Source organism: Ciceribacter thiooxidans (genome assembly GCF_014126615.1).
In the GTDB taxonomy this organism is placed as follows: domain Bacteria; phylum Pseudomonadota; class Alphaproteobacteria; order Rhizobiales; family Rhizobiaceae; genus Allorhizobium; species Allorhizobium thiooxidans.
Map to the genome: position 1 here is coordinate 1,460,776 of NZ_CP059896.1, position 225,693 is coordinate 1,686,468.

Consider the following 225,693-nt stretch of genomic DNA (forward strand, 5'->3'; position numbering starts at 1 on the left):
GCTCGGCCGCCATGCGGCGATACTCGCCCTTTTCCATCACGTTCTGGTGGGTGCAGGTGAGCCCGGACAGATACCAGAGGACCGGCCGGCGCTCGAGCACGGCCTGCGGCGGCACGAAGACGGCGAACGTCATCTCGCATTTGCAGGCGTCCGAATCGTGGGCGAAAACGCCCTGCATGCCGCCGAAGGCGGTGTTCTGCGACAGGATCTTCATCGTATCGTTGTCCCTTTTGCTGGTTCAGCCGGCGAGCGACACTGCGGCGTTCACCGCCGCGGCCAGCAGAACCGTGTTGAAGAAATAGGAGACGACGGCATGCAGCAGGTTCAGCTTGCGCATGGTGGTCGTGGTGACGGCGGTATCCGAAGTCTGGGCAGTCATCCCGATGACAAAAGAGAAATAAAGAAAATCATAGCCGCCGGGATCGGTTGTCCCGGGAAAGTCGAGGCCGCCCCTGTGAACGCCGCTTTCATGGGGCAATACCGTCTGGGGCCGCCAGTAGGCGTGGGCATAGTGTATCGCGGCCATGGTGTGGATGGTGAACCAACCGGAGACGACGGCGCCGAAGGCGAGGATGAGTTTGAGCGCGCGGCCTTCCGCACCATTCAGCACGAAGAAGAGCGAGACCACCGAAACGACGACGGCGGCGAGCGTGACCGTCAGGATGACCCAGGCCGGTTCGTCGGCGGTTTCGGCGTGTCGCTTGAGGAAGATGGCGGTCAGCCGCGGCAGCCGCAGCCACATCAGTATAAGGTAGCCAACGAAGAAGGCGATCGGCACGAGCTCGAGAGCTAGCTGCGGTGCAAACAGCACGGCGACCAGTCCAGCCACGAGTGCGAAGACGAGCGCGCCCAGGAAGGGGCCGTGTCGATGCCCGATCACGCGTTCGGAGAATTGTGGCATGCTTGTCCTGTTCCGTCTCTCGTCTGCCTGCGGCAAGTCTGCGGTCGCGTGGATGCGGTATCCGCTGCTGCAGGTCGCAGGTCTCCGTGCCCGGCCGTCACCTTTTCACGCGCCGGCAAAGCCTGTCAAAGGTTTCGAGAAACTGTGAGCGGTCGCGCGGCGTGAATGCGGCATTGTAGCCCTTGCTCTCGCCGGTTTCTCTCAGGTGCGCCCCGAGATTGCGCATCGCCGTCGCCATGCCGATGTTGGTGGTATCGAAGACCCGCCCGCTCGGCCCGGTCACCAAGGCCCCGGCCGCCACACAACGCCCCGCGAGCGGCACGTCTGCCGTCACCACGACATCGCCGGGCCCGGCGCGCTCGGCGATCCAGTCGTCGGCGGCGTCGAAGGCACCGGAGACGATGACGTTCTTCACCATCGGATCGCGGGACGGGCGCAGGCCCGAATTGGCGACGAAGGTCACCGGCAGCGCATGACGCTCCGCGACCTTCAGGATTTCCGCCTTAACGGGGCAGGCATCGGCATCGACATAGATTTCGGGCATGATCAGTCGTCAAAAAATCTTCGATAATCTCTTGCTGCATGCAGGAGGCGGATGAGTTCTATCCCGTCGCCCTCAGAGAGCGGCTGGTAAATGATCAGGTAGCGGCGGAATGGAAAAAGCCTCGTGTTCGGATGGTTTGGAAAGCGCCTCGTGCCGAGCAGCGGGTTTGACGCAAGCATCGTGTAGCGCTGTTCGAGCGCTCTTACAAACTTGTCCGCCTCTTCATGGCTGTCTGCCGCTATGAAGGTCCAGACGGAGCGAACGTCGTCTACGAAGAGCGGGCGGCGCAGGATCCGGCCCAAGATGATTTACCTTTGCCGCCGAAACGTGGCCAGCATCGCCTCGGCGCTCTCCATGGCTTCAGGCGGTCCGCTCGCCAGTCCGGCGTCGATTTCCCGTTCGAGCTCAGAGATGAATGCGTCCGCCTGAGCCTCGTGTTCAGCGAGCAGTTCGAGACCGCGTGTGACAACGTCGTTGGGTCCGGTGAAACGGCCTGACCGGATCAGGCGCTCGATCAACGCGTGCTGCTTCTCGTTCAGTGAAATCCGTGATGGCTGCATGAAAATACTCCACAGGTCTCTAGGCGAACCTACCAGATCGGCGGCGGCAGGACCAGAAAACGTTCTCGCGACCGCAGCTAGACTCTTCGCACCATGTCGACATGCGGGATGCCGTCTTCGAGATACTCTTCGGAGATCGGCGTGAAGCCGAAGCTCCCATAGAACCTCTGCAGGTGGCTCTGTGCCGATATCTCGATGGCCTCGCCGGGATACACCGTCTCGCAGGCGCTGATCGCGTCGCGCATCAGCGCGTCGCCGAGCCGTTTGCCACGATGCGTGGGCGACACGGCGACGCGCCCGATGCGGGGCAGGCGGTCGGGTGTCGGCCGCCAGAGGCGCGCGCAGGCGATGAGCGCGCCGCCGTCGATGAGCCGCAGATGCAGGCAATCCGCGTCGTTGCCGTCGAGTTCGGGGTAGGCACAGGCCTGCTCGACGACGAAGACGTCGACGCGCAGCTTCAGCAGTTCATAGAGCTCGACGGCGGAGAGCTCGTCGAGCCTCCGCACGTCCACCTCATAGGCGCGGTGAGCGCTCAATAGACCACCACGCTGCGGATCGACTCTCCCTTGTGCATCAGCTCGAAGCCCTTGTTGATGTCCTCGAGCGGCATGGTGTGGGTGATCATAGAGTCGATTTCGATCTTGCCGTCCATGTACCAGTCGACGATCTTCGGCACGTCGGTGCGGCCGCGCGCGCCGCCGAAGGCGGTGCCCATCCAGGTGCGGCCGGTGACGAGCTGGAACGGGCGGGTGGAGATCTCCTGGCCGGCCCCGGCGACGCCGATGACGACCGACTTGCCCCAGCCGCGATGGGACGCTTCGAGCGCCTGACGCATGACCTTCGTATTGCCGGTGCAGTCGAAGGTGTAATCGGCCCCCCCGATCTGGTCGGCGCCGCGCTTGGTCATGTTGACGAGATAGGGCACGATGTCATCACCAACTTCCTTCGGATTGACAAAGTGTGTCATTCCAAAGCGTTCGCCCCATTCCTTCTTGTCGTTGTTCAAGTCGACGCCGATGATCATGTCGGCGCCGGCGAGTCGCAGGCCCTGGATGACGTTGAGGCCGATGCCGCCGAGCCCGAAGACGATCGCCGTCGAGCCGAGCTCGACCTTGGCGGTGTTGATGACGGCGCCGATGCCGGTCGTCACGCCGCAGCCGATGTAGCAGATCTTGTCGAAGGGTGCGTCCGGGTTGACCTTGGCGACCGCGATCTCCGGCAGAACCGTGTAGTTCGCGAACGTCGAGCAGCCCATGTAATGGTGGATCTTGTCCTTGCCGAGCGAGAAGCGGGAGGTGCCGTCCGGCATCACGCCCTGGCCCTGCGTCGAGCGGATCGCCGTGCAGAGATTGGTCTTGCGCGACAGGCAGGAGGGGCATTCCCGGCATTCCGGCGTATAGAGCGGGATCACGTGGTCGCCCTTCTTCACGCTCGTGACGCCCGGACCGACGTCGACGACGATGCCCGCGCCCTCGTGGCCGAGGATGGCCGGGAAGAGGCCTTCCGGATCGGCGCCCGAAAGCGTGAAGTCGTCGGTGTGGCAGATGCCGGTCGCCTTGATCTCGACCAGCACCTCACCGGCCTTCGGCCCTTCGAGCTGGACGGTCATCACTTCGAGCGGCTTTCCGGCCTGGATTGCGACGGCGGCGCGTACGTCCATGGTGTTTTACTCCCTGAGAATGTGAATCGAGCGAGACCTTGGCACGGGAGCGGCGCCCGGCTCAAGGCCGAAGAGCGTCAGAAACTGTGCGGTTCGGATTTCCGGTGCGGCGAAGAAGAGGAATGGAGAACAGAGTTCAGGCCACGCGCTGATCGTCGAGGAAGAAAGAGTCCGGAACATGCAGCCAGCGTGCCCGGAGGGCGGCCTTTTCCGGCGACAGGCTTTCGGCCATGATCCCCGCCTCCTTTAGAAGGTCGAGCCACGCCTGAGGGCGGATGCCTCTCACCGCGCCGTCGATCCGCAGCAGAGCGGCTCTCTCGCGTTCGCCGAGGAGAAGTCGCCCATTGCAGCAGGCCTGCTTCAGGATGCGCCGGACATAGGCGAGGTCGTCCGGTGAAAGATGTGCATGCTCCGTGGTTCGGCCGACCTGCAGGGGGCCGCGCCCTTCCGCCGCAGCCATGGCTAGCTGGTCGAGGGCAAGGGCGATCAGGGTTGCCGGCGCCGGCGGTGCGAGGTCGATCAGGTGAAGAAGAAGGTCGAGTTCGCGGGTAGAACGCACGACGCCGCGGTCGGCGAAGACCTGTTCGAACCAGAGGGCGTTCATCGTATCTAGCGAGCCCGCCGGATGGCAGCGGTTGACGATGTAGTCGGCCAGCGATTCGACGAAGTAGGCGTGCCACTCGGCACATTTTTCCGGACAGAGCATATCGAGCGCCAGCATGACGACGACGTCGTCCGGCGAGCGGATACCCTCCGGAAAGGTGTATTTGCGCAGCAAAAGGAGGTCGTCGGCCGTAAGCCTGTTCTTCCCGGCGATGACACATGCCGGAAAAGAGAGACGAAGTTCGCTCATCTTTTTTCCCGTTTCATCATGAAACTGGCGCGAGCCTATGCGGGCCGGGTTTCCGGATGGTGAACGGACGCGGTTAAGCGGCGATAAACGGCATTGTTAAATTGCCGTGCTTTTTGCGCGTTTCTGCTCGCGCCAGAGAATGAACAGGCCGGAGCCGACGATAATGGCGACACCGGTCCATTTCGAGGCGTCGGGGAATTCCCCGAACAGCGCGTAGCCGAGTATGGTCGCGGCGATGATCTCGAAATACTGGAAGGGTGCAAGTACCGAGAGCGGCGCGAGCCGGAAGGCGCGCACGATCAACAGGTGGATGTAGCCGGAGATCGAGCCAAGCAGAACGAGAAGACCGAGACCGAGCCAGGAAGAGGGGAGCGACGGGGCGAGATCGCTCGCGCCCGTGCCGGTGCCGGCAAGCAGCGCGGCTCCCATGATGAGCGTGCCGCCGACCCCCGACATCGTCTGCATGGTCATCGGCGAGTCGGCCTCGCCGATCGCGCGATTGAGAAACATGTAGAGAGCGAAGAGAAAGGCGCAGGCGACCGGCAGCAGCGCCGTCAGTCCGAAGACCGCGTAGCTCGGCTGGATGACGATCATGGCGCCGCCGAAGCCGACGACGATCGCAAGCCAGCGGCGCCAGCCGACCCGCTCCTTGAGAAAGAGCGCCGAAAGTGCCGTCAGGATGAAGGGTTCGACGAAGTAGATCGCAAAGACGTCGGCGAGCGGCATGTACTTGACCGCGGCGAAGAACATCAGGCTCGCCGCGCCGTGCAGGCAACCGCGCAGGAGGTTCATGTAGGGGCGCCGGGCGGCAAGCGCGTCACGCCCGCGCAGAAGGAAAAGCACCGGCAGCGTGCAGGCCAGCTGAAAGAAGAAGCGGTAGAATGTCACCTGACCCGGCGACATGCCCTCGACGGTCGCCATGTATTTGGCGATCGCATCCATCACCGGCAGCACGAGCATGCAGGCGGCCATCAGGACCATGCCTTCGACGGGGCTCTGTCGGGTGAGGGAGGTCGCGACTGTCATCGACTCGTGCTCCTTGGGGGCGGGAGCCCATGAAGCATGCCGAATGCTCGGAGATCAACCGCGCCGAGGAGTTCGTCCCGTCAGGCGCCGGCGACGGCTGCTTTTCCCTCGCCCGACGGCAAGGACGTTTCCGCGACCGTCGGGCCGAAGACCTCCTCGAAGGCCGTTCGCAAGCGGATGTCGACATCCGGCATCATCACCGGCAGGCCGAGATCGACCAGGCTCGTCACGCCATAGGCGGTGATCCCGCAGGGCACGATGCCACCGAAATGGGAGAGGTCCGGATCGACGTTGAGCGAGAAGCCGTGGAAGCTCACCCAACGGCGCAGGCGGATGCCGAGCGCCGCGACCTTGTCCTCGGCCATCGAGCCGTCGGCGAGCCGCGGCTTTTCCGGTCGCCGGACCCACACGCCGACGCGATCCTCGCGGCGTTCGCCACGCACGTTCATCTGCTCGAGCGTGCGGATGATCACCTCTTCCAGTGCGGCCACATAGGCGCGGACGTCCTGGCGCCGCCGCTTCAGGTCGAGCATGACGTAGCCGACCCGCTGGCCGGGGCCATGATAGGTGTATTCGCCGCCCCGTCCCGTCGCATGGACAGGGAAACGGTCGGGCTCCTTCAGGTCGGCAGGGTCGGCGCTGGTGCCGGCGGTATAGAGCGGCGGGTGTTCCAGCAGCCAGACGAGTTCATCGGCGCGGCCGTCGGCGATCGCGGCGACTTCCGCCTCCATAACGGCGAGCGCTTCCTCGTAGGGAACGAGGCCGTCGGAGATTCTCCAGCGCACCGGCGGAGAGCCGGGCAGGGGAAACATTTTCGCTTCTATTTCTGTGCGTTGCATGGGTGCGCCCGTCCTTTTTCTCTACTTGGCAAGAAAGAGCGCCGACTTCAAGAGCCCGGAATTCCGGGCCTTGCCGAGGGCCTCCACAGGGGCCCCGGAGGAATTATCAAAAAACTGTCACGGCGCCCTTGTGCACCCCGAATGCTTTTGCTACATGCAGCCCCGCCGGAGCAATTCGGCACCTACCACGATGCGGTCGTGGCGGAATTGGTAGACGCGCAGCGTTGAGGTCGCTGTGGGGCAACCCGTGGAAGTTCGAGTCTTCTCGACCGCACCAAAAACCCGGCTTCGGCCGGGTTTTTTGTTGTTTTGTCGAGGTAAGCGCAGCGCAGCGCCCGTCCCGAAATACAGGCTAGGTGGCCCAACGGCTTTCGAGATGTGACACGATCCGGCGAGGGCGTATACCCGGCCAGTCAGTCGTGTGTATGCCGGTGGTGAAGGTCCGGATAATGCGGATGGCTGTGGGTCAGCGGCGCGTGCCGGTGCCGGTGTGAATGGGGCTCGGTGGCGGGGCCATCGTGGTAATGCTGGTGGTGCACGTCGTGAACATGGGCGTGTTCGTGTTCGAACGCTTCATGAACATGAAGATGCTCATGGCGCTCCGTCAGGTGCAGCCAAAGTCCTGTGCCCATCAGCAGGCTGGCAAACCCGATCTGGAATGTGAGTGGCTCCCGTAGGAAGATGATACTGAGCATCGCCCCGATGAACGGTGCGAGGGAGAAATAGGCCCCCGTCCGGGCCGTCCCGAGATGCCGTAAAGCCAGCATGAACAGCACGAGGCTGATGCCGACGCCGAAGAAGCCGAGGATTGCGCCGGCCCCGATCGCTGCCGGCGAGGGAACGGGCGCTCCGATCGCGAGGGCTAGGATCAGGTTGGTCGCGCCGGCGGCCAGCCCCTTGATCATCGCGATCTGCACAGGATCGGACGAAGACAGCTTGCGGGTCAGGTTGTTGTCGATGCCCCATGCGAGGCACGCAAGGGCGACCAGAAGGCTGCCCTTGTCGACTGCTATGCCCTGTCCGTTCCAGGACAGAAGTGCGGCACCGGTCAATATCGCAATTGCGCCGAGCAGCAGACGACGGTCGACGTTCTCACGGAAGACGATCCAGGCGATCGCCATGGTCGCGAGACCTTCGAGGTTGAGGAGCAGCGACCCCGAGGCCGCCGTCGTCAGGGAGAGGCCGAACATCAGGAGCAGCGGGCCGAGAAGACCGCCGAAAACCACCACCGCAAGCAGCCATGGAAGATCGGAGAGCCGAATCGGCGCCTCCACACCTTCCAGCCCGATCCATCGGCGCCCGAAATGAACAAGCACGAGCCCGACTCCGGCGCCGAGATAAAGGATGCCGGCCAGCAGCCATGGATCGATGCTGTCCATCAGAAGCTTCGACAACGGCGGCGATGCGCCGAACAGCAGGGCCGAGCCGAGTGCGAGCGGAATGCCGGGAAACTGATGCGTGCGGTCGATGGACATGGTGACAGGCTATCATTCAACCGCCGACCGACCAACAGCCTGTCCCGACGAGAGTCGTTTCACGCAAGGGGCGGCCGTGCGCTCAGCCCCGCATCTTTTCCCACTTCTTCGTCAGGCGGTCGCGCTTCAGTTTCGACAGCCGCTGCAGCCAGAAGATGCCGTCGAGCTGGTCTATCTCGTGCTGCATGCAGATCGCCGGGAAGCCGTCGAGGTCCTCCTCATGAACCGTCCCGTCGAGATCCTGATAACGGAACTTGACGGCGCGGGGGCGGGTCACGGTCTCGGTCGCGCCGGGCATGGAGACGCTGCCTTCGGTATGGCTCATCTCATCGCCGGAGGACCAGAGGATTTCCGGATTGACGTAGGTGTGCCGGCCGCCGATCTCCGGCAGGTCGAGGACGACGAGCCTCTGCAGGATGCCGACATGGGCAGCGGTGATTCCGACGCCGGGTGCGGCCTTCATCGTATCGTAGAGATCGTCCGCAAGGGTGGAGAGGCCGGGGCCGAAATCGGTGACGGGAGCGCATGCCGCCTTCAGCGCCGGGTGCGGATAGGTGACCAGGGGGAGGACCGCCACGTTATGCCTTTCTGTGCTGCAACTGCGTCGGATCAACAGGTTAGCAGGCCTCTTTCGCATTTGCACATAGCGGTGCCGGGATATCCTCGCTCACGGTTGACAATGCGGTTTTTACCGCCATTCTCCAAGGCTGCCGGGATACGCAGTGACGAGTTGATGACAAGGGCGAGGGCGCAGGCATGACGGACACCGGCGAAGAATTCCTCGTTCGGCCACCGCAGGACGAACTCCCCGACGACATCTATGCCGAGGACGGCTCCGTCCGGTCCGATTTCCTCGCCCTGGTCGGTGCGGCGATCGCCGACCGCGACACGCTTTTCCTGCGCCAGCGCGTGGCGCGGCTGCACGAATCGGAGCTCGGCGACCTCATCGAGGCGATCCAGCCGGAACAGCGTCTCGCCCTCGTGCGCCTTCTCGGCGACGATTTCGACCTGACCGCGCTCACCGAAGTCGACGAGGCGATTCGCCTGCAAATCGTCGACCAGATGTCGAACGAACAGATCGCCGCCGCGATCGGCGATCTCGATTCGGACGACGCCGTCTACATTCTCGAGGATCTCGACCACGAGGACCGCGAGGAAATCCTCGCCAAGCTGCCGTTCACCGAGCGGGTGCGCCTGCGCCGGGCGCTCGATTATCCGGAAAGCTCGGCCGGCCGGCGCATGCAGACGGAGTTCGTCGCGGTGCCGCCCTTCTGGACGGTCGGGCAGACGATCGACTACATGCGTGACGAGGACGACCTGCCGGAGAGTTTTACCCAGATCTTCGTCATCGACCCGACCTTCAAGCTACTCGGCACCGTCGACCTCGACCGCATCCTGCGCACCAAGCGCCAGATGAAGATCGAGACGGTCATGCGCGAGACCAGCCACGCGATCCCGGCCGAGATGGACCAGGAAGAGGCGGCCCAGCTCTTCGAGCAATACGACCTTCTCTCGGCGGCCGTCGTCGACGAGAACGACCGGCTCGTCGGCGTGCTCACCATCGACGACGTCGTCGACGTCATCCAGGAAGAAGCGGAGGAGGACCTTCTGCGTCTCGGCGGCGTGGGCGACGAAGAGCTGTCGGACAGCGTCATCGAGACCTCGCGTTCGCGGGTTCCGTGGCTCGCCGTCAATCTCGTCACCGCCTTCATCTCGGCCTCGGTGATCTCGCTCTTCGAAGGGACGATCGAACAGGTGGTGGCGCTGGCGATCCTGATGCCGATCGTCGCCGGCATGGGCGGCAATGCCGGCTCGCAGACGATGACCGTTACCGTCCGGGCGCTCGCGACCCGCAATCTCGACATTCACAATGCATGGCGGGTCGCGCGCCGCGAGGCGGGTGTCGGCCTCATCAACGGGGCGCTCTTCGGAACGCTCGTCGGTGTCGTCGCTGCGATCTGGTTCCGTGACGTCTCGATCGGCGGCATCATCACGACCGCCATGCTGATCAACATGTTCGCAGCCGCGATGGCGGGCATCACCATCCCGGTGCTGCTTCACCGGTCGGGCACGGACCCGGCAGTTTCCTCCGCTGTCTTCGTGACCGCGATCACCGATACGACCGGCTTCCTGAGCTTTCTCGGGCTTGCGACCTGGTGGTTCATGTCCGGATGAAGGAGAAAATTGACTTGCACGTAAAAGTCAATAATATGACTGTTTCCAGATGAATCGGAACAGGCAGTGAAAAAGTATTACAGCATAACGGAACTGACGCGAGAATTCGGCGTCTCGACCCGGACCTTGAGGTTCTACGAAGACGAAGGCCTGTTGCATCCCGAGCGTCGCGGCCGAACGCGTCTCTATCGCGCTGCGGATCGCCGGCTGCTGCAGGAAATTCTGCGTGGCCGACGCATCGGGTTCACCGTAGCCGAGATCCGCGAAATCGTCCAGGTTTACAAGGCGCCGCCGGGCGAGATCGGTCAGCTGAAGATGATGATGAAGAAGATCGACGAGAAGCGCGAAGAATTGCGCCAGAAGCGCAAGGATATCGACGAGACGCTCGCCGAACTCGACAACGCCGAGGAGGCCTGCCTGACGCGGCTCGTCGAGATCGGCGTCGGGACCTGACGCTTCTCAGATCCAGCGGCGGGTGCGCTGGCAGTATCGCTCGAATTCGATGCCGAAGCGGGCGAGCAGATGCATTTCCTCACAGCGGATCGCAACCAGCGTCGTGACCACGGCCGCGCTGACGGCGGCGACGAAGAACCAGCTATTGCCCGTCAGCAGCCCGAAGGCGATCGTCATCAGCGTATAACCGAGATAGATCGGATTGCGGGTGAAGCGGAACGGGCCGTTCGTCACCAGGCGCTGTGCGCAGCGGTTCGGGAGCACCGCCGTGTGGCATTCGAGGAGCGTCTTCACCGCCCATATGTCGAGGCTGAGCGCGACGAGCGCGAGCACCCCTCCGAGCGTCCAGAGGAGATAGCCCTCGCGCGGCAGCGGTGGCAGAAGGCCGACATAGCGATCAAGCAGCAGCGCCGCGACGATCGCGACGCCGTAGAGCAGGGGTGGCCAGGGATACTTAAGTGGTTTCAGGCGATAGGCGTTCATGATCATGTCCTGTCATTGGCTGACTGCGGTACATTCACGGGCTAGCTGCAACACACGTTCATCCTGATCCGGCTGGATTGCGCCAGACTGGAGAGGTTCGAAGAGGGACTGTTGCATCAGCTTTTCCAGGGTGCATCCGCAGAAGCGGCTGCAGAGTTCCGCCTGGCTGCCTTCAGTCCGGCAGCTGGTTTCGCAGCTCTGCAGATAGGACTGCATAGGATCAGGTTTCTGCGGCGGGACGATGATCGAGATCAAGTAGACGGTCGCGATCAACAGGGGCTGATGCAAGAGGTAGACGATGAGGCTGTGGCGGCCGCCGAAGCGCAGGATCGCCGAGCCTTGTGGCGCATCGGCCAGCGTGTCCAGCCAGCCGGCGGCACGCGCCGTCCGCGCCGCCGCAATCCCCAGCAGGAAGGCACCGATCCAGGGAAGCAGCGGCACGTAGTCGTTCGAACGTGGAAGATGCTCGGAGAGGCCGATCCAGAGCAGGTACGGTGCGTCGAAAACCTCCGAGCGGAGATAGGAGGGCGCGGCGAGGGCGGCAAGCGCGGCAACGACCGTCAGCACGGGCGGCAGTCGGAGGAACAGCAGTCCGATCACGCTCGCCGCGGCGATATGGTGCAGGATGCCGAAAAAGATCATGCCGTCCGGCATGGCGATCGCCGTCGCGATGGTGATGGCGATTGCCGCACCGGCTACCATGCCGAGGCGCTTCACGAACGATTGCGGCTTCAGCGTCGGATAATGGGCGAGCACAAGGCTGACGCCCGCCAAGAAGATGAAGCTCGACGCTATCGCGCGGGCATAGAGTTTCCACAACCCTTGCGTTGCCGTGCCGGATTCAATGTAGCCGAAGAATTCCAGATCCCAGGTGAAGTGGTAGGACGCCATCGCGACCAGCGCGATCCCCCTGGCGGTGTCCAGGATGCCGATCCGTCTCGAGGTTAAAGGGCGATTGTCAGTGTCTGAAACTGCGGCCACGATCGATCCTTCGCATGCGAGAATTTTACCCTGCGCTCCGGCGCAGGGGGCTCATGCCACAGCGTCCAATCTGGTCGTTTTCAAGGCGCCGTGTCGGTCATCAACGCAAGACGCGCATCGGAGAAAAACTGTCGGCGTACCAGTACGAAGAAGATGATAATCGATGTTCCTACGAAGACGTAAGGGCTGACGAACCACCCCAGGTAGCCTATCGACAGAAAAATCGCGCGAAGGCCGGCATTGAACTGCTTGGCTGCGATGATGTTCATGCGGATGACCCGCTCCGCCATGCGTTCGGTCTCCTGCGGGTTCTTCCTCGCGTTCTCCGACATCGGCAGCGTCCCGAAGAGAATCGTGCAGTAGTTGAACAGGCGATAGGACCAGCCGAACTTGAAGAAGGCATAACCGAAGATCGCGGTGAGGCCGATGACCTTGAACTCGAAACCGGTGCGACCGCTGTAGGCGATGAAGGGCAGGTCGCGGAAAACGGTATCGACCTGCTCGGTCGCGCCCAGCAGCGCGAAGCAGCCGCCGATCGCGAATATCGACGTCGACGCGAAGAAGGCCGTGCCGTTCTGCAGGCCGGCCAGGATCTGCGTGTCGATCATCTTCAGGTCGCGGGTGAGCGAATTGTGGATCCATTCCCGCCGTCGCTCGGCCATCGCCTGTGTGAGGCTCGGGCGATCGAGGATCCTGGCGCCGCCCGTCAGCCAGGAGAAGACGATCCAGAGAACCAGGAACAACGCAAGGGCGAAAAAGTCGATGAATGTCATGGCGATTCCCGTGATTGCTCGCGGCAAGATTATGCCGGCGGCCGGGTGCCGGACAAGTATTCACAGTTTTGTAAGACTTTGGAAGAAATTGCGGCTCGTCGTGGACATGTAAGAATTATCAAAAATTCTATCTAACCGTTTGAAATTTCACAAATCCATGCATTTTGCGAATGGCTCCCCTGCGGAAGGTGCCACTGTTTTGCCGTTTTTGCAGTTGCGGTGACCCGTGAATTTTAATAGACCGGGGCCGGAAAAGCGGTCGGGGGACGGCTTTTCGCCACAGGCGAACAATCGGAGTGATAATGGAAGATAGCATCCAGAAGTCTTGCTGGGGCGTTACCCTGCGGGCGTTGACGGGATTTGCAGGCGTTTTGTTCCTGGCCTATCTTTTCGGAACCATCTGAAGCTCGTTCTTGACGAGAATTCCGCAGCGCGGTCCGCAAGGGCCGCGCTGTCGTCGTTTATGGCATCCCGTTCGATGTCGCGCCGGCTCAAGCGGATGTCGGTTGCCCGCCGCGCTGGCTTCTGGTCATAGTCTAGCCTCACGATTCAAGTTTCCGGATGTCCTGAGGCGCGCGCACACATGTTTCTTTCTGTTTTCGACGTATTCAAGATCGGCATCGGCCCGTCGAGCTCCCATACGATGGGGCCGATGACGGCCGCCAAGCGCTTCCTCGACCTCATTCTCTCGGATGACTGGCCACGCCCGAGCGGTGCGGCGGTCGCGGCGCTGAAGGTCAGTCTGCATGGATCGCTCGCCTATACCGGCATCGGTCACGGCACCGGCCGTGCCGTCATCATCGGCCTGACGGGCGAGGAGCCGGATCGCGTCGATCCGGACCGGATGGACGACATCATCGCCGGCGTCGAACGGGAAGGGCAAGTGGTGCCGCCCGGTCATCCCGCCTACCGTTTCGCGCCGAAGGACGATCTGGTCTACGACAAGAAGGTGCCGCTGCCGGGTCACGCGAACGGCATGCGGTTCACCGCCATCGACCGCGACGGGCGGGTGCTGCTCACCACCGTCTATTATTCGATCGGCGGTGGCTTCGTCGTCACCGATACCGAACTTGCCGCCATGCAGAAGCAGAAGAAGCAGGCGGCGACCCAGAAGGTGCCCTATCCCTTCGCCAGCGCCAAGGAAATGCTCGAGATGGCGCGCCGCTCCGGCCTCACCATCGCCCAGATGAAGCGGGCGAACGAAGAGACGGTGATGGACCGCGCCGCGCTCGACGCCGGCCTCGACCGCATCTGGGAGGCGATGAGCGGCTGCATCGATCGCGGGCTAAAGCAGGAGGGCCGCCTGCCGGGCGGGCTCAACGTCAAGCGCCGGGCCCGGTCGATCCATGACAAGCTCGAGGAGGAGTGGCGCTCCAACCGCCAGAACCCGCTGCTCGCCAATGACTGGCTCTCGGTCTACGCGATGGCCGTCAACGAGGAGAATGCCGCCGGCGGGCGGGTGGTGACCGCGCCGACCAACGGGGCCGCCGGCGTCGTGCCGGCGACGGTCCGCTACTACCTGCATTTCCATCCGGACGCCGACCAGGAAGGCATCCGCGACTATCTGCTGACGGCGGCGGCGATCGGTGGCATCATCAAGCACAATGCCTCGATCTCGGGCGCCGAAGTCGGCTGCCAGGGGGAGGTGGGGTCGGCTTCCGCGATGGCGGCGGCGGGCCTCGCGGCCGTCATGGGCGGTTCGCCCGAGCAGATCGAGAATGCCGCGGAAATCGCCCTGGAGCATCACCTCGGCATGACCTGCGACCCCGTCGCCGGCCTCGTGCAGGTGCCCTGCATCGAGCGCAATGCGCTCGGCGCGGTGAAGGCGGTTACGGCGGCCTCGCTCGCGCTCAAGGGGACGGGCGAGCATTTCGTGCCGCTCGATGCGTGCGTCGAGACGATGCGCCAGACCGGCCTCGACATGAGCGAAAAGTACAAGGAAACCTCGCTCGGCGGGCTTGCCGTCAACGTCGTCGAGTGCTGACGGCTCCTGTGTTCGGCGGGGCTTGACCGTCCCGCCCAAAGGCGTATCACCGTCTGCATGACACTGCATCTGATCAAGCTCTGCGTGGGCGCGGAGTCGCTCGAGGACCTCAGGCAATGGGTCGCCGAGCGCTCGCTGACGGCCATTGCCGCCGGCCTCGAACCGCATAGCTCCCACGTCACCCGCATGGTGCCCAAACGCTCGGAAGAACTGCTGGACGGCGGCTCGCTCTACTGGATCATCAAGGGGCAGGTTGCCGCACGCCAGCGGCTTCTCGACATCAAGACCTTCACCGGCGGCGACGGTATCAGTCGCTGCGAGCTGATCCTCGGGCCTGAGGTCGTCGAGGTTGCGCCGGCGCCGCGTCGTCCCTTCCAGGGCTGGCGCTATCTCGACGCAGATGCCGCCCCGAGGGACCTCAACGCCTCCGGCGCCGATATCGAGGACATGCCGGACGACCTGCGTCGGGAACTCGCCGAGCTCGGCCTGCTTTAGTAGGAAACGTCCCCGCGCGCGCTTTAACGGAAGCGAAACGTCCTTCCGCAATTCTGCGCGGAACGTCAGGCCTATCTGGGGCGGGCGACGATTGGTGGCGGGATAAAGCATGGAGGGGCATGTGGCGGTGCCGACGGATCGGTGTGACGCGGCTGCGTTCGAGCATCTTCTTCTTGAGGCCGCCCGCGCGGTGCAGCGCCGCGAGATTTCGGCCGAAACCGTCCTCGTCGACGTCTTCAACATCAACCGCGCGCTGAAATTCATCGACGCGGTCTGGCAGGCGAGCGGCATCGAGCTCGACGTCAACAGTTTCTACCTGTGGCCGACTTTTCGCGATCTGGCGGGCGCGATGGCCGACGGCTCATACCGGAATGTCCCGAAACGGATTCCGATCCGCCAGGGCACCGCGTCTGAGACACTCGTGGTCTTCGCCGGCGGCGCGAGCTGCTTTCTCGAAATGAAGGATTTCGTCAAAGCACTCGCCTTCGACGGGACCGTCTACGGCATGGCGCTCACGCCGTTCGGCCGCCCTGCTTCAACGCCTGCGGTGATCGCCGACGAGGTCGCAGCCTGCCTCGCCGAACTCGACACATCCGGGATCGTCCCGCCCTATCGTTTTGTCGGCTATTCCTTCGGCGGTCTGGTCGCGCTTGAACTCTCCCGCGCGCTTGCAGCCCGCGGTGTCGGGGCGGATTTCTTAGCCCTCGTCGACAGCCCGCAGAGCGAGCATGCCTGGCCGCTGCGCATATGGCTCGACTTCGCAGCCGGGCGGCTGCTTTCCAGGGGTGGACAGGCGCCGGCCACGGCCGCCGAGGAACCTGCCGGGGAAGCGTCACAGGTGCGGCTCGGCGGTGGACGCCTGGCGAAGTTGCGGCGCACGCTCCGGCGTCTCGCCTTCCGTTTCCTGAGCCCAAAGATGGAAACCTACCCGACCTTCGTGCCGCAGTGGCTCGGCGGCTATCCGCCGGCCTATGATCTCGCGGCCCGGCAGCTCCTGCGGATGAAGGGGCTCTTCCGCCCGTCGCGCTACGAAGGGCCTCTGGTCTTTTACCGGACGGAGGGCGGCTCGCCGGTCGATTGTGACCCGAAGCTCATCTGGGAGCCTTACCTTCCGGCGGCGGAATGGGTCGATGTCTCCGGCAACCACCAGACCATTACGATCGGTCGGCACGCCCGCGCGCTCGCCGCCGACGTCAGCCGCCGGCTCGCAGCTATGAAAAAGGCATAGAGGCCACACCGGTCTTGTCGGATGCGCCCGTCCTCGCCGAGCCGCGGCCATGTGGAAAAGCGAGCTTTCGGTGATGCAGCGTCTGTGAGAACCTGACGTCCCTGAAGGTATCCTGACAATCGAACCGGGAGCGACAAACGTGGAAATTCACAGAGCAGGCAGTAGGCCGTCCGCCAAAGGCCCGTCCGAATGGTTTACCGGAACCGTGAGAATCGACCCTCTCTTTGCAGCGAAGGATCCCGCGAGGGCCGCCGGTAACACGGTCACCTTCGAACCCGGTGCACGAACCGCCTGGCATACGCATCCCCTGGGGCAGGTCATCATCGTGACCTCCGGGCTGGGCCGGGCCCAGCGCTTCGGCGGGCCGGTCGAAGAAATCCGGCCGGGCGACGTCGTATGGTTCGAACCGGGAGAGAAGCACTGGCACGGTGCAGGGCCGACCACGGCGATGACGCATATCGCCATCCAGGAGGCCCTCGGCGGCGAGGCCGTGGATTGGCTGGAGCACGTCACGGACGAAGAATACGGTGCCTGAGGCCGTCACCGGTCAGCTTGGCCGGTCTTCACCGATGCGGCCTGCTCCTTGAGCCAGACGCGGAACGATTCGGCGGCGGGGCTGAGCCGCCGATGCTCGGGCATGACGAGCCAATATGCCGTCTTTTCCGAGCGAACGGTGGTGGCGAAGGGCTGCACCAGTCGGCCGCTCGTCAGATGGTCGCCTATCAGGAGCAGCCGGCCGATCGCGACTCCCTGGCCGTTCAGAGCCGCCTGCAGGGCGATGTTGTAGTCGGTGAGCTGCATATCGATCGAGGCGGCGCGTGCGGAGGAATATGCGCAGAACCCCACCGGCCGCGTCGGCACGCCAGACGAGTTCGGCGCCGCCGCGGCATTCCTCTGCAGCCAGTATGCCGGCTATATCGTCGGCCAAAACCTGCTGCTCGACGGCGGCGCGTTCAACGCGACGTTCTGACCACCCCGCGTTGACGGCCCGTGAAGTTTGTTCTCGCATAGTTGGTCCGCCGGCATTACATAGGCCCACGGGCGGATGTCGCTCCGGAACAAGCCTGAACGAAGCGGGAAAGAAAGCGTTGCAAGAGCCTGTAAAGAAGGAAAGAGCGAGATATTTCAAGGCTCCCGTCTTTGCCGTCGCGCCGATGATCGACTGGACGGTGCGCTAGATAAACCAATGGCTTACGGCTTTTGTTGTACTTTTTGTAGTACCGTGGCGGCCTAAGCCGCCACGAATAGCGCGTCCAACTGATTTCGGTCCCATACCGCGACTCCCCATTTTTCAAGCGGCGGCGGCACTTTGCCCTCGGCCCGCAGTCGGTCGAAGTAGCGCGGCGAGACGCCCAGATAACGAGCCGCATCCGGCCGCCTCAAGGCGCGGGGTTCTATTCGATTATCCACATGCACGGTAAGCCTCCTCTGTTTCGATGCCTAAGGTACGATGCAAGCCGGCAACGGCTTCGTTGTCGTTGGCCGGTTCGTCTGTGGTCGCCTTCACCTTCTCCGCATACCGGCGCGCGGCGTTCATGCCGTTGGTTTGTTTTTTAGTCGGGTCGGGTGGCATCTGGCCGCCAAGGGCTTCATAGCCGGCGAGCATCTTGTCTCGGACCGCTTGCGCGAACTCGCTGCGTGCGTCCCATTGGATAGCGCCTAGATCGCCCGGTTTGGCGCCTGGGACCTTCGGCGGCAAGGCGACGATGTTGCCGTTCAGGCGTACTAGTGCGCAGCCTCGCAGAGTCATGGCCATGGGCTCAATGGCAACGTCGCCGAATGCCATGATTGCGAAGCTGCGATCCCATGCCGGTGCTCGCTGGATATTAACTCCGAGAAGCTTGATTTGGTTATTCATTATGCTGTTCCTGTTTTGGCGAGGATGTTGACGAAGCTCTTGCGCTCGTCGGGTTCGATGGACGTGATGTCCCATATCTCTCCGCTGCGGGCATCAACGGCCCGCCAGTCGGTGGTCATGGTTGCCGCGGCAGGTTGCCAGCGGATGGTAATCGCGACGGTCTGACTGCCCGCGAGACGGCCAGCCATGACGGACTCTGTGCCGCGCAGGCGTTCGATGCGGGCCGGGGCGGACCAGATCGTGACATGTGGACCTGATGTGATATTTCCGAAGCCGTCGTCTTCCTCGGTTCTGTTCTGGAAGTTGACCAACTCGCGAAGCTTGCCGGCCGGGGTCATGCCGCGTCCTCGATCTTGGCTCGATTGTCATTAGCGCCGCCAAGCACTCCCATGTTCAAAGGCTCGACATAGGTGTCGCCGCCGTCGATCTTGGACATGTTTTCAAACGCGCGGATTTCATTGCTTGAAAGCCAGCCGCCTTCGCGACCGACGCGGTAGGCCGTGTAACGGCTCGCCAGATCGCCGCGGAGAAGGCCCGCAAGGTCATGCTCCACAAAGAAGGTCTTTCGCGCCTCAGGCGACAGCAGAGCAATCTGCATGGCCATCTCCACGCGCCTTGCCCATGGGGCCAAGCAGCGTTGAACAAGCGCGCGGGATTCCTCGCCAATGTTGGAATAGGTCGCATCGTCGGTGATACCGGCAACGGATGGCGGCACGCCGAACACGCGGCAAATGTCGAGATTGGACAGCTTCCGGCTTTCAAGAAATTCCGAGTCCTTGCTGTTGAACTGGAACGTCTCGAACTTCGCGCCGCCGTCGAGGATCATGACCTCATTGGCCTTGAGCGTGCCAATGAACCTCGCCTTGAACTTTGCCAGCACGTCTTCTTTCCCGGCCGTTGCCAGCTTGTCAGGAAACACCAAAGCGCCAGCAGGACGGAAAGCATTCTCCGCAGCCGCGCCGGCCTGATCTTGCTGCGCTAACGCAAGCCCGAATGCAGCCGCCGCAATCTGGATAGGAGACAAGCCAAGCACGCCATCTTTCGTGCGGTATCGGATATGCAGCACCTCGTCTTGCAGCAGGACTTCCGTGCCGCCATCAGGTAGCGCGTGCTTATACCTCAAGCGGCCCGTTGCGAGCCGTTCAACCGTCATCGATGGTGACAGCAGCGGACGCAATGCCGTGACCTGGCCGCGTCCGTTTCGTTCAATCTTGCTGTAGGCATTGCCATAGGTGAGGGCGCTGGCCAGCATCATTTCGCGGGCTTCAAAGGCAGTAAGGCCCGGTGCGGTCTCGTCGTGCAGGACACTATAAAGCGGATGGTCCGTTGCCGCTTCCCGTCCGCCGTCTTCGGTCTTGCGGTAGACCTTCAACGGAACCGAAGCGAGGTTTTCCGCGATGACGCTGATGCACCTGTGCGCGACGGCATGGCCGGACGCCTTTTCGATGTCGGCTCGAGCCTGCCAACGCGCGCCTAAGAACTCGCCAAGATAGGGGTCCGACGTAGCGATGCGGGTTTCAGCTTTACGAAATGGCCACATGGCAAGCCTCCAATTCGAGTACGGCTAGCCGGCGATCGGCATCGGTCCGCTGTTGACGGGAACGCGCGTGAATCGACGTGCCGCCATAGGCCGGAAAGCTTTGAACGACGCTGATTTCGTGCAACACGACATTCCGCAGAGTGCGCTTTTCGCCGCGCCACTCGTCGCCGCCTTCAGGCACGGTGAAGCCGAATGACATGCCGCCTAGATCAGAGCGGGCCGCCATGGCGAGCAGGTCGCGGCCGAGGGTGGTGTCCGGCACGTCAATGGAGAATGCCAGTCCGCGGGCATCTTCGGAAAGGCGAAGGCTTCCGGATTTCGTGCGGGCCAAAACTTTGCCCGCATCATGGTCGACTAGCGCCAAAATATCAGGCTGGCCGCGAAGACTGGCCGCGAAGGCGCCGGGGGCAATCGTCTCGCTAAAGTCCGCGATCCGCGTTTCAGTGTTGAAAGTTGCGGCATAGCCGGAAAGACGTCGACCTTCCGCCCTGACTTCCGTGGCAATTCTTTTTTCCATCATATCGATTGCGTCCTGTACGGCTGGAGGAGGGCGTTCACGCCGAAGGCGATAGGCGTCGATGGTGTTTCGCCGGCAGCTTCGCGGGCGTTGTACCAATGGGCCGCCAGGAGGAGGATGGCGTGCTTAACGGGCGCCGGAACCGGGGCGGCAATCGCCACCCCGATCTCGGACACAAACCCGTCGGCCGCCTCTAGGAGCGAAGTGACGTAATCGTCGTCGGTCGTGAAACTGATCCGAAGATGCGCCTTCGCTTCCGCGAGAGTAACGGCCGTCAAGTTAGATGGCCTTCCAAGCGAACGCTTCCGGGTGCCGAACGGCGACATCCGCATCCAAAAAGGCGTGGAGGCGGAGTCCTCCCTTGCTCGCGTCGGTGTACGGATTTGCCAAGATGTCGATGCCGGACCAATAGCCGACCATGAGGTTCGACCAGGCGCCGAAGACAAGCGGGTTGGTGTCAGGCGTGCCGGTGATCGTCTTGACTTGATTGGACGAAACAATGCGCTCGCCGTGGAAGATCTCCGAAACGGGAATGTTGCGGTCCGTCGTATCCTTGATCTTGCGAGCGGCGGCCATGATTGTTGGATTGGTCAAGAAGCCGGTGGTGCCGGTCACGTCGTCCATTTCAAGCGCTGCGATCAGGTCAGCCGCAATGTCGGTCAGTTCCGTTTCAGCCGTCGCATTGGCGGTGATAACGTCCATGATACCGGACGGCTGATTGGTGCCGCCGCCAAGAATTGCGGCGCCATCGAGTGCCTGCGCGAGAATGAAAGCCAGATCTCCGCGGAGCACGTTTTCAAGCGCCACGCCGTTCTGGAGCATCAAACGGCGCGACAGGTACATTTCGCCGCTAACCGTCTTCGGCGAGAGGCTGACCTTGTCGAAAGTGGAGTCGCTGGCCGTGGTCGAGCCGTCTTCGGCCACCCAATAGGCGCTAGGTCCGCCTGTGAGCTTAGGCAAATCGAGGTTGCCAGTCAGGCCCGAAATAATGGTCGCACCCAGGTTCTGGATTGCCATGACAGGCCGCAGACGATCAATCATGCCGCCCATGCTGGTGGCGACGGTATCGGCCGCCGTGGTGGTGGTCATCGCGCGGGTTTCGCCAAGGATCATCGCGGTCGGGATCATGACCCCGCGGACTTCACGGCCCTTGCTCAACTCGTCGTGCTGTTCACGTTCAAGGCCAGTAAGCGAGCCGGCCGCAGCTTCGCGAATAGCCTTGCCGACGCTGTAGCTACGAAGCTCTTTGTTGGCCGAAGCGTCGGGCTTTGCGTCCGCCTGGCGTTCAAATTCTGCCAGAGTGGCGGCGCGTTTGATGTCCTTGTCGAGCGCGCGGACTTCGCTTTCCAGCGCGTCGAAGCGTTCCGGGTTGGTAGTTGCGGCGCGCATCTCAACGATTTTCGCGGCGCGGGTTTCCTGCAGATGTGCAATGTTCAATGTAGTCTCCTAGGCTAGGGAATTGGCGCACTAGGCGCCGTTGATTGCCGGGCATGCTCCGGCGCTTTCCGAACCGATGGCGCGGAAATGAAAAAGCCCGCCGTTGCCGGCAGGCTGAACTTGATTGATTGTGTGGGGTGCCAGCGCGCGGCACGTGTGGGGGCCGGTGGTGGTCGCGCTGGCTATGTGGTGGAGACCCTGGCGAGATTCGAACTCGCATCATCCGTTACCGCTATCGGGCTAGAAGTCCCGCGCGGGTACAGGGCCGAATTGGCTTAGGCGGGGAGGGTGGCGAGCGCGTCAAGCTTTTCAAGGATGACGTACAGGCCGGCACATTCGGCCGCGGAATCTGGCAATGCCCCGACTGCCCGCAGGACCAACGAAACAAGCAATCTGATCTCTTCGATTTCGTCTGCCATGTTCTGCCCTCCGTTTCGATATGGAGAGCATGCCGCAAGTGTGGCGTTCTGGCAAGCGAAAAACGGTCTAACCAGTTGATTTTCTTGACAAATTTGTAAAGATGGTTAAGTTCGTTTGTTAGGATGGGCACGTACCCCTTCACCTACACAGGTGACAACTTCGCGGAATCGGCAACTTATGCAAGCGCAGGAAAGCGCATAAAGGCGCACCTCTTACAATACAGTCCCCAAATTCGCGAATTGAGTACGTACTCCTATCCCTAGTCACTCTGCAGCGTGTTGAGGCATGCCTCGCTATGCGCCGCTATGCGCCTTCATACCTACCGCGCGGGGCGGCGGTTGAGTGTACACTCGAATATCGGGAGTCTTTCTCCCTATCTCTAGCCATTCTGAAGGCGTTTGAGTATGTACTCGCTGCGCAGCTATGCGCCGCTATGCGAGTACCCTCTATATATACACGCCACGAGAACCCGCTTTTTAGACATTTTCGCCGAAAATAGTTGCCACGCCGCCTGAAGATGACGGCAGGGTGTTGCGGATATGTTACACGTTCGGGTTGAGGATCTCGTACTCACGGCCGTCTAATCCCAGGCCATCTCGTGTTAGCACGACGCTGAATCGCTTAAATAAGCTGAAGAACTCTTCCAATGTCACTTCGATATCAATCTCTTTAAACTGTAGTGTATCGGTGGATTGAATTTGTTCGTTGACGCTATCGAAGCCCTCTCCATCGGCATAGACGGCGCGAACGCTAATATTTCCGGGGTCGATAGACAGATAATAGGCCCGAATAGCTACGACATGGGCGCCATCCGGAACGCCTTTTTCTCGGAAGTATTCCAGTTTTGATACGTCATCGGCATCGTCCGCAGCAGATGTGCCCTTCCAATCATTGTATTGAACGCTTGCGGTGAATACTTCACTCATTCCCATTCCCTCCGTTATGCCGCCAGCAAACACGCCGGCAGCCCCTCTTCTTCGTGCGCCTGTGCAGTTTTCAGAGCCATTGCAAGCGCCACGATACCATCAATGCGCCCACTCGCCTTAGACTTGTCAAGCTTTCTTGCGCCGGCCGGGTCTTGTGTCACCACGGCATTAGATGCACACATGCGCATGAGCGGGTTGCCCCCGTGGTTCAACTTCTGTTGCGCGACTGTCACCTCCAGCACGTCGACGGCTGGAGACATGTCCTTGTAGCCCTGGCCGAACGGCACAAGCGGCAACGTCACGGAAAGCTTGTCGAGTTCTCTGTTCAGATCCTCAATTCGCCACCTATCGTAAGCGATTGCCCGAATATCAAAGCGGGCCGTCTCGTCTGCGATATATTCGGCCACTAGCGCCGGATCGATGACCTTGCCGGGTAGCAGGGTGAGCCGCGCATCCGGTTGCCGCGCCCACACATTGTACGGCACACGGTCGGTGTCGCTCTTCCCCTCGATGTCGAACTCCGGAAGGAAGAAGCGCGGCAAGACGGTAAACCGGCCATCCTCTTCCGGAAAGACGAGAAGGAAACAGGTCAAGTCGCGGGCCGCCGATAGGTCGAGGGCGCCGAAGCATTCGCGGCCCTCCAGCGCCTTGTCATCGATCGGGCCGAGGTTGCAATCGTTCCATTCGCGGGCCGCGATGAACCGCACGGTGCCGTCAATTCGTTGGTTGAGCAGCTTGTTTCTGAAATCGGCCTCTTTTGACGGGATGCGTTGGGCCTGCATGGCCATGCGCTCGACCTGCTCCATAGAGAGGAAGTCGCCAAGCGCCGGATTGGCCTTGTGCCATGTTGCCGGGTCCCACGGATCATCAAGCGGGCCGGCCGCGAAGAAGGCGAGGTGAAAGGACGGGTCCTCGATCTCGCCGTCGCGGATCTTCAAGCCGTAGTCGATCATCTCCGAAAAGAAATGGGTGTCGTCCTTCGCCTGGGTGGAGATAGCGACGATTAGCGGCTCGTCACGCGCGCCAAGGGCCGAGTCCATCGCGTCGAACAAATCGCGCTTCGGCCAATAGCCGATTTCATCGCAAAGGACGAACGATGGCGACAGGCCCAGTTTGGAATCAGCATCGGCGGAAAGGGCCTTCAGAACCGAGCCCTTGCCCTGGCCGTCGAGGACTTCGATTTCCTTGGAGAACCGGATAATGTTGACGCGTTCCGATAGCTCCGCATGGCCCTCTAGCATGGCCTTGCATTCGGCCCATGCCTTCGCGGCCTGTGCTTTGTCCATTGCGCAGAAATACACCTCGCCGCGGTCTTCCGCTTCAGGTCCCACGATATGACAACAAGCCAGCGCAGCGGAAAGGCCGGTCTTGCCGTTCTTGCGTCCCATGGAGAGCGCAGCCGTGCGAACTGGCCGCCGTCCGTTCTCGTCCTCCGCGTAGATCGGCGCTAGGAACTCATCAACCTGCCAATCGCGAAGTTTCATTTTCGTGCCGGCAAACTTGCCTTGCGTGACCGGCATGTCTTCGATGAACGCAATGACGCGCTCCAGCCGTGACAAGCCTTCAGCCTCCCATGGGAGGGTTTCGCGGCGGTTGTCGTTGGCAGCGGCACGCTTCCCTTTAGGTTTGGCGCCTGGCCCTCTTAGACCCATCGGTCGCCCTCCTTGTCAGAAAATTTCAAAACTAAGTCTTCGCGAGTGTCCCACGCCGGTCCCCGGCCCGTCACTTCCCGTCCTTGGAAGGCCGCCGGCCTCACGTCGCCACAGAGCGGGCCGTCAGAGCGTTCCCATCCATCCGGGTCAATGGGGTTGCCGTCCACGTCGAAGCCCTTGTACGCGCGCCTGTGGCAGCTTGCGTTAGGGTGGTCGACCGCGTTCGTCTTGATGTTATGGCACGGCTCACACATTGACATGAGCCCAGACAGGGGAGGGAACGGCTCGCCGCCCTTGTTGATAGCGACGACGTGGTCGACGACGTTGGCAGGTTCGACCACTTCCCGCCTGATGCACACTTCGCACAATGGGGTGGCGGATAGCTTGGCATGGCGCAAGTCGCGCCACGCTGCTGTTGAGTAGGGCCACTTAGACATTAGAGTGGATTGCCCTTCTCGAGCCGCTTGATCTCGCCTTCAATCGCAAGGCTCGAGGTGCCGTTGTGGAACGCCTCGATGAGATACGCAGGCTCGCCGTTCATGTCCCGACTGATGCCGATGACGCGGACGCGCTCCCAGACGTGTTTGTATTCACCTGCATCGTTGGCTTTCAGGACGCGGCGTTCGGCGAAATAGGGCTCGATAGCAAACATGTTTTTCCATTTCTATTTTCTCTCCTCGTTTCGATTAAGGGGTACGAACAGCCGGAAGGGCTTCCACCCTTCCAGGGGTGTTCCACCCCTATGGGGGTTATAGGGGGTGGAAGGTACAGGGGGGTGGTATGGGGGTGGTAGGGGGGTGGAACAGGGGTGGAAGGTAGGGTGGAAGCTGCCTATTCATTCTCTTGTTCCGTCGCCAGAACGAGCCGTTGCCGCAACTTCGACGGCGGGCCTTCCATCTCAATGCGAAGCTCTCCAGCGGCCAGCAGGGCAAACATGGCGGCCTCCAGTTGCTTCTGGGTCAGTCCTTCTGCATCTGGCCTCTCTGCCATGACACGCGGCGCATAGTTCACGCCCTTGGTCTTCGCCACACGTTCACCGCTGGCATTGATGGCGGTCAGTATGTCGCGGAAGATGCGCTCCGCCCTTGCGGCCAGTAGTGCGTTGACGGGCGAGGGCTTGCCGTCATCCAGGACGAATGCGCCGGCCCTCCATCGCAACTTGATCTCGTTGCCGGTCGTGCCGTAGTTCGCCTTCATCACCTTGAGAATGCGGCGGTCCGGTTCGTCCTTGTCGGCAGTGAGGTAGAGGCGGCTGCGCACGCTGTTGTTCCACGCGGTAGAGCCTGACGAGCCGGTGCCGGATTGCATGCCGGCAACGGATGGATGCGCGAGCAGGACGACAGCGCAGTCGATGCCGAGCGCCACCTGCCGAAGCATGCCGATGAATTGCCGGACCTGGCCGCGCTTGATCTCGTCGCCGCCGAACAGGTCGGCCGCCGTATCCAAGACGATAAGGCGCGGCCGGAACTCGCCAGCAGCAGCGACGATCGTCGCCCATAGGGCAGTCGGCTGCATGTTGCCGCTCCGGTCCGGCAAGGCCAGCGTCGCGTCTTGGTCGGCAAGGGGGAACAGCCGAAAGTGGGACAGGTCGCTAAATCCCTTGCCATGGGCCGCAGTGATGTCTGCTAGACGGCGCTTGAACTCGTCTTCCTCATCTTCCGCGCCGACATAAAAAACGCGGCCCGCCGCCGGCCCGATGTCGAGCGTGTCGACTTCCATGGCACCTGCCGCGGCAATCTGTAGTGCGAGGAGGGATTTGCCGACGCCGCCGTCGCCGTTTAGGATCGTGACCTGCCGCATTGGGATCAGGTCTTCCGCATACCATTGCCGGGCTGGGATCGGCTGGCCGTGCCAGTCGGCTGGATTGACGGCTGATGGCGCGTTGTCATTAGCGGCCATAGGGGGCGCTCTGCCGGCAGTGAGATAGCGGGCGATAATGCGCTTCTGGCCGTGCTTGTCGAAAGCGACCGTCACCTTGTCGTCCTCCATTTCGACAATGGAGCCGCTGCCGTATTTCGTATGTTCTACCGGATCTCCGACACTGAAGTTAACGGTTGTGATGGTCATTGGCTGCCTTGCCCTCCATAACCGCTACAGCGGCATCTGTGATCTGTTGTGCTAGTTCCGGGTGAAAGCTGGCGGCATGCTTTCCGAAGGCCTTCGGTGCGAAGGTGCGCAGCCTACCGTCCGGGCCTTCCTTCAATACGAGACTGAAGAGCCTAAGGTGCGGCCCGATTTGCACGTCGAAAAGCGCGCGCTCGTTCCGTCCCGCGGCAGGCCGCAGGTTGTGAATTTCCATTGATGTTCCTTATTTGTTAGGTGATTGCCTAATTGGCTATGCGACTGCCTGCGCGCGCTGGTTATCGTTCGCGAAATCGTAAATCGCGGTGCGCCGCTTGCCGGAAAGCCAAGCGTCCAGATCGGACTTGAGGTAGCGGACGGCGCCGCCAATCTTGAGGTAAACGGGGCCGGTGCCGGACATGCGGGTCTTGTTCAACCAGCTTGCCGACTTGGAGATATACGTTGCCGCATCGGCGGTGGTCATTTTTTCGCTTGACATGTTTTTCGTCCTCCTATAGAAATTGACATAAGTGATACTTTTTCGCTATGTGTGTGCGAAAAAGTTGCCGTTTCTAATAGTTTGTGCGGTATTTGTCAAGCGATTTCTGCTTGTGTCACTTCAATATCTTCGCCAGCCAAGGCCAGTTCGCCAGTTTGTCGCCCTTCTCGCGAAGGTGCGCGTACCGCTGAAGGCTGTTCCATGACTTGTGGCCCGATACGGAGGCTGCGAGCGGAATCGTTCTGCCCATTTCAAACAGCCGGCTAACACCTTCGTGGCGAAGATCGTGAAAATGCAGGTCTTCAATCTGGAGAAGCTTGCAGGCACGCGTGAAAGCCGCGCTGATGGCGTCAGTCCCAAACGGAAAGATCTCCGGCCGGGTGTGCGGCATCGTCTTTATGATGGCAAGCGCCTCAGGGGGTAGTTCGCACCAAACGTCATTTCCGCGTTTTTGGCCGGGGTGTTTCATGTCGCGGACCAAGACGCGACTATGCGGCTCATCAAGGTCTTCCCACTTAATGCGGGTAGTCTCTTCCTGCCGCCGTGTGGAGAACATGGCGAAGGCGATGATCTTTTGCATGGGTACGGCATTCGGCGCGCGGGCTTGCCGGTCCTCGAAGTGCTGCATCAGCAAATCAAGTTCTGTCAGGGTAGGGCGCCGGTCCCGTTGTGCTGACTTGGCAATGGTGTCTTGCCGTGACAAGGCGGCTTGTGCGGCTCGCATCTCGCCGTGGTCTAGCGGCATGTCCCACAATGCCCGCGCATCTCTGAAGACTGCGGATAGATGCGAAATGTAGTTGCCGACCGTTTGCGGCTTTCTGCCGCCCGTCAGAAGCTCGCGAGCAAATGCCGATATGTCGCTAGACCGGATGCTTGCGCACTCCATGCTTGCGATTTTGTAGTCCTTGATCGAGCGGAGGCACTGCGCCTTGGTTCGTCCGATCTCGGGCTTCTCGGTCACGTATCGGTCGATGGCATCGGCAAGTGTGGAGTCTGGCTTCCTTAACTGGTCGAGCGTGCCGGGTTTGGCGAGTTCAGCTTCGCGAAACGCGGCCCAGGCTTTCGCCTCCCGTTCCTTGCTGAAGGTCTTTGCCTCTCGCCATACGATCTTGCCGTTTTGCTTCTTGACGATTTGCGCGGTATATCCCGTGCTTCCGTCTTTGCGTTTCCGCGCGGTAATGGTGCCCATCAGCAGTACAACATCCTTCTATTGAAGTACGACATTGTTGTACTCTCCATTGAAAAACGGTGCAACATGCTGACAAACGCAGACAGATCGGGACAAGGCGAGACTCTAAGAAATGGCCGTAAACAGTTGACATTCTACGATAAAGCACGGAAAACAAACGGAAAAATCTTTGCCGTCGCCCCGATGATCGACTGGACGGATACCCATTGCCGCGTCTTCCACCGGCAGCTCACCCGCCGGGCGCTCCTCTATACCGAGATGATTGTGGCCGATGCCGTGATCCACGGCGATCGCGGCCGGCTGCTCGGCTACGAGCCCGTGGAACATCCGCTCGCCCTGCAGCTCGGCGGATCGGACCCGTCCAAGCTCGCCGAGGCGGTGAAAATCGCGGCCGACTACGGCTATGACGAGATCAACCTCAATGTCGGCTGCCCGTCCGACCGGGTGCAGTCCGGTACCTTCGGCGCCTGCCTGATGCGCACGCCGGAGACGGTGGAGCGCGCCGTCGCGGCGATGAAGGCGGTGTCTGCCGTGCCGGTGACCGTCAAATGCCGGATCGGCGTCGACGATCAGGACCCGCAGGCCGTGCTGCCGGATTTTCTCGCGCGGATGGCGGCGGCCGGCGCGGATGCCATCTGGGTCCACGCCCGCAAGGCGTGGCTGCAGGGATTGTCGCCGAAGGAGAACCGCGACGTCCCGCCGCTCGATTACGAACTGGTGCACCGGCTGAAGCGGGAGAACCCGGACCTCTTCCTCGGCATCAATGGCGGCATCCAGACGATCGAGGCGGCCCTTGCTCATCTTCAGGTGATGGACGGGGTGATGCTCGGGCGCGCCGCCTACAACAATGCGACGCTGCTCAACGAGGTCGACGCGGCGATCTACGGCGAGGAGGAACGGCGGCCGGATTGGCAGGCGGTCTGCGACGCGATGATGGAGCACGCGGCGCGCCACATCGCCTCCGGCGGGCGGCTGATCCACGTCACCCGCCACATGGTCGGCCTGTTCCAGGGCTTTGCCGGGGCCAGGCGCTACCGGCAGATCCTCTCGGCCGAGGCGGCACGGCCCGGCGCAGGGCCGGAGGTGATCGCCGCAGCCTTCGCCGCGGTCGATACGCAAGCGGGGCCGAAGCGGGCGGTCGGCTGACGGCCAATCGTTTCCCCGAAACGAAAACGGCGCCCCGAATGGAGCGCCGCGGTCCGGCCGAGAAGGCCGGGAATTCTTGCCGGAAACCGGCTGCCGGAGAGATCAGGCGAGCTGGATGTTGACCGCCTTCGGGCCCTTGCCCATGCGGTCGGGCTCGGTGTCGAAGGTCACCTGCTGGCCATCCTCCAGGCCCTGCATGCCCGAAGCGTGCAGCGCGGTGATGTGGACGAACACGTCCTTGCTGCCGCCGTCCGGCGTGATGAAGCCGAAGCCCTTGTCCTGATTGAAGAATTTTACGATGCCCTTGGTGGCCATGGGATATTCCTTTTCCCTGGTTCGATGGTGTTTCCCGTCTCCGCTGCCGGAGCCGGGGCATTTCGGTCCTCCCGGGAAGGTGAGGACCCGTCGGAAGGCGCGATATCGGGAATGAACGTCTTTCGGCGGGAGTAGGCCCCCAAGGAAGCAACCACGCAGGCGGTCCAAAACGATCGGTTCAGTCTCCGGGATATGTAGCCCGAGCGGCGCACCCTACAGAGGACGCCGGCAAAGGCAAGTGAGAAAAACCTAAAACGGCATAAGCTGATTTGCAAGCCCCTGAATCCCTTGGGATTTTGGGGGAGGTAGTTACTTTTTTCTGCCCGCCTGATGCCGTAGGGCACCAAACTGGCACCGCCGCGGTTGCGCGAATCTGCCGGCGTGCTTGATGCCGCCCCAATCCGGGGGTAGGAAAGCGGGCACGAGAGAACCATCCGCCACGAAGACAGGTGCCGCCTTTGATCGACCCTTACGCGACGCTCGGACTGGACCGCGACGCCGACGCGGCCGCCATCAAACGCGCCTATCGCCGGCTTGCCAAGACCGCCCATCCGGACGGCGGCGGCGACATTTCCGCCTTCGAGACGGTGACGGCGGCCTACGACCTCCTGCGCGATCCGGTGCGCCGCAAGGTCTACGACGACACCGGCTACGACCCGCAGATGGCCGACGCACTCGACCTCAAGGGGCTGATGGTGCTCGAAACGCTGGTCAACGACATCATCCTCGACGAGCGCGAGCCCGGCAGCTTCGATCCCGTCGCCGCACTGCGCCGCAAGCTCACCGACGACATCCTGAAGAACCGCTTCCACATCCTCGAACTCGAACGCCACCGTAACCGCGTGCGCCAGCACATGGACCGGCTCGCCCGCCGCCCCGGCGCCGACGTGCTCGGCTCGATGCTGCGCGCCCGCAGCCAGTCGATCGCCGAGGCGATCCGCACCGCCGAGAAGCAGATCGAGGCGATCGAGCAGGCCTATGCGATGATCGAGGGCTATGCCTACGAGCTGGAACCGCTCGTGCCGCGCCCGACGGCGGAGCCGGAGCCGGAGATCGCGGAAACCGGCGCGGAGACCGAAGCGGCGGACGACGTTGCAGCCGCCGCCCCGGTGGAAATCCTCGAAACGGCGGGCGTGGCCGAACCGGCCGAGGCGCCGCGCGCCGCCGAATAGATCCCGCCTCCTCGAATCGCACGCCACGGCGGTCAGCCCGCGCCGTCCTGCGGTGGGGCCTTGAAGAGCCACGGACGGTATCGGCGCTGCTCGGGATCGCCGGCGATCCAGGCGAGAATCCGTGCGCCGTAGAGGGGATGATCGAAGCCGAAGGCCGTCTCGAGCAGAGAGATGGCGCGGCGGCGCTCGTCGATCTCCGCCTCGTGCCCGTTCTCGGGATCCGCCCAGGGATCGGGCGCACGGCCGAGCCGGGCGAACTTTGCCGCGAAATCGTCGGGCACCCAGGCGCGGGTCTCCTCGGTGAGGTGGCCGGTGCAGCGTGGCCATGGCAGCGGCGCGAGCGTCCCCATGCAGCGGCCGTGCCGGCGGCAGCGGCGGGTCCGGCAGGTCTTCGTGAAACCCATCATCGCGACGGCGGTGCGCAGCAGAAGCTCCATCGGCGTCTCGGGCAGGGGAAACGGCCCGTCGGTCCGGTCCTCCGGGGCGGGGGCGTCGCTGCCGGGATTTTTCGGGGCAGGGGTGTCGCGGTCGGTCATGGCGTCTCCTCTCTTTGCTGGCTTTCGCGGCCGTCCTCGTCCGGCGGGAGGCGCGGGAAAAATGAAACAGCTCCGCCGCCGGTCGGGATCGCTCCCTCCGGGTCGGGTCGTTCAAGTCTCGGACGCGGCGCCGCGAGGGGCCTGTCAGAGTATGAGTAAGTGGCTCCTTGCGGCGCCCCGTTCGGCGTTCTTGCCCGCTGCATGCGTCTCTCTGGCAAGGCGGCGCCTTTGCCGAAACTTTGAAGTCTCGACATCGGCCGGCGCGGATCGGCGTCAAGCGCGCATCCGTCCGGTGACGGACCTTCGCTGACGCCTGGCCGGTGACCCGGGAGGTTCCCGCCGGATGGTACCGTCCGGCCTGACCCTCGCCGGCAGATGGAGGAGCGGCATTTGCGCCGGCCCGATCCAACCCGCCGTCTTTTCGCCGGGGGGCTTTTTCAAGCTCCCGGGCGCCTGTCTGTGTGCCTCTGAGGCACGCCCGCGTTAGCGGCGGTGACGGCGAGCCGGTCCGGACCGTCTCGCCTTCCGCCTCCCGCGGGGGAGACCGTTGCAGCGGCCGGGGTTTTCGACCTGCGACAGTCGTCGACCCCGGCGCCGGTCCCGCCTCGCCAGACTTCGCATGGTCCGGTGTATCCGATGGCGGAACGGGGTGATTCTACGACAGGTCGGGAGGGGGTGAATGAAAATGAGGGGTGAGGATTGATTTTGCTGGGGAATTTTTGCGGTGAGCCGAAAGTGGGTGCGAGATTCTGGCGTTCGTTCGAATCCTTCACGTCTCGTCGGGCAGGCGCGCCGGCGCATTCGAGGAGGAACGGGAATGGGCGGGGAAATGCGGGAGGGGGCGTGGATTTGTGGAGGATTTGGGTTCTTGGATTGGCCCGTTTATGTCCCACTTTCATTCGTCGCTCGAGCCGCAGGTAACCGCGCACTTTCTACATTCTAGTGGGCGAACAATAGGTCGGAACATCTGTCCTCGCAGCGTCGGCTTTGTTGCTGACGGTTGTGTGGAACCACGATTCATGTTGGATTGACGAAGGCGACTGACAACTAAAGCAATGGGAACTATGCACAGATGAGCGATCTACAGACAATGAAGCGTGAAGAGGGGCATGGTCGCGACGATTTGTTAGAAGCCATCAACGATATTGCGGGCGGAGGTTGAATCTGTTTTGTTGGGGCTGGTTTCTCCAAAGGTGCGGCTGATGCTAAGGGCGATCCGGTCCCGGACGTCCCGACTCTGTGCAAATTAATCAGCGAGTTCCCGGGATTGGAAGAGGAAGCAGACGCTCCGCTCACCGATCTGGCCGACTTCTGCGAACGAAGTATTACTTTGAAAGAGAGCCTCATTGGACTTCTCTTGAGTAAGCTCACCCTCTGCACGCCTTCACCCTACCAAAAGAAAATGATGTCCCTTCCGTGGCGAGCGGTTTTTACAACGAACTTCGATGATGTAGCAGAGCGTGCTATCGAAGGGGAGAAAACGGTTATTACCCCGCAGGCAGAGGTCAAGAGACTACAGGCGGGAAAGAAAGTCATTTACTATTTACACGGGCGAGCGAAGGATATAATTGAAGGCTCAGTTGATCCAAGCTTGGTGATATCCGAAACAAACTATCTAGATCTAAAAACTAGAAATAGAGATCTGTACTCGGCACTTGTTAATGAGGTGCATGCGGCGAGCCGGATATTTTTCGTCGGGTACTCTGTTCGAGACGCCGAAATTGCGTCTCGATTGTTCTCTATCCCGAGTCTCCATCAGAAAAGTATAGTTATTTGTGGTCCGGCCGAGAAGAAAGTGGCCATCAATCGACTTGAGAAGTTTGGGCGGGTCTTCCCGATCGGTGTCGAAGGATTCGTCGATGCGCTTCCTTCCTTGTCAGAGATAATTCAAAGAAAGTCGGAAGAAGATGTTCTGAGTTACGTCAAGAGGGTTGTTCCAGTAGCAGCGAAGAATGAAATTGAAAGTTCGGATATAGAGTCGCTTCTGCTTGCCGGTTTGTTTAATTACGGTGCTTATGCGGCTCAGGAACACTCTCAGGATGCCGATTCTAGCTACTGCATTAAAAGAAGCGACTCTTTAAATATATTATTTTCACTAGATAATGTTAATAGGTTTGTAATTAGTTCTGATCTCGGTAACGGAAAATCTATTTTCTTAGAACAAGCGATATTTAAGGCTCATGGCCTAGGGTATGAAGTATTTAAAGTTGATACTCAGCTTCCTGAGGCATTAACTGAGTTGGATGCATTGTTACAGTCGGAAAAGAAGAGGCTGTATATAGTTGACGGTCTGGTGCGTTATCAGAAGGTGGTTAGGCATATCGGGAAACGACTGCCGGGAAACTGCATCCTTCTTGTGTCTTCTGGGCAATTTCTCGATGAATTGGCGTACTCCGAGCTGAATGACCAACTTGGTGGTGTCACTCGAGAGATTGATCTCAATATATTGACAGCATCTGAGCTCTCAGCCTGGGATTCGTTTCTTGAACGTTGGGGTTTTTGGGAGACTCGGATCGAAGAAGCCCCAGAGGAACGTATACACTTTTTGCGCGAGCGTTGCGGCTGTGAAAACCGAGCGATAGTCCTGTCGCTTTTTAGAAATTCGAACCTTGCCCAGAAAATTGAGTCAATAGTTTCTTTCTTTTTAAATAATAACCGACAGTATACGCGGGCTTTCGTGGCTGTACTTATCAACTCTCTTTGTCAGCGACATGTCGATTGGTCCCGGATCGTCGGCTGGCTCGACATCTATGAAGCAGGCTTTAGGCGACAGGTACTTGCGTCTCCTGTCCGGGACTTCATGGCCGGCTCCAAGAGGTGGTATGAGTTCACTTCGACAGAACTAGCTGACCACATACTGAATTCTTACGATTTGTTGGTGGACGACATCGTTGACGTCTACACCATGATTGTTCGTGAAACTGCATATGCTGCTAACGACCCGCGTTCTGGCTTCGACTCGCGTGAGAATCTCAAGGAACTGATGCGTTTTCGCTTCCTGACGAGGTTGTTCTCGAAGCAGGCAAACGGTGTTTCGTCAATCAACGCAGTCTATCAGCGTCTTTCGACTGTGCCCCGTATACGTAATAACGACCAATTTTGGCTGCAGTATGCTATGGCGCGGATGGAAGTAAACGATCTAGATAACTCTGAGATTTATCTCGGTACGGCGATCGGACTTGCGAACAAAAAAGGGATGGAATATTCGAAAAGACAGATCCACGATCAACAGGCGAGGCTTTTATTTAGGAAAAATAAGCTAAAGCTAAAGGAATCGGAGATCTCGAAGGCCATAGAACTGCTTACTGATCTCCTACTTGAACGCTCTGTTCCAGTCGTTCACCCCCTTCGATCGGTAACGCATCTGCTTGCATTCCTCGAAGCTAAAGCGGACGAACTTCGACCCGCGCTTGTTGTCGAGCTAAGAAATCTGATTAAGCTGATGCGGGAGAAAGTCCCGGAGGGGCGACTCGATAAATCGCAAAAAGGGGAGACGGAATACATAAGGCGTTCCCTTCGTGATTGCGCACTTATTGTTGGCAATCTGTAGCTGTTATTTGTTGGGGGGCCTTTATAGGGGATGCGCTGCTCGGCGTTGCAGTCAGCCGTGAATGTGTGCCCCTCGTCCGCCTGCCGGCACCTTCTCCCCGTTCACGGGGAGAAGGGACTCGCGGCACCGCCGTCGGCCGTTCCTCTCCCCCTGAGGGAGAGGTTACAAAATCAACAGCTTAGCCGAAGGCTAAGTGTTAGATTTTGTTGGTGAGGGGGTATGCTGGTTCAGTGGAAGACCCCTCACCAAGTTCGCCTCGCCAATCGGCTTCGCCTCTTGGGGCGAACTATCCTCTCCCTCGAGGGGGAGAGGAGGGGCGTGCGGGCGGCACCCGTCTGTCCTGCCGGACATCTCCCCCACAAGGCGAGGAAGATCGGCCTGCTGCCGATGCCGTTGCGGTTCTTACGCTTGCCCCTCATCCGCCTGCCGGCACCTTCTCCCCATCGGGATGGGGAGAAGGGACTCGTGGCGTCACGGCGGCTGTTCCTCTCCCCCTGAGGGAGAGGAAGCGATTTCGGCAGCTTAGGCCGAAGGCGTAAGCGCCAGAAATCGCAGGTGAGGGGGATGTGCTGTGCGCCGATACCGACCCCCTCACTTGGAATTTCTAACACTTAGCCTTCGGCTAAGATGTTGAAATTCCATTCTCCCCGCCAAGGGGGAGAAGGAGGTCACCGTCCCGGTTTCCCCGTCTTGCCCTTGGTGCGGCCCTTCTTTTTCTGGTCGGCCGGGTCCTCGTAGGAGCCGGCGCCGGGGCGGGCGCGGATGATGGGGCGAGGGTCGTCGGAGGCATTTGACCCCCTCACCAAGTTCGCCTCAGAGGGGAGGGAGTCCCCCTCATCCGCCCTTCGGGCACCTTCTCCCCGCTGGGGAGAAGGGGGGACGGCCGGCTTCTCGGGGACTTTGCCGGTCACCGGTTTTTCGGTGCGGCCGACGGTCATTTCGTCGAGGGTGTTCTTGCGGAAGAGCGAGCGGCCGGCCGGGACGGCGCCGTCGGCGCCCATCTCGTCGAGGTGCGGTTTGGCGAAGTAGCTGCCCTTGCCCTCCGGGCGGCCGGATTTCGAGCGCGAGGAGAGCGAGACGCGGGGTTCACCCTCCCCTTGAGGGGGAGGGTCGGACCGCAGGTCCGGGGTGGGGTGATCCGTGACGTCGTCACCCCCACCCGCGCGTTCCGCGCGACCTCCCCCCTCAAGGGGGAGGTGGGTGCGCGGGCCGCCGCCCTTGCCGCCTTCCTGTGTCTTTGCCGGTGTTTTTCCATTCCCCCTCGCGCCCTCGGCGCTCGCCGCCTCTTGCCGTGCCATGGGATCGTCCATGGCGGCGAGTTCGACGGCCTTGAGGCGCTTGATTTCGTCGCGGAGGCGGGCGGCGGTTTCGAAGTCGAGGTCGGCGGCGGCGTCGCGCATCTGCTTTTCGAGCGCGTTGAGGTGGGCCTGGAGGTTGGCGCCGACGAGATGGCCGCCATCGGCGAAACCCTTGCCGCCGACGCCGGAAATGTCGGCGCGGACGTGATCGCGCTCGTAGACGGAATCGAGGATGTCGGAAATGCGGGCCTTGACCGATTCCGGCGTGATGCCGTGCTCGATGTTGTAGGCTATCTGCTTTTCGCGGCGGCGCGCGGTCTCGTCCATCGCGCGGCTCATGGAGCCGGTGATCTGGTCGGCATAGAGGATGACCTTGCCGTCGACGTTTCGCGCGGCGCGGCCGATGGTCTGGATCAGCGAGGTTTCCGAACGGAGGAAGCCTTCCTTGTCGGCGTCGAGGATGGCGACGAAGCCGCATTCGGGGATGTCGAGGCCCTCGCGCAGGAGGTTGATGCCGACCAGCACGTCGAAGGCGCCGAGGCGGAGATCGCGGATGATCTCGATGCGCTCCAGCGTGTCGATGTCGGAATGCATGTAGCGGACGCGCACGCCCTGCTCGTGCAGGTATTCGGTGAGGTCCTCGGCCATGCGCTTGGTGAGCACGGTGACCAGCGTGCGGTAACCCTTGAGCGCCACCTCGCGGATCTCTCCGAGCACGTCGTCGACCTGGGTCTTGGCCGCGCGGACCTCGACCGGCGGGTCGATGAGGCCGGTCGGGCGGATCACCTGTTCGGCGAAGACGCCGCCGGACTGGTCGAGCTCCCAGCCGCCGGGGGTGGCGGAGACGGCGACCGTCTGCGGGCGCATGGCGTCCCATTCCTCGAAGCGGAGCGGGCGGTTGTCCATGCAGGACGGCAGGCGGAAGCCGTATTCGGCGAGCGTCGCCTTGCGGCGGAAGTCGCCGCGATACATGCCGCCGATCTGCGGGATGGTGACGTGGGACTCGTCGATGAAGATCAGCGCGTCGTCGGGGATGTATTCGAAGAGCGTCGGCGGCGGCTCGCCGGGCTTGCGGCCGGTGAGATAGCGCGAATAGTTCTCGATGCCGGCGCAGGAGCCGGTGGCCTCCAGCATCTCGACGTCGTAGCGGGTGCGCTGTTCCAGCCGCTGGGCTTCGAGCAGGCGGCCGGCGGCTTCGAGCTCGGCGAGGCGGCCCTTCAGCTCGTCCTTGATCGCCTTGATGGCGGCGTTCAGCGTCGGCCGGGGCGTGACGTAGTGCGAGTTGGCGTAGATCTTCACCGTCTGCATGTCGCCGGTCTTCTGGCCGGTCAGCGGGTCGAACTCGGTGATCGCCTCGATCTCGTCGCCCCACATGGTGATGCGCCAGGCGGCATCCTCCAGGTGGGCGGGGAATATCTCGATGGTGTCGCCGCGGACCCGGAAGGAGCCGCGCTGGAAATCCATGTCGCGGCGCTTGTACTGCTGGGCGACGAGGTCGGCCAAAAGCTGGCGCTGGTCGAGCCGGTCGCCGACCGACATCTGGAAGGTCATCGCCGTATAGGTCTCGACCGAGCCGATACCGTAGATGCAGGAGACGGAGGCGACGATGATGCAGTCGTCGCGCTCGAGGATGGCGCGGGTGGCGGCGTGGCGCATCCGGTCGATCTGCTCGTTGATCGACGATTCCTTCTCGATATAGGTATCGGAGCGCGGGACGTAGGCCTCCGGCTGGTAGTAGTCGTAGTAGGAGACGAAGTACTCGACCGCGTTGTCGGGGAAGAAGTTCTTGAACTCCGAATAGAGCTGGGCGGCGAGCGTCTTGTTGGGCGCGAGGATGACCGCCGGGCGCTGGGTCGCCTCGATCACCTTGGCCATGGTGAAGGTCTTGCCCGAGCCGGTGACGCCGAGCAGGACCTGGGTGCGGTCGCCGGTATTCAGCCCCTCGACGAGATCCTTGATGGCGGTCGGCTGGTCGCCGGCGGGCTGGTAGTCGGACTGCATGCGGATGGCGATGCCGCCCTCCGACTTTTCCGGCCGGGCGGGGCGGTGCGGCACCCAGATCTCGCCGTTCTTGAACAGCGGATTACCGCTCTCGATGAGCTTCGACAGGGCGTCGACGGTGGCGGTGACGGCACCGGGGGCGAGGTTCCTGGCCTCCTCGAGCGACACGTCGAGGCCGGCCACCGGGTTGAGGCCGGCGGCGGCACGGGTCTTCGGGTCGGAGGAGGCGCCGATCGACACGCCGCGGGAGGTTTTGGAGGCGGTCGCCTGGCCGCTGCGCTTCGCTTTGGCCGCCACCTCCACTGCCTCGGCGTGCTTGCGCGCCTCGTTCTCGACCTTCTTGCGGTGCTTGCCGGCCTTGGAGGCGATGTCGCGCTGGCTCTCGACGGAGGAGGCTTCCGCCTCCGCCTCGAGCTGCTTCACCCAGTCGGCGACGGAACCGGCGAGCGGCGCGCCCTCGAATGCGGCCTGCGGCGCTTCTTCAAATCCGGTCTTCGCATTCAGGGCCGCTTCGCCCGGGCGGGCGGCGGGATTCTTCGGTGTCTTGGCCATGCGCCGAATATGGAGAAACGGCCGGCGGATGGAAAGGGGCGGCGGCGAAAAAATGAGTACAAAAGGGAAACGCGACGCAGGCTGCTGACAGGAACTGTCAGGACGGGGATCGCCACTCGCCGACGAACGGGTCAGGCGACCGCGCGGCCGTCCTTCTGCGGGGCGGGACGATCCGCGCCGAGCCAGCCGAAGAGGGCGGCGAGCGGCATCGGACGGGCGAAGTGGTAGCCCTGGGCGACGCGGCAGCCGAGCAGCGCCAGCACCTCGGCATCCTCGGCCGTTTCGACCCCCTCGACGACGATGTCGAGCGCCAGCGCGTGGCCGAGACCGACGAGGGCGGCGATGAGGCTCTGGTTGGTGCGCGAGCCGGCGACGCCCTTGACGAAGCTGCGGTCGATCTTCAGCCGGTCGACCTTGAGGTCGATGAGGTAGGCGAGGGAGGAATGACCCATGCCGAAATCGTCGACGGCAAGCTTGTAGCCGGCATTCTCCAGCCGCTTCAGCTGTTCGCCGGCGCCTTCGGTATCGAGCGTCGCCTCTTCGGTGATCTCGACCTCGAGCAAGGCGGGGTTGATCTCGCGCGGACCGGCGACACGGCCGAGCATGTCGGCGACGCAGTAGAGCGAGAACTCCCGCGGCGAGATATTGATGGCGACGGTCGCATCCTGCAGTCCGAGCGACGGCAGGCGGGTCAGCAGGTCGCAGGCGGCGGTCGCGACATGCTCGGTCAGCGCTTCGGCGAGATGCTGGGAATGGGCGGCCTGGACGACCTCGGGCGGCGAGATCGGGCCGAGACGCGGATGGGTCCAGCGCAGCAGCGCCTCGAAGCCGGTGACGGCGCCGGTGTCGAGCCGCACCTGCGGCTGGAACCACGCCTCGACGGAGCCGTCGCGGATCGCCTCGGCGAGGTCCTGTTCGACCGCATGCTGGCGCTCGATGCGCGCCTTCAGCGCCGGATCGAATTCGCGGATGCGGCGCCGGCCGTGATCCTTGGCCTCGTAGAGCGCCATGTCGGCGAAGGCCATCAGTTCCTCGGCGCTCGACGCCTGCGCCGGGAAGCAGGCGAGACCGACGCTGAGGCCGATCACGGCGGAAGTTCCGCCGACCGGCACGGGCTCCTGGCTGGCGTTCTGCAGTTCCGTGGCATAGGCGAGCGCCCGCCGGCGCGCGTCGCTGCCGGTGAGAATGATGCCGAACTCATCGCCGCCGAGGCGGGCGACGAGACCATCCTCGCCGACCACCCGGCGGAGCCGCCGGCCGACTTCCATCAGCACGGCGTCACCCGCGCTGTGACCGAAGGAATCGTTGATCGACTTGAAACGGTCGAGATCGAGGAGCAGCAGGGCGACCGGCTCGTCGACGGCGACCGCACGGGCGACATCGCCGCCGAGACGGCTGTTGAAATGGGTCCGGTTCGCAAGGCCGGTGACGGGATCGCACTTGGCGAGCACCTCGAGCCGTCCGTTCTTGCGCAGGATGTCACCATGGGCATCGGATAGCGAATGCGCGAGATCGGTCGCCTGCAGCTTGGCGAGCTCGTTGCTGGCGAAGACCTGCTCGGCGGACATGCTGTGGCGGTAGAGGACGGTCATCAGGGCGACGGTGTTGACGGCCAGAACCAGCGAGGCGGAGTTGCCGGAGAGCACCAGCGAGGTAAGCATGGAGAGCATGAGCGGCGTGGCGAAGGCCGTGGCAAGCTGACTGTAGCCGATGCCCTTGATGATCGCCCCGGAGGCCGTACCGACCATGATGAGGAAGAGGACGGCGTCACGGCCCGAGCCGTCGAACCCGTCGACGGAAAAAGGCAGCGCGCTCCAGGCGAGGCCGGAGATGAGTGCGCCGAAGGAGAGCAGCGTGAGGACATCGCCGGGCCGGCGTTCGAGCATGCCGCTGCGGATACCGCCGGCGGCGGCGGCGTAACGGAAAGCGAGCGTCAGCAGGACGATGGCGGCCCAGACGGTGACGCCGAGCGATGGCCCATGATTGATGACCGTGATTCCGGCGGTGGACAGCGTTATGAAGCCGTTGAACAGCAGCGTCGAGGTGTGGCTGGACATGATCAGGTCGGCCTGGAAGCGGACCAGTTCGGCCTGGTGCTGTTCCTTACGGGAACCGTTGCGCGTATCCACTCTTCCCCCCGCCCGTCCGTTTCTTCGTGTCTTGTCCGGGACAATGTCTTCTATGCCAGCATGAGGCGGGTGTAATAAAATTCGCTTAACGGTGGTGACGGATTGACGCAGGGGGCCGGTCACACGAAGTCCGCTCGATGATACGGAACAGGAGTCCTCAGCTCATCGACACCGCCCGGCTCGCTCCGGGCTCGAATGCGGAATGACGGCGGCAATGGGATGGACCGCAGGATATCCCCCTTGCAGGCGAAACTTCGGAGCGATGGCCGAAGGCCGAAAATCGATCCAGTGGCTCGATTTCAGCGAATGGAGGCCTGAGCGCGACGCCGCGCGAAGGCGAAGAGGCGCCTTGGCGACAGCCAGGTGCCAGAAAGTCCAAGTGAGCGGCTCCGTCAGGATCGTGCCACGACAACCGTGCCCCTCACCTGAAAAATCTGAGGTTTAGGCGGCTTGCGCGCGCCTAAGCCCTCGATTTTTCGTCCTCTCCCGCAAGGGGAGAGGTGAGGTCGTACCGGCGGTGCCTTCGCGAGACGAGGGTGACGTATCGTGCAGGCCACCTACACAACCATCGGCAGTGGATGCATTATAAGCGCTCTCTCCGTCGACGCTGGAGCTCCCGATGCACCGTGACATTCCGAAACAGCACCGCCGATTTGCCCGTGCCATGCGCATTGACGCAACGCCGGCAGAAGGCCGTTTGTGGCAGGTGCTGCGCAGCAGGCAACTGGAGGGTCACAAGTTCAAGCGGCAGGTGCCGCTCGATGGCTACATTCTCGATTTCGTTTGCTTCGAGGCGCGACTGATCATCGAGGTCGACGGTCACCAACACGCGATGAGCGAGCGGGACGAGAAGCGCGATGCCTGGTTCCGCTCCCAGGATTTCCGCATTCTCCGGTTCTGGAACGGTGATATCGACAAGAACCTCGACGGTATCTGTCTGACGATCTTGTCGGAGCTCAGGAACGGCGGTGCGTAACAGGCGGGTTTGTCTCCCCCTTGCGGGGGAGAATGGAATTTCAGCACCTTGGCGATAGCCAAGTGCTAGAAATTCCAAGACAGGGGCTCAGTCAGGAGAACGCCAGGACAACCGAGGCCTCCACCGACACCCCCGCCGGGCGGCGGCACGGTTGTCGGCCTCATCCGCCCTCGGCTTCCGGCCAGTCCTTCGCCAGGTCTCAGCACGGAAAAACGCTTGGTATTTTGGCCGCCTTCGGCGAGTTTCATCGCCGTTCCGGTGATTCGCGACAGCGGTCGGCCGGCCTCGTTCCCACTCAGTCATTCCGGTGTTTCATGCCCAGTCTTCTCAATCCGGCGGCGATCTGGCCGATCGTGCTGCTGTCCTTTTCCAACGTGTTCATGACATTTGCCTGGTACGGGCACCTGAAATTCCGCCACAGCGCGATCTTTGCGGCGATCCTCGTCAGCTGGGGGATCGCCTTCTTCGAATACTGCCTGGCGGTGCCGGCAAACCGCATCGGCGCGCAGGTCTATTCCGCCGCCCAGTTGAAGACCATGCAGGAGGTGATCACGCTGCTGGTCTTCTCCGGCTTCTCGGTCTTCTGGCTGAAGGAATCGCTGACCTGGGGGCATGCCGCCGGCTTCGCGCTGATCGCGCTCGGTGCGTCACTGATCTTCCGGGCGTGACGGACCTGCGGGAGTCCGTGGATCCTCGGGTCAAGTGTAAAGCCCGGAGACATGCCTGACAGGTGTTCGGAGACATGCCTGACACTCATTGGCTTTTGTTGAGGTTGATGAGAGCGATCTGATTTGCTGCGAAGAAGACGCCGTAATGGCCGTCTTGGGCGAGAGGCCTGATGGCGAGCGTCTCTCCCTGGAACGCTTTCGGCACGCGCCATGCCAGCCCCTTGAAGGCGACATAGGCCTTTGTGGTGCTGACACGCCTGACGATCTCGCCCTGGTCGTAGACGGGCTCGGGAACGGTGGCAGGAAAGTTTCGCGGCGAGGGCGTGTAACGGCTGGCAGGCACGGCCATGGCGATACCCTCATGAGGCCGGTCGTGGTTGTACAACACGACGACAGAACACCCACGGGACCGAGGTTCGCGAGCTTTTGTATCCGTGGCATCCCTGGTCTGGGCGGCTCGTTCACGTGCATGAGGCGGTGTCCAAAGGGAGGCATGTTTTCCGCTGCAGCCTTTCTGGTTCTTCTTCTGGTCGACTTCTTGAGGTCCCGTCGTGGATGTTCGACCGATCAGTGAGTGGTTGTTGGCGCAGCCTGCCGGTTCCGCACGTCGATCTCGCAAGCCTGCATATTTTGGCAAGATTGCTGAAGGACGCTGATGCCTCATCGCAATCTTCGGTAATGGGCGCAGCATTGGTCTCTCACGAAACGAGTCGGAGAGATGTTCATGCCTCGCCAGCCCATGACATGCCAGTTCGATCTGTTCTCGGCCCCGCAGCGGGGGAAAACGGCAGGGACGCCGCAATGGCCGGAGTTGCCGGAGGAGACCCGCCAAGCGTTGACGGTGCTCATCGTGCGGCTGTTCGTCGATCACGCAAAGTGCGGACATGCCTCCCAACAGAAGGAGGCCGATCATGATGCATGAGAAGATCGGGCCGCATCATCTGGAGCGGAAGGCCATCCTCTATGTTCGGCAGTCCTCGGCTCACCAGGTTCTGCATAATCGAGAGAGCAGCGCCCTCCAGTACGCCATGCGCGACCGTCTGGCAGCGCTTGGATGGTCACAAATAGAGACGGTGGATGACGATCTTGGTCGTTCGGCCGCCGGCGGCGTGACCCGCGCTGGATTTGATCGGATGGTGGCGGAAGTCTGCCTTGGCAAGGTTGGCGCCGTGGCCGCGCGTGAGGTATCGCGTTTCGCCCGGAACAGCCGCGATTGGCAGCAACTCATCGAGATGTGCCGCGTTGTCGATACCGTCCTGGTCGACCAGGAAGCAGTTTATGCGCCCCGCCAGGGCAACGACCGCCTGCTCTTGGGTTTGAAGGGCAGCCTCAACGAGTATGAACTCGATCTCTTGCGTCAGCGTTCCCTTTCCGCCCGCTATGAGAAGGCTCGCCGCGGTGAACTCGTGGTCACTGTTCCGGCCGGCTTCGTGAAGGCCGGTGACAGGATCGAGAAGGATCCCGACCGACGCATCCAGGAAGCCATCGCGCTCGTCTTCGACAAGGTTGCCGAACTCGGCAGTGCGCGGCAGGCTCTGCTATGGTTCCTCGAGCAGGGGCTGGACCTGCCGGTCAGGTATACCAATGGTGACGTCATCTGGCGCAGGCCAAATTATGCCACCATCCACCGGATGATTGCGAACCCGATCTACGGAGGCGCTTACGCTTATGGTAAGAGTCGCTCCGTGCCCCGATACGATGGCCGGTCTGGAATTCGTCGCAAGGCGCGTGATGAATGGCTGGCGCTGATCCCGGATGCACATGAAGGTTACGTCAGTTGGGAACGGGCGGAGGAGATCCGCAAGATGGTAAGCGACAATGTGCCAGCCAGCCGCCATCACGGGGCGCCGAAGCACGGCGACGCTCTGCTTGCCGGCCTTTTCCGTTGCAAGAGATGCGGTCGAAAGCTGACCGTCCGGTACACCGGAAACAAGCATAACATTCCGCGCTATTCCTGTTGGCGTGGTCTACTCGATAATGGCGAACCACGTTGCATCGCCTTCGGCGGTCTGCGGGTCGATGATGCGATCGAGGAGGCGCTGCTCGGCGTAGTCGAACCAGGAGCCATTGCGGCCGCCGTTGAGGCGGAACGCAATATGGCCAGCCAACGCGATCAGGTTCAGGATGCCCTGCTACGCGACCTCGAGGCAGCACGCTATGTAGCCGACCGGGCATTCCGGCAATATGACGCGGCCGATCCGGAGAACAGACTTGTAACGTCAGAGCTCGAAGCGCGCTGGAATAGGACACTCGCACGCGTCGGCGAGATCGAGACCAGGATTGCCAAACATCGGACAGTTACGCCTCAGCCGTTCCCCATGTCCGCATCACAGGTAACCGCACTTGCGGGAAACCTTCGCACCGTCTGGACGGCGCCGACAACCGATGCAAGGCTGAAGAAGCGCATCGTGCGCACGCTCATCAATGAAGTGGTCGCCGATCTCGATGATGGAACTTCTGAGATCGTCCTCGTCATTCATTGGGTTGGAGGCGTCCACACCGAGCTGCGCCTGCCGAAGCGACGCCGCGGCCAAAGAAACGCGACCCCTGACGACATTGTCGACGCTGTGAGACAGCTCGTCTTACTCGCCAATGATGATGTGATTGCCGGTGTCCTCAATCGCAACGGACTGACAACCGGCAATGGCAATCGCTGGACACGGGAGCGGGTCACCGCGCTGAGGTCATATCGCAAGATTCCGGTCTTCCGTCCGCAGATCGACGGGGTCGAGCCATGGCTTAATCTGGGCGGCGCGGCGAAGTTACTCGGGATAACGCCAAAGACGCTGCGTCTGGCGGCCGAGGCTGGCGATATTTAGGGGGCTCATCCGCTACCCGATGGCCCATGGATCTTCAGCCGTTCAAAACTCGCGACCTTACAAGCACGTCAGATCCTCGATCGCGCCCGGCAGAACCCCCGACACCCCACAGGATCGCATCCAGATCAGGAAAGCTTATTCCCTTCAACAACATAGAAAGATGGGCGTTATGAAACAGGATTGTAGAGGTCGCGCCAGCGGTCGAATGCCCTCTGGGCCTGTCTGGGTTCGACAGCGGCGCGAAGGCCAGGACTTCGGCCTTGAGGCTGCGGTGGAAGCGTTCGTTCTTGCCGCGCCCTTGCGGATGGTAGGGGCGGGCGTGGATGAGGTCTATACCCAGCTTGAGGAGCCAGACGCGCAGGCGTGTCCAGCCATGGGGAACGCCCGTTCCCCATGGCTTGCCGTTGTCGGCATAGATCGCCATCGGCAGGCCGTGACGCCGCAGGATGCTCTCCAATCTGTCGCGAACCGTCGGCATACGCTCGTCGGCGCAGGCTTCGAGCCCGATGGCAAACCTTGAATGGTCGTCGAGGATGGTGAGCGGGTGACACCAATCCCCCGAGACGAGCTGAAAGCGGCCCTTGAAGTCCATCTGCCAGAGCAGGTTCGGTGCCTCGCGCTCGAAACGTCCGTAAGCCGGCCCCGCACCAGCAGGTGTGGCGATCCGCTCGTGACGAACCAGAATGGCATGAACCGTCGAGGCGGCTGGCGGATCGATCCCGGCATTCTCCAGACTGCGGGCAATCTTGCGGGCGCCCCAGGCGGGATGCCTGTCGCGTATCTCCAGAACCGCCTGTTCGAGCGCTGCCTCAGTGCGACGCGGACTGCTATGCGGACGGCGTGAGCGATCCTGCGGCGTCTCGCCGGCTCCCAGACGCTTCAGCCAGACATAGCCCGTCTGCCGGCTGATTGCGAAGCGCCGGCATAACGCCGAGACATTCGCCCCCTCAAGCCCCGCCAACCGGCAAAACTCCAATCGCTGATCCACCACAGACTTCGTCTCCCAAGCCATCTCGACCTCCCGGAACCTCTCCGGGAAGTGTCAGGCATGTCTCCGAACATCTGTCAGCTATGTATCAGGTCTGTACATCAAGGCCGAGGATGACGGAGTGGGTGCGGATGCGGTGTCCAAAGCGGAAACCTTGCAGCGCAGAGATAAGTCCGCGGCACCCGGCGACACATGAAAGATCGTCATCCTCGGGCTCGACCCGAGAATCCACATGCGCTGCGACATCAATGTCGGAACAGGCAGAGTTTTGCTGACAACGGATATGAGGCAGTTCGGTCCGGACCCCCTTGCCAACAAAATCTACGACCTGGCTTCACCAAGATCGTGATTTTGTAGCCTCTCCCGCAAGGGGAAAGGCGAGTCGCGCGCGGCGCCTCGCACTACCGGGGTGTAGTCTGAATACCGACCCCCTCACGTGGAATTTCTAACACTTAGCTTTCAGCTAAGATGTTGAAATTCCATTCTCCCCCACCGAGGGGGAGAAGGCCTCTCGTCAGGCTGCCGGAACCGGGGTCGGCTTGCCGGCGGCGTCGAGCGCCACCATGACGAAGGTGGCGGCGGTGACTTTTTCCATCGTGTGGGTGAGGTAACGCTGTGCCCAGACTTCGACCGACAGCGTGATGGACGTGCGGCCGACCCTTGCAATGTCGGTATAGACGCAGAGCGTGTCGCCGATCTTCACCGGCATGTCGAAGGCCATTTCCTTTACCGCGGCGGTGACGACGCGGCCGCGGGCGCGCTCGGCGGCGCGGATGCCGGAGGCGAGGTCCATCTGCGCCATGACCCAGCCGCCGAAGATGTCGCCGGCGGCGTTGGCGTCGCCGGGCATGGCGAGCGTACGGAGCGTGAGTTCGCCACAGGGCCTGGCGGTGTCGGTCATGACGTCTGTTCCTTCATTTCGTGCTACCGGACCTGATTAGGCAAAATCGCCGGTCTCCGCAATTACGACGCTCGAAGGGGAGGCTTGTCGCCGGCGCAAGTGTGCGACGGTTGCGGCCGGGGTGGCGGGACAACGAAACGTTTACGGCTTGGCCGTAAGCTTTCAGGTGAATTCGCCGGTTTGGCCGGCGGCGGCAGAGTGGGTCCTGGTATGGCGTTCGTTTCCTTTCTGCAGCGTTCGATGCTGGTGCTTGCGTCCGGAACGGCGCTGACCGGCTGCATGTCGGACGAACTGATCCCGCCGGCGGAGATCGGCGACACATCCGATTCGACCATGATCGAAGGCCCGGTCGGGACGGAGGTTTCCGGACGCCGGCTGATCGGCCGGGTTAGCCGTGTCGATCGCGAGGACGTGGAGGAAAGCGCCTATTCCGCAGGAGCCGCCCATAATGGCGGCGCGCAGGCGATCGACTATCTCAATACGCCGAATCTGGCCGGGACGACCGGCGCGCAGGCGTCCATGCCGGTTGCCAGTGCGCCGCTCGACGATGCCGCCGACACGACCGCGGACGCCGCGGGCGGGGAAGGGCTTGCCGCCCCGGAACAGGCATCTGCCGGCGCCTATGCCATTCCCGAGGACGGGATCAATATCGACGCCGGGCTCGGTGTGGCGGGCGGCGATGCGGCTGCAGTGGAAGAGACGGTCGAACCGGTGCCGACCGGGCCGATGACGATTGCCGAGGGCAATACCGACCAGCCGGTGATCGACGGCATCGGCACCGACAACCCGGTTCTGGTGCAGCCGGGCGCGCCGCAAACGACGGACGGCGACCTGTAACCGATGCGGTCCGACGGGCGTACTGCAACCGCCAGAGGCGACCTTGCACCGATGGCGCGATAGACTAAACCCTCAAACCAGAGGCATGCGCGCGACGGATCGGGTCCGATCCTGCCCGCGGCCAGAAACCGATACCTGACCCGTCACGGCCGGGGAGGTCGCGCGATGATTGCCGCGCTGCCTCCATCTTCGACCGGCCTTGCCGGGCGCCGAAGGAATGCCCATGTCCACCTTGCCCGATCTCGTCTTCTTCGCCGTGCTGCTGGTGGTCTCCGGCGCGCTTGCCGGACTGCTGGCCGGCCTGCTCGGCATCGGCGGCGGCGCCGTGCTGGTGCCGGTCTTCTACCAGGTCTTCGGCTATGTGGGCATCGATCCGGCCGTCATCATGCACCTGGCGGTCGGGACGTCGACGGCGATCATCGTGCCGACCTCGATCCGCTCCTTCACGGCGCACAGGAAGCGCGGGCTGGTCGACATGGACTTGCTGAAGGGGTGGATCGTGGCGGTGCCGCTCGGCGCGGTGCTGGCGACCGTCGCCGTCTCGCATGCTTCCAGCGAGATGCTGCGGCTGATTTTCGCGGTGATCGCGCTCCTGCTCGCCGCGCGCATGGTCTTCCTGACCAACCGGCTGCATCTCGGCGACGACCTGCCGGGCGAGCCGGTGCGCTTCGCCGTCGGCACGGTTCTCGGCTTGATCTCCGGTCTGATGGGGATCGGCGGCGGCGTGCTCAACAATACCTTCATGACGCTCTACCGGCGGCCGATCCACCAGGCGGTGGCGACGTCTTCCGGCGTCGGGGTGCTGATCTCGATCCCGGCGCTGATCGGCTACGTCGCCGCCGGACGGGGCGAGACGGGGCTGCCGCCGCTGTCGACCGGTTTCGTCAACTGGATCGCGTTCGCCCTCATCATTCCGGTGGCGATGGTGGTGACACCGATCGGGGCGCAGCTGGCGCACGCGATGAGCAAGCGTCAGCTCGAGCTCGGCTTTGCCGCCTTCCTGACCGTGGTTTCGCTGCGCTTCCTGTGGAGCCTCTACGGCTGACGCGGCTTACGCCGCCACCGCCGTTGTCGCCAAGGCCGCGGTGCGCGCCGACATCAGCTTGCGCTCGGCCCGCTCCTGCTGGGGCGAGCGGTTGTAGATCTCACGGTAGCACTTGGAGAAGTGCGAGGCGGAGACGAAGCCGCAGGCGACCGCCACCTCGACGACCGGCATCGACGACTGCACCAGCAGGTGGCGGGCGCGATCAAGGCGGATCTCGAGGTAGTAGCGGGCGGGCGACCGGCCCATTTCCTGACGGAAGAGGCGCTCGATCTGGCGGCGCGACAGGTCGGCATGGTCGGCGATCTCCAGAAGCGACAGCGGCTCGGAGAGATTGCTTTCCATGAGTTCGATGATAGAGAGAACCTTGCCGTTCTGTACACCGAGGCGGGCGCGAAGCGGCAGGCGCTGGCGGTCGTTGGCGCTGCGCACGCGGTCGGTCAGGTGCTGCTCGCAGACCCGGTTGACGAGGCCTTCGCCGAAATCCTGGCCGATGAGATTCAGCATCATGTCGAGAGAGGCGGTGCCGCCGGCGCAGGTGTAGAGATTGCCGTCGACCTCGTAGAGATCGGCATAGACCTCCGCCTGCGGGAAGCTCTCGGAGAAGCCGGGCAGGTTTTCCCAGTGGATGGCGCAGCGCTTGCCGTTGAGCAGGCCGGCCTGGGCCAGCACGTGCGCGCCGGTACAGAGGCTGCCGACGGCGGCGCCGCGGTTGTAGGCCTCGCGCAGCCAGGCATTGACCGACTTGTTGGAGAAGGTCTCGACGTCGATGCCCGAGCAGACAAGCACCATGTTCGGCCGGTTCTCGCCGGAGAGGAAGCGGCGCTCGTCGGCGAGCGCGGTGTTGACCTCGATACCGATGCCGCTCGAGGAGAGCACCCGCTGGCCGTCGGCGGAAGCGATGCGCCATTCGTAGGCGTCATAGCCGAGCATCCGGTTGGCGATGCGCAGCGTCTCGACGGCGCCGGCGAACGGCAGCAGCGTGAACTGCGGCACGAGGAAGAAGACGAGAGAACGTTTCTTGAGAGGGCTTTTGCTCATGGCGGCAATCCGGATCAGGCGGCGATACCATATTCCTCGCTGGGAAACGGTCACCTGGATATCCTTAAAGCGACATGATCGTAAAGAAAAGCGACATCGCTATCGCCGGAGGTGCGAATTAGCGACATTCCGTGCTGCACAATGGTCATCGAGCCTCACGTCAGGGCGGCGGGCGGAGATCGGTGGCGCATATCCCGGGAATTGCAGGGCATTGCAACACACATCTCCGGGATGCGTCCGCGCAGGCGCCGGCGGCAGGCGGCGGCGGGCGAGCCGCCGCCATGTCGCAATCAGGCGCATGAGCGCAGGTTTCGTCCCGGGCGCTGCTGCGGAGCGGCAGAGGGCCAGCCGATATCCTTGCGCAGGTCGAGCGGCATGCCCTCCAGCGCCCGCTCCGTGCGGCGGCGGTCGTGCCAGCGGCGCAACTGCGTCGCGGTGGAGGCGAGAGGGGCCGTGAGCGCGGCCAGGGAGAGAGGCCGCCGGAGGGTCCGGCTGCCGGTGAAGGTGGTACCGAAGCTTGCCAGTGTCATGGTGATCTCCTCGTTTCTGCAACGCCTGCGCTGCAGACGTTACCGGTATGCGCTTCGTTCATTCATCAATCAAACGAATGTTTCTGATGTCGGAAATCACATCCAGTGATGTGTTTCCCTGTCATAGGCCTCCATCCGACGGGCGATTTCAGGCCAGCCGACATCCCTCTGCAGGGCGAGCGACAGGGCTTCCATCTGCCGGATGCTGCGCCGGCGCGCGTTGCGGGCGGCGATCTTTCTCAGCGCGCGGGTGACGCCGAGATCCGGGATCTTCTGCGAGAGCGATGTGAACCGCATGACTTCCTCCTTCAGCGATGACTGTATGAGGAAAGGATGAACCTCGGTTGACATTCAATCAAACGAAATGATATGTTCTCTATGTTCAAATTAATTGATTGATCCGACCGACGGAGCCGACCATGACTCTGACAATGCGCCAGCCCCTGCCACTGCTCGACAACGATGTGCTGCGGACCTTCGTGGCGATCGCCGAAACCGGCAGCTTCACCACCGCCGCAGATGCCGTCTTCAGGACGCCGTCTGCGGTTTCCATGCAGATCAAGAAGCTCGAGGAACAGCTCGACACGACGCTCTTCCTGCGCGACGCGCGTTCCGTGACGCTGACGGAGAGCGGCGAGACGCTGCTGCCCTATGCCCGGCGGATGCTGGCGCTCTCCAACGAGGCGGTCGGCCGCTTCCGCATGCCCGAGATGAAGGGCGTGGTCCGCCTCGGCGCGCCGGACGACATCGGCGAGCGGTTCATGCCGACGATCCTCAAGCGCTTCGCGGAGGTCTATCCGCTGATCATGGTCGACCTGACCGTCGACAGCAGCGGGGCGCTGCGCCGGCGGCTCGCCGAACAGCGGCTCGACCTGACGCTCGTCAACTCGGCACCCGGCACGATCTCGATCGAGGGCGAGGTGGTGCACAAGGAGCAGCTGGTCTGGGCCGCCGCCAAATGCGGCACGGCGCATCTGCGCGATCCGCTGCCGGTGTCGATCTGGGAGGACGGCTGCTGCTGGCGGGCGGACGCGCTCTCCAGGCTCGACCGCGACAAGCGCTCCTACAGGATCGCCTATCTCTCGGCCCACAGCATGGCGCAGCGCGCCGCCGTGATCGCCGACCTCGCCGTCGCGCCGCTGCCGCGCAGCTATCTGACCGCCGACATGGTGGCGCTCGGCTCCAAGCACGGGCTTCCCGATCTCGGCAGCTTTGAGGTGCGCCTGCTCAGGGGACCGGAAACCTCGGAGACGATCGACGCGGTGGCCGACAGCATCCGCTACGCCTATTCCGAGATGATCGGGATGGCCGCCTGACACTTCAGTCTTCGGCCGTGCGCTCGTAGAGCGACTGGCTTTCCAGAAGGACGTCGTCGAGCCTGCGGCCCTCGCGGAAATGCGCGAGGTGGGCGGGAAATGCGACGCCCTCAGGCACATGCGGCGAGATTTCCGGCGCGCCGATCACCGTCTGGACCGGGATGACACCGGCCCAGGCGGGAAGGCCGTAATCGGCCTCGTCGTCGCCCACGCCTTTGGCGCGCGCCTTCGCCGAGGCTTCCTCGATCTCCATGCCGATGACCATGGTCGCCTTCAGCTCCTGCGCGTCGTCGGGCCGTAGCTCGGCGGTGCGTCCGGGATAGAAGCGGTCGACGATCGCCTTCAGGGCGCGCGCCTTCTCTTGCCTTTCGTCGACGATGTGCGCCGTGCCGAAGCACATGGCGGAGCGGTAGTTGGCGGAATGGTTGAAGCCGGAGCGGGCGAGCACGAGGCCGTCGAGATGGCTGACGGTGAGGCAGACGGGGGTGCCGGTCTTCAACTGCCGCAGCATGCGGCTTGCCGACGAGCCGTGCCAGTAGAGCCGGTCGCCCTCGCGCCAGTGGATGGTCGGCGTGCAGAAGGGCTGGCCGTCGATCACGTAGGCGACGTGGCAGAGGAAGGCGGCGTCGAGGATCGGATAGATCACCGTTCGGTCGTAGCTGCCGCGCTCATGCAGGCGCCTGATGCGGCTTTTCGGGCTGACGGGGAAGGCGGTTTGTCTCGGCTGGTCGTTCATTGCGGATTCTCGCTTGCGTCCTTGGCAGTTTCGAGCCACAGCTAACCGACGACATTGGTCCGAAACAGGTCCACTTTCATGGAAAATTTGCAAACCAATCCGCCGGACTGGTCGATCCTGATGCCGGTGCTGCCGGAGAAGGGCGCGCGGCCGCAGGCGCTCTACACGGAAATCCGCCGGCTGATCGAGGAGGGCGGCCTGCCGCCTGGCGCCAAGCTGCCGACGACGCGCGACCTCGCCGCGCGGTTCTCGCTTTCGCGGGGCGCGGCAGTGGCGGCCTACGAGATGCTTGTCGCCGACGGTTTCGCCGAGGCGCGTGTGGGGGCCGGAACCTATGTGGCCCGCGCCGTGCCGAATACGGGCGGCCGGCCGGTCCGCGCACGGACACGTCCGCCGGAACCGCAAGGACCGCTTCCCGGCGCACTCGGCTGCACGACGGCGGACGAGGCGACGATCCGCACCTTCCGCACGCTCCTCAACCGGCACCTGACGCAGCCTTCCGCCCGGCACTATCACTACGGCGACCCGGCGGGCGGCGAGGATTTGAGGGTCGAGATCGCCGCCTATCTGCGCGCGGCGCGCGGGGTGCGCTGCGAACCCGACCAGGTGATCATGACCTCCGGAACCCAGCAGGCGCTCGACCTCGTGATCCGCTCGCTCCTGCGGCCGGGCGATGCGGTCTGGGTCGAGGACCCGTGCTATCCGATGGCGAAGGCAGCACTTGCCGACGCCGGTCTCGCCCTGACGGCCGTGCCGGTGGATGCCGAGGGCATGGACGTGGCGGCCGTCGAGGCGCTGCAACCGCAGGCGCGCGCGGCCTATGTGACGCCGTCGCATCAGTATCCGCTCGGCGTGACGCTCACCATGCCGCGGCGGCTCAAGCTGATCGACTGGGCACGGCGCAACGACGCCTTCATCATCGAGGACGACTACGACAGCGAGCTCCGCTTCTCAGGGCGGCCGCTCACCTCGCTGCAGGGCATCGACGGCGAGGGGCGGGTGATCTATGTCGGCACGTTTTCGAAGACGCTGATGCCGGGATTCCGGATCGGCTACATGGTGGTGCCGCGACTGCTGGTCGGGCGTATCCTCGAGGTGCGCCGGCTGACGGACCGGTTTCCCTCGACGCTCTTCGAAAGCGCGCTCGCCGAATTCCTGCGCGACGGGCATTTTTCGGCGCATATCAAGCGGGCCCGGCGGCGGGTGCGGGCGGCGCGCGATGGGCTGATCGGTGTGCTCGAGAATGCCGGCATGGCGGTCACGACGCCGGAACAGGGCCTGCACATGGTGGTGGAGGCGCCGCCCGGCCGCAGCGACGCCGAACACGTGCTCCTCGCTGCCGCGCACGGCTTCGGACTCAGGGCGCTTTCGCCGATGTATCACGGCGGCGCAGGCCGGCAGGGCCTCGTCAGCGGCTTCTCCGGCTTTCCCGCAGAGGTGCTCACCGCCGCGGCCGCGCGGTGGGTTGGGGCGTTCCGAGAGGGATAGCTCGGACTGCCCGCGAGGGCTGAGTGAGGCGCGAATACCCCCCTCTGTCGGCGTCGCCGACATCTCCCCTCAAGGGGGGAGATTGGCTGGTGGCCCCGCGGGTGATCCTTGGACTCTGTTATTTCTCGCGGCGGCGCCGCGACCGTCACTCGCGGCTGCGCCGTCTCCTGCGTCCGCCGCCTTCGCCTTCGCCGTCGGCGAGGAGCTTGCGTTCGGGGAGCGTGACGGCGGCGGCGAGTTTCGGGAAGGGATCGACCTTGTTGGGCAACGCCATGGCGTCGATGAAGAGCTGCTGGAAGTGGGGTTCGAGCGCCGTCTCGATCTTCTCGATGCGCCGGACCGTTTCCTCGATTTCGCGGCGGTAGTCGCGGTTGAGGAGGGCCATGAGTGCACCGGTGCCGGCGGCGTTGCCGACCGCCTTGACCTCGGAGAGGTCGCAATCGGGGATGAGGCCGAGGACCATTGCGTATTTCGGATCGATGAAGGAGCCGAAGGCGCCGGCGAAGCGGATGGTATCGACGGTCTTGACGCCCTGCTTTTCCATCAGCAGCTTGATGCCGGCATAGAGCGCCGCCTTGGCGAGCTGGATGGCGCGGACGTCGTTCTGCGTGACGGTGATCTTCTGGGCGCCGTCGTGCAGCAGGTAGGAAAAGGTGCGGCCGTTTTCGAGGATACGCGGGCTTTTCGCTGTCAGTGAGCCGTCGACGACGCCGTCGGCGGAGATGACGCCGGAGAGATACATTTCGGCGACGACCTCGATGATCGCCGAGCCGCAGATGCCGGTGATGCCGGTCTTTTCCGCGGCTTCGGCAAAGCCTTCCTCGTCCGACCACTGGTCGACGCCGATGACCTTGAAGCGGGGTTCGAGCGTCTGTGCGTCGATGCGCACACGCTCTATGGCGCCGGGGGCGGCGCGCTGGCCGCAGGAGATTTCCGCACCCTCGAAGGCCGGACCGGTGGGCGAGGAGGCGGCGACGGTGTGTTGGCGGTTACCGAGCACGATTTCGGCATTGGTGCCGACATCGACGAGCAGCATCATGCGGTCCTGCCGATGCGGTCCTTCCGAGAGCGTGGCACCGGCGGCGTCGGCGCCGACATGGCCGGCGATGCAGGGCAGGCAGTAGACGCGGGCGCCGTGGTTGATGGCGAGATCGATCTCGCGCGACCAGGTGTGCACGGCGCCTGACACGGCGAGCGCGAACGGCGCCTGGCCGAGCTCGGTCGGGTCGATGCCGAGGAACAAGTGGTGCATGATCGGGTTGGCGACGAAGACGGCGTCGAGAATGCTGTTCGGATCGACGCCGGCCTCGGCGCAGACCTTTACGGTGAGTTCGTTGATCGCCTGGCGCACGGCCTTGGTCATGGCCTCGCGCCCGTCCGGGTTCATCATCACGTAGGAGACGCGGCTCATCAGATCCTCGCCGAAGCGGATCTGCGGGTTCGACGCGCCCGAGGAGGCGATGACGCGGCCGGACAGCAGCGACACGAGATGCATGGCAATCGTCGTCGAACCGATGTCGCAGGCGATGCCATAGGCCTCGTTGTGCAGTCCAGGCCAGAGCGCAATCAGGTTCGGCCGCGAACCTTCCAGATCGCGGTGGATGGCGGCGGTCACACCCCAGTTGCCCTTGCGCAGGATCTTCTGCACATCGGGCAGCAGATGCTGGGCGACGAGGATGTTATGCCAGCCCCAGTCCTTTTCCAGCATGACGTTCAGGCGGTCGAGGTCACCGAGCGGCTTGTGCATGTCTGGCTCGTCGACCTCGACATAGCAGAGCTGGATCGCCGGATTGCGGTCGAACGTGCGGTCGGTGGCAGCCTTGCGGATCACCTGGGCGTTGACGACCGTATCCTGCGGCACGTCGATAACGAGGTCGCCGAGGATCTGGGCCGAACAGGAGAGGCGGCGTCCCTCGGGGATGGTCCGAACCTCGGCATAGCGTTTTTCCTTCGGGCCGACCGGGGAAATGTGGTCGGTCGAGGAGACGATCTTGTGCTTGGCGAAATTGCCTTCCTGCACCTCGATCTGACAGCGGCCGCAGGTGGCGCGACCGCCGCAGACGCTCTCGACGTAGACGCCGAGGGAACGGGCGGCCTCCAGCACCGGCGTGCCGACGGGGAAGCGACCGCGCTTGCCGGAGGGCATGAAGAGGATAAGGGGATCCTTGGACTGGCCTTCGCTCATGTCGAACTCGTCTTTCCTGTGCGAACGTCTCTGCCGGCACGGGCCGGCCATTCTCGATAGACTGCACGGGTCCGGCGGCTGACGTCCGTCAATTTCCGACATGCACATGCGTCCGCCGGACTTTTGCCCGCCCGCGCGCGGAGAAACAAGGGTGGCCGTTGGGATGCGAGCCTCAGGGCTCGTCCGAGGTGATCCAGGCGCCGATATTGATCGTGCTCGTCAGGATGTCGAGGTAGAGGCCGGTGATGCCGAGGATGACCACCATGGTGGCGATGACAGAGACGACGAAGACGAGCACCTCGCGCAGGTCGGTCTCCGGCGAACCGAACCACGAGCTCACGTAGTCGTAGGTCATCCAGTAGATGTGCTTCATCAGGTGCAGCACGAGGAGCGCCATGCCGAGGGCGAGCGGATAGTAGAGCAAGCGGCCGCCCGTAGCGTCGCCGGCGTGGCGGAGGATGATCGCCGAGAGCGCGGAAATGAAGACCACCCGCGAGATCAGCGCAACATAGTCGGCAAGATGCTTGGCGTCCTGGTAGTCGCCATGGGCAAGCACGCGGGATCTGCGCGAGAATCGGGCGATGGTGTCGAGCATGAAAAGGCCTGATGGAAAAAACGGTTCGCCGCATGTTGCTGCGGCGAACCTTTCCGTCAAGGGGAGGTGCGATGATCTTCCTCTTCTCCCCGCCGGGGAGAAGATGCCCGAAGGGCAGATGAGGGGGGCATGGAGAGGCATGGACCTTCCCCCTCATCCGGCGCTGCGCGCCACCTTCTCCCCGTCGGGGAGAAGAGCTGCAGCCAGCGCCGTGCCTCAGAAGGTCATTGCTGCCGAGAGGGCAGGTTACTCGCTCGCGCCACCTGCGCCGACGCGGGCGGCACGGCCGCCGCGGCGTCCGCCGCCGGCAGAGGCCGCAGCCGGGGCCGGAGCGGCTGCGCCGCCTTCGGCGGGCTTGTAGTCGCGGTAGGTCTTGATCCAGTTGTAGCAGTTCTCGTCGGTGCCGTTCAGCACGTTGGCGGCGCGCACCGCCTCCATTTCCTGCGGGCGGCAGGGGTTCATGATCGCCGAGGTCATGCCGGCACCGATGACCATCGGGATGAAGCCGGCATTGATGCCGTGGCGGTGCGGCAGGCCGAAGGAAATGTTGGAGAGGCCGCAGGTGGTGTTGACCTTCAGCTCTTCGCGGAGACGCCGGACGAGGGCGAAGACCTGCAGGCCGGCCGAGCCGACGGCGCCGATGGGCATGACGAGCGGGTCGACGACGATGTCGTGCGGCTTGATGCCGTAGTCGGCGGCGCGTTCGACGATCTTCTTGGCGACGGCGAAGCGGACGTCCGGATCCTGTGAGATGCCGGTCTCGTCGTTGGAGATGGCGACGACCGGCACGTTGTACTTGGCGCAGAGCGGCAGGATCGCTTCGAGCTTCTCTTCCTCGCCGGTGACGGAATTGATGAGCGGCCGGCCCTTGGCGACCTTCAGCGCGGCCTCGATGGCGGCGGTGACGGAGCTGTCGATCGAGAGCGGCACGTCGACGAGGCCCTGGACGATCTCCATGGTCTTGACGAGCAGGCCCGGCTCCGTCTCGTTCGGGTTGACCGAGGTGACGCCGGCATTGACGTCGAGCATGGTGGCGCCGGCAGCGACCTGTTCCAGCGCGTCCTTGATGACGGTTTCGAAGTTGCCTTCCATCATCTCGGCGGCGAGCTTCTTGCGGCCGGTGGGGTTGATGCGTTCGCCGATGACGCAGAACGGCTGGTCGAAGCCGATGACGATTTCGCGGGTGGCGGACGCGACGATGGTGCGGGTCATTTCATTCCTCCGGTCGGATGCGCGGGAGAGCACTCTAGCGCGCGGGCAATGGGTTCAAAAGACGGTTTCCGGCGCGATTCCGCGCCGGCTTTCGATCTGGTTTAATGGGGGTGCTGGGCGGCGATGCCGGCGAGCTGCTGCTGGTCCTCGACCTTTTCCTCGCGGATCTCCTCCAGCCGTTCGGCGACGAGCGCATCGACCGGGTTCGGTTCGCGTTTCCACGGCCTGCGCCCCTTCAGGACGCCCGATTCGTGGACGATCTCCGCGACATATTCCTCCTGGCGATAGGCCATAACGTGGATACCGGAGACGCCTGCGATCTCCTTCACCTCGTTGATGATGTCGATGCAGAGCTGCTTGCCTTCCTTCTTCTGGTCCTGAGCCCCTTCGAGGCGGGCGATGACGTGATCCGGGATATGGACGCCCGGCACGTTGGAGCGGATCCACTTGGCGGTCTTGGCGGACGCCAGCGGCCCGACGCCGACGAGGATGAAGCATTTCTCGTCGAGGCCGAGATCGCGGACCTTCTGCATGTAGGTCTTCAGCATCGGCACGTCGTAGCAGTACTGGCTCTGCACGAACTGGGCGCCGGCGGCGATCTTCTTCGCCAGCCGGTGCGGCCGGAAGTCGTAAGGCGGCGCGAACGGATTGATCGCCGCGCCGAGGAAGACCTGCGGCGGCGTCGTCAGCTTGCGGCCGGAGAGGAACTTCGCCTCGTCGCGCATGGTCCGCACGGTTTCGAGCAGCGACATGGAATCGAGATCGAAGACGGGCTTGGCGCCCGGCTGGTCGCCGGCCTGCACGCCGTCGCCGGTGAGACAGAGGATGTTCTGCACGCCCATGGCGGAGGCGCCGAGCACGTCGCCCTGGATGGCGATGCGGTTCTTGTCGCGGCAGGCAATCTGCATGATCGGCGCATAGCCCATGCGGGTCAGGAGCGCGCAGATGCCGACGGAGGACATGTGGCAGTTGGCGCCCGATGCATCGACGGCGTTGATGCCGTCCACCCAGCCGTCGAAGATCGCCGCGCGTTCGTAGACGTCGTGCGGATTGGCGCTGTCGGGCGGGTTGAGTTCGGCGGTGACGGCGAATTCGCCGCGGCGCAGGACGCGCTCAAGGCGGCCGCGGGAGGAATGGCCGGGCAGCGGATCAAGCGGCAGGCCGGGATCGACGGGATTGATGTCGGGGCTCATGCGTTCTCCCCCTTCTTGGCGTTTTCGCGAGCGGCGGCGGCTTCGGCGGTCACCCGCAGCCAGGACGAGGTTTCGCGCAGCGACTGGTTCACCGGCTTCTGGACCTTGAGGATCGCGTCGCCGTTGGCCATGTTGCGGGAGCCGGCCCAGGCCTGCACCCAGACGCAGGGCATGTCAGGCTCGACCTCGCAGTGGCCGTTGGCGCGAACGCCGCCGCAGGGACCGTTCCGGAGCTGCTTCGGGCAGTTCATCGGGCAGGACATGCCGGTCGAGGACAGCACGCACTGGCCGCACATGCGACAGTCGAAGAGCAGGCCCTTGACGTTGCGTTCGACGAAGGTCACCGGCCGCTCGACGCGGCCGTAGCCGATCCGGTTCCAGACCGGATGCAGCCACAGGAACGCGTCGGCGAAGCGGCCGTAGAACCATTCGAGAAAGCGCGAGTGGCGCACCGACCAGAGACGGATGGTATAGGAACGGCGGGCGCGGCGGTTCGGCGACACCGCCGCGGGCGTATAGGCGCCCGTCGCCGCCTTCTTGGCCGGCGCCGCATTGCCGGGGCCGGGTTTGCCGTCAACCATTGTCGCGTCCTCCCTTCTGGACGAGCGCGACGAGCCGCGCCTTGTCATATGCCTCTTCGATTTCGGCCGCGGCCTTGTCGGCTTCGGTTTCGAGATCGTCGGAGACCGGCACGGGGTCGCCCTTGCGCCATTCGGCCAGATAGTCGTCGGTTTCGGCGGCGCCGGTGCGCATCGCGCACATGTCGATCGCCTCGGTGAAACGCAACGACAGTTCGCGTTTTGCCGTCTTCCTGCCCTGCTTGACGATCACCTGGGCGGGAATGTCGCGCCAGTAGACGATGATGCGGTCTGCCATGCCTTTTCGGTCTCCTTTGCCACCACATTGCACAGGCCCCGTGCGGCGGACTGCGCTTGCGACGACGTCGCACAGAGCAAAAAGCGACGTCGCAGAAAATTAGAGCGTTTGTTCCGTCGATCGCCCCGGAACCTACCAGATGCCGCGGGTGAGGCCGTAGCGCAGCCAGGTCCAGAGGGGTGGCGGAAAGCGCAAATGCGACGGCCCTTCGGCAGGCATCGGCCGCAGCCGACCGTGGACGGCATCCTCGACCGCCTGCTCGACGATTCCGAGCGAAGCGATGGTCAGCGTCAGCGGATAGGTGGCGATGAAATCGCCGGGCTCCGGACGGGTGCGGACCTCGTAGAGCGTGCCGCCGGTGTCCGTGCCGGCATCGACCAGGTGCACGGTGGCGCCGAAATTGCCCGCATCGCCGAGGGCCAGTGACCAGTAACCGCCCATCTGGCCGCGATAGGCGGGATTGATGCCGGCATGGAGGTTGAGGACCGGGCAGGGGAGTTTTTCCAGGGTCGTTCGCGTCATCAGCCGGGTGCTGACGAGCAGGATGACCGCGGGTCTAAGCTCCCGGACGAGCTCGACGCACCGGGGATCGTTGATCGAGGCAACCCGGCTTGCCGGCACGTGTTGGGGCATGACGGGATCGGCGTTGCGGCGGTGGCAGATCTCAGCGGTACGGCGGGCGGCAAGCGGCCGGAGAAAGCGACCGGCCATCATCGTCGCGAGCTGCCCGAGCGCATTCGGCCAGCCAAAGCGGCGCGCCCGGCGTCGGGTAATCCCGGATTTCGATTCCGGTTCTTCGAGGATGACGTGGAGGTTCCGCCAGCGCGCGACGAGCGCATTGATGACGACGGCGGGATTGGGTCCACCGGCGGTCATCACCACCACCAGGGCGTCTTCGGCACTCACCGTCGGAGGTATGGTCATTCGGGACTCGCAGGACGGGGCCGCACGGGCTGGCTCAGAAGACGAGGGCGATTATAGCACCCGCCGTGAGGACCACAAACCCGGCGAGCAGGAGGGCGACGACGCCGACAAGGCAGCCGATCAGCACGCCGAGCCCGTCGCGTTCGGAATGGGCGAACCCGATGATCGCCAGCGCGAAAGCGGGCGGCCAGTTGCCGAGCGGGATCGGCAGGATCACCACCACCGCGAGGAGAAGGACATAAAGCCCGAGAATGCGTTCGGAGAAGCGGCTGCCGAGAAACCAGTAGCGCGGGCCGAACAGCCGCTCGGCGACACGAAGGGAGGGAACCAGCTTCTCGACGATCTTCTCGAAGGTGGAACGGGCGACGCCGTAGTCGCCGAGCCAGCGCGGAAGAACGACGCGACCGTGCGGCGAAGCGATCATCTGCCAGGCGACGACGGCGAGCGGAAGGCCGAGCACGAGCGTCGCGCCGGGTGGCGCCGGAACGAGATTGGGAAGCGCGAAGATCAGGAGAAAGGCACCGAAGGAGCGGTCCTGCAGGGCGACGGCGACATCGCCGACGGTGGTGCGCTCATGCGGCGCCTGCGCCAGTCGCTCCAGCAGCCGCGAGAGATGTTCGCCCGGCCTGCCTTCTCCGTCGTGGTCGAAAGCTGCCGTCACCGCGTCCGCTCCCTCCGTCATTCGCTCCGTTGCATTCTCCATGAAAACCACCGTGCACGGAAAATGTTGCGACCGAATTAAGGCAAATGCCGCGGGCAGTCGGAACGCGGTGCCGGTTTTCCGGGAGATTCTGCAACCATTCGGCGATTTCGCTCGCCACATAAACAACCAGAATCGCGAATAGGATTATATTCCTTCGATGTGGCGTGCCGCATCGGAGATGAGGAAAAATGGCCCTCTGCGAGATGGGCCCGCTGAAGGAGACGCGGAAATGACCTATTACAAGCGCGAAAGCGAAACTCTGGTTCTCAGTGCCGCCGGTACGTCGCCAGGCACCGGCTGGGTGGCGACGACCGTACAGAATGCGATGAACTATGCCCGAACGAACGGGCTCACCCTGGTGCTGCTCAGCGGCGTCTTTTCGACGGGCGCGCTGAATGTCGATACGGCGACAGGAAGTGGAAAGACGCTCACCATGCGGGCGGCCGTGGCCGGCGCCGCGACGCTGCGCTTTACCGGCGGCAGCTACCTGCTTCAGGTGAACGGGATCCACGATGTTTCGATTTCGGGCGTGGCATTCGACGGCCAGAACGCCGCAATCAGCGACGGCTCCAACCAGGCCGGCCTCGTGCGCTTTCAGAACTGTACCGGTTTCAACCTGGCAGGCTGCAAGGTGACGCGCAGCACGAAGACCGGCGTGGTGGCGCTCGCCGCCGCTCGCGGAACGGTCGCCGATTGCGCAATCGACAACTGCTCGGTCGGCGTTCTCGTCTACAACAGCCGCGTCGACGTGATCCACAACCGCATCATCACCTGCGCGAACAACGGCGTCTATGTCTGGCGTGAACCGGCCGGAGGCGGCGTCCAGTATGACGGCTCGACGATCATCGACAATGTCATCGCCGACATCGCGACCGCGGGCGGCGGCACCGGCCAGAACGGCAACGGTATCGTGGTCTATCGGGCTCTCGGCGTGAAGGCGTCCGGCAATACGATCTCGGACGTGCAGTACTCCTGCATCCGCTTCAACGCTTCCGGTGCGGCGCAGATCACCGGCAACCACTGCATCTCGGCGCGGGAATGTTCCATCTTCGTCGAGGCTACCACTCCCGGCCTGAACCTCGACGGCGCGGTGCTTGCCGACAACATCATCGAGCAGGCGGGTGACGGCATCAAGGTCGTCAATCTCGGTCTCTACAGCGACGGTATCGCCCGGCGGATCGCGATTTCCTCGAACCACATCCGCCACATTACCAAGAACACGATCAACGATCCGGGCTATTCGCCGACCATCACGAATGCCTGCGGCATCCAGGTGGAGGGGCTCTGCGTGCTGACCGGCAACATGATCGAGGATGCCGCCGGATTCGGGATCGTGCTCGGCACCAACGAGGCGACCTACGACCTGCTGGCCACCGGCAACCTGATCCACGCCTCCGTCACCGGCATCGGCTGTTCGAACAACGCGTCCGCCGGCCGGATCTCGATCGTCGGGAATGTGGTCAGCGGCGCGACGAACGGATCCATCGTTCCGGTGGCGTTCAACGGCGCGAGTTTCTACCGCGTCGGTTCGACCGAGCTCGCCAATACCGCCGACAGCCAGACCGGCAACGTCTATCTGGGCAACAATCGCGGCTACTGACGCTGGCGCAGCAGGCAGCCGGGGGCGGGGAAACCCGCCTCCGGACGGTATTCCGGACTGATGATTTGGAAGCCGTGCTTTGCCTTGCTTTTACCCAAAGCCGGTGCGATGGACGCTCTCGCAGATTCCCTGTGGAACAAGAGAGGAGAGGTTTACCCCGTGTCCTTCACCCGCATCTCCGCGGCCGCCCTGATCGGCCTTGCACTTCTTTCGCTTGCCGGCTGCGGCAATACGATCCGCGGCATCGGCCGCGACGTCGGCAACGCCGTCGACGCCACGCAGGACGCCGGCCGCAGCGTCGCCCACTCGGTCGACTGATCCAACGTCGAGAGCCGCTTAACGGGCCTCAGTCGCCGGTCCTGGGATCGGCGAGCGCCTTCAGTTCGTGTTCGAGATCGCCGTAGCCGGTGAACCGGTATTCGTAGGCGAGGCCGAGCCGGGCTGCGGCTTCGCGCGCCTTGACCTGCAGTTCGGGATCTTCCTGCTGCGAGAGGTAGACGAGCTTCTCGTAATTGCCGAAGTAGATGTCGCGGAGTTCCGGGTGACGGTCGAGGCCGAGCGGCTCGATGACGAAAGCCTCGAACTGGCGGGCGAGAAAGTCCGTGAGGAAAAAGGTGGTGACGTCGTCCTCGCGAGCGGCGAAGGCGTCGTTGCCGGAAAAGAACGAATAGCAATGGGGCCCGGAAAGGCGCTCCACCCCCTCGCGGGCGAGAACGACATCGAGGAGCCCGCCGGTGCCGCAATCGGCATAGGCGACGAAGACGCGGGCCGCACCCGCCGCACGTGCCTCGGCGATCGCCTGTTCGACGCCCGGCGCAATCTTTTCCGGCGTCGCATGCCAGATCGCCGGAAGGCAGGTGAGCTCGATATGATCGAGCCCGTTCATCCGGGCGACGGCGAGGATCTCGCGGGCGATGGCGCCGCAGGCGATGACGTGAACTTTTTGCCGGCCTCCGCGTTGGAGGGAGGCAGAGCCGACAACGTCATCACCATCGTTTACGGAGTTCTCGATCATGATCTTCAGGAAACTCGCAATCGCTACGGTTCTTCTCGCGTCGGGTGTCGCTCTTGCCGGTTGCGGCAACACCATTCGGGGGATGGGCAAGGACACGGCCAATGCCGTCGACGCGACCCAGGCCGCCGGACGGGATGTCGACAACGCCGCGAAGTAGGCTGCGGCAGGGGCACATCCCGATGTCACCGCAGTCGCTTGCGAGGCTCAGTGCCTATTATATGGTTGCCGCGATCGTAGCGGCAAGCCTGTCGTCGGTCTGGCCGCACACCGGCCAGCAGACGGGGCCGGCGGTATTCACGGTCGCCGCCGGGGAAACGGACGCCGGCCGCTGAGGCGGCCGGCGCAGCAGCTAGGACGGTGGCCGCGGATCGCGGCCGCGATCACGCGCGGGCGCCGAGGCTGTTGTGGCGACGGGCGACGTATTCCTTGGCGGTTTCGACGGCTACCGCCGCGTCGCGACAATAGGCATCGGCACCGACGGCCTTGCCGAATTCCTCGTTGAGCGGCGCGCCGCCGACGAGCACGACGTAATCGTCACGGATGCCCTTTTCCTTCATCGTGTCGATCACGACCTTCATGTAGGGCATCGTGGTGGTGAGCAGCGCCGACATGCCGAGGATATCGGGCTTCTCGCGCTCCAGCGCTTCGAGATAGTTTTCGACCGGATTGTTGATGCCAAGGTCAATAACGTCGAAACCGGCGCCTTCCATCATCATGCCGACGAGGTTCTTGCCGATGTCGTGGATGTCGCCCTTGACGGTGCCGATGACCATCTTGCCCTGTTTCGGCGCGCCGGTGGCGGCGAGCAGCGGGCGAAGGATGGTCATGCCGGCCTTCATGGCGTTGGCCGAAAGCAGCACTTCCGGGACGAAGAGGATGCCGTCGCGGAAGTCGACGCCGACGATGCGCATGCCCTCGACGAGGGCCTTGGTCAGGACATCGTAGGGAGCCCAGCCGCGATCGAGCAGGATGCGGGTGGCTTCCTCGATTTCCTCCTTGAGGCCGTCATAAAGGTCGTCGTGCATCTGTTGCACGAGCTCGTCGTCGGACAGATCTTCAAGAATGATTTCGTCATCTGACATTGTATTGGTTCCCGCTTGCCTGAAACGCGATTCCGATTGCAGTTCGAGACTGCCTGTGATGCAGTTAAACCGCAATATAGCAGAAACCCCCTTTCGAATGCGACGTCGCGTACAGCGAAAAGCGACGGCGGCGAGAAGGTGGATGCCGGTCGGGTGCCCGTCCCGCGGCGCTCGATGTCTGTCTCATGCAAGTGGTTGGCGCATTAAGGAAGGTTTCACGCCTCAAAACGAATAGCATAGCCGCGATAACGAGCGCCGCTCGGGCGCGAGAGTGAGGAAAAGACCATGGACGAGACGACAGAGCAGACGGGCGCCGCCGCAGGCCGGCGTTCGCGGGGCGAGGGCCGCGGGGCGGCCGCACGCCGGGCATCGCGCGGAGGAGCGGGCGCGGGCCCGCAGATGCCCTACATCACCCGCAAGATCCCCGTCTACGAGGTGCTGGACGAGGAAGGTCTCTCGATCATCGAGCGCAACGCCGACACCGTGCTCGAGGAGATCGGCATCGAGTTCCGCGACGACGCCGAAGCGCTCGACATGTGGAGGAAGGCCGGCGCCGATGTGAAGGGCGAGCGCGTGCATTTCCCCAAGGGGCTTTGCCGCGAACTCTTGAAGACGGCGCCCTCGGAATTCACCTGGCACGCGCGTAACCCGGAGCGCAGCGTCCAGATCGGCGGCAAGGCGACTGTGTTCGCGCCCGTCTACGGTTCGCCCTTCGTGCGCGACCTCGACGGCAACCGCCGCTATGCGACGCTCGAGGATTTCCGCAATCTCGTGAAGCTCGCTTATATGGCGCCGTCGATCCATTCGTCGGGCGGCACGGTCTGCGAGCCGGTCGACATCCCGGTGAACAAGCGTCACCTCGACATGGTCTACAGCCACATCAAATATTCCGACAAGCCGTTCATGGGGTCGGTCACGGCGCCGGAACGCGCGGAAGATTCGGTCGCCATGGCGAAGCTGGTCTTCGGCGACGAGTTCGTCGAGAACAATTGCGTGATGCTGAACCTCATCAACGCCAACTCGCCGATGGTCTTCGACGAGACAATGCTCGGCGCCGCCAAGGTCTACGCCCGGCACAACCAGGCCTGTGTCCTATCGCCGTTCATCCTGTCCGGCGCGATGAGCCCGGTCACCGTCGCCGGCACGCTGACGCAGATCCTCGCGGAAGTGCTCGCCGGCGCCTCCTTCACCCAGCTCGTGCGTCCCGGCGCGCCGGTGCTCTTCGGCACCTTCGCGGCCTCGATCTCGATGCAGTCGGGTGCGCCGACCTTCGGCACGCCGGAACCGGCGCTCGTCTCCTACGGTGCCGCCCAGCTCGCCCGCCGTCTCGGACTGCCGTTCCGGACCGGCGGCTCGCTCTGTGCCTCCAAGGTGCCGGACGCCCAGGCCGCGCATGAAAGCGCCAATACGCTCAACATGACGCTGCTCGCCGGCACCAACTTCGTGCTGCATGCCGCCGGCTGGCTGGAAGGCGGGCTTGCCGCCTGCTACGAGAAGTTCATGATCGACCAGGACCAGCTCGGCATGATGCAGAAGATGGCCGCCGGCGTCGATCTCTCCGAAAGCGGCCAGGCGATGGACGCGATCCGCGAAGTCGGCCCCGGTGCCCACTATCTCGGTTGCGCCCACACGCAGGCAAACTTCCAGACGGCCTTTTATCGTTCCGCGCTCGCCGACAACAATTCGTTCGAACAGTGGGAGATCGAGGGCAAGAAGCGGATCGAAGACCGCGCCAACGCGCTCTGCCGTTCGTGGCTCGACGCTTACGAGGCGCCGCCTCTCGACGAGGCGATCGACGAGGCGCTCACCGCCTACATCGCCAAGCGCAAGGACGAGATGCCCGACGCCTTCTCTTGAAGGCATCCCGAAGCCAGGGAGCAAGGCGGAGCGGTGGCGGTGGCCGACATGATCCAGGAGGAGGTCTGGCGCCCGCATTACAAGTTCGAGGGGCCGCGGTGAGCGGCCCCGAGAGCCTGCGCGCGGCGCTCCGGCCGCACGGGCTCATGCCGCGCGGCAGCGTGCATTTTCCGCAGGGGGAGGGTGGACCTCGCCTTCCCGGCGGCAAGACGGCCCGCACCGTCGTGCTCGTCGGCCATGCCGGCGGCGCCATGTGGTGGGCCTTCTGCGACTGGCGGGCGAAAATGCCCGCCGATCTCGCCGATCCTCTCGACACTTGGTCGAAGGCGGTGATCGGCCCGATCGCCGCGGCCTTCGGCGCCTTTCCCTACTATCCCTCCGATCCGCCCTACCAACCCTTCCAGCGCTGGGCAATCACCGCCGAAGGGCTTGCGGCTTCGCCGCTCGGTATCCTCGCCCATCCCCGCTACGGCCTCTGGCACGGCTATCGCGCCGCGCTCGGCTTCGCGGAGGTTTTCACGGAGGTCGAGACGGAGGAGGGGAAGGGGACGCCGGTCTGCGAAAGCTGCCGCGAGAAGCCGTGCCTGACGGCCTGTCCCGCGGGTGCGGTGACGGTGGCCGGTTTCGATGTTACCGCCTGCCGACGCCATCTCGCCACGGAAGAGGGGCGGACCTGTCTCGAAGAGGGGTGTCTCGCCCGCGCGGCCTGCCCGGTCGGCCGCGACTACACCTATCCGGCGGACCAGATCCGCTTCCACATGGCGGAACTTTCGCTGCCCGCCGGCTGAGCGGCTTCCAACGCAAGGGCAAGTGCGGCATAAGTCGCAACACCGGCCGGTGATGGCACGGCAAGCGACAGGAACGATAAAATCCATGCGGGTTCCAGGCATTTGCGGCCGAGGCGTCTTTGTCGCCGTCATGCTGATGATTGCGTCAGCGTCTCTTTCACGACCCGCGATCGCCGCCTGCCGCGACCTCGTCGTCGAGAACGCGGCCTACACGGTCTGCGACTTCGATCCGAAGGCAGAGGAAATCCGCGTCTATCACAGCGATCCCGACGGAAAGCCGTTTTCCGGCTTCGATGCGCTGGTGCGGCAACTCTGGGAGGAGCGGCACTATCTCGTCTTCGCGACCAACGGCGGCATGTACCACGACGACCTCTCTCCGGTCGGGCTCCTCGTCGAATACGGGATCGAGCGGCGGCCGATCACCACGAAGGCAGGGTGGGGCAATTTCCATCTGCTGCCGAACGGGGTGTTTTCGATGAAGGACGGCAGGGCGGCGATCACCGAAAGCCGGCGCTATGCCCGCGCCCACGCTGCTGCCGACTATGCGACCCAGTCGGGGCCGATGCTGGTGATCGAGGGTGCGCTGCACCCGAAATTCCTGCCGGACAGCGACAGCTTCAAGATCCGCAACGGCGTCGGCGTCGACGGGGACGGCAAGGTCCATTTCGTGATTTCGAACACGCCGGTGCGTTTCTACGATTTCGCCCGCCTCTTCCGCGACACGCTCGGTTGCCCGAACGCGCTCTATCTCGACGGGACAATTTCGAGTGCCTACATCCCCGAGCGCGGGCGGCGCGACCGGCTCTTCCCGCTCGGCCCCATCATCGCGGTGATCGGCACCGTGCCGCAATTGAGCGCTGACAGCGGGCGGACGCCCTGAGAGCCGATTCCCCTCACACGGATGACTTCGGATAGGCGCGCTCGAGGCCGCCGGAGCGGTCGAGGCCGGTGCGGAAGGCGCGGTAGGCGGGGTGCTGGCCGGATTTCGCCGCTTCCGAAAGGCGGATCTGCAGCCGGGCGGGTGCGGCGTTGCCGAGCCACTCGCCGCAGCGTTCGAGTTTCAGGGAATTGAGGAAGGGCGCGGCCGCCGCACGGTCGAGATAGAGGTGCAGGCCTTCGAACAGGCTTTCGTCCTGGGCGGGGTTCTCGAAGAGGAGTTTGAGGAAGGCCTGGTCGGCATCGGCAAGTGTCGCGAGCTTGTCGGCGACGGTTTCGCGGTCGGGGAAGGGGAGCGATTGCGCGGACATGACGTGTTCCCTCGTCTTTTCGATTCGGATGACTTTTCATCCGGATAGGACAGCCGGTCCGGTGGCGCAAGCACGGGAGACGGCTGCCCGGTGAATGACCGGACAGCCGATGCGATCAGCCGCGGCGGCGACCGCGACGTTCGCGGCCGGCATCGCTTGAGGATTCCTCGGCGGTCTTGTTGCGCAAGGGGCCGATGTGCTCGACGATGGCCTCGATCGTCGGGCGGGGGCCCGGCGTATAATTGTCGAGCGCCTGCCGCATGGCGGCGAGGTGGCCGCAGGACGTGCCGCAGCATCCGCCGATGATCTTCGCGCCGGCGTCGCGGGCAAGCTTGGCATATTCGGCCATCAGCGGCGGCGTGCCGGAGTAGTGGATTTCGGCGCCGCGATATTCGGGGATGCCGCAATTGCCCTTGACGATGACGGTGGCGGCCGGATCGGCGGACGTCATGTCGAGCAGGCTTGCAAGGATGTCGGAGGCGCCGACGCCGCAATTGGCGCCGACGGCGACCGGGCCTGCGCCGATGTCCTTCGCGACACCGTGGATGTCCTTCGGCGCAAGGCCCATCATCGTCTTGCCGGCGGTATCGAAGGAGCCGGTATAGGTATAGGGCAGGCCGACCTTGACGGCGGCTTCCGCCGCGGCACGGATTTCCTCGGGCGAGGACATGGTCTCGATCCAGGCGATATCGACGCCGCCGGCTTTCAGGCCCTCCATCTGCTCGACGAAGGCGGCGACGGCATCCTCGTAGGTGAGCGCGCCGAGCGGCTGCAGGAGCTCGCCGGTCGGGCCGACGGAGCCGCCGACGATGACCTTGCGCGGCGCCTTGTCGGCAACGGAGCGGGCGATTTCGGCGGCCTTCCGGTTGAGATCGAAGACGCGATCGTCCGCCTTGTGCAGCTTCAGGCGATGACGGGTGCCGCCGAACGAATTGGTGAGGATGATGTCGGCGCCGGCATCGACGAAGTCCTGGTGGAGCTTGACGATCCGCTCCGGGTGGCTCTCGTTCCAGAGCTCGGGCGCCTCGCCAGCTTCGAGTCCCATGGCGAACAGGTTCGTGCCGGTCGCGCCGTCGGCGAGCAGTACGCCCTTTTCGGCAAGCAGTCTGGAAAGCGGATCGGAAGCGGTGGTCATGGGTCGTCCCCTCTAAGAAATCTGTCGGTCAACCCATAGAGAATGCCGGTCTGCGCCGCAACGGGATTTGCCGGCTGCGTCGCCTGCGGCTCAATCCGCGGCGGGCGATGCAGCGGCCGATGTCACGATGGCCGCGAGGATGGTCGCGTGATCGACGGTTCCGACGATTGCGCCATCCGCATCGACGACGACCGCATTGGACCGGCCGGCGCCGGTCATCGAGCGTGCGGCATCCTCGAGGAGAGTCGAGGCGGGCAGGGCGAGGTCCTGCGCGGTGCCGTCGAAGGGCCGCATGACGGAGCCGAGTTCGATCACCCGGCCGCGATTGACCTGCTGCACGAAGGCGGCGACGTAATCGTCTGCGGGGGCAAGCACGATCTCCTGGCCGCTTCCCTGCTGCACGATCTCGCCGTCGCGGAGGATGACGATTTTGTCGCCGAGCGCCAATGCCTCGTCGAGGTCGTGGGTGATGAAGACGACCGTCTTCTTCAGTTCCGCCTGCAGGTCGAGGAGCATCGAGCGCATGTCGACGCGGATCAGCGGATCGAGAGCGGAGAAGGCCTCGTCCATCAGCAGGATGTCGGCGTCGGTGGCGAGCGCCCGGGCGATGCCGACGCGCTGCTGCATGCCGCCGGAGAGCTGGTTCGGATAGTGGTCCTCGTATCCGGAAAGACCGACACGGGCGATCCAGCGGGCGGCGCGTGCTCTCCCTTCCCGACGGGGAACGCCCTGGACTTTCAGGCCGTAGAACGCGTTTTCGAGAACCGTGCGGTGGGGTAGCAGGGCGAAATTCTGGAAGACCATGGCCGTGCGATGCCGGCGGAAGTCCCGAAGCTCGGCGGCATTCATGCGGCAGACGTCGACGCCGTCGCAGAGGACCTCGCCGGCGGTCGGCTCGATCAACCGGTTGATGTGGCGAATGAGCGTCGACTTGCCGGAGCCGGAAAGCCCCATGATGACGGTCACCCTGCCGGCGGGAATGGTCATGTCGATATTCTTGAGGCCGAGGACGTGGCCGTGGCGGGTGTTGAGCTCGGCCTTGGAGAGGCCGGCCTTCACCGCGTCGACATAGCGTTCGCCGTGCGGGCCGAAGATCTTGTAGAGGCCGCGGATCTCGATCCGGCCCTCAGCCATGGACGACCTCCAGATGCCGCTGCAGGCGCTTGCCGTAGGACTGGCTCGCCCGGTCGAAGACGACGGCGATCGCGACCAGTGCGAAGCCGTTCAGGAAGCCGACGGTGAAAAACTGGTTGGTGATCGCCTGAAGCACGTTGCGGCCGAGCCCGCCGACGCCGATCATCGAGGCGACGACGACCATGGCGAGCGCCATCATGATCGTCTGGTTGACGCCGGCCATGATGGTCGGAAGCGCCAGCGGCAGCTCGACGTCGAAGAGCCTGTGGCGGGCGGAAGAGCCGAAGGCGTCGGCGGCCTCGACGACTTCACGGTCGACCAGACGGATGCCGAGATTGGTGAGGCGGATCATCGGCGGTACGGCATAGACGACGACCGCGATGAGGCCGGGCACCTTGCCGATGCCGAAGATCATCACTACGGGGATGAGATAGACAAAGCTCGGCAACGTCTGCATGACATCGAGGCCGGGGATCACCGCCGCCTGTAGCCGGTCCGAGCGCGAAAGCGCAATGCCGAGCGGGATGCCGACCGCGACCGAGACGGCGGTGCAGACGGTGACCATGGCGAGCGTCACCATGGTATCCTCCCATAGCCCGAGGAGCCCGATCGTGACCAGAGCGGCGATCGCACCGACGGTGATGCGGAGATCGCGGCCGACCGCGTGCACGACGCCCGCGACGACGAGCAACACGAGCGGCCAGGGCGCATCGACGAACAGCTTTTCGAGGTTGTTGAGGAGCCATTGCAGCGGGTCCGTCGCCCTGTCGATCGCGTCGCCATAGGTGCGCACGAAGGTCTTGAAGGCGGCGTCGACCGATTTGCGAGCTTCCCGCAGCAGGCTGTCGTCGAGCGCGGGGAAACGGCAGGCGATTTCGGGCAGGGCGGCGCAGATGCCAGAGGCCATGTCTCGAGGTCCTTTCGGGATGCCGGCGAGAGAGGTCAGCACCGGGGGCGAACGGAGGCCGGCAGGAGGCGGCCGCGCACGGGAGGCGCGGCCGTTGTGCGGTTCAGAGCGATTCCTTGATCTTTGCCGCGACGTCGGCCGGCACCCAGGTCGTCCAGAGGTCGGGATATTCCTTGAGGAAATGCTCGGCCGCCTCTTCGTTGTCCGCCTGGTTTTCATCCATCCAGGCAAGCACGGAGCCGACCGTCTGGTTGTCCCACTTGCGGGTCTTCACATAGTCCATCGCAACGCTGGCCTTTTCGGCGAAGGCCTTGGTGACGACGGTGAAGACGCCGGCGACCGGATAGGAGTTGACCTTCGGGTCGGGGCAATCGGCGACGCCGGTGCAGCGGTCCCATTCGGCCTTGTCGTGCTCGACGCCGAAGCTCAGCTTCACCATCTCGTACTTGCCGAGGATCGCCGTCGGCGCCCAGTAGTAGCCGAGCCAGCCGGTCTTCTTTTCGAAGGCATTGGCGATCGAGCCGTCGAGGCCTGCGGCCGAGCCGGTGTCGATGAGCTCGAAGCCCTTGTCCTTCGCCCCCACCGCCTTGAAGAGGTTGGCCGTGGAAATCTGGCAGCTCCAGCCGGACGGGCAGTTGTAGACGGCGCCTTTCGACGGGTCTTCCGGTGCAGGGAAGAGTTCCGGATGCGTCAGCGCCGCCTCGACGGTCCTGATGTCCGGATGGGCGTCGGCGAGGAACTTCGGTATCCACCAGCCTTCGACGCCACCATCGCTCAGGATCGGTGCGGCCCGGATCAGCCGACCTTCCTTGACGGCGGCATCCATCGCCTCGCGCACCGAGTTGACCCAGAGCTCCGGCGCCATGTCGGGTTCGCCCTTCTCGTTCATCGAGGCGAAGGTCGGCACGGTGTCACCGGTGACGAGCGTAACGTTGCAGCCGTACCCCTTTTCCAGGATGATCCCGTCCACATGAGCGGCGATGCCGGCCGAGGCCCAGTTCATTTCGGCAATCGAGACATCGCCGCACTCGGCGGCTCCGGCGGTCCCTGCAACGGACTGAAGTCCGGCGGCGAGGACGGCGGCGGCGAAAAATTTCATCATGTCTTCGGACCTCCTGGTCTTTTGGTTCCCTTGTCGTTTTCCCTCTTCGACGGTTTCCGTCGCCTGCAATGCCGCTCCGCTTCTTTCGCCCATACGACAGATTTGCCGCGTCATTGTGACAGCGCTCCCAAAGAAGGGATGCGCGACGACAGGAGACGCCCAGCATCCGCACAGGTGCCGGAAGTATTTCAGATGCGCCCCGACGAAAGCGTATCGTCTCCGACGAAGAAATCAACCTTCGGACCGTGTGTCTGCGTTAACAAACAATTTCATCCGGCTGAAAGTAAATGATTTTTACTATGTTATAAAATGTTGCGCACGATGAACGGCATCGCACAAAAGATGTGGACCAGCCGGTGCAGGTAAACCATCCGGTAAGAATGTCCGGCTATGGCTGTCGGTGCGGTCTCTCGCCGTCGGCGTCTCCGGATCAGGTTTTTTGCGTACCGGAGACGCCCATAAATCCGGCTGCCGTTGCCCCCTTCGGCGCGATCCGGTCGACCGCACCGATCTTGCCGGCGTCAGGTCGGCTTTTCTTTTTCGAACGAAAGCGAACACGAACGTCGCGGCGGGCCGAGGGGCCTTGCGGCGCAAGCGAGATTTCGGCAGGAGAGAAGGGCCGAGCGGCCCCGAGGCCGAGGCGCAGTTGCGAGGTCCGGGAGAACGGCGGTATGGCGAAGGCGGTAATGTTGCAGGGGACCGGATCCGACGTCGGCAAGACCGTGCTGGTCGCGGGCCTCTGCCGGCTCGCCGCCAATTACGGGCTGAAGGTGCGCCCGTTCAAGCCGCAGAACATGTCGAACAATGCGGCGGTCGCCGACGACGGCGGCGAGATCGGCCGGGCCCAATGGCTGCAGGCGCTCGCCGCACGCACGCCGTCTTCCGTCCACATGAACCCGGTGCTCTTGAAGCCGCAATCCGACACGGGCAGCCAGATCATCCTGCAGGGGCGGATGTTCGGCCAGGCGAAAGGCAGGGATTACCAGCGGCTGAAGCCGCAACTGCTCACTGCCGTGCTCGAGAGTTACGAAAAGGTGCGCGACGGCGCGGACCTCGTGATCGTCGAGGGTGCCGGCTCGCCGGCGGAGATCAATCTCAGGGCCGGCGACATCGCCAATATGGGCTTTGCGACGCGGGCCAACGTCCCCGTCGTGCTGGTCGGCGACATCGACCGCGGCGGCGTCATCGCCTCGCTGGTCGGCACACACACCATCCTGCCGCCCGAGGACCGGGCGATGATTACCGGCTACATCATAAACAAGTTCCGCGGCGACGTTTCGCTGTTTGCCGACGGGATCACCGCCGTCGAAGGCTTCACCGGCTGGCCGTGCTTCGGCGTCGTGCCGTTCCTGAAGGCGGCCGCCCGGTTGCCGGCCGAGGATTCGGTCGTTCTGGAGCGGCTTGCCGGCGGCAGCCGGGCGGCGCTCAAGGTCGCGGTGCCGATGCTTTCGCGGATCGCCAATTTCGACGATCTCGATCCGCTTGCCGCCGAGCCTCAGGTGGAGCTGGTCTTCGTGCGTCCCGGCGAACGCATTCCCGCCGATGCCGGCCTCGTGGTGCTGCCGGGTTCGAAGTCGACGATCGGCGATCTCGAGGATGCGAGGCGCCAGGGCTGGGACGTCGACATCGCCGCGCATGTGCGTCGCGGCGGCCGCGTGATCGGCATTTGCGGCGGCTACCAGATGCTCGGGACGAGCGTCGCTGATCCGCTGGGGATCGAGGGAGCAAACGAGCGGATCGACGGGCTCGGCCTCCTCGACGTCGAGACGGTGATGGCGCCGGAAAAGACCGTCCGCAACAGTACCGCGCATTCTGTGGACTATGATGTCCCGCTCTCCGGCTACGAGATCCACATGGGGCGCACCGAGGGGCCGGATTGCGCCCGCCCGCCGGTCACGATCGATGGCCGCGCCGACGGGGCGAGTTCGCCGGACGGAAGGGTCACCGGCACCTATCTGCATGGGCTTTTCGGCAGCGACGCCTATCGCGCGCGGCTGCTTGCGAGCTTCGGGATCGAGGGCGGCGGCGAGAACTACCGCGCCGGCGTCGAGGCAGCGCTCGACGATGTCGCCGCCGAGCTGGAAAGGGTGCTGTCGCGGGACTGGCTGGGCCGCCTGCTAGGATAGCGACAGGGCAGCGTCATAATTTCCGCCCCTTCGTCGGGAACATCCTTCCTCCGTGGACGTTTGTCGCCCGCCATGGAGGACCACATGAACGAACTGCATATCACCTGGTGCAAGCCCGTCATCATCCGCCTTCCCTCGGGACTGACCCGTCGATTCGACGGCCCCTACGAGGCTAAGGACTTCCTTGAAAACGAATGGCCGATTCGCCGCGGTAGGCACCGCGACAATGCATCGCGGCAGTGCGAAGCCGCCCTGAAGCGCATCTGCAGCGCCGAAATCGCGCGGGAGGCCTTCATCGCCGCGGCCATCGAGGCAGGCTGCTACGATGCCGGCGAAATTGCCGCCGCTGCCTGATTTTCTTCAGTTTTCGACAATTCGCACCGGCGCGGAAACGCGCCGGTGTCGCAGATTGTCAGCCGATAGGAACGGCCGCACGCTGCGGCAATACCCAAAATTTCATATGCCTAAAATTTGATCTACAAACACAATGAAGACGTAATCGCAAGTATCCATGCTGGGCGGGCAGGTCTCCTGCTGACTCTCAGGGTGGAACTAACATGCGGCTTAAATCTCCTTCATTCTCGTTCAAGTTGCTTTCGGGAATCGCTCTCGCGGCGTTTCTTGGGGCGCAAGTATATCTCCGGACGCGGCCTCCGCACAGGAAGCTCCGCACTTGACGAAAGTCAAAGCGGCCACCGTCCAACGCAAGACGGTCCAGTTGACGGCCTACATTACCGGCTACAGCTATTGGGACAACACACCGCCGGGTTCGGCGGAGATCGCACGTCCGGTCGTCCATCGCCTCGCCGGCGGAAAGGGCAGTTACGCCGATCCGATCACACTGGCCGTCGGTCACTCGATCGCCAACGGCCGCCAGACGCTCGACGTGCCGGCGGGGACACGTATCTACCTCAAGCGACTGAAGAAGTACGCGATCGTCGAGGACGTTTGCGGCGACGGTCCGCGCCCACAGGCGGGGCCCTGCCATACCGGCCATCGCGGACACCCGTGGTTCGACATCTATGTCGGCGGCGGCAGCAGCACCGCGAGCAAGGCGCAGGCCTGCATGAACAGGATCACCGCGCTACAGACGGTCATCATCCATCCACGGAAGGACCTGCCGGTGGTTGCCGGTGCGTTGACGGAAAGCGGCTGTCGGGTCTTCTGACCGGGCTTGCCGTCGGCCGGGGGAGGCGAGTCTCGACGCGTACGGCTTCCCCGGCCTTCGAGATGCCGGCCCGGCCGGCCTTGCGCCAGCGCATCAGCTGGCCGGTGAGCGCCAGCGCGATCGCCCGGTAGGTCGAGAGGCAGAGCAGCTGGCGATAGAAGAGCCGCTGAAGCGGCAGCAGGAGAAGCAGACGCTTGTCCTCTCCCTTTTCGAATCGGAAGGCCATCAGCCCGAAGGCGAGGTCCGACAGGATGAAGGCGCCATAGGCGGCCATGACATAGGGCGAACCCTCCGACCATGGCGCAGTCGGGTCGAGGTAGAGCGTGATCGCCCGGTCGATGAGCGTTGACAGGAAGATGATGTCGACGAGCGGCGCCAGCGCGGTCATCACCACGCCGAAGAGCAGAAGGTCTGTGATCGAGACGAGACCGAGGCCTTTCATCTCGGTGACGGCGCCGCGGTGCTTCCAGCCGGTCTGCATCATGCCGAAGAGCCAGCGCAGGCGCTGGTGCAGGAAGCGGTCGAGGCCGGTCGGCGCCTTGGTGAGCGCGATTGCCCCTTCCTCGTAGACGACCTTGTAGCCGGCCCGGATGACCGACACCGTGAGATCGGCGTCCTCGGCGAAGGTCTGGCGTGAATAGTAGCCGGCTTCCTCGACGGCCTTGCGGCGCCAGGCGCCGATGGCGCCGGGGACGACCAGCATGCCGTTGATCCGCTCGGCGGCGCGCCGGTCCATGTTCTGCGCGGTAATGTATTCGAGCGCCTGCATGCGGGTCAGCAGGCGATCGCGGTTGCTGACCTTGACATTGCCGGCAACCGCGCCGACGGCGGGATCGCGGAAATGGCGGACGAGCTTGCCGATGGCATCCGGCGCGATGGTGGTGTCGGCGTCGATCGCCACGACGATATCGGTCTCGACATAGGTGTAGGCATGGTTGAGGGCGGCGTATTTGCCGTGGTTGCTCTGCCGCATGATGCGGACGCGGGGATCGTCGCCGTATTCCGCCACGAGCCGGCTGCAGGTCTTGTCGGTCGAGCCGTCGTCGATGACGATCACCCGGAGATCCGGATAGTCCGAGACCAGCACCGACGCCACGGTTCCGACGATCGTATCCTGCTCGCAATAGGCGGGGATCAGCACCGTGACCGGCGGTGCGTAATCCGGGTCGCGCAAGGGGTGGCGGCGGCGAAGATGTGAGGCCACGGTAACGAAGAGCACGCGGGCTATGCCGGCGACCACGGAAACCCAGAAGAGCACGTTGATCGCCACAGACAGATAACTCAGGCTCGTGAAGGAGATCGCGTCGAAGGTGGTGTCCGGGCCTTCGGCCGGGGGCATAATCTTGTCGGCGGGCAGGCCGAGCATGTCGGCCAGCGTCACGAAGTGGTAGCCTTCGGTGCGCAGCGTGTCGACGAGGAGGGCCGTCGCCTCGACGGTCGCCGTGCGATTGCCGCCGCCGTCATGCAGGACTATGACGTTGCCGGTGCCCGCCTTCAGGTCCCGCAGGACCGAAGCGACGATTTCATCGGCGGAGATGCCCCGCCAGTCCGGCGGCACGATATCGGCGCCGGCGACGATGTAGCCCTGCTGGTCGAGGAGGCGCATCGGTCCCGCTTCGGCGCCCGTCAGTGGGCCTTCGCTGCGACCGTAAGGCGAGCGGAAAAGCAGCGTCTGGCGACCGGTCAGGCTCGCGATCAGCCGTTCCGTGGCATTGAGCTCCATGCGCGCCCGCCAGTTGGAGGCGTTCTCGAGCGCCGGGTGGCTGAAGGTGTGGACGCCGATCTCATGGCCATCGTCGACGATCCGGCGGATGATGTCCGGATTGTCGAGTGCTTCCTTGCCAATGACGAAGAAGGTGGCGGGTGCCTTTCGGGCCGCGAGTTCGTCAAGGACGCCGCTGGTGTAGACCCGGTCAGGGCCGTCGTCGAAGGTGAGCGCCACCATTCCGGGCTTGCCGGCGCCGTAGCGCAAAACGGTGAACGGTTCAGCCGCACGCGCGTAGTCCTCGGCGATGACGAGGCCGGTTGACGGATCGAGAACGACGTTGCGGATACCGGTTTCCGGCGCGCGCACCAGCTTGTGAAAGGCACCCTTGCCATCATAGCCGACGTAATCTCCGATCGCGACTTCCTTCAGCAACGACTGCACCGATTGATCGGCAGTGCCGCGGTCGAGCAGGCGCCAGATGGCCGGGTCTGCATCGGTCGACGGCCAGACCGCGACCGCCGGCATCGTTCCGGTGCGCGAGAGCGCGACCAGCTGGTTGTGGAAGGAGGCCGCATCCAGCATCCAGATGCGGTGGCGGTTTCCGGCGTCGTCGACGAACCGCGTCGTCGGGTTGAGCGAGACCGGATCGAGCCGGATGCTGCCGCCGTAGAGACCGGAAAGACGGGCCGCCTCCGAGAAGGCGACCGGCCGCGGCGCGCTGGAATTGCTGACCCAGTCGTAGCCGCCCGTACCGAGCGCGACGATCAGTTTTTCGGCAGGAACGGCACCGGCGAGGGGCGAAAGTGCGGTCGTCAGCGAGCGCTGGGGCGCAAGCGGCGTCGGCCGTGGGCTGTCACCGGGGTCCTGGAAGGCCAGCACAACATAGCGGTCGATCACGGCGGCGAGCGCCGGCTCGCTCCAGGGCGCTTCCGAAATCGGGGTGACGATGCAGGTTCGCCGGCCCGCGGGAGCGAAGGACTGCTTCAGCGTGGCGAGCAGGCGTGCCAGATCAAGATAGGAGGTTTCCGGCACCGCGGCGGCATCGAGGCAGATGCCGTCATAGTCCCGCAACTGAACCTCTCGCGCCAGGGCCTCGGCGATCCGCGTCGAGGTCACCGGGGAGGCGAGGGCGGCGGCGGTCGTTTCCGGATCGTTGTCGGCGGACAGTTCCACGACCGGAAGCAGGGTGAGCGTCGGGCGCCGCCGTGCCACGAGCTCGGCGATACGCTGCTGGTGGGGGGCGGAAAAGCCCAAGGGGACGAGGTCGCCGTCCGGCAGGGCGATGCGGTACCATTCCGGCAGCAATCCGTCCATTACGGGCAGGTTCTTCCGCAGCGAAAGATCGCTCCATTCCGGCCAATAGGGGAGATAACCGAAGACCTGTGGCGGGATCGTCCGCGCCGAGGAGGAGGACGGCGTGACCGCAGCCGGCGCGGGTGGCGGAGCTGCCGACATGTCGATGGTCTGCGGTGCGCCTGCGCCGTCACGCAGGATACCCGGCGAGGGAAGCTTTCCGAGCAGATAGAGGCTGACGCTGAAGGCGCCGAACCAGAGCACGAAGAAGGCAAGCACGAGCGCTGCGCCGACCTTGACGATCGTTCCGCGTCTCGATCCCGGAGCGTAGAAAATGGGCGCGTCTTTCTTCGCCCGGCGTCCGCGCGCGTGACGGACCGCCGGCAGCATTGGCCTCTGCTGCACGGTAGGTACTCTTTCTTGCCCTAAAAATTTACTGGATATGTAGCATCTATTCGAAAATAATGAAGTTGACCAAGGTCAAAGACGTGCATTTATCCTGACTAATTTAGGGTATTTTTGATTTCACGGGCCAACCGTCCTCAATAAGAGGTCTACGCCCGATCGGCTGGTTCGTCGCCTCGCCTCTTCGGGTGAAAAACGGGCTATGTCTCCTGTCGTCCGGAGGATTAACCCCTCTGGGCGACATGACCGGCGGGAGTCGCGGCGGGCGGCAGAAGGTCGCGCAGCGCCGGGGGACTCGTGTCATTGCCGAAGATGCTTATATTCTCACCGACGCGGGCATGGCCCGGCGGGTGATTCCGGCCGGGCGAAGTCCGCAGGCGCCAGCGGCGCATTGCGAAACCGGAAGAGACAAGCCATGCGTCTGACCCGCCGTGAAGTCCTGCAATCGCTGTGCATCGGCGTGGCCGGGGCGCGTTTCCTCGCCGCGGGAACGGTTTTGGCGCAGACGGCGTACACACCGTTCGTGCTCGTGCTGGACGGAACCGACGCTGCGCCAGCGCCGGACAAGTTGCGTATCGTGGTCGAGGCGATCATCCGTCGCAACGTGCCCGTGGGGCTCGCGCTTGCGGCCGATGCACCCGACGACGCGATCGGCGCAGCGCTCGCATTGCAGGCCGCCTATGGCGGGATGTTCGAGCCGATCGCCCTTCTGCCCGGCATGGAGACCGAGCGGGTCTATTTCCAGATGCGGCGCGCCGGCGATGCCCAGGCGCGGCTGACCGGGCTTGCGGGACAGGCCGGGGGCGCAGCGCTTCCGCCCGCCTTCCGTACCATGCTCTGCCGGCAGGCGGGGCCGGAGGTGCCGATACTCTCGGGCGTCAGGGCGGGCGGGTTCCGCACGGTACTCGTCATGCCGAAGGAGGATGCGCCGACCACCTATTCCGAGACCGAGAACGGCATCATGCACGTGGCGGGAGGTTTGCGTCTCGCCTCGCTCTCGGCGCTTAACCAGCGACGGACGCGGATCACGCAGCGGATGGTCGGTGACGAGCCGCTGGTGCTCTATGTCTCCCTGGCGGGTCTCGCGTCTCTCGACGACGAGCGTCTCGGGAGCCAGGCTGCCACTCTCGCCGGCTTCGTGGCACAAGCCGAGGACGAGGGAAAGATCACGACCATCCTACCCTCGGAATTCTATCTGCGTTCCGACGCCTTTTCGCGGGAGGTCGCGCTTCATCTCGATTTCGGTTCCGGCACCGCGCCCGCCGACGCGGAGGTTGCGTTCCTCAAGGCGCTGACGGCGGCGGGGATCACCTTTTCCCGCTCGGGCGGCGAAGCTGCGGCCGGCGGCACTGACTGTCCGATACTCGGCGCAGATACTGAGACGCCCGCCTGGCAGGCCGTGCGGACCGCGGCGGGCGCCGCCGTCGATCTCGACCGACCGATGAGCGAGGCCGCACCGGTGAGCTGTGCGGTGACGGAAAACGAAGGGCTGGATGCGGCATTGCTGACCTCGGCCGGCATCGCGGTGCGCGCCGCGCTCGGGGAACGGAAGACGAAGCCGGGACTCGACGAGAACGGTCTCCTCGAGGTGCCCGTTGCCATCCGCATCGACGGGGGCCGGATCGGCGACGGGTCGGAACTCGCGGAGACGCTGAAGACCCGGCTCGGGCCGGAACGCGATGCATTGTTGGTCGTCGGCGGCGCGGCGCTTGCCGCCGAGGGGGCGGGCGAGGTGATCGCCGGGATCCTTGCAGGGCTCTCCACCCGCACGGGCAATCACATGACGGGGCTCGGCGCATACGGCGAGGCGCTCGTCGGTCGCGACCCGATCTTCGAACGGCTCAAACTATCCGACCGGATGCGCTTTGCCGGAGGCGGGACGGGTACGGAGACGATCGATGCCGCCGAGAAGGCGCGGCTCGAAGCGGATGCCGAGCTCGCCTGGCGATATTTCACCCGGCTTTCGGACAAGGACACAGGCCTTGCCCCGGCAAGCGCGGAGGCTTCCGGCAGCAGCGTGGTCCCGTATTCCTCCGTGACCATGTGGGACATCGCCAGCCAGATCTTCGGGCTTGTCGGCGCCCATTCGATCGGGCTTGCGACGGATGATGCGTTCGCCGAAGCGGCGGGAAAAATCCTGAAGAGCCTGCCCGCGACCCGTATCGGCAAATTGCGCCTGCCGCAGGCAAACCTTTCGACGCGGCGCGGCGGGCCGCTGGAAAACAGCTATAACGCCTCCGATACCGGGCGGCTGCTGGTGGCACTGAAAGTGCTTGCAGGCCGCGGTCTGGACAAGGAGGTCGCCCAGGTCGTCGCTGGCTGGGACCTCGCGGCGACGATCGTCGAACGGAGACTGCGCGACATCGATGACGGCGTATGGAGGACCTATTTCCGCTCCAACTACGCCCACTATGCGGCGCGCGGTTTCGCCCTCTGGGGATGGAGGTCGACACTCCCTATGCGCCGGAACCGGAGGATGTCGCGACCGACCGGCGGATGCGCATTCTCGGAAGGGTCGCCGACATCGGGTCGGTCGGCGCCGAGCCGCATACGCTGGAGGCGATGGAGCTCGGTGCATCCGAGGCGGCGCGGGTGATCTCGGACGTCCTCTTCACCGCGCAGGTCGACGAATACCGCAGCACGGGCCGGTTCGTCTGCGTTTCGGAAAGCTCGATCGATCGCGCCCCGTGGTTTATCTATCAGGGGTTCGACGTGGAAGGCGAGGAGAACCCCTGGACGCTGGAGGCGATGGCCGATCGCGCGCGCTACGAGACGCCGGCGATGCGTCGCGCGCTCGATGTGGTGAACTGCAAGGGTGCCTATCTCTGGAACGCCGTGCGCCCGCACGCCTACTCGGACCGTCTCGTCTCCCATGTGCGGGAAAGGGGGCGGATCTCCGATCTCGGCTTTGCCTCCGGCATTTACGCGGCGACCGGCCAGCCGACCGCGAACTACAGCGATATCAACACCAACGGCATCATCCTGGAGGCGGTCGCCTATGTGCTGAGCGGGCGCAAGACGCTATTGTGAGGAACGGCCGGCGAGACCGACGACGGCGATCGCCGCAATCATCAGGCCGCCGGCGGCGAGAAAGGTGAGCCGCATGCCGGCTGCGATCGCCGCCGGGGCGGCATGGGCAAGATCCTCCGTGCCGGCGCCGAGCGCGAAGACAGCGCCCATGACGGCGGCGCCGGCGACGAGGCCGATATTGCGCGACAGACCGAGCAGCCCCGAGACGGTGCCACGACGGTCGCTCGGCACGCCGGCGAGTGCCGCGACGTTGTTGGCGGATTGGAAGAGCTGGTAGCCCGGCGTCAAAACTGCGATGGCGAGCACGTAGCCGGCGAGGCCGATCGCATCCGGCAGGAGTGCCAGCAGGAAGGCGCCGGCCGCCAGAGCCAGCAGGCCGGCCGCAAGCACCCGGCCCGTTCCCCACGCATCGACCAGCCGACCGGAGGGAACCCCGCTGAAGATGGAGATCACCGGACCGACGGACATGACAAGGCCGACCAGCATTTCCTTCAGGCCGAGACCGAAGCCCAGATAGAAGGGACCGACCACCAGAGTCGTCATCATGACGGCGGCGACGACGAGGTTGGTGACGAGATTCGGCACCATGCTGCCCTCAAACGCGGCCCATGTGCCCGGCGCCATTCTCTTCGCGCCCGCGCGGGCCGTCAGAACGGCGACGGCAAGGATGAGTCCGAGCCCGGCAAGCGGCGCCTGAACGAGGAAGACGCCGCGCCATCCCGTCACCGGGACCAGCATGCCGCCGAGCGCCGGGCCGAGGGCCATTCCGAGAGCGGACATGGTACCGAGGAGGCCCATTGCCCTGCCGACGCGCGCCTCGCCCGCGGTTTCGCGGATCAGCGCCATGGAAAGCGTCATGAGGAATGCCGCGCCGACACCCTGAACGGCGCGCGCGGCGATGAGCAGGGGCAGGCTCGGCGCGAGACCGCAGATCAGCGAGGCGAGGGCGAAGAGGCCGAGCCCCGCGACGAGCATGCGCTTCAAGCCGTGGATATCACCGAGGCGGCCGGCGACGACCACCGCCACCGTCAGTCCTGCGAGATAGGCAACGACGACCGCCTGCACGGCGCCAAAGGATGCGGAAAACGCCGTAGCGAGCGCCGGCAGCGCAATGTTGGCGATACTGGTGCCGAGCGAGGCGAGCAGCATTGCGAGCGCGAGCGTCGCCACGACCATCCCCGTTCGTTCGTTCCTGTCTGTTTCTTCCTGTTTCATAGGCTTGCCCCTTGCGTGATTCGCCATTCGGGAGCAGGCTACGACTTCAAGTCAACTTGAGGTCAAGCATGAAATTTCTCGATATCGGAGAGGTCGCCGCGGCAAGCGGGGTGGCGCCTTCGGCACTGCGCTACTACGAGGAGGTGGGGCTGATCGCCTCGGTATCGCGGCACGGCCTGCGTCGCCAGTTTCCGCCCGAGGTGCTGCTGCAACTGAAGCTGATCGCGATGGGGCGCTCGGCCGGATTCTCGCTCGACGAAATCGCGGGGATGTTCGGCCGCAACGGCATGCCGGAATTGCCCCGCGACGTGCTGCACCAGAAGGCCGACGACCTCGACCGGCAGATCCGGGAACTGACGGCACTCGGCGACATGCTGCGGCATGTCGCCGATTGCCCGGCGCCCTCGCACATGGAATGCCCGACCTTCCGGCGGCTCGTGGATGTTGCGGGCAAGCGCGGCAGGCGGTGGGCGACATCGAAGGACGGACAGGCGCGTCCGGGCCGCAGTTGAGCGTTTAAGGGCCTCCCCTGGAGGTCGCTCGGGCTTAAGGAGCCGTCACCACAAGGGCCTTGCAGGCCATCGCGCCTTCGCGCCGGTAGCTGTGGGCTACGCTGGAATCGAAATACATCGCATCGCCGGGGTGCAGCAGGCTTTCCTCCCCGTCGACGTCGACCGAGAGGCGGCCGCTCAGCACGTAGATGAACTCCGCGCTGCCGTGCCGGTGCGGCTCCGACTGCGGCGCGTCGGCGGGAAATTCGGCATAGAAGGCCTCCATCCGGCGATCCGCGGCCGGATAGTCCAGGCTTTCGAAGAGCCAGGCGGGCGGTCCGTCGCCTGCCGGCACCGGCAGCCTGATCCGCTCTCCCTTGCGCACGACCGCGACGAGCGGCTTGTCCTTCTCCGGCGCAAAGAAGTGATCGAGGCCGACGCCGAAGACCATCGCGATGCGGACCAGCGTGGGCAGCGTCGGGAAGAGCTGGCCCCGCTCGATCTTCGACAGCATGGCGGGCGAAAGCCCGGTATGGGCACCGAGTTGCACCAGGCCGAGCTTCTTCTTCAGTCGCAGCGTCCTGATGCGGGGGCCGATCGCATAGCGCTGAAGTTCGTTGGTGAGCGTCTCCGACAGCATGTTTGCAAACCTGTTTTCGTCTCGTGAACGCTTCTTTAGCGTGGTTTTCAGTTCATGAAAATCTACTTAATTATCACGAACATGTTATTGGCATGAAAAATATTTCTCACCAGATGATAATTCGTGCCCTGCCAAGCGGGCATGTCATCAAGAGGAACAATGCCATGAAACTGAAGACAGCCATTCTTGCAGCAACGATCGGGCTTGCGGGCATCCAGGGCGCCTCGGCCGCGGAAAAGGACATCATCGATACGGCGGTCGAAGCGGGCCAGTTCAAGACGCTCGCCGCCGCGCTCGACGCGGCCGGCCTCGTGACGACCCTGAAGGGTGCCGGTCCGTTTACGGTCTTTGCGCCCACCGACGAGGCCTTCGCCAAGCTGCCGGCCGGCGCCGTGGAGGGGCTGCTGAAGCCCGAGAACAAGCAGAAGCTTACCGAAATTCTGACCTATCACGTCGTGCCCGGCAAGGTGATGGCCGCGGATGTCGCGGGGCTCGACGAGGCGAAGACGGTCAACGGCAAGGCGATCGACATCACCGTCGACGGCCAGTCGGTCAAGGTGAACGACGCCAGCGTCATCAAGGCGGACATCGCCGCCTCGAACGGCGTCATCCATGTGATCGACACGGTGATCATGCCGCCCGAGGGCTGATCCCATCCAACCGAGGAGAACAGACATGACCATCATGAACGTCCTGACACTCGCCCTTGTCATCGTGGGCGGGCTCAACTGGGGGCTGGTGGGTCTCTTCGACCTCGATCTGGTCGCCGCGATCTTCGGCGCCGGCTCGCTGCTAGCCGGCGCCGTCTACGTGCTGGTCGGACTGTCCGCCGTCTGGCAGCTCGTACCGCTTTCATCCGCCTTGGGCGCCCGCGAGCTCGCCGCCGAGCATAGGCGGTAGCCCCTCGGAGGGAGCGTCCGGTTCGGTCCGCCGGACCTCCCTCCGCCTTTCCATGCTCGTAGAGGTGTCCTCTTCGGGCGCACCTTCTAGGGACCTGCGCCTAGCCTGCGGCTGGCCGGCGAGAATGCCGGTCGTGCGGTTTGCCTTGCAGATTACCGCTGGCCAGCATGATGCCGAAGAGGGCGACCGCAATGCCGGCGATCTGCATCATGTCAGGTGTCCGGCCGAAGATCGCCGCGACGACGAGCGCCGAAACGGGCACCAGGTTGAACAGGACCGAGGTTGCAGCCGGGCCGCGCCGGGCAATTCCTACTTGCCAGAAGATCACGGCAAGAGCCGAACCGACCAACGCCATCCACAAGGTTGAAACCCAGGCGACCGCCGGAGCGTGGACGAGGGCGGTCAGTGGCATCTCCAGTCGGAAAGCGACGAGGCCGAGCACCAGCGCGCCGGCGAGCATCGTCCAGGCCGATGTCTCGATCGGCGTGGCGCCGGTGACCCAGCGGCGGCAACCGATCGTATAGAGCGCCCAAAAGAGGCTTCCGATCAGAATCAGTATGTCGCCTGAAGCGAAATGCGTGCCGGAGAATGCCCCGACCGTCAGCGCGACGCCTGAAAGGCTGATGATCATCCCGAGCACCGCGAGCAGCGACGGCAAGCGCTTGAGCAGGATCGAGTCGAGCAGGTTCGTCGTCAGTGGGCTTGTGGCCATGATGAGCGCCGCCGTCACCGGGCTCGACGTCTTCATGCCGAGAAACAACGTGGCGGTGAAGCCCGCGACGCCAATGAGCCCAAGCACGGCGAACGCAACGACATTGCGCCGCAGCACAGCCCAGGAAATGCCCTTGGTGGCGGCGAGCCACAGCAGGGTTGCTGCCACCGCAAGGACGACGCGGACCGCCGCCGCGGTCCATGGTGGCAGGTCGAACAGGACGATCCGTGTCGCCTCGAAATTGCTTCCCCAGAACACGGCGGCCATAGCGCTGAGAATGAACGCGCCTCTTTCACTCTGGGAAGCGGGGGCATGGGTCAGGTTGGAAACGGACATGACAACCTCTCTGGAAATGGAGTCCAGCGCAGGTTGCCTTATCGGATTTGGATAGGATATGGAGAATGCAGGTAACCTGTTTTTCAAAAATGGAAAGATACGTGCGCGATCTGGACTGGGACGACTGCCGCATCTTCCTGGCACTGGCACGCGAGGGAACGCTGTCGGGCGCGGCGCGGCAACTCGCGATCGGCGTGGCCACCGTCTCGCGCAGGATTGAACGGATGGAGCACGGGCTCGACCTGCCGCTCTTTCTAAGGACGCAGAACGGTTACGTGCTAACCGACCAGGGCGAGATGCTGCTGCCGCGCGCCGAAGCGGTCGAACTTGCGATGCTGGAGATGCGGAAAGAGGCCTCAGACCATAGCGAGATCCGCGGCATGGTGAGGCTAACGAGTATCGAGAGCCTGGTCGTGCCGTTCATTGTCCCGGCCCTGGCTCCGCTCTTGAGCGCCAATCCCGGCCTCGATGTCGAAATCCTGTTCTCGAGTTCGACGGTGAACATGCACCGTCACGACGCCGACCTGGCGTTGCGCATGGTGCGGCCGGAGCGCGGGCATCTGCGCGTGCGCCAACTGGCGGTCATGGGATTCGGCCTTTACGGCCCGCCGGATGGAGGTCGGCCGAGCCGCATGGTCGCCTGGCCGGAGGCCGCGAGCGTCGGCGCACTTCTGACATGGACCGAGGCTTTCGCTGAGCCGCAGGCGCCGAGGCTGGCGGTAAACACGTTGCCGGGACAGATCGAAGCGGTACGGCGCGGCATCGGGGTCTCGATACTGCCGCATTTCCTGGCGCGGGAGGCGGGACTGCGCCTCCTCGAGGACCGCCTGGGAGGCGGCGATCCCATGCAAAGGCCGATCCTGCTCGTCACCCATGCCGATCTTGCCGCTTCGCGTCGGGTGGTGAGCGTCGCCGAGGCAGTGAGCGAGGAAATACTGCGTCAGCGTCGCGCCCTGCTGGAGCCGTAGGCGCGAGTGGTGCGCAACAATCGACACCCGCTGCGTGCCAGCGCGAAATGCTCGGTGTCGTAACGAAAGTTCGAGAAATGGCGGATGGGGTGTCCGCCGTACTATAGTTTCGGATAACCTTCTACGGTACGAAACAATCCATATGAAACAGCGCTTTGCCGTTCTGTCTCTCTTGCGTCGTCTCTGATAGTCCAGCATCATCTATGCACAAAGGTGCAGGAAAGGATGCAGGAAAATGGTCGTTATCCACCGCCTTACGGACGCAAGAATCAGATCGAAGCTGAAGCCTGGTCGCTACGGCGACGGTGGCGGCCTGTACCTTGAGGTCGCAACCGCCGGAACCAGGTCATGGCTGTTCATGTGGAAGGTCAACGGGAGGCGTCGAGCGATCGGCCTTGGCGGATATCCGGCCGTCTCGTTGGCACGGGCACGTTCTATTGCCGCAAAGGCAAAATCGGACATTGCTGAAGGACGCGATCCTGCCGTGTTGGCAAAAAGGAGCATGGTCCCGACTTTCGCCAAGTGCGTCGAAGAGTTCTTGGCCGTGAACAGCCCCTCTTGGCGTAACGACAAGCACAGGGCGCAGTGGGAGATGACATTGGGAGACGCTTACTGCCGAACGATACGTGAGAAGCCCGTGGATAAAATCGCCACCGATGATGTGCTGAAAATCCTGTTGCCGATCTGGATCGAAAAGGCGGAAACAGCGTCTCGCCTTCGAGGCCGCATTGAGCGGGTGTTGGACTATGCAAAGGTGAAGGGTTGGCGTGAGGGGCTGAACCCCGCTTTGTGGCACGGTAACCTCAATCATTTGCTGCCCGCTCGACAGAAGCTGCAGCGCGGTCATCATCCGGCAATGCCATATAAGGATCTGCCGGCATTCATGCGCGATCTACGAAAGCGCGAGGCCGTTGCTTCCCTGGCATTGGAATTCCTGATCCTGACGGCCGCGCGCAGCGGCGAGGTTTATGGAGCGGTCTGGGACGAGTTTGACTTGGATGCAGCGCTCTGGACGATCCCGGCCACACGAATGAAGGCTGGGCGCGAACATGTCGTTCCCCTGTCTGGTCCAGCACTGGATCTCGTCCGACGACTCCATGACGCTCGGACATGCCAGTACGTATTTCCCGGACAACGGACAAATCGTCCACTGTCAACCTCGGCAATGGAAATGCTGCTGCGCCGCATGGGAAAAGGTGCGTACACCGTGCACGGATTTCGGAGTTCCTTCAGGGACTGGGCCGGCGACATGACAGACTTCCCGCGCGATCTGGTCGAGACTGCCCTGGCGCACCGCGTTGGGGATGCGACAGAACGCGCGTATCGCCGATCGAGTGCGCTGGAGAAACGGCGGAGACTAATGCAAGTGTTTTCTCTCTACCTTTCCAACAGAAATTTCTAAAAAAATTTCCGCTTTAATATCAAAAGCTTAAAGTATAAACGACAATTGGTCGCCATTGATCCTTTTGACAACAGGAAGGTAAAGGTATCAATAGAATGTCATCTTGAATTGATGGTGACGTTACTATGAATGACGACAAAATGAGGCAATATAAAATTGCCTATTCTGTGCGTGAGGCGTCGGAAATATCCGGGCTCTCACCTGCAACGATCCACAAACTGTGCAATGAAGGACGGCTGACGCGCCGCAAGGTGGGCAAACGGACCTTCATACTTGCCGCGGATCTGATGAATTTCTTCCTCAATTGCCCACAGGAAAAGCATCACCGTTTCGCGGCGGTGGACGCTAAGAAGGTCCGCTAACCATGGCTGCGCGGTTTTGCTCCTCGGCGGGCCAGCCCCGCCCGCCTTTCCCTATCAGGCTCAATGACCGTTGGCGTGTCGTTGAAGATGATAGCCAGTGGATACTTCAATATCGCCGCGGTAAGGCAGGCACCAAGACTGATGGCTGGCATTCCCGCAAGTTCAATCGCCGTCGCGATTGCCTCATCGAGTGCATCCATCGCAATTGCGGCGTAGTCGATGCTGCGGCGATGGCCTTGCTCCGCACCTTGCCGGAGATTCATCCATGACGGGCCCCTTCGGCACCTTGGCCGAGACTGCGCTGGATAGCGGATATGTACCCATCCCAATGAAAGGGAAAACGCCCGCTGCGAAGAATTGGAGCAGGGGGTTTGGATACAACGCTGTCCTTAAGCTCTCCCAGAATATGCCGGATGCAAATCTCGGCATATTGTTGGGCCGCCTCTTCGCCGTCGACATCGACATCGATGACGCCGCAGAAGCGTCCGAGATTGTGGAGATGATGCAGAGCACCCTGGGGGACAGTCCCTATATGCGGGTGGGTCGGTGGCCCCGACGCATGTTTTTCTATCGGGCAGATGATCCTGTCATAACACTGAAGATCGGCCCCGTGGAGATCCTTGGATCGGGCCATGCCGCTGTGGTGTGCGGGACTCATCCAACGACGTTGCAGCCATACTATTGGCCACTCGAGTCACTTCTTGATGTCGATGCCGATGCGGTGCCCGTTGTCTCTGCGTCTTCGCTTGCGCGATTTCGCTCGCTGTTGCGCAAGAAGTACATCGTGAATGCGACCCCGTCGCCAGTTATTGGAAAACGTACTCCAAGCACCTCTCGCATAGGTGCCCGTCCAGCTGGACGTAACGACCAATTGTTTGCTGCGCTGAGGGCGAAGGCTGGGGCGTGCAAGACAGAAGCGGATCTCAGCAGGTGCGCCCAGGCAATCAACATCGGATTCACTCCACCGCTTCCTCTTTCTGAGGTGAACGGCGTGGTGCAAAGTGTCTGGTCCTATAAGGCCCGCGGGACCTTGATGGTCCCTGGTTCGCAGAAAATCGTACTTCCTCTGACAAGCGAAGCGGTACTCAAGCTGACGAAGACCCCCGATGCGCTTTCCTTGTACGTAGCTTTGCGCGCTACGCGGAAGAGGGCTCGATTTGAGATTCCTCAGAAAGCCACAGCGACGCGTTTTCGTTGGGGAAGTGATCGTCGCGTGAAGAAGGCTATAGACGTTCTTATTTCTGAAGGTTTGCTTCGTGAGCTGACGCGCGCGCGGGGGCCGGGGAAGGTCGTGCGCGTGGTTTACGGATGGTAGTTTCCTGTAGCGTTATATTCGTCGCATTTCGTGACGTTCAGCTCATTTGCAGGGCGGGCCTGACGAGGCGTGAAAAACGATATCCGCGGGGCAACATTGCTCGAGCCCCTACTTGAACCGCAGGCCGACACGCAGAAGCGCCCGCGGACATGTCTGCGGCCGGAGGAGAAGCATGCGATAGTCTCGTTCCGGTCCCTTGGGATTGCCGTCCCGGTCCAGATCACTCTCCGTCAACGAGACAGACAGAATTGCCAGTGATTGTTCCCTCTGGATATCAACCCGCACTCGGAAAAGGCGTGCCGTCTCACGTCCAGATCCCGGCACGCCTGCCGAGAACGACAAGTTCTTTAAGACGGGTGCGAGCCTCGCGGGCGACCTGCACCGCTTCTGCCGTGTATCGTCCGGTCCTGTAATTGCCATTGCGCGCTCCCGTTGGCGCGCCCGCTCGACCCCCATGCAACTGGCACCGCGCTTTTCCTTTCAGCGCAGGCTTCTGGCATTGGTATCCGGCGCGTGTCTTGGCGAGACAGCGGCGCCCAGGCCAATCCGGGCCGAACCTGCCGTTCGAAATCCTCGGGGTGGTGCCGTCACCATTCATGGGATTGTGTCACCTCTCTGACAGGGCTTGATCGGGCTTGGCGAGATTTCAGATGCTTCGCTCGCAACTGTCCTCACATGCAATTTTACCAGACGCGCCATTTCGCGGACAGATGCGAAATGCAGTAACTCTTTGAAAAGAACAGAAATTACGACCTATTTTGGGACTTCGCCCGTTCGTGTAGCCATGTCGGGCGAGGGGACGAGGCAGAGGTCGACCCGGCTCAATCTGCCGCCCTTAACTGTCGCGAGCACGGTGCAGATCGGCTCACCTGTATCGTTGTGAGAGAGAACCAGGCAGGGTCGGTCCATCATCGTCGGCAGAGTAGCCAGTTCGGCCACCGGTCGGTCGGCACGTTTGCCGATAGTCGAGAGTTTGGCCTGCATATAGCCGAGGAACTCGTCCTTGCCGACGAGTTCCGTGAGCACGGCCTGCGAGCAATAGCGGAAATCATCCACGAGCAGGTCCGCGACACATTCGACATCATTGGTGTTCAGCATCCGTCCGTAGGCCGCAAGTGCGTCTCTTTCGCTGAGGTTCATGGTGTCTCCCGCTCGCGCGTCCTGGGCTGATCGAGCCCCTAGGCCTGATTGATCTCTTGGATGAACTGATTGCCGCAGTCGCGACACGTTATGCGAATTCTCATGCCGATCGGCACGCGCATCCGGCATTGGCAGTTGGGGCAGAGGATGATGGCCTTTGCGTCAGACTGCTCCGCATTCGTCGGCTCGTCGACGGAGTGAGAAACTCGGGGCGTGCTCTCGACCGACTGTCGTGGCGCTGGCGCCGGTGTAACCGCCTCCTCTTCGTACATGTTGGGGATCACCCTGTTGAGGAGGGCATACTCCGCTTGCCAGTTGGGATAGGCACGGGCGAAGCGGTTGAAGAAGGCGAACATTCGCGCTCTTCCGATGTTCTGCTCACCAGCCACCGGGAAACCATCTTCATCCAATGCGAAATGCACCTTATATAGCGCCTTCACAAGATTGGTGATCCTGGACTTCTCCGTCGACAAGAACCCCTTCTTGTGGATGACCTTCTCCGCGGCGACCAGAACGTCTTGTGCTGCGCGGTGCGCCAGCGGGGCGATGTTCGCAAGTCGTTGAGCCTCCCCACTGTCTGTCACAGAGCGCCGACTATAGTCGATTTCTATCTCCTCATGCATTGTTGTCCCCCTTCGTCTTGCGTGACTTCTTGGCCGATGAGACGGCGAGATGTGCTTGTGAGTGAACAATTAGGCTCAAGCGCCGAACTGGTGTCCGCCGCGGATTCTCTGTGAAAAGATCTCTCCTAAGAGGGGGAATTCTAGGCAGGGCGTCCCAGAAGAATGTCCTTGCATTTTGTGCGCGCGCCATTTTGCTCCGCAGCCTGCCAGGCTTGGCAGGGATGAGGCGCGTCATCGGCTGAGGCGGCTCCATAATCAGTCGCCTTTTCCCCTTCCTGGGCTTTCCGAACTTTCGTAAAATGGCTGCCCGGATTGCGCGTTCTTGTAGGCACCGTGGGCTGCTGCTTGCGTATCGCTGTCTCTTTCCGTGCTTGTTGTAGCTGCGCGGTTTGGGCCACTTGAGAAGGGCAGCAAGCTCCATTCTTTTTCGAATTGCTGCTTCTTTTTCCTGAGCCGCTGCTTCGATGCCATCGGCCCAGGCCCGGTACTCCTCCCAACTCGGTAAAGGGTCCGGCGGACGGTGTCCGAGGCTCACTCGCGGCGTGGCTGGCAAGACGCGGCGCAGGAACTCGTCAGCCTCCGCAAAGGTATCAAACTCGGCAATGCTCACGGGTGGATAGCGGTGCACATTTCGACGGGCGATTACCGCCCATGTCTGCCGGCTCTCGCCTCCAAGCAGGCTTCGCGATGTGCCACGGTTGATTTCATGCACGTAGACGCGATCATCGAAATAGTCCGACTGTAGCCGCTCCCGTGCCTCGTAGTACTCGTTAAGCTCATCCTCGCTGGTCTTCAGATTGGGATTGCGCACAGCCCCATGGCGCAAAAGCACGTCTGCGACGTCCCACTCATTTCCCCGGTAATCAACAATATCCAGTGCCGATAAGCCATCTTTGTCGCGCAGTTCCAGGTCGGCGCCCCTCTCGATCAGCAGTTCCATGATGTCGGCACAGCCCTCCGAGGCTGCTTTCATCAATGCCGTTGTTGACCAAGCGGCGGTGGTCAGGATGTTGGGGCTGACACCTTCATCCAGCAACCGTCGCACTTCTTCCATGTTCCGTTCCTCGATGGCGCGCGATATCGCTGCCACCGTAGCATCATCTGTCTTCCCTGGCGTTAAAGCGTCTTGGGCGCCCGTCGCGTCTTCGCTCATCTTGAGAAACCGCTCCCCTGATCACCGCCTATACACACACGCATTATGATCGGGTGGCCCATTTCACCTGTCCATAGTTTTCGCGGTGTTGCCTACACCAGCTCTTTCGCTACAGTCGCGCCAATCTGATTTGAAAATGGAATGCAGCATGCTCACAGGTGAAATTCGCTCGAAGGTCGATCAGGTCTGGAATGCTTTCTGGGCGGGTGGGATTGCCAATCCGCTGGAGGTGATCGAGCAGATCACCTACCTGCTTTTCATGCGCGGGCTGGACGAGGCCCAGACGCGCGAGGAGAACAAGGCCAACATGCTGGGCCGCCCCATGGAGCGGGTGATCTTTCCGGATGGCGTTTATCGCACCGTGCGCGATGAAGACACCGGCGAGGTGAGTGAAGAGATTACCTATGCCATGCTGCGCTGGTCGCGGTTCCGCAATGATGACCCGGCGCGCATGTTCTTCATCGTCTCGGAGAATGTCTTTCCCTTCCTGCGTGAGATGGCGGAGAAGGGCACGGCCCATGCCGAGCACATGAAGGGCGCTCGCTTCACCATCCCGACATCCGGTCTCCTGGCCAAGGTCGTCGACATGCTGGCCGAGATCCCGATGGACGATCGCGACACCAAGGGCGACCTCTACGAATACATGCTGGCCAAGATTGCCAGCGCCGGGCAGAACGGCCAGTTCCGCACGCCGCGCCACATCATCAAGCTCATGGTGGAGCTGACGGCGCCGACGCCGAAGGATGTGATCTGCGATCCCGCCAGCGGTACCTGTGGCTTCCTGGTCGCGGCCGGCGAATATCTCCGCGATAATCACGAGGCGCTGTTTCGCGATAAGGAGAGCCGCGAGCATTTCCATAACGGCATGTTCCACGGCTATGATTTCGACCAGACCATGCTGCGCATCGGCTCGATGAACATGCAGCTGCATGGCGTCGAGGCTGCCGATATCCGCTACCGGGATTCGCTTGCTTCGTCCCATGGCGATGACGCGGACAAGTATTCGCTGATCCTTGCCAACCCGCCCTTTGCCGGCTCGCTGGACGAGGAAACGGCGTCGGCCGATCTGCGCGCCATCGTCAAGACGAAGAAGACCGAGCTTCTGTTCATGGCGCTCTTCCTGAAGCTGTTGAAGCCGGGCGGCCGCGCCGCGGTCATCGTGCCTGACGGAGTGCTGTTTGGCTCCTCCGCTGCGCATAAGGCTATCCGCAAGATGCTGGTGGATGACCACAAGCTGGATGCGATCGTGAAACTGCCGTCCGGCGTGTTCAAGCCCTATGCGGGCGTCTCCACGGCCATTGTATTCTTCACCAAGACCAATTCCGGCGGCACGGATCACGTCTGGTTCTATGATGTGCAGGCCGATGGCATGAGCCTGGATGACAAGCGCCAGATGCTGGTGAGCGAGGAGAAGTTCGGCCCCGTGCCGAAGGCGGCCTTGTCTGCCGAGGAGCATGGCAAGAATAACCTGCCGGATGTCGTGGCCCGTTGGAAGGAGCGCAACGGCACGGAACGCGACAACCCACGCACCGGCCAGAGCTTCACCGTCAGCCGCAAAGAGATTGCAGGCGCCGATTACGATCTCTCGCTCAACCGCTACAAGGAAGTGGTGCACGAAGCCGCCGACCACCGTCCGCCAAAGGAGATTATCACCGAGCTGCTGGCGCTGGAGGATGAAATTGCGGCGGGGCTGAAAGAACTGGAGGCGATGTTGTGAGTGTCGCTTTTGCCCGACGTGTGAAGTTAGGGGATGTCCTTACCCTCATAAATGGCAGAGCCTATAAGCAAGAAGAGCTTTTAACTTCCGGCACGCCCGTCATCAGAATACAAAATCTCAATGGTGGTGAGAGATGGTTCTACTCGGATATTTTATTGCCAGAGGAAAAATATTGCGAAGCTGGCGATCTACTTTTTGCTTGGTCCGCTACGTTTGGTCCTTACTTGTGGAACGGACCAAAGTCCATTTTCCACTATCATATTTGGAAAGTGCTTCCGTCTCCGAGCCTTGATAAAGGCTATGCCTATCATATGCTGCAGTCGATAACTGAGAGAGTAAAAGCTGCAGGTCGAGGAATCTCTATGATACATATGACCAAGGCAGGGATGGAAGCATGGGAGGTTGATCTCCCACCCCTCGATGAGCAGAAGCGGATTGCGGCGATCCTGGACAAGGCCGATGCGCTGCGCGCCAAGCGCCGTCATGCTATCGCGCTGCTCGACAGCCTCACCCAATCGATCTTTCTGGAGATGTTTGGCGATCCGGCGAGCAATGCCAAGGGGTGGGATATCTGTCGAATAGGCGATTTGCTCGAATCCGCGAACTACGGATCAAGCGGAAAGGCTGGCCAGGTCGGCCGTTTTCCCATTCTCAGAATGGGGAATATAACCGTCGATGGTCGGATAGATACATCTGATCTTAAATACATCGATCTAAGCGATCGTGAGGTGCCAAAGTATACGGTTCACCGGGGGGACCTACTGTTCAATAGAACGAATAGTGCGGACCTTGTGGGCAAGACGGCAGTTTTTGACTTGGACGAGGTTTATGCCTTTGCGGGTTACCTAGTTCGAGCTCGCACCAATGACCGAGCAACACCGGAATACATCGCCAGCTTCTTGAACTCAGCTTATGGTAAGGGGCTGCTGCGCGGCATGGCGAAAAGCATTGTGGGAATGGCAAACATCAACGCGAAGGAAATGCAAAACATTTCCATTCCGACGCCTCCCAAGACTCTCCAACAGCAGTTTTCGGAAAAGCTTCGGGGACTGGCTGAAATGCGCCAACGTGTATTGCCATCGGCGGCGGTGGCAGAAACCCTGTTTACCTCCCTCCAGCACCGCGCCTTCTCCGGTCAACTTTGAGCTCCCATGACGATTGCCACCCACAAGCTCACGCTCCCTCCATCCATGCTGCAGCGTGGTTTCTGGCTCTATGCCTGGCGGGTTGTCGCGCCTGACGGGCAAGAGCTGGTTTATGTCGGCCGCACTGGCGACAATTCGAGCCCGAATGCTTCGCCTGCCTATATCCGCATGGGCCAGCATCTGGGTTCGGCTGAGACCCAGAATGCCTTGCGCAAGCATCTGGTGAAGCGCGGCATTCCACCGGAAACCTGCCAGACTTTTGACCTCGTTGCCCATGGCCCGATCTATCCGGAAGTCGAGAAGCCGGAGAATTTCAGCCATGAGGATAAGCTGCTTCGCAAGCAATTGATGGAAAAGCACCTTCCGCTTCGCGACATTGTCGGCGCGATGGAGAAGCAGTTGGCTGAGGATCTGAAGGCTGTAGGCTACACGCTGCTCAACACCGTCATCTGGCGCCACACGGTCGATCCGGAACTCTGGGCGCCGGTTCGCGCGGCATTCGCCGAACATTTCCCGAGATTAAAGGACTGACGATGTCTAACTTCGCCTTCCTCGCAGCCGAATTTCCGGAGATCTTCGAGAGCGCCAAGAGGGCGGAGAGCTATGCGGCTGGCGATCCGCGCACAGCGGCCTTCTATGCCCGGCGAACGGTCGAGCTGGCCGTGCAATGGGCCTACAAGAACGACAGTGGTCTCTCTTTTCCCTATGACGACCGCATTTCTGCGTTGATCCATGAACCCAGCTTCCAGCGGCGCGCTGGCCAGGCGATATTCACCAAGGCGAAGCTGATCATTCGCATCGGCAATTACGCCGTCCACGAGAGCCGCGAGACATCGGCCAAGGATGCAGGCGACGCGGTGCGGGAACTCTTCCACCTCTGCTTCTGGCTTGCCCGGACCTATGCCAAGGCTCCGCCGTCGGACCGGCTCGCCTTCGATGCCACGCAGGTTCCGCGTAAGGACGATCTCGTCAAGCGTGCCTTCGCCGAGCTGACGCGCCTGAAAGCGGAGATGGAGGCCAAGGACAAGGCTTTCGCCGACCTGCTGCGCGACAAGGGCGATCTCGATGCCGAGCTGAAGGCGGCGCGCGCCGAGCGCGATCGCATACGCCGCGAGAACGAAGAGCGACCGGACACCCATGATTACTCCGAGGCCGAAACCCGCGACACCTACATCGACCTGCTGCTGAAGGAAGCAGGCTGGGCGCTGAATGCCGCACGGGACCGTGAGTTTCCCGTCACCGGTATGCCGAACAATGAGGGCAAGGGTTTCGTTGACTACGTGCTCTGGGGCGATGACGGTAAGCCGTTGGCTCTGGTCGAGGCCAAGCGCACCCGGCGCAATCCGCGCGAGGGCCAGCAACAGGCCAAGCTTTACGCCGATTGCCTGGAGCGGCAGTTCGGCCAGCGCCCGGTGATCTTCTATTCCAACGGCTATCAACACTGGGTTTGGGACGATCGCGTCTATCCACCGCGCGAAGTCTCGGGCTTCTACAAGAAGGACGAACTGCAACTGCTGATCCAGCGGCGCAGCACCCGCAAGCCGATGGCCGGCGTGCCGGTCGATCGTAAGATCGTCGAGCGCCATTACCAGGAGCGGGCGATTGCGCGGGTGAAGGAGGCTTTTGAAGCGCGTCAGCAACGCAAGGCCTTGCTGGTCATGGCGACCGGCTCAGGGAAGACGCGCACGGTGATCGCGCTGATCGACGTGCTGATGCGTGCCGGTTGGGTGAAGCGGGTACTGTTCCTGGCCGACCGGGTGGCATTGGTGAACCAGGCGGTGAGGGCCTTTAAGGCGCATCTGCCGGATTCCTCCCCCGTTAACCTGGTGACGGAGAAGAGTGGAGAGGGGCGCGTTTTCCTGTCTACCTATCCGACGATGATGAACCTAATTGACGAGCGCAAGGGCGGTGCGGCGCGGTTCGGTCCGGGCCATTTCGATCTCGTGGTCATCGATGAAGCGCACCGCTCGGTCTATCAGCGTTATGGCGCCATCTTTGATTATTTCGACAGCCTGCTCGTGGGACTGACCGCGACGCCGCGCGAGGAAATTGACAGAAACACATATGGACTGTTCGACCTTGAAGAAGGTGTTCCGACCGATGCTTATTCGCTCGACCAGGCCATTGCCGACGAGTGGTTGGCGCCGCCTGTCGCCGTCTCCGTCCCGCTCAAGTTTGTCCGGGAGGGCATTCGCTATGACGACCTGTCCGAGGCGGAGAAGGACCAGTGGGACATGCTGGAATGGGACGAGGAGGATGGCGATCCGCCCGACAGCGTCGATGCCCAGGCGGTCAACAAGTGGCTGTTCAATGCCGACACCGTCGACAAGGTGCTGGCCCATGTGATGACCGACGGTCTGAAGGTGGCTGGCGGTGACCGGCTCGGAAAGACCATCATCTTCGCCAAGAACCAGGACCATGCCGAATTCATCGAACAGCGCTTCAATCTCGCCTATCCACATCTGGAAGCCGGGCATTTCGCCCGCATTATCACCTTCAAGACCGAATATGCGCAGTCGCTGATCGACGACTTCTCGAAAAAGGACGGCGCGCCGCATATCGCGATTTCCGTCGACATGCTTGATACCGGCATCGACGTGCCCGAGGTGGTGAACCTCGTCCTGTTCAAGCTGATCCGCTCCAAGACCAAGTTCTGGCAGATCATCGGGCGGGGCACGCGCCTTTGCCCGGATCTTTTCGGGCCCGGCGAAGACAAGGAATTCTTCCGCGTCTTCGACTATTGCCAGAACCTCGAATTCTTCCGCCAGAACATGAAGCCCGACGAAGGGACGACCGCCAAGTCACTGAGCGAGCGCCTGTTTGCCGCCCGCTTTGATCTTGTCATGGCGCTGGACGAGAAAGAAGCTGCAGGAAGGCCGCCGGGTGCAGCCGAAGAGGGCGAAGTCTATGACGCCGGGCCCGAGGCGGCGCCAAGCGAAGGACAGATCCGGGCCGGCGCGCTGGGCTTTCTGAAGACCTACGTCAGCACCATGAATCTCGACAATTTCGTGGTGCGCGCGAAGCGCCAGCTGGTGGAGAAGTACCAGACGCCGGAAGCGTGGGCCACGCTCTCCGAAGAAATGCGCGACGAGCTGGTCGACAATGTTGCACCGCTGCCCAATGCCATGAAGAGCGAGCCGGAAGAGGCCAAGCGCTTTGACCTGCTGATGTTCAATCTGGAGATCGCGCTTCTGAAGGGTTCCAAGCGGTTCGACAGATTGAAGAAACAGCTCGTCGACATCGCCTCCGCGCTCGATGAGCAGACCGCTATCCCGGCGATTGCGACCCAGCATGCGCTGATCCTGGACATCCTCTCCGACACCTGGTGGGAAGGCGTGACGGTGCCACTGCTGGAGCTCGTGCGGCTGCGTCTCCGCGGCCTGGTTCTGCATATCGAAAAGGGTAGGAAGGCGATCGTCTACACCAATTTCGAAGACGAGCTGGGTGTGGCGACTGAGCTCGATTTGCCGCAGGTCGGCGAAGTGGATTTTGCTCGCTTCAAGAAGAAGACCCGCCACTTTCTGCGCGAGCACGAGGACCATATCGCCATCGCCAAGCTGCGCCATGGCAAGCCGCTCACTGCAACGGACATTGCCGAGCTGCAGCAGATGCTGATGACGGCCGGTATTGGCGAGCAGGAGCACTTCGACAGGGCGACAGAGATGGCGCACGGCTTTGGCGCCTTCATCCGCTCCCTGGTCGGTCTAGATCGCCACGCCGTCGTAGAGGCTTTCGGTGAATTCCTGGCAGATAGTGCGGCGACGGCCCAGCAGATCGAATTCGTCGACATGGTCATCGAGCATCTGACGGAGAGGGGTGCAATGGACCCGAGCCTGCTCTACGAGAGTCCTTTCATCGACATGGCACCGGAGGGACCGCAGCAGGTCTTTGACTTCGAAAGGACGAAGCGGCTGATCGAGGTGATCAAGGGACTGAACGAGAGTGCTGCGGGTTAAGCAAAGCCTCGCTACAGCACGCCAAGCCTTCTGAGGTGGAACGAGGTATTCGCGAAATTTTTTTGCGAAATTTTTTCCGCCCCTTCGAGCCGATTAGCATACTCAAATTCGCTAACCTCTTTGCGCATCCTTGGGGCGGGGGAGGGTGGGGGGCCCCGGGTACCCCTACAAATCAGACAAGCCAGTACTCTCCAAAAAGTGCCAGAGTGAGCCGTAACGGCGAACAAGCCGACCGATGGGTGCAGGACAAGATGCAGGAAAGAGTCGACGTTATCGAAAACGCTCAAGGAAAACAATTAGTTGTGCTGGATTAATGGCGGATGGGGTGGGATTCGAACCCACGGTAGGCTCTCACCTACGCCGGTTTTCAAGTTTTACCATGCTTAGCCCGCAGTTGCACGCAATAGCCCGCAATAGCACAAAATTGCCTTATGAATCAGTAGCTTGAACACCTTGCTTGCTCGTCGTAGCATGTCGTAACACGCTGTAGCACGCTAGAAATACGCTATTAGCAGCATCAGGAGCACGACATGGCAAAGCTGACGAAGGGATACATCGACAAGGTTCAGCCACCGGCTGAGGGATACAAGATTCACTGGGATGAGGCCGTTAAGGGCTACGGTCTGCGCATCATGGCGAGCGGTAAGAAGGTGTTCGTCGCGCAAGGGCGGGTACGGGGCAAGCCCGTGATTGTCACCATCGGCCCCTATGGCCTCTTCACGGAAGACCAAGCTCGCAAGAAGGCACAGAGCATCCTTCAGCAGATGCGCGAGGGCATCGACCCTCGGAATGCAAAGAAGGCCGAGGAAGCTGCGGCCGTCACCCTTCGCACCGTTGCGACCGAATATATGAACCGGCCCGGCAAGCTCAAGGAAAGCAGTAAGGGCGAGATTGACCGGCATGTGACGACCACATTTGCGACGTGGCAGAACAAGCCAATCGCCTCGATTACCGAAGACGATGTTCGGAAGCGCTATCGCGATATGCTAACGAAGGGGTTGCGCGGCAAGGCACCGGCGCCCGGCCAAGCAGCGCAGTGCATGTCCGTGCTTCGCGCGCTCATCAACTTCGCGATGCGCCGTTACAAGCAAGCCGATGGTACTCCGCTTATCCTGAACAACCCCGTCAATGCCTTGAAAGACGATTGGGTCCAGTTGCAGCCGCGCACCTCGCGAATCCCGGATAACAGGGTTGGCGCGGTGTGGTCCGCGCTGAATGAGTGGCGGGCGGAAGCCTACACCCGCGACAGCCTCGCCGGGATTGATCTTGTGATGTTTCTTTTGCTGACAGGATCCCGCTTGAACGAAGCGGCGACGCTGACATGGGATCGCGTCCATATCGAAGACGACCCGACGAACTGCTGGTGGCACCTGCCTGACCCGAAGAACCATCACCCGTTCTGGTTTCCATTGTCCTCGGTGGCAGTGGAACTGCTCAAGACGCGGCAGCGAGTGGAAGGTTCGCCTTGGGTTTTCACGACCTGGAGCAAATCCGGGCACATCATCAGCCCTCGCGAACTTCTAGAAAAGGTCAGCGGGGTTGCAGGAACCAAGGTGACGGCACATGACCTTCGCCGCACGCACACCACCATCGGCATCGCGAATTGCGGCATCGACTTCTACAAGGTGGAACTGCTCACTGGGCACCTGCCAAACGGCAGCGTCACCGCTCGTCACTATCTGGAAACGTCGCGGCTTGGCTAGTATGCCTCCGCCAAAGGCCGTCTGCCCTGATTTGATAAATGGCTTTAAGTGCATGCCTTATGTCATGCGCTACAGTCATTTCACAAATTGAGGTCCTGCCTGCCGATGATCTTGGCCGCCGGCGGGACTGGACGGATGAAGAGAAGATCCGCATCGTCGAGGAGAGCTTGCAGGGCTATCGGCAGGGTTCGGCGACGGCTCGGCGCCACGGGCTATCGCGCTCGCTGCTGACAACCTGGCGTCGGGAATACCGGAGCGGCGCTCTTGGCGGTGCGGCTGCCCATGGCTTCGTGCCGCTGGCGATTTCGCCACCGGAAGCCGGGCCGCGTGAGGTGGTGTTGCAGCCTCGGTCTGACGACGAGGTGCAGATCGAGATCGGTCTACCGAATGGCCGCCGCCTGACGATCCCGGCGACGCTTGATCCGAACATCCTGGCCCGTCTGTTGCCGGTTCTGGATGCGTCATGATCGCCTTTCCAGCAGGGGTGAAGGTGTGGATCGCGGGTGGCGTGACAGACATGCGTTGCGGCATGAACAGCCTGGCGCTGAAGGTGCAGGAAGGGCTCGGACGCGATCCCCATGGCGGCGAGCTATTTTGCTTTCGGGGGCGCAAGGGCGATCTGATCAAGATCCTGTGGCACGATGGGGTCGGCATGTCGCTCTATATGAAGCGTCTCGAGGCCGGGAAGTTCATCTGGCCGGTTAGCCAGAACGGCTCTGCCGTTCCTGTTTCGTCAGCGCAATTGGGCTACCTCCTGGAAGGGATCGATTGGCGGAATCCACGCTGGACACAGCGACCTTCGAAGGCGGGTTGACCGTTCATATTTCTATGTTTTTGTTTGGTTTTTTGGCGGGCAGCATGGTAGTTTCCCGCCATGGACGAAGCAGCCTTGGAGATTGCCAGATTGCGCGCCGCGCTTGCGGCATCGGAGGCACGTGCCGCTTCGGCCGAGGCCGACCTCGCACAGGTGCGGGCTGTCGTCACGACGTCCGAGGCGATGATCAGGCACCTCAAACTCGAGATCGCCAAACTGCGGCGGGCGCAGTATGGCCAGAGTTCGGAACGCCGCGCCCGGCTGATCGAACAGATGGAACTGGAGCTCGAAGAACTCGAGGCCGACGCCACCGAGGACGAGATCGCGGCAGAACGCGCCGCGGCAAAGATCACGAATGTTTCTGCCTTCGAACGCCGTCGTCCGGCCCGTAAACCGTTCCCGGTGCACTTGCCGCGCGAGCGCGTGGTCATAGAGGTCCCCTCGAGCTGCACCTGCTGCGGTTCGGCGCGGATCGTGAAGATGGGCGAAGACATCACCGAGACGCTGGAGGTGATCCCTCGCCAGTGGAAAGTGATCCAGACGGTGCGCGAGAAGTTCACCTGTCGGGATTGCGAGAAGATCTCGCAGCCACCAGCACCTTTCCACGCCACACCGCGCGGATGGGCAGGACCGAACCTGCTCGCGACGATCCTCTTCGAGAAGTTCGGCCAGCATCAGCCCTTGAACCGCCAGGCCGAGCGTTACGCCAGGGAAGGCGTCGATCTCAGCCTCTCCACGCTGGCCGATCAGGTCGGTGCTTGTGCGACCGCCCTCCAGCCGATTCATGATCTGATCCGCGCCCATGTTCTGGCCGCCGAACGGTTGCATGGCGATGATACCACCGTGCCGCTTCTGGCTCGGGGCGCAACGCGGCAGGCCAGGCTCTGGACCTACGTCCGCGACGACCGCCCCTTCGCGGGCGGCGCTCCTCCCGCAGCGCTCTTCTACTTCTCCCCCGATCGCGAGAAGATCCACCCCAACCGGCATCTCGTTGGATGGCAGGGCACGCTGCAAGCCGACGCCTACGGCGGCTACAACGACCTCTATCGTGCCGACCGCAGTCCCGCGCCGGTGCTCAGCGCCCTGTGCTGGAGCCATGCACGGCGCAAGTTCTTCGAGCTCGCAGACATTGCCGGCAATGTGCGCAAGGGCAAACCCGCCCACGAGATCTCGCCTGTCGCGCTTGAGGCTGTGGCCCGCATCGACGCCCTGTTCGATATCGAACGTGGCATAAACGGCATGCCCGCCGAGGCGCGGCTTGCGGCGAGGCGGCAGCATGCGAGCCATCTCGTCGAGGAACTGCACGACTGGCTCAAGGCTCAGCGCGCGCAAATGTCGAAGCACAATCCCGTCACCAAGGCGATCAACTACATGTTCGAGAAGGAGGGGCGCTGGGAGGCCTTCACCCGTTTCCTCGATGACGGCAGGCTTTGTCTGACGAACAATGCGGCCGAGCGCGCCCTGCGCGGTGTCGCTCTGGGGCGACGGGCATGGCTTTTCGCCGGATCGCAGCGCGGCGGCGATCGCGGCGCGTTCATGTATTCGCTGATCGTCACGGCGAAGATGAACGATATCGACCCGCAGGCTTGGCTGGCGGATGTCCTCGCCCGGCTCCCAAGCATCCCAGTATCCAGGCTGCCGGAACTGTTACCGTGGAACTGGTCCCCCGCCGGCAATGCTCGACAGGAGGCGGCCTGATGGCGCGTCCAACCCATGTCTACACGATCGAATGCGCCGCCACGCTGATCGGCGAGAACCTCGAACTCCTCCAGGAAGTCGCCAGCAATTCGGACAACATCGACTACGGCGAGATGATCCATGCCCACGACGGAACCGACGAGGGCATCACGACCTTCACCGACCGTGGCATTGAGAGCCTGCAGGAGTTCCTCGCCGACGTAAGGACCTGGGAGGGCGGCGTTCGCCAATTCCTCACGGATTCCCAATGCGATCCGGAAGCAATCGAGCGCATCATGGCAGATGAGCCGAAATCATAGCCTCCGCGGCCTTGGCCGGATGCTTACCTTGGCTACTTGTATCAAGAGACACAACGCATCGCTGATTGGATTGAGGGACAGGCCGCGAAAGCAAACGGCGGGAATGTCGTACCGCTTCGAGCTTAGCGTTTCCGAACAGCCTCGTAGGGGTTCATTCCGGAAAGAAGTCGAGTGCGAATTTTGTCGAGGTCTTCAAGCGTTTCCATGGGATCGGATCGTACGCCCGGTCCGATCTCTACCCCGTCCCTATAGGCTACCCGGTGGTCACCTTCATCACGCCATTCAATTTTCCGGTCAGGAATAAAGTCAAACTCATATTCATGATGCAGCGGCGCGGGCGTCACGCACATGTATTTTCCATACTGATCGACCACCGAATGAAGGACGTAGTTCCCTTCTTGCAGCCACCAGCCCGTCACTTGCTTTAAGCGCCCGTCAGGATCGTTGTCTTGCATGAACCGAGCGTTCGCATGACATTGCCGCGCAGGCATTCTCATCCATTCCAGTGCATCATCTGGATAGCGCCGCGCCCTCACAACCGGCAACTTCTTGATCTCCTCGACGGTCTTGAGCTCCCAGTCGGTGATCGGAAATGCCCATTTCTCCAACTCGTCCAAGAACGATTTTCTGACTGCTTCGAGTTTTCGCTTTGATTCGCCCATGGTCAAAAATAGCCCCAACTTACTCAGTAAACTCCAGTTTCGTTATTCGACTTTTCTGCTTCAACGAGAATTTTCCGGAAAATGTGAAAATCGGGCATGCCCGTTAAATTATCAAGGCGCATTAAATACTTGTGCGAGCTATGGCGTGTAATGTACGGTATCAACAGTACTCGCTATCCGCCACGTATCGCACGGGGCGGGACGCCCGGAAGGGCGCATCCGGTTGCAGCATCATGGGTTGGGCCGCCGGAACTGAAATAGCCACATGGGTGGTTCAGCGGGACAACGCCTCGTCCGGAAACGGGTGAGCGCAGTCGGAAGCGCACCCATGACCCTCTCCGAAGCTACCTTTGAACACCTCTGCGACCTGTTCAGCTACTCGCCCAAGGGGCGACCGCTGGACGTGAAGGAATCTGCCGAACTCCTCGGCCTCTCAACCGACACCCTTGAGGGCTACCGCTATCGCGGCGTCGGTCCCCGCTATTTCATGCCCAAGGGCACCCGCCGCGTCTGGTATTCAGAACGCGACCTGCTTGCGTGGCTGGCGTCGGGCGCGCGCCACAGCACCAGCGACCAGCCCGAAGATTACGCCGCAGCCTAAGCCACACCAAACATGGAAAATGCTGCCGGGCCAGAGGAAAACGGAATGCCGCCACAGGCTTCACGTCTGATGCGGCGGCATCGTCTAGCCCATTTGCAGCCTAATCAGCAAAAGGCGGCAGGATGTACCACCATCCCACCGCTCAGGATCAATAATCACCATGCACACTATAGCGAATGCTGCCGAGAGCGGCACTAACGAATTGCACCTTGAGGGGCCTCCGTTGCGAAAACCGGCACAGCCGCCGCGTAGCGGGCGATCTCAGGTTGGCCAAGGGGTTTACTGCGGCAGGGCACGAAACCCGGCTGTAGCCGAGGCGCAGCGGCCTGCTGCCGGGGAGGTGCAGCATGGTTGAGATTCCTATGCCCGGACAGGGAGCTGTGTACACTGAGGACTGTAAGATTGACTGGTTGGAGATAAAGGAACGGAACAAGGACCGGCCGAACACTGACCTCAGTGCTGAATGGGCTGCCCGCGGAGCAGAAGCGATGGGAGACGCGGCGCGCGATCTCCGCGCCGCCAAGGAGGCAGAGGAGCGCATGCAGGTGCGCAAGATGACCGGCCAGAGCGTGTTGTTCGAGTTCCGCAAGCCACGCGATGTACTGCGAAAGGCAGCTCCCCCACCTTATGAGTTCGATGAGGTGCCGCCATCTATCGGAACGTTCGCATACTACTACTCGAAAGCAACCGGGTTTGACCGAAGCGGAGTTATCGTCGCCGCAGTCACCGCCGCTGCCTCAGTCATTGACGACCGTTATAAGCTGACCGTCCGCCGAGAATCCGACTGGCATGTGTCAGCCCGCCAGTGGTCATTCTTGTGTGGCGGTCCCAGTGCAGGCAAGTCCCCGGCAATCAGGGCGGCGAGTAATCACATCAAGCGCATGCATGGCATCGTTCATGAGAGCTGGCGCAGAGAGAACGAGGGCAAGCCCCGTAATGAGCAGTCACCGGCACCAGCTCTCTTTACGAGCGACACGACCGTCGCCGCATTGTCCGAGCGATTGCAGGGGAACGAGCGCGGACTGCTCATGCTCACGGAGGAGTTTGCGTCATGGGTCGGAGCCATCGACAGCGGGGACAGAGGTGACGCCTCCAAGAACCGTGGCGACTGGCTGCAACTCCGCGACGGAGGTCCGCACCAGATTGACCGCGTTGAACGTGGATCGGTGTTCGTTCCGAACTGGGGCGTGTCGGTGTTGGCCGCTTGTACCCCCGATGGTCTGGCGAAGCAGATGAAGCAGATGCCAGAGGACGGATTGATCCAACGTTTCGTCCCCTGCATCCTTGAGGCTCCTGATTTGGACGCGAGCGGTGATGCAACGGAGGCGATGGCCACATGGGGGCAATGGCTGGAATGGGTATACGGCGCGACATCGCAGAGCTACGACACCTATATCCATCTCAGTGTAGAGGCGCGTGCCCTGTTTGACGCCGAGGTCCGTAGCCTGCGTGAACTGGTGATTGCGACAGAGGAGTTTTTGCCTGCTTATGCTGCTCATCTTGGCAAGCACTCAGGCATGTTGGCGGAAGTTGCGCTCGTCTTCCATGTCTTCGGACAGCATGGCGGGAAACTAGGAAACGAGGTCGGTGCGGAGGCAATAAACTACGCCATCCGGTACATGCGGAAGGTTCGCCGACACGCCTACACCCTCTATTCAAGCATCCTCAGCGCCGCCCCGGCCTTTGAACTGGTGCGTGCACTTGCGAGATCAATTGTTGCCGCTGAGGAGGTGATGGCCACAGTTGGGCGCGATTGGATGACGCAGCATTGCCAAGCATTCAAGAAGGCTGACGACCGGCTGCGGCGGGAAGCGGTGCAGATCCTTGAGGATGCAGATTGGCTGGAGGCGCAGGGTCGCCCTTACGGCGGGTGGCCGAGCAAGTATTCGGTTCACCCACAGGTCTTTGCGATGTTCGCTCCCGAGGGAGAACAATGGCGCGCCCGCCGCGCAGCGGTACGTGATGCCATTGGTGAAACCGCATGACATCGCGCAGAGTTAGCAGAGATGGAATTAGGCCACAGGGAATCTCAGCTAACTCTGCATTGCGCGCGCCATACAGGGAAGAAAAATACCCCCTCTCTATAGCAGTGTATGGCGTGCGTAATGCAGAGTTAGCAGAGATTCATGTAATGGGAGGCCTCCCCGTTACATGCGGCAATGACGGTGGTGGCAGGCAGCGCGCGACCGACGTTCAAGCTCGTCCAGATAGGCAATGCTGCGCATGGTCTGCGCGTCGAAGTGGGGCTTCCATCGTTCCCGATCAGCGGCATAGTTGATGACCGGAGGCGTCGTGCAGGCGGCGAGCACGACCATCAGGACGAGCACTGTGGTAATCTTGAGCATCGGGATACGTCAGGCCTTGCTCGCCGTAAACTTCCGCCATGCGTAGAATTCGCAGACCGCGTTATTGACGTTCCAGCGCTGCGCCGTCGCCACCTCGCGTAATTCCTTCACCGTAGCCGTCGGGTTGACGTCGAGGTGATCCCATACGGCGGCGCACTTGCCACCGGCCTTGGGGCGCTTCGGGGTGCTGCTCTCGCTACGTTGGCGCGTGGTGCGCGTTTCGGGGGCGGTCGCCGGTATGGTGGCAGTAGCACCCGGCCGCCGCTGTAACCACCCGGTATCGGCGCTGTCGGGTTCCTTCTCCTTCCAGCCAAAGCGCACTTCACCTTTGTCCTTGTGGACGGTGATCTTGATGCGCTCGGCGGGCACCCCGGCAGCTACGCCCGCGCGGCGGGCATTCTCACGGCGGGTGTACGTGGTCATCTCTTCCATGTTGTCGCTCCGGTTGGGGGTTTGTTCATCGATGCACCAGTTACAGGACAAGTCATCCGAGAACGGCAACGATCTTTTTGACAACTAACCGGCACCAAATACGCAGTTTGGTGCGGGTCAACTCGACTACCAGACCTAACACTTTGATCTAAAAACAAATTCCCTTGCATGAACAAAGAGAGAACAGGTAAATTGCAGCACATAGCACGCCACGTCAGCGTTTGAGAGGCCAAAATGAGCACTGAGATTTCAACCCAGATTACGCCCGCCTTGCATCCCGACAACGTGATGGAGATTGAGGGTTACGACACGGACACTGCACCTTTCCTCGCACCGACCATGACGGCCTTTTCCGAAGCCTATGAAGGGCTGCGGCAGGTCCACACCGCGCGCGAGAAGGCAAAGACCAATCCGACTTGGAACGAAGCCATGCAGGTCATCCATACTCAGGACCTAGCCGACAAGGTGATGACGCGCATCACCCGCACGTTCGACACGACCCGCGCCAATTTGGAAAAGAGCATCGCACACCTTGAAGGTGAGCTTTCTCAGCCGGTTGAGAGCAAGGCGGCGGGGAGCATCGCAGCGGAGGTTCGCGCCCATATCAAGGGGATGCCCACAGGCGAGCGGATGAAGGTCATTCAGCAGGCAATCAATGAGGGTGACCACATCGTGGCGACTGCCGTGTTCGGCGCCCCGGCCATGCTGTCCGGCCTCGGAGCTGATATGCAGAAGGTGCTCATCCGCGTCTATCACGAGCGTCACAATCCGGAGGTCGCCAAACGGCTCAAGGCGATGCAGGGCGCAAAGTCGATGATCGAAGATCGCGGTGGGCTGGTGTTCAAGGCGATGGAAAAGGCGGTCGGCGCTCAGCCTCACAAGGTCAAGGCTCTGCGCGAGGCGAAGAACGCCGCTGAACAAGCCTTCATCCTCAAGGACGCCTGAATCGAGCCTGTTGAAAGCACGCGCCAATGACCGACGCATCGCAACAGCCTGAATGGATGAAAAACTACATCCCTACGCCTGTGCCGCCCGGAGGGCGTTGGCAGAAGGGACAGAGCGGCAATCCAGCAGGCAGGCCTAAAGGCTCTCTGTCGAAGCGGGATAAGATTGTCCATGCGCTCAGTGATGACGGCCCCGCTGTTGCCCGCGTGGTTGTAGATGCCGCATTGGCCGGAGATATGCAGGCAGCGGGTCTAGTTTTGAGTCGTCTCTTGCCTCCTGTCCGAGCGCAGGCAGAGCGGGTGCAATTCGAATTGACCAGCGACCGCCCATTGTCGGAGCAAGCGCAAGAAATCCTCCAAGCCGTTGCTGATGGCAAGCTCGACGCGGACACTGCCCGCATTCTGATCGGTTGTATTCAATCCGTATCCGGAATCAAAGCGACGGAGGAACTGGAACAACGCATCATCGTATTGGAAGCCAAAGAGGTGAGGTAATGTCGGTCATCAAGACGAAAGGCGGCGGCATGGTGGCCGCGTACGAACCAGAGCCGCAGGACCGATGGGTCAAAACGCTCATTAGAGCTTCGGACAATATGCACTGCCTCACGGTCCAGCGCATCAGCCAGTATCAGCAGGCTGTCGCGTGGGCCGTCAGCATGGCGGATCAGTTCGCAATGCCGCTGGAAATCGTGCCGTTCGACGTTAACGACCTCGTGAAGTTGAACCGGCAGCGGCTGGAGCGCGGGCTTGCCCTTCTGACGCCCGACGAGCAGCACGGGCTCAGGCAGGATGTGGTTAGCACCTGTATCCAGGTCATGAGGGACTGCGACGATCCCTCCGTCCGTAGCGATGCCTATGACGTTTTAGTCCAGATGAGGATGATTCAATGAACAACTACGGCTGCAGCCAGCCCGAGATCACCTATGTCAATAGGCGCGCAGCATACCGCAACGAGGCTCTTGAGCCGAGCGGTATGCATCGATCCATGACGCAGGAAGAGCGGCAGGCATTGGTGGAACGCCATTTCGAACGGGGCGAGCTTCGACAGATCGAAAGCGACCTGTATCTACGCAAAGCCATTGAACTTGGGTGCACCCTGAAACGACTTCGCGGCGAGGGCTAACCACGCATGGCCTCCGTCGCTTCCATGCTGTCGCGGGTCCGTCGCCTTGAGGCGGCGCGTGCTGCTCCCTTGTCGCCGTTCGCCCAAGCCTATGGATCGCTGACGGCCTTTGAGGCCGAGGTGCAAGCCGAGATCGACGCCGGAACGCTGGACAGCGTGGACATGCCCATCATCCTTGCAAGCATTCGCAAGTGGGATCGGGAACGCATTTGGAGCGCATGGCGGCGTGACCGCGTTTGGGAGTTTGGAAAGTGACGTTGAATCTATTCTGACGGCCAGTTTCCGCTATCGTTATTGAGAAGTGATTCCTTTAGTTGGCTGCTCGCGGATGACAGATCTCGTACGATATCGGTATCGGTTCATGCCGGTTAAATATTTCCTCAATTGCTACCGGGCTCTTTCGGATGGCAAATCGGCAGTAATTCACTTAGAAAATTTGCTCAAGGAAGAGCGCTTCCTCATATCAGATTGGAAGGTGATTTGGGTTGGCGCGTGTGCCATCCTTCGAACTTCCATTACGCTTTTTCAAATAGATTCGCGCTCATGCCTAGATAAAGCGCTGCGACAAGAAATAGCGAGAGAGTGGAAACTCATTTCTGACGACAAACGCGGCCACGCCATATTTTGGGAATTCCTTCGAAAGGAACGCGACAATATCATTCACGAGTATGAATGGGGCGCATATGAAATGTGGATGAATGCTGAGGGAGAGCTAAGTCAGCCGAAATTTTCGCTTCTTGACATTCGTCCTGCTGACGCTCGTTCGGTGCTGCGTATGAGAGGCGGCTTCTATTCCGGACAGGATTCTCTCGAACTTCTAAAGGACAGCGCGGCATGGGTAGAGGAGCGAATTTATTCTGCGATCCGCCGCGCCGGATATAGTCCTGAAGAGCACAGAAATGTTGCAACGTTCCAAAAGCGCCCATCCCTCGCAGACGCAAGCCTCTTAGGTTCTGCCGCATCGGATGCGGAGGAAGTCAGAGCAACAGCATCTGACGAAGGTCACTCTTAATGTCGTTGAAATCAACTTCTTAGCGTGGCAGAGATACCTCGCGGCGCGGTCAATCCCGCCCGTGGGGCGTGGAATCCCCTTGGAAGCGTAGCTCGGTCGAATTCTCGGCCGGGTGACCGCTGCGTATGTCCAGGCGCACGCTAAAGGTAGCGGTGCCTCGCGCTACGCACGGGGATTCCAACACCCGGCTTAGACCGGTCAGCCTCTGAACACTAAAGGGGGCTGCGGCTATGACCGATATGATTACACCTCGACATCGAAGCCAAATCACAGGCAATGCGGGTTTGAACTATGCCGCATGGCAGCTTTCGCGAAGGGGGTGGCACGTCATGCCCACCATCCGCAACGCTAGAGGTTCCGACCTGATTGTCACGAACGAGGAGGAGACGATCTTCTTCGGCGTGCAGTCCAAAGGGTTAAGCAAACGCTTTCCCGTGCCGCTCGGCCTTTCATTGGATGCTCTCCGATCGGACTGGTGGGTCATTACGATTCACGCCAATTCCGATTCACCTACCTGCTACGTTCTTCGCCTAGATGAGGTTCGTACGCTTGCTTCTCAGGATAAAAATGGCGGCAAGTGGTGGCTTGAACCCAAGGCTTATGACCGCGATGAATTTCGGGAGACATGGCATCGCGTTGCACCGGCACCGGAACATGGCGAGTCGCCCTTTCTACCAGCGACATAGCGTATCTAGAGAGGTGAGAGATGTGCACTAAGTGATTGTTTTTGTGGCGGATGGAGTGGGATTCGAACCCACGGAACCTTTCGGTTCGCTGGTTTTCAAGACCAGTGCCTTAAACCGCTCGGCCATCCATCCTTATGCATTGCAGCGGCTAGCAATGCGCTATACCACAACCGCACACGAGGCCAAGACCCCACGTAAGCGATTGTGTTTATTCCCTGTTTTCGCCCATTCGGCGCAAGCAGCACAAGCTTTCAAGACCGGTGCCTTAAACCGCTCGGCCACCCATCCAGCGACTGCGTTATGCGCAATGGCGCGAAACTTGGCAAGAGTGTTCGCCGCTGGCGGTGTTGAAAATCGGGCGGCGAGGGCGCTTTGAATATTGCCTAACGTCAAATACCTTCCGCAAAGGGAAGAGAAAGCCGAAGGCGGCGCCCGGCATGGTATAATTTACCGGTCGTTAACCATTGATCTTGCATCATAGAAAAAGTTGCGACACTTTGCGCCTCCTCTGCCATGTTGTCGACAAGTTTATCTTTCTGATATAGCCGAATGGACCGGGAAGAGGGGCGTTGTTTCCCGGTTGATTGGCGGCGCTGTTTCTCGCAGCGTGAACGAACAAGTGGGGCGTATGAGTTTCGATCGCGCTAGAGCTGTGCGGAGCGGCGCAAGGTTGATCACCTTGTCGATCCTTTGCGTGAGCGTCGCGTCCTGCACCAGCACCGGGGGCAAGAAGAAGACCCGCCACGGCAAGGAATATTTCTCCGAGTCCGAATACGGTGTGAAGGCGAGCCCGCGTGTCGCCAATGGCGGTAATATCCCGAAGGGTGGCGGGCGTTATCTCGTCGGCAAGCCATATGTCGTCAAGGGCAAGGTCTATGTGCCCAAGGAAAACCCGAACTACGACAAGGTGGGGATGGCCTCGTGGTACGGCTCGGCCTTCCACGGTCGCAAGACGGCCAACGGCGAGGTCTACGACCAGTTCTATCTTTCCGCCGCGCATCCGACCCTGCCTTTGCCGAGCTATGCGCGGGTGACGAATATCGAGAACGGCAATTCGGTCATCGTGCGCGTCAACGACCGCGGACCGTTCCATTCCAATCGCATCATCGATCTTTCGAACAAGACCGCCGATCTTCTCGACATGACCCACAGCGGCACCGGCAAGGTGCGCGTGCAATATGTCGGCCCGGCCCGCATGGACGGGCATGACATGCCTTACCTGATGGCCTCATACATCAAGAAAGGCGACCGCTTCCCGCTGGTCGATCCCGCCGGCCAGATCGCAAGCGGCGTCATGGTCGCCTCGGCCGACCCGGCAGCCGTTCCGCTGCCCGCACCATCGCCGTTGGCGATGGCGGAAACGCCGGCACCGGCCATCCAGACGAGTCTCGCGGGCCCGACACCCTCTGAAGCCTTCGGCGGCCAGCAGATCGTGCCGGCCGCGCTCGATTCCTTCACCGGTTTCGTGCTGTTGCCGGATCTCGGCCCGATACCCTATGAACGGCCGGAACCGGGCGCCGGAGCAAGTTACGCCTCCGCCTATGCGGAGGAGCCGACCGTCACCGTGCGTCTTGCCTTCGACGCCGTTATGGTGCGCAATGACGGCCTGACCGAGGGCGCGATTCTGGCCTCGGCCCGGCGCACGGCGGCAGGGCAGGCCTCGTCCGGCGGCGCCAGACCGGCGCGGTGACGTTCGGGCTGCGACTGGCGGTCCGCCCGGGAAGAGGAAAGCGGGCCGAAGGCAGACGATGACGGGAAACAGCCTCGCAACACCGATCGGCCGCCGTCCGGCACGGTACTTTGCCGATGCGCCGATTGTCGGCCGCATGGCAGCCATGCTCACCCTTCTCGTCCTTGTCCTTCTGACCGGCCTGCCGGTGGCCGCGCAGCAGAAGACCGCTCCCGTATTCGAGACCAAGGCGGCGCAAGTCTATCTGATCGAAGCGTCAACCGGCACCATCCTGCTTTCCAAGAACCCTACGAAGACGCTGGCGCCGGCCTCGCTCGCCAAGATGATGACGCTCGAAGTCGTCTTCGATGCGCTGAAGCGGGGCGAGGTGAGCCTCGACACTGTGTACAAGGTTTCCGAGCACGCCTGGCGGACCGGGGGTGCACCGTCGCGCACGTCGACAATGTTCGCCGCGCTCAACTCGCAGGTGCGGGTCGAGGATCTGCTGAAGGGCGTCGCCGTGCAGATGGCAAACGACGGCTGCATCGTGCTTGCCGAGGGAATGGCCGGCAGCGAGCAAAACTTCGCCGAGCGGATGAATGCGCGGGCGGCGGCGCTCGGGCTTACCGATACGCATTTCGCCAACCCGACCGGGCTTCCAGATCCCGCCAACCGCACGACGGCGAAGGACATGGTGACGCTCGCGCGGCACCTTCAGACGGCCTATCCGGACTACTACCGACTGCTGTCGCTACCTGATTTCGAGTGGAACAAGATCTACCAGCGCAACCGCAATCCGATGCTCGCCGCCGGCATCGGCGCCGACGGGCTCGCCACCGGCTTTGCCGAAGGGGAGGGGTTCTCGATCCTGACCTCGGCCGAGCAGAACGGCCGACGGCTTTTCCTGGCGACGGGTGGACTTGCGACCGACAAGGACCGGCGCGAGGAGGCGGTGAGGCTCCTCAAATGGGGTTTCGAGAATTTCGAGATGCGGACGCTCTTCAAGGCGGGTGAAACGATCGGGCAGGCGAGCGTCTACGGCGGCGAGCGCGGCAAGGTCGACCTCGTGGCGAAAGCACCGGTCGAGATCTACGTCCCGGTGACGAATCCCGAACGGCTCGCCGCACGGATCGTCTACCGCTGGCCGCTCGACGCGCCCGTCTCGCAGGGACAGGATGTGGGGACGCTCCGAATCACCGCCGGCGACAGGCTGCTGCGCGAAGTGCCGCTGAAGACGGCGGCGGCGGTCGAACCCGGCACGCTGCGGCAGAAGGCGACGGATGCGCTGATTGAACTCCTGTTCTTCTGGCTCTGAGATGGCTTGCCGAGGTTTCGCGGTGCAGGCATATGGGATAGAAACGGAACCGGCCGGCACATGCGCCGGATTGACGGGAAGCAGAGATTGGCGACGGGACGGGGATTGTTCGTAACTTTCGAGGGCGGCGAGGGGGCCGGCAAGTCGACGCAGATTCGCCGACTCGCCGAGGCGCTGAAGGCCCGCGGCCTCGAAGTCATTGTCACCCGCGAGCCCGGCGGTTCGCCGGGCGCCGAGGCGTTGCGCCACGTGCTGCTCTCGGGTGCGGCGGAGGATTTCGGCGTGCGCATGGAGGCGTTGCTCTTTGCTGCTGCGCGCAACGACCATGTCGAGACCGTTATCCGACCGGCGCTTCAGCGCGGTGCCGTGGTGCTTTGCGACCGCTTCATGGATTCCTCGCGCGTCTACCAGGGCGTCACCGGCAATCTCGAATCGGAGTTCATCGATACGCTCGAGCGGGTCGCGGTGAACGGCGTCGTTCCGGACCTGACCCTCATCCTCGACCTGCCGGCCGAACGCGGGCTCGAGCGGGCGCGGGGCAGGGCCGAGCCGGGCGCAAACGAAACGCCGGACCGCTTCGAAAAGGAAGAGCTGGAGACACACGAAAAGCGGCGCCAGGGGTTTCTCGACATCGCTGCCGCCGATCCCCGTCGCTGCCGGGTGGTCGATGCCGGCCGGCCGGTCGAGGCGATCGCCGCCGAGATACGGGCGCTGGTCGAGCCGCTGGCATTCGCTCCGCGCGGGACGGAAAGACCGGTGACGGCGGAATGAGCGACGAACGCCAGGGATTGCTCGACGGCGCCGTGCCGCCGCTCGCCGCGGCCAAGCTTTTCGGCCACGAGGCGGCGGAACGCTTCCTCGCCGAGAGCTATCGCTCCGGCAAGGGGCACCATGCGATCCTGATCGAGGGACCGGAAGGGATCGGCAAAGCGACGCTCGCCTTCCGCTTCGCCGCCCATGTGCTTTCGCATCCGGAGCCGTCGCAGGCGCCGGCCACGCTCGCCGACCCCGACCCGGGCTCCGCGATCGTGCGCCAGCTCGCCTCGGGCGCCAGCCACAACCTCCTACATCTCACCCGGCCCGTCGACGAGAAGACCGGCAAACTGCGTGGCGCCATCACCGTCGATGAGGTGCGCAAGGCGGGCCGCTTCTTCTCGCAGACCTCGGGCACGGGGAACTGGCGGATCGCCATCATCGATCCGGCCGACGAGCTGAACCGCAACGCCGCGAACGCCATCCTGAAGATCCTCGAGGAGCCGCCGAAGCGGGCGATGTTCCTGGTGCTGAGCCACGCGCCGGGCAAGCTCCTGCCGACCATCCGCTCGCGCTGCCTGCCGCTGAAGCTCGAACCGCTCGACGCGCAGAACATGGAGCGGGCGCTCGCCCAGCTCGGAATCACGCTTGCGGGCGGGCAGCGGGAGACGGTGCTCGCGCTCGCCAAGGGCAGCGTCGCCCGGGCGCTGAAGGTCATCAATTACGGCGGGCTCGACATCATCGCCGCCTTCGACGAACTGCTGGCAGCGCAGGGACCGGCGGCGCGCAAGATCTTGCACCGGATCGCCGACGCGCTGAGCGCCAGGGACAGCGACGTCGCCTTCGGCTTCTTCGTCGAGCATCTCGGCGACCATCTCCACGGGCAGGCAAGGGCGGCCGCCCTTTCCGGCGCGAGCGGCGAGGCCGACCGCTTCGCGCGGCTTTCGTCTTCGGTCACCGAGCGGCTCGCCGTCAGCGCCGCCTACAATCTCGACCGCAAGCAGACCATCCTCGACATCCTCGACGAGATCACCCGGTAGGGTGGGCAAGGTCAACCATAGTAACCGCGAGCAAAGACTATGACGGACTCCACAGGATCGTCAGGGTGGTCATAGGCGGAAGGTGCCCAACCACCGATGCCGAACCGCAATGACGTGAACCCGTCGCTTTCAATAGCGACCTCGGGATCGGCTTGTTTGATCTTTTCGACCAGGTCCGTAAAGCTCATGCCGAGCAGCATTGCGCCGTCCAAAGTCGGCTCTGCCGGGGCAGCAAACTCGACGGCATCGACCACACCATCTGCGTTGTCGTAGTACACGAAGCATTCAAGTTCCGAAAAGTGGTCGCAGGGGTGGATACTTTTCGAGCTTCGCTTGAAGCTACTGAAGTCGACGCCAAGAGCCGTCCGTGCCTCGTCCGGGCTCATGCCGAAGCGTATCGGCCCCACTCCTTCGTGACACCTGATATCCATGTTCATAATCACAAGTTTCACTCCGCAATCGTGTTTCGCCGGACGATGCTCCCCTGATCGCAGCTCGTCGCTTTCCGCGAAGCTGCGAAAACGTTGCCTTGCCGAAACGTGACATCGTCACACGGTGTATCTGCGCCGTTCAACATTTCGCAAGAGCGAAACTTGTTGTTTCGCCCGGCGATGACATGCGCTAGAGCAGGACGGCAAAAAGAACGCAGTCCGCAACAGGGCCGATCATGAAAGACACATTCTATATTACGACCGCCATTTCCTATCCGAACGGCAAGCCGCATATCGGCCATGCCTACGAACTGATCGCCACCGATGCGATGGCGCGGTTCCAGCGGCTCGACGGGCGGGACGTGTTCTTTCTGACCGGCACCGACGAACACGGGCAGAAGATGCAGCAGACGGCGCGGGCCGAAGGCATCACGCCGGAAGCGCTCGCCGAGCGCAATTCGAACGAATTCCGCGCCATGGGCAAGCTGCTCAACGCCTCGAACGACGATTTCATCCGCACGACCGAGAAGCGCCACCACGAGACGGTGCAGGAAGTCTGGCGGCGCATGGCCGCGAACGGCGACATCTACAAGGACAGCTATGCCGGCTGGTACTCGGTCCGCGACGAAGCTTATTACCAGGAAGAAGAGACCGAAGTGCGCGCCGACGGCGTGCGTTACGGGCCGCAGGGCACGCCTGTCGAATGGGTGGAGGAGGAGAGCTATTTCTTCCGCCTCTCCGCCTATGCCGAGCCGCTGCTCCGGCACTACGAGGAGAACCCGGAGTTCATCGGCCCGGCCGAGCGCAAGAACGAGGTGATTTCCTTCGTGAAATCCGGCCTGAAGGACCTCTCGATCTCGCGCACCACCTTCGACTGGGGCATCAAGGTGCCGGACGACCCGAAGCACGTGATGTATGTCTGGGTCGATGCGCTGACGAACTACATCACCGCCACCGGCTATGTCGAAGACCAGAACGGACCGCGGGCGAAATACTGGCCGGCGGACATCCATGTGATCGGCAAGGATATCATCCGCTTCCATGCCGTCTACTGGCCGGCCTTCCTGATGTCGGCCAAGCTGCCGCTGCCGAAGCGCGTCTATGCTCACGGTTTCCTGCTCAACAAGGGCGAGAAGATGTCGAAGTCGCTCGGCAACGTCGTCGACCCGGTCAACCTGGTGAACCATTTCGGCCTCGACCAGGTGCGCTACTTCTTCCTGCGCGAAGTCTCCTTCGGGCATGACGGCAGCTACTCGGAAGAGGCGATCGCGACTCGCATCAATGCCGATCTGGCGAACGGCATCGGCAACCTCGCGAGCCGCTCGCTGTCGATGATAGTCAAGAACTGCGACGGCAAGATCCCGGATTGCGGCGAACTCACCGACGCGGACAGGGAAATGCTCGCCTCGGCGGACAGGCTGATCGACATCTGCCGCGAGGAGATGGACCGACAGGCGATCCACAAGGCGGTCACCGCGATCATTGCAGTGGTCTCCGAGGCCGACCGCTATTTCGCCGGGCAGGAGCCCTGGGCGCTGAAGAAAACCGATCCGGCGCGCATGGCGACCGTGCTCTACGTGACGGCGGAAGTCGTCCGGCAGATCGCGATCCTCCTGCAGCCGATCGTGCCGGGCTCGGCGGCAAAGCTGCTCGATCTCGTCGCCGTTCCGCAGGATGCGCGCGACTTCTCGTGTCTCGGCGCGGCCGGCCGGCTCGTCGCCGGTACGCCGCTCGAGGCACCGAAGCCGGTCTTCCCGCGTTATGTCGCACCCGACGATGATGCGAAGGCCTGACGGAATGCTGATCGACACCCACTGCCATCTCGATTTTCCCGATTTTGACGAGGAGCGCGACGCGCTCGTCGCGCGCGCCCATGCCGCGGGCGTCGGCCGGATGGTGACAATCTCGACCCGGGTGCGCAAACTCGACACGTTGCTTGCGATCACCGACCGTAATCCGTCGGTCTTCTGTTCGGTCGGCACGCATCCGAACAACGCCAACGAGGAGCTCGACGTGACGGCCGACGACCTCGTGCGGCTCGCCGAGCATCCGAAGGTGGTCGCGATCGGCGAATGCGGGCTCGACTATTTCTACGACACGCAGACGCCGGAAGATCAGAAAACCGGCTTCCTACGCCACATCGAGGCGGCGCGGCGCACGCAATTGCCGCTCGTCATCCACAGCCGCAGCGCCGATGACGACATGGCGGCGATCCTGAGGCAGGAAACGGGGAAGGGGGCCTTCCCCTTCATCCTCCACTGCTTTTCCTCCGGCGAAGCGCTGGCGCGGACCGGCGTCGAACTCGGCGGCTACGTCTCGTTCTCCGGCATCCTGACCTTCCCGAAGTCGACGGAACTGCGCGACATCGCGAGGGATGTGCCGCTCGACCGGCTGCTCGTCGAGACCGACGCACCGTATCTCGCGCCAAAACCCTGGCGGGGCAAGCGCAACGAGCCGTCCTACGTGGTCAATACGGCCGAGGTGCTCGCAGAGACAAAGGGCGTGAGCTTCGAGGAAATCGCCCGCATCACCACCGAGAACGCGCTCCGCGTCTTCTCGAAGATGCCGGGGCTCTGACAAGATGACGTTTCGCCGGCGCTTCACTATCCTGGGCTGCGCGTCCTCTCCGGGCGTTCCGCGGATCAACGGCGACTGGGGCGCTTGCGACCCGGCGAACCCGCGCAACCGGCGGACCCGTGCAGCCTTCATGGTGCAGCAGATCGCGCCGGACGGCGGGATGACGACGGCGGTCGTCGACACCGGGCCGGATTTCCGTGCGCAGATGATCGCTGCCGGCGTGCAGCACATCGACGGCGTGATCTATACCCACGGCCATGCCGACCATCTGCACGGCATCGACGACCTGCGCGGCTACTTCATCAACCGCAGCCAGCGCATCCCGATCTATGCCGATCCCGAGACCATGGCGCGCATTCGACAGGGCTTCGGCTACTGTCTCGAAACGCCGGTCGGCAGCAACTATCCGCCGATCGCCGAGCCACGGCTGATCGAAGATCTCGAAAGGCCGGTCGAGATTACCGGCAAGGGTGGCACGATCCGCTTTATGCCGCTCAAGCAGCGCCACGGCGATATAGCGTCGCTGGGTCTCAGGATCGGCGACATTGCCTATTGCTGCGATGTCAGCGACTTTCCCGAGGAGACGGTCGCCAAGCTCGAAGGGCTCGATGTACTGGTGATCGACGCGCTGCAATACCGTCACCATCCGAGCCATCTGTCGCTCGAGCAGGCGCTCGGCTGGATCGAGCGGCTCAAGCCGAAGCGTTCGATTCTCACGCATATGCACGTTCCGCTCGACTACGAGACGGTGATGGGCGAGACGCCGCCGCATGTCGAACCGGCCTACGACCAGCTGGTTTTCGAGGTGGAGATCGCCGCGGACGGGGTGTGATGCCTTCTTTCTATGCTGCGTGAGGTTTTTCACGCATACCTTTGAATATCCGACATTTTACGAAACGCGGGATCGGCATGGATGATCGATCCGCCGGAGGAGATACGAATGGCCTGGATCATACTCGTCGTCGCCGGCATTCTCGAAGTGGTCTGGGCCTTCTTCTTGAAGCAGTCGGCAGGCTTTACGCGGTTCGTTCCGACGGCGATCACGGTAGTGGCGATGATCGCCAGCGTCATCCTGCTGTCGATCTCGATGCGGAGCCTGCCACTCGGCACCGCTTACACGATCTGGACCGGCATCGGAGCGCTCGGCGCATTTTTGGTCGGCATCATGGTTCTGGGCGAGCCTGCCAATGCGATGCGCGTAACCGCGGCGGGGCTCATCATCGCAGGGCTGGTGCTGATGAAGGTTTCGACACCGACGTGATTTCAGGCCTTTAGCGCGCATCCTGCATATCATTAAGTTCCATAATCTACCTTATGCGATCTTCGGATGTGCCGCGGTGGGTTCAAGGATGACGTGCGACAGTCTCGCCTCTCGACGGATCGTCGCCTGTGCTCTTACAGCGAACCGAGTGTCGCCTGATCCGCCAGGATCACCTCCGCCTCGTCGCGGTCCATCGCCATCACCCTGCGCGTAATGTCGAAGCCGAAGCCGTTGCGGGCGAACGCGGAAAATTCCCGCGTCTCGCGCTTCTCGTCGCTTTCGTTGCGACGGAACGGACCGAAGCCGCGCTTGCGGGCGAAGACTAGTGCCGCCGGCAGATCGTCGGCCTCCGCCAGAGCTTCTGCGACGGTCTCGCGGTCGATGCCCTTGTCGACGAGCTTGCGGGCGATCGCGCGTTTCGACTTGCCGCTCCTGGCTGACGACCGCGCCTTGATTTCGGCGTAGGACACGTCATCGAGTGCCCGCACCTGCCTTCCGAATTCGACCGCCGCGACCGCGAGCGCCTGCACCTGCGCCTCGCTGATGTCTTCGAACTTCTGCCTGGCCTTGCGCGACACTGCGTCGGACAGCTCGCGCTCGGTCATCATCTTGCGGGAGAGCCGGTAGGCCGCGGAGTTGCGGGCCCAGGCGAGCATGCGCGGCGTCGGCCCCTCGATTTCGCCCTCGTCCATGACCCCTGCCCCAATATCGCTTATCAGCGATTCCAGATATACGGCTATGCCGCCTCGATATCGCCTTTGGCCCACATTTCCTGCGTCTCGGCCATGAAGTCGGCAAAACGGCCTTCCTCGATCGACTTGCGGATACCCTGCATGAGCTCCTGATAGTATGCGAGATTGTTCCACGAGAGCAGCATGCCACCGAGTGCCTCGTTGGAGCGCACGAGGTGGTGAAGATAGGCGCGCGAATAGTCGCGGCTTGCCGGGCAGTTCGACTGCTCGTCGAGCGGACGCATGTCCTCCGCGTGGCGGGCGTTGCGGATGTTGACCTTGCCGCGGCGGGTAAACGCCAGTCCGTGGCGGCCGGAACGGGTCGGCATCACGCAGTCGAACATGTCGACGCCGAGGGCGACCGATTTCAGGATGTCGTCGGGCGTGCCGACCCCCATCAGGTATCGCGGCTTTTCGCCGGGGAGAACGGGCAGCGTGATGTCGAGCATGTCGAGCATGACCGCCTGCGGCTCGCCGACGGCAAGCCCGCCGACGGCGTATCCCTTGAGATCGAGCGCTTTCAGCCCCTCGGCCGAGCGGATGCGCAGATCCGGGATGTCACCGCCCTGCACGATGCCGAACATCGCCTTGCCCGGTTGCTCGCCGAAGGCGACGCGGCAGCGCTCGGCCCAGCGCAGCGACATTTCCATGGCGCGCTCGATTTCCTTGCGTTCGGCGGGAAGCGCCACGCATTCATCGAGCTGCATCTGGATGTCGCTGTCGAGCAGCCCCTGGATCTCGATCGAACGCTCGGGCGACATATGATGCGTCGAGCCGTCGACATGGCTTTTGAAGGTGACGCCCTGCTCGTCGAGCTTTCTGAGCCCGGAGAGCGACATGACCTGGAAGCCGCCGGAGTCGGTGAGGATCGGATGCGGCCAGCGAATGAGCTCATGCAGGCCGCCGAGGCGGGCGACGCGCTCCGGCCCCGGCCGCAGCATCAGGTGATAGGTGTTGCCGAGGATGATGTCGGCGCCGAGCTCACGGACCTGGTCGAGATACATCGCCTTGACGGTGCCGACGGTGCCGACCGGCATGAAGGCCGGCGTGCGGATCACCCCGCGCGGCATGGAAATCTCGCCCAGACGCGCCTTGCCGCTGGTGGCCTTGAGCTTGAACTCGAATTTCTCGTGCATGGTCAGGATTTCCGGTGGAGAAGGCTGGCGTCGCCGTAGGAATAGAAGCGATAGCCGGATTCGATCGCATGGGCATAGGCCGCACGCATGGTGTCTAGGCCGGCGAAGGCCGAAACCAGCATGAACAGCGTGGATTTCGGCAGGTGGAAATTGGTCATCAGCACGTCGACCGCCTTGAAGCGGTAGCCGGGCGTGATGAAGATGCCGGTCGCCCCAGACCACGGCTCGATCCGGCCGGAAGCATCCGCCGCGCTCTCGATCAGCCGCAGCGAGGTGGTGCCGACGCAGACGATGCGCCCGCCCCTCGCCTTCACCGCGTTGAGCCGCGCCGCGGTCTCTGCGGTGACGTGGCCGGTTTCGAGATGCATCTTATGGTTGTCGGTGTCGTCGGCCTTGACCGGCAGGAAGGTGCCGGCCCCGACATGGAGCGTCACGAAATGGCGTTCGATGCCGGCACTGTCGAGCGCCTCGAAGAGCGCCGGCGTGAAATGAAGCCCGGCGGTCGGGGCGGCGACGGCGCCTTCCTCGCGGGCATAGACGGTCTGGTAATCGGTGCGGTCCTTCTCGTCCTCGCCGCGCTTGGAGGCGATATAGGGCGGCAACGGGATGTGCCCGACCGTCATGATCGCCTCGTCCAGCGCCGGCCCGGAAAAATCAAAGCGCAGCGTCACCTCGCCCGCCTCGCCCTTCTCCTCGACGACGGCGCCGAGCGTGCCGAGCAGGCAGGCATTGCCGGAATGGCCGAATTCGATGCGGTCGCCGACCTTGATGCGCTTGCCGGGACGGGCAAACGCCTTCCAGCGTTCCGGGCCGATCCGCATGTGGAGGGTGGCCGAGACCGGCGTCTCCTGCCCGCCTTCGCGCAGCCGCTTGCCTTCGAGCTGGGCCGGGATGACCTTGGTATCGTTGAAAACGAGGGCATCGCCGGGTGACAGGAAGGTCGGCAGGTCGAAGACGTTGCGGTCTTCGAGCACCGGCTCGCCATCCGGCCTGACGACGAGCATGCGGGCGCTGTCGCGCGGGCTCACGGGCCTCAGCGCAATCCGCTCCTCGGGCAGGTCGAAATCGAAAAGGTCTACGCGCATGGTGTCTCGGCTTCTGGAAAACGCGAAACCCGCCCGGGCGTCATGGACGCCGGGCGGGCTCGGAAAGCGGCTCTCGCTCAGGCGTCGGCTGCGACCTTCATCGAGACGATCGAATCCGGATCGCGCACCGGTTCGCCGCGCTTGATCTGATCGATAATCTCCATGCCTTCGACGACTTCGCCCCAGACCGAATACTGCTTGTTGAGCCAGGGGGCATCGGTGAAGCAGATGAAGAACTGCGAGTTGGCGGAGTTCGGGTTCTGCGAGCGGGCCATCGAGCAGGTACCGCGCACGTGCGGGGTCGCGGAGAACTCGGCCTTGAGGTCCGGCTTGTCGGAACCGCCCATGCCGGCGCGGGCCGGATTGAAGCTTGCACCGCCCTGCTTGCCGTACTGCACGTCGCCGGTCTGGGCCATGAAGTCCTCGATCACGCGGTGGAAGACGACGCCGTCATAGGCCCCTTCCCGCGTCAGTTCCTTGACGCGAGCGACGTGGCCGGGCGCGACGTCGGGCTTGAGCGCGATCACGACCTTGCCCTTGGTGGTTTCCATGATGATGGTGTTTTCCGGATCCTTGATCTCGGCCATAGACTTACTCCTCTCGGGGCACGGGCGTGCCCGTTTTAAGATTACCTGCCGACCGTGACCTTGAGCATCGCGTCGGGATCGCTGACTTCGCCGTTGGCGCCCTCGCCGCGCTTGATCTTGTCGACATATTCCATGCCCGCGACGACCTTGCCGACGACCGTGTACTGGCCGTTGAGGAAGCCGCCGTCGGCGAACATGATGAAGAACTGTGAGTTTGCCGAGTTCGGGTCCTGGGCACGCGCCATGCCGACGGTGCCGCGCTCGAACGGGAGGTTGGAGAACTCAGCCGGAAGGTCTGGCAGCTTGGAGCCGCCGGTGCCGGCGCGCGACGGATCATAACCGTCCTTGAGATCGCCGAATTCCACGTCGCCGGTCTGCGCCATGAAGCCGTCGATCACCCGGTGGAAGGCGACGTTATCATACTCGCCCTTGCCGGCGATCTCCTTCATGCGCTCGACATGCTTCGGAGCGACTTGCGGAAGCAATTCAATGACAACCGGTCCGTCCTTCAACTGGATCGTGAGGATATTCTCGTTCGACTGCGCGTGGGCAGAGCCGAAAAGTCCGGCGACCGCGAACGTCGCGGCAAAGGCAAGATGAAGCAGCTTCATGGTGGCTCCGTAGTGTTTCGCTAACAGGTCAGGACTTGAGCCTGGATTTGAGGGCCGTCAGGACCGAGGCCGGCACGAAGGCGCTGACGTCTCCGCCCATGGACGCGATCTGACGAACCAATGTGGCCGTTATGGGCCGCGAGGCGGTGCCGGCCGGCAGGAAGATCGTCTGCATGTCCGGCGCCATCTGGTAGTTCATGCCCGCCATCTGCATCTCGTAGTCGAGATCGGTGCCGTCGCGGAGCCCGCGCACGAGGAGCTTCGCGCCGTGGCGGCGGGCCGCATCGACCGCAAGATTGTCGAAGGAGACGACGGATATGTCGCCCACCCGTGCCGGCATCGCTTCGGCCAGCGAAAGGCGGATCAGTTCCGCGCGCTCGTCATAGCTGAACATCGGCGCCTTGCCGGGATGAATGCCGATGCCGACGATCACTTTCGACACGACATTCAGGGACTGAACGAGGACGTCCAGATGCCCGTTGGTCATGGGATCGAATGATCCTGGATAGAAGGCGATGGTCATGGCGTCCCGGATTCATTGTTTGGAGCCTTTTGTCACGGACGGCCGGAAATCGCAAGGGACTTGGCCGGCGGGCGCCCGGGCCGGCATATACCAAAGAAGGTCACGCAAACCGGCGAAATGCCTCTTCCGCCGCACCGTTTCGCGCCCGCATCCCCTTCCCCGTCAACCGTTTTTGGAGTATCGCCTGCGTCCGATGCTGCGCCGCACACTGCTGGTTGGAAAGATGAACGCCAGATGAACGGGCCATTAAGGCGGGCTTCAGGCTGACCTTGATATCAGATTTTCATGATGCAGAGGAACAATGCCGTTGGCAGAACATTCTTTGCGCGATGCGGCAATACCAGAAAGGACGAAGACCATGCCTGATAAAGTGACCCTTATCAACTTGGTTTGGATGGCGACCATGACGGCGATGCTTGCGACCTCCGTCACGTTCTACATGAACGAGAAGAACGACGCCAAGTTTTATGGGCCGCCGATGACGGCGAGCTACCATACCTTCGGGCACTGATCTTCTACTTCAGGTGCAGCCGCAGCAGGATAACCAGACGAGGAGGATGTAGATGTTCATGACGCTCACCGTACTCGCAGCCCTGATCTGCGGAATGTTCGTCGCCTCGGTGACCTCGACCATTTCGGCCTTGCGTCGCGAGAGCGAGGACCACAAGCTGCTGATGGAAAGACACAAGGCTTTCTAGCATCCACGGCGGCCCCGACCTCCAGGGCTAGACGCCAGCCGCGGGGATCCACACCTGTGGCCAAGACGGGCGTCCTGCCCCACCGGCCCCCGACTAGACATTCGAGCCTCCGCCGCACCCGGCGCGAGGCTCTTTTCATGCGGTACTTGCGTCTGAAGTGACAGAATGACCGGAAGAATGAGGCCGCCGGATCGCTCCGACGGCCTCTTCCGTATTCCTTATTCGGCTTCGCCCTCGCCGGGAGCCTCTTCCGCGACACCTTCGACATCCGCCTCGCCTTCGGGCTCGCTGATCCGCTCGACCGACACGACCTTTTCGTCCTTGGCGGTGGAGAAGATCGTGACACCCTTGGTGGCGCGGCTCGCGATTCGGATGCCGCCGACAGGTACCCGGATAAGCTGGCCGCCGTCGGACACCAGCATCAGCTGGTCGTTTTCCTCCACCGGGAAGGCGGCGACCAGCTCGCCGATCTCCGCCGTCTTCGAGGTGTCGGTGGCGCGGATACCCTTGCCGCCACGGCCCGAGGTACGGAAGTCGTAGGAGGACGAGCGCTTGCCGAAGCCCTTCTCCGAGACCGTGAGCACGAACTGCTCGCGGGCCCTGAGCTCCTGGTAGAGCTCTTCGGAGAGATCGGCGAGTTCGCCCACCTCCTCGCCGACGAGCGCGATGTCCTCTTCGTCCACGCCGCTGGCGCGCCGTTCGGCGGCCGAGCGCTTGAGATAGGCCGCACGCTGGGCGGCATCGGCATCGACATGGCCGAGGATCGTCATCGAGATCAGCCGGTCGCCATCGGCGAGCGTGATGCCGCGGACGCCGATCGAGTTGCGGCCGGCGAAGACGCGAACCTCGTCGACCGGGAAGCGGATCGCCTGGCCGAGCGCGGTGGTGAGCAGCACGTCGTCGCGATCGGTACAGGTCTCGACGGAGAGGATCTCGTCACCCTCCTCGTCGAGCTTCATGGCGATCTTGCCGTTGCGGTTCACCTGCACGAAGTCCGAGAGCTTGTTGCGGCGGACGGTGCCGCGGGTCGTCGAGAACATGACGTCCAGGTTTTCCCAGGTCTTCTCGTCTTCCGGCAGCGGCATGATCGTGGTGATACGTTCGCCAGGCTCCAGCGGCAGCATGTTGATGAGCGCCTTGCCGCGCGAGGTCGGGGTGCCGATCGGCAGACGCCAGACCTTCTCCTTGTAGACGATGCCGCGCGAGGAGAAGAACAGCACCGGCGTGTGGGTATTGGCGACGAAGAGACGGGTCGCGAAATCCTCTTCCTTCATCGCCATGCCGGAGCGGCCCTTGCCGCCGCGCCGCTGGGCGCGGTAGGTCGCGAGCGGCACGCGTTTGATATAGCCGGCATGGCTGACGGTGACGACCATGTCCTCGCGGGCGATCAGGTCCTCGTCGTCCATGTCCGGACCGCCTTCGACGATCTCGGTGCGGCGGGGCGTGCCGAATTCGTCGCGAACGGCGGTGAGCTCGGCCTTGACGATGTCCTGGATGCGCAGGCGCGAGGAGAGGATTTCGAGGTAATCGGCGATTTCGGCGCCGATCTTGTTCAGTTCCTCGTCGATCTCGTCGCGGCCGAGCGCGGTGAGGCGTGCCAGACGCAGTTCGAGGATGGCGCGGGCCTGCTCTTCAGACAGGTTGTAGGTCAGGTCCTCGTTGATGCGGTGGCGCGGATCGTCGATCAGCCGGATCAGCGCTTCGACGTCGTGCGCCGGCCAGCGGCGCTCCATCAGCTGCTCGCGGGCCGTCTGCGGATCGGGCGCGCGGCGGATGAGGTTGATGACCTCGTCAATATTGGCGACGGCGATCGCGAGACCGACCAAGACATGGGCGCGTTCGCGCGCCTTGCGCAGCAGGTACTTGGTTCGCCGGCTGACGACCTCTTCGCGGAACGAAACGAAGGCCCGCAGCATGTCGAGAAGCGTCATCTGCTCCGGCTTGCCGCCGTTCAGCGCCACCATGTTGCAACCGAACGAGGTCTGCAGCGGCGTGTAGCGGTAGAGCTGGTTCAGGATGACATCGGCATTGGCATCGCGCTTCAGTTCGATGACGACGCGGTAGCCTTCGCGGTCGGACTCGTCGCGCAGGTCGGAAATGCCCTCGATGCGCTTCTCGCGCACCAGTTCGGCCATCTTCTCGATCATCGTCGCCTTGTTCACCTGATAGGGAATCTCGGTAATGATGATCTGCTCGCGGTCGCCGCGCATCGGTTCGACTCTCGCGACACCCCGCATGATGACCGAACCACGGCCGGTCTCATAGGCCGACCTGATGCCCGAACGTCCGAGGATCATCGCGCCGGTCGGGAAATCCGGGCCCGGAATGATCTGCATGAGTTCAGGCAGTTCGATCGCCGGATTGTCGATCAGCGCGATACAGCCGTCGATGACTTCGCCGAGATTGTGCGGCGGGATATTGGTCGCCATGCCGACGGCGATGCCGCCGGCCCCGTTGACGAGGAGGTTCGGAAACTTCGCGGGCACGACGACGGGTTCGGCGAGCGTGCCGTCATAGTTGTCGCGGAAGTCGACCGTCTCCTTGTCGAGGTCGTCGAGAAGCGAATGGGCGGCCTTCTGCAGGCGGCACTCGGTGTAGCGTTCGGCCGCCGGCGGGTCGCCGTCGATCGAACCGAAATTGCCCTGGCCGTCGATGAGCGGCAGGCGCAGCGACCAGTTCTGGGCCATGCGCGCCAGCGCGTCATAAATCGCCGCGTTGCCATGGGGGTGATACTTACCCATGACGTCACCCGTCACGCGGGCGCACTTGACGTACTTCTTGTTCCAGTCGATGCCGAGCTCGGACATGCCGTAGAGAATGCGGCGATGCACGGGCTTCAGGCCGTCGCGGACGTCGGGAAGCGCGCGGCTGACGATTACGCTCATGGCGTAGTCGAGATACGACCGCTGCATTTCCTCAATGATGGAAATCGGCTCGATGTCGGACGGGGACTTGCCGCCGCCGGGAGTGCTTTGCTCAGTCAAATCTGGTCACGATCTCTGTTCGGAATCACTGTCTAGCTTATAGCCGAAAGGGCGCCGCAGCGCCAATTTCGCCGCAGGTTTTGAACAGCTTTTGCGGCGCTGGAAAGGCAGGACGATCAAATACCTAGACAAAATTGCAGAGGTTGATGCTAGTCTTTGCCGAACGGGACCCGAGGGGAGCTGAAATGGCAACGACCGACGCGATGATAACGGCTTTCACCACGCTCCTGGTGACACTCGATCCGCCGGGGCTCGCGCCGCTCTTTCTCGGCCTCACGCAGGGCATGACCGGAGCCCAGCGCCGCCAGGTCGCCGTCCGCGGTTCCCTCATCGCCTTTGGGATCCTCGCCGTCTTCGCCGTCTTCGGCTCGGGCATCCTCGGCGTGCTCGGCATCTCGATGGGCTCGTTCCGCATCGCCGGCGGCCTGATGCTGTTTGCGATCGCCTTCGAGATGATTTTCGAGAAGCGCAACGAGCGGAAGGAAAAGACCAAGGACGACGCGATCACTCGCGACCACATCCACCATCTCGCCGTCTTCCCGCTGGCGATCCCGCTGATCGCCGGGCCCGGCGCGATCTCCGCGACGGTGCTGATCGCCGGCACGATGGACGGTATCGCCGGCCGGGCCGGACTGATCGGGGTCATCGCCGTCTGCCTGGCACTCGTCTTCCTGGCGCTGATGCTGGCGGAGGGCCTCAACCGCTTTCTCGGCGTCACCGGTCGCGCCCTGCTCACCCGCCTGCTCGGCGTGCTGCTTTCGGCGCTCTCCGTGCAGTTCGTCGTCGACGGGATCAAATCGGCCTTCGCCGGGTGAGACGCCGGCGTTGCCGCCGGCGCCTGCTCTCTCAGCTACGGTGCAGGAATTCGAGGAGCACCGCGTCGAAGCGTTCGCTTTCCTCGAACTGCATGGTGTGTCCGCTGCGTTCGAACATCTCGATCGTCAGCTGGGCGAAATCGCCCCGGAACGGCTCCCATGCCGCGGGCGGCGAGATGAGGTAGTCGAAGCGCCCGAGGGCGAGGAGTACCGGTGCCGTGACGCCACGGGCGAGCGCGTGCATGTCGATGTCACGGAACACCTCGCCCCACAGATGATCGAAGCCGATGTCGTTGATCCAGACCCCGTCCCATAGCGGACGCGCATCGAAACCGGGATCGAACCAGCTGCGTGCGCCAAGCCGGATCAGCAGGTGCTTGAAGCGCTCGTGAGGATGGGCGGCGATGTCACCGGCGAGCTTCGCCATCTCCCGGTCGAAGATCAGCTTGCGCTCGGGCGAGGCTTCCGCCTCCCAGCGCCGTTCCGCCCACTCAGCGAGCTCTGCACCCTGGTTCGGGCCGGTGCCCGCGAGCACAACGTGGGACACGCGGTCGGGAAACTGGCGCGCATATTCGAGTGCCATGTAGCCGTGGCCCGAATGCCCGAGAACGGCGAAGCGCTCCAGCCCGAAGGCCTGCCGCGCCAGTTCGATGTCGTCGATGATCCGGTCGAAAGCGAAGTCGCCAGCCTCCACCGGTCCGAGCGGACGGGCGAAGCAGCGGTGGTCGACAAAGTGGAGGCGGACCGAGCGGCGAAGGCCGGGCGAGAAGGTCCGCGCATAATAGAGGCTGCTGCCGACGACGAGCAGCGGCAGCCCCTGCCCTTCGATTGCGTAGCCGAGCTCGAAGATGCCCGAGCGAATGATGCCGCGCGCGGCGCGGCCGTAATCCAGTTCTTCCATGATGATGTATCCGATAGTGCGGTTCGCCGCGCCGTGTCGGGCGCCGGGAACCGGACGCTGATCCAGGAAAACACACGAGCGCAGCTCGGCAAAAGGCCGGCGGCGACGTGCAACGGTTTTCATGGTCAAGGTCGCTAACGGATGAGGCGCATGGACTTTCTCTCGGAGCCTTGTGGGCGAGGATCGCCGCCGGCAGCAATACCGATTCTGCCAGAGGAGGACAAGATGTGAGGCGCGACGCGAGTAACCCGCGGAAGTACCGCTCAGGTCAGCGCTGCGCCTTCAGGATGCGCTTCCAGATCGTCCCGCCGAGATACCGGTTGAACACGATGAAATAGACGACGATCAGCGCGAACAGCACGAAGGCCGGCAGGCCGTTCAGCTGGAAACCGCCCTCCGTGCGACCGTCGGTCACCGAGGCGATCAGAAACCCGAGCACGAAAAAGGCGGTGAAGAAATCGAGCAGCGCCGCGAGCACGATGCGCCAGGTCGCGGGTCCGGTATCCGTCTTTGTCTCACCCATCGAAAGCCCCCTTTCGGATCAACGAGAAGATATGGCGCGCGGCTGGCCGACGCCCCCCGGAATCAGAACGGGATGTCGTCGTCCAGATCGCGCGAGAAGTTGCCGCCGCCGCCCGCCTGGTTGCCGGTGCGGGCCGGCGCACGGGACGGCTGGTTGTAATCGTCGCCGTAGCCGCCGCCGAAGTCGTTGCCACCGCGCGAGGCGCCACCGCCCTCGCCGCGACCGCCGAGCATGGTCAGGTTGGAGTTGAAGCCCTGCAGCACGACTTCGGTCGAATAGCGGTCGTTGCCGCTCTGGTCCTGCCACTTGCGGGTCTGCAGCTGGCCTTCGATGTAGACCGTCGAGCCCTTCTTCAGATACTGTTCAGCCACCTTGCAGAGACCTTCATTGAAGATCACGACGGTGTGCCACTCGGTCTTTTCCTTGCGCTCACCGGTGTTGCGGTCGCGCCAAGTTTCCGACGTCGCAATGCGCAGGTTGGCGATCGGACGGCCGTCCTGGGTCCGGCGGATTTCCGGATCCGCGCCGAGATTCCCGATCAGAATTACCTTGTTCACGCTACCAGCCATAACACACACCTTGGGAAGAGAGGGCACCGGACCGGCCGCACCCGCATTTGTCGATTTCCGCCACCTTAAACCAATCGCGGGTCCCGATGGAAAGTCTTAACCGTTAATCCACAACGAAAAATGTTCTTTATTTGTTCTAGTGATTGTCTATGATCCTGTCAACCGACTCGAAATGTGACCCGTGACGTCCTGTTGCGTCTCGACAGGGGCACAGCGATCACTAAATAAGGACTGTCCTTCTCCAAGCGAGCCTTGTCCATGAGTGAACTGAAGACCATTTCCATCCGCGGCGCCCGCGAGCACAACCTGAAGGGCATCGATCTCGATCTGCCGCGCAACAGCCTGATCGTGATGACCGGGCTTTCCGGCTCGGGCAAGTCGTCGCTCGCCTTCGACACCATCTATGCCGAGGGGCAGCGCCGCTACGTCGAGAGCCTCTCGGCCTACGCCCGCCAGTTCCTCGAGATGATGCAGAAGCCGGATGTCGACCAGATCGACGGGCTTTCGCCGGCGATCTCCATCGAGCAGAAGACGACCTCGCGCAATCCGCGTTCGACGGTCGGCACGGTGACAGAGATCTACGACTACATGCGTCTGCTCTTCGCACGCGTCGGCGTTCCCTATTCGCCGGCGACGGGCCTGCCGATCGAAAGCCAGACGGTCTCCCAGATGGTCGACCGCATCCTCGCCTTCGAGGAGGGTTCGCGCCTCTACATTCTCGCCCCGATGATCCGCGGTCGCAAGGGCGAGTACAAGAAGGAACTCGCCGACCTGATGAAGCGCGGCTTCCAGCGCGTGAAGATCGACGGGCAGTTCTACGAGATCGCCGAAGCGCCGGCGCTCGACAAGAAGTACAAGCACGACATCGACGTGGTGGTCGACCGCGTGGTGGTGCGCTCCGACATCGGCACGCGCCTCGCCGACAGCCTGGAGACGTGCCTCAAGCTCGCCGACGGGCTGGCGATCGCCGAGTTCGCCGACAAGCCACTGCCGGCTTCGGAAACGGCCGCCGGCGGCTCGGCCAACAAGTCGCTCAACGAGACGCATGAGCGGGTGATGTTTTCCGAAAAGTTCGCCTGCCCGGTCTCCGGCTTCACCATTCCGGAGATCGAGCCGCGGCTCTTTTCCTTCAACAATCCCTTCGGCGCCTGCCCGACCTGCGACGGGCTCGGCTCGCAGCAGAAGATCGACGAGGCGCTGATCGTGCCGGAGGTACAGCGGCGGCTGAACGACGGGGCGATCGCTCCGTGGGCGAAGTCGTCGTCCCCCTACTACAACCAGACGCTCGAATCCCTCGGCAAGGTCTTCGGCTTCAAGCTCTCGAACCGCTGGTCGGACCTGAGCGAGGAAGCGCAGCGCGCGATCCTGCACGGCACGGAAGAGAAGATCGAGTTCCACTATGCCGACGGCGCGCGCGCCTACACGACGACCAAGACCTTCGAGGGGATCGTTCCGAACCTCGAACGGCGCTGGAAGGAGACCGACAGCGCCTGGGCGCGCGAGGAAATCGAGCGGTTCATGTCGGCGGCCCCCTGCCCGGCCTGCGCGGGCTACCGGTTGAAGCCAGAGGCGCTCGCCGTCAAGATCAACGGCCTGCACATCGGCGAAGTGACCGGCATGTCGATCCGTGTTGCCGGCGCCTGGTTCGAGACGTTGCCGGCGAAGCTCAGCGACAAGCAGAACGAGATTGCCGTGCGCATCCTCAAGGAGATCCGCGAGCGGCTGCGCTTCCTCAACGATGTCGGGCTCGACTATCTCTCGATGTCGCGCAATTCCGGCACGCTTTCGGGCGGTGAGAGCCAGCGCATCCGCCTCGCCTCGCAGATTGGCTCGGGGCTGACCGGCGTGCTCTACGTGCTCGACGAGCCGTCGATCGGTCTGCACCAGCGCGACAACGCCCGCCTCATCGAGACACTGAAGCACCTGCGCGACATCGGCAACACGGTGATCGTCGTCGAGCATGACGAGGATGCGATCCTGTCCTCCGACTACGTCGTCGACATCGGCCCGGCCGCCGGCATCCACGGCGGCGAGGTGGTGGCGCAGGGCGTTCCCGCCGAGATCATGGCCAATCCGAATTCGCTGACCGGCAAGTACCTCTCCGGCGAGCTCGGAGTCGCGGTTCCCGCCGAACGGCGCAAACCGAAGAAGGGCCAGCAGATCAAGGTGATCGGCGCGCGCGGCAACAATTTGAAGAACGTCACCGCCAGCATTCCGCTCGGCGTCTTTACCGCCGTCACCGGCGTTTCCGGCGGCGGCAAGTCGACCTTCCTCATCGAGACGCTCTACAAGGCGGCGGCACGCCGCATCATGGGCGCGCGCGAAAACCCGGCCGAACACGACCGCATCGACGGCTTCGAGTTCATCGACAAGGTGATCGATATCGACCAGTCGCCGATCGGCCGCACGCCGCGCTCGAATCCGGCGACCTATACCGGCGCCTTCACGCCGATCCGCGACTGGTATGCCGGCCTGCCGGAGGCGAAGGCGCGCGGCTACCAGCCGGGCCGCTTCTCCTTCAACGTCAAGGGCGGCCGCTGCGAGGCGTGCCAGGGCGACGGGGTGATCAAGATCGAGATGCACTTCCTGCCGGACGTGTACGTGACCTGCGACGTCTGCCACGGCAAGCGCTACAATCGCGAGACGCTTGACGTCACCTTCAAGGGCAAGTCGATCGCCGATGTGCTCGACATGACGGTCGAGGAAGGCGTCGAGTTCTTCTCCGCGGTGCCGGCGGTGCGCGACAAGCTGCAGTCGCTCTTCGACGTCGGTCTCGGCTATATCAAGGTCGGCCAGCAGGCGAACACGCTTTCCGGCGGCGAGGCGCAGCGCGTCAAGCTCGCCAAGGAACTCTCCAAGCGTTCGACCGGCCGTACGCTCTACATCCTCGACGAGCCGACGACGGGGCTTCACTTCCACGACGTGGCGAAACTCCTCGAAATGCTGCACGAACTCGTCAGGCAGGGCAATTCGGTGGTGGTGATCGAGCACAATCTCGAAGTCATCAAGACCGCTGACTGGGTGATCGATTTCGGTCCCGAGGGTGGCGACGGCGGCGGCGAGATCGTCGCAACCGGCACGCCGGAACAGATCGTCGAGGCCGAGCGCTCCTATACCGGCCAGTTCCTCAAGGAACTCCTGGAGCGACGGCCGATGCGGAAGGTGCAGGCGGCGGAGTGAACGATGATCCTGATCGGCCAGTATGACTCCTCCTTCGTTCGCCGCGTCGGCGTGGCGCTGACGCTCTACGGTCTGCCGTTCGAGCATCGGCCATGGTCGGTGTTCGGCGACGGCGAGAAGATCCAGGCGCTCAATCCGCTGATGCGGGTGCCGACGATGGTGCTCGACGACGGGACCGTGCTGGTCGACAGCGTCACCATTCTCGACCATGTCGACAGCCTCGTTCCCGAGGCCGAACGCCTGTGGCCGACACCGGACGAACGCCGGCATGCCCTCAAGGTGATGGCGCTGGCGACGGGATTTGCCGACAAGGGCGTGAGCCTGTTCTACGAACTGGTGCTGCACGAGCAGCCGGCGCAGGTATGGATGGACCGTTGCCGGTCGCAGATGCGCGCGACGCTCGCCGCTCTGGAGGCGGATCGCGCCACCCGGTCGACACCCTTCTGGTTCGGAGACGGGATCACGCATGCCGATATCGCAGTCGCCTGTGCGCTGCGCCACATCGGCGATTCCCATCCGGGCTTCATATCGGCAGCCGACGTGCCGGCATTGGCTGCCCACTGCGAACGTCTCGAAGCCCTGTCGGTTTTCAAGGCGATTTCCCAGCCGTTCGTTCCGCCGGCCTGAGACGACCCGACACCAACAGCGAGGGCCGTCTGGCCCGTGACCGTCAAGGAGGAGAGAGGATGACCCAGTCAGGCACAATCCGCACCGGAATCGGCGGCTGGACCTTCGATCCCTGGGAAGGCTCCTTCTATCCCGAGACGCTGCCGAAACGGCGGCAGCTCGAATATGCGAGCCGCGAACTGGCGGCGATCGAAGTGAACGGCACCTATTATTCGAGCCAGAAGCCGGCGACCTTCGCCAAATGGGCGTCCGAAGTCCCGGACAGCTTTGTCTTTTCGCTGAAGGCGAGCCGGTTCTGCACCAATCGCAAGGTGCTCGCCGAGGCGGGACCGTCGGTGGAGAAATTCCTGACCCAGGGGATCACCGAGCTCGGCGCGCATCTCGGGCCGATCCTCTGGCAGTTCATGGGAACGAAGAAGTTCGAGCCGGAGGATTTCGAAGCTTTCCTCGCGCTGTTGCCGAAGAGCCAGGACGGGATCGCGTTGCGGCATGTGGTCGAGCCGAGGCACGCCTCGTTCCAGGTGCCGGAATTCATCGCGCTCCTGAAGAAATACGAGGTCGCGGCGGTCTGCGCCGACCATCACGACTATCCGATGTTCGCCGATCCGACGGCCGATTTCGTCTATGCACGGCTTCAAAAAGGCGAGGACGACATCCCGACCTGCTATCCCGAAAACGAGATCGAGGCCTGGGCAGACCGGCTGAGGAGTTTTGCTAAGGGCGGAATGCCGGACGACCTGCCGAAGATCGCTGAGAAGGAGACAGTGGCGAAGAAGCCGCGGGACGTCTTCGCCTTCTTCATCACCGGCGGCAAGGTCAATGCGCCGAACGGCGCAAGGGTGCTGCAGGCGGCAGTTTCCTGATACCAGAAACTGTCATTTGACAAAATTGTGACCCCGGCGAATCTGGGATATGGTCCGTCGCATTGCCGACCTCATTGGGGCCGGAAATAGCGGACGCTTTCCGGCTGCGGGCTGGAAAGACCGTTTTCCCTCAACGTTCCGGGTTCCTCATGTCGGGCATCGTCGTCTTCATCAATCTCGCCGGCGCTGTCGCCCTGCTTCTGTGGGCGACGCGCATGGTACGCACCGGTATCGAACGCGCTTACGGCCATGTGCTGAAGGACAAGCTGCGGCTCGCCGTCGGCAACCGGGTGACCGCCGGCGCCGCAGGCTTCGCACTGGCTGTCGCGCTGCAGAGCGCAACCGCCGTCGCGCTGATCGTCGCCTCCTTCGTCGCCGGCGGCTATGTCTCGTCGGGGATCGGCATCGCCACCCTGCTCGGCGCCGATTTCGGCTCGGCCTTCGTCGTGCGCATCCTGCGTCACGACCTCTCGCTCCTGATCCCGATCCTGCTGCTGATGGGCACCGTCGCCTTCCGGGCCTCGGAAACGCGCGGCTGGAGGCAGGCGGGCCGCATCTTCTTCGGGCTGGGCCTGCTGCTGCTGTCGCTCCGGCTGATCGGGGAAGCCTCCGACCCGTTGCGCACAAGCCAGATCCTGCCGCTCCTCATCAACTATCTCTCGCGCGACTGGATCACCGCCTTCCTTCTTTCGGCGCTGCTCGCCTGGGCCTTCCATTCCAGCGTCGCGACCATCCTGCTCTTCGCCTCGCTGGCGGACCGCGGGCTGCTGCCGCCGGTGCTGATCATCCCGATGGTGCTCGGCGCGAATTTCGGCGCGGCGGTGATCGGCGCCATGCTGACCAAGAACGCCGAAAGCGCCGCACGCGTCGTGCCGCTCGGCAATGTCGTGATCCGCGGGTTGGGCACGCTCGCCGCACTCGCCATCCAGTTCGTCTTCGTGGTGCCGTCGGACGTTTTCGCGAGCCACCCCGGCGACGCCGTCGTGATGGTGCATCTCGCGCTCAACGGCGCGGTGCTGCTTCTCGGCCTGCCGTTCGCAGGCGTCGTCGCCGGCCTGCTCGACCGCCTTCTGACGAAGCCGGCTGCCGTTGAGACGGAGGGACCGGAGGAGCGTCTCTCGGCGCTCAACCCGGCGGACCTTGCCAATCCAAAACAGGCGATCGCCAACGCCACCCGCGAAGTGCTGAGCGTCTGCGACAAGACCGAGGTGATGCTGAACCGCATCTTCGAACTCTACGAGACCTTCGATCCGAAGAAGATGCAGCGGCTCGAGGCGCTCGACGACGAGATCGACCGCACCCACCGCGACATCAAGTTCTATCTCGCGCGGATTTCGGAAAGCGCGCTCGACGAGGAATCGGCGGCGCAATCGCAGAACCTGCTGAGTGCCGCAATCAAGGTGGAGCAGGCGGCGGACATCATCGCCCAGAACATGGCGACGAGAGCGCGCAAGAAGCACGACCGCAAGGTCGCCTTCTCCGACGAGGGCTGGAGCGAGCTGAAGGCCATGCATAACGAGGTGGTCAAGAACGCGCGCCTCGCCTTCAACCTGCTGGTCGACCGCGATGTCGAATATGCCCGCCAGCTCGTCGCCCGCAAGGAGGCGGTGCGCAACCTCGTCCGCCAGAGCGAGGAGCGGCACCTGCAGCGGCTGCGCGACGGCAATATCGCAAGCTTCGAGTCGAGCTCGCTGCATATCGACACGATGCGGGACCTCAAGGAGATCAATTCGCTGGTCGCCTCGATCGGCTATCCGCTGCTCGAAGACGAGGGCATGCTGCGGCGCAGCCGCCTCCTCTGACGGCGCGCGACGGGTCCGGTCTTCTTCCGGAAACGCTCAGAGGCCAGCCGCGTCGCCGACCGGCGTCTTGCGGGCAAGCCAGCGCGGGTTGAAGACGTTCATCACCAGACCGAGGACGATCAGCACGGCCGCGACGACGCGCAGCGGCCCGAAATCCTCGCCGAGCACGAGGGCTGCCGACGACATGCCGAAGACCGGGACGAGCAGCGAGAACGGCGCGACGGTCGAAACGCCGTAGCGGCTGATCATTGCTCCCCATACGGCAAAGCCGAAGACGGTCGCACCGTAAGCCACGAAGAGCACGGCCCCTGCCCCTTCGAGATTGAGGTTGGCCAGTGCCTGCAGGTCGCGGTCCCATCCCTCGAAGAGCGCCGAAATGATGAAGAGCGGGATCGGCGGCACCAGGCTCACCCAGACCATCAGGTTCAGCATCTGAACCTTGCCGACCTTCTTCATCAACATGTTGGAGCAGGCCCAGGCGACGGCGGCGGCCAGCACGAGCACGAGGCCCGCGACGGTGAAGGTGCCGTCGATCGAGCTGGCGATGAGCGCGACGCCAGAAAAGGCGAGAACCATGCCGGCAATCTGCAGCGGCCGCGGCCGGTCTCCGTAAAGGAGAAAGGCGAGCAGGACCGTGAAGAAGGCCTGCGACTGCAGGAGCAGGGAAGCGAGACCGGGCGGTGCCCCGACATTCATGCCGATAAAAAGGAAGGAGAACTTGACCACGCCGAGCATCACCCCGATGCCGAGGATCAGTCGCCACGGCACATCCGGACGGCGGATGAAGAAGGCGAGCGGCAAGGCGGCGAACAGGAAGCGGAGCGCGGAAAAGAGAAGCGGCGGGAAATTGTCGAGGCCGAGCTTGATCACCACGAAGTTGAAGCCCCAGACGGCGGCGACGAGGACGAGCATCAGGATGTGAAGGGGCGACATGGGGAGAATCTCCGGCTGCTGGTGGGTGACCGATACACCCGCGCCCGTGGTTTCGAAAAACGTATTTCGCTAATGCCAGCGATCGATATGGTTGATGAGGGTCTCGGCGGTGAGGCTCGCGCCGGCCTTGCTCGCCGCCTCGCCATGCAGCCAGACGCCGGCCGCCGCCGCCTCGAAGGCGGGCATCCCCTGCGCCAGAAGTCCACCGACGATGCCGGCGAGCACATCCCCCGATCCGGCGGTGGCGAGAGAGGCCGGGGCATTTTCGTTGATGACGGCGCGACCGTCCGGTGCGGCGATGACACTGTCGGCGCCCTTGTAGACGACGGCGGCGTTGGCGCGGGCGGCTGCCTGCCTCGCCCTGTCGACCTTGCTCAGCGCCGGATCGTCGGCAAGATCGGGAAAGAGCCTTGCGAACTCACCCTCGTGCGGTGTCAGCACAAGACGAGGCGCTCCATCCGCAAAGGCTGAGAAGAGAGCCTGCGGGTCCTCCGCGAAGGCGGTGATGCCGTCGGCATCTAGGACGAGGTGTCGGCCTGTTGCGGCGAGCGCTGTGACGAAGGCACGAGCCTTCGGACCCACGCCGAAACCGGGTCCGAGGACGAAGGCGGTGCGCCGCTCGTCGCGAAGGTAGTCGTCAAGGTCGTTCCCGGTCTCGACCGCCTTCAGCATGACGGCGGTGAGATGGGCCGCATTGGCCGCGATCGCATCCGGCGGCGTGGCGACAGTGACGAGTCCCGCCCCCGCCCTCAGGCCTGCGGCGGCCGCGAGCCGTGCGGCACCCGTCGCTGTGGCCGGCCCGGAAAAGACGGTGAGATGACCGCGGCGGAACTTGTGGGCGGTGGCATCGGTCGTCGGCAGGGCGGCAAGCCACTCTTGCGGACCGTTGACGAAGAGGTGCACGTCCTTCGCCTCGACGAGGCGGAACGGGATTCCGATGTCGACGGTTTCCACGCTGCCGCAATGGAGCCGCCCGGGAAGCAGCAGATGCCCCGGCTTGCGGGTCATGAAGGTGACGGTGTGGCGTGCCTTGAACGCGGCGCCCATGACGGTGCCGGTTCGCCCGTCGATCCCGGAAGGCAGATCGACCGCGACCACCGGCGCGCCTGCCTCGTCTACCCGTCGCACGATATCGACAACAACCGGCGGTACGGAGCGCGCGAGCCCCGCCCCGAAGATGGCGTCGACGATCACGTCGCCCCGCATCGGAAAATAGGTTTCGAGCGCTTCTGCGGGAACCGGGCAACGGGAGCGGGCCGTTGCGGCATCGCCCTTGAGTTTCGACGGATCGCCGAGGTGGTAGAGTGCGACGGCAGCTCCGCTCTCCTGCAAGGCCCTCGCCGCCACGTAGCCGTCACCGCCGTTGTTGCCGGGACCGCAGAGAACGACGAAGCGCTCGCCGCCGGGAAAGAGCTTGAGAACGGCGGCGGTGACTGCCTGCCCCGCTTTCTCCATCAGGCCGAAGGAATCAATGCCAGACGCTGCAGCCGCAGCGTCGACCTCTCCCATCGCCGACGGTGTCAGCAGCCAGTTGTCGCGTCCCTTTGCCATACCGCCATTGAACCCATTCCCGTTGGAAAGACAACAGGCATCGCCGTCGCAGCGTCAACGACCAAATATAGTGCATTTGCCTACATTGTAATCACTGCCAGCCTGCTTTGCAGGCACGTTGCGCATTTGCGAATCCGACCGAAGAATCGGCGAATTTCGCCGTCCCGCCGCATTCTCGCTCCAATTTCCATCTGTTTTTCTCCGGAAACGCGCGGGATTCGGCCCTTCCCTTCAAAAATCGGCGCACTTTTTCGAAAAACCTGTCGCCAACTGGCACGGCGCGTGCATCATTATGGGCGAGCGGGATCATCCTGCCGTAATGAGAGAAGCGGAGAGAAATTTTCTCATGAAAAAGATCGAAGCGATCATAAAGCCCTTCAAGCTCGATGAAGTGAAGGAAGCCCTTCAGGAAGTCGGCCTGCAAGGCATCACCGTCACGGAGGCCAAGGGGTTCGGTCGCCAGAAGGGACATACCGAGCTTTACCGGGGTGCGGAATACGTCGTGGATTTTCTGCCCAAGGTGAAGGTCGAGGTCGTCCTGGCGGACGAAAACGTGGAAGCCGTCATCGATGCGATCCGCAACGCTGCCCAGACGGGCCGGATCGGCGATGGAAAAATCTTCGTTTCGAATGTGGAGGAAGTCGTCCGCATCCGTACCGGCGAAACCGGCGTCGACGCCATCTAAAACATCCGTCCTCTTCCGGAGGCGGACCAGTCTATCGTCATCTCACCCAAGGAATTCGATAATGACGACCGCAAACGACATTCTGAAGCAAATCAAGGATAACGACGTCAAGTTCGTCGACCTGCGCTTTACCGACCCGAAGGGCAAGCTGCAGCACGTCACGATGGACGTCTGCTGCGTCGATGAAGACATGTTCGCCGACGGCGTCATGTTCGACGGCTCCTCGATCGCCGGCTGGAAGGCGATCAACGAATCCGACATGGTGCTGATGCCCGATCCGGCGACCGTCCACATGGACCCGTTCTTCGCCCAGTCGACCATGGTCATCATGTGCGACATCCTCGACCCGATCTCGGGTGAAGCCTACAACCGCGACCCGCGCGGTACCGCCAAGAAGGCGGAAGCCTACCTCAAGGCGTCGGGCATCGGCGACACGATCTTCGTCGGCCCGGAAGCCGAGTTCTTCGTCTTCGACGACGTCAAGTACAAGGCCGACCCCTACAATACCGGCTTCAAGCTCGACTCGTCCGAACTGCCGTCGAACGACGACACCGACTACGAAACCGGCAACCTCGGCCACCGTCCGCGCGTCAAGGGCGGCTATTTCCCGGTTCCGCCGGTCGACAGCCTGCAGGACATGCGCTCTGAGATGCTGACCGTGCTCGCCGAAATGGGCGTCGTCGTCGAGAAGCATCACCATGAAGTGGCGGCCGCTCAGCACGAGCTCGGCGTCAAGTTCGACGCACTGGTACGCAACGCCGACAAGATGCAGATCTATAAGTATGTCGTGCATCAGGTCGCCAATGCCTACGGCAAGACCGCGACCTTCATGCCGAAGCCGATCTTCGGCGACAACGGCTCGGGTATGCACGTGCACATGTCGATCTGGAAGGATGGCAAGCCGACCTTCGCCGGCGACGAGTACGCAGGCCTTTCCGAAAACTGCCTCTACTACATCGGCGGCATCATCAAGCATGCCAAGGCGATCAACGCCTTCACCAATCCGTCGACCAACTCCTACAAGCGCCTGGTTCCCGGCTATGAAGCGCCGGTATTGCTCGCCTATTCGGCGCGCAACCGTTCGGCGTCCTGCCGCATTCCGTTCGGAACCAACCCGAAGGCCAAGCGCGTCGAAATCCGCTTCCCCGACCCGACCGCCAACCCGTATCTCGCCTTCGCCGCGATGCTGATGGCCGGCCTCGACGGCATCAAGAACAAGATCCATCCCGGCAAGGCGATGGACAAGGACCTCTACGACCTGCCGCCGAAGGAACTGAAGAAGATTCCGACCGTTTGCGGCTCGCTGCGCGAGGCTCTCGAATCGCTCGACAAGGACCGCAAGTTCCTGACCGCCGGCGGCGTCTTCGACGACGACCAGATCGACTCGTTCATCGAGCTGAAGATGCAGGAAGTCATGCGCTTCGAAATGACCCCGCATCCGGTCGAGTACGACATGTACTACTCGGTCTGATCCGGGTTCCCTTCGACCTTGAGGCCGGAGGACAAACAGACCGGCGACGCCTTGCGTCGCCGGTTTTCTCTTTTTATGCAATAGGAAGAGGCTGTTTCTTCATGTGGCTTGTGAAATGCGCCGATGAGAAATCAGCTTTTCTCGCGTGTCGGAGCGCGATAGCTTTCCATCTTGAGACTCGCCTGCCCGCGCCGCCGCGCAGAAACCTTTCGTTTTTCTCCGGAGTTCCGATGACCGACCGCAGCAAGGCCGCGCAACCGCGGGCGCTCGACTGGCTTCTCTATTTCCTTGCGCCGGTCTTTTTCTCCAGCAACCTCATCTTCGGCCGCGGCATCGCCGGCGAGATCGCTCCCTTCACCACAGCCTTCCTGCGCTGGATGGGATCGGCCATCATCATCTTTCCCTTCGTCTATGCCGAGCGGCGAGCCTGCCTTGCCTTCGTGCGGAGCCACACGGCCATCTGGCTGGTACTCGGCTTTCTCGGCATGGGCATCTGCGGCGGCTTCGTCTATTGGGCGCTGACGCTGACGACCGCCTCGAACGCGACGCTGATCTACACCACCTCGTCGCTCTTCATCATCGTGCTGCAATGGCTGCTACAGGGACGCCGCATCCGTCCGGGCGAACTGCTCGGCATGGCGATCGCTTTTTCCGGCGTCGCGGTCATCGTGCTCAAGGGGGACTGGGCGGCGGCGACGAACTTCACCTTCAACATAGGCGACCTCGGCATTCTGGTCGCGGCGATCGCCTTCGCGCTTTATTCGCTGTTGTTACGGCATCCGGGCGTCGCGGCGATGCCGCCTCTGCCGCTCTTCGGCCTGCTGGCTTTTTCCGGCGCCATCGTGCTCCTGCCGCCCGCTCTTTACGAAGCGACGACGGGTGGGCTCCTGCCTGACAGCGCAAGCGACTGGACGACGCTTGCCGGGATCATCGCCTTCGCCTCGCTCGCCGCCTTCTACTGCTTCCAGCACGCCGTCCGCGTCTTCGGGCCGGCGATGGCCGGCGTGACGCTCTACCTGATGCCGCCGACCTCGATCATCATGGCGGTCGTCCTGCTCGGGGAGCGCTTCGAAACCTATCACGCCGTTGGCATCGTGCTGGTGACGGGCGGACTGATGCTTGCGACGGCACCGGTCAGGCGGCGATCCTGACTGCACGTTTCGCGACATGCTTTTGTCGCACGTTGAACGGTTTTCACTCTAAACTCTTGATTATCGACGTCCTCGACCCCAATTTCTTGGGGGAAAGGATGTTCACGCCATGAAACAAAGCAGCGCAAAATTTGGCATCGGGGAAGTCGTCCGCCACAAGTTCTTTCCGTTCCGGGGCGTCGTTTTTGATGTGGATCCGGAGTTTGCGAATTCGGAAGAATGGTGGAACTCGATACCGGCGGAGGTCCGGCCGAACAGGGACCAGCCCTTCTATCACCTGCTCGCGGAAAACGAGGAGACGGAATACGTCGCCTATGTTTCGGAGCAGAACCTGGAGCACGACGACAGCGACATTCCGCTGCGCAATCCGCAAGTGAACCAGATCTTCGTGATGGAACAGGCCGGCCAGTACAAGCCGCGGGTTAACTTCGCCCACTAGACGACTGCCGGCCGCACGGCGATACGAACGAAAAAAGGCCCGGGAGACCGGGCCTTTTCCTTTGATTCTCGCTCGGCAATCAGTTGCCGGTCTTCGCCTTGTCCTGGGCGGCCTCGAGTGCTTTGCGGCTCTCGTCGGTCTTCTTCTGCATGACTTCCTGCAGGAGGCGCTGGCGCTCCTCGGCCTGCGACTGCGACATCGCCTCGCCGTCATAGGCACCCGTGAAGCCCTCGAGCGAGATCTTGATCGGGTTCGGCGCGCGGCGGAAGTTGATCGACGTGAAGACCACCTCGTTGCCCTTCTTCAGGCTCGCGATGACGGCGTCGGTCAGCGGCATTTCGGCCGTGCAGCGGTCGGGCAGGCAAACGGCGTAATCGAGCTTCTGGCCCTTGCCGCCGTCGATCTGCATCATGATGCCCGGCGGGATGAGGCGGGCGGTCGGAACGGTGACCTGCAGGATCTTGCGGTTGATCTTGCCTTCGACGCTGATGAGGCCGACGGCCGTCAGGAGCTGACCGTTCTGGGCGAGCTGCTGATTCTGTACCACGCAGACGTCGTTGTCCTCCTGCTTCTGGCAGGTCTTGAACCACTTCGGCGGAGCGGCATTCGGGGCGGCGCCTGCATCCTGTGCAGCCGAAACCGCAGGAACGGCGGCCGTGCCGATGGTGAGGACAAGCGCGGAAAGAACAGCCCGCGTGGCTTTGTTTGCTTTAAGCATCATACGAATTCCGTCTCCTGAAAACCAATCCCGAACCGCACTCATAGTACGGCACCGCTCGGTCGTGCTGCCAGTCACCTGTCGTTCAAATGAGGCAAATACATGACCTTGGCTACCCGGTCACACCTGTTACATCGGGCAACGGCGAATATCCAGCCCTTCTTTGGGCCTTCCTTGCGCCGCCGGGCGAAATTGGCCGCTCCATGTGTTGGTTTTATGGTCTTCGTGCTAGCCTCCGCCAGCGAATCCGACATCAGCCGAAAGGAATCGACGTGCGCCGCCTTCTTCTTCCCCTCCTCTTCCTTGGCTTTTCCGGACTGGCTCAGGCCGAGCCCGTCCACGGCATCGCGATGCATGGCCAGGTGGCGCTGCCGGCGGATTATGCGCACTTTCCCTACGTCAATCCACAAGTGAAGAAGGGCGGCAAGATTTCCTACGGCGTCGTCGGGACCTTCGACAGCCTTAACCCCTTCGTCATCAAGGGCATGCGCACGACCGCACGCGGCGTGTGGGACCCGGAATACGGCAATCTCTTCTACGAGGCGTTGATGCAGCGCTCGAGCGACGAGCCGTTCTCGCTCTACGGCCTGCTTGCCGAAAGCGTGGAATGGGACGACGAGCGCAGCTTCATCCAGTTCAATCTCAATCCCAAAGCGCATTGGCACGACGGCAAGCCGGTGACCGCGGAAGACGTCATCTTCTCCTTCAACCTGCTCTCCGAGAAGGGGCGCCCGCCCTACAACAAGCGTCTTGACGCCGTCGCCAAAATGGAACAGGTGGGCGAACGCAGCGTGCGTTTCACCTTCAATGAGAAAGCCAATCGCGAGACGCCGCTCATCCTGGCGCTGTCGATGCCGATCCTGCCGAAGCATGCGGTCGATCCGGCGACGTTCGAACAGAGCTCGCTTGCGGTCCCGGTCGCCTCCGGCCCCTACAAGATCAAGTCGATCCAGCCCGGAGAAAAGATCGTCTGGCAACGGGATCCTGACTACTGGGGCAAGGACATTCCCTCCAAGGTCGGCTTCGACAACTACGACGAAATCTCCGTCACCTACTTCCTGCAGGATTCAACGCTTTTCGAAGCGTTCAAGAAGGGTGATGTCGACGTCTATCCCGACGGCGACGCGAATCACTGGGACCGGGCCTACGATTTCCCCGCCGTACAGAAGGGCGATGTCGTGAAGGAAGTGTTCAAGCCCGGCCTGCCCTCCGGCATGCTCGGCTTCGTCTTCAATACCCGCCGGCCGATCTTCGCCGACGTGCGGGTGCGCGAGGCACTTTCGCTCGCCTTCGATTTCGAGTGGATGAACAAGACGCTCTACGACAACGCGTTCCAGCGCACCCAGAGCTTCTGGCAGAATTCCAAGCTCGGCGCGTACGGCAACGCCGCCGACGAGCGCGAGCTTGCGCTGCTCGGGCCGGCAAAGGACAAGATCGGTCCGGAAATCCTCGCCGGCACCTACACCATGCCGGTGACGGACGCCTCAGGCAGTGATCGCAAGGTGCTGCGCGAGGCGGTCGGCCTGCTGAAGGAGGCCGGCTATACGATCAAGGGTGGCAAGATGGTCGATGCCTCGGGCAAGCCGCTCGCCTTCGAAGTGATGACCCAGAACCCCGGCCAGGAGAAAATGGCGGTCGCCTTCCAGCGGGCGCTGAAGATGATCGGCGTCGACATGGCGATCCGCACCGTCGACGATGCGCAGTACCAGGCCCGCTCGAACAGCTTCGACTACGACATGATCATCAAGGCCTATACCTCGTCGCTCTCTCCGGGGGCGGAACAGGTCAACCGCTGGGGAGCGGCTTCAAAGGACGCGCAGGGCAGCTTCAACTATGCGGGTGTGGCCGATCCGGACATCGACCGGATGATCGATGCGCTGATGAATGCGCGCACCCAGGAGGATTTCCAAGCCGCCGTGCGCGCCTATGACCGGCTGCTGGTGGCAGGCCACTATGTCGTGCCGCTTTACCATCTCGGGGAACAGTGGGTGGCGCACTGGAAGCGCATTGCCCGGCCCGAGCAGGTTCCGCTCTACGGCTACCAGCTGCCGACATGGTGGGACGCGCGGGCGCAGTGACGGTGTCCCACGAGGTCGTCCGGCCGCTTTTCCGCGTGGTTCCCGAAAGGTAACGCCTTGAAGCGCGCGGCCCTTGGCCCTAAGTGGCGGGACAGATGTTTTCCGCCGCCCGAGATCACCGAAAGGACGCCCCATGCAGCGCATCACCATCGACATCGTCTCGGACGTCGTCTGTCCCTGGTGCTTTCTCGGAAAGGCGCGTCTCGACCTCGCGATCGCCGAGGTGCAGGACGAGATATCCGTCGATGTGAACTGGCGCCCGTACCGTCTCAACCCCGACTATCCGCCGGAAGGCGTCGACCAGCAGGTGGAGCTTGCCCGCAAGCTCGGCGGCAAGGAGAACATGGACCGGGCCCATGAACAACTTGAGGCACTCGGGCGGGACGTCGGAATCGTCTTCGACTTCGGCGCCATCAGGATCGGCCCGAACACGCTCGACGCACACCGGCTGATCCATTGGGCCGGCACCGAAGACCGCGAGGCGCAGCAACGGGTCGTCTCGGCACTGTTCAAGGCGAATTTCGAGGAAGGCCGCAATGTCGGCGATCACGCAGTCCTGCTCGACATTGCCAAGACCGCGGGGCTCGACCGTGCGGTGATCGCGACACTGCTCGAAGGCGATGCCGACAAGGCGCACGTGCTTTCCGAGATCGATGCGGCGCAGCAGATGGGCGTGAACGGCGTGCCCTTCTTCATCTTCGACCAGAAATATGCCGTGAGCGGCGCGCAAACACCGGAGGTGCTTGTCAACGCGCTCCGGGACATTGCCCGCCTGAAAGCCGAGGATCAGCGAAAACTGAATTGACGGCGGTCGGCAAGGGACCTATCCAGAGGACATTGCGTCTCTCCCCGGAAGATCCCCCTTGTCCCAAGACACCACCCTCAAAGGCGTCCTGATCGCCTTCGTCTGCTTTGTCGCCTATGCCATCAGCGACGCTTCGGTGAAACTCGTCGACGGCCGTGTGCCGCCGCTCGAAGCGGCCTTCTTCGGCTCCTGTTTCGGTCTTCTCGCCGTGCCCTTCCTGCTCAAGCGAGGTGACAGCTGGACGGACCTCGTGCGCACGACCAACAGGCCGCTCTGGCTGCTGCGGTTCGTCTGCTCGGCGATCGGGACCGTCGGCAGCATCGTCGCCTTCACCGAACTCAGCATGGCCGAGGCCTTCAGCCTGATCTTCCTGCTGCCGTCCTTCGCCACGATCCTGTCGGTCATCTTCCTCAAGGAAAAGGTGGGGCCGCGGCGCTGGTCGGCCGTGGTCATCGGCTTCGTCGGCGTGCTGATCGTCTTGCGACCGGGTTTCCGTGAACTGTCGTTCGGGCACCTGACGGCGCTCGTCTCCGGCTTCACCGGCGCCGTTTCCATCGTCATCTACCGGGCGGTCGGCCCGGCGGAGAAGAGCGTCTCGCTCTATGGCGCGGGATTCCTTGGCAGCCTTTTGATTTCCGGGACACTGATGGCACCGGGATTCGTCTGGCCGACGACCCATGACTTTTCGCTTCTGGCGTCCTTCGGCATCCTCGCGACGGTCGGCAACGTGCTGCTGATGATCGCCTCCTTCTACGCCTCGGCGGCGGTGGTCGGGCCGATCCAGTATAGCCAGATGATCTGGGCGGTGCTCTTCGGCTACGTGCTCTTCGGCGACCGCCTGGACGTGCCGATGCTCGCCGGCATCGTGCTCATCGTCGGCTCGGGCCTGCTCACCGTCATCCGCGAGCGCCAGCGCGGCGTACCGCTACCACCCTCGCTCGCCGCGGCGCCGCAGGCTGCCCTTTCGGCGGAACCTGAAGCTCCGGCCGATCTCGATCGTCAGGGCTGACGCGCCAGTTCGGCCATCTGGGTCATGACCATCGCCGCGCCGGCAAGCCGCTTTTCGGGCGTCGGCAGGTCGCGGGTCAAGAAGACGCTCTGGTCGGGGCGGATCTTCGCCATCGTGCCCTGTCTGGCGATGTAGCCGACGAGTGCTGCCGGATTCGGGAATTCCTTGTTGCGGAACTGGACGACCACGCCCTTCGGGCCCGCCTCGAGCTTCTCGACGTTCGCCTTGCGGCAGAGCGCCTTGATGTAGACGACTTTCAGCAGGCTCTGGACTTCCGCCGGCATCGGGCCGAAGCGGTCGATCATCTCCGCGCCGAAGGCATCGATCTCTCCGAGTTCTGTCAGCTCGCCGAGGCGGCGATAGAGGCCGAGACGCAGGTGCAGGTCAGGCACGTAGTCGTCAGGGATCATTACGGAGGTGCCGACGGAAATCTGCGGCGACCAGCCGGTATCCTCGACGACGTCGACGCCCTTCACTTCGGCGACCGCCTCTTCCAGCATGTGCTGGTAGAGCTCGAAGCCGACTTCCTTGATGTGGCCGGACTGCTCTTCGCCGAGCAGGTTGCCGGCGCCGCGGATGTCGAGGTCGTGGCTCGCAAGCTGGAAGCCGGCGCCGAGCGTGTCGAGCGATTGCAGGACCTTCAGGCGACGCTCGGCAGACGAGGTCAGCACCTTGTTGACCGGCAGGGTCAAGAGCGCGAAGGCGCGCACCTTCGAACGCCCGACGCGGCCGCGCAGCTGATAGAGCTGTGCGAGGCCGAACATGTCGGCGCGGTGAACGACCAGCGTGTTGGCGGTCGGCACGTCGAGGCCCGATTCGACGATGGTGGTCGAGAGCAGCACGTCGTAGCGGCCGTCATAGAAGGCGTTCATGATGTCTTCGAGTTCGCCGGCGGCCATCTGGCCGTGGGCGACGGCGACTTTCAGCTCCGGCACGTCCGACTGCAGGAAGGCCTGCACGTCGGCGAGGTCGGAAAGCCGCGGGCAGACATAGAAGCTCTGGCCGCCGCGGTAATGCTCGCGCATCAGCGTCTCGCGGATCACCAGCGGATCGAAAGGCGAGATGAAGGTCCGGACCGCCATACGGTCGACCGGCGGCGTGGTGATGAGCGAAAGCTCGCGAACACCCGTCATCGCAAGCTGCAGCGTGCGCGGGATCGGCGTCGCCGACAGCGTCAGGACGTGGACGTCCGACTTCAGCTCCTTCAGCCGTTCCTTATGCTTGACGCCGAAGTGCTGCTCCTCGTCGATGATGAGGAGGCCGAGATTGGCGAACTTGATGCCGGAGCCGAGAAGCGCATGGGTACCGACGACGATGTCGGTCTTGCCTTCCGCAACCTCCTTCTTGACGAGATTGAGTTCCTTGGTGCCGACCAGCCGCGAAGCCTGCTGCACACGGATCGGCAGACCCCGGAAGCGCTCGGAAAAGGTCTTAAAATGCTGGCGGGCGAGAAGCGTGGTCGGCACAACGACGGCGACCTGGATACCGTTCATCGCGGCGGTGAAGGCGGCCCGGAGCGCCACCTCAGTCTTGCCGAAGCCGACGTCGCCACAGACGAGACGGTCCATTGGACGGCCGGCGCCGAGATCGCCGCGCACCGCGTCGATGGCGTTCATCTGGTCCTCGGTCTCGTCGTAAGGGAAGCGGGCGGCAAATTCGTCGTAGAGACCTTCCTGCGTGGTCAGCACCGGCGCCGACCGCGTCAGTCGCTCGGCGGCGATGCGGATCAGGCCGTCGGCCATGTCGAGGAGCCGGCGCTTGAGCTTCGCCTTGCGCATCTGCCAGGCGCCGCCACCGAGGCGGTCGAGCTGGGCGTCGCTCCCCTCCGAGCCGTAGCGCGACAGAAGGTCGATGTTCTCGACCGGCAGGAAGAGCTTCGCGTCGTCGGCGTAGAGCAGTTCGAGGCAGGCATGCGGGGCGCCGGCCGCCTCGATCGTGCGTAGGCCGACGAAGCGGCCGATGCCGTGCTCGGCGTGGACAACGATCGCCCCTTCGTCCAGACCGGCAACCTCGGAAATGAAGTCGGCGGCGCGTTTGCGACGCTTGGAGCGCCGGACCATGCGGTCACCGAGAATGTCCTGCTCGCCGACGATGACGAGATCGCCCGCTTCGAACCCGCCTTCGAGGCTGAGGACGGAGGCACCGCCCTCGCCCTTCTTCAGCGTATCGATATCCTTCAGCGACTTGACCGGAACCAGCTTTTCGAGCCCGTGCTCGGCAAGCACCTGGCAGAGGCGGTCGAGCGAGCCTTCGGACCAGCCGGCGACGAGCACCTTGGCGCCCGAGGCGCGCTTGTCGGCAATGTAACGGACGGCTTGGTCGAAGACGTTGACGCGATTGCCCTCGGCGGCATCGACGGCCGTCTTCGCCCAGCGCGGGCTCGGGCGGGCGGCGATTTCCACCACTTTTCGCGTTTCTCCTTCGTGCTCTGCAAAGGGCGAAATGCGGATCGGCGTTACCGCGTCGAGCGCGTTGGCGAACTGCTTGGCACTGAGATAGAGGCGCTCGGGCGGCACGGGCTTGTAAGGGGTGCCCTGCGAAAGGTGGCCCTTGCCGGTCTCGCCGGCGTGGTGACGCGCTTCGTAATAGTCGCGGATCTGCTTTGCGCGCTCCTCGGCGGCCTCGCGAACCGTGTGGTCGGTGACGACGAGGAAGCCCTCAAGATAGTCGAAGACCGTCTCAAGATGATCGTGGAAGAGCGGCAGCCAGTGCTCGAGCCCCGCATAGCGGCGTCCTTCCGAGACGGCGGCATAGAGCGCGTCGTCGCGCGTGGCGGCCCCGAAGAGCGAGAGATAGTTCTTGCGGAAGCGGGCGATGCTTTCCGGCGTCAGCGTCACCTCGCTCATCGGATTGAGGTCGAGGGAGCGGGCCTGCCCCGTCGTGCGCTGGCTTGCCGGATCGAAGTAGCGGATCGATTCCAGCGTGTCGCCGAAGAAATCGAGGCGAACCGGCTCTTCGGCTCCGGGTACGAAAACGTCGAGAATGCCGCCGCGGACAGCGAATTCGCCGACCTCGCGAACCGTCGCGACCCGCTCGAAGCCGTTGCGTTCCAGCCGCGAGGCGACGTCGTCCATGCGGATCTGGTTGCCCGGACGGGCGGAGAAGGCGAGGCTCTCGATGACGTCGGCCGGGGCGACCCGCTGCAGCATCGCGTTGACCGTCACGAGGACGACGCCCGGATGCGGCTTGCGGCGATGAGCGATCAGGCCGCCGAGCGCGGTCAGGCGTCGTGCGGAGACGTCGGCACTCGGGGAGACGCGGTCATAAGGTAGGCAGTCCCAGGCCGGCAGCGTCAGAACCGGGATTTCCGGCGCGGCGAAGGACAGCACCTGCTCGATGTCGGCGATCTTCTGGCCGTCGGAGGGCACATAGGCGACGGGGCGGCCCTGCCGCGCGAGCTCCGCGATCAGGAAGGCATCCATGCCGTCCGGCACGCTCGAAAGTGTCAGCGCAGTTTCGGCCTGCGCGATCGTCCTGGCGTCGAAGAGGGAGATCATTCTGCCTTTCCGGTGGGTTCCATGGTGACCGGCGAAAAGTCCGGACGACAGGCGGCGATGCGCTCGAAGAGCGGTGTTCGGTGGCGCTCGGGGACAGCTTCCGCTCCGGTGATCCATTTCACCAGATCGTTGTCTTCCTCGGCCATGATCCGTTCGAGTTCGTCGAGGTCGGCGTCGGAGAGGTCGGCGATCGCCTGTTCGGCGAACTGGCCGAGCACGAGGTCCATTTCGCGGATGCCGCGGTGCCAGCAACGGAAAAGGATGCGCCGGCGGCGCGGGTCGAGATCGGCGCTGGTGCGGGTCAATCCTGTCATTTCGGCATCCTTCCTGTTGATGCGCCTCTATAGCCCCTGGGATCAGGATTGTCAGCCTTGCCAAGGGCGTAATTATCGTCGCATTTTGACAGCCACCATGCGCCCCACCCTGCTCGATCCTCTCTTTGCCCCCGTCGCTTCGCTTCCCGGCGTCGGGCCGAAGCTCGCCGGCCTCATCGCCACGCTGCTCGGCCGCGAGGAGGCCGACGACTGCCGGGTGATCGACCTCCTGATGCTCGCGCCGCACCGGCTGATCGACCGGCGCTACCAGCCGGGCATCGCGCTCGCCCCGCAGGGTGCGATCGTCACCGTCACCGGCCGCGTCGACCGACACCAGCCGCCGCCGCGCGGCAACAGGAGCGTGCCCTACCGCATCTTTCTGCACGACGACACCGGCGAACTGGCGCTGACCTTTTTCCATGCCAAGGGACCGTGGCTCGAAAAGACGTTTCCGGTCGACGAGACGGTGATGGTGTCCGGCAAGGTCGACTGGTTCAACGGCCGCCCCTCGATGGTGCATCCGGACTATGTGGTCAAGGCGAGCGAGGCGGAGAGCCTGCCGCACGTCGAACCCGTCTATCCGCTGACAGCCGGGCTCTCTCCCAAAGTGCTGCGCAAGGCGATCGAAGGCGCGCTGGAGCGCCTCCCCGAACTTCCCGAATGGATCGACCCGCCGCTCGTTCAGAAGCAGGGATTCGATGGCCCCAGGGCGAGCATCCTCAGGCTCCACAATCCGCGCGATACCGCCGACGTCGAGCCGCAAGCACCGGCGCGGCGGCGGCTTGCCTATGACGAGTTCCTCGCCGGCCAGGTGTCGCTGGCGCTGGTCCGGCAGAGGCTGCGGCGGGTGGCGGGCTCACCCGTCCACGCGACGGGGGCGATCAGTCACAAGATCCTCGCGGCCCTGCCCTTTTCACTGACGGCCGGCCAGCAGCAGGCGGTCGCCGACATCCTGAAGGACATGGCGGGACAGACCCGGATGCTGCGACTGCTGCAGGGGGATGTCGGTGCCGGCAAGACGCTCGTCGCGCTGCTTGCGATGGCGGCGGCGGTCGAGAGCGGCGGCCAGACCGTGCTGATGGCGCCGACGGAAATTCTGGCGCGGCAGCACTACGCCACCATTTCTCGGCTTGCAGAGGCGGCCGGCATGTCCGTCACCGTCCTGACCGGCCGCACCAAGGGCCGCGAACGCGAGGCGATCCTGGAAAAGATCGCGAGCGGCGAGGCGCAGATCGTCATCGGCACGCACGCGCTTTTCCAGGATACGGTGAGCTATCGCAACCTGCAGCTCGCGGTCGTCGACGAGCAGCACCGGTTCGGCGTGCACCAGCGGCTGCGGCTGACCGCAAAGGGAATATCGCCGCATATGCTGGTCATGACAGCCACGCCCATTCCGCGCACACTTGTCCTTGCCGCCTTCGGCGACCTCGACGTTTCCAAGCTCACGGAGAAGCCGGCGGGCCGCAAGCCGATCCAGACGGTGACCGTGCCTTCGGAGCGAACGAACGAGATCATCGACAGGCTCAGAAGTGCGGTTCGCGAGGGCAAGAAGGCCTACTGGATCTGCCCGCTCGTCGAGGAATCGGACGTGACGGAACTGATGTCGGCGGAGGAGCGTCACGCGATCCTGTCACAAGCGCTCGGGCCGAACGTCGGGCTCGTCCATGGCCGCATGAGCGGGCCAGAGAAGGACGCCGCAATGATGGCGTTCAAGAACGGCGAAACCCGTGTTCTCGTTGCGACGACGGTGGTCGAGGTTGGCGTCGACGTGCCGGACGCGACGATCATGGTGATCGAGCATGCGGAGCGGTTCGGGCTTGCCCAGCTTCACCAGTTGCGCGGCCGGGTCGGCCGCGGCGCGGAGGCGTCGAGCTGTATTCTGCTCTACAAGGCGCCCCTCGGTGAAACCGGCCACGCCCGGCTCTCGGTCCTGCGCGAAAGTGAGGACGGTTTCCTGATCGCCGAGGAGGATCTGAAGCTGCGCGGCGAAGGCGAGCTCCTCGGCACGCGGCAGTCGGGCACGCCCGGTTTCCGCTTCGCAAGCCTCGAACATCACGGCGATCTTCTGGAGACCGCCCACAAGGACGCCGGCTATATTCTGGAGAAGGACCCCGACCTCGTCTCGGAGCGCGGGCGGAGCTTGCGCGTCCTGCTCTATCTCTTCCGTCGCGACGAGGCGATCCGCTTCCTCAGAGCCGGTTGAAATCACCGGGCGAATGGTCCTTGGCCGGCTATTTCTCGTTGGTTCAGGGCTCCCAGACCGGAAAGACGGTCTCCATGCTGCGCGGCTTGTAATCCGGCATGACGAGGCCGCCGGAGATCAGGAGCTTCGCTGCTTCCTCCGGCGTCATATCGAGGAGTTTGATGCGGTCGCGCGAGACGAACATCAGGAAGCCGGCGGTCGGAACAGGCGTCGGCGGCAGGAAGACGGCGACCATTTCACGGCCGTCCTCGTTGAGCCGCGCGGCGATCTCGCCGCGAACGTCGGTCGCGATGAAAACGACCGACCACGTGCCCGGGCTCGGGAACTCGATGAGACCGACCCGCTTGAAGGACGAGGACTGGTCCGTGAGCACCGATTCGAAGATCTGCTTGAGGCTCTTGTAGAGGGTGCGCACCAGCGGCATCCGGTGGAGGACGCGCTCGGAGAAATCGACGACGGAACGGCCGATCAGGTTCTTGCCGAGAAAACCGATCAGGGTGATCGACACGACAGCGATCAGGAGGCCGAAGCCCGGAATGGCAAATTTCAGGTAGCTCTCGGGATCGATGCGGCTCGGGATATAGGGCTTCACCCAGCTGTCGGCCCAGCGGATGAAGGACCAGGTGAGCCAGATGGTGATCGCCACGGGCGCGCAGATGATCAGGCCGGCGAGAAAGTTGTTTCTCAGCCGCGCGGCAAGGGACATCTTCTCCGGGAGATCATTCATCGGTCGCCGCTATGCTGCATCGCCAAAGAAACCGGGGTGGAAGGCGACAATGCCGGACGGGACCGCACCGTTCAAGGGCAAAGCAAGCAAATACGCGTGAGGGACACCCGGTGTCGTGAGGTTATGCTCGTCGCTGAAGCCAAAACGCTGGTAGTAGGCGGGCTCGCCCACGAGGATGCAACCCTTCGCGCCGTCGTCGCGTAGCTGCCGGAGTCCCTCGCGCACCAGCTGGCCGCCGATCCCCTGCCCCTGAAGGTCCGGACGTACTGAGATCGGGCCGAGGCCGAACCAGCCATCCTCGCCACCCGAAAAGATGACGGGCGAGAAGGCGACATGGCCGACCACCTCGCCCTCCTTTTCGGCAACGAGCGAGAGCGTCATGACTCCCGCCGCCCGCAGTCTTTCGATGATGCGCGGCTCGCTGCCGTCGCTGTGCGGATGACCTTCGAAGGCTGCCGCCGTGACGGCGCCGATTACCGCCTCGTCGCCCGGACGTTCGGGTCGCAGGATCACTCGACGGTCACCGACTTTGCGAGGTTGCGCGGCTGGTCGACGTCGGTGCCCATGAAGACCGCCGTGTGATAGGCGAGCAACTGGACCGGCAGGGCGAAGACCATCGGCGCGATCAGTTCGGCGACATTCGGCAGGACGATCGTCGCCATAGTCGGCAGCGTCGAGGCGGCGGCACCCTTCTCGTCGGTGATGAAGATGATCCGGCCGCCGCGGGCTGCGACTTCCTGCATGTTGGAGACCGTCTTCTCGAAGAAGCGGTCGTGCGGCGCGATCACGATGACCGGCATGTTCTCGTCGATGAGGGCGATCGGTCCGTGCTTCAGCTCGCCGGCGGCGTAACCCTCGGCATGGATGTAGGAGATTTCCTTGAGCTTCAGCGCGCCTTCGAGCGCCATCGGATAGCTGGTGCCACGGCCGAGATAAAGCACGTGGTGGAACTTCGAGAGTTCGCGGGCCAGGCTTTCCATCTGCGGCTGGATATCGTTGAGAACGCCGCTCATGATGCGCGGCAGTTCTGAAAGGCTGCGCACCATCTGCTTCTCTTCCGCCTCGGTCAGCGTGCCGCGCATACGTCCGGCGCCGATTGCGAGCGAGGCCAGAACGGCGAGCTGGCAGGTGAAGGCCTTGGTCGAAGCGACGCCGATTTCCGGACCGGCGAGGATTGGATAAACGCCGTCGGACTCGCGCGCGATCGTCGATTCCTTGACGTTGACGATGCCGCCGATCTTCAGCCCCTGCTCCTTGCAGTAACGGAGCGAAGCGAGCGTGTCGGCGGTTTCGCCCGACTGCGAGATGAAGAGCGCCGCCTCGTCCTTCGAGAGCGGCATTTCGCGGTAGCGGAACTCGGAGGCGACGTCGATTTCGACCGGCAGCCGCGCATAGCGCTCGAACCAGTACTTGCCGACGAGACCGGAGAGATAGGCCGTTCCGCAAGCGGAGACAGCCAGGCGCGATACCTTGCCGAAGTCGATCGCGGTCTCGTCGAGACGGACCGTCTGGCTGTGGAAATCGATGTAGTTCGACAGCGCGTGGGAAATCACCTCCGGTTGTTCGTGGATTTCCTTCTCCATGAAGTGGCGGTGATTGCCCTTGTCGACGAGAAATGCGCTCGCCTGGGAAATCTGGTGCGGGCGCTCGACCGGCTTGCCGGAGAAATCGGTGATCTCTGCGCCGTCGTGGTGGATGACCGCGCAGTCGCCGTCGACCATGTAGACGATGTCGTTGGTAAACGGCGCCAGCGCGATCGCGTCGGAGCCGAGGAACATCTCGCCCTTGCCGAAGCCGATCGCAAGCGGCGGCCCGGAACGGGCGGCCATGATGGTGTCCGGATCGTTCTCGAACATCACGACGAGAGCATAGGCGCCGGTGACGTGGTTCAGCATCGCGAGCATGGCCGCACGGTTGTCATAGCCCTGGCGGCGGTATTTCGCGATCAGCTGGGCGACGATTTCCGTATCGGTCTGGGTGGTGAAATGCGCGCCCTCGCGCATCAGCTCGTCACGCAACTCTGCGAAGTTCTCGATGATGCCGTTGTGGACGACGGCAACGCCTTCGACGAAGTGCGGATGGGCATTGGTTTCGTTCGGAATGCCGTGGGTCGCCCAGCGCGTGTGTGCGATGCCGATATTGCCGGCGAGCGGCTCGTCGGCAAGGCGCTTTTCGAGGTTGAAAAGCTTGCCTTCGGCCCGGCGGCGATTCATCACACCATTGTCGATCGTCGCGACGCCGGCCGAATCGTAGCCGCGATACTCCAGTCGCTTCAGGGCGTCGACGAGGCGGTCCGCGACCGGCTTGTTACCGACAATTCCGACAATGCCACACATATAATTCTCCGTCTGGTTTCATCGCGAAGCCAGTCCTAGCCACTTTCCGGTTTTCCGCAATCGGAGTCCCGGTCACTTTCGGTTTCGCCACGTTACGCAAGTCGCGGCGATCAGCCCTTCGTCTTTTTCGCGGCCTTGATCGCGAGATTGCGCTCGCGGATCTGCTTTGCCCTCTCCGGCTTCACCACCTGGCGGGCACGGCCGAGCGCGAGCGCGTCGGCGGGTACGTTCTCGGTGATCACACTGCCGGAGGCGACATAGGCCCCGTCGCCGACCGAAACCGGCGCGACGAGCGCCGTGTTCGACCCGATGAAGGCACCGGCCCCGATACGGGTCTCGAACTTGTTCACGCCGTCATAGTTACAAGTAATGGTGCCCGCGCCGATATTGCTTCCCGCGCCGATAAAGGCGTCGCCGATATAGGTCAGGTGGTTGACCTTGGCGCCTGCACCGATTTCCGCCTTCTTGACCTCGCAGAAATTGCCGACCTTCGCCCCTTCCGCGAGGTGCGCGCCCGGCCGCAGCCGCGCGAACGGACCGACGGTAGCGCCGGCAGAGACATGGGCGCCTTCGACATGACTGAAGGCGTGGATGACGGCACCGCCCTCGACGGTGACGCCGGGACCGAAGACAACGTTCGGTTCGATCACCGCATCCTGCCCAATCTCGGTGTCATAGGACAGGAAGACCGTTTCCGGCGCGATCATCGTGACGCCCGAAAGCATGATTTCGTGGCGACGACGCTCCTGCCAGAGACGTTCGAGATGCGCCAGTTCGGCGCGGTTGTTGCAGCCGGAAAGCTCCTCTTCCGAGGCATCGACGGCAACGGCACTGCCTCCGAGCGTCCGGGCGATCTCGACGATGTCGGTGAGGTAAAACTCCCGCTTGGCGTTGTCGTTGCCGATGCGCTCCAGGAGCGCGAGCGCCTTGCGCCCGTCTATCGCCATCAACCCGCTGTTGCACCAGGTGACGGCGCGCTCGGCATCGGTCGCATCCTTCTCTTCGCGAATCGCCACGAGCTCGCCGTCCTCGACAAGAAGACGCCCGTAACCCGTCGGCTCGTCGGTATGGAAGCCGATGACCGCGACATCGTGACCTTCTGCGACGGCGGCGCGCGCTGCCGCGAACGGCCCGTCGGTGATCAGCGGCACGTCGCCATAGGCGACCAGGATATCGTCATAGCCGCGCGCAATCGCCGCGCGCGCGGCAAGCACGGCGTGTCCGGTTCCGAGACGCTCCTTCTGAATGAAGGAAGAGACCCGAAGACCGTTGACCGCGGCCGCCTTTTCGACGGCATCTGCATCACGTCCGACCACAAGCGCGACGTCGTCAATCCCGGCCCTTGCGACGGCAGCCGCCACATGGGCGATCATCGGCCGCCCGGCGACCGGGTGAAGCACCTTCGACATCGACGACTTCATGCGGGTGCTGTCACCTGCTGCGAGGATGACGGCGAGACAACTGCGGGCCATGTAGTTCTCCGGAAACGCATTCTTCGGCGAACATCCCTAGACGCAGTCTAGAAAGCTCGCAAGAGTGCCGAAATCGAAAGAAGATCAAGGAGTGCCGGCAGCCTCGTCGGAAAAGGTCTCCCGGGCACGGTCGCGGCCAACCTGAATCACCTTCTCCATGGCGAGGCGCGCGGCTGCGCAATCGCGGGCGGCGATCGCATCTACGATCGCCATGTGCGAGGCACGCACTTCTGCTGCGCGGTGCCCGTCGGGAGAACCGGACGACATCCGGAAAACCCCGAAGAGTGCGGCCTCGATCAGGCTTCCCAAGGTGCGCATGAACGGATTGCGGGAGGCCGTTGCCAGCGCAAGATGGAAACGCAGGTCGGCGAAGGCGAGGCTCTCGGTGGTGTGGTCCGGATTGCCCAGAGCTTCGGCGAGCTGACGCAGCAGGATGATCTGCTCCGGGCTCGCCCGCTCCGCCGCAAGTGCGGCGGCGGCCGGCTCGAAGGCTTCGCGAATATCGTAGAGATTGAGAAGGAATTCCTCGCTGACGCCCGCCTCGAAATGCCACCTCAGGATGTCGCCGTCGAACATGTTCCAGAATTGACGGTCGGTGACCCTTGTGCCGATTCGCGCCTTGGGAACCACGAGACCCTTGGCTGCAAGCGTCTTCATGGCCTCACGCAGCACCGTCCGGGAGACATGGAAGCGCTTCACCAGCTCGGGGTCACCGGGAAGGACGCTACCGACCGGAAAACCGCCAGACACGATGGCTTTGCCGATTTCCTCGACAACTTGCCGGTGGCTCGTCGGCTTTCGGCGGACGAGCCCCATGGCATCAGGCATTTCACTCGGCAAGCGACATTCTCCTCGTTCCGGTTAGCTGCTGTCCTTTCGCGACAGGCCAAGAATTCCCTTTTGCAGCAGGATAAACGCAAACAACAGAAAGCCTATTAGGATTTTAGTCCACCAACTTGAAAGTGTACCGTCGAAGGTGATGTAGGTCTGGATCAGCCCCTGGATGAGAATGCCGACGAAGGTGCCGGCGACGAACCCGGTGCCGCCGGTAAGCAGGGTGCCGCCGATGACGACGGCGGCGATCGCGTCGAGCTCGACACCGACGGCCGAGAGCGGATAGCCCGCCGACGTATAGAGCGAAAAGACGATTCCCGAGACGCCGGCGAGCAGGCCCGAGAAGGCATAAGTGAGGATTGTCGTCCGGCCGACCGGCACACCCATGAGGCGGGCCGTCTGCACGCCGCCGCCGAGCGCATAGACGTTGGCGCCGAAGCGCGTGCGATGGGCGATGAAGACGCCGATCAGGAAGATGAGCAGCATCGCCCCGCCGATCAGCGTCAGGCGTCCGCCGCCCGGCAGCTTGTAGAAGCTCTTGCGCACCAGCGCATAGAACTCGTGGTTGACCGGCACGCTGTCGATGGAGAGCAGGAAGGCCATGCCGCGGGCGAGGAACATGCCGGCGAGCGTCACGATGAAGGCCGGCATTTCGAGATAGTGGATGACCGCACCCATCAGCGCACCGAAGAGCGTGGTGATGACGAGCAGCAGCGCGAAGGCGGCAAGCGGGTGCACGCCCGTGTCCCGGAGCAGGACCGCCAGGAAGACGCCCGCAAAGCCGATCACCGCGCCGACGGAGAGATCGATGCCACCGGAGAGGATCACGAAGGTCATGCCGACCGCGGCGATGCCGAGAAAGGCGTTGTCGGTGATCAGGTTGCTGACGACGCGCAAGGACAGCATCGCCGGGAACTGCAGGGCGCAGACGGCATAGGCGACGACGAAGATGACGACGGTCGCGAGGACGGGCAGATATCTCGAGTTCATGTCCGACTACTCCCCGGCGCGCATCGTTCGTCCGAACCAGACGGCGGCGAAGGACTGCACGGCCGGCGACTGCACCACCAGAATGATGACGATGATCGCAGCCTTGATGATGAGGTTGAATTCCGGCGGGAAACCCGAAAGCAGGATGCCGGTGTTGATCGCCTGGATGATCATCGCCCCGAGGATCGATCCGGCAATGGAAAAGCGTCCGCCGAGAAGCGAATTGCCGCCGACGACGACCGCCAGGATAGCATCGAGTTCGAGCCACAGCCCGGCATTGTTGGCGTCTGCGCCGCGAATGTCGGCCGCAACGATGATGCCGGCGATGGCCGCGGCAAGACTGCATAGCATGTAGACGACCACGAGCAGCACGGGCGTGCGCACGCCGGCGATCGTGCTGGCGCGGCGGTTGATGCCCACCGCCTCGACCAGCATGCCGAGCGCACTGCGCCGCACAAGGAGCGTGATGGCGAGCGCGAAGGCGACCCAGATGACGACGGGCACCGGCACGAGGAACAGTGCGCCGCTGCCGATGAAGGCGAAGGACTGGTCGGTGAAGGTCAGGATCGTCCCCTCGGTAATCAACTGCGCGATCCCGCGACCGGCAACCATCAGCACCAGCGTGGCGATAATCGGCTGGATGTCGAGAACTGCGACGAGCAGGCCGTTCCAGACGCCGCAGAGAAGACCCACAGCGATGGCGAGCGCGAGCCCGACGACCAGCGGCTGGCCGTTGGCCACCGCGGTCGCCGCCACGGCTCCGCTGATGGCGATCACCGCGCCGACGGAGAGGTCGATGCCCTTGGTGGCGATGACCAGGGTCATGCCGACGGCGAGCAACGCAACCGGCGCGCCGCGGTTGAGGACGTCGATCAGGCTGCCGTAGAGGCGTCCATTCTGCACGCCGATATCGAAGAAGCTCGGAAAGGCGATGAAATTCAGCGCGAGGATCACGAAAAGCGCGATCAGCTGCGGCGCAAGCCGCGCCCCCAGAGAACGGAGTGCCGCACTCATGCTTTTGTTCCTTCCGTATGCTGGGCGGCGATGGCATCGACGATCGACGCCGTCGTCATCTCCTCGCCGACGAGCTCGGCCACGTGGCGGCGGTCGCGCACCACGATGATGCGTGAGCTGTAGGCCAGCAGTTCCTCGAGTTCCGAGGAAATCACCAGGAGCGACATCCCTTCGTCACAGAGCTCCTCGATCAGCCGGATGATTTCCGCATGAGCGCCGACATCGATACCGCGGGTCGGCTCGTCAAGAATGAGGAAGCGTGGATTGGTGGCGAGCCAGCGGGCGAGGATCACCTTCTGCTGGTTGCCGCCGGAGAGCTGGCGGATCGGCTTTTCGCGATCGGTGGTGCGCACGTCGAGCGCGGCGATGTAGCGGTCGGCGATCTCGATCTGTTCGGCAAGCCGGATCGGCCGCCACCAGCCGCGGCGCGCCTGCAGTGCGAGCGCGATGTTTTCGCGGATGGAAAGATCGCCGATGATGCCATCGGTCTTGCGGTCTTCCGGGCAGAAGCCGAGGCCGTGGGCGACGGCGTCGCGCGGGTTGCCGATGCGGACCGGCCTGCCGTCGATCTCTGCCGACCCGCTGTCGGCGGGCGCGATCCCGAAGAGTGTGGTTGCCGTCTCCGTGCGGCCGGAGCCCAGGAGCCCGGCCATGCCGACCACCTCGCCCTGCCGGAGCGAAAGATCGAAGGGCTGGATGTGCCCTCGCCTGCCGTAGCCGGAAAACTTGAAACATACGGGCCGGTCTTCGGCCGACTTGCGGTGGGGCGATGCCTCGACGGCCTCCAGATCACGACCGAGCATCATCGAGATTAGTAAGTGCCGATCGAGCGTCGCCGTTTCCCGGCTGCCGACGAGACAGCCGTTGCGCAGAACGGTCACACGGTCGGCGACCTCGTAGACCTGGCCGAGGAAATGGGTGATGAAGATGATCCCGAGGCCCCGTGCCTTCAGATCCCGCATGATCGAGAAGAGCATCTCGACTTCGCGGGTGTCGAGGCTCGCCGTCGGCTCGTCGAGGATCAGCACCTTGCCGGAGAGGTCAACCGCACGCGCGATCGCCACCACCTGCTGGATCGCCACCGGATAGCGGGACAGTTCGGCACGCACGTCGATGTCGACGCCGTAGGTGGAAAGGAGGCTTTCCGCCGCCGCATTCATCCGCTTCGGATCGATGACGCCTAAACGGCGCGGCTGGCGGCCGAGAAAGAGGTTTTCGGCGACAGAAAGGTTTCCCAGAAGGTTCACCTCCTGGTAGACGGTGCCGATGCCGAGTTTCTGGGCGGCGTGGGTGTCGCGCGGATCGATCTCCTCGCCGTCGAGCACGACGCGGCCGGCGTCACGGCGATAGGCGCCGGTCAGGCATTTGACGAGCGTGGATTTCCCCGCGCCGTTCTCGCCGAGGAGCGCGTGGATTTCACCGCGTCTCAGGCCGAAATCGACGTGGTCGAGTGCCGTCGCTCCCGGAAAATACTTGCACAGCCCGGAGGCCGCGAGAATCATGGATTGGTCGTCGGTCATTCCAGCTCCAGCCCGAGGAAAGCATCGCCGCTTGCTGCCGCATTTCGTGCGGCAGCAAGCCGGGTTGCGGGTGCCCGGTTCGGCAAGGGAGACCGGAACGAGGCACCCGGACGGGGCAGATCAGTAGCCGAGGCCCTTCTTCTCCTCGTAGACCTTCTTCGGATCGTCAGCCTGGGTATAGAGCTTCGATTCCGTCTGGATCCACTTCGGCGGCATGGTGCCGTCCTTCTTGTAGGCTTCCAGGGCGTCGAAAGCCGGGCCCGCCATGTTCGGCGTCAGCTCGACGGTAGCATTGGCTTCACCGGCGGCCATGGCGAGGAAGATGTCCGGAACGGCGTCGATCGAGACGACGAGGATATCGGTTCCGGGCTTGAGACCGGCTTCCTTGATCGCCTGGATCGCACCGACGGCCATGTCGTCGTTATGGGCGTAGAGGGCGCAGATGTTCTTGCCGCCGTCTTCCGCCTTCAGGAAGCTTTCCATGACTTCCTTGCCCTTGGTGCGGGTGAAGTCACCCGTCTGACTGCGGACGATCTTGAGATTGTCGTGACCGGTGATCGCTTCCTCGAAGCCCTTCTTGCGGTCGATTGCCGGCGAGGAGCCGGTGGTGCCCTGAAGCTCGACAATGTTGCAGGGCTTGTCGCCGACCGTCTTGACCAGCCAGTCGCCCGCAACCTTGCCTTCGTGCACGAGGTCCGACGTGACCGCCGTCATGTAGAGATCCTTGCTCGCGTCGACCGTGCGGTCGAGCAGGATGACCGGGATTTCGGCGTCCTTGGCCTCTTCCAGAACTTCATCCCAGCCGGTCGCGACGACCGGCGCGACGAGGATCGCATCCACGCCCTGCGCGATGAACGAGCGCAGCGCCTTGATCTGGTTTTCCTGCTTCTGCTGCGCGTCGGCGAATTTCAGGTCAACGCCGCGCTTCTCGGCCTGCTGCTTGGTCAGTGTGGTTTCGGCCGCGCGCCAGCCCGATTCCGAGCCGATCTGCGAGAAACCGACGACCATGCCGTCCGCCATAGCGGAACCGAACATGCAGCCAGCAAGAACCGTCGCGCCCGCGAGCGCTTTCAACAACTTCATGATTTCCTCCCGTTTGAGTCTTCTCCCAAGACGAGACCTATAAATCATATAGTATTACTTTTGTAAACCGGCATCATGCGATCACGGCATGACAATTGACAAAAAAGAGGGCGCCCGACGGCGCCCTCCACAAAATATTCGAGACTCAAGCCGACGCTTATTGCGGCAGCTTGTCGTCCACACCCTGGATGTAGAAGTTCATCCCGAGCAGGGTGCCGTCGTCGGACTTCTCGCCGTCCTTCAGCCAGGGAGAACCATCCTGCTTGTTGATCGGGCCGGTGAAAGGATGCAGTTCGCCCGACTTGATCTTGGCTTCGGTTTCCTCGGCCATCTTCTTCACGTCGTCCGGCATGTTGGTGTACGGCGCCATGGTGAGGATGCCGTCCTTCAGGCCGTCCCAGATCTGCTCGGACTTCCAGCTTCCGTCGAGCAGCGCCTTGGTGCGCTTGACGTAGTAGGCGCCCCAAGTATCGACGATCGCCGTCAACTGGGTGTTCGGACCGGCGGCGATCATGTCGGAGGCCTGGCCGAAAGCCTTGATGCCACGTTCGGCGGCGACCTGCATCGGTGCGGTGGTGTCGGTGTGCTGCGTCAGGATGTCGACGCCCTGGTCGATCAGCGCCTTGGCGGCATCGGCTTCCTTGCCGGGATCGAACCAGGTGTTGGCCCAGATGACCTTCACCTTGAAGTCGGGATTGACCGACTGGGCGCCGTGGACGAACGAGTTGATGCCCATCACCACTTCCGGAATCGGGAAGGAGGCGATGTAGCCGGCGACGCCCTTCTGCGACAGCTTGGCGGCGATCTGACCCTGGATATAGCGGCCTTCATAGAAGCGCGAATTGTAGGTCGCGACGTTCGGAGCGGTCTTGTAGCCGGTGGCGTGTTCGAACTTCACGTCCGGGAACTTCTCGGCGACCTTGAGGGTGGCGTCCATGAAGCCGAAGGAGGTCGTGAAGATCATCGCGCAGCCGGAGCGGGCCATGCGCTCGATCGCGCGTTCGGCGTCCGGACCTTCCGGCACGTTTTCGAGGAAGGCGGTCTCGATCTTGTCGCCGAGCTCCTTTTCGAGCTGCTGGCGGCCGCGGTCATGGGCCTGGGACCAGCCGCCGTCGGTCTTGGAACCGACATAGACGAAGCAGATCTTGGTCTTGTCCGCGGCCTGGGCGCCGCTGGCAATCGAGAAAACCATCGCCGCCGTCGCGGCGAGTGCGAATGCTAATTTCTTCATGGTGACCCCTTTTGTGTTGGAAGGTTTTCGGAACGCTGCCTGCTGCCGTCATCTGTCCGGAACGAAGGCCTTGCCGAGGCAGGCCGGCGTGTTGATCAGTGTCGTGCGGCGATTATGGGAAATGATGATGAGGACGACAATAGTGGCGGCGTACGGCAGCGCCGAGAGGAACTGGGACGGGATGCCGATCCCCATCGCCTGCGCGTGCAACTGCCCGATGGAGACCGCGCCGAAAAGATAGCCGCCGGCAAGCACCCTCCACGGCCGCCAGGACGCGAAGACGACCAGCGCGAGCGCGATCCAGCCGCGCCCTGCCGTCATGTTCTCCACCCATTGCGGCGTGTAGATGAGTGAAAGCTGGGCGCCGGCAAGGCCGGCACAGGCGCCGCCGAAGAGGACGGCGAGATAGCGCGTGCGGATGACGTGGATGCCGAGCGCGTGCGCCGAGGCGTGATTGTCGCCGATCGCCCGAAGCTTCAAGCCGGTGCGGCTTTTGAACAGGAACCAGTTGACGCCGACGACCAGCGCGACCGACACGTAGAAGATGATGTCCTGCCGGAAGAGCAGCGGACCGACGAAGGGAATATCGGAGAGCATTGGAATGGCGATCGGCTGGAGCTTGATGCCGGGTGCGCCGACATAGCTTTCCCCCAGCATACCGGAGGCGCCGAGCCCGAGCAGCGTCAGCGCAAGCCCGGTGGCGACCTGGTTGGCGACGAGCGTCAGGGTGAGGAAGCCGAAGAGCAGCGAGAAGAGCGCACCACTGGCGATCCCGGCAAGCAGGCCGATATATGGCGAGCCGGTGATCTGGGTGACGGCAAAGGCGCCGACCGCGCCCATGACCATCATGCCCTCGACGCCGAGGTTCAGCACGCCGGCACGCTCGGTCACGAGTTCGCCGAGCGCTGCGACGACAAGCGGTGTGGCGGCGGTAATGACGGTGAGAAGGATCGCCTCCAGCATCAGTTGCGTCCTCCCTCGATCGCCGTCTTCACCCGGTCGACGACGATGCGGATCCTGTAGTGGATCAGCGTGTCGCAGGAGAGCACGAAGAACAGCAGGAGCCCCTGGAATACGCGGGTGACCTTGTCGGAGACGCCGATCGAGAGCTGTGCGGCCTCACCGCCGAGATAGGTGAGCGCGAGCACCAGCCCGGACGCGACGATGCCGAGCGGATTGAGCCGGCCGAGGAAAGCGACGATGATCGCGGTGAAACCGTAGCCGGGCGAGATGATCGGCTGCAGATGGCCGATCGAGCCCGAGACCTCGGCGATACCGGCAAAGCCGGCAAAGGCTCCGGAAAGCAGCATCGAAAACCAGATCATCCTGCGCGAGGAAAAGCCGGCGAAGCGCCCTGCCCGCGCCGATTCTCCGAGCACCGTCACCTCGAACCCCTTGAGCGTGAACCGCATCATGAGCCAGACGAGCACCGCCGCGATCAGCGCGAAGACGATCGACCAGTGCGCGCGACCGGACGATTCGACGACGGCCGGAAGAACGGCTTCCGTGGCAAAGGTCCGCGTTTCCGGAAAGTTCATACCCTCCGGATTCCTCCAGGGGCCGCGCACAAGCCAGTCGAGGAAGAGCTGGGCGATATAGACGAGCATCAGGCTCGTCAGGATCTCGTTGGTGTTGAAATGCGCCTTCAGCAGCGCCGGGATGCCGGCATAGAGTGCACCACCGATCGCGCCCATGACGAGCATCAGCGGCAGGACCAGCGGCGAATGCCATTCGAAGAAGACCACGGGCAGGATCGAGCCGGCGATCGCGCCCATGATGAACTGGCCTTCCGCGCCGATGTTCCAGTTGTTCGACCGGTAGCAGACCGAGAGCCCGACCCCGATCAGGATCAGCGGGCCGGCCTTGATCGCCAGCTCGTGCAGCGACCAGACCTCGAGCAGCGGCTCGATGAAGAAGGAATAGATCGCGTCGACCGGGTCCTTGCCGAGCAGCCAGAACATGATGCCGCCGACGACGACGGTCAGGACCATGGCAAGCAGCGGCGACAGGACGGAAAAGAGCGGCGAGCCGCCGGGGCGTTTTTCGAGTTCAATGCGCATGGGCGGGCCCTGGCTCGGCTTTGCTTTCGTGCAATCCGCCCATGAGAAGGCCGATCTTCTCGCGGGTCATGGCGGCGGCAGGTTCGGCGGGCGAGAGGCGTCCCTCGGAAATCACGGCGATGTCCGTCGCGATCTCGAAGATCTCGTCGAGGTCCTGGCTGATGACGACCACCGCCGAGCCGTTGCGGGCGAGATCTATCAGCGATTGGCGGATGCGGCTCGCCGCGCCGGCATCGACGCCCCAGGTGGGCTGGTTGACCACCAGGACTGCCGGTTGGCGATCGAGCTCTCGCCCGACGATGAATTTCTGCAGATTGCCGCCGGAGAGCGAGCCGGCGAGCGGATCGTCGCCGCTCTTGCGCACGTCCATCGCCTCGGCGATCCGTTTGGCCGCCGCCCGGACGACCGAATGACGGAGGAGACCGAACACGCCGCCGGCCAGGAATGCCTTGCGGTCCGAGCGATGGCGGGCGAGCACCAGATTGTCGGAAAGCGGCAGGGTGCCGATCGCCGCGTGGCCCTGCCGCTCCTCCGGAACGAAGCCGGCGCCGAGAAGCCGCCGCTCGTTGATGCCGAGGCGACCGACGGCCTTTCCGCGAATGCGGATCGCGTCGCGATCAGACACGGGATACTCGCCGGAGAGCGCATCGAAGAGTTCGCTTTGGCCGTTGCCGGCGACGCCGGCGATCGCCAGTACCTGCCCTGCCCTCACCGTCAACGCAACGTCCTTCAGTGCGACGGCGAAGGGCGTGCGGGCAGGAGCGGAAAGCGCTTGCACCTCCAGCTGTACCGCCCCTGCGTCGGCGGTGCCGGCATTGTGCACGATGGCAATATCGCTGCCGACCATCATACGGGCGAGCGAGGCCGGCGTCTCCTGGCGCGGGTCGCATTCGCCGGTCACACGGCCGTGGCGCAGCACCGTCGCGCGGTCGCAGATGCGCTGCACCTCCTCGAGCCGGTGGCTGATATAGAGTACAGACCGCCCCTCCGCCTTCAGCTTTGCGAGCGTCTCGAAGAGACGATCCGCTTCCTGCGGGGTCAGCACCGAGGTCGGTTCGTCGAGGATGATGAGTTTCGGATTTTGCAATAGCGCGCGGACGATCTCGATACGCTGGCGCTCACCGACGGAGAGGTCGGCGACATGGGCGCCGGGATCGAGCGGCAGGCCATAGAGACGAGAAAGCTCCTCCGCCTTCTTGGCGACAGCGGCGAGCGGCGTTCCGGAATCGAGCGAGAGCGCGATGTTTTCGGCGACCGTCAGCGCTTCGAAAAGCGAGAAGTGCTGGAAGACCATGCCGATGCCGAGTTTGCGCGCAGCGGCGGGGGAAGCGATCGAGACCGGATTTCCTTCCCATGCGATCTCGCCGCCGCTCGGGGCGAGGACGCCGAACAGCATTTTGACCAGCGTCGACTTGCCGGCGCCGTTTTCTCCGAGGAGGGCGTGGATTTCTCCCGGCTTGATGTCGAAATCAATATCCTGGCAGGCCGCGAAGCTGCCGAACAGCTTCGTCAAGCCGCGGACCACCAGAAGGCTGCCGGTTCGCGATGCCTCGATGTCCGTCACGCGATCCCCTCTTTTCATCCCGGCGCCCCTGCTGCGCATGCACGCTCAGGGGATCAGCAAGGTCGTTCCGCTTGTTTTTCTTGATTCCAGATCCTCGTGGGCGCGACGGGCGTCGGCCAAAGGATAGGTCTGATTGATATTGATACGCACTTTGTTGCTCCGCACAACATCAAACAGCGAATTTGCACAGGCCGCCAGTTCGGCCGGCGTCGCAATGTAGGCGAAGAGCGACGGGCGTGTCGCGTAGAGCGAGCCCTTCTGCGCCAGAAGGCCCATGTCAAACGCCTCGACCGGCCCGGACGACTGGCCGAAGAGCACCCACATGCCGCGTGGCCTGAGGCAATCGAGCGAGCGCGGGAACACGTCGCGGCCGACGGAATCGTAGACGACGTCGACACCCTTGCCGCCGGTCAGCTCCCTGACCCGGGCGACGAAATCGTCGTTGCGGTAGTCGATGACGTGGTCGTAGCCGTGGCGGAGCGCGAGTTCGATCTTCTCCGGTGACCCGGCCGTGCCGATGACCGTGGCGCCGAGTGCCTTCGCCCACTGGCCGGCGATGAGGCCGACGCCGCCCGCCGCCGCGTGGAAGAGCAGCACCGTGTCGGGTCCGACCTTGTATGTGCGGTTGAGCAGGTATTCCGCCGTCATGCCCTTCAGCATCATCGCAGCCGCCGTCTCGAGCGGGATCTCGTCCGGCACTTTCACGAGATGGCGGGTGGCGACGTTGCGTTCGACGGCGTAGGCGCCGTCCGCCCCGGCGTAGGCGACCCTGTCGCCAACGCGGAAGTCCGTGACGCCCGGACCGACGGCCGTCACCGTACCCGCCGCTTCCTTGCCCGGCACGAACGGCAAGCCGTTCGGCGCCTTGTAGAGCCCGGTGCGGAAGTAAACGTCGATGAAGTTGAGGCCGACGGCGGCGTGACGGATCTGCACCTCGCCGGCGGCTGGTGCGGCAAGGTCGACCTCCTCGAGCCGAAGGACATCCGGGCCGCCGAGGTCACGGATCAGGATTGCCTGCGTCTTTGCCACGATGAAAGCCTCCTACTTGCGTCCGAGCGAGGGGAAGAATTGCAGCACGGCACCGACCCCGTAGAGATAGATGCCGGTCGCGACGAAACAGACGACGACCCATTGCGGGGTCGCAAAATGCAGAAGCAATGCGTAGCCGCCGAAGGCGCACCAGGCGAGGAAGATCGCGATGTTGACCGGCCGCAGCCGTTCCACCCTGACCGGATGCAGGAAATGGATCGGCAGGAAGGTCAGCACCACCGACACCACGACAACGGCCATCGCGGTCGTCGCCGAAGCGTCGATGACGAACAGCGAGAAGACGATCATGTTCCAGACCACGGGAAAACCGGAGAAGAAGTACTCGTCCGTCTTCATGCCCATGTCGGCATAGTAGATAGCGCTCGACACGACGATCATGCCTGCGGCCACGAACGACCACGGTTCTCCGATCATGCCGCTCTGGTAGAGTGCGAAGGCCGGCAGCAGCACGTAGGTCACGTAGTCGATGATGTTGTCCAGCGTGTCGCCGGACCAGGTGGGCAGAACGTCTTTGACGCGCACCTTGCGGGCGATCGGCCCGTCGATGCCGTCGACCAGCAGTGCCAGCCCGAGCCACCAGAACATGTCGACGAAGCGTCGTTCGGCGGCTGCGACCACGCCGAGAAAGGCGAGAAACGAGCCGGAGGCCGTCAGGACGTGAACCGAAAAGGCGCGGATTTCGGCATAGGGCACACGGCGGTAGTTGAAGATTTTCATGCTTTTTGTCGGTCCCCTCTTCGCCACGGCTACGAGGTATCCGACGAATCGGCACGTTTTGCAACGGCGGGCGCCTGGCGCTCCCCGGTTTCGCGCCTTTGCCGCACTGAAGCCGCTTGCCCTGTCTCTACCAGATCACCGGTCGCATTTGTCCCATGGATTCGAAAAGACGAAACGCCTATATCGAACGACGAAGACCGGAGTGACCGCTATCGTGCGGCAATGGTCGTATCGATGAATTACGATACGCGTATCCGGAGCGAACGGTTGAGACGGATGGAAGCGATGAAGCATTTCGAAGTTGCGGTTGTCGGTGCGGGACTGGCCGGCTCGATTGCAGCGCTGGCGCTCGCCCGCGGCGGTCGCTCGGTGGTACTCGTCGCACCGGAGCGCGACGTCGTCGATCAGCGCACTACCGCGCTGATGGACCAGTCGATCCGCTTCATGGAACGGCTCGGGCTCTGGGATGAAATCCGGCCGTCTGCGGAAGCGCTTTCGACCATGCAGATCATCGACGGCACCAAACGGCTGTTGCGGGCACCGGTCGTCGCCTTCCGAAGCGCCGAGATCGGTCTCGACGCCTTCGGCTACAATATCCCGAACGAAGCGCTGATTTCCGTATTGAAGAAGGCCGTCGCCGCCGAAAACAACATCACCAGCATCGCCGGCGCCGCCGAGCGCATCGAGATCGGCGCCGACCGTATTGTCATCACGCTCGAAGACGGCGAAGAGGTGACGGCCGACTTCGTCGTGGGCGCGGACGGTCGCGGCTCGATGACGCGCGAAAGCGCAGGTGTTGCCGTGAGCAAGTGGTCCTATCCGCAGACCGCGGTGGTACTGAATTTCAGGCATACGCTGCCGCATCGCAATATTTCGACGGAGTTCCATGGCGAATCGGGACCGTTCACCCAGGTTCCGCTGCCCGGCCTGCGCTCGAGTCTCGTCTGGGTGGTGGAGCCCGCCGAAGCGACACGGCTCACCTCTCTTTCTCTTGAGGCACTCAGCGGCGAGGTCGAGAGGCGCATGCAGTCGATGCTCGGCAAGGTGACCGTCGAGGACCGCGTCCAGGCCTGGCCGCTCTCCAGCATGACGGCGGAGCGTTTCGGCAAGGGCCGGGCGGCCTTCATCGGCGAGGCGGCGCATGCTTTTCCGCCGATCGGTGCGCAGGGGCTCAATCTCAGCCTGCGCGACGTGATGGCGCTCGTTGAAATCCTCTGCTCCCGAGCGGACCGTCCCATCGATCCCCGCGCCGGCGACAGCTTCGACCGCCGCCGCCGCATCGACGTCGTCAGCCGCACGGCGAGCGTCGACCTCCTCAACCGCTCGCTGCTGTCCGATTTCCTGCCCGTGCAGGTTCTGAGAACCGCGGGGCTGCACGTTCTTTCCGGGTTCGGACCGCTGCGCCAGTTGGTGATGCGCGAGGGCGTGGAGCCCGGGCGCGGCTTCTCCGCACTGCCGCTCTTCCTGAAAGAGCGGCTGGGTGTCAGGGGAAGAGGTCGGGCGGCAGAAGACCGGTCGTGATCGCGTAGAGCAGGCCCGAGACCGTCAGCACCGAAAGCACCGTGGTGATCAGGATCGTCGCAGACGCGCGTTCCTGCCAGACGCCGTATTGCTGGCCGATGACGAAGACGTTGGTCGCCGTCGGCAGCGAGGCGAGCAGGACGGCGGTGTAGATCCACAGCGGATCGAAATTGCCGGCAAGACCGAGCACGATCCAGGCAAGCAGCGGATGCAGTAGCAACTTGACCGGGACGATGTAGCCGATCTCGGCGGGAATGCGCTTCAGGGGGCGAAGCGCGAGCGTGACCCCCATGGCGAAGAGTGCGCAAGGGGCGGCGGCCTGGGCGAGATAGTCGATGAGGCGCTGCAGCGCCAGCGGCGGTTCGAAGGAAAACGCGGCCGCCAGAAAGCCGATCGCCGTCGCGATGATGAAGGGATGGGTGATGATCCGCTTCACGACATCGGCTGCGACGGCTGTTCGCGGCCGGGCATCGTCGCCGGCAAACGCCATCAGCGCCGGCGCGGCGATGAAGTGGGCGGCGTTCTCGAAGCAGAAGACCAGCGCGACCGGCACGGCCGCTGCCTCGCCGAAGGCGAGGAGCGCCAGCCCCGGCCCCATGTAGCCGATATTGCCGTAGGCGCCGGCGAGCGCCTGGATCGTGCAGTCGGCGATCGAATTGCCCCGGATGAAGCGGCCGATCAGGAAGACGAGCAGGAAGATCGTGTAGGTGGCGGCAAGCGAGGCCGCGATGAAATCGATGCGCGTCAGCTCCGAAAGCGGCGTGCGCGAGACGAGCTTGAAGAACAGCGACGGCAGCGACACGTAGATGACGAAGAAATTCAGCCAGCCGAGGGCGGCGGCCGGTTGGCGGCCGAGCTTACCGGAGATGTAGCCGATCAGGATCAGCCCGAAGAACGGGAGAACCAATGCGATGATGTCGGCCATGGGCGCGTCCCGTTTCCTCTTCCGCGTCCGAGCGCTCGGCCCGTCGCTCCCGGCTTAGCCGATTTGCGAAAGGATTGGAAAGGTCTGCTGGAACCAGATTGCGAGGTTCGAGACGAAACCGAACATGAAGGCGAGCCCGGTCAGCACCAGCAGCGTACCGATCAGCTTCTCGACGAGGCCGAGATGGCGGCGGAAGCGGACGAGGAAACGCATGAAGGCGCCGGAGAAGGCGGCCGCGATCCAGAACGGTACCGCAAGGCCGAGCGAATAGACCGCAAGCAGCGTCGCGCCGTCGCCGACGGTCTCGCGCGAGGCCGCAACGCCGAGGATCGCGCCGAGCACCGGACCGATGCAGGGCGTCCATCCGAAGGCGAAGGCGAGCCCCATGACATAGGCTCCGCCGAGAGTGGCGGGCTTGCCCTGCCCCTGGAATCGCATTTCGCTCGCAAGAAAGCCGATGCGAAAAACGCCGAGGAAATTGAGCCCCATGACGATGATGATGAGGCCACCGATCTTGGCGAGCAGGTCGAGATGCTGCCGAAGCAGCGTGCCGACGGTCGAGGCGCCAGCCCCGAGCGCCACGAAGACAGTGGCGAAACCGAGCGTGAAGGCGAGTGCCGCGAACATGACCGCGCGCCGTGCCGCCGGATTGGCCTCCGCATGGCCCTCGCCGCGGAACTGCTCGACGGAAATACCGGCCATATAGCAGAGATAGGGCGGAACGAGCGGCAGCACGCAGGGCGACAGGAACGACAGCGCACCGGCCAGAAGCGCACTCAACAGGGAAATATCGGCAATCGACACGTCGGGTCTCCGCTATCCTTCGATGCGGCCTTCCTACCGTCCGACGGGCTTGCTTGCCAATCACCTTTCCGCGCGTGCGGCAATTGGACAGTTTTTCCCCGTTTTCGGCATGATTTTTGGGTTGACCGCACGGGGGCGCCTGCATATGTTCCGCGCACTTCCAGAGGAGCCGATTTTCTCCTCGACGGGAGCGCGTAGCTCAGCCGGTAGAGCAACTGACTTTTAATCAGTAGGTCCAGGGTTCGAATCCCTGCGCGCTCACCATTTCCCCATGTCCATACCGGATACATAGGTAACAGTTTGTTCCTAAGACATGGGTTACAACCTCGTGTCGCCCTATCTCCGCACCGCCGCCATTCGCTCTTTCATCGCCCGGACAGCAGCAACCGTCGTGCGTCTTTCACCCGCTTGCGAGAAGCCGAAGGCAGAAAGTCGCGGATCGGTGGCGTCCATAGGCGCGCTGCACGAGGCATGAAGCTCGAAGACGCCGGGCAGTGAGAGCAAGGCTTCAGCAGTCTCCGGTCGCACGCCCGAACCCGGCATGATCGAGAGCCGGCCGGCGGCCCGGTTCGCCAGCCGTTCAAGCCGCGGGAGCCCTTCGACGACCGTCCTTGCGCCGCCCGAGGTCAGAATGCGCGAAAATCCGAGTCGCACCGCGGTTTCGAGCGCCTCCTCCTGATCTCGGGCGAGATCGAAGGCACGGTTTAGCGTCAGGTCCATGCCTTCGGCCACGGCGATCAATGCTTCGAGCGCCGCGACGTCGATCTGACCGTCCAGCTGCAACGCACCGATCACCACTCCGGCAAGACCTGCCGAGCGGGCCGCACGGACATCGTCGACCATGACGCGCAGATCGTCCGCGAAGAATACGAAATCGCCGGTCCGGGGCCGGATCAGCGCATGGACGGGGATCGGCGAACGGGCGGCATGGGCCATGAAGCCTTGCGACGGGGCGAGCCCGCCGAGCGAAAGCGCGGCACAGAGTTCGATACGGTCCGCGCCGCCCTCGATCGCCGCGGCAAGACCGGCGGGATCATCGACGCAGACTTCCAGGAGGGGCTTTCGGCGATCACCTCCGCCGTCACTTTCCGCCATCGTCCGCCTCCCGAAATGCCGCACTACCGGAGCGATCGAGGAGATGTAGCAGCACGATCCCGCACACCCCGACGAAAGCTCCCAGAATCGCCGTGCCGGCATAGTCGCTGATCGCGGTGCCGAGGGCAAACGCCAGCGAACTCAGGCCGCCACTCAGGAAGACGTTGACGGCGATGAGCGAACTGCCGAGCCCGGCGCGCTCGGCGATCAGGTCCTGCAGATAGGTGATCGGAACGGAGATGATACCGGCCGCCCCGAGGCTTGCGACCAGCGTCAGGACGTAGACGTCGCGCGGCGCATCGGCGAGGCCGAGGAAGACGAGGTAGGCGGCATAGGCCGATGCGCTCGCGATCATGGCGAAGCGCGCGGATGTGCGCGCCTCCACCCATCCCCAGAAAACGATGAAGACGATCTCCAGAAACGCGACGATGCCGACAATGACGCCGACATCGACCGCCGTACCTCCCGCCTTGCCGGTGACGACGAGAGGCAGCACGGCGCCGTTGACGTGCAGCATCGAGGATATCAGCGCGATCGCGACGACCCGCGGCAGAACCCTGCCCGAGGCGATCTCGCCCAGCGAGGCGAGGAAGGCGCTGCGCCGGGCACCGGCCCTTCGTCCAGTATCGGCCTTCGACGACGACAGGACGAAGAGCAGGAAACAGGCGCCGCAGGCGGTGCTTGCAAACAGGAAGGCGGGCAACATCGACGGGCCGCCGGCGAGAAGCGCGCCGACGATGCCCGGCACCAGCACCCAGGAGAGCGAGAGCACGGCGCGAACAGCCGAGTTGACCGCGATCAGCTCGCGTGCGGCCATGCCGGCGGAAGCCGCCCTGATGCTGGCGAAGATCAGCGAATTGATCGAGCCGTAGACGGGAATGAAGAGGAGTGTGGCGACCACGAAGACCGGCGCCGACGGAAATGCATAGACCATCGCGAAGCCGGCGACGCCAAAGAGCGACGCGACGAGCATCGGACGCCGGTAGTGTCCGAGGCGGTCGACCAGAATGCCCGCGGCAATGCTGGCGCTGACGTTCACCAGCGCGGCGGCGAAGATCAGCACGGAATAGGCCCGGTCCGACAGCCCGAGTTCACGGATGCCGATCATCGACATGTAGGGCGAGGTTGCCGCTCCCGACGCGCCGAACAGGAAGATCGCAAACGCGCCGGTGCGGACCGGCGGATGGCGAAGGAGGAGCGTCAGGGTCGACAGCATGGCGGCACGTTGCAAAAGTTGGAGATGAAAGTGCAGGGCGCGGCCGGACGAGTACTCACCGAGCGAAGTCAGTCGCGCCAGCGGGCGGAGAAGCGGACCTCCGGCTGATAGGCGAACTCCCTGACGAAGGGATAGGTCGGCTGCGCGCGGCGGCGGTTCGGCAGTGCCGCGATGTCCTGGTTGATCACCCCATCGGTCAGCGCCATGAGGTTCGGATTGGCAATCGGGGCAAGGTCCGGCGAGAGGTAGCCGGATTTCACCACCAGCAGCCGGGCGCCCGCAGGATCGAGCCCGAGGTGGGTGAAGTCCGCGATGTCGTGATAGGGCCTGCGCTTCGCCGCGAGCACCAGCGTGATGCCGCCGATCGTCACGACCGCCTGGCGGTCCGCGGGCAAACCCGGATCGTCGAGCCGCTGCACCGCCGCTTCCGCCTTGACCGAAGGGCTCGCCGGATCGAGTGTTCCGCCGATCGTAAGCCGGAGGCGGGCACCCTCGCCTGCCGCAAAACACGCGTCAACGGCGGGGCGGTCGGTGATGCCGGCGACGACGGCGCCCTCGAAATTTCGTGCGATCAGCACCTTCAGGACGTCGGCACGGTCGCCGACGCCACCGCCGGTCGGATTGTCGCCCGAGTCCGCGAGGATGACCGGACGCGTTGCGGACTTCTCGACGATATCGAGCATATCTTCGAGGGGACCGGTCACCGGACCGAAGCGGAAGTCTTCGCGGGCGTCCCAATAGGACCGGGCGATTGCCGCCGCCACCTTTTCGGCCGCCGCCTTATCGACGGCGGTGACGACAGCGCAGGCGGCGGCCCGCGGTTCGTCGGCCCAGACATAGCCGACCATCAGGTTGGCATCCCAGATGCCGGGCACGGCGTCGTGCTCCGGCAGCCTGAGATAGAGGCTTTTCGCCGGCTCGTCCTCGGTCGAGGTGCGCTCACCCGGCAGAAGCACCGGAACCGGTGCCCACGCGACGCCCGGCCGCTCGCCGGTCTGAAGCGCCCGCAGCAACATCGACCAGGCGCGGACCATCGTCTCGCGCACGTCTATATGCGGCGCGGTCCGGTAGCCGGCGAAGATGTCGAGCTGGTCGACGATCCTCTGGGTCACGTTGCCGTGCAGATCGTAGCTCGCGGCGACCGGTATCTCCGGACCGACGACGGCACGGGCCGCGGCGATCCAGTCGCCCTCGGCATCGTCCATGCCCTCGACGTTCATCGCGCCGTGCATGGCGAGATAGAGACCGTCGAGGGGCAGCGCCGCCTTCAGCCGCTCCAGGAACTCGGACTTGAACGCTTCGTAGGTCGCTCGTGCCACCGGACCGCCGGGAACAGCGCGGGCATGGAGCAGCGGCAGAGGTTTGATGCCGCCCGCAGACAGGAAGCTGAAATAGTCGGCCGCGAGCAGTTCATCCCCGCGCAGGACGCGAAAGTCCTCAGGCTGCATGAGCACCGGCGAGGAGGTGCTGCATTCGGTATGGATGCCGCCGACGGCAATGCGCAAGGTCATCTGCGGCTCTCCTCAGTAGCGCGGGCTCAGGCGGACGATCGCCGCAAAGCGCAGCCAGTCCTTGTCTTCGGCGGGAGTCCATGCCGCCTCGGCGACCGCCGGCAGACGCGGGAAGACCAGGTGGTTGAAATAGTCGCGATTGAGGAAGTGCTCCGACCAGATGCAGGCCTGCACGCCGCGCATGCGCGGTTTCAGTGCTTCCGGAAACTCGCCGACGGCCTCGTATGTATAGGTGTGGTGCGGCGGCACGGTTCCGGCCCAGCTCGCGCCCGGCTCCTGCCATTCGCTCGCCTGCACCATGTCGAGGTAATAGGCCTGACCCGGCGTCATCACCACGTCGTAGCCCTGTCTTGCGAGTTCGAGGCCGACCTCGGGCTTCTGCCAGGCCATCAGGAGCGTTCCCGCCGGATCGACGCCGCCGCCGTGGGAGACCTCGTCCCAGCCGGCAAGGCTCCGCCCACGGTCGGCGAGCATGCCCTGAATGCGCTTCATGAAGTAGGATTGCAGCCCGAACGTACCCTCAATCCCTTCCCGCTCCATGAGGCTCCGGGCGAGCGGCGAGGCCATCCAGGTGTTCGCCGCGACCTCGTCGCCGCCGATATGGATGAGCTTCGACGGGAAGATGCCGACCATCTCGTCGAAGACCTTGCCGAGGAACTCATAGGTCCGCTCGATCGCCGGGTTGAGGGCGTTGTTGGGATAACCCTGCACGGAGCGATAGCTGTCCGGCGCCTCCTGCCCGTCGTTGAGGTCGGGAAGTGCCGCCAGTGCCGCCGTGCTGTGGCCGGGTATGTCGATCTCCGGCACGACCTCGACCGCGAGTGCGTCGGCGTGGGCGACGACCTCCCTCGCCTCGTTCTGCGTGTAGAAGCCGCCGACCGGCTCGGCGCCGTTTCCGAGTTGCGGCAGTAGCGGTTCATCCGGACCGCGCAGCACGCCGACGGTCGTCAGTTCGGGAAAAGCCTTGATTTCGAGCCGCCACGCCTCGTCATCCGTCAGGTGCCAGTGGAAGATGTTCATCCGGAGCCAGGCAAGGATGTCGATCAGCCGCTTGACGTCGGCGACCGGATAGAACTGGCGCGAGACGTCGAGATGACAGCCACGCCAGCCATAGCGGGGCGCGTCCGAGATCGTCCCCGATGCCGGGAAACGGAAGGTCCCGGGCTTCGTCCGCGCGCCGTGGAGGAGCTGGGCGAGCACCGTCAACCCGTACTGCCGGCCCGGCGCATCGCCGTAGCGCAAGGTGACCGCGTCGGCTCCGAAGGTGAGCTCGTAGCCGGACGGCGCGACCCCGTCCTGCCTTTCGAAGCGCAGGGCGCGGCCCTCGTGAACCGGCGCCAGTGCAAACGGTACATGGGCAACCGAATAGAGCCGCCGGAACAGGGACAAAACGGTCTCGATCGCCCGCAATTCATCGGGCGTGGCACCTGCCGCGGGATGAAGCGCGACGGGGACGGTTTCGCCGGCGGTCAGCGACACCTTCGCCGGCCAGGGCAGGATTGAGAAGGGTTCCCTCACCTCGCCTTCAGGCAGCAATTGCGGCGCCGGCTCACTGTGGCGGCCCTCCAGCATAAGGTCGCCGACCTCGACGGCATGATGGCTGCCGTCGCCGAGCGTCAGGTAGGCCGATTTCGCCCCGTCCGTCCTGTGGCGTGCCGGGCGCAGCAGGCCCTCGACGGTGAAGCGCCAGGATCTGCCCGGCGCCAGCGAGAAGCCCGCCGGCGGTGCATATTGATGGAAGTTGGCGTTGCGCTTCAGGAAGGTGGCGTTGCCGCAGGCCGGGGCGTCGTTGACGCGGGTGAGCGAGGTATAGGCGAGCTCGAAATCCGTGATCGCCTCTCCGGAAAGATTGACCAGCGTGAAGACGAAGCCGCCGCCTTCCTCTCCGGCCATCGGATACCAGGCGTTTTCGAGACGGAATTGGGCTGTGGCCATCATGCGTTCCCCTTCGGTCTTTGCTCAGTAGTGCGGCGATTGCGAGAAGGTGCCGGCGAGTTCGGTCTGGCCGGCCGTCAGGCCGCAGTCGACGGCCAAGCAGACGCCGGTGATTGCCGCCGCCTGGTCGCTCGCAAGAAAGAAGACGGCGTTCGCCACGTCGGCAGGGTCGACGATGCGGCGCAACGGATACCAGCGCTTCGCTTCCTCGAAGACCTGCGGATTGGCGGCGGCGCGCGCCTCCCAGGCGTGGGTGCGCACGGTGCCGGGCGCGACCGCGTTCGCGCGGATACCGAACTTTCCATATTCGACGGCGATCAGCTTCGTCAGATGAATGAGGCCAGCCTTGGCGGCGCTGTAGGCGGGATGGCCGTAAACCGCGAGACCGTTCACCGAGGCGATGTTGACGACCGATCCGCGGCTCTCCTTCAACGCGCCCTCGAAAGCCCGGAAGCAGAGGAACGGCGCTTCCAGGTTAAGCGCGCTATCCTTCCGCCAGATCTCGCCGTCGGTGTCGTGCAGGCTGACGGCGCGCGCCGCGCCGGCATTGTTGACGAGCGTTCTCACCCGGCCGAGCCGGGCCGCGCGGCTGGCGGCATCGGCGAGGCTCTCCTCGCTGGTGACGTCGCAGACTGCGGGGACCATACGCTCCGGCGCTCCCGCACTCTCGACCGCGTCCCGCAAAGCCTCCGCATCGATGTCGAGAAGCACGACAGCGTCGTGGCTTTCGGCGAGCCTTGCAGCGATCGCCCGCCCGATGTCGCCGGCCGCACCCGTCACGACGGCAACGGAGCGGTTCACAGCTGCGCACCGCAAAGGCAGGAAGACGAGCGGATCGTGGACAAGGCTAATCTCCCAGAGGTTGCCGGTCATCGCCGTCGCGATGTTCGACCAGTTGCTGCTTGATGTGACGCAAGGTGATCTGCGAGGTCTTGCGATTGCGGTAGGCGACGAGGCTTGCCAATACATCGACAATGGCGAGATAGGCGAAACGGGTCGATGTCGGACGGAAGATGTTCTCTCCCTCCGGCAGGTCGATGCCGATAACGATCTCGGCGGCGCGCGCGACGGGGCTGTCACTCTGCGTCAGAGCGATCGTGGCGATGCCGTTCTCGCGGGCGAGATTGAAGCAGCGCACGAGCTCGCCGTTGCGGCCGGAGAGCGACGAGCCGATGATGACGTCGTTCGAACGGGCCGCCGCCGTCATCATCAGCTGCATGGCGTGGTCGTTGCTGACCGTCACCCGCACGCCGAGCCGGAACAGCCGGTTCTGGATCTCGCCCGCGACCATCGAGGAATTGCCACCGGAGCCGAAGGCGTAGAGCATCTCGGCCCGCGACAGCCTGTCCGCGGCCTTTTCCAGCATGTCGGCGTCGAGCGCCCGGTGAACGAGGTAGAGCGCATTCTGCGCCTTGGTGATGACGTCGGCGGCGACGTCCGCCGGCTTCGTGCTTTCTGCTTCCGGATTGAGGTAGCGCACGCCGACATAGGCGGTGCGGGCAAGGTTCACCTTGAAATCCGCAAAGCTCTGGCAGCCGAGCCTGCGACAGAAGCGCGTGACCGTCGGCGGCGAGACCTCGGCGCGCTCGGCAAGCTCGATGATGGACGCATTGACGGCGAAATCGAACTGGTTGAGCAGGATATCCACGATACGCTGCTCGGAGGGCGAAAACTGCCCCGTTTCTTCCTGTAATGTCGCGAAAATGTCCACCGCAGCCCCTTCCCCGCTTCCGAACGCTATTTTGAAGGGTTGTAGGCTATGCAGTCGATCTCGACCTTGCAATCGACCATCATGGAGGACTGCACGCAGGCGCGGGCCGGCGGATGCTCGCCGAAATACTGCTGATACACCTTGTTGAAGCTCCAGAAATCCCGGGGATCGTCGAGCCACACGCCGCAGCGCACGACGTGCTCGACGCCGTAACCGGCCTCATGCAGGATGGCGATCAGGTTGGCGATCGCCTTGTGGGTCTGCTCGACGATGCCGCCCTGGATAATCTCGCCGTTGTCCATCGCGACCTGGCCGGAAACATGCAGCCAGCCATCGGCCTCGACGGCGCGCGCAAAAGGCAGGCCCTGCCCGCCCGCACCGGATTGCCCACTGCCGTAGCGCCTGACTGTCATCGCCCACCTATGCAAATTGTTTTCATGATTGATTGACAAATCAGCATGGAAAACCGATTTTGACCAGAGGAAATCGACCATTATGAAAAGAATTTCGACATGAGCACATCGCGAGATCCTTACAAGAATCCGTTCGCGGCCTCCGACGCGGCGCGCCACTCGATCTGGGACATGCTGGTTGCGCGGGATATCGATGCGTTCCTCTCCGCAGACTGGTCGATGGTCGCCGGCGATTTCATCGAGGAAGGCTTTCTCGGCATCAGCGGCAATCGCGAGACGAACCCCGACCGCTGGACGCTCGCCTTTCCGACGCTCGCTGCGTATCGCGACGAGTGGCTGCGGCAGGCGCACGATTTCGCCGGCAAGACCTATGGCGAAGACCCGCGCACGGCGATCTTCCGCACCACCCGGCTCGAAGAGATCGAGATCACCGGCGAAACGGCGCTGGTGCGCAAGAAGTTCGACGGCGGCATCCGCATGACCGACGGCGGTCTCGACGTCATGAAATGGCAGACGCTCTATTACTGCCGTCTGCACGACGGCCGCTGGAAGATCAGCGGCTTTACCGGTTATCTGCCCTATCCCATGGGGTGAGGCTCTCTTCTCACGACACCGAAGGCCATCGTCTTGCGCATCTTCACCGCCGCCCTTGCAACTGAAACCAACACCTTCTCGCCCATCTGCATCGACCGGCGCGCTTTCGAGGATTCTCTTTACGCCCCACCCGGCACGCATCCGCAGACGCCGACGCTCTGCACCGCACCGATCACCGTCGGCCGCCGGGTTGCAGCCGGGAAGGGCTGGACGCTGATCGAGGGAACGGCGACCTGGGCCGACCCCGCCGGCCTCGTCAACCGCGCGACCTATGAGGGCCTGCGCGACGAAATCCTCGACCAGTTGCGGGCGGCGATGCCGGTCGACGCCGTGGTGCTTGGCCTGCACGGAGCCATGGTCGCGGCCGGCTACATCGATCCGGAGGGCGACCTTCTCACGCGCATCCGCGAGATCATCGGGCCGGACGTGCTGCTTTGCGCCGAGCTCGACCCGCACAGCCATCTGACGGCAAAGCGCGTGGCGGCGGCCGATTTCTTCGTCGTGTTCAAGGAGTTCCCGCATACGGATTTCGTCGCTCGCGCCGAGGATCTGTGGAGGATAACGGTCGATGCGCTGGAGGGCCGGGTGAAACCGGTCATGTCCGTGTTCGATTGCCGGATGATCGACGTCTTTCCGACCTCCAGGGAACCGATGCGCTCCTTCGTCGACAGACTGATGGCGATCGAGGCGGAGGACGAAGATGTCCTGTCGCTCTCCGTCATCCACGGCTTCATGGCCGGGGACGTACCGGAACTCGGCACGAAGATGATCGCCGTCACCGACGCGAAACCCGAGAAAGGCGCACACCTCGCCCGCGAACTCGGGCTCGAACTCTTTTCGAAACGCGGCACGTTCATGATGCCGCAGATCGACGAGAAGGAGGCCGTGAGCCGGGCGCTTGCTGCCACCCGCGGCCCGGTCGTCATCGCCGATATGTGGGACAATCCCGGCGGCGGCACCGCAGGCGATTCGACGGTGATCGTGGAGGAGCTCCTTTCGCGCGGCGCGACCGACGTGGCCGTCGGCATGATCTGGGACCCGATCGCCGTCCAGCTCTGCATGGCGGCCGGTGAAGGGGCGGAAATCCCCTTGCGTTTCGGGGCGAAATCCGCGCCGGGTACCGGCAATCCCATCGACGGGCTCGTCGAGGTCGTGCGCGTCGTGCCGAATGCCGAAATGCGCTTTGGCGAGAGCGTGGCCCCCTTCGGGGACGCCGCACACATCCGCCTTGCAGGCATCGACATCGTGTTGAGCAGCGTCCGGGTGCAGAGCTACGATCCGTCGCTTTTCACCGCACTGGGCATCAATCCGCAGAGCAAGCGCATCCTGGTGATCAAGTCGACGAACCACTTCTACGCCGCGTTCTCGAAGATCGCGTCGGAAATCCTCTACTGCTCCGCCGGCTCCCCCTACCCGAACGACCCGGCAACCAATCCCTACCGGCGTGCGAGGCGCGACATATGGCCGATGACGGCCGATCCGCACGGCGCCGAGGTCGCATGAGATCGGCGCCAGCCGGCACTGACGGTCGTCGCCCACGGCATGGTGTGGTAGCCTGTCGCGCGTGCGCGACCGCGACTGTCTCGCATCGGGAGGAGAAAAGGCATGGTTGCATTCGAAGGAGAGTTGCGGAAGGCGCCGCGGCTGCGCGGCGGCTGCATGTGCGGGGCCGTCACCTACGAGGTCGCGGACAATTTCCTCTACGCGATCAACTGCCACTGTTCGAAGTGCCGGCGGACCACCGGTTCGGCCTTCAAGCCGATCGCCGGCGTTGCGGTCGAGGATTTCGAGGTTACGGCCGGTACGGACAACCTCTTCCGGCACGGCGATCCGGACGGTATCCACGACATGCATTGCCGCACCTGCGGTTCTCTCATCTATTCGTGGATCGCCGAGCGCGGTACCGTGAAGGTGCACCTGCCGATGGGCACGTTGATCGACGTTCCTTCGATCCGGCCGGCGATGCACATCTTCGTCGGCTCGAAGGCGCCATGGTACGAAATCACCGACGACCTTCCCCAGTACGAGGGTTTTCCGACTGAGTGAACTGTCCGGGCGTCATTCCGCAGCGGTCACGGCGGCCGGCAGCTCGAACCGGCGCCAGTCGATACGCCGCTCCAGCGCACGCCCCGAGGGATCGAAGAGGTGACAGTCCGCCGCCATGATGCCGGTCAGCATCGGCTCGTCGGCACGGATCGGTGCCGAGCCCGGCAAGAGCGCGCAATAGGGTTCACCGGAGGGCAGGCTCGCATAGGCGACCGTATTGATGCCGAGCCGCTCGATCACCGACGGCACGACGCGGATGGCGAGGTCGCCGGCAGCAAGAGTCGTATGCTCCGGGCGGATACCGAGCGTCAGTGTCTCGCCGACGAGACCGGCCGGCGCTTCGACGGCGATCGTCGCCGACTGCCCTTCATAGGAAATCATGACCCCGTCCTCGCCGACCGCGGTGCAGGTCACGGGCACGAAGTTCATCTTCGGATTGCCGATGAAGCCGGCGACGAAAAGGTTCTGTGGCTTGTGATAGAGTTCGAGCGGCGCGCCGACCTGCGCCACGTCGCCGGCGTTCAGCACGACGATGCGGTCGGCCATGGTCATCGCCTCGACCTGGTCATGGGTGACATAGATCATCGTCGCCTGAAGGTCGCGATGCAGCTTGGTGAGCTCGATCCGCATATCCGAGCGAAGGGCTGCATCGAGGTTCGAAAGCGGCTCGTCGAACAGGAAGATCTTCGGCTCCCGGACGATCGCCCGGCCGATCGCCACGCGCTGGCGCTGGCCGCCGGAGAGCATGCCCGGTCGCTGCTCGAGCCGCTGTTCGAGCTTCAGGATCGTCGCGACCGCCTCAACCTTCTCGCGGATCATCGCCTCCGGCATCTTTTCGACCCGCAGCGGAAAGGCGATGTTTTCGAACACCGACATGTGCGGATAGAGCGCATAGGACTGGAAGACCATGGCGATGCCGCGCTCAACCGGCGGCCTGTCATTGACCCGCTCGCCATCGATGACGATATCGCCGCCGCTGGTGTCGTCGAGCCCGGCGATCATGCGCAGAAGCGTCGACTTCCCGCAGCCGGAAGGACCGACGAAGACGACGAACTCTCCGTCACCGATCTCGAGCGAAACGCCCTTGATGACTTCGAAATGCCCGTAGGACTTGACGACCCTGTTGAGATTAAGCTGACCCACGTCCCTGTTTCTCCACGCTGCCGGCGTCCTGCGTGCGGGTGCCGGCCGTTCCTGCGAAAGCGAGGTCGCGGGCTTTCGCCCGCGACCGTCTTGCAGCTTACTTGTACTGGTCGAGTTCGGCGGCGGCCTTCTTCAGGGCATCCGCGGGTTCGGCCTTGCCGGTCACGACCGACTGCACCATCTCGATCATCACGTTCTGGAAGCCGCGATAATCGGTGAACAGCGGTTCCGGGCCGCCATAGGTAATGCCGTCGATCAGCGGCTTCCAGTAAGGATCCTTGGCGACGAACTCGTCGACCTTCGGGCCGGGACGCAGCGGCGTGAGGCCGGCACCGCCCTGCAGCTCATATTCGCCCTGCGGACCGGGAGAGGTGATGAACTTGGCGAACTCGGTCGCCTTGTCCTCGACGCCCGAACCTTTGAAGACCACGAGACTGTCGGTAATCAGCAATGTCCCCTCACCCTTGGCCGAAGGCCCGAGCGGCAGAGGCGCGATGCCCCAGTTGATGTCGCGCTCCTTCAGAAGAGCGGCGGCTCCCGAGCCGGACTGAATCATGCCGACCTTGCCGTCGAGGAAGATCGCGCGGATCTCGTTCTGCTCGTAGGCGGTCGCGCCTTCGACGGAATAAGGGGCGATATCCTTGTAGGCCTGGAGCGCGGCCAGCACTTCCGGGCTGTCGATGACGATCTTGTCGCCGTCGATCACCTTGCCATTGTTGGTGTAAACCCAGTGCATGAACTGGTGCATCGTGTTGTCGAAGGTCTTCGCCGGCAGGCCGTAACCGGCGATGCCAGTCTTCTCCTTGATCTGCTTGGCAAAGGCGATCTCTTCGGCCCAGGTCTTCGGCGGGGTTTCCGGATCGAGGCCCGCCTGCTTGAAGAGATCCTTGTTCCAGTAGAGGACCTTGGTGGAAAAGGCGATCGGCACGCCCCACTGGGTGTCGTCGAAGGTGACGGTGTCGACGATGTTCGGATAATAGCTCGCCTTCTCCTCGTCGGTCATCGGCACCGGAACGATCATGTCGTTCTCGGCGAATTCCTTCAGCGTCCGCGAACCGACATAGGCGAGGGCTGCCGGAGAGCCGGAAGCGGCGAGCGTCGTCGCCTTGTCCTGGCACTGCGCCCAGCCGACGACTTCCGGAACGACCTTGTAGCCGGCGTTCTTTCCTTCCCATTCCTTGATGTACTTCTCGTGGATCGGGTCGATCTTGTCGCCGCAATAGATCCAGCTGATCTCCTGGTCGGCAGCAAGCGACGGCAGTGCCGAGCCGGCGAGCAGCACCATTGCGCCGGCGAGAATGCTAAAAGTCCTTTTCATCTGCGGTTCCCCTTATTTTGACAGGTTGGTCTTCGGTATTTCAGATGTGCAGGTCGTCTCCTACTTGACGGCGCCGGCGGTGAGCCCGCTCACTAGGTAGCGCTGCAGGAAGAAGATCACGATCAGCGCCGGCGCTATGCCGACGAAGCTTGCGGCCATCAATTCGTTCCAGACCACCTCCTGCCGCCCGAAATAGGCAAAGAGCCCGATCGGCAGCGGCATGTACTCGGTCTTGGAATTGAAGGTCAGCGCGAAGATGAACTGTTGGGCATAGGCGCCGATGAAGGTGGTGATGGCGACGACGGCGATGCCGGGTGCGGCAAGCGGCAGGACCACCCGCCGGAAGGTGTAGAAATAGCCGGCGCCGTCGACATAGGCGGCTTCCTCGAGCTCCCTCGGGATGCGCATCATGTAGGTCCGCAGCAGCCAGATCGCCGTCGGGATCAGGAAAGCGGCGCCGGGGACGATCATCGCGAGATAGGTGTTGAGGACGCCGAAGGAGCGCATCAGCCGGAAGAGCGGGATGAGCAGAACGGCGCCGGAGAACATGTTGACCGCAAGGAAGGCGCCAAGCAGCGGCCCCCTGCCCCGGAAATCGAAGCGCGCGAAGGCATAGGCGGCCGGGACGACGAGCAGCAGCACGACCAGGGTCGCCACGCCGGAAATGAAGAACGAATTGAAGATGTAGCGGGCAAAGCCCGGCACGCTGACCCACATGGTGCGGTAGGCCTCGAAGGAACCGTTCTCCGGCCAGAAGCGGTATGGCGAGGAGAAGAGCTGGCTGAGCGGCTTCAGCGAAACGAGGAAACCTTCGACGAAAGGTGCGAGCACGAAGGTGAGGAAGATCGCGATGCCGGTATAGATGCCGGCGATCTCGTACCACCGGTAGCGGTTGATCATGGAACTCGGCTGTCTCATCGCTTCTCTCCGACGGCAAGGCGGCTGGTCACGCGGAAGTAGGCAATGCAGAAGATCGACAGGAAGATGCAGATCAGCACCGCGCGGGCAGCGCCCTCCCCGTACTTCTTCGACCCGATCGCCGTGCGGTAGGTGTCGATGATCATCGTCGTCGTTTCGCCGGTCGGTCCACCCTGGGTCAGGATCCAGATGATGTCGAAGGAATTGAAGGTCGAAATCAGCGAGATCATCGACATGGTGATCATTGCCGGCAGCAGCAGCGGCAGGGTGATGCGACGGAAGCGGTAGAAGCGGCCGGCTCCGTCCGTCCAGGCGGCTTCGTCGAGATCCTGCGGAATGGCCTGGATGGCGGCGAGCATATAGAGCGTCACCATCGGCACGCCGATCCAGACGTCGGTGAAGATCGTCGCCCAGAAGGCAGTCGAACCGTGGGCGAGAAAGGCGACCGGTCCGTCGACGAAGCCGAAGCGTTGCAGCAGGCCCGAAATCATGCCGAACTGACCGTTGTACATCCAGCCCCACATGAAGATGCCGATCGCCATCGGCACGATCCACGGCGGCATGGTCAACACGCGAAAGATTGCGCGGCCCGGCACCGCGGTATTGAGCATGGTCGCGCCGAAGGTGCCGATGACCATCTTGATCGTCACCGAAAAGAACGTCCAGACGAAGGTTCGCAGGATCACTTCGGCAAAGGTCGCGTTGAAGATCTTGTCGTAATTTACCCAGCCGACCCAGTTGGTCACACGCTTCAGCGAAGCGTCGGTGAACGACAGGATCACGGTGTCGACCAGCGGATAGGCGACGATCGTCGCGACATAGAAGACCGCCGGCGCGAGCAGCAACCAGGCAAAGATGATGGCGCTTCGTCTGGCCTGCATGGCGAACCTCAGGCGGAACGGGCGGCGAGCGGAACCTCGCGCCCCTGAAGACAAGCATCAAACGTCGCCCAGACCGGCGCGAGGTCGATCACCTTGCGGCCAAGCCGTGCCTCGTCCATCGCCAGCGCCAGGATGCCGGCCTCGAGCGCATCGATGGCCGAAACCGGCTGCGGCCGCCCCTCTTCGACGAAGGCCAGCACGTCGGCCGCCATCTGCTCGTCGGCACCGTAATGCTGCGACTCGTCGGACGGCGCCGTGTAGGTGTTGGCGACCGTCTTCTCGTTGGTGCGGGCATCGTGGACGTTCATGTAGCCGCGGACGAAATCGCCTTCGGCCATGCCTTTGGAGCCGATCACGCAGAAGCGACGGAACTGGTCCGGCACGTTGAGATTGGTGTGGAAGGTCATCGAGGCACCGTTCTCGTATTCGACGATCGCGGTCTGGTAGTCGATGATGTCGGCGTCGCTGTCGAAGACCCGGTCCGACCCCATCCAGCCGCTCGGCTTGCGATGATAGACTTCGAGATCGTTGGCGCCGGTGGCCGCCGGCGCGTTTTCCGGCACAAAGCTCTTGCGACCACCGAAGCTCGCCACGAACCGCGGGCGCGCACCGACGACACCGTTGTAGAGATCGAGATCGTGGCAGCATTTTTCCAGCATGAAGCCGCCGGCGTAGCGTCCGTAACGACGCCAGTCACGCATGAAGAAGGCGCCGTGATAGGGCTCGATGTGCTCGGACGCCTCTATCGACACGACCTCGCCGAGACGCCCCTCCGCCTGCGCTCTGCGCAGGTCGCGATAGAGCGGCGAATAGCGCAAGACGAGGCCGACCAGAAGTCGGTCATGGCCGTATTTCGCCAGCAGCGAGGCGAGCGCATAACTCTCCTCTATCGACACGACGATCGGCTTCTCGGTGAAGACGGTCAGCCCGGCCTCGAGACCGATGCGGATATGTTCCAGATGGAGGTGATTCGGCGAGCCGATCATCAGAAGGTCGAATTTCTCGCCCGCGATCAGCGCCTCGGGGCTGGGATAGGAGCGGCCGGACGAAATGCCGCGCTGCTCGAGCGCCTCCAGACCGGCGGGCGCCGGATCGACATAACCGACGATCTCGAAATCCGGATCGATCTCACTGAGGATTCGTCCCAGATAGCCGAGACGGAATCCCAGTCCGATGACGGCGACTTTCATGACTTCGTTCCCTGTTTATGCAATTACTTTTCATAGACTGCGCCGACTTGCTATGTCCGTCAACTCTGAATGGAGTCCGCGCAGATATTCGTGAAAGTTGTTTTCATCCGGCAAACCCTCACCTGCTTTACTCTTGTGTGCCGCCTATTTTGCGTGGCGCCCGCCGGAATGGTTAATATACAATACCAAATAGAGCCCAATCGTCTACCGTATGTGGCCACATTTTGTTTCCCAGATGCGTAATTAGCTGATTTTGCTCAAAACTTTCTTGTCGATGATGACATTTTGGTAACATCTAGCAAAACCATTTGCCGCAAAGGTCCTTAGTTGGTATTGTTCGGGTCCCCGCAACTTGAAAGGCGCCGATGTACGCTGCGACGATTTCGACCTTGGCCGGCAATTGGCGCTTGTTCCCCACCGACGCTTGGGGCACACACCGATCATGAGCGAGACACTTCCCCTTGAGCAGTTGCAGAGCGTTCGTGGCGGCCCCCTCTATGTGCGGCTGAAGAAGATGATCCAGGACGCGATGTCTTCGGGTCGGCTGAAACATGGCGACGCCCTGCCCGCGGAACGGGACATCGCCGATGTCGCCCAGATCAGTCGCGTGACGGTTCGCAAGGCGATCGACGATCTCGTTGCCGAGGGGCTTCTGGTGCGGCGGCGGGGCTCGGGTACGTTCGTCGTTGCGCCGGTGCCGCGGATGCAGCAGCCACTCAGCCAGTTGACGTCGTTCACGGAGGACATGCGCCGGCGTGGCATGGTGGCGGGCTCGATCTGGATCGAGCGCGGCCTCTTCTTTCCGACGCCTGAGGAAACGATGATGCTGGGGCTCGTCGGAGGTGCGCGCGTCGCACGCCTCGTCAGGGTGCGGACGGCAAACGAGATGCCGATCGCATTCGAACGCACGAGCCTGCCGGACGACATCCTGCCGAACCCGGAGGCAATAGAGGATTCGCTTTACAAGCTGCTGCTTTCGCGCGGGTTCCGTCCGATCCGGGCCAACCAGCGCATATCTGCGGTCGTGCTGACGGACGACGAGACGAAGATACTCGGCATGCCGCCGGGTTCGGCAGCACTCGCCGTCCAGCGTATCGCTTATCTCGAATCCGGCCGCGTCATGGAAATGTCGCGTGCCCTCTACCGCAGCGATGCCTACGACCTCGTCGCCGAACTGACGATCGGCTCCCCCTAGAACACCAATTCCGGACGAACTGATGCCGACAAAGATGCGAGAGGAAATCAACGAGATCCCGGTTGCCGCGGCGCGGCTTCTGGAACGCTCGGCAAACGATATCGCAGCGGCCGGCCGCGCGCTCCGCGAGCGCGACCCGCGCGTCGTCGTGACCATTGCCCGGGGTTCGTCCGACCATGCGGCCCACTTCCTGAAATACGCGGTAGAACTGGAGCTCGGGCTGCCCGTCGCCTCGCTCGGCCCGTCGCTTGCCTCTATTTACGGCGCGCCGATGAAACTCGGCCGGGCGGCCGCCTTTGCCGTCTCTCAATCGGGCGCGAGCCCCGATATCGTCGCGATGGCCGAGGGAAGCCGGACCGGTGGTGCGCTGACGCTCGCGCTCGTCAACACCGTGCCCTCGCCGCTTGCGCGTGCAGCATCGCTTGCAATCGATATACAAGCAGGGCCGGAGATCGCCGTCGCGGCGACGAAATCCTTCGTCAATTCGGCCGTCGCGGGGCTTGCGATCATAGCGGCCTGGAGCGGCAGTGCCGAACTCGGCCGGGCCGTCGCGGAACTGCCGGGCCGCTTGGAAGCCGCGCTCGGCCTCGACTGGGCGGGCATGCTCGAACCCTTGTCCAGAACGGACTCGCTCTACATGCTCGGCCGCGGCCCGACGCTCGCGATCGCTTCCGAGGCGGCCCTGAAATGCAAGGAAACCTGCGAGCTCCACGCCGAGGCCTATTCCTCCGCGGAGGTTCTGCACGGTCCCGTCTCCCTGGTTGAGCGGGATTTCCCCGTCGTCGCCTTCGCCGCACGGGACAAGGCGGAAACATCGATCGCCGGGACGGTCTCGGCGCTCGCCGCGAAGAATGCCGCCTGCTTCATCACCTCCGGCGCCGCCGCGGGCGCCCACGCCCTGCCCTTCGTCGCGACGGGTCATCCGCTCACCGATGCGCTGGCGCTCGTCGTGCCTTACTATGGCTTCGTCGAAGCCCTGTCGCGCGCCCGCGGCTTCGATCCAGACAAACCGGCGGCGCTCAAGAAAGTGACCGAGACCAGATGAGCACGCCCCTGTTCATCACCGCGAGCCGCATTTTCGACGGCGAGCAGTTCCTGACCGATACCGGGCTCATCGTCGAGGAGGGCAAGGTCACGACCCTGCTGCCGGCGACGGAACGTCCCGCCGGCTGCCGGCTCCTCATCCTCGATGACGCAACGGTCGTGCCGGGTTTCGTCGATCTTCAGGTGAACGGCGGCGGTGGCGTGCTCTTCAACAACGCGCCGACGCTCGATGGCATCCGCACCATCTGCAACACCCATGCCCGTTTCGGCACGACATCACTGATGGTGACGCTGATCACCGATACGGCGGACGTCCGGGGACAAGCGATCGAGGCGGCAGCGGAAGCGGCAGCGCAAGGTCTGCCGGGCTATCTCGGGCTCCATTTCGAAGGACCTCACCTGTCGCTCGCTCGCAAGGGCACGCACGACCCCGCGCTCGTTCGTCCGATGACTGGCGAAGACCTCGCGGCATTGGTCGCCTGCGGCCGCCGGATCGGCCACGCCATGACGACGGTGGCGCCGGAGAACGTGACGCCGGCACAGGTGCGGGCGCTGGTCGACGCCGGCTTCAGAGTGAGCCTCGGCCATACCGATTGCAGGACGGCCGACGTCGGAGCCTACGTGGAAGCCGGTGCAAGCCTCGTCACGCATCTCTTCAACGCAATGAGCCAGCTCGGCAACCGGGAACCCGGGCTTGTCGGTGCCGCCCTTTCCGAAGGCGCGTTCCATTGCGGCCTGATCGCCGATGGCTTTCACGTCGATCCGGTGACGATGGGCGTGGCGCTGAGGGCGAAACGCGGCCCCGGACGCATCTTCCTCGTCACGGACGCCATGTCGAGCATCGGCAGCGACGAGACCGGTTTCGAACTCAACGGGCGCCGGGTCTACCGCCGCGACGGCCGCCTGACGCTCGCCGACGGCACGCTGGCTGGCGCCGACATCGACATGCTGGCCAGTGTGCGTCGCGCGCACCGGATGCTCGACCTGCCTCTCGAGGAAGCCCTCAGGATGGCGAGCGCCTATCCGGCGGAGGCGATCGGAGCCGTTTCGAAGGGCCGGCTTGTGCCCGGCTGCGACGCCGACTTCATCGTCCTGTCGCCGGATCTCGACCTCCGTTCCACCTGGATCGACGGCGAATGTGTCTACGACGCAACGGCAGCCGGAAACGCCCGATGATCGTCTGCTTCGATATCGGCGGAACCGCGATCAAGGGCGCCGTCGCGACCGGTCCAGACGATATCAGTCAATTTCCGCGCATTCCGACCCCGGCGAGCGATTTCGACGCCTTCGTCGCGGCGCTGCGCACGGTGATTGACGCGGCGGGCGGTCAGCCCGACTGTATCGCACTCTCGATCGCCGGGATCATCGATCCTGACACTGGATGCGCCGTCGTCGCCAACATTCCCTGCATTCACGGGCGTCCGCTGGCCGCCGACCTCAAGGCGGCGCTGAAGCTCCCGGTGGTCGTTGCCAATGACGCGGACTGCTTCGTTCTGGCGGAGGCCGGGCTGGGCGCCGGGCGCGGCCATAGGGTCGTGTTCGGCGTCATCCTCGGCACCGGTGTCGGCGGCGGTCTGGTCATCGACGGCAGGCTCATCAACAGCGACGGCGGCTTTGCCGGCGAATGGGGACACGGCCCTGTTGCAGCGACCGAGGCCGGAAATCCGCCAGTGCACCTGCCGCGGTTCGCATGCGGCTGCGGACAGAAGGGGTGCATCGACGCGACCTGCAGCGCACGCGGGCTGGAAAAGCTGCACAGCCACATTCACGGTGTGACGCTCACGAGCGAAGAGATCATCGAGGACTGGTCGAAGGGTGACGCCGCAGCTGTCCGGACGATCGACGTCTATGTCGACGTGATCGCAAGCCCGCTGGCGCTCGTCGTCAACGTGACCGGCGCCACGATCCTGCCGGTCGGCGGCGGGCTCTCGAATGCCCGTGCCCTGCTTGCCGCCATCGATGACGCTGTTCGGGGGCGCACGCTTCGCCGTTTCTCCCGGCCGATCGTCGTTCCGGCCGAGTGCCGCATGGAACCCGGGCTGATCGGCGCGGCACTGCTAGGACTGAATGCCGCCACGGCGGCTGGTTAGGCGCATCACCACCGCATCCGGGCCCAAGTCTACCATTACCGATATTTCATTATGGCTTGTAACCGTCTTGTGCGACACACGATCGTCAGTCGTCGCGGGCATGTCGCGTCGCGGTATTTGATTTCGGTCAATCCCTGCGCGCGGAAATTGTCCGATACCGATCGAAGATATTTCGGAACTGTGTGCGATGGACGGAAGATGAACGACATCGGGGAAAGGCCGGCGCCCGACGCCGGGCAGGCTGAACTGGCGAAATTGCTGGAGAGCTCGCGCACCCGCGGCGGCAGACGGTGGCTGTGGCGCGGCCTCGCCGTCGCCGTGGTCGCGGCGCTTGGCGTCGGCTATTACCTCTACAGCAGCCAGCCGACGACCTATAGCTATACGACCGCCGAGGCGAAGAAGGGCGATCTGACCGTCATCGTCACGGCGACGGGTTCGATCGAACCGACGGTCAGCGTCGAGGTCTCCAGCGAGCTCTCCGGTACCGTTCGCGACGTTCTGGTCGATTACAACAGCCCGGTGAAGAAGGGCGAGGTGGTCGCGCGGCTCGACACTGCGAAACTTCAGGCCGACGTGAAGAGCGCCGAGGCAAAGCTACTGTCGGCGAAGGCGACAGTCGCCAAGGCGGAAGCCGACCAGAAGTCGGCGAAGGTCTCGCTCGACCGCCTCACCAGCCTGGTCGGCAACCGTGTCTCCACCCAGCAGGATCTCGACTCGGCCCGCTATACCTACGAGGCCGCCGTCGCGACGGTCGAAAGCGCAAAGGCCGACGTCATCTCGGCGGAGGCCTCGCTGGATCTCGCCAAGGTCAACCTCGCCAAGGCGACCATCGTGTCGCCGATCGACGGCATCGTTCTCTCGCGTGCCGTCGACCCCGGTGCGACGGTCGCCGCCTCGCTCGAGGCGCCGAAGCTCTTCACCATTGCCGGCGACCTGAAGGAAATGGAACTGCAGGTGGATATCGACGAGGCGGATGTCGGTCAGGTGGCGGTCGGCCAGACCGCAACCTTCACCGTCGACGCCTTTACTGACAAACGCTTTCCGGCCGAAATTACCGAAATCCGCTATGCCTCCGAAACGGTGAACGACGTCGTGACCTATATGGGCATCCTGAAGGTTAGAAACGACGAGATGTTGCTGCGGCAAGGGATGACCGCAACGGCCGACATCGTGGTCCAGTCAATCAAGGATGCACTCCTGATTCCAAACGCGGCCCTGCGCTACACGCCGCCGGAAACGCTGACAGTGAAACCCGGAAGGAGCAGCGGCGTGTTCAGCATGTTCCGCCCGCCGCGGATGGGTTCGCTCACCACGGCAGAGCCACAGGGCAGCGAACGCACGATATGGGTGATGCGCAACGGCGTAGCAACCGCCGTCAACATCGAGATCGGCGCCAGCGACGGTCAGAACACGGTCGTGACCAAGGGTGAGCTCGCCGAAGGTGATCTCGTGATCACCGACGCGACGGCTAAGAACGGTTGAGCGGAGCGCACGATGGCGACAGCGCCCCTCATCGAGTTCCGGCAAGTCGCCAAGCTCTACGGCAGCGGTGAAGCGACGATCCGTGCGCTCGACGGCATAGACCTTACGATCCGGAGCCACGAATTCGTCGCCATCATGGGACCCTCCGGGTCCGGCAAATCGACCGCGATGAACATTCTCGGATGCCTGGACGTGCCGAGTTCGGGGCACTACCTATTCCAGGGGATCGACACCACGGGCTTTGACCGTGGCCAGCACACACTGTTGCGGCGCTACATGCTCGGCTTCGTCTTTCAGGGCTTCAATCTTCTCGCGCGTACCTCTGCGATCGAGAATGTCGAACTGCCGCTGGTCTATCGCGGCATGGAAGCGCGTGAGCGGCGCCGGCTGGCGCAGATCGCGCTCGAACAGGTGGGGCTCGCCGGCCGCGAACACCACACGACACAGGAGCTTTCCGGCGGCCAGCAGCAGCGTGTCGCGATCGCCCGCGCAATCGTCACCAGCCCGGCGGTGCTGCTGGCGGACGAGCCGACCGGCAACCTCGACACGAAGACCAGCCGCGAGATCATGGAACTGATCACCGGGCTCAACCGCGAGCGGGGCATTACGGTGATCATGGTGACCCACGAGGAGGACATCGCCGCCTATGCGGGGCGCCACCTGCGTTTCGTCGACGGCCGCCTCGACCATGACAGCGCGAGCAGCGGAGCCGAGTCCCATGTTCTATGAAACGGTCAAGCTCGCGCTGCGGGCGATCAGCCGCAACCTTCTGCGATCGTTCCTGACGGTGCTCGGCGTCGTCATCGGTGTCGCTGCGGTCATCGCCATGGTGACGATCGGCAACGGCACGACGGCGCAGGTGACCGCCGAAATTTCCAAACTCGGCACTAATCTGCTTTTCGTGCGGCCGGGTCAGTTCGGCCCCGGCCGCGCCAGCACCTCCGCCAAGAGCTTTACTCTCAGAGACGTCGAGGCGATCCGGAGCCAGATCAACGGGCTCCAGGCGGTTGCCCCGGTCAACCAGTCGAGCCAGGTCGCAATCTTCGGCGGCGAGAACCACACGACGACCGTCGTCGGTACGGGAAGCGACTATTTCACCGCCATGGACTGGAGCTTTGCCGCCGGCCGCGCCTTTCTCTCGACGGAGGAACGCGGCGGCCAGGCGGTCTGCGTCATCGGCAATACGGTCCGCACCGAGCTCTTCGGCTCGACACCGGCGCTCGAACAGAAGATCCGCGTCGGATCGGTGTCCTGCGACGTCATCGGCATCCTCAACAAGAAGGGCCAGAGCGGTATGGGCTCCGATCAGGACGACATCATCGTGATGCCGATCAAGGTGTTCCAGCGGCGTATCGGCGGCAACACCGACGTCTCGAGCATCACGCTCTCGGCGCGTGACGGGGTCTCGACCACGAAGGTGCAGGCGGATGTCGAGCGCCTGTTGCGCGAGCGGCGCAAGATCATCGCCGGACGCGAGGACGATTTCTCGGTCAACGACATGACGCAGATGGCCTCGACGCTCACCGGCACGACGACGCTGATGACGGGGCTTCTGGGTGCGGTCGCCGCCGTCAGCCTGCTGGTCGGCGGCATCGGCATCATGAACATCATGCTGGTGTCCGTCACCGAGCGCACGCGCGAGATCGGCATTCGGCTGGCGATCGGAGCGCTGGAAAGGCAGGTGCTGCAGCAGTTCCTGGTGGAGGCCGTGACGCTGTCGCTTTCCGGCGGCATCATCGGCATCCTGCTCGGCCTCGGGCTCGCCTACGGCGCCGTCACCCTTCTCCACGTGCCCTTCGTCACCAGCCCGGCGGTGATCGCCCTCGCCTTCATCTTCTCGGCGGCGATCGGCATGATCTTCGGCTACTTCCCCGCCCGCCGCGCCGCGCAGATGAACCCGATCGAGGCGCTCAGGCACGAGTGATGTTATTGGTGGAGGACCGGGTCAATCCCTCTGAAGCACACGATCGAAGAACGAACGGACGGGCGACCGAAGCGGCGATGACGCTACGTTCGCCTTGGTCGCTTTCTGGGCTTGCTGCTCCTTGTCCAGCCGATTAAGTTCGGCGACGTCGTGCTGCAAAAGGAGTCCGGTGAGGACCGGATGATCCCAGATGGTTGCTCCCACAGGCGCCTGCAAAGGTGCATAATCAAGTGGAAAGGCCTCCACCAGCCTATCCTCGTCGAGCAGCCTCGGCTCCCAGGCTGCGTCGATCGCACGCATCAAAGCCGCCCAGTCCGTCTCCCGATCTGTGGGTTGTCCGTAGACGGGCAGGCGTGCCATCCCGAGGCCGGCGTAGAGATCGACAACGCGCAAATCCAGTCCGCAGTCTTCCGACAGTTGTACCTCCGACAAACCCGAGAAGCGCAGGTCGGTGGCGAAATGCAGACAGGGAATGCCGAAGCTTTCCGCGAAGACCATTCCGTGCAGGCTGGTCGAGACGATCCTCTCGCAAGCGAGAATGGTGTCGATCTTTTCCCTTATCCCCTGCACCCCGATAGGCGAGACGGTGTTGATCAGACAGATATCCTGCTTCAGTTCGTCGGGAATGCGGTAGCGCGCCAGCGTCTCGCGGATGTGGGCCTCGGCCTCGCGGTCCGTGAGCTCGGAAAGATGTACGATCACTCCGAGCTTCCACTTCTTTTCAATCGGTGGAGCATAGAAGCGTGGCAGCAACCAGACCGGATCGCCGTAGACACCGCTGGGCGGCCTCCCGCCCGTCAGCAGGCGTTCGGATACCGGACCGCGGGTCGCGAGCACGCGGAAATCCGACCCCGGCGGAACCGTGAACGGCACGCGCTCCCCGCTGCGAGCGGCAGGGTTTACCCATGGCGAACATCCGGTTCCCCAGAACCAGACCTCGCCGCCCAAAAATCCATGTCCGATCGTCCCCACGCAAGCCATGCGCAGGCTGGCCGACTTCGAGGGGCGACGCCGGACGTCCCTGCCAGACAGCAGGGCAACCATCACCGGGCTGAGAGCATCGCCGATATTCAGGTAGTCCATGCTCGCGGTCGAGCCGGCCCAGGCGAGCGGCACATATCCCTCGGATCGAACGAAAGCCGCCAGGTTGCTTTTCTTCATGTCGCGCGCCTCTCCATGATCTCCGCCGAGCAGAGCTTTCGCCTAGCACGACATCGCCTGCCACGAAAGTGATCGCGTCCGTTCCCAACCGGAGATCTTCGCGACATTGGGTTGCATGCCTGTGATCAGACGAAAAAGGGGCGGTCGAGCCGCCCCTCTTCGTGTTCTCCTGCGCTGTCGCTCAGAGCGCCGGAAGGGCCGGACGGTTGGCGAGCGCCGTCTCGATGATCTTCGTGACACGGGCGCGATGCTCGCCCGAAAGGGGGAGGCGCGGCTCGCGGACGCGGTCGTTGGAGCCGATCGCGAAGATTTCGGCGAGCTTGATCTGCTGGACGAGGAAGGTCGAGACGTCGAGGTCGAGCAGAGGACGGAACCAGCGATAGATCGCCCGCGCCTCGTCGTAGCGGCCGGCCTTGGCGAGCTTGTAGATGGCGACGGTTTCCTTCGGGAAGGCGACCACGAGACCGGCAACCCAGCCATCGGCGCCCATCATCAGGCTTTCGAGCGCTAGGTTGTCCACGCCGGTGAAGACGTCGAAGCGGTTTCCGAAGGTATTGAAGACCTCGGTGACGCGACGGATGTCATCGGTCGATTCCTTCATCGCCACGACCTGGTCGTCCTTCGCCAGTTCCTCGAACATCGGAATGGTCACGTCGACGCCGTAGCCGACCGGATTGTTGTAGACCATGACCGGACGTTCGCCGGCGACGGCGACGGCGCGGATGTGGTTGATCGTTTCGGCTGGCGCCGACTTGTAAGGCACACCCGGCAGGACCATGAAGCCGTCGGCTCCGGCCTTGGCGGCAGCGACGGCGGCAGCCTTGCCACGGCGCGTGGCGCTTTCGCAGATGGTCATTAGAACCGGCTTGCCACGGGAAACCGATTTCGCGATCTTCAGGATCTCGATCTTCTCGTCCGGATCCAGCGTCATGTTCTCGCCGAGCGAGCCGCAAACGATCATGCCGTCCACGTCCGCCTCGAACTGGAGCGCAAAGCAGCGTTCCATCTCGGCGTGGTCAAGCGCGCCGTCTTCCTTGAACTTGGTCGTTACCGCGGGAAATACACCCTTCCACATGTGGAGCTCCTTTGCTGATATATCAGTGAAGCTTGCCATCTCGAATGCGACATGTCAATATCTGATATATCAGAAAGGGTCATCTATGTCGAAACAAGCTGGATCGCTTAGCCACCTCGCCTATCGCGCCCTGGAGCGCGAAATCGTGACGTTGAAGCTCAAGCCCGGCGCCAAGGTGACCGAGAAGGAATTGATCGATCTCGCCGGCCACGGACGTACCCCCGTCCGCGAGGCGATCCAGAAGCTCGAGTGGCAGGGGTTGATCGAAGTGAAGCCGCGGGTCGGCCTGCTCATCAGCGAAATTCACCCCGAGGATCACAAGGATATCATGGCGGTGCGGCATCAGCTCGAACCACTCGCCGCCTCCCTCGCGGCCACGAGCGCCGACGCGGAGCAGCGCGAAGGACTGCTCTCCTGCGCCCAGGCGATGACCGCAGCTGCCGTCGCGGGTGACTTCGAAGGGTTTCTTTCGGCAGACAAACAGTTCGACGAGATACTCGAAGAGGCCTGTCCGAACCGGTTCCTGATCGCCGCGCTGGCGCCGCTGCAGACGCACTCCCGCCGGCTGTGGTTCGCGCGGGCAACGCCCGAAAAGATGGATCGTTCGGTCGCTTTCCATGTGAGCGTCATTCGGGCGATCCACAACGGCGACGCTGCCGAAGCGCGAAAGGCGATGGAGGCGCTGATCTCGCATCTCGCCGGGGCCTGAACTCCACAGAACCCGATAGTCTCAAAGAAAAACGCCCGGAAGATCCGGCCGCCTTGAAGGCTTCGAAAAGGAAAAGGCGTCAGCCGACGAAGGCGCGCTCGATGACGAATTCGGCCGGCTTGCTGTTGGCACCTTCGGTGAGGCCCGCTTTTTCGAGCAGCGCCTTGGTGTCCTTCAGCATGTCCGCCGAACCGCAGATCATGCCGCGGTCAACCGCAGGGTCGAGCGGCGGCACACCGAGATCGGTGAACAACTTGCCACTCTCGACGAGATCGGTGATCCGGCCCTGGAAGGGATAGTCTTCGCGGGTGACCGTCGCATAATGCCTGAGCTTGTCGCCGACGATATCCGCCAGGAACTCGTGATTGCGGATCTCCTCCATCAGGTCGAAACCGTATTTCAGTTCTGCGACCTGCCGGCAGGTATGGGTGAGGATGACCTCCTCGAACTTCTCGTAGGTCTCCGGATCGCGGATGAGACTGGCAAACGGCGCGATACCGGTACCGGTCGAGAACATATAGAGCCGCTTGCCGGGGGTAAGCGCATCGAGCACCAGCGTTCCCGTCGGCTTCTTGCGCATCAGCACCTTGTCGCCCGGCTGGATGCGCTGCAGATGCTGGGTGAGCGGACCATCGGGAACCTTGATCGAGAAGAATTCCAGTTCTTCGTCCCAGGAGGGGCTCGCGATCGAATAGGCGCGGTAGATCGGCTTTCCGTCTACGACGAGCCCGATCATCGCGAACTCGCCCGAACGGAAGCGGAAGCCGGCAGGACGCGTCATCCGGAAACGAAACAGCCGGTCCGTATAATGGGTCACGCTGAGCACGGTCTCGGCGTAGACGCCTTCCGGCACGATGAGTTCCGCGGATTTGGTCATCACTGGAGCATTCATGCTGTGTCGCTTCCTGTTCTCGTCTCTCTGTCGGCCACGGGGGCCATATACCCTATGCGCCGCGGCGGCGAAACCGGGCATTCCGTCACGGTTGTCAGAACCGTTCGCGACCGTATGCCTGGCTTGGAAGACCGCGACCTTGATCACAGTCAAATCGTCGGTGCTAATATAGTAATTTCGTGATGTCTTATCCAGCCGCGCGGCTCGTTCGCCGCCAGCTGTAGCCGCCGGGCGCTGTCGTTACCCTGGCCGCAGGCTGATAGTGATCGGCGATCCCCGGCAGCTGCCCTTCGGCAAGACGTCGCCGCGCGACCTCGTTGGTTACGGCGAAGCTATCGAAGCCGGACCTCAGCATCAGCGGAATCGGATCGATGAGGATATCGCCGACGGCGCGCATCTCGCCAGTGTAGCCGAGGCGTCCGCGCAGGATGGATGCATGGCTGAAGGCACGACCGTCGCTGAACGCCGGAAACACCAGCGCCACCAGCGCGATCCGGTCGAGATAAGGCGCGAGCTTCGTGACGTCGTCGGCGGGTGCGATCAGGACGCCGAAACCGCCTTCGTTGCTCTCTTCCACCCTTTCGAGGAAGGTCGCGAGAGCGAGAACGGGTGTTTCCCCCTCGCCTGACTTGCGCTCATCCGTCTCGATCACCCACGGATCGTTTTCGACGAATCCCGTTTCTTTCCAAATGCTCGTCATCAGTTCTTCCTCACGCGGCTTCCGCCGCTTCCCCGTAGAGAGCATCCTTGAACGGCTGCGGACCCACGCGGCGATAGGCGTCGAGGAAGGTCTCCTCACGCGAAAGCCGCAGACCGAGATAGGTGTCGACGATCGTCTCTACCGCGTCGGTCACCTTTTCTGGCTCGAAGCCGCGACCGATGATCTCGCCGATCGAGGCGTTCTCGTCGCCGGAACCGCCGAGGGTGATCTGGTAAAGCTCGGCTCCCTTCTTCTCGACGCCGAGCAGGCCGATATGGCCGACATGGTGATGGCCGCAGGCATTGATGCAGCCGGAAATCTTGATCTTCAGCGTACCGATCTCCTCCTGCCGTTCGGCAGAAGCGAAGCGCCTGGAGATTTCTTGGGCGACCGGGATAGAGCGGGCATTCGCCAGCGCGCAGTAGTCGAGGCCCGGGCAGGCGATGATGTCGGTGATCAGCCCGGCATTGGCCGTTGCGAGGCCGGTCTGGACCAGAGCCGCGTAGACGGTCGGCAGGTCGGCGAGTGCCACATGCGGCAGCACGAGGTTCTGTTCGTGGCTGACGCGGATTTCGTCGAAAGCATACCGTTCTGCGATGTCGGCGACGACGTCCATCTGCTCGGCGCTGGCGTCCCCCGGCGTGCCGCCGATCGGCTTCAGCGAGATCGTCACCATGCCGTAGTCAGGGTGCTTGTGCGGCGCCACATTGCGGGCGACCCAGGCGGCGAAATCCGGATCGGCTTTTTTGGCGCGCGCGAGCTCGGCCCAGCCTTCCGGACGCTCGGCGAGCGCCGGCAATGTGAAATACTGCTCGATTGCGCGGATGTCGGCGTCCGGCAGCTTCAGTTCGCCGTCACGGATCGTCTCGAATTCCGCCTCTACCTGCCGCGTCACTTCTTCGACGCCGGTTTCATGAACGAGAATCTTGATGCGCGCCTTGAACTTGTTGTCGCGCCGGCCGTGGAGATTATAGACCCGCACGATCGCCGTAACGTAGGAGAGCATGTCCTCTTCCGGCAGGAAGTCACGGATCTTCTTGGCGAGGAGCGGCGTGCGCCCCTGCCCGCCCCCGACATAAACGGCAAAGCCGAGCGCGCCGCTCTCGTCCTTCTTCAGATGCAGGCCGATATCATGCACCTGGATCGCCGCCCGGTCGCTCGGCGCGCCGGTGACCGCGATCTTGAACTTGCGCGGCAGGAACGAAAACTCCGGATGAACCGACGACCACTGGCGCAAGATTTCAGCGTACGGACGCGGATCGGCGATCTCGTCGGCAGCGGCGCCGGCGAAGTGGTCGGCGGTCACATTGCGGATGCAGTTGCCGGAGGTCTGAATCGAGTGCATCTCGACGCTTGCGAGTTCGGTCAGAATGTCCGGCGTATCGACGAGCCGAGGCCAGTTGTACTGGATGTTCTGCCGGGTCGTGAAATGGCCGTAACCACGGTCATAGCGGCGCGCAATATGGGCGAGCATCCGGATCTGTCGGGAATTCAGGGTGCCGTAGGGGATGGCGACCCGCAGCATGTAGGCATGCAGCTGCAGGTACACGCCGTTCATCAGGCGCAACGGCCGGAAGGCATCCTCGGCGATCTCGCCCTTCAGCCGGCGTGCGATCTGGTCGCGAAACTGCTCGACGCGGGCCGAGACGAAGGCATGATCAAATTCATCGTAGCGATACATGAGGTTCCTCAGGCGGCAATGAAATCCGGATCGGCGAAACCGTGGCCGTCCGCATAGGCAATGGTGGGACCGAGCGCACGGATGCGCTCACGCAGGCGCCTCGGCCGCAGGACGCCGCCCTGCTCCTCAACATCGACGACGTTGACATCGAGAACGAGGTTGCTCGCAAAGGCGCGACGTCCCGCCGCCTCCAGCGCCTCTATGGCTTCGGAGTGGCGGGCGACGAACGCCTCCTGCAGGTTCTCGGTCCACTGGCCGTTCGCATCAAGCCAGACGGCGATCCCGTCGCCGAGGCGATTTGCGGTCAGTACTTTCTCTGCCATGTCAGATCCTCACGAGTGTAGCGCGGCGGGCGACCTTGCCCCGCAGCGGTTCGGAACGGTCGAAATTCGCGCCGGCGACAGCGTCACCGATGATGACCATCACCGGCCCTTCAAGCTCCGCGCGCTTCTCCAGGTCCGGGAGCTCCCGCAGCGTGCCATGCAACAGGCGACGTTCGTCGCGGCCGGCATTCTCTACGACCGCGACCGTCGTGTCGTCGGCAAGCCCCGCCGCCATCAAGCGCGCGGCGACGGAAGCGGCCACGGTGCGCCCCATATAGACGGCAACGGTGGCGCCGGAAAGCGCAAGCCGCGCCCAGTCGGGCAGCGCCTCGCCATTCAGGTCGTGACCGGTCGTGAAGACGAGCGACGAGGCGACCCCGCGCAGCGTCAGCGGCAGCTCGAAATCGGCGGCGGCAGCGAAGGCGGCGGTGATGCCCGGCACGACCTCGTAAGGAATGCCGGCATCGCGCAGCGCCGCCATTTCCTCGCCGGCGCGTCCGAAGACGAGCGGGTCGCCGGATTTCAGCCGCACGACACGCTTGCCGGCGCGACCGAGAGCGACGAGCAGTGCGTTGATCTCGTCCTGCGACTTCGTATGGCAGCCCCTGCGCTTGCCGACGGAAATGCGCTCGGCATCACGCCGGCCCATGTCGACGACGGCCTGTGGCACCAGCGCGTCATAGACGATCGTGTCGGCTTCCATCAGTAGCCGATGGGCGCGCAGGGTCAGCAGGTCTTCGGCGCCTGGACCGGCACCGACCAGGAAGATCCGGCCCCGCTCGACGGCGGAACTCTCTTGCATCAGTCGGACGGCATTGCGGCGAGCGCCGGCGACATCGCCCTTTTCCACGGCAGACGCAACATCGCCGCGGAAGAACCGGCGCCAGAAGGCCCGGCGTGCGGAACCGCGCGGAACCGTCCGGTCGACGGCGGCGCGGCAGTCTTCGGCGAGGCGCGCAAGCCGTCCGAGCGTCTTCGGCAGCCGCCGGTCGATCTCGGCGCGAATCATCTGAGAAAGCACGGGGCCTGCCCCTTCCGTGCCGATCGCGACGGCAATCGGGGCGCGGTTGACGAGCGCCGGCGTGAAGAAGTCGCAATGCTCGGGCTGGTCGACGGCGTTCGCCGGAATGTTCCGCTCACGCGCCGCGGCGACGATCGCGCGATCGGCGGCGGCATCGCCTGTCGCGGCGAAGACCAGAACCGCGCCCTCGACCTGGGACGCGGCAAAGGGTTCGCGTCGGACCTCGACACCCGAGGCGGCAAGGAATTCGGCATAGTCGGCACGCGGGCGGTCGGCGTAGGCGACCACGCGGGCCGCAGTGTTCTTCAACAGCCTCGTCTTGGCAAACGCTTCCGCCCCGTTGCCGAACACGGCGACGACGGCACCCGCGACCTTGACGAAGGCGGGAAAGACGGAAAGCTGGTGCTCGTTTGCAGCCATGACGCGACCCTGTTGCAGATTGGGCCACTATCGCCGTTCGGGGCAACGGTTTGAAGAAACAGGAATCCGACCGGAATGGCACAGGGACATTTCTTTCCCAAGCATCCGCCAAATCCGAGCAAATATCACCGGCCGCTCACCCGAGACACTTGCGCAATTGTCGTTTTGACTTTTGCCGCACGCCCGGCCAAGGATAACCGGACAACAACAGGAACAACACCTTGACCACCGCAACAACGCCCGTCCCCGTCGCACGCCTCCTCGACGTTATCGAGCAAGACATTCTGCCACTCACCGCCCGCGGGGTTGCTGCAGGCAACAAGGTGTTCGGCGCGGCCGTGCTCCGGAAATCCGATCTCTCGCTGGTTCTCGCCGAGACCAACAACGAGACGGAGAACCCGCTCTGGCACGGCGAAGTCCATACGCTGAAAAGGTTCTACGAGCTCGCCGAACGGCCGGACACGCGTGACCTCGTCTTCCTCTCGACCCACGAACCTTGCACCATGTGCATGTCGGCGATCACCTGGGCGGGTTTCGACAATTTCTACTATTTCTTCAGCCACGAGGACAGCCGCGACGCCTTCGCGATCCCGCACGACCTCAAGATCCTGAAGGAAGTCTTTGGACTCGAGCCCGGCGGCTACCGGAAAGCGAACGCGTTCTGGCATTCGCACTGGATCGCCGAACTGATCGCAATGGCGCCGGATGCCGACCGCGCCGCGCTCTTCGAGCAGTCGTCGCGCATCAAGGCGGTGTATGCCGGGCTCTCCGAGCGCTACCAGTCCACCAAGGACGAGAATTCCATTCCGCTCAACTGACCGCAAGACAGCGCAGGGAGGACCCGCCGCCATGGGCATGCTCGACCACATCTCGCTTCCGACGACCGACCTCGACCGCGCCCGGCGCTTCTACACGGCCGCATTCGCCCCGCTCGGGGCCGTGGAATGTGCCGTCACTGAGACATCTGCCGGCTGGGCCGTCGACGGTTCGGACGACTTCTATGTCGGCCTGGTGGATGTCCCCGCGCTCGTCAACCACCCGAGGACGCATTATGCGCTTTCGGCACCGTCACGGGCCGCCGTCGACGCCTTTCATGCGGCGGCGCTGGCCAACGGCGGGACCGACGACGGTGCGCCGGGCCTCCGGCCGCAATATCATCCCAACTATTACGCGGCCTTCGTCATCGACCCCGATGGACGTCGCATCGAGGCGGTTTGCCACCGCGCTCCGGACTAAGCGAAAGAAGAAATATGCAAGCCTCCAAGGACATCAACCGCCTCATCGAGATCATGGCGGCACTGCGCAACCCCGAGACCGGCTGCCCCTGGGACATCGTCCAGACGTTTGAGACGATCAAACCCTACACGATCGAGGAGGCTTACGAGGTCGCCGACGCGATCGAGCGCAACGACCCGGACGACCTCTGCGATGAGCTCGGTGACCTGCTGCTTCAGGTGGTGTTCCACGCGCGGATGGCGGAGGAAGCCGGCCTCTTTTCGTTCGGCGACGTCGTCGAAGCGATCACCAGGAAGATGATCCGCCGCCACCCGCACGTCTTCGCCGTCTCGGACGCGGCAACCGCCGAAGCCGTCAAGGTGCAGTGGGACGCGATCAAGCAGGAGGAGAAGGCGGAGCGGAGCGAAAAGCGCCAGCGCCGCGGTATGGCCGAGGAGCGCCACGACGGGCACCTCGGCGCCGTGCAGCGTTCGTTTCCGGCACTGACCGAGGCGATCAAGCTGCAGGAGCGCGCGGCGAAGGTCGGATTCGACTGGTCGGAGGCCGCCCCCATCCTCGACAAGATCGAGGAAGAGATCGGCGAACTGCGCGAGGCGCTGGCCGAGGACCGCCCCGAGAAGATCACCGACGAACTCGGAGACCTGATATTCGCACTCGTCAATATCGGCCGCCATGTCGGCGCCGACCCGGAGCAGGCGCTCCGCGGCACTAACACGAAATTCAGGCGTCGATTCAAATATATAGAGAAGCATCTTGATGCGTCAGGAGAGACACTCGAAGGCGCATCGCTGGAGCGGATGGAGGCGCTTTGGCAGGCGGCGAAACGCAAATGAATCGCGTTTCTAATCCGTCCAGGCCGCGGAACGCACGAAATCGATAAACGCCCTCAGAGGTGCCGGCACAAGCCGGCGACCCGGATAATAGAGAAACGGGCCGGAGAACGGTTGCCACCAGGTTTCCAGCACCGGCTCAAGGTCTCCACTGTTGAATAGCGGGCGTAGCCAGTCCTCGAAAAGGTGGATGACGCCCGCCCCCGCCACCGCTGCATCGACCGCGAGGTCAGTGCCGCCACCGGCACGGACGATCAACGGGCCGGACGGTTCGATACGCACGACCTCACCTTCCCGTTCGAACTCCCAGGGGCTCGCCAGGGCCCCGCTTGAGAAACGACCGAGCAGGCAGGCATGGCCGAGCAGGTCGCGCGGATGCTCCGGTCGGCCATGCCGATCGAGATATGCTTTGGACGCGGCCGTGGCAAACCGCTGGATACGGGGTCCGATCGGCAGGGCGATCATGTCCTGCTCCAGGCGGTCATCATAGCGGATTCCGGCATCGCAGCCGGCTTCGATCACGTCTACGAAACTCTCCTCGGTGATGATCTCGACCCTGATCTCCGGATAGGCGGCGAGGAAGGACGGGATGAGCCGCGGCAAAACGAGTCGTGCCGCGCTCACCGGTACGTTGAGCTTGAGCGATCCTGCCGGCCGGCTGCGAAAACCGTTGACGACGTCGAGCGCGGCCTCCACTTCGCCGAGCGCCGTATCGAGACGTGCAATCAGCCCCCGTCCCGCCTCGGTCGGCACTACGCTGCGCGTCGTCCTGTTGAACAGTCTGACGCCCAGACGCTCTTCCACGCGACGCACGGCATCGCTGAGGCCCGACGCACTGACGCCCATGACCCTGGCTCCCTCGCGGAAGCCACCTGCCCTTGCGACGGTCACGATTGCGCGCAGGTCATCCAGATCCACCTTCATTGTCCGTTTCTCCGTACAGCCCGTACGAACTTTGGGCCGTTATCACGATAATGTACGAAGACTATCTTCCAGTCACCCATTGATCCGGAAAAGGAGATAGTTCATGTCCACGATTGACAAGGCCGGCACGTTCAAGCTCGGCAACCGCACGATCAACCGGCTCGGCTATGGCGCGATGCAGCTGGCCGGACCCGGCGTCTTCGGCCCGCCGAAGGACCGCCGAGCCGCTCTCGACGTCCTTCGCGCGGCTATTGCCGCAGGCGTCAATCACATCGACACCAGTGATTTTTACGGACCTCACGTGACCAACGAAATCATCCGCGAAGCCCTGCACCCCTATCCGGACAGTCTCGTGATCGTGACCAAGATCGGCGCGCGGCGCGGTGCGGACGGCTCCTGGCTGCCGGCGGCATCACCCGAGGAACTGATCCGGGCCGTCCACGACAACCTGCGCAATCTGCGTCTCGACGTGCTCGATATAGTCAATTTTCGCGCCATGCTCGACCCCCACCATCCGGTCGATGGATCGCTGGAAGCGCAACTGACAACGCTGGCGGATCTCCGCAGGCAAGGGCTCATCAGGCATGTCGGCCTGAGCAATGTCACGCCCGGCCAGGTCGAAGAGGGACGGAAGATCTGCGAGATCGCCTGCGTACAGAACCTCTACAATCTCGCCCATCGAGCCGACGATGCGATGATTGACGACCTTGCCGCCGTCGGCACTGCCTATGTGCCGTTCTTTCCGCTGGGCGGATTCTCGCCGCTGCAGTCGGCCACCCTGTCGCGTGTCGCGGCCGAGCTTGGCGCCACACCGATGCAGGTCGCCCTCGCCTGGCTGCTGCAACGCGCGCCTAACATCCTGCTCATTCCCGGCACGTCGTCAGTGGCTCATCTCACGGAAAACATAGCGGCTGCGGAACTCGAACTGCCGTCCATCGCCGTTTCTGCACTCGACACGATCGCCGAGTCGGGGGGCAAGTAGGAGCACTAGCCCGGGGGGTGTGAACCGGCACACCGCGTGTCGGCCGGCGGGCGCGGGTCAACAACCTCCGCCCACCGGTTTCACTTGCGATGGCATAGTAGATCCCGAGGAAGCCAAGCAATACCCAAAAATGTTCAGATTTGATCTTTGCTCCGCGCAAAATCTTCACAGTTCGTAAACTTCGCCAGGTGAAAATTAGCCCCATAGAAATCAGAGGGGAACCGGCGCACCCACCTTCGAAGTCAACCATCGGGAGCGCCTTTCGGAGATGCAGATGCTGGGTTTTGGTAGTGGATCGGAAGCAAAGTCCGTTCTGGAGGCGATGAGCCGCTCCCAGGCGATTATCGAGTTCAAGCTGGATGGGACCATCATCACGGCCAACGAGAATTTCTGTAAGGCGCTCGGCTATGCGCTTTCCGAGATCGTCGGGCAGCACCATCGGATGTTCGTCGATCCGGACGAGGTGAACAGCCCCGCCTACCGCGAATTCTGGGCGAAGCTCGCAGCCGGCGAGTTCGACCGGCGTCAGTACAAGCGCATCGGCAAGGGCGGTCGCGAAATCTGGATCGAGGCGTCCTACAATCCGGTATTCCGCAACGGCAAGCCTTACAAGGTCGTGAAGTTTGCGACCGACATTACCGAGCAGAAGCTGAAGTCAGCCGAGGATGCCGGCAAGCTCGACGCGATCTCGCGGGCGCAGGCGGTCATCGAATTCACGCCGAAGGGTGAAATCCTGTCGGCGAATGAGAACTTCCTGCGGACGCTCGGCTATACGATGGACGAAATCCGCGGCAAGCATCACGCGATGTTCTGCGATGGCGCCTATACCGCCAGCGAGGCCTACAGGACCTTCTGGAGCAGGCTCGCCTCCGGCGAGTTCGTCGCCGACGAATTCCTCCGCGTCGGCAAAGGCGGCCGGAAGGTCTACATCCAAGCGTCCTACAATCCGATCTTCGACATGAACGGCAAGGTCTTCAAGGTCGTCAAGTTCGCGACCGACGTCACCCGGCGGGTGGAAAATGTCGACCAGCTCGCACGGGCCCTGAATGCACTTGCGGAAGGTGACCTCACCCAATCGCTCGCCGAACCGTTCCTGCCGACGCTCGAGAAGCTGCGCGTCGACTTCAACGGCGCATCGACGAAGCTGCGCAGCACCATGCACACGATCTCCGAGAACGCCGGGGCCATCGCGGCCGCCTCGCAGCAGATCCAGTCGGCCTCGAACGATCTTTCCAAGCGGACCGAACAGCAGGCCGCCTCGGTCGAGGAAACCGCCGCCGCGCTGGAGCAGATCACCACCACCGTCGCGGACTCCAGCCACAGGGCGCAGGAGGCCGGCGAACTGGTGCGCCGGACCAAGGACAATGCCGAACGCTCCGGCGGCGTCGTCGGCCAAGCCGTGGCGGCCATGGGCAAGATCGAGCAGTCTGCGGGCGAGATCGCCAGCATCATCGGCGTCATCGACGAGATCGCCTTCCAGACCAATCTCCTCGCACTGAACGCAGGTGTCGAGGCGGCGCGTGCCGGTGACGCGGGCAAGGGCTTTGCCGTCGTCGCCCAGGAGGTCCGCGAGCTCGCCCAGCGCTCGGCCAAGGCGGCGAAGGAAATCAAGGAACTGATCAGCGCCTCCAACGAGCACGTGAAGAGCGGCGTCACGCTCGTCGGCGACACCGGCCGCGCGCTGCAGGAGATCGTCGGGCAGGTTCTCCGGGTCGACGACAATGTCGGCGCCATCGTCGAGGCGTCGAAGGAACAGGCGACCGGTCTCAAGGAGATCAATACCGCCGTCAACAGCATGGACCAGGGCACGCAGCAGAACGCCGCCATGGTGGAAGAGACGACGGCCGCCGCCCACAGCCTCGCCCGCGAAGCAGAACAGCTCTTCCAGATGCTCTCGCAGTTCAACATCGGCGGGGCAGCCAGCGCCCGACGCCAGGTACCGGTCGCTGCGCCTCGTGAGGCGAAGCCTGTCCCCTCGCCGGCACGTCAGATGGCGGCGAAGGTCGCCGGTGCTTTCAACAGCAACGCGGCGCTCAAGGACGACAGCTGGGAGGAATTCTGAGCGCCACGCCGGTGCATGACACGTCGGCCTGCAAAGTTTGACTTACGAGACCACCCGCCCACCGCGGGTGGTCTTTTCGTTCGGTGAACGGATCTTCCGGCAGAGGGCCTCGAAGAGCCGCGGCTCGTCACCGCTCCTGCAGCCCCTTTCCTGCTAAGATTCGGTCCCGGCTCTTTTCGATCCGCGAGACGCGGGTGGAAGATTGCTTCGGCTGGGCGAAATGCAGCGCATAGCCGCGCTTGCGACCGGGCGTCAGTGCCTCGAAAGCCTCGTGCAGCTCGGGATCTTCTTCCAGTGCGGCGAGAAGCTCTTCCGGGTAGACGATGTCATCCTTCGGAAGGTCGACCTTCGCGCCAGCCTTTTCGAGTTCGATCGCCTCCCGGACATAGCTCCGGATGGTGGTCTCCATCGCCTCGATCTGGCTGAGGCCGTTGAACCTGAACATCCGGACGGCACGGGAATTGTCGCCGGGCGCGACGAGCAGACCTTCCGGGTCCTTGAGCAACACGCCCTTGAAGAAGCCGAGCGCAGCATTCTCCTTGAAGCCCCAGATGACGGCCACATTGCCGCCGTCATACGTGTAGCAGGGTCCGCGCCACTTGAATTCTTCCGTGAGCCCGCAATCGAGCAGGATCGCCCTCAACGCCCGCAGTTCCTCCGGCCATGTCTTGGCCTCTGAGAAGAAGGCGTCGATCCTTGCGGTGTCATCATGCATCTGCAACTCCTCTCGTCGTTACGGAAGCAAAATGCCCCTCATCGCTCCCAGTCTTCCTTGTCACGCTTGCGGTCGTTGCCGAGCTTGCGTTCGAGCTCCATCGCCTGGCGCTCGGTCAGCCGCACGTCGAGGCTGACGGAACCGTCCTCGCGGTCCTCGCGGCCATCGACGACCGCGTTCTCGTAGGCCCAGGAGATCAATGCCTGCTTGTCGGCCGGGATAATGACCGTGGTTTCGGTCAGCACGCCCGAGAGCCGCTCGGAAATCACCGCCATCAGCCGGTCAACACCCTCGCCGCTGATCGCCGAGACCGGAATGACGTTGGCGCGCGAAGCGGCCTTCTGCAGGATCGCGTCGTGGCGTTCCGGCTCCAGCCGGTCGATCTTGTTCCAGACCTCGATGATGCGCTCGGCCCCTTCCTTCTCACCAATACCGAGGTCGGAGAGAATGCGCAGCACGTCCGATGCCTGCGCCCCGTTGTCCGGATCGGCCATGTCGCGGACATGGAGGATGAGGTCGGCTTCCAGCACCTCTTCGAGCGTCGCGCGGAAGGCGGCGACGAGATGGGTCGGCAGGTTCGAGATGAAGCCTACCGTGTCCGACAGGATGACCGTGCGCCCGTGCGGCAGTTTCATGCGGCGGAGCGTCGGATCGAGCGTCGCAAACAGCATGTCCTCGGCGAGCACGCCGGCGCCGGTGATGCGGTTGAAGAGCGTCGACTTGCCGGCATTGGTGTAGCCGACGAGGGCGACGATCGGATGCGGCACCTTGCGGCGCTTGGCGCGGTGGAGCTGGCGGGTGCGGACCACCTGCTCCAGCTCCCGTTCGAGCCTGACGATCCGCTCCTGCAAGAGACGCCGGTCGGCCTCGATCTGGGTTTCACCCGGACCGCCCATGAAGCCCGCACCGCCGCGCTGACGCTCAAGGTGGGTCCAACTGCGGACCAGCCGGCCCTTCTGATAGTTCAAATGAGCAAGCTCGACCTGCAGCGAGCCTTCCTTGGTGGAGGCGCGCCGGCCGAAGATCTCCAGGATGAGGCCCGTCCGGTCGATGACCTTGGCGTTCCATTCCTTTTCGAGATTGCGCTGCTGCACCGGGGTCAGCGGATGGTCGACGATGACGAGCCCGGCATTGTGCTCGTCGAGCAGCGCGCCGATCTCGGCGATCTTGCCGGTGCCGAGCAGCGTCGCCGGACGCGGCTGGTTGACCGGTACGAGCAGACCTTCCGCAATCGTCAGGTCGATGGCCCGCGCGAGACCGATCGCCTCTTCGAGACGGGCTTCGTTGGATCGAGTTGGAGCGGGCGGCTGGACGCCAGCGCCGTCGGTCTGGCCGGTCGCGGCAGCGCGCGAGGGTTTGACCAGCGGAACGATGACGATGGCGCACATGTCGTCCCGGTGTTTTTCATCCTCCGGGACTATGGAATCGCTCTTGGTATCGCGCGTGTTGATTGCTTTTGATCCTATGAAGCGACGTTCTCTTCGCTTTCGAACATCTGCATCGGCTGTCCCGGCATGATGGTCGAAATCGCATGTTTATAAACCAGCTGCGAATGCCCGTCACGGCGCAGAAGGACGCAGAAGTTGTCGAAGGACGTGACGACGCCGGTCAGCTTGACGCCGTTGATCAGAAAAATCGTCAACGAAATCTTCTGCTTGCGAACTGTGTTGAGGAAAAGATCCTGCAAATTCTGAGAACGTTCCGCCATGGCGCCGCTTCTTTCTTTTTTGCCGGTACTTTGACCGGTGAATTATTGTTTGCACGTGTCAGCCGACCAGGAAGTGCCCTTACGACCCCTTCGCGGTGAAGTTGGTATCAAATCGCGGTCTTTTCCGCAATGTCGAAAAAGGCTTGCCGGAACCGGGCTGAGACGTCGCCCGGATGGCCGTTGGCAATCGTACGGCCGTCGATTTCGACGACCGGAAAACAGATGCTGGTCGCCGCCGTGATGAAGACTTCACGCGCCTCCAGCATCTCCTCGCGCGAGAACCTGCGCTCGACGATCGGCACCCCGAGCTTGTCCGCGACATCCATCAGCGTCGTGCGCGTGATTCCCTTGAGGATGCCGGGTTCTGCCGGACGTGTGATCAGCCGCCCCTCCTTGTCGACGATCCACACATTGGTTGCCGCCCCTTCGGTAACCATCCCGTCACGATCGATGTAGACCGCTTCCTGTGCACCCGCCTCCTTCGCCTGCTGGCGGGCAAGCACGTTCGGCAGAAGCCCTACCGTCTTGACGTCGACGCGTTCCCAGCGGTTGTCGGGGAGCGTGATCGCCTTGATGCCGTTGGCGTTCTTCGCGGCTATGATTTCCGGATTAGTGCTCTTTGCCGTCACCACCAGGGTCGCGGGCGTATCCGCAGCGGGAAAGACGTGGTCGCGTCGCGCCGCGCCGCGGGTGACCTGCAGATAGAAGAGGCCATTGCGCACGCGGTTGCGCCGCAGCACCTCACGAATGACCTGGATCAGGGCGGCACGCACCATCGGAGGCTTGATCCGGATCTCCGAGAGCGAGCGGTCGAGCCGGTCGAGATGGCGGGTGAGATCGACGATCACGCCGTGACGTACCTCGCAAACCTCGTAGACGCCGTCGGCGAACTGATAGCCGCGATCCTCGATATGGACGCCGGCCTCGCCGTGGTTGACGTAGCGGCCATTGACATAGGCAGTTCTCGGCATGGTCGTTCGAACTCCGGGCGATCAGAAATACTGGATGGAGACGCGGAACATCTGCTCGACGTCACGGATCGCTGCGGCGGTGACGAAGAGCACCACACGATCTTTGGTCTTGATCCTGGTGCTGCCGTCCGGGCGAAGGACGACGCCGTCGCGATAGATCGCGCCGATGCGCATGCCCTCCGGCAGGTCGAGATCGCGGAACGGCCGTCCGACGAGCGGCGAGGTTTCCAACGCTTCGGCCTCGATCACCTCCGCCGCCCCCTTCTGCACGGCGTAGACCGAACGGATGCGTCCCTTGCGGACGTGCTGGAGCACACGGGAGATGGTGACGGCTCTCGGATTGATATAGGCGTCGATGCCGATCGAGGTCGTGAGATCCTGATAGGACGGATCGTTGATCAGGATCATCCCGGACTTGCAGCCGAGGCGCTTTGCCATCGCGGCGCTCAGCACATTGATCTGGTCGCTATTGGTCAGGGCCACCATCAGGTCCGCGTCCTGGATGTCCGCCTGCATCAGGATGTTCTGGTCGAGAGCCGAACCGTGGAGGACGATCGCGTGCCGCAACTGATCGGACACGGAGATCGCACGCTCACGGTCTCCCTCGATGATCTTGACCTTGGTCTTCGGCTGCGTCTGGTCAATCGTCCGGGCGACGTAATAGCCGATATTGCCACCGCCGGCGATGACGAGACGGCCGGCCTCCTGCTCCTCGTGTCCGAAGAGCCCGAGGGTCCGACGGATATGGTCCCGCTGGCAGATGACATAGGCGAGATCGCCGACCAGCAACTGATCCGTGGAGCGCACGACATGCAGCCGCCCGTTGCGGTAGATCGCGGTGACCGTCGCCATCAGATCGGGGAAGAGCTGGCTCAGCTGCTGCAGCGGGGTGTTGACGACCGGGCAGTCCTCCATGCACTCGATCGCCACCATGGCAATGTGGTCGTCGGCAAAACGTGCGACGTCGTTCGCACCGGGGAAAGAGATTCTCCGCAATACCATCTTGCCCACTTCGATCTCAGGCGAGATCGTCACGTCGATCGGCATGTTGTCGCGGCTGAAGAGGTCGGAGTATTCCGGACGGAGATAGCTCTGCGAGCGGATGCGGGCGATCTTCGTCGGCACATTGAACAGAGAATGGGCCACCTGGCAGGCAACCATGTTGATCTCGTCGTAGAGCGTCACCGCAATGATCATGTCGGCCTGGTCGGCGCCCGCCTTGGCGAGCACGTCCGGATGGGCGCCGTGGCCCACATAGCCGCGCACGTCGAGCGTCTCGGTGATATGGCTGATCAGCGACGCCGATGTATCGATCACGGAGACATCATTGTCTTCCTGCGACAAACGTTCCGCGATCCCGTAGCCCACCTGCCCGGCGCCGCAAATGATGACTTTCATGATGCCTCTTTCGACGAGTGTGATGCCGGCGGCACGAACCGCCGGACTCGCTTATACGCCAAGAGACTTCAGTTTGCGATGGAGAGCGGAGCGCTCCATGCCGACGAATTCGGCCGTGCGCGAGATGTTGCCGCCGAAACGGTTGATCTGGGCGATGAGGTAATCGCGTTCGAACATCTCGCGCGCTTCACGCAGCGGCAACGTCATGATGTGGGTGTCGTTGCGCGCCGATACCTTCGGCAGCATGTCTGAGAGGTCCTGCGGCAGCATCTCGGCGGTGATCGGCGATTCGGGACCGTCGCCGTGGGCGAGGATCATCAGCCGCTCGATATTGTTGCGAAGCTGCCGGATGTTGCCCGGCCAGTCGTTCGCCTGCAACACCGCCATCGCATCCTCACCGATCCTGCGCTGGCGCACGCCCGCCTGTTCGCAGATTTGACGCATGTACATGTCGACGAGGAACGGAATATCCTCCCGCCGTTCGGCGAGCGCCGGCACCTTGATCGGCACCACCGCCAAACGATGGAAGAGGTCCTCGCGGAAACGGCCCTCGGCAATCTGGTTTTCGAGGTTGTAGGCCGTCGACGAGATGATGCGGACGTCCACCTTGACGCGCTTCGAGCCGCCGACGCGCTCGAACTGCTGTTCGACCAGTACGCGCAGGATCTTGTTCTGCGTTTCGCGCGGCATCTCGCCGATCTCGTCGAGATAGAGAATGCCGCGATGGGCTTCCTCGAGCGCACCGATGCGACGCGGCTGGCCGGGCGAACCTTCGGTGCCGAAAAGGGCGATCTCCATCCGGTCAGGCGTGATCGCCGCCGCGTTCAGCGTGACGAACGGACCGCCGGAGCGGGTCGAACGCTTGTGGATCATCCGCGCCACCAGTTCCTTGCCGGAACCGGAGGGGCCGAAGATCATGATGCGGCTATTCGTCGGGGAGACCTTGTCGATCGTCTGGCGCAGCTGCGAGACGGCAACCGAGGTGCCAATCAGTTCTGCAGTGTCGCCGGCGCGCTTCTTCAGCTCGGAGACTTCGCGCTTCAGCTTGGAGTTTTCGAGCGCCCGCTCGGCGATCAGGATCAACCGGTCGGCCTTGAACGGCTTCTCGATGAAATCGAAGGCGCCGCGCTTGATCGCCGAAACCGCCGTCTCGATGTTGCCGTGACCGGAAATCATCACCACTGGAAGCTCGGGATGACGGGTCTTGATCTCGTCGAGCAGCGACAGCCCGTCAAGCCGGCTTCCCTGCATCCAGATATCGAGGAAAACCAGCCGCGGTACGCGATCGGAAATCGCCGCAAGGGCACTGTCCGCGTCGTGGGCCGTGCGGGTTTCGTGGCCTTCGTCGCTCAGGATGCCCGAGACGATCTCGCGGATGTCTTCTTCGTCGTCGACTACAAGAATGTCAGAGGCCATGGACCTTTTCCTTGTCACCTTCACCTGCGGAGGAAACACCGGCGTCGAGGCGCGGCAGGATGATCCTGATCATGGCCCCTCGCCCGTGGTCGAACTCCGCCGGCGCGTCATGCAATTCGAGCTGACCGCCGTGTTCTTCGATAATCTTCTTTACGATAGCGAGCCCGAGCCCCGTGCCCTTCTCGCGCATCGTCATGTACGGTTCCAGAATCCGGTGGCGGTTCTCAACCGGCAGACCGCGCCCGTTGTCGATGACATCCACGACGAAACTGTCCTGGCCCTCGTCATAGGTCGAGCGCACCAGCACCTTGCCGCCCCGCCGCTCTTCCGCAGGCACGGCTTCAATCGCCTCCACCGCATTCTTGATGAGATTTCCGACCGCCTGACCGAGCATGCGGGCATCGAAGCTGCCTTCGAGCGGCTTGTCACCGAACTCGCGCAAAAAGGTTACGTCATTGTTACCCATCTCACGCAGGAAGACGGCATCACGCAGAATGTGACGGAGGTCGGACCGCTGCTTCGCCGGCTTCGGCATGCGGGCAAAGGCGGAAAACTCGTCCACCATCCGGCCGATGTCCTCGACCTGCCTGACGATCGTATCCGTGCACTGATCGAAGACCGCACGGTCGCTCTCGTCGATCTGCCTGCCGTAACGGCGCTTGATCCGCTCCGCCGAAAGCTGGATCGGCGTCAGCGGGTTCTTGATCTCGTGGGCGATGCGGCGCGCGACGTCGGCCCAGGCGGTCGAACGTTGCGCGATGACGAGATCGGTGATGTCGTCGAGCGTGATGACGTAGGCGTCAGCGGCGCCGCGGGTCTCCTCGCGGGTCACCTGCACGCTCAGCGTCCGCTCCTTGCCGCCGCGGATCAGGTTGATCTGCTGGCGGTATTCTCCGCGGTGGCGCACCGCCGCTTCCGCCATCACCCGGTCGATTTCAGGCGCGATAACCGAGAGCTTCTTGCCGACGATCTCCTCGGACGACTGGGCGAGGAAATATTCCGCCGACGGATTGACGATGGTGATCACGCCGTCGTCCTCGACGCCGATCACGGCCGCCGTGACGCCCGAGAGCACCGCCTCGATGAAGCGGCGGCGGTCGTCGACCTCGTCCTTGGCCTCCAGGATTTCGTCGCGCTGGGTGCGGATCTGCGAGATCATTTTGTTGAAGGTGAGCGACAGGCTGCCGACGTCGCCATCGACGGAGCGAACAGGAACAACGACGTTGAAATTGCCGGAAGCGACGTTGTCGGCCGCACTGATGAGCAGCCGGATCGGTCGGACGATGCGGTCGGCGATCGCGATCGCCGTCCAGATCGCCGCCAGCAAGACGATCAGCGCGAAACCGAGATAGAGGACCGCAAACGCAATCTGCAGCGAAGTGCGGCCGGCCTCCATCGCCTTGTATTCGGCGGTGTTGTCCTCCATCAGCCGCATCGCCGCCATCACCTTCGGATCGACGGCGCGGATCGTGTAGAGGAAGGTGCCGGAAATCGAATCGAGCTTGATGATCGCGCCGACGAGATTGGTCACGCCGGGCGGAATCAGCGTCGGCTGACCGGCCGCCGCGCTTTCGAGCGCGTCCTTCGGGATCGCGGGCAGCGGCTTATCGGTTTTGATCTCCGCCTGGGTGATCGCCGAACCGTCCTGACGCACGAGGAAGGCGCCCAGCATGCCGCGGCCCTTGGCCTGGCGGGTCATCAACTGCACGAAACCGGTGCGGTCGAGGAAGAAGAGCGCGCGGTTGCGGTCGAGATCGTTCGCCATCGAGATGGTCTGGCCCTGCAGGTAGCTCGCATTCTCGAGCATGTAGGCCTGCGCGACATCCATGGATGAACTGACGATCGATTGCGTCCGGATCGAGAACCAGCGGTCCAGACCGACGTTCAGCGTGATGCTGGCAAAGATCGCGACGAGGATGGCGGGCGTAATCGCCACCACCGAGAAGAGCGCCACGATGCGGACATGCAGCCGGGCCGCCGCACGGCCGCGCGTGCGTGCTCTTACCAGGCGGCTGACCTCGCGCCCGATCAGGAACATCAGGCCGACGACAAAGAGCGAGTTCAGCACAGCCGAGGCGATGAGGACATTCGACGTCGGCGCGATCGGGGTCAGCCCGAGCAGGACCGGAAGCGTGAAGACCGCGCAGGCAAGCGCGCCGCCGGCCAGAACGAGACCGGGCAGTGCGAAGGACGCGCGACGGTCGTTCGCCAGTGCGGCGTCACCCTCCGCCACGGGATCGGTCCTTCGGCTGTCCATCTCAAATCACATCCCGCCCCGCCGGGGCCAAATCAGCGCTGTGCGCATCACAAAGGAAACAGTCTCGTCCGAACGGACGAACGAAACGGTTCGAGTGGACTCGCGCCGTGTCGTGGCTTTTGAGCAACGTATTGTGGCGAAATTGCAACGGCTGTCGGCGGGTGTCAAGCCGACCGGGAGCTCCTGTAGACCGATACGCCGAGTTCGCGAATCTTCTTCCTGAGCGTATTGCGGTTGAGGCCCAGCAGGTCCGCAGCCTTGATCTGATTGCCGCGTGTCGCCGTCAGCGCCGCCAGAATGAGCGGGTACTCCATTTCCGTCAGCACGCGATCATAGAGGCCGGAGGGCGGCAAACCATCGCCAAAGCTGGCGAAATAGCTGCGCATGTTCTCTTCCACCGCCTGCGCAATGGTCATCGGTCCCGACGCGACGCTCGCCTTGGTGATCGGGCTGTCGGCGATGTCGGAGCGCAGTTCGGATTCGATGATCTCCCGGGTGATGACATCCTGTGGATAAAGCGCCATCAGGCGGCGGACGAGGTTCTCGAGCTCGCGGACATTGCCGGGCCACGCATAGGATTTCATGACTTCGAGCGCCTCCTGGTCAAAGCGCTTCGAATCAAGCCCCTGCCGCTCGCCCTCTTGGATGAAATGGCGGACGAGGTCCGGAATGTCCTCGGCACGGTCCCTCAGCGGCGGCAGACGCAGCGGAACGACGTTGAGGCGGTAATAGAGGTCCTCGCGGAAGAGGCCCTGGTTGATCGACTGCTTCAGGTCCTTGTTCGTCGCCGCCACGATCCGGACGTCGGTACGGATCGGCGTGCGGCCGCCGACTGTCGTGTACTCCCCCTGCTGGAGAACGCGCAGCAGGCGCGTCTGCGCATCCATCGGCATGTCGCCGATCTCGTCGAGGAACAGCGTACCGCCCTCGGCCTGCTCGAAGCGGCCGGTCGAGCGCGTCTGCGCGCCGGTGAAGGCACCCTTCTCGTGGCCGAACAGTTCCGACTCGATGAGGTCGCGCGGGATCGCCGCCATGTTGATCGCGACGAAGGGGCCGTTGCGGCGCTTGCCGTAATCGTGCAGCGCGCGGGCGACGAGTTCCTTGCCGGTGCCGGACTCGCCGGTGATCATCAGCGTGAGGTCGGTCTGCATGAGCCGTGCGAGGACGCGGTAAATTTCCTGCATGGCGGCCGAACGCCCGACCAGTGGCATCCCGTCCTGCATGTCGTCGTCGACACGGACCGGCTTTTTCTTCGGCTCCGCAAGTGCGCGGCCGATGATCGCGATCAGTTCGGTCAGGTCGAACGGCTTCGGCAGGTAGTCATAGGCGCCGCGCTCCGACGCCTTGATCGCCGTCATGAAGGTGTTCTGCGCGCTCATCACCAGAACCGGCAGATCTGGCCTCGCCTTCTTGATACGCGGCAAGAGGTCGAAGGCGTTCTCGTCCGGCATGACCACGTCGGTGACGACGAGATCGCCCTCGCCGGCCGAGACCCAGCGCCAGAGCGTCGCCGCATTGGAGGTAATCCGGACGTCGTATCCCGCCCGCGTCAGCGCCTGATTGAGCACCGTGCGGATGGCGGCATCATCGTCAGCAACAAGGATGGTGGCAGTCATCAGAGGCTTCCTGTGGAGTTCGCCGGAGTTGCGTCTTCGAGTGCGACACCCCGGGAGACGGGCATCAGCACGCGGAAAGTGGTGCGGTTGGACTGGCTGTCGCATTCGACGATGCCGCCGTGACCGCCGATGATCTTGGCGACCAGCGCGAGGCCGAGCCCCGATCCGTTGGTCTTGGTGGTGATGAAGGGATCGAAGAGATGCGGTAGCAGGTCGGCGGGAACCCCCGGACCGTTGTCGTGCACGCAGAATTCGAGC

General features: G+C 63.3%; 222 protein-coding genes, 4 tRNA genes and 3 pseudogenes (2 of these 229 cut by a window edge). 97 read left to right on the top strand and 132 right to left on the bottom strand.

Going from position 1 to position 225,693, the window contains the following annotated elements; all coding sequences use genetic code 11:
- From fghA to lipB, 10 genes are all read right to left on the bottom strand, one after another.
- On the bottom strand, positions 1–214 hold the start of the coding sequence (gene fghA / locus H4I97_RS06850; protein ID WP_182307158.1) for an S-formylglutathione hydrolase. Its footprint begins 620 nt before the window's first position; the window shows 214 of its 834 coding nt (coding positions 1–214); it begins with the start codon at positions 212–214; the stop codon falls past the left edge of the window.
- Between the two features lie 24 nt (positions 215–238).
- The gene (locus H4I97_RS06855) at positions 239–901 is read right to left on the bottom strand and encodes a DUF1345 domain-containing protein (RefSeq protein WP_182307159.1); all 663 of its coding nucleotides are present in this window, start codon (positions 899–901) and stop codon (positions 239–241) included.
- Positions 902–998: 97 nt separating this feature from the next.
- Positions 999–1,445 (bottom strand): YaiI/YqxD family protein, encoded by a 447-nt coding sequence (locus tag H4I97_RS06860; protein ID WP_182307160.1) that lies wholly within the window; start codon positions 1,443–1,445, stop codon positions 999–1,001.
- A gap of 2 nt (positions 1,446–1,447) precedes the next feature.
- Entirely contained in the window at positions 1,448–1,747 is a 300-nt protein-coding gene (locus H4I97_RS06865; protein ID WP_182307161.1) for a type II toxin-antitoxin system RelE/ParE family toxin, read from the bottom strand.
- 6 nt (positions 1,748–1,753) lie between these two features.
- Positions 1,754–2,005, bottom strand: coding sequence for a ribbon-helix-helix domain-containing protein (locus H4I97_RS06870; protein ID WP_182307162.1), 252 nt, complete (start codon positions 2,003–2,005; stop codon positions 1,754–1,756).
- A 77-nt stretch (positions 2,006–2,082) separates the two neighbouring features.
- The gene (locus H4I97_RS06875) at positions 2,083–2,541 is read right to left on the bottom strand and encodes a GNAT family N-acetyltransferase (protein WP_182307163.1); all 459 of its coding nucleotides are present in this window, start codon (positions 2,539–2,541) and stop codon (positions 2,083–2,085) included.
- On the bottom strand, positions 2,538–3,665 hold the full coding sequence (locus H4I97_RS06880; RefSeq protein WP_182307164.1) for an S-(hydroxymethyl)glutathione dehydrogenase/class III alcohol dehydrogenase: 1,128 nt from the start codon (positions 3,663–3,665) through the stop codon (positions 2,538–2,540). The genes H4I97_RS06875 and H4I97_RS06880 overlap by 4 nt, the downstream gene beginning before the upstream one ends.
- A gap of 136 nt (positions 3,666–3,801) precedes the next feature.
- Positions 3,802–4,518, bottom strand: a complete 717-nt coding sequence (locus H4I97_RS06885) for a hypothetical protein (protein WP_182307165.1) — start codon at positions 4,516–4,518, stop codon at positions 3,802–3,804.
- Positions 4,519–4,614: 96 nt separating this feature from the next.
- The gene (locus tag H4I97_RS06890; RefSeq protein WP_244658727.1) at positions 4,615–5,544 is read right to left on the bottom strand and encodes a DMT family transporter; all 930 of its coding nucleotides are present in this window, start codon (positions 5,542–5,544) and stop codon (positions 4,615–4,617) included.
- Positions 5,545–5,624: 80 nt separating this feature from the next.
- Positions 5,625–6,383, bottom strand: a complete 759-nt coding sequence (gene lipB / locus H4I97_RS06895; RefSeq protein WP_182307166.1) for a lipoyl(octanoyl) transferase LipB — start codon at positions 6,381–6,383, stop codon at positions 5,625–5,627.
- A 192-nt stretch (positions 6,384–6,575) separates the two neighbouring features.
- Between lipB and H4I97_RS06900 the strand changes: the two genes are divergently transcribed.
- Positions 6,576–6,660, top strand: a tRNA-Leu gene (locus H4I97_RS06900).
- A 136-nt stretch (positions 6,661–6,796) separates the two neighbouring features.
- Here the strand turns inward: H4I97_RS06900 and H4I97_RS06905 are convergent.
- Together H4I97_RS06905 and H4I97_RS06910 are read right to left on the bottom strand one after the other, a co-directional pair.
- Positions 6,797–7,858 (bottom strand): DMT family transporter, encoded by a 1,062-nt coding sequence (locus H4I97_RS06905; RefSeq protein WP_182307167.1) that lies wholly within the window; start codon positions 7,856–7,858, stop codon positions 6,797–6,799.
- A gap of 82 nt (positions 7,859–7,940) precedes the next feature.
- On the bottom strand, positions 7,941–8,435 hold the full coding sequence (locus H4I97_RS06910; RefSeq protein ID WP_182307168.1) for a peptide deformylase: 495 nt from the start codon (positions 8,433–8,435) through the stop codon (positions 7,941–7,943).
- A 179-nt stretch (positions 8,436–8,614) separates the two neighbouring features.
- On the opposite strand from H4I97_RS06910, the gene mgtE reads away from it, so the two are divergent.
- Together mgtE and H4I97_RS06920 are read left to right on the top strand one after the other, a co-directional pair.
- The gene (gene mgtE, locus H4I97_RS06915; RefSeq protein ID WP_182307169.1) at positions 8,615–10,033 is read left to right on the top strand and encodes a magnesium transporter; all 1,419 of its coding nucleotides are present in this window, start codon (positions 8,615–8,617) and stop codon (positions 10,031–10,033) included.
- A gap of 66 nt (positions 10,034–10,099) precedes the next feature.
- Complete coding sequence (locus H4I97_RS06920) at positions 10,100–10,486, top strand: MerR family transcriptional regulator (protein ID WP_182307170.1); 387 nt, start codon at positions 10,100–10,102, stop codon at positions 10,484–10,486.
- A 6-nt stretch (positions 10,487–10,492) separates the two neighbouring features.
- Here the strand turns inward: H4I97_RS06920 and H4I97_RS06925 are convergent, their stop codons facing one another.
- The 3 genes from H4I97_RS06925 to H4I97_RS06935 form a co-directional block, all read right to left on the bottom strand.
- Positions 10,493–10,969: a methyltransferase family protein gene (locus H4I97_RS06925; protein ID WP_182307171.1), complete on the bottom strand. Its 477-nt coding sequence runs from the start codon at positions 10,967–10,969 to the stop codon at positions 10,493–10,495.
- A gap of 12 nt (positions 10,970–10,981) precedes the next feature.
- Complete coding sequence (locus tag H4I97_RS06930; RefSeq protein WP_182307172.1) at positions 10,982–11,950, bottom strand: heparan-alpha-glucosaminide N-acetyltransferase; 969 nt, start codon at positions 11,948–11,950, stop codon at positions 10,982–10,984.
- Positions 11,951–12,030: 80 nt separating this feature from the next.
- Entirely contained in the window at positions 12,031–12,723 is a 693-nt protein-coding gene (locus tag H4I97_RS06935) for a DUF599 domain-containing protein (protein ID WP_182307173.1), read from the bottom strand.
- 583 nt (positions 12,724–13,306) lie between these two features.
- On the opposite strand from H4I97_RS06935, the gene H4I97_RS06940 reads away from it, so the two are divergent.
- The 4 genes from H4I97_RS06940 to H4I97_RS06955 all read left to right on the top strand — a co-directional run bounded on the left by H4I97_RS06940 (position 13,307) and on the right by H4I97_RS06955 (position 16,965).
- Positions 13,307–14,707 (top strand): L-serine ammonia-lyase, encoded by a 1,401-nt coding sequence (locus H4I97_RS06940; protein ID WP_182307174.1) that lies wholly within the window; start codon positions 13,307–13,309, stop codon positions 14,705–14,707.
- A gap of 57 nt (positions 14,708–14,764) precedes the next feature.
- Entirely contained in the window at positions 14,765–15,202 is a 438-nt protein-coding gene (locus tag H4I97_RS06945; protein ID WP_182307175.1) for a DUF1489 family protein, read from the top strand.
- 121 nt (positions 15,203–15,323) lie between these two features.
- Entirely contained in the window at positions 15,324–16,430 is a 1,107-nt protein-coding gene (locus tag H4I97_RS06950; protein WP_182307176.1) for a thioesterase domain-containing protein, read from the top strand.
- Positions 16,431–16,569: 139 nt separating this feature from the next.
- The gene (locus H4I97_RS06955; RefSeq protein ID WP_182307177.1) at positions 16,570–16,965 is read left to right on the top strand and encodes a (R)-mandelonitrile lyase; all 396 of its coding nucleotides are present in this window, start codon (positions 16,570–16,572) and stop codon (positions 16,963–16,965) included.
- A gap of 5 nt (positions 16,966–16,970) precedes the next feature.
- Here the strand turns inward: H4I97_RS06955 and H4I97_RS06960 are convergent, their stop codons facing one another.
- Positions 16,971–17,231, bottom strand: coding sequence for a LysR substrate-binding domain-containing protein (locus tag H4I97_RS06960; RefSeq protein ID WP_182307178.1), 261 nt, complete (start codon positions 17,229–17,231; stop codon positions 16,971–16,973).
- 10 nt (positions 17,232–17,241) lie between these two features.
- Between H4I97_RS06960 and H4I97_RS06965 the strand changes: the two are divergent.
- Positions 17,242–17,400, top strand: a pseudogene (locus H4I97_RS06965) (SDR family oxidoreductase); the annotation flags it as partial.
- 432 nt (positions 17,401–17,832) lie between these two features.
- Here H4I97_RS06965 and H4I97_RS06970 read toward each other — a convergent pair.
- The 15 genes from H4I97_RS06970 to H4I97_RS07045 all read right to left on the bottom strand — a co-directional run bounded on the left by H4I97_RS06970 (position 17,833) and on the right by H4I97_RS07045 (position 28,529).
- Positions 17,833–18,288 (bottom strand): hypothetical protein, encoded by a 456-nt coding sequence (locus tag H4I97_RS06970; RefSeq protein ID WP_182307179.1) that lies wholly within the window; start codon positions 18,286–18,288, stop codon positions 17,833–17,835.
- Entirely contained in the window at positions 18,288–18,626 is a 339-nt protein-coding gene (locus tag H4I97_RS06975; protein WP_182307180.1) for a head-tail adaptor protein, read from the bottom strand. Before H4I97_RS06975 ends, H4I97_RS06970 begins: the two co-directional genes overlap by 1 nt.
- Complete coding sequence (locus H4I97_RS06980; protein ID WP_182307181.1) at positions 18,623–19,828, bottom strand: phage portal protein; 1,206 nt, start codon at positions 19,826–19,828, stop codon at positions 18,623–18,625. Before H4I97_RS06980 ends, H4I97_RS06975 begins: the two co-directional genes overlap by 4 nt.
- The gene (locus H4I97_RS06985; RefSeq protein WP_244658728.1) at positions 19,812–20,348 is read right to left on the bottom strand and encodes an HK97 family phage prohead protease; all 537 of its coding nucleotides are present in this window, start codon (positions 20,346–20,348) and stop codon (positions 19,812–19,814) included. The genes H4I97_RS06980 and H4I97_RS06985 overlap by 17 nt, the downstream gene beginning before the upstream one ends.
- On the bottom strand, positions 20,345–20,623 hold the full coding sequence (locus H4I97_RS06990; protein ID WP_182307182.1) for a head-tail connector protein: 279 nt from the start codon (positions 20,621–20,623) through the stop codon (positions 20,345–20,347). The genes H4I97_RS06985 and H4I97_RS06990 overlap by 4 nt, the downstream gene beginning before the upstream one ends.
- 1 nt (position 20,624) lies before the next feature.
- On the bottom strand, positions 20,625–21,782 hold the full coding sequence (locus H4I97_RS06995; RefSeq protein ID WP_182307183.1) for a phage major capsid protein: 1,158 nt from the start codon (positions 21,780–21,782) through the stop codon (positions 20,625–20,627).
- 190 nt (positions 21,783–21,972) lie between these two features.
- A tRNA-OTHER gene (locus tag H4I97_RS07000) sits at positions 21,973–22,049 on the bottom strand.
- A gap of 8 nt (positions 22,050–22,057) precedes the next feature.
- Positions 22,058–22,201, bottom strand: a complete 144-nt coding sequence (locus tag H4I97_RS07005; RefSeq protein ID WP_182307184.1) for a hypothetical protein — start codon at positions 22,199–22,201, stop codon at positions 22,058–22,060.
- A 543-nt stretch (positions 22,202–22,744) separates the two neighbouring features.
- Complete coding sequence (locus tag H4I97_RS07010) at positions 22,745–23,128, bottom strand: hypothetical protein (RefSeq protein WP_182307185.1); 384 nt, start codon at positions 23,126–23,128, stop codon at positions 22,745–22,747.
- 14 nt (positions 23,129–23,142) lie between these two features.
- Positions 23,143–24,780 (bottom strand): terminase large subunit, encoded by a 1,638-nt coding sequence (locus H4I97_RS07015; protein WP_182307186.1) that lies wholly within the window; start codon positions 24,778–24,780, stop codon positions 23,143–23,145.
- Positions 24,771–25,217: an HNH endonuclease signature motif containing protein gene (locus tag H4I97_RS24905; protein WP_182307187.1), complete on the bottom strand. Its 447-nt coding sequence runs from the start codon at positions 25,215–25,217 to the stop codon at positions 24,771–24,773. The genes H4I97_RS07015 and H4I97_RS24905 overlap by 10 nt, the downstream gene beginning before the upstream one ends.
- Positions 25,217–25,432: a hypothetical protein gene (locus H4I97_RS07025; RefSeq protein ID WP_182307188.1), complete on the bottom strand. Its 216-nt coding sequence runs from the start codon at positions 25,430–25,432 to the stop codon at positions 25,217–25,219. Before H4I97_RS07025 ends, H4I97_RS24905 begins: the two co-directional genes overlap by 1 nt.
- Positions 25,433–25,611: 179 nt before the next feature.
- Positions 25,612–26,847 (bottom strand): AAA family ATPase, encoded by a 1,236-nt coding sequence (locus H4I97_RS07030; protein ID WP_182307189.1) that lies wholly within the window; start codon positions 26,845–26,847, stop codon positions 25,612–25,614.
- Positions 26,848–27,115: 268 nt separating this feature from the next.
- Positions 27,116–27,340: a helix-turn-helix transcriptional regulator gene (locus H4I97_RS07040; RefSeq protein WP_182307191.1), complete on the bottom strand. Its 225-nt coding sequence runs from the start codon at positions 27,338–27,340 to the stop codon at positions 27,116–27,118.
- A 115-nt stretch (positions 27,341–27,455) separates the two neighbouring features.
- Entirely contained in the window at positions 27,456–28,529 is a 1,074-nt protein-coding gene (locus tag H4I97_RS07045) for a site-specific integrase (RefSeq protein WP_182307192.1), read from the bottom strand.
- A gap of 183 nt (positions 28,530–28,712) precedes the next feature.
- On the opposite strand from H4I97_RS07045, the gene dusA reads away from it, so the two are divergent.
- A complete protein-coding gene (dusA, locus tag H4I97_RS07050) occupies positions 28,713–29,675 on the top strand; it encodes a tRNA dihydrouridine(20/20a) synthase DusA (RefSeq protein WP_244658729.1) in 963 nt (320 codons plus the stop codon).
- 102 nt (positions 29,676–29,777) lie between these two features.
- Here the strand turns inward: dusA and H4I97_RS07055 are convergent, their stop codons facing one another.
- Positions 29,778–29,990 carry a cold-shock protein gene (locus H4I97_RS07055; protein WP_182307194.1) on the bottom strand — a complete coding sequence of 71 codons (213 nt, stop codon included), beginning with the start codon at positions 29,988–29,990 and terminating at the stop codon, positions 29,778–29,780.
- A gap of 458 nt (positions 29,991–30,448) precedes the next feature.
- Between H4I97_RS07055 and H4I97_RS07060 the strand changes: the two genes are divergently transcribed.
- The gene (locus H4I97_RS07060; RefSeq protein WP_182307195.1) at positions 30,449–31,162 is read left to right on the top strand and encodes a J domain-containing protein; all 714 of its coding nucleotides are present in this window, start codon (positions 30,449–30,451) and stop codon (positions 31,160–31,162) included.
- 32 nt (positions 31,163–31,194) lie between these two features.
- On the opposite strand, the gene H4I97_RS07065 is transcribed toward H4I97_RS07060, so the two are convergent.
- Positions 31,195–31,698, bottom strand: coding sequence for a hypothetical protein (locus tag H4I97_RS07065; RefSeq protein WP_182307196.1), 504 nt, complete (start codon positions 31,696–31,698; stop codon positions 31,195–31,197).
- A 1,267-nt stretch (positions 31,699–32,965) separates the two neighbouring features.
- Between H4I97_RS07065 and H4I97_RS07070 the strand changes: the two genes are divergently transcribed.
- The gene (locus H4I97_RS07070) at positions 32,966–35,248 is read left to right on the top strand and encodes an SIR2 family protein (RefSeq protein ID WP_182307197.1); all 2,283 of its coding nucleotides are present in this window, start codon (positions 32,966–32,968) and stop codon (positions 35,246–35,248) included.
- A 668-nt stretch (positions 35,249–35,916) separates the two neighbouring features.
- Here the strand turns inward: H4I97_RS07070 and uvrB are convergent.
- Positions 35,917–39,099, bottom strand: coding sequence for an excinuclease ABC subunit UvrB (gene uvrB / locus H4I97_RS07075; RefSeq protein ID WP_182307198.1), 3,183 nt, complete (start codon positions 39,097–39,099; stop codon positions 35,917–35,919).
- 131 nt (positions 39,100–39,230) lie between these two features.
- A complete protein-coding gene (locus tag H4I97_RS07080) occupies positions 39,231–41,228 on the bottom strand; it encodes a putative bifunctional diguanylate cyclase/phosphodiesterase (protein WP_244658730.1) in 1,998 nt (665 codons plus the stop codon).
- A gap of 619 nt (positions 41,229–41,847) precedes the next feature.
- Between H4I97_RS07080 and H4I97_RS07085 the strand changes: the two genes are divergently transcribed.
- The gene (locus tag H4I97_RS07085; RefSeq protein WP_182307199.1) at positions 41,848–42,204 is read left to right on the top strand and encodes an endonuclease domain-containing protein; all 357 of its coding nucleotides are present in this window, start codon (positions 41,848–41,850) and stop codon (positions 42,202–42,204) included.
- Positions 42,205–42,518: 314 nt separating this feature from the next.
- Entirely contained in the window at positions 42,519–42,872 is a 354-nt protein-coding gene (locus tag H4I97_RS07090; protein ID WP_182307200.1) for a DMT family protein, read from the top strand.
- Between the two features lie 41 nt (positions 42,873–42,913).
- On the opposite strand, the pseudogene H4I97_RS07095 reads toward H4I97_RS07090, so the two are convergent.
- A pseudogene (locus H4I97_RS07095) lies at positions 42,914–43,257 on the bottom strand (IS481-like element ISRm20 family transposase); the annotation flags it as partial.
- Positions 43,258–43,596: 339 nt separating this feature from the next.
- On the opposite strand from H4I97_RS07095, the gene H4I97_RS07100 reads away from it, so the two are divergent.
- Entirely contained in the window at positions 43,597–43,794 is a 198-nt protein-coding gene (locus tag H4I97_RS07100; RefSeq protein WP_182306133.1) for a hypothetical protein, read from the top strand.
- Positions 43,784–45,691 carry a recombinase family protein gene (locus H4I97_RS07105; protein WP_244658687.1) on the top strand — a complete coding sequence of 636 codons (1,908 nt, stop codon included), beginning with the start codon at positions 43,784–43,786 and terminating at the stop codon, positions 45,689–45,691. Before H4I97_RS07100 ends, H4I97_RS07105 begins: the two co-directional genes overlap by 11 nt.
- 179 nt (positions 45,692–45,870) lie before the next feature.
- Here H4I97_RS07105 and H4I97_RS07110 read toward each other — a convergent pair.
- Both H4I97_RS07110 and H4I97_RS07115 read right to left on the bottom strand, forming a co-directional pair.
- A pseudogene (locus tag H4I97_RS07110) lies at positions 45,871–46,703 on the bottom strand (IS481 family transposase); the annotation flags it as partial.
- A 490-nt stretch (positions 46,704–47,193) separates the two neighbouring features.
- Entirely contained in the window at positions 47,194–47,580 is a 387-nt protein-coding gene (locus H4I97_RS07115) for an acyl-CoA thioesterase (protein WP_148155509.1), read from the bottom strand.
- A 210-nt stretch (positions 47,581–47,790) separates the two neighbouring features.
- On the opposite strand from H4I97_RS07115, the gene H4I97_RS07120 reads away from it, so the two are divergent.
- Complete coding sequence (locus H4I97_RS07120; RefSeq protein WP_182307202.1) at positions 47,791–48,417, top strand: hypothetical protein; 627 nt, start codon at positions 47,791–47,793, stop codon at positions 48,415–48,417.
- 223 nt (positions 48,418–48,640) lie between these two features.
- The gene (locus H4I97_RS07125) at positions 48,641–49,462 is read left to right on the top strand and encodes a sulfite exporter TauE/SafE family protein (protein ID WP_182307203.1); all 822 of its coding nucleotides are present in this window, start codon (positions 48,641–48,643) and stop codon (positions 49,460–49,462) included.
- A 6-nt stretch (positions 49,463–49,468) separates the two neighbouring features.
- On the opposite strand, the gene H4I97_RS07130 is transcribed toward H4I97_RS07125, so the two are convergent.
- From H4I97_RS07130 to H4I97_RS07140, 3 genes are all read right to left on the bottom strand, one after another.
- Positions 49,469–50,500: a GlxA family transcriptional regulator gene (locus tag H4I97_RS07130; RefSeq protein WP_182307204.1), complete on the bottom strand. Its 1,032-nt coding sequence runs from the start codon at positions 50,498–50,500 to the stop codon at positions 49,469–49,471.
- Between the two features lie 290 nt (positions 50,501–50,790).
- The gene (locus H4I97_RS07135; protein WP_182307719.1) at positions 50,791–51,030 is read right to left on the bottom strand and encodes a hypothetical protein; all 240 of its coding nucleotides are present in this window, start codon (positions 51,028–51,030) and stop codon (positions 50,791–50,793) included.
- A 96-nt stretch (positions 51,031–51,126) separates the two neighbouring features.
- A complete protein-coding gene (locus H4I97_RS07140) occupies positions 51,127–51,327 on the bottom strand; it encodes a hypothetical protein (RefSeq protein ID WP_182307205.1) in 201 nt (66 codons plus the stop codon).
- Positions 51,328–51,449: 122 nt separating this feature from the next.
- On the opposite strand from H4I97_RS07140, the gene H4I97_RS07145 reads away from it, so the two are divergent.
- A complete protein-coding gene (locus H4I97_RS07145; protein WP_182307206.1) occupies positions 51,450–52,346 on the top strand; it encodes a LysR family transcriptional regulator in 897 nt (298 codons plus the stop codon).
- Positions 52,347–52,350: 4 nt separating this feature from the next.
- On the opposite strand, the gene H4I97_RS07150 is transcribed toward H4I97_RS07145, so the two are convergent.
- Positions 52,351–53,082: a pyridoxamine 5'-phosphate oxidase family protein gene (locus tag H4I97_RS07150; protein WP_182307207.1), complete on the bottom strand. Its 732-nt coding sequence runs from the start codon at positions 53,080–53,082 to the stop codon at positions 52,351–52,353.
- A 78-nt stretch (positions 53,083–53,160) separates the two neighbouring features.
- Here H4I97_RS07150 and pdxR point away from each other — a divergent pair, with 78 nt between their 5' ends.
- Entirely contained in the window at positions 53,161–54,570 is a 1,410-nt protein-coding gene (gene pdxR, locus H4I97_RS07155) for a MocR-like pyridoxine biosynthesis transcription factor PdxR (RefSeq protein WP_182307208.1), read from the top strand.
- Positions 54,571–54,715: 145 nt separating this feature from the next.
- Here pdxR and H4I97_RS07160 read toward each other — a convergent pair whose 3' ends face one another.
- From H4I97_RS07160 to H4I97_RS07195, 8 genes are all read right to left on the bottom strand, one after another.
- Entirely contained in the window at positions 54,716–56,755 is a 2,040-nt protein-coding gene (locus tag H4I97_RS07160) for an ASKHA domain-containing protein (protein ID WP_182307209.1), read from the bottom strand.
- A gap of 172 nt (positions 56,756–56,927) precedes the next feature.
- Entirely contained in the window at positions 56,928–57,350 is a 423-nt protein-coding gene (locus H4I97_RS07165; RefSeq protein WP_182307210.1) for a hypothetical protein, read from the bottom strand.
- A 246-nt stretch (positions 57,351–57,596) separates the two neighbouring features.
- On the bottom strand, positions 57,597–58,562 hold the full coding sequence (locus H4I97_RS07170; protein ID WP_182307211.1) for a methyltetrahydrofolate cobalamin methyltransferase: 966 nt from the start codon (positions 58,560–58,562) through the stop codon (positions 57,597–57,599).
- A gap of 101 nt (positions 58,563–58,663) precedes the next feature.
- Positions 58,664–59,755 carry a methylenetetrahydrofolate reductase gene (locus H4I97_RS07175; protein WP_182307212.1) on the bottom strand — a complete coding sequence of 364 codons (1,092 nt, stop codon included), beginning with the start codon at positions 59,753–59,755 and terminating at the stop codon, positions 58,664–58,666.
- Entirely contained in the window at positions 59,752–60,336 is a 585-nt protein-coding gene (locus H4I97_RS07180) for a methylenetetrahydrofolate reductase C-terminal domain-containing protein (protein ID WP_182307213.1), read from the bottom strand. Before H4I97_RS07180 ends, H4I97_RS07175 begins: the two co-directional genes overlap by 4 nt.
- Positions 60,329–60,631 (bottom strand): virulence factor, encoded by a 303-nt coding sequence (locus H4I97_RS07185; RefSeq protein WP_182307214.1) that lies wholly within the window; start codon positions 60,629–60,631, stop codon positions 60,329–60,331. The genes H4I97_RS07180 and H4I97_RS07185 overlap by 8 nt, the downstream gene beginning before the upstream one ends.
- Positions 60,632–60,763: 132 nt before the next feature.
- Positions 60,764–61,555: a formyl transferase gene (locus H4I97_RS07190; protein ID WP_244658731.1), complete on the bottom strand. Its 792-nt coding sequence runs from the start codon at positions 61,553–61,555 to the stop codon at positions 60,764–60,766.
- 34 nt (positions 61,556–61,589) lie between these two features.
- Complete coding sequence (locus tag H4I97_RS07195) at positions 61,590–62,258, bottom strand: exopolysaccharide biosynthesis protein (protein ID WP_244658732.1); 669 nt, start codon at positions 62,256–62,258, stop codon at positions 61,590–61,592.
- Positions 62,259–62,487: 229 nt separating this feature from the next.
- On the opposite strand from H4I97_RS07195, the gene H4I97_RS07200 reads away from it, so the two are divergent.
- The gene (locus H4I97_RS07200; protein ID WP_182307215.1) at positions 62,488–63,858 is read left to right on the top strand and encodes a TIGR03808 family TAT-translocated repetitive protein; all 1,371 of its coding nucleotides are present in this window, start codon (positions 62,488–62,490) and stop codon (positions 63,856–63,858) included.
- Positions 63,859–64,032: 174 nt separating this feature from the next.
- A complete protein-coding gene (locus H4I97_RS07205) occupies positions 64,033–64,176 on the top strand; it encodes an entericidin domain-containing protein (protein ID WP_449250279.1) in 144 nt (47 codons plus the stop codon).
- 28 nt (positions 64,177–64,204) lie between these two features.
- On the opposite strand, the gene H4I97_RS07210 is transcribed toward H4I97_RS07205, so the two are convergent.
- Entirely contained in the window at positions 64,205–64,873 is a 669-nt protein-coding gene (locus H4I97_RS07210; protein WP_182307216.1) for a DUF1638 domain-containing protein, read from the bottom strand.
- On the opposite strand from H4I97_RS07210, the gene H4I97_RS07215 reads away from it, so the two are divergent.
- Positions 64,872–65,030 (top strand): entericidin domain-containing protein, encoded by a 159-nt coding sequence (locus tag H4I97_RS07215; RefSeq protein ID WP_129330631.1) that lies wholly within the window; start codon positions 64,872–64,874, stop codon positions 65,028–65,030. The genes H4I97_RS07210 and H4I97_RS07215 overlap by 2 nt on opposite strands.
- A gap of 22 nt (positions 65,031–65,052) precedes the next feature.
- Positions 65,053–65,205, top strand: coding sequence for a hypothetical protein (locus H4I97_RS07220; protein WP_182307217.1), 153 nt, complete (start codon positions 65,053–65,055; stop codon positions 65,203–65,205).
- A gap of 48 nt (positions 65,206–65,253) precedes the next feature.
- Here H4I97_RS07220 and H4I97_RS07225 read toward each other — a convergent pair whose 3' ends face one another.
- Complete coding sequence (locus H4I97_RS07225; RefSeq protein WP_182307218.1) at positions 65,254–65,955, bottom strand: corrinoid protein; 702 nt, start codon at positions 65,953–65,955, stop codon at positions 65,254–65,256.
- Positions 65,956–66,240: 285 nt separating this feature from the next.
- Here H4I97_RS07225 and H4I97_RS07230 point away from each other — a divergent pair, with 285 nt between their 5' ends.
- The 3 genes from H4I97_RS07230 (at position 66,241) to H4I97_RS07240 (ending at position 69,480) form a co-directional block, all read left to right on the top strand.
- Positions 66,241–67,812 (top strand): trimethylamine methyltransferase family protein, encoded by a 1,572-nt coding sequence (locus tag H4I97_RS07230; protein ID WP_182307220.1) that lies wholly within the window; start codon positions 66,241–66,243, stop codon positions 67,810–67,812.
- A gap of 146 nt (positions 67,813–67,958) precedes the next feature.
- A complete protein-coding gene (locus H4I97_RS07235; protein ID WP_244658764.1) occupies positions 67,959–68,600 on the top strand; it encodes a ferredoxin in 642 nt (213 codons plus the stop codon).
- A gap of 85 nt (positions 68,601–68,685) precedes the next feature.
- Positions 68,686–69,480 (top strand): phosphodiester glycosidase family protein, encoded by a 795-nt coding sequence (locus H4I97_RS07240; protein ID WP_244658733.1) that lies wholly within the window; start codon positions 68,686–68,688, stop codon positions 69,478–69,480.
- Positions 69,481–69,493: 13 nt separating this feature from the next.
- On the opposite strand, the gene H4I97_RS07245 is transcribed toward H4I97_RS07240, so the two are convergent.
- The 5 genes from H4I97_RS07245 to H4I97_RS07265 all read right to left on the bottom strand — a co-directional run bounded on the left by H4I97_RS07245 (position 69,494) and on the right by H4I97_RS07265 (position 74,125).
- Positions 69,494–69,847, bottom strand: coding sequence for a hypothetical protein (locus H4I97_RS07245; RefSeq protein WP_182307222.1), 354 nt, complete (start codon positions 69,845–69,847; stop codon positions 69,494–69,496).
- A gap of 115 nt (positions 69,848–69,962) precedes the next feature.
- Positions 69,963–70,982, bottom strand: a complete 1,020-nt coding sequence (bmt, locus tag H4I97_RS07250) for a betaine--homocysteine S-methyltransferase (protein WP_182307223.1) — start codon at positions 70,980–70,982, stop codon at positions 69,963–69,965.
- Positions 70,983–71,072: 90 nt separating this feature from the next.
- Entirely contained in the window at positions 71,073–72,116 is a 1,044-nt protein-coding gene (locus tag H4I97_RS07255; RefSeq protein WP_182307225.1) for a quaternary amine ABC transporter ATP-binding protein, read from the bottom strand.
- The gene (locus H4I97_RS07260; RefSeq protein WP_182307226.1) at positions 72,109–73,023 is read right to left on the bottom strand and encodes an ABC transporter permease; all 915 of its coding nucleotides are present in this window, start codon (positions 73,021–73,023) and stop codon (positions 72,109–72,111) included. Before H4I97_RS07260 ends, H4I97_RS07255 begins: the two co-directional genes overlap by 8 nt.
- A 103-nt stretch (positions 73,024–73,126) precedes the next feature.
- Positions 73,127–74,125, bottom strand: a complete 999-nt coding sequence (locus H4I97_RS07265; protein ID WP_182307227.1) for an ABC transporter substrate-binding protein — start codon at positions 74,123–74,125, stop codon at positions 73,127–73,129.
- A gap of 671 nt (positions 74,126–74,796) precedes the next feature.
- Here H4I97_RS07265 and H4I97_RS07270 point away from each other — a divergent pair.
- From H4I97_RS07270 to H4I97_RS07280, 3 genes are all read left to right on the top strand, one after another.
- Positions 74,797–76,251: a cobyric acid synthase gene (locus tag H4I97_RS07270; protein WP_182307229.1), complete on the top strand. Its 1,455-nt coding sequence runs from the start codon at positions 74,797–74,799 to the stop codon at positions 76,249–76,251.
- Positions 76,252–76,335: 84 nt separating this feature from the next.
- A complete protein-coding gene (locus H4I97_RS07275; RefSeq protein WP_244658734.1) occupies positions 76,336–76,605 on the top strand; it encodes a DUF982 domain-containing protein in 270 nt (89 codons plus the stop codon).
- Positions 76,606–76,924: 319 nt separating this feature from the next.
- Positions 76,925–77,419 carry a hypothetical protein gene (locus H4I97_RS07280; RefSeq protein ID WP_210297095.1) on the top strand — a complete coding sequence of 165 codons (495 nt, stop codon included), beginning with the start codon at positions 76,925–76,927 and terminating at the stop codon, positions 77,417–77,419.
- Here the strand turns inward: H4I97_RS07280 and H4I97_RS07285 are convergent.
- Positions 77,349–80,810, bottom strand: a complete 3,462-nt coding sequence (locus H4I97_RS07285; protein ID WP_182307230.1) for a glycosyltransferase — start codon at positions 80,808–80,810, stop codon at positions 77,349–77,351. The two genes, H4I97_RS07280 and H4I97_RS07285, sit on opposite strands and share 71 nt — an antisense overlap.
- Before the next feature lie 430 nt (positions 80,811–81,240).
- On the opposite strand from H4I97_RS07285, the gene H4I97_RS24765 reads away from it, so the two are divergent.
- Positions 81,241–83,421, top strand: a complete 2,181-nt coding sequence (locus H4I97_RS24765) for a DUF3131 domain-containing protein (RefSeq protein WP_182307232.1) — start codon at positions 81,241–81,243, stop codon at positions 83,419–83,421.
- Complete coding sequence (locus H4I97_RS24770; protein WP_182307233.1) at positions 83,322–83,855, top strand: DUF3131 domain-containing protein; 534 nt, start codon at positions 83,322–83,324, stop codon at positions 83,853–83,855. Before H4I97_RS24765 ends, H4I97_RS24770 begins: the two co-directional genes overlap by 100 nt.
- On the opposite strand, the gene H4I97_RS07300 is transcribed toward H4I97_RS24770, so the two are convergent.
- The gene (locus H4I97_RS07300; protein WP_182307234.1) at positions 83,847–85,070 is read right to left on the bottom strand and encodes an MFS transporter; all 1,224 of its coding nucleotides are present in this window, start codon (positions 85,068–85,070) and stop codon (positions 83,847–83,849) included. The genes H4I97_RS24770 and H4I97_RS07300 overlap by 9 nt on opposite strands.
- A gap of 68 nt (positions 85,071–85,138) precedes the next feature.
- On the opposite strand from H4I97_RS07300, the gene H4I97_RS07305 reads away from it, so the two are divergent.
- Complete coding sequence (locus H4I97_RS07305; protein WP_182307235.1) at positions 85,139–85,582, top strand: helix-turn-helix domain-containing protein; 444 nt, start codon at positions 85,139–85,141, stop codon at positions 85,580–85,582.
- 34 nt (positions 85,583–85,616) lie between these two features.
- Here the strand turns inward: H4I97_RS07305 and H4I97_RS07310 are convergent, their stop codons facing one another.
- Positions 85,617–86,201, bottom strand: a complete 585-nt coding sequence (locus H4I97_RS07310) for a helix-turn-helix domain-containing protein (protein WP_182307237.1) — start codon at positions 86,199–86,201, stop codon at positions 85,617–85,619.
- A 164-nt stretch (positions 86,202–86,365) separates the two neighbouring features.
- Here H4I97_RS07310 and H4I97_RS07315 point away from each other — a divergent pair, with 164 nt between their 5' ends.
- Entirely contained in the window at positions 86,366–86,851 is a 486-nt protein-coding gene (locus H4I97_RS07315; RefSeq protein WP_182307239.1) for a fasciclin domain-containing protein, read from the top strand.
- 25 nt (positions 86,852–86,876) lie between these two features.
- On the top strand, positions 86,877–87,101 hold the full coding sequence (locus H4I97_RS07320; RefSeq protein ID WP_182307241.1) for a DUF378 domain-containing protein: 225 nt from the start codon (positions 86,877–86,879) through the stop codon (positions 87,099–87,101).
- A 100-nt stretch (positions 87,102–87,201) separates the two neighbouring features.
- On the opposite strand, the gene H4I97_RS07325 is transcribed toward H4I97_RS07320, so the two are convergent.
- Complete coding sequence (locus H4I97_RS07325; RefSeq protein ID WP_182307243.1) at positions 87,202–88,149, bottom strand: DMT family transporter; 948 nt, start codon at positions 88,147–88,149, stop codon at positions 87,202–87,204.
- A gap of 101 nt (positions 88,150–88,250) precedes the next feature.
- Here H4I97_RS07325 and H4I97_RS07330 point away from each other — a divergent pair, with 101 nt between their 5' ends.
- The 3 genes from H4I97_RS07330 (at position 88,251) to H4I97_RS07340 (ending at position 90,881) form a co-directional block, all read left to right on the top strand.
- The gene (locus H4I97_RS07330) at positions 88,251–89,117 is read left to right on the top strand and encodes a LysR family transcriptional regulator (protein ID WP_210297096.1); all 867 of its coding nucleotides are present in this window, start codon (positions 88,251–88,253) and stop codon (positions 89,115–89,117) included.
- A gap of 235 nt (positions 89,118–89,352) precedes the next feature.
- A complete protein-coding gene (locus H4I97_RS07335) occupies positions 89,353–90,519 on the top strand; it encodes a tyrosine-type recombinase/integrase (RefSeq protein ID WP_182307247.1) in 1,167 nt (388 codons plus the stop codon).
- Positions 90,520–90,644: 125 nt separating this feature from the next.
- The gene (locus H4I97_RS07340; RefSeq protein ID WP_182307250.1) at positions 90,645–90,881 is read left to right on the top strand and encodes a helix-turn-helix domain-containing protein; all 237 of its coding nucleotides are present in this window, start codon (positions 90,645–90,647) and stop codon (positions 90,879–90,881) included.
- Here H4I97_RS07340 and H4I97_RS07345 read toward each other — a convergent pair.
- Positions 90,878–91,144 (bottom strand): hypothetical protein, encoded by a 267-nt coding sequence (locus H4I97_RS07345; RefSeq protein WP_182307252.1) that lies wholly within the window; start codon positions 91,142–91,144, stop codon positions 90,878–90,880. The two genes, H4I97_RS07340 and H4I97_RS07345, sit on opposite strands and share 4 nt — an antisense overlap.
- Before the next feature lie 2 nt (positions 91,145–91,146).
- Here H4I97_RS07345 and H4I97_RS07350 point away from each other — a divergent pair, with 2 nt between their 5' ends.
- A complete protein-coding gene (locus H4I97_RS07350) occupies positions 91,147–92,196 on the top strand; it encodes a bifunctional DNA primase/polymerase (protein ID WP_182307253.1) in 1,050 nt (349 codons plus the stop codon).
- A gap of 304 nt (positions 92,197–92,500) precedes the next feature.
- Here H4I97_RS07350 and H4I97_RS24910 read toward each other — a convergent pair whose 3' ends face one another.
- From H4I97_RS24910 to H4I97_RS07365, 4 genes are all read right to left on the bottom strand, one after another.
- The gene (locus tag H4I97_RS24910; protein ID WP_378143308.1) at positions 92,501–92,794 is read right to left on the bottom strand and encodes an HGGxSTG domain-containing protein; all 294 of its coding nucleotides are present in this window, start codon (positions 92,792–92,794) and stop codon (positions 92,501–92,503) included.
- Between the two features lie 155 nt (positions 92,795–92,949).
- On the bottom strand, positions 92,950–93,336 hold the full coding sequence (locus H4I97_RS07355; protein WP_182307254.1) for a DEAD/DEAH box helicase family protein: 387 nt from the start codon (positions 93,334–93,336) through the stop codon (positions 92,950–92,952).
- 38 nt (positions 93,337–93,374) lie between these two features.
- Entirely contained in the window at positions 93,375–93,959 is a 585-nt protein-coding gene (locus H4I97_RS07360) for a hypothetical protein (RefSeq protein WP_182307255.1), read from the bottom strand.
- Positions 93,952–95,112, bottom strand: coding sequence for an ankyrin repeat domain-containing protein (locus tag H4I97_RS07365; RefSeq protein ID WP_182307256.1), 1,161 nt, complete (start codon positions 95,110–95,112; stop codon positions 93,952–93,954). The genes H4I97_RS07360 and H4I97_RS07365 overlap by 8 nt, the downstream gene beginning before the upstream one ends.
- 148 nt (positions 95,113–95,260) lie before the next feature.
- Here H4I97_RS07365 and H4I97_RS07370 point away from each other — a divergent pair, with 148 nt between their 5' ends.
- The 9 genes from H4I97_RS07370 to H4I97_RS24525 all read left to right on the top strand — a co-directional run bounded on the left by H4I97_RS07370 (position 95,261) and on the right by H4I97_RS24525 (position 106,444).
- Complete coding sequence (locus H4I97_RS07370) at positions 95,261–96,829, top strand: type I restriction-modification system subunit M (protein ID WP_182307257.1); 1,569 nt, start codon at positions 95,261–95,263, stop codon at positions 96,827–96,829.
- Entirely contained in the window at positions 96,826–97,974 is a 1,149-nt protein-coding gene (locus H4I97_RS07375; protein WP_182307258.1) for a restriction endonuclease subunit S, read from the top strand. Before H4I97_RS07370 ends, H4I97_RS07375 begins: the two co-directional genes overlap by 4 nt.
- Before the next feature lie 6 nt (positions 97,975–97,980).
- Entirely contained in the window at positions 97,981–98,505 is a 525-nt protein-coding gene (locus H4I97_RS07380; protein ID WP_182307259.1) for a hypothetical protein, read from the top strand.
- A gap of 2 nt (positions 98,506–98,507) precedes the next feature.
- Positions 98,508–101,930: a DEAD/DEAH box helicase family protein gene (locus H4I97_RS07385; RefSeq protein WP_182307260.1), complete on the top strand. Its 3,423-nt coding sequence runs from the start codon at positions 98,508–98,510 to the stop codon at positions 101,928–101,930.
- A 530-nt stretch (positions 101,931–102,460) separates the two neighbouring features.
- Positions 102,461–103,633 carry a tyrosine-type recombinase/integrase gene (locus H4I97_RS07390; RefSeq protein ID WP_182307261.1) on the top strand — a complete coding sequence of 391 codons (1,173 nt, stop codon included), beginning with the start codon at positions 102,461–102,463 and terminating at the stop codon, positions 103,631–103,633.
- Between the two features lie 59 nt (positions 103,634–103,692).
- On the top strand, positions 103,693–104,100 hold the full coding sequence (gene tnpA, locus H4I97_RS07395; RefSeq protein WP_182307262.1) for an IS66-like element accessory protein TnpA: 408 nt from the start codon (positions 103,693–103,695) through the stop codon (positions 104,098–104,100).
- Positions 104,097–104,447: an IS66 family insertion sequence element accessory protein TnpB gene (gene tnpB / locus H4I97_RS07400; RefSeq protein WP_182307263.1), complete on the top strand. Its 351-nt coding sequence runs from the start codon at positions 104,097–104,099 to the stop codon at positions 104,445–104,447. The genes tnpA and tnpB overlap by 4 nt, the downstream gene beginning before the upstream one ends.
- Before the next feature lie 60 nt (positions 104,448–104,507).
- A complete protein-coding gene (gene tnpC / locus H4I97_RS07405; protein ID WP_182307264.1) occupies positions 104,508–106,145 on the top strand; it encodes an IS66 family transposase in 1,638 nt (545 codons plus the stop codon).
- Positions 106,145–106,444 carry a hypothetical protein gene (locus H4I97_RS24525; protein ID WP_244658735.1) on the top strand — a complete coding sequence of 100 codons (300 nt, stop codon included), beginning with the start codon at positions 106,145–106,147 and terminating at the stop codon, positions 106,442–106,444. Before tnpC ends, H4I97_RS24525 begins: the two co-directional genes overlap by 1 nt.
- 122 nt (positions 106,445–106,566) lie before the next feature.
- Here the strand turns inward: H4I97_RS24525 and H4I97_RS07415 are convergent, their stop codons facing one another.
- The gene (locus tag H4I97_RS07415) at positions 106,567–107,112 is read right to left on the bottom strand and encodes a hypothetical protein (RefSeq protein WP_182307265.1); all 546 of its coding nucleotides are present in this window, start codon (positions 107,110–107,112) and stop codon (positions 106,567–106,569) included.
- Positions 107,113–107,434: 322 nt separating this feature from the next.
- Between H4I97_RS07415 and H4I97_RS07420 the strand changes: the two genes are divergently transcribed.
- Complete coding sequence (locus H4I97_RS07420; protein WP_244658736.1) at positions 107,435–107,707, top strand: helix-turn-helix transcriptional regulator; 273 nt, start codon at positions 107,435–107,437, stop codon at positions 107,705–107,707.
- Positions 107,708–108,054: 347 nt separating this feature from the next.
- Positions 108,055–109,692 (top strand): DUF3987 domain-containing protein, encoded by a 1,638-nt coding sequence (locus H4I97_RS07425; RefSeq protein ID WP_182307266.1) that lies wholly within the window; start codon positions 108,055–108,057, stop codon positions 109,690–109,692.
- A 162-nt stretch (positions 109,693–109,854) separates the two neighbouring features.
- On the opposite strand, the gene H4I97_RS07430 is transcribed toward H4I97_RS07425, so the two are convergent.
- Both H4I97_RS07430 and H4I97_RS07435 read right to left on the bottom strand, forming a co-directional pair.
- Positions 109,855–110,052, bottom strand: a complete 198-nt coding sequence (locus tag H4I97_RS07430; protein ID WP_182307267.1) for a hypothetical protein — start codon at positions 110,050–110,052, stop codon at positions 109,855–109,857.
- Between the two features lie 9 nt (positions 110,053–110,061).
- A complete protein-coding gene (locus H4I97_RS07435) occupies positions 110,062–110,484 on the bottom strand; it encodes a hypothetical protein (RefSeq protein ID WP_210297097.1) in 423 nt (140 codons plus the stop codon).
- Between the two features lie 234 nt (positions 110,485–110,718).
- On the opposite strand from H4I97_RS07435, the gene H4I97_RS07440 reads away from it, so the two are divergent.
- The 7 genes from H4I97_RS07440 (at position 110,719) to H4I97_RS07470 (ending at position 114,249) form a co-directional block, all read left to right on the top strand.
- Positions 110,719–111,429, top strand: a complete 711-nt coding sequence (locus H4I97_RS07440) for a hypothetical protein (RefSeq protein ID WP_182307268.1) — start codon at positions 110,719–110,721, stop codon at positions 111,427–111,429.
- Positions 111,430–111,455: 26 nt separating this feature from the next.
- Complete coding sequence (locus H4I97_RS07445; RefSeq protein WP_210297098.1) at positions 111,456–111,923, top strand: DUF5681 domain-containing protein; 468 nt, start codon at positions 111,456–111,458, stop codon at positions 111,921–111,923.
- Positions 111,923–112,318 carry a hypothetical protein gene (locus tag H4I97_RS07450; protein WP_182307269.1) on the top strand — a complete coding sequence of 132 codons (396 nt, stop codon included), beginning with the start codon at positions 111,923–111,925 and terminating at the stop codon, positions 112,316–112,318. Before H4I97_RS07445 ends, H4I97_RS07450 begins: the two co-directional genes overlap by 1 nt.
- Positions 112,315–112,551 (top strand): hypothetical protein, encoded by a 237-nt coding sequence (locus tag H4I97_RS07455; RefSeq protein ID WP_182307270.1) that lies wholly within the window; start codon positions 112,315–112,317, stop codon positions 112,549–112,551. Before H4I97_RS07450 ends, H4I97_RS07455 begins: the two co-directional genes overlap by 4 nt.
- Positions 112,552–112,557: 6 nt before the next feature.
- Complete coding sequence (locus tag H4I97_RS07460; RefSeq protein ID WP_182307271.1) at positions 112,558–112,806, top strand: hypothetical protein; 249 nt, start codon at positions 112,558–112,560, stop codon at positions 112,804–112,806.
- A gap of 106 nt (positions 112,807–112,912) precedes the next feature.
- Positions 112,913–113,563: a hypothetical protein gene (locus tag H4I97_RS07465; protein ID WP_182307272.1), complete on the top strand. Its 651-nt coding sequence runs from the start codon at positions 112,913–112,915 to the stop codon at positions 113,561–113,563.
- 230 nt (positions 113,564–113,793) lie between these two features.
- Complete coding sequence (locus H4I97_RS07470; RefSeq protein ID WP_244658737.1) at positions 113,794–114,249, top strand: hypothetical protein; 456 nt, start codon at positions 113,794–113,796, stop codon at positions 114,247–114,249.
- A 44-nt stretch (positions 114,250–114,293) separates the two neighbouring features.
- Here H4I97_RS07470 and H4I97_RS07475 read toward each other — a convergent pair.
- A tRNA-Ser gene (locus tag H4I97_RS07475) sits at positions 114,294–114,381 on the bottom strand.
- 496 nt (positions 114,382–114,877) lie between these two features.
- Here H4I97_RS07475 and H4I97_RS07480 point away from each other — a divergent pair.
- The 4 genes from H4I97_RS07480 to H4I97_RS07495 all read left to right on the top strand — a co-directional run bounded on the left by H4I97_RS07480 (position 114,878) and on the right by H4I97_RS07495 (position 119,026).
- Entirely contained in the window at positions 114,878–115,939 is a 1,062-nt protein-coding gene (locus H4I97_RS07480) for a septal ring lytic transglycosylase RlpA family protein (protein ID WP_182307273.1), read from the top strand.
- A 136-nt stretch (positions 115,940–116,075) separates the two neighbouring features.
- Positions 116,076–117,233, top strand: a complete 1,158-nt coding sequence (locus tag H4I97_RS07485) for a D-alanyl-D-alanine carboxypeptidase family protein (protein WP_182307574.1) — start codon at positions 116,076–116,078, stop codon at positions 117,231–117,233.
- A gap of 60 nt (positions 117,234–117,293) precedes the next feature.
- Entirely contained in the window at positions 117,294–118,004 is a 711-nt protein-coding gene (gene tmk, locus H4I97_RS07490) for a dTMP kinase (protein ID WP_182307274.1), read from the top strand.
- A complete protein-coding gene (locus H4I97_RS07495) occupies positions 118,001–119,026 on the top strand; it encodes a DNA polymerase III subunit delta' (protein ID WP_182307275.1) in 1,026 nt (341 codons plus the stop codon). Before tmk ends, H4I97_RS07495 begins: the two co-directional genes overlap by 4 nt.
- An 11-nt stretch (positions 119,027–119,037) precedes the next feature.
- Here H4I97_RS07495 and H4I97_RS07500 read toward each other — a convergent pair whose 3' ends face one another.
- Positions 119,038–119,463: an ABC transporter ATP-binding protein gene (locus H4I97_RS07500; RefSeq protein WP_182307276.1), complete on the bottom strand. Its 426-nt coding sequence runs from the start codon at positions 119,461–119,463 to the stop codon at positions 119,038–119,040.
- A 230-nt stretch (positions 119,464–119,693) separates the two neighbouring features.
- Between H4I97_RS07500 and metG the strand changes: the two genes are divergently transcribed.
- The 4 genes from metG (at position 119,694) to H4I97_RS07520 (ending at position 123,295) form a co-directional block, all read left to right on the top strand.
- The gene (metG, locus tag H4I97_RS07505; RefSeq protein WP_182307277.1) at positions 119,694–121,250 is read left to right on the top strand and encodes a methionine--tRNA ligase; all 1,557 of its coding nucleotides are present in this window, start codon (positions 119,694–119,696) and stop codon (positions 121,248–121,250) included.
- Positions 121,251–121,254: 4 nt separating this feature from the next.
- Positions 121,255–122,034 carry a TatD family hydrolase gene (locus H4I97_RS07510; protein ID WP_182307278.1) on the top strand — a complete coding sequence of 260 codons (780 nt, stop codon included), beginning with the start codon at positions 121,255–121,257 and terminating at the stop codon, positions 122,032–122,034.
- 4 nt (positions 122,035–122,038) lie between these two features.
- Positions 122,039–122,866 carry an MBL fold metallo-hydrolase gene (locus H4I97_RS07515; protein WP_182307279.1) on the top strand — a complete coding sequence of 276 codons (828 nt, stop codon included), beginning with the start codon at positions 122,039–122,041 and terminating at the stop codon, positions 122,864–122,866.
- Between the two features lie 108 nt (positions 122,867–122,974).
- Entirely contained in the window at positions 122,975–123,295 is a 321-nt protein-coding gene (locus H4I97_RS07520; RefSeq protein ID WP_182307280.1) for a DMT family transporter, read from the top strand.
- A gap of 134 nt (positions 123,296–123,429) precedes the next feature.
- On the opposite strand, the gene recX is transcribed toward H4I97_RS07520, so the two are convergent.
- The 6 genes from recX to coaD form a co-directional block, all read right to left on the bottom strand.
- Positions 123,430–123,987 carry a recombination regulator RecX gene (gene recX / locus H4I97_RS07525; RefSeq protein WP_182307281.1) on the bottom strand — a complete coding sequence of 186 codons (558 nt, stop codon included), beginning with the start codon at positions 123,985–123,987 and terminating at the stop codon, positions 123,430–123,432.
- A 44-nt stretch (positions 123,988–124,031) separates the two neighbouring features.
- On the bottom strand, positions 124,032–125,162 hold the full coding sequence (gene tgt / locus H4I97_RS07530) for a tRNA guanosine(34) transglycosylase Tgt (protein WP_182307282.1): 1,131 nt from the start codon (positions 125,160–125,162) through the stop codon (positions 124,032–124,034).
- A 2-nt stretch (positions 125,163–125,164) separates the two neighbouring features.
- Positions 125,165–126,247 (bottom strand): tRNA preQ1(34) S-adenosylmethionine ribosyltransferase-isomerase QueA, encoded by a 1,083-nt coding sequence (gene queA / locus H4I97_RS07535; RefSeq protein WP_182307283.1) that lies wholly within the window; start codon positions 126,245–126,247, stop codon positions 125,165–125,167.
- A gap of 77 nt (positions 126,248–126,324) precedes the next feature.
- Entirely contained in the window at positions 126,325–126,834 is a 510-nt protein-coding gene (locus H4I97_RS07540; RefSeq protein WP_182307284.1) for a peptidylprolyl isomerase, read from the bottom strand.
- Between the two features lie 41 nt (positions 126,835–126,875).
- The gene (locus H4I97_RS07545; RefSeq protein WP_182307285.1) at positions 126,876–127,445 is read right to left on the bottom strand and encodes a peptidylprolyl isomerase; all 570 of its coding nucleotides are present in this window, start codon (positions 127,443–127,445) and stop codon (positions 126,876–126,878) included.
- Between the two features lie 28 nt (positions 127,446–127,473).
- Positions 127,474–127,968 carry a pantetheine-phosphate adenylyltransferase gene (gene coaD / locus H4I97_RS07550; RefSeq protein ID WP_182307286.1) on the bottom strand — a complete coding sequence of 165 codons (495 nt, stop codon included), beginning with the start codon at positions 127,966–127,968 and terminating at the stop codon, positions 127,474–127,476.
- Positions 127,969–128,326: 358 nt separating this feature from the next.
- On the opposite strand from coaD, the gene H4I97_RS07555 reads away from it, so the two are divergent.
- Both H4I97_RS07555 and H4I97_RS24775 read left to right on the top strand, forming a co-directional pair.
- Positions 128,327–128,479, top strand: a complete 153-nt coding sequence (locus tag H4I97_RS07555; protein WP_182307287.1) for a hypothetical protein — start codon at positions 128,327–128,329, stop codon at positions 128,477–128,479.
- A gap of 52 nt (positions 128,480–128,531) precedes the next feature.
- On the top strand, positions 128,532–128,666 hold the full coding sequence (locus H4I97_RS24775; RefSeq protein WP_280527686.1) for a hypothetical protein: 135 nt from the start codon (positions 128,532–128,534) through the stop codon (positions 128,664–128,666).
- A 218-nt stretch (positions 128,667–128,884) separates the two neighbouring features.
- Here the strand turns inward: H4I97_RS24775 and gyrA are convergent, their stop codons facing one another.
- On the bottom strand, positions 128,885–131,650 hold the full coding sequence (gene gyrA / locus H4I97_RS07560) for a DNA gyrase subunit A (protein ID WP_182307288.1): 2,766 nt from the start codon (positions 131,648–131,650) through the stop codon (positions 128,885–128,887).
- Between the two features lie 185 nt (positions 131,651–131,835).
- Here gyrA and H4I97_RS07565 point away from each other — a divergent pair, with 185 nt between their 5' ends.
- Positions 131,836–132,465, top strand: a complete 630-nt coding sequence (locus tag H4I97_RS07565) for a MarC family protein (protein WP_182307289.1) — start codon at positions 131,836–131,838, stop codon at positions 132,463–132,465.
- Between the two features lie 31 nt (positions 132,466–132,496).
- Here H4I97_RS07565 and H4I97_RS07570 read toward each other — a convergent pair whose 3' ends face one another.
- The 3 genes from H4I97_RS07570 to H4I97_RS07580 all read right to left on the bottom strand — a co-directional run bounded on the left by H4I97_RS07570 (position 132,497) and on the right by H4I97_RS07580 (position 134,458).
- Positions 132,497–133,366: an alpha/beta fold hydrolase gene (locus tag H4I97_RS07570; protein WP_182307290.1), complete on the bottom strand. Its 870-nt coding sequence runs from the start codon at positions 133,364–133,366 to the stop codon at positions 132,497–132,499.
- Positions 133,367–133,634: 268 nt separating this feature from the next.
- A complete protein-coding gene (locus H4I97_RS07575) occupies positions 133,635–133,889 on the bottom strand; it encodes a hypothetical protein (RefSeq protein WP_182307291.1) in 255 nt (84 codons plus the stop codon).
- A gap of 62 nt (positions 133,890–133,951) precedes the next feature.
- A complete protein-coding gene (locus H4I97_RS07580) occupies positions 133,952–134,458 on the bottom strand; it encodes a single-stranded DNA-binding protein (protein ID WP_182307292.1) in 507 nt (168 codons plus the stop codon).
- A 258-nt stretch (positions 134,459–134,716) separates the two neighbouring features.
- On the opposite strand from H4I97_RS07580, the gene uvrA reads away from it, so the two are divergent.
- From uvrA to H4I97_RS07600, 4 genes are all read left to right on the top strand, one after another.
- Positions 134,717–137,638, top strand: coding sequence for an excinuclease ABC subunit UvrA (gene uvrA / locus H4I97_RS07585; RefSeq protein ID WP_182307293.1), 2,922 nt, complete (start codon positions 134,717–134,719; stop codon positions 137,636–137,638).
- Positions 137,639–137,641: 3 nt separating this feature from the next.
- The gene (locus tag H4I97_RS07590; protein WP_182307294.1) at positions 137,642–138,265 is read left to right on the top strand and encodes a glutathione S-transferase family protein; all 624 of its coding nucleotides are present in this window, start codon (positions 137,642–137,644) and stop codon (positions 138,263–138,265) included.
- A 59-nt stretch (positions 138,266–138,324) separates the two neighbouring features.
- The gene (locus tag H4I97_RS07595) at positions 138,325–139,128 is read left to right on the top strand and encodes a DUF72 domain-containing protein (protein ID WP_182307295.1); all 804 of its coding nucleotides are present in this window, start codon (positions 138,325–138,327) and stop codon (positions 139,126–139,128) included.
- A gap of 149 nt (positions 139,129–139,277) precedes the next feature.
- The gene (locus H4I97_RS07600) at positions 139,278–140,930 is read left to right on the top strand and encodes a Na/Pi cotransporter family protein (protein WP_182307296.1); all 1,653 of its coding nucleotides are present in this window, start codon (positions 139,278–139,280) and stop codon (positions 140,928–140,930) included.
- Positions 140,931–140,966: 36 nt separating this feature from the next.
- On the opposite strand, the gene H4I97_RS07605 is transcribed toward H4I97_RS07600, so the two are convergent.
- Both H4I97_RS07605 and H4I97_RS07610 read right to left on the bottom strand, forming a co-directional pair.
- Positions 140,967–141,863: an EamA family transporter gene (locus H4I97_RS07605; protein ID WP_182307297.1), complete on the bottom strand. Its 897-nt coding sequence runs from the start codon at positions 141,861–141,863 to the stop codon at positions 140,967–140,969.
- A 69-nt stretch (positions 141,864–141,932) separates the two neighbouring features.
- Positions 141,933–143,414: an NAD(P)H-hydrate dehydratase gene (locus tag H4I97_RS07610; RefSeq protein ID WP_182307298.1), complete on the bottom strand. Its 1,482-nt coding sequence runs from the start codon at positions 143,412–143,414 to the stop codon at positions 141,933–141,935.
- A 346-nt stretch (positions 143,415–143,760) separates the two neighbouring features.
- Between H4I97_RS07610 and H4I97_RS07615 the strand changes: the two genes are divergently transcribed.
- From H4I97_RS07615 to hspQ, 4 genes are all read left to right on the top strand, one after another.
- Positions 143,761–144,099 (top strand): P-II family nitrogen regulator, encoded by a 339-nt coding sequence (locus H4I97_RS07615; protein ID WP_015916113.1) that lies wholly within the window; start codon positions 143,761–143,763, stop codon positions 144,097–144,099.
- A gap of 61 nt (positions 144,100–144,160) precedes the next feature.
- Positions 144,161–145,570, top strand: a complete 1,410-nt coding sequence (glnA, locus tag H4I97_RS07620) for a type I glutamate--ammonia ligase (protein ID WP_182307299.1) — start codon at positions 144,161–144,163, stop codon at positions 145,568–145,570.
- A gap of 230 nt (positions 145,571–145,800) precedes the next feature.
- Positions 145,801–146,721, top strand: coding sequence for a DMT family transporter (locus H4I97_RS07625; protein ID WP_182307300.1), 921 nt, complete (start codon positions 145,801–145,803; stop codon positions 146,719–146,721).
- Between the two features lie 109 nt (positions 146,722–146,830).
- Complete coding sequence (gene hspQ / locus H4I97_RS07630) at positions 146,831–147,160, top strand: heat shock protein HspQ (RefSeq protein ID WP_182307301.1); 330 nt, start codon at positions 146,831–146,833, stop codon at positions 147,158–147,160.
- A gap of 79 nt (positions 147,161–147,239) precedes the next feature.
- On the opposite strand, the gene H4I97_RS07635 is transcribed toward hspQ, so the two are convergent.
- Positions 147,240–147,881, bottom strand: coding sequence for an invasion associated locus B family protein (locus H4I97_RS07635; RefSeq protein ID WP_182307302.1), 642 nt, complete (start codon positions 147,879–147,881; stop codon positions 147,240–147,242).
- 269 nt (positions 147,882–148,150) lie between these two features.
- Between H4I97_RS07635 and H4I97_RS07640 the strand changes: the two genes are divergently transcribed.
- From H4I97_RS07640 to H4I97_RS07650, 3 genes are all read left to right on the top strand, one after another.
- Positions 148,151–149,956 (top strand): extracellular solute-binding protein, encoded by a 1,806-nt coding sequence (locus tag H4I97_RS07640; protein WP_182307303.1) that lies wholly within the window; start codon positions 148,151–148,153, stop codon positions 149,954–149,956.
- Between the two features lie 133 nt (positions 149,957–150,089).
- Positions 150,090–150,761, top strand: a complete 672-nt coding sequence (locus tag H4I97_RS07645) for a DsbA family oxidoreductase (RefSeq protein ID WP_182307304.1) — start codon at positions 150,090–150,092, stop codon at positions 150,759–150,761.
- Between the two features lie 58 nt (positions 150,762–150,819).
- Positions 150,820–151,770: a DMT family transporter gene (locus H4I97_RS07650; RefSeq protein ID WP_182307305.1), complete on the top strand. Its 951-nt coding sequence runs from the start codon at positions 150,820–150,822 to the stop codon at positions 151,768–151,770.
- On the opposite strand, the gene mfd is transcribed toward H4I97_RS07650, so the two are convergent.
- Both mfd and H4I97_RS07660 read right to left on the bottom strand, forming a co-directional pair.
- Positions 151,761–155,267 carry a transcription-repair coupling factor gene (mfd, locus tag H4I97_RS07655; RefSeq protein ID WP_182307306.1) on the bottom strand — a complete coding sequence of 1,169 codons (3,507 nt, stop codon included), beginning with the start codon at positions 155,265–155,267 and terminating at the stop codon, positions 151,761–151,763. The two genes, H4I97_RS07650 and mfd, sit on opposite strands and share 10 nt — an antisense overlap.
- Entirely contained in the window at positions 155,264–155,581 is a 318-nt protein-coding gene (locus H4I97_RS07660; protein ID WP_129330869.1) for a succinate dehydrogenase assembly factor 2, read from the bottom strand. Before H4I97_RS07660 ends, mfd begins: the two co-directional genes overlap by 4 nt.
- Before the next feature lie 97 nt (positions 155,582–155,678).
- Here H4I97_RS07660 and recG point away from each other — a divergent pair, with 97 nt between their 5' ends.
- Positions 155,679–157,784: an ATP-dependent DNA helicase RecG gene (gene recG / locus H4I97_RS07665; RefSeq protein ID WP_182307307.1), complete on the top strand. Its 2,106-nt coding sequence runs from the start codon at positions 155,679–155,681 to the stop codon at positions 157,782–157,784.
- A gap of 43 nt (positions 157,785–157,827) precedes the next feature.
- Here recG and H4I97_RS07670 read toward each other — a convergent pair whose 3' ends face one another.
- The 15 genes from H4I97_RS07670 to pcsA form a co-directional block, all read right to left on the bottom strand.
- Positions 157,828–158,511, bottom strand: a complete 684-nt coding sequence (locus tag H4I97_RS07670) for a DUF502 domain-containing protein (RefSeq protein WP_244658738.1) — start codon at positions 158,509–158,511, stop codon at positions 157,828–157,830.
- Between the two features lie 9 nt (positions 158,512–158,520).
- Positions 158,521–159,024: a GNAT family N-acetyltransferase gene (locus tag H4I97_RS07675; protein ID WP_182307308.1), complete on the bottom strand. Its 504-nt coding sequence runs from the start codon at positions 159,022–159,024 to the stop codon at positions 158,521–158,523.
- On the bottom strand, positions 159,021–160,847 hold the full coding sequence (gene glmS, locus H4I97_RS07680; RefSeq protein WP_182307309.1) for a glutamine--fructose-6-phosphate transaminase (isomerizing): 1,827 nt from the start codon (positions 160,845–160,847) through the stop codon (positions 159,021–159,023). The genes H4I97_RS07675 and glmS overlap by 4 nt, the downstream gene beginning before the upstream one ends.
- A 110-nt stretch (positions 160,848–160,957) precedes the next feature.
- Positions 160,958–162,319, bottom strand: coding sequence for a bifunctional UDP-N-acetylglucosamine diphosphorylase/glucosamine-1-phosphate N-acetyltransferase GlmU (gene glmU, locus H4I97_RS07685; RefSeq protein WP_182307310.1), 1,362 nt, complete (start codon positions 162,317–162,319; stop codon positions 160,958–160,960).
- 84 nt (positions 162,320–162,403) lie between these two features.
- A complete protein-coding gene (locus tag H4I97_RS07690) occupies positions 162,404–163,147 on the bottom strand; it encodes a FadR/GntR family transcriptional regulator (RefSeq protein ID WP_182307576.1) in 744 nt (247 codons plus the stop codon).
- Between the two features lie 33 nt (positions 163,148–163,180).
- The gene (gene yjfF, locus H4I97_RS07695; protein ID WP_182307311.1) at positions 163,181–164,143 is read right to left on the bottom strand and encodes a galactofuranose ABC transporter, permease protein YjfF; all 963 of its coding nucleotides are present in this window, start codon (positions 164,141–164,143) and stop codon (positions 163,181–163,183) included.
- A 6-nt stretch (positions 164,144–164,149) separates the two neighbouring features.
- On the bottom strand, positions 164,150–165,157 hold the full coding sequence (locus tag H4I97_RS07700) for an ABC transporter permease (protein WP_182307312.1): 1,008 nt from the start codon (positions 165,155–165,157) through the stop codon (positions 164,150–164,152).
- Positions 165,154–166,677, bottom strand: coding sequence for a galactofuranose ABC transporter, ATP-binding protein YtfR (ytfR, locus tag H4I97_RS07705; RefSeq protein ID WP_182307313.1), 1,524 nt, complete (start codon positions 166,675–166,677; stop codon positions 165,154–165,156). Before ytfR ends, H4I97_RS07700 begins: the two co-directional genes overlap by 4 nt.
- A gap of 120 nt (positions 166,678–166,797) precedes the next feature.
- The gene (gene ytfQ, locus H4I97_RS07710) at positions 166,798–167,760 is read right to left on the bottom strand and encodes a galactofuranose ABC transporter, galactofuranose-binding protein YtfQ (RefSeq protein ID WP_182307314.1); all 963 of its coding nucleotides are present in this window, start codon (positions 167,758–167,760) and stop codon (positions 166,798–166,800) included.
- Positions 167,761–167,917: 157 nt separating this feature from the next.
- Positions 167,918–168,991 (bottom strand): BMP family ABC transporter substrate-binding protein, encoded by a 1,074-nt coding sequence (locus H4I97_RS07715; RefSeq protein ID WP_182307315.1) that lies wholly within the window; start codon positions 168,989–168,991, stop codon positions 167,918–167,920.
- A 48-nt stretch (positions 168,992–169,039) separates the two neighbouring features.
- Positions 169,040–169,954 carry an ABC transporter permease gene (locus tag H4I97_RS07720; RefSeq protein WP_182307316.1) on the bottom strand — a complete coding sequence of 305 codons (915 nt, stop codon included), beginning with the start codon at positions 169,952–169,954 and terminating at the stop codon, positions 169,040–169,042.
- The gene (locus H4I97_RS07725) at positions 169,954–171,051 is read right to left on the bottom strand and encodes an ABC transporter permease (RefSeq protein ID WP_182307317.1); all 1,098 of its coding nucleotides are present in this window, start codon (positions 171,049–171,051) and stop codon (positions 169,954–169,956) included. The genes H4I97_RS07720 and H4I97_RS07725 overlap by 1 nt, the downstream gene beginning before the upstream one ends.
- Positions 171,041–172,633 carry an ABC transporter ATP-binding protein gene (locus H4I97_RS07730; RefSeq protein ID WP_182307318.1) on the bottom strand — a complete coding sequence of 531 codons (1,593 nt, stop codon included), beginning with the start codon at positions 172,631–172,633 and terminating at the stop codon, positions 171,041–171,043. The genes H4I97_RS07725 and H4I97_RS07730 overlap by 11 nt, the downstream gene beginning before the upstream one ends.
- A gap of 27 nt (positions 172,634–172,660) precedes the next feature.
- A complete protein-coding gene (locus H4I97_RS07735) occupies positions 172,661–173,644 on the bottom strand; it encodes a quinone oxidoreductase family protein (RefSeq protein WP_182307319.1) in 984 nt (327 codons plus the stop codon).
- A 12-nt stretch (positions 173,645–173,656) separates the two neighbouring features.
- Positions 173,657–174,382: a phosphatidylcholine synthase gene (gene pcsA, locus H4I97_RS07740; protein ID WP_182307320.1), complete on the bottom strand. Its 726-nt coding sequence runs from the start codon at positions 174,380–174,382 to the stop codon at positions 173,657–173,659.
- Positions 174,383–174,667: 285 nt separating this feature from the next.
- Here pcsA and H4I97_RS07745 point away from each other — a divergent pair, with 285 nt between their 5' ends.
- Positions 174,668–175,903 (top strand): UbiH/UbiF family hydroxylase, encoded by a 1,236-nt coding sequence (locus tag H4I97_RS07745; RefSeq protein ID WP_182307321.1) that lies wholly within the window; start codon positions 174,668–174,670, stop codon positions 175,901–175,903.
- Here H4I97_RS07745 and H4I97_RS07750 read toward each other — a convergent pair.
- A complete protein-coding gene (locus H4I97_RS07750) occupies positions 175,866–176,828 on the bottom strand; it encodes an AEC family transporter (RefSeq protein ID WP_182307322.1) in 963 nt (320 codons plus the stop codon). The genes H4I97_RS07745 and H4I97_RS07750 overlap by 38 nt on opposite strands.
- Before the next feature lie 54 nt (positions 176,829–176,882).
- On the bottom strand, positions 176,883–177,632 hold the full coding sequence (locus tag H4I97_RS07755; RefSeq protein WP_182307323.1) for a cytochrome c biogenesis CcdA family protein: 750 nt from the start codon (positions 177,630–177,632) through the stop codon (positions 176,883–176,885).
- Positions 177,633–177,820: 188 nt separating this feature from the next.
- On the opposite strand from H4I97_RS07755, the gene H4I97_RS07760 reads away from it, so the two are divergent.
- Positions 177,821–177,896 (top strand) — tRNA-Lys (locus H4I97_RS07760).
- A gap of 72 nt (positions 177,897–177,968) precedes the next feature.
- On the opposite strand, the gene H4I97_RS07765 is transcribed toward H4I97_RS07760, so the two are convergent.
- The 7 genes from H4I97_RS07765 to H4I97_RS07795 form a co-directional block, all read right to left on the bottom strand.
- Complete coding sequence (locus tag H4I97_RS07765; protein ID WP_182307324.1) at positions 177,969–178,727, bottom strand: copper homeostasis protein CutC; 759 nt, start codon at positions 178,725–178,727, stop codon at positions 177,969–177,971.
- Positions 178,714–179,943: an MFS transporter gene (locus H4I97_RS07770; protein ID WP_182307325.1), complete on the bottom strand. Its 1,230-nt coding sequence runs from the start codon at positions 179,941–179,943 to the stop codon at positions 178,714–178,716. Before H4I97_RS07770 ends, H4I97_RS07765 begins: the two co-directional genes overlap by 14 nt.
- A gap of 68 nt (positions 179,944–180,011) precedes the next feature.
- Positions 180,012–181,448 (bottom strand): M81 family metallopeptidase, encoded by a 1,437-nt coding sequence (locus tag H4I97_RS07775; RefSeq protein ID WP_182307577.1) that lies wholly within the window; start codon positions 181,446–181,448, stop codon positions 180,012–180,014.
- A gap of 18 nt (positions 181,449–181,466) precedes the next feature.
- On the bottom strand, positions 181,467–183,389 hold the full coding sequence (locus H4I97_RS07780) for a beta-N-acetylhexosaminidase (protein ID WP_182307326.1): 1,923 nt from the start codon (positions 183,387–183,389) through the stop codon (positions 181,467–181,469).
- Positions 183,390–183,413: 24 nt separating this feature from the next.
- The gene (locus tag H4I97_RS07785) at positions 183,414–184,190 is read right to left on the bottom strand and encodes an SDR family oxidoreductase (protein WP_244658765.1); all 777 of its coding nucleotides are present in this window, start codon (positions 184,188–184,190) and stop codon (positions 183,414–183,416) included.
- 46 nt (positions 184,191–184,236) lie between these two features.
- Entirely contained in the window at positions 184,237–185,100 is an 864-nt protein-coding gene (locus tag H4I97_RS07790; RefSeq protein ID WP_182307328.1) for a MurR/RpiR family transcriptional regulator, read from the bottom strand.
- A 26-nt stretch (positions 185,101–185,126) separates the two neighbouring features.
- Entirely contained in the window at positions 185,127–185,513 is a 387-nt protein-coding gene (locus tag H4I97_RS07795) for a RidA family protein (protein WP_182307578.1), read from the bottom strand.
- Positions 185,514–185,612: 99 nt separating this feature from the next.
- Between H4I97_RS07795 and H4I97_RS07800 the strand changes: the two genes are divergently transcribed.
- The 3 genes from H4I97_RS07800 (at position 185,613) to H4I97_RS07810 (ending at position 188,153) form a co-directional block, all read left to right on the top strand.
- Positions 185,613–186,107 (top strand): hypothetical protein, encoded by a 495-nt coding sequence (locus H4I97_RS07800; protein ID WP_182307329.1) that lies wholly within the window; start codon positions 185,613–185,615, stop codon positions 186,105–186,107.
- A gap of 33 nt (positions 186,108–186,140) precedes the next feature.
- Positions 186,141–187,610, top strand: a complete 1,470-nt coding sequence (locus H4I97_RS07805; RefSeq protein ID WP_182307330.1) for a M81 family metallopeptidase — start codon at positions 186,141–186,143, stop codon at positions 187,608–187,610.
- Positions 187,611–187,712: 102 nt separating this feature from the next.
- A complete protein-coding gene (locus H4I97_RS07810; RefSeq protein WP_244658739.1) occupies positions 187,713–188,153 on the top strand; it encodes a GFA family protein in 441 nt (146 codons plus the stop codon).
- A 12-nt stretch (positions 188,154–188,165) separates the two neighbouring features.
- On the opposite strand, the gene H4I97_RS07815 is transcribed toward H4I97_RS07810, so the two are convergent.
- From H4I97_RS07815 to H4I97_RS07835, 5 genes are all read right to left on the bottom strand, one after another.
- Entirely contained in the window at positions 188,166–189,296 is a 1,131-nt protein-coding gene (locus H4I97_RS07815) for an ABC transporter ATP-binding protein (RefSeq protein ID WP_182307331.1), read from the bottom strand.
- Positions 189,297–189,393: 97 nt separating this feature from the next.
- A complete protein-coding gene (locus H4I97_RS07820) occupies positions 189,394–190,581 on the bottom strand; it encodes an ABC transporter substrate-binding protein (protein ID WP_378143298.1) in 1,188 nt (395 codons plus the stop codon).
- Positions 190,582–190,674: 93 nt separating this feature from the next.
- Positions 190,675–191,532, bottom strand: coding sequence for a carbohydrate ABC transporter permease (locus tag H4I97_RS07825; protein ID WP_182307333.1), 858 nt, complete (start codon positions 191,530–191,532; stop codon positions 190,675–190,677).
- Positions 191,529–192,413 carry a carbohydrate ABC transporter permease gene (locus H4I97_RS07830; protein ID WP_182307334.1) on the bottom strand — a complete coding sequence of 295 codons (885 nt, stop codon included), beginning with the start codon at positions 192,411–192,413 and terminating at the stop codon, positions 191,529–191,531. Before H4I97_RS07830 ends, H4I97_RS07825 begins: the two co-directional genes overlap by 4 nt.
- Before the next feature lie 8 nt (positions 192,414–192,421).
- Positions 192,422–193,603 carry a Gfo/Idh/MocA family protein gene (locus H4I97_RS07835; RefSeq protein WP_182307335.1) on the bottom strand — a complete coding sequence of 394 codons (1,182 nt, stop codon included), beginning with the start codon at positions 193,601–193,603 and terminating at the stop codon, positions 192,422–192,424.
- A gap of 442 nt (positions 193,604–194,045) precedes the next feature.
- Between H4I97_RS07835 and H4I97_RS07840 the strand changes: the two genes are divergently transcribed.
- The 7 genes from H4I97_RS07840 (at position 194,046) to H4I97_RS07870 (ending at position 201,338) form a co-directional block, all read left to right on the top strand.
- Entirely contained in the window at positions 194,046–194,798 is a 753-nt protein-coding gene (locus H4I97_RS07840) for a GntR family transcriptional regulator (protein WP_182307336.1), read from the top strand.
- Positions 194,799–194,820: 22 nt separating this feature from the next.
- Entirely contained in the window at positions 194,821–195,843 is a 1,023-nt protein-coding gene (locus H4I97_RS07845) for an SIS domain-containing protein (protein ID WP_182307337.1), read from the top strand.
- Positions 195,840–197,018, top strand: a complete 1,179-nt coding sequence (nagA, locus tag H4I97_RS07850) for an N-acetylglucosamine-6-phosphate deacetylase (protein WP_182307338.1) — start codon at positions 195,840–195,842, stop codon at positions 197,016–197,018. Before H4I97_RS07845 ends, nagA begins: the two co-directional genes overlap by 4 nt.
- Entirely contained in the window at positions 197,015–197,932 is a 918-nt protein-coding gene (locus H4I97_RS07855) for an ROK family protein (protein WP_182307339.1), read from the top strand. The genes nagA and H4I97_RS07855 overlap by 4 nt, the downstream gene beginning before the upstream one ends.
- A gap of 198 nt (positions 197,933–198,130) precedes the next feature.
- Positions 198,131–199,414, top strand: a complete 1,284-nt coding sequence (locus H4I97_RS07860) for an efflux RND transporter periplasmic adaptor subunit (RefSeq protein ID WP_182307340.1) — start codon at positions 198,131–198,133, stop codon at positions 199,412–199,414.
- 12 nt (positions 199,415–199,426) lie between these two features.
- A complete protein-coding gene (locus H4I97_RS07865; protein WP_182307341.1) occupies positions 199,427–200,143 on the top strand; it encodes an ABC transporter ATP-binding protein in 717 nt (238 codons plus the stop codon).
- A complete protein-coding gene (locus tag H4I97_RS07870) occupies positions 200,133–201,338 on the top strand; it encodes an ABC transporter permease (protein ID WP_182307342.1) in 1,206 nt (401 codons plus the stop codon). The genes H4I97_RS07865 and H4I97_RS07870 overlap by 11 nt, the downstream gene beginning before the upstream one ends.
- A 21-nt stretch (positions 201,339–201,359) precedes the next feature.
- Here the strand turns inward: H4I97_RS07870 and H4I97_RS07875 are convergent, their stop codons facing one another.
- Positions 201,360–202,499 (bottom strand): polysaccharide pyruvyl transferase family protein, encoded by a 1,140-nt coding sequence (locus tag H4I97_RS07875; RefSeq protein WP_244658740.1) that lies wholly within the window; start codon positions 202,497–202,499, stop codon positions 201,360–201,362.
- A 181-nt stretch (positions 202,500–202,680) separates the two neighbouring features.
- A complete protein-coding gene (locus tag H4I97_RS07880; RefSeq protein WP_182307343.1) occupies positions 202,681–203,574 on the bottom strand; it encodes a dihydrodipicolinate synthase family protein in 894 nt (297 codons plus the stop codon).
- An 85-nt stretch (positions 203,575–203,659) separates the two neighbouring features.
- Between H4I97_RS07880 and H4I97_RS07885 the strand changes: the two genes are divergently transcribed.
- On the top strand, positions 203,660–204,283 hold the full coding sequence (locus H4I97_RS07885) for a GntR family transcriptional regulator (RefSeq protein ID WP_182307344.1): 624 nt from the start codon (positions 203,660–203,662) through the stop codon (positions 204,281–204,283).
- Between the two features lie 79 nt (positions 204,284–204,362).
- Here H4I97_RS07885 and H4I97_RS07890 read toward each other — a convergent pair whose 3' ends face one another.
- From H4I97_RS07890 to cysG, 5 genes are all read right to left on the bottom strand, one after another.
- The gene (locus H4I97_RS07890; protein WP_182307345.1) at positions 204,363–205,175 is read right to left on the bottom strand and encodes a ferredoxin--NADP reductase; all 813 of its coding nucleotides are present in this window, start codon (positions 205,173–205,175) and stop codon (positions 204,363–204,365) included.
- 187 nt (positions 205,176–205,362) lie between these two features.
- On the bottom strand, positions 205,363–205,875 hold the full coding sequence (locus tag H4I97_RS07895) for a DUF934 domain-containing protein (RefSeq protein WP_182307346.1): 513 nt from the start codon (positions 205,873–205,875) through the stop codon (positions 205,363–205,365).
- A 10-nt stretch (positions 205,876–205,885) separates the two neighbouring features.
- Entirely contained in the window at positions 205,886–207,556 is a 1,671-nt protein-coding gene (locus tag H4I97_RS07900) for a nitrite/sulfite reductase (protein WP_182307347.1), read from the bottom strand.
- Between the two features lie 8 nt (positions 207,557–207,564).
- Complete coding sequence (locus H4I97_RS07905; RefSeq protein ID WP_182307348.1) at positions 207,565–207,879, bottom strand: DUF2849 domain-containing protein; 315 nt, start codon at positions 207,877–207,879, stop codon at positions 207,565–207,567.
- A 1-nt stretch (position 207,880) separates the two neighbouring features.
- The gene (gene cysG, locus H4I97_RS07910; protein WP_182307349.1) at positions 207,881–209,320 is read right to left on the bottom strand and encodes a siroheme synthase CysG; all 1,440 of its coding nucleotides are present in this window, start codon (positions 209,318–209,320) and stop codon (positions 207,881–207,883) included.
- A gap of 221 nt (positions 209,321–209,541) precedes the next feature.
- On the opposite strand from cysG, the gene H4I97_RS07915 reads away from it, so the two are divergent.
- From H4I97_RS07915 to mazG, 3 genes are read left to right on the top strand one after another with little or no spacing between them, the layout of a single operon-like run.
- Complete coding sequence (locus H4I97_RS07915; protein WP_182307350.1) at positions 209,542–210,138, top strand: deaminase; 597 nt, start codon at positions 209,542–209,544, stop codon at positions 210,136–210,138.
- Between the two features lie 37 nt (positions 210,139–210,175).
- A complete protein-coding gene (locus H4I97_RS07920; protein WP_182307581.1) occupies positions 210,176–210,556 on the top strand; it encodes a VOC family protein in 381 nt (126 codons plus the stop codon).
- A gap of 14 nt (positions 210,557–210,570) precedes the next feature.
- On the top strand, positions 210,571–211,389 hold the full coding sequence (gene mazG, locus H4I97_RS07925; protein ID WP_182307351.1) for a nucleoside triphosphate pyrophosphohydrolase: 819 nt from the start codon (positions 210,571–210,573) through the stop codon (positions 211,387–211,389).
- A 9-nt stretch (positions 211,390–211,398) separates the two neighbouring features.
- On the opposite strand, the gene H4I97_RS07930 is transcribed toward mazG, so the two are convergent.
- Positions 211,399–212,310 (bottom strand): LysR family transcriptional regulator, encoded by a 912-nt coding sequence (locus H4I97_RS07930; protein ID WP_182307352.1) that lies wholly within the window; start codon positions 212,308–212,310, stop codon positions 211,399–211,401.
- Positions 212,311–212,413: 103 nt separating this feature from the next.
- On the opposite strand from H4I97_RS07930, the gene H4I97_RS07935 reads away from it, so the two are divergent.
- Positions 212,414–213,292: an aldo/keto reductase family oxidoreductase gene (locus H4I97_RS07935; protein WP_182307353.1), complete on the top strand. Its 879-nt coding sequence runs from the start codon at positions 212,414–212,416 to the stop codon at positions 213,290–213,292.
- Between the two features lie 268 nt (positions 213,293–213,560).
- A complete protein-coding gene (locus H4I97_RS07940; protein WP_449250176.1) occupies positions 213,561–215,354 on the top strand; it encodes a methyl-accepting chemotaxis protein in 1,794 nt (597 codons plus the stop codon).
- A 127-nt stretch (positions 215,355–215,481) separates the two neighbouring features.
- On the opposite strand, the gene H4I97_RS07945 is transcribed toward H4I97_RS07940, so the two are convergent.
- From H4I97_RS07945 to H4I97_RS07985, 9 genes are all read right to left on the bottom strand, one after another.
- Positions 215,482–216,069, bottom strand: a complete 588-nt coding sequence (locus H4I97_RS07945; RefSeq protein WP_182307355.1) for a YdeI/OmpD-associated family protein — start codon at positions 216,067–216,069, stop codon at positions 215,482–215,484.
- A gap of 38 nt (positions 216,070–216,107) precedes the next feature.
- Positions 216,108–217,457 carry a GTPase HflX gene (hflX, locus tag H4I97_RS07950; RefSeq protein ID WP_182307356.1) on the bottom strand — a complete coding sequence of 450 codons (1,350 nt, stop codon included), beginning with the start codon at positions 217,455–217,457 and terminating at the stop codon, positions 216,108–216,110.
- 74 nt (positions 217,458–217,531) lie between these two features.
- Positions 217,532–217,777 (bottom strand): RNA chaperone Hfq, encoded by a 246-nt coding sequence (gene hfq, locus H4I97_RS07955; protein WP_182307357.1) that lies wholly within the window; start codon positions 217,775–217,777, stop codon positions 217,532–217,534.
- 107 nt (positions 217,778–217,884) lie between these two features.
- Entirely contained in the window at positions 217,885–218,748 is an 864-nt protein-coding gene (locus tag H4I97_RS07960) for a D-amino-acid transaminase (RefSeq protein WP_182307358.1), read from the bottom strand.
- A gap of 21 nt (positions 218,749–218,769) precedes the next feature.
- Complete coding sequence (gene trkA, locus H4I97_RS07965; protein WP_182307359.1) at positions 218,770–220,146, bottom strand: Trk system potassium transporter TrkA; 1,377 nt, start codon at positions 220,144–220,146, stop codon at positions 218,770–218,772.
- Positions 220,147–220,197: 51 nt separating this feature from the next.
- Positions 220,198–221,562, bottom strand: coding sequence for a nitrogen assimilation response regulator NtrX (gene ntrX / locus H4I97_RS07970; protein WP_182307360.1), 1,365 nt, complete (start codon positions 221,560–221,562; stop codon positions 220,198–220,200).
- Positions 221,552–223,819, bottom strand: a complete 2,268-nt coding sequence (locus H4I97_RS07975; RefSeq protein WP_182307361.1) for a sensor histidine kinase NtrY-like — start codon at positions 223,817–223,819, stop codon at positions 221,552–221,554. The genes ntrX and H4I97_RS07975 overlap by 11 nt, the downstream gene beginning before the upstream one ends.
- Positions 223,820–223,983: 164 nt before the next feature.
- On the bottom strand, positions 223,984–225,435 hold the full coding sequence (gene ntrC, locus H4I97_RS07980; RefSeq protein WP_182307362.1) for a nitrogen regulation protein NR(I): 1,452 nt from the start codon (positions 225,433–225,435) through the stop codon (positions 223,984–223,986).
- A protein-coding gene (locus tag H4I97_RS07985) for a two-component system sensor histidine kinase NtrB (RefSeq protein WP_148154618.1) crosses the window boundary here: on the bottom strand, positions 225,435–225,693 show its 3' end. Its footprint extends 881 nt past the window's final position; only the last 259 of its 1,140 coding nucleotides appear in the window; its start codon lies off the right edge, out of view — the gene reads right to left on this strand; it ends in the stop codon at positions 225,435–225,437. Before H4I97_RS07985 ends, ntrC begins: the two co-directional genes overlap by 1 nt.

Bases quoted from the DNA above. Each gene is read 5' to 3' on its own strand.
- H4I97_RS07715 (WP_182307315.1), bottom strand. From the start codon at position 168,991: ATGAAGAAATTAGCATTCGCACTCGCCGCGACGGCGGCGATGGTTTTC.
- H4I97_RS07820 (WP_378143298.1), bottom strand. From the start codon at position 190,581: ATGGTGCTGCTCGCCGGCTCGGCACTGCCGTCGCTTGCTGCCGACCAG.
- H4I97_RS07960 (WP_182307358.1), bottom strand. From the start codon at position 218,748: ATGCCGAGAACTGCCTATGTCAATGGCCGCTACGTCAACCACGGCGAG.
- H4I97_RS07625 (WP_182307300.1), top strand. From the start codon at position 145,801: ATGACCGACCGCAGCAAGGCCGCGCAACCGCGGGCGCTCGACTGGCTT.
- H4I97_RS07420 (WP_244658736.1), top strand. From the start codon at position 107,435: ATGACCCTCTCCGAAGCTACCTTTGAACACCTCTGCGACCTGTTCAGC.
- H4I97_RS07385 (WP_182307260.1), top strand. From the start codon at position 98,508: ATGTCTAACTTCGCCTTCCTCGCAGCCGAATTTCCGGAGATCTTCGAG.
- H4I97_RS07215 (WP_129330631.1), top strand. From the start codon at position 64,872: ATGATCTTCAGGAAACTCGCAATCGCTACGGTTCTTCTCGCGTCGGGT.
- recX (WP_182307281.1), bottom strand. From the start codon at position 123,987: ATGGACGAGGGCGAAATCGAGGGGCCGACGCCGCGCATGCTCGCCTGG.
- lipB (WP_182307166.1), bottom strand. From the start codon at position 6,383: ATGCAACGCACAGAAATAGAAGCGAAAATGTTTCCCCTGCCCGGCTCT.
- H4I97_RS07030 (WP_182307189.1), bottom strand. From the start codon at position 26,847: ATGACCATCACAACCGTTAACTTCAGTGTCGGAGATCCGGTAGAACAT.
- H4I97_RS07285 (WP_182307230.1), bottom strand. From the start codon at position 80,810: ATGCTGCCGGCGGTCCGTCACGCGCGCGGACGCCGGGCGAAGAAAGAC.
- metG (WP_182307277.1), top strand. From the start codon at position 119,694: ATGAAAGACACATTCTATATTACGACCGCCATTTCCTATCCGAACGGC.
- H4I97_RS07460 (WP_182307271.1), top strand. From the start codon at position 112,558: ATGGCCTCCGTCGCTTCCATGCTGTCGCGGGTCCGTCGCCTTGAGGCG.
- tnpC (WP_182307264.1), top strand. From the start codon at position 104,508: ATGGACGAAGCAGCCTTGGAGATTGCCAGATTGCGCGCCGCGCTTGCG.
- H4I97_RS07540 (WP_182307284.1), bottom strand. From the start codon at position 126,834: ATGGCCGAGATCAAGGATCCGGAAAACACCATCATCATGGAAACCACC.
- H4I97_RS07975 (WP_182307361.1), bottom strand. From the start codon at position 223,819: ATGGACAGCCGAAGGACCGATCCCGTGGCGGAGGGTGACGCCGCACTG.
- H4I97_RS06870 (WP_182307162.1), bottom strand. From the start codon at position 2,005: ATGCAGCCATCACGGATTTCACTGAACGAGAAGCAGCACGCGTTGATC.
- H4I97_RS07200 (WP_182307215.1), top strand. From the start codon at position 62,488: ATGACCTATTACAAGCGCGAAAGCGAAACTCTGGTTCTCAGTGCCGCC.
- H4I97_RS07830 (WP_182307334.1), bottom strand. From the start codon at position 192,413: ATGCAGGCCAGACGAAGCGCCATCATCTTTGCCTGGTTGCTGCTCGCG.
- H4I97_RS07825 (WP_182307333.1), bottom strand. From the start codon at position 191,532: ATGAGACAGCCGAGTTCCATGATCAACCGCTACCGGTGGTACGAGATC.
- H4I97_RS07515 (WP_182307279.1), top strand. From the start codon at position 122,039: ATGACGTTTCGCCGGCGCTTCACTATCCTGGGCTGCGCGTCCTCTCCG.
- H4I97_RS07885 (WP_182307344.1), top strand. From the start codon at position 203,660: ATGTCGAAACAAGCTGGATCGCTTAGCCACCTCGCCTATCGCGCCCTG.
- H4I97_RS24525 (WP_244658735.1), top strand. From the start codon at position 106,145: ATGGCGCGTCCAACCCATGTCTACACGATCGAATGCGCCGCCACGCTG.
- H4I97_RS07440 (WP_182307268.1), top strand. From the start codon at position 110,719: ATGAGCACTGAGATTTCAACCCAGATTACGCCCGCCTTGCATCCCGAC.
- H4I97_RS06985 (WP_244658728.1), bottom strand. From the start codon at position 20,348: ATGATGGAAAAAAGAATTGCCACGGAAGTCAGGGCGGAAGGTCGACGT.
- H4I97_RS07270 (WP_182307229.1), top strand. From the start codon at position 74,797: ATGGCGAAGGCGGTAATGTTGCAGGGGACCGGATCCGACGTCGGCAAG.
- H4I97_RS06885 (WP_182307165.1), bottom strand. From the start codon at position 4,518: ATGAGCGAACTTCGTCTCTCTTTTCCGGCATGTGTCATCGCCGGGAAG.
- H4I97_RS07165 (WP_182307210.1), bottom strand. From the start codon at position 57,350: ATGCTCGACACCATCGCCCGATTCTCGCGCAGATCCCGCGTGCTTGCC.
- H4I97_RS07565 (WP_182307289.1), top strand. From the start codon at position 131,836: ATGGCAACGACCGACGCGATGATAACGGCTTTCACCACGCTCCTGGTG.
- H4I97_RS07370 (WP_182307257.1), top strand. From the start codon at position 95,261: ATGCTCACAGGTGAAATTCGCTCGAAGGTCGATCAGGTCTGGAATGCT.
- H4I97_RS06935 (WP_182307173.1), bottom strand. From the start codon at position 12,723: ATGACATTCATCGACTTTTTCGCCCTTGCGTTGTTCCTGGTTCTCTGG.
- H4I97_RS07160 (WP_182307209.1), bottom strand. From the start codon at position 56,755: ATGAGCGAAGGCCAGTCCAAGGATCCCCTTATCCTCTTCATGCCCTCC.
- H4I97_RS07670 (WP_244658738.1), bottom strand. From the start codon at position 158,511: ATGAATGATCTCCCGGAGAAGATGTCCCTTGCCGCGCGGCTGAGAAAC.
- H4I97_RS07465 (WP_182307272.1), top strand. From the start codon at position 112,913: ATGCCGGTTAAATATTTCCTCAATTGCTACCGGGCTCTTTCGGATGGC.
- H4I97_RS24770 (WP_182307233.1), top strand. From the start codon at position 83,322: ATGCGCATTCTCGGAAGGGTCGCCGACATCGGGTCGGTCGGCGCCGAG.
- mgtE (WP_182307169.1), top strand. From the start codon at position 8,615: ATGACGGACACCGGCGAAGAATTCCTCGTTCGGCCACCGCAGGACGAA.
- H4I97_RS07555 (WP_182307287.1), top strand. From the start codon at position 128,327: ATGCCTGATAAAGTGACCCTTATCAACTTGGTTTGGATGGCGACCATG.
- pcsA (WP_182307320.1), bottom strand. From the start codon at position 174,382: ATGAAAATCTTCAACTACCGCCGTGTGCCCTATGCCGAAATCCGCGCC.
- H4I97_RS07720 (WP_182307316.1), bottom strand. From the start codon at position 169,954: ATGCTGGAGGCGATCCTTCTCACCGTCATTACCGCCGCCACACCGCTT.
- H4I97_RS07900 (WP_182307347.1), bottom strand. From the start codon at position 207,556: ATGTATCGCTACGATGAATTTGATCATGCCTTCGTCTCGGCCCGCGTC.
- H4I97_RS07920 (WP_182307581.1), top strand. From the start codon at position 210,176: ATGCTCGACCACATCTCGCTTCCGACGACCGACCTCGACCGCGCCCGG.
- H4I97_RS07120 (WP_182307202.1), top strand. From the start codon at position 47,791: ATGGCGTTCGTTTCCTTTCTGCAGCGTTCGATGCTGGTGCTTGCGTCC.
- H4I97_RS07240 (WP_244658733.1), top strand. From the start codon at position 68,686: ATGCGGGTTCCAGGCATTTGCGGCCGAGGCGTCTTTGTCGCCGTCATG.
- mazG (WP_182307351.1), top strand. From the start codon at position 210,571: ATGCAAGCCTCCAAGGACATCAACCGCCTCATCGAGATCATGGCGGCA.
- H4I97_RS07770 (WP_182307325.1), bottom strand. From the start codon at position 179,943: ATGCTGTCGACCCTGACGCTCCTCCTTCGCCATCCGCCGGTCCGCACC.
- glmS (WP_182307309.1), bottom strand. From the start codon at position 160,847: ATGTGTGGCATTGTCGGAATTGTCGGTAACAAGCCGGTCGCGGACCGC.
- H4I97_RS07435 (WP_210297097.1), bottom strand. From the start codon at position 110,484: ATGGAAGAGATGACCACGTACACCCGCCGTGAGAATGCCCGCCGCGCG.
- H4I97_RS07045 (WP_182307192.1), bottom strand. From the start codon at position 28,529: ATGGGCACCATTACCGCGCGGAAACGCAAAGACGGAAGCACGGGATAT.
- H4I97_RS07195 (WP_244658732.1), bottom strand. From the start codon at position 62,258: ATGGAGAATGCAACGGAGCGAATGACGGAGGGAGCGGACGCGGTGACG.
- H4I97_RS07545 (WP_182307285.1), bottom strand. From the start codon at position 127,445: ATGAAGCTGCTTCATCTTGCCTTTGCCGCGACGTTCGCGGTCGCCGGA.
- H4I97_RS07895 (WP_182307346.1), bottom strand. From the start codon at position 205,875: ATGACGAGCATTTGGAAAGAAACGGGATTCGTCGAAAACGATCCGTGG.
- H4I97_RS07935 (WP_182307353.1), top strand. From the start codon at position 212,414: ATGTCCACGATTGACAAGGCCGGCACGTTCAAGCTCGGCAACCGCACG.
- H4I97_RS07085 (WP_182307199.1), top strand. From the start codon at position 41,848: ATGCACCGTGACATTCCGAAACAGCACCGCCGATTTGCCCGTGCCATG.
- H4I97_RS07840 (WP_182307336.1), top strand. From the start codon at position 194,046: ATGAGCGAGACACTTCCCCTTGAGCAGTTGCAGAGCGTTCGTGGCGGC.
- H4I97_RS07570 (WP_182307290.1), bottom strand. From the start codon at position 133,366: ATGGAAGAACTGGATTACGGCCGCGCCGCGCGCGGCATCATTCGCTCG.
- trkA (WP_182307359.1), bottom strand. From the start codon at position 220,146: ATGAAAGTCATCATTTGCGGCGCCGGGCAGGTGGGCTACGGGATCGCG.
- H4I97_RS07255 (WP_182307225.1), bottom strand. From the start codon at position 72,116: ATGGCTGAGGGCCGGATCGAGATCCGCGGCCTCTACAAGATCTTCGGC.
- H4I97_RS07875 (WP_244658740.1), bottom strand. From the start codon at position 202,499: ATGAAGAAAAGCAACCTGGCGGCTTTCGTTCGATCCGAGGGATATGTG.
- H4I97_RS24910 (WP_378143308.1), bottom strand. From the start codon at position 92,794: ATGAATGGTGACGGCACCACCCCGAGGATTTCGAACGGCAGGTTCGGC.
- H4I97_RS06980 (WP_182307181.1), bottom strand. From the start codon at position 19,828: ATGTGGCCATTTCGTAAAGCTGAAACCCGCATCGCTACGTCGGACCCC.
- H4I97_RS07940 (WP_449250176.1), top strand. From the start codon at position 213,561: ATGCAGATGCTGGGTTTTGGTAGTGGATCGGAAGCAAAGTCCGTTCTG.
- H4I97_RS07450 (WP_182307269.1), top strand. From the start codon at position 111,923: ATGTCGGTCATCAAGACGAAAGGCGGCGGCATGGTGGCCGCGTACGAA.
- H4I97_RS07300 (WP_182307234.1), bottom strand. From the start codon at position 85,070: ATGAAACAGGAAGAAACAGACAGGAACGAACGAACGGGGATGGTCGTG.
- H4I97_RS07575 (WP_182307291.1), bottom strand. From the start codon at position 133,889: ATGGGTGAGACAAAGACGGATACCGGACCCGCGACCTGGCGCATCGTG.
- tnpA (WP_182307262.1), top strand. From the start codon at position 103,693: ATGTCATGCGCTACAGTCATTTCACAAATTGAGGTCCTGCCTGCCGAT.
- H4I97_RS07310 (WP_182307237.1), bottom strand. From the start codon at position 86,201: ATGCTGTCGGAGACGCTCACCAACGAACTTCAGCGCTATGCGATCGGC.
- H4I97_RS07015 (WP_182307186.1), bottom strand. From the start codon at position 24,780: ATGGGTCTAAGAGGGCCAGGCGCCAAACCTAAAGGGAAGCGTGCCGCT.
- H4I97_RS07730 (WP_182307318.1), bottom strand. From the start codon at position 172,633: ATGAAAAGAGGGGATCGCGTGACGGACATCGAGGCATCGCGAACCGGC.
- H4I97_RS06945 (WP_182307175.1), top strand. From the start codon at position 14,765: ATGACACTGCATCTGATCAAGCTCTGCGTGGGCGCGGAGTCGCTCGAG.
- H4I97_RS07135 (WP_182307719.1), bottom strand. From the start codon at position 51,030: ATGACACTGGCAAGCTTCGGTACCACCTTCACCGGCAGCCGGACCCTC.
- H4I97_RS07480 (WP_182307273.1), top strand. From the start codon at position 114,878: ATGAGTTTCGATCGCGCTAGAGCTGTGCGGAGCGGCGCAAGGTTGATC.
- H4I97_RS07520 (WP_182307280.1), top strand. From the start codon at position 122,975: ATGGCCTGGATCATACTCGTCGTCGCCGGCATTCTCGAAGTGGTCTGG.
- H4I97_RS24905 (WP_182307187.1), bottom strand. From the start codon at position 25,217: ATGTCTAAGTGGCCCTACTCAACAGCAGCGTGGCGCGACTTGCGCCAT.
- H4I97_RS07580 (WP_182307292.1), bottom strand. From the start codon at position 134,458: ATGGCTGGTAGCGTGAACAAGGTAATTCTGATCGGGAATCTCGGCGCG.
- H4I97_RS07350 (WP_182307253.1), top strand. From the start codon at position 91,147: ATGACGGGCCCCTTCGGCACCTTGGCCGAGACTGCGCTGGATAGCGGA.
- H4I97_RS07595 (WP_182307295.1), top strand. From the start codon at position 138,325: ATGACCCAGTCAGGCACAATCCGCACCGGAATCGGCGGCTGGACCTTC.
- H4I97_RS07130 (WP_182307204.1), bottom strand. From the start codon at position 50,500: ATGAGCAAAAGCCCTCTCAAGAAACGTTCTCTCGTCTTCTTCCTCGTG.
- H4I97_RS07615 (WP_015916113.1), top strand. From the start codon at position 143,761: ATGAAAAAGATCGAAGCGATCATAAAGCCCTTCAAGCTCGATGAAGTG.
- H4I97_RS06970 (WP_182307179.1), bottom strand. From the start codon at position 18,288: ATGAATAACCAAATCAAGCTTCTCGGAGTTAATATCCAGCGAGCACCG.
- H4I97_RS07235 (WP_244658764.1), top strand. From the start codon at position 67,959: ATGCCGCGCGGCAGCGTGCATTTTCCGCAGGGGGAGGGTGGACCTCGC.
- H4I97_RS07055 (WP_182307194.1), bottom strand. From the start codon at position 29,990: ATGGCCACCAAGGGCATCGTAAAATTCTTCAATCAGGACAAGGGCTTC.
- H4I97_RS07245 (WP_182307222.1), bottom strand. From the start codon at position 69,847: ATGTCCGCGCAATCGCTCCCCTTCCCCGACCGCGAAACCGTCGCCGAC.
- ytfQ (WP_182307314.1), bottom strand. From the start codon at position 167,760: ATGAAGTTGTTGAAAGCGCTCGCGGGCGCGACGGTTCTTGCTGGCTGC.
- H4I97_RS07145 (WP_182307206.1), top strand. From the start codon at position 51,450: ATGACTCTGACAATGCGCCAGCCCCTGCCACTGCTCGACAACGATGTG.
- H4I97_RS07265 (WP_182307227.1), bottom strand. From the start codon at position 74,125: ATGATGAAATTTTTCGCCGCCGCCGTCCTCGCCGCCGGACTTCAGTCC.
- tnpB (WP_182307263.1), top strand. From the start codon at position 104,097: ATGATCGCCTTTCCAGCAGGGGTGAAGGTGTGGATCGCGGGTGGCGTG.
- H4I97_RS07860 (WP_182307340.1), top strand. From the start codon at position 198,131: ATGAACGACATCGGGGAAAGGCCGGCGCCCGACGCCGGGCAGGCTGAA.
- H4I97_RS07765 (WP_182307324.1), bottom strand. From the start codon at position 178,727: ATGGCGGAAAGTGACGGCGGAGGTGATCGCCGAAAGCCCCTCCTGGAA.
- nagA (WP_182307338.1), top strand. From the start codon at position 195,840: ATGAGCACGCCCCTGTTCATCACCGCGAGCCGCATTTTCGACGGCGAG.
- H4I97_RS07430 (WP_182307267.1), bottom strand. From the start codon at position 110,052: ATGCTCAAGATTACCACAGTGCTCGTCCTGATGGTCGTGCTCGCCGCC.
- H4I97_RS07340 (WP_182307250.1), top strand. From the start codon at position 90,645: ATGAATGACGACAAAATGAGGCAATATAAAATTGCCTATTCTGTGCGT.
- H4I97_RS07190 (WP_244658731.1), bottom strand. From the start codon at position 61,555: ATGACCATACCTCCGACGGTGAGTGCCGAAGACGCCCTGGTGGTGGTG.
- yjfF (WP_182307311.1), bottom strand. From the start codon at position 164,143: ATGAACTCGAGATATCTGCCCGTCCTCGCGACCGTCGTCATCTTCGTC.
- H4I97_RS07500 (WP_182307276.1), bottom strand. From the start codon at position 119,463: ATGAACATGGATATCAGGTGTCACGAAGGAGTGGGGCCGATACGCTTC.
- H4I97_RS07800 (WP_182307329.1), top strand. From the start codon at position 185,613: ATGAGCACATCGCGAGATCCTTACAAGAATCCGTTCGCGGCCTCCGAC.
- hspQ (WP_182307301.1), top strand. From the start codon at position 146,831: ATGAAACAAAGCAGCGCAAAATTTGGCATCGGGGAAGTCGTCCGCCAC.
- H4I97_RS07445 (WP_210297098.1), top strand. From the start codon at position 111,456: ATGACCGACGCATCGCAACAGCCTGAATGGATGAAAAACTACATCCCT.
- H4I97_RS07880 (WP_182307343.1), bottom strand. From the start codon at position 203,574: ATGTGGAAGGGTGTATTTCCCGCGGTAACGACCAAGTTCAAGGAAGAC.
- H4I97_RS07690 (WP_182307576.1), bottom strand. From the start codon at position 163,147: ATGCCTGATGCCATGGGGCTCGTCCGCCGAAAGCCGACGAGCCACCGG.
- ytfR (WP_182307313.1), bottom strand. From the start codon at position 166,677: ATGACCGACGACCAATCCATGATTCTCGCGGCCTCCGGGCTGTGCAAG.
- H4I97_RS07455 (WP_182307270.1), top strand. From the start codon at position 112,315: ATGAACAACTACGGCTGCAGCCAGCCCGAGATCACCTATGTCAATAGG.
- H4I97_RS07225 (WP_182307218.1), bottom strand. From the start codon at position 65,955: ATGTCAGATGACGAAATCATTCTTGAAGATCTGTCCGACGACGAGCTC.
- H4I97_RS07315 (WP_182307239.1), top strand. From the start codon at position 86,366: ATGAAACTGAAGACAGCCATTCTTGCAGCAACGATCGGGCTTGCGGGC.
- H4I97_RS07275 (WP_244658734.1), top strand. From the start codon at position 76,336: ATGAACGAACTGCATATCACCTGGTGCAAGCCCGTCATCATCCGCCTT.
- uvrB (WP_182307198.1), bottom strand. From the start codon at position 39,099: ATGGCCAAGACACCGAAGAATCCCGCCGCCCGCCCGGGCGAAGCGGCC.
- H4I97_RS07600 (WP_182307296.1), top strand. From the start codon at position 139,278: ATGTCGGGCATCGTCGTCTTCATCAATCTCGCCGGCGCTGTCGCCCTG.
- H4I97_RS07210 (WP_182307216.1), bottom strand. From the start codon at position 64,873: ATGATCGAGAACTCCGTAAACGATGGTGATGACGTTGTCGGCTCTGCC.
- H4I97_RS07320 (WP_182307241.1), top strand. From the start codon at position 86,877: ATGACCATCATGAACGTCCTGACACTCGCCCTTGTCATCGTGGGCGGG.
- H4I97_RS07495 (WP_182307275.1), top strand. From the start codon at position 118,001: ATGAGCGACGAACGCCAGGGATTGCTCGACGGCGCCGTGCCGCCGCTC.
- H4I97_RS07380 (WP_182307259.1), top strand. From the start codon at position 97,981: ATGACGATTGCCACCCACAAGCTCACGCTCCCTCCATCCATGCTGCAG.
- tgt (WP_182307282.1), bottom strand. From the start codon at position 125,162: ATGCACGAGAAATTCGAGTTCAAGCTCAAGGCCACCAGCGGCAAGGCG.
- H4I97_RS07005 (WP_182307184.1), bottom strand. From the start codon at position 22,201: ATGGCAGACGAAATCGAAGAGATCAGATTGCTTGTTTCGTTGGTCCTG.
- H4I97_RS07180 (WP_182307213.1), bottom strand. From the start codon at position 60,336: ATGGTTGACGGCAAACCCGGCCCCGGCAATGCGGCGCCGGCCAAGAAG.
- H4I97_RS07230 (WP_182307220.1), top strand. From the start codon at position 66,241: ATGGACGAGACGACAGAGCAGACGGGCGCCGCCGCAGGCCGGCGTTCG.
- H4I97_RS07170 (WP_182307211.1), bottom strand. From the start codon at position 58,562: ATGACCCGCACCATCGTCGCGTCCGCCACCCGCGAAATCGTCATCGGC.
- H4I97_RS07150 (WP_182307207.1), bottom strand. From the start codon at position 53,082: ATGAACGACCAGCCGAGACAAACCGCCTTCCCCGTCAGCCCGAAAAGC.
- H4I97_RS07845 (WP_182307337.1), top strand. From the start codon at position 194,821: ATGCCGACAAAGATGCGAGAGGAAATCAACGAGATCCCGGTTGCCGCG.
- H4I97_RS06890 (WP_244658727.1), bottom strand. From the start codon at position 5,544: ATGACAGTCGCGACCTCCCTCACCCGACAGAGCCCCGTCGAAGGCATG.
- recG (WP_182307307.1), top strand. From the start codon at position 155,679: ATGCGCCCCACCCTGCTCGATCCTCTCTTTGCCCCCGTCGCTTCGCTT.
- tmk (WP_182307274.1), top strand. From the start codon at position 117,294: ATGCGCCGGATTGACGGGAAGCAGAGATTGGCGACGGGACGGGGATTG.
- hfq (WP_182307357.1), bottom strand. From the start codon at position 217,777: ATGGCGGAACGTTCTCAGAATTTGCAGGATCTTTTCCTCAACACAGTT.
- H4I97_RS07510 (WP_182307278.1), top strand. From the start codon at position 121,255: ATGCTGATCGACACCCACTGCCATCTCGATTTTCCCGATTTTGACGAG.
- H4I97_RS06880 (WP_182307164.1), bottom strand. From the start codon at position 3,665: ATGGACGTACGCGCCGCCGTCGCAATCCAGGCCGGAAAGCCGCTCGAA.
- pdxR (WP_182307208.1), top strand. From the start codon at position 53,161: ATGGAAAATTTGCAAACCAATCCGCCGGACTGGTCGATCCTGATGCCG.
- H4I97_RS07930 (WP_182307352.1), bottom strand. From the start codon at position 212,310: ATGAAGGTGGATCTGGATGACCTGCGCGCAATCGTGACCGTCGCAAGG.
- H4I97_RS07780 (WP_182307326.1), bottom strand. From the start codon at position 183,389: ATGGCCACAGCCCAATTCCGTCTCGAAAACGCCTGGTATCCGATGGCC.
- coaD (WP_182307286.1), bottom strand. From the start codon at position 127,968: ATGACCATCGCCTTCTATCCAGGATCATTCGATCCCATGACCAACGGG.
- H4I97_RS07835 (WP_182307335.1), bottom strand. From the start codon at position 193,603: ATGAAAGTCGCCGTCATCGGACTGGGATTCCGTCTCGGCTATCTGGGA.
- H4I97_RS07100 (WP_182306133.1), top strand. From the start codon at position 43,597: ATGCCTCGCCAGCCCATGACATGCCAGTTCGATCTGTTCTCGGCCCCG.
- H4I97_RS07390 (WP_182307261.1), top strand. From the start codon at position 102,461: ATGGCAAAGCTGACGAAGGGATACATCGACAAGGTTCAGCCACCGGCT.
- H4I97_RS07870 (WP_182307342.1), top strand. From the start codon at position 200,133: ATGTTCTATGAAACGGTCAAGCTCGCGCTGCGGGCGATCAGCCGCAAC.
- H4I97_RS07305 (WP_182307235.1), top strand. From the start codon at position 85,139: ATGAAATTTCTCGATATCGGAGAGGTCGCCGCGGCAAGCGGGGTGGCG.
- H4I97_RS07345 (WP_182307252.1), bottom strand. From the start codon at position 91,144: ATGAATCTCCGGCAAGGTGCGGAGCAAGGCCATCGCCGCAGCATCGAC.
- queA (WP_182307283.1), bottom strand. From the start codon at position 126,247: ATGCGCGTAGACCTTTTCGATTTCGACCTGCCCGAGGAGCGGATTGCG.
- H4I97_RS07750 (WP_182307322.1), bottom strand. From the start codon at position 176,828: ATGGCCGACATCATCGCATTGGTTCTCCCGTTCTTCGGGCTGATCCTG.
- H4I97_RS24765 (WP_182307232.1), top strand. From the start codon at position 81,241: ATGCGTCTGACCCGCCGTGAAGTCCTGCAATCGCTGTGCATCGGCGTG.
- H4I97_RS06855 (WP_182307159.1), bottom strand. From the start codon at position 901: ATGCCACAATTCTCCGAACGCGTGATCGGGCATCGACACGGCCCCTTC.
- H4I97_RS07425 (WP_182307266.1), top strand. From the start codon at position 108,055: ATGGTTGAGATTCCTATGCCCGGACAGGGAGCTGTGTACACTGAGGAC.
- H4I97_RS24775 (WP_280527686.1), top strand. From the start codon at position 128,532: ATGTTCATGACGCTCACCGTACTCGCAGCCCTGATCTGCGGAATGTTC.
- H4I97_RS07065 (WP_182307196.1), bottom strand. From the start codon at position 31,698: ATGACCGACCGCGACACCCCTGCCCCGAAAAATCCCGGCAGCGACGCC.
- H4I97_RS06960 (WP_182307178.1), bottom strand. From the start codon at position 17,231: ATGCAGCTCACCGACTACAACATCGCCCTGCAGGCGGCTCTGAACGGC.
- H4I97_RS07855 (WP_182307339.1), top strand. From the start codon at position 197,015: ATGATCGTCTGCTTCGATATCGGCGGAACCGCGATCAAGGGCGCCGTC.
- glnA (WP_182307299.1), top strand. From the start codon at position 144,161: ATGACGACCGCAAACGACATTCTGAAGCAAATCAAGGATAACGACGTC.
- H4I97_RS07605 (WP_182307297.1), bottom strand. From the start codon at position 141,863: ATGTCGCCCCTTCACATCCTGATGCTCGTCCTCGTCGCCGCCGTCTGG.
- H4I97_RS07795 (WP_182307578.1), bottom strand. From the start codon at position 185,513: ATGACAGTCAGGCGCTACGGCAGTGGGCAATCCGGTGCGGGCGGGCAG.
- H4I97_RS07470 (WP_244658737.1), top strand. From the start codon at position 113,794: ATGACCGATATGATTACACCTCGACATCGAAGCCAAATCACAGGCAAT.
- hflX (WP_182307356.1), bottom strand. From the start codon at position 217,457: ATGTGCGCCATCGTCATCGTTCCGCTGGTCAAACCCTCGCGCGCTGCC.
- H4I97_RS07610 (WP_182307298.1), bottom strand. From the start codon at position 143,414: ATGGCAAAGGGACGCGACAACTGGCTGCTGACACCGTCGGCGATGGGA.
- H4I97_RS06860 (WP_182307160.1), bottom strand. From the start codon at position 1,445: ATGCCCGAAATCTATGTCGATGCCGATGCCTGCCCCGTTAAGGCGGAA.
- H4I97_RS07090 (WP_182307200.1), top strand. From the start codon at position 42,519: ATGCCCAGTCTTCTCAATCCGGCGGCGATCTGGCCGATCGTGCTGCTG.
- H4I97_RS07355 (WP_182307254.1), bottom strand. From the start codon at position 93,336: ATGAACCTCAGCGAAAGAGACGCACTTGCGGCCTACGGACGGATGCTG.
- H4I97_RS07945 (WP_182307355.1), bottom strand. From the start codon at position 216,069: ATGCATGATGACACCGCAAGGATCGACGCCTTCTTCTCAGAGGCCAAG.
- H4I97_RS07700 (WP_182307312.1), bottom strand. From the start codon at position 165,157: ATGAGTGCGGCACTCCGTTCTCTGGGGGCGCGGCTTGCGCCGCAGCTG.
- H4I97_RS07175 (WP_182307212.1), bottom strand. From the start codon at position 59,755: ATGAGCCCCGACATCAATCCCGTCGATCCCGGCCTGCCGCTTGATCCG.
- H4I97_RS07125 (WP_182307203.1), top strand. From the start codon at position 48,641: ATGTCCACCTTGCCCGATCTCGTCTTCTTCGCCGTGCTGCTGGTGGTC.
- H4I97_RS07635 (WP_182307302.1), bottom strand. From the start codon at position 147,881: ATGATGCTTAAAGCAAACAAAGCCACGCGGGCTGTTCTTTCCGCGCTT.
- ntrC (WP_182307362.1), bottom strand. From the start codon at position 225,435: ATGACTGCCACCATCCTTGTTGCTGACGATGATGCCGCCATCCGCACG.
- dusA (WP_244658729.1), top strand. From the start codon at position 28,713: ATGATCGACTGGACGGATACCCATTGCCGCGTCTTCCACCGGCAGCTC.
- H4I97_RS06905 (WP_182307167.1), bottom strand. From the start codon at position 7,858: ATGTCCATCGACCGCACGCATCAGTTTCCCGGCATTCCGCTCGCACTC.
- H4I97_RS07365 (WP_182307256.1), bottom strand. From the start codon at position 95,112: ATGAGCGAAGACGCGACGGGCGCCCAAGACGCTTTAACGCCAGGGAAG.
- uvrA (WP_182307293.1), top strand. From the start codon at position 134,717: ATGAGTGAACTGAAGACCATTTCCATCCGCGGCGCCCGCGAGCACAAC.
- H4I97_RS07025 (WP_182307188.1), bottom strand. From the start codon at position 25,432: ATGTTTGCTATCGAGCCCTATTTCGCCGAACGCCGCGTCCTGAAAGCC.
- mfd (WP_182307306.1), bottom strand. From the start codon at position 155,267: ATGATCTCCCTCTTCGACGCCAGGACGATCGCGCAGGCCGAAACTGCG.
- H4I97_RS07485 (WP_182307574.1), top strand. From the start codon at position 116,076: ATGGCAGCCATGCTCACCCTTCTCGTCCTTGTCCTTCTGACCGGCCTG.
- H4I97_RS07260 (WP_182307226.1), bottom strand. From the start codon at position 73,023: ATGGCCTCTGGCATCTGCGCCGCCCTGCCCGAAATCGCCTGCCGTTTC.
- H4I97_RS07905 (WP_182307348.1), bottom strand. From the start codon at position 207,879: ATGGCAGAGAAAGTACTGACCGCAAATCGCCTCGGCGACGGGATCGCC.
- H4I97_RS07115 (WP_148155509.1), bottom strand. From the start codon at position 47,580: ATGACCGACACCGCCAGGCCCTGTGGCGAACTCACGCTCCGTACGCTC.
- H4I97_RS07360 (WP_182307255.1), bottom strand. From the start codon at position 93,959: ATGCATGAGGAGATAGAAATCGACTATAGTCGGCGCTCTGTGACAGAC.
- bmt (WP_182307223.1), bottom strand. From the start codon at position 70,982: ATGACCACCGCTTCCGATCCGCTTTCCAGACTGCTTGCCGAAAAGGGC.
- H4I97_RS07725 (WP_182307317.1), bottom strand. From the start codon at position 171,051: ATGCGCATTGAACTCGAAAAACGCCCCGGCGGCTCGCCGCTCTTTTCC.
- H4I97_RS07660 (WP_129330869.1), bottom strand. From the start codon at position 155,581: ATGACAGGATTGACCCGCACCAGCGCCGATCTCGACCCGCGCCGCCGG.
- H4I97_RS06940 (WP_182307174.1), top strand. From the start codon at position 13,307: ATGTTTCTTTCTGTTTTCGACGTATTCAAGATCGGCATCGGCCCGTCG.
- H4I97_RS07865 (WP_182307341.1), top strand. From the start codon at position 199,427: ATGGCGACAGCGCCCCTCATCGAGTTCCGGCAAGTCGCCAAGCTCTAC.
- H4I97_RS06975 (WP_182307180.1), bottom strand. From the start codon at position 18,626: ATGACCCCGGCCGGCAAGCTTCGCGAGTTGGTCAACTTCCAGAACAGA.
- H4I97_RS07335 (WP_182307247.1), top strand. From the start codon at position 89,353: ATGGTCGTTATCCACCGCCTTACGGACGCAAGAATCAGATCGAAGCTG.
- H4I97_RS07040 (WP_182307191.1), bottom strand. From the start codon at position 27,340: ATGTCAAGCGAAAAAATGACCACCGCCGATGCGGCAACGTATATCTCC.
- ntrX (WP_182307360.1), bottom strand. From the start codon at position 221,562: ATGGCCTCTGACATTCTTGTAGTCGACGACGAAGAAGACATCCGCGAG.
- glmU (WP_182307310.1), bottom strand. From the start codon at position 162,319: ATGGCCCGCAGTTGTCTCGCCGTCATCCTCGCAGCAGGTGACAGCACC.
- H4I97_RS07010 (WP_182307185.1), bottom strand. From the start codon at position 23,128: ATGAGTGAAGTATTCACCGCAAGCGTTCAATACAATGATTGGAAGGGC.
- H4I97_RS07810 (WP_244658739.1), top strand. From the start codon at position 187,713: ATGGTTGCATTCGAAGGAGAGTTGCGGAAGGCGCCGCGGCTGCGCGGC.
- H4I97_RS07590 (WP_182307294.1), top strand. From the start codon at position 137,642: ATGATCCTGATCGGCCAGTATGACTCCTCCTTCGTTCGCCGCGTCGGC.
- H4I97_RS07140 (WP_182307205.1), bottom strand. From the start codon at position 51,327: ATGCGGTTCACATCGCTCTCGCAGAAGATCCCGGATCTCGGCGTCACC.
- H4I97_RS07220 (WP_182307217.1), top strand. From the start codon at position 65,053: ATGTCACCGCAGTCGCTTGCGAGGCTCAGTGCCTATTATATGGTTGCC.
- H4I97_RS07645 (WP_182307304.1), top strand. From the start codon at position 150,090: ATGCAGCGCATCACCATCGACATCGTCTCGGACGTCGTCTGTCCCTGG.
- H4I97_RS07105 (WP_244658687.1), top strand. From the start codon at position 43,784: ATGATGCATGAGAAGATCGGGCCGCATCATCTGGAGCGGAAGGCCATC.
- H4I97_RS07325 (WP_182307243.1), bottom strand. From the start codon at position 88,149: ATGTCCGTTTCCAACCTGACCCATGCCCCCGCTTCCCAGAGTGAAAGA.
- H4I97_RS07185 (WP_182307214.1), bottom strand. From the start codon at position 60,631: ATGGCAGACCGCATCATCGTCTACTGGCGCGACATTCCCGCCCAGGTG.
- cysG (WP_182307349.1), bottom strand. From the start codon at position 209,320: ATGGCTGCAAACGAGCACCAGCTTTCCGTCTTTCCCGCCTTCGTCAAG.
- H4I97_RS07890 (WP_182307345.1), bottom strand. From the start codon at position 205,175: ATGAATGCTCCAGTGATGACCAAATCCGCGGAACTCATCGTGCCGGAA.
- H4I97_RS06925 (WP_182307171.1), bottom strand. From the start codon at position 10,969: ATGAACGCCTATCGCCTGAAACCACTTAAGTATCCCTGGCCACCCCTG.
- H4I97_RS07745 (WP_182307321.1), top strand. From the start codon at position 174,668: ATGAAGCATTTCGAAGTTGCGGTTGTCGGTGCGGGACTGGCCGGCTCG.